The sequence below is a fragment of the Blautia faecicola genome, assembly GCF_004123145.1.
Lineage (GTDB): Bacteria > Bacillota > Clostridia > Lachnospirales > Lachnospiraceae > Oliverpabstia > Oliverpabstia faecicola.
This window is the reverse complement of sequence record NZ_SDKC01000001.1, coordinates 2,385,172-2,615,857: the sequence shown is the minus strand read 5'-3', so window position 1 is coordinate 2,615,857 and position 230,686 is coordinate 2,385,172. Positions and strand designations below refer to the sequence as shown.

Below are 230,686 nucleotides of genomic sequence, written 5' to 3'. Positions count from 1 at the left end.
CGACCTCCAGACGAATGGTCAGATCCCCGTTTTTTGCGTCCATCGTGCAGGCGGAGCGTTCGAGGATTTCCTGTCCCGGCTTTGAGATGGCGATCAGACCGCTTTTTCCGGAACCTTTGGCGCGGAAATTGTATTTTTCAATATGCGCTGCAAATCCACGGATCAGCTGATTCTGAAGAGCGATCCGCATCTCGCGTGTCGCATACAGAGATTCCGGAAAACCTGCCTGTGCGCCTTTGATATGAAGGCTGATTTTTGAAGGGGCAGCGAAGGGATCACCCTGCACATGGTCGATGGAGAGCACATATCCAGGAAAACGATAGCTGCCTTTCGTGTCTTTATACGCCGGATAACTTTTACGGTTGATACGGAAAAGAAGATCTTTCAGATCCTGAGAAGTATTTATCATATATGGTTCATCCTTTCTGGAAATGTTCAATTAATATTTCATATATTCCATAAAACAGTATAGCAACATTGTAAAATACAGACAAGCGGGAAGAGGGACTTTTGTTTGCAGGATTTTGCGGTTATAATGGTTATAACAGAGAACTAAAAGAACTCAAAAAACGAGTAAAAGGAGAAAAAAATGGAGATCGAAAGAAAATATCTGATCAAAAAACTGCCGGAAGATCTGGCGCAATATCCGCACATGGAGATGGAACAGGCGTATCTTTGCACGGAGCCGGTGGTTCGGGTGAGAAAAGAAGGGGCGGATTATGTGCTGACCTACAAGTCCAAAGGTCTGATGGTGCGGGAAGAATATAACCTGCAGCTGACGAAAGAGTCTTATGAACATCTGCTGGGAAAAGCGGACGGAACGGTGATTACAAAAACCCGTTACCGCATCCCGGAGAAAAACGGACTGACGATTGAACTGGATGTTTTCCACGGAAGATATGAGGGACTGCTGCTTGCAGAAGTGGAATTTGCAACCGAGGAGGAGGCAAACAGTTACTGTCCGCCGGATTGGTTCGGAGAGGATGTTACGATGTCCAGTGCGTACCATAACAGCACTCTGAGCCAGAAAAAATAAGGAATTGAACGAAAAGAGGCTGTTTTGTGATGATTTTGCTGGGAATCCCCCACTTTGTCACAAAACAGTCTCTTTTTTACACGAGCAACGAGTCAAAATCTGTGCTTCCACAAGAAAATGGCGGCTGCCGCGATTCATCAGGTATCACGAAAATCAAACAGATCTTTCACCGGAACTTCCAGAACCTCTGCAATATCAAAAAGCTTGTTCAGAGAAATCGATGTTTTTCCATTTGGTGCCTCAATATTGCTGATATGTGTACGGCTGAGGTTGGTTGCCTCTGCCAGTTCTGCCTGTGTAAGTCCACGAAGTTTGCGATAATAAGCAATGGTCAGACCGAGAAGTCGAAACTCATTCATGCGTTTGTAGTCCATATCCCTGCTCCTTTCTCCATAAAAACAGACGCATCGCCTGCGTTTCTCTTAGCGTACAGCAGAATATATCGAAAAGAAACAATATAAAAATTTGCAAATATAAAGTAAAATACTGCAAAATAAGGAAAAAATTTGAAATATGCAAGAAAAGGACAGGCAGGTACACAGTTTCAGACTATTTTTCTTCTGTATCAGGAGAAGATTTCATCCTGGGAGGACGGTAATGATAGACATCCTCATAAGATTCAAGTTCCTCTTCACTGACCGGCGCGGACGGAATCAGCCCGGTGCAGTCATGCGTGGATGCCGCATTGGACAGATAATCATAGGAATCGATCAGTTTCTGGTTTTCTTTCTCTTTCATAGGTAGTGCCCTCCGCAAAGGTAATTATAGGATTAAAATATGCGAAAAAATATTTTTTATACAGCAGGGAAGAATATAAAAAGAGAAGAACATTTCAGAGAACCATTCTCGAAATATTCTTCTCTTTTTTCATCTTATTTTGCAGAAGTGGCAGCTTTCTGTTTTACTTTAATCCCATGTTTCTGCCGGAACGCATCAATCGTGGCAAGTCCCGGACCGGATACCGGGCGGATCCATTTGCTGGAGTAAAGATGGCGCTGCATCAGAATATACCGGATCGGTTCGTCGATATAGCAGAATGCGAAGACGAGAAGGAACGGTGCATGGAAGTAAAAGTTCGAGAGATATACGAAAGGCAGAACCATCAGGTACATAAACGTAATTTCAAGGATCGATCCAAATGCCGCATCGCCTGCGGAACGGTAGGTATCGTTCTGCGCCCAGTTTCCCATACGGATGATCGCCGCCACACTGTAGATGATCAACATACCGGTACCGATCTGATAGGATTCACCGGAAAGCCCCAGGGTATGTAACAGTGGGTTGTGGATCAGCAACAGGGTAAGACAGGCAATTGCGATGATGCCGCTGCACAGATAGACCAGACGCTTTGCTCTCTGATAGGCGACTTCGTGATTGCCCGCCCCGACCTCTTTTCCGACGAGAACGGAGGCAGCATTGGAAAATCCGCTGAAAAAGGCGATGACCAGTCCCTCCAGGGTACGGAAGACGGCGACCGCGGCGATTGCCTGCTCACTCTGACGGCCGAGTACTACATTGACCAGCATATTTCCGACACCGATAAATACCTCGTTACAGATGATCGGGAAACATTTTTCCAGATACTGTTTTACATAGATCTTACTCCAGCGAAAATGTCTGGAAAATTCCAGAACATACGGGATTCTCTTATAAAGAATACAGGCAACCAGGATCAGGACGTTTACAATGCCCGCCATAACGGTTCCCACAGCTGCGCCTGCGGCTCCCATTTTCGGAAGACCGAACTTTCCGAAGATAAACAGGTAGTTGAAAAAGCAGTTAGCGACAACGGAAGCGATACCGCCGTAGAGCGGAATCTTCACCTGTTCAATCGAACGAAGCAGGGCGCTGGCAGCCATCGCGATGACCTGCAGCGGATAGGCAAATCCGACGATACGCAGATAAGAAATACCGATTTTCTGGATTTCCGGCTTGTCCGTATACACACCCATGACAAATTCCGGTGCGAAGATGGCGAGACAGGCGAAAAGAACACCAACCGTCATCATGAAAAGCAGCGTCATTCCGTAGGAACGGGTGATACCGTCATGATCTTTGGCACCCCAATACTGGGAGAAAAACAGCATACCACCGCCGACAAATCCCCAGTACCCGGCGAACATCAGGCTGGAAAACTGCGCGCACAACCCCACCGCACCCACAGCTTTCTCCCCGATGGAAGCCAGCATGATCGTATCCACCATACTGCCCGTCGTGGTAAGCAGATTCTGGAGCGCCACCGGCACCGCAATGATTGCAATGTGCTTCAGAAAGTAGCCCCAGTCAAATTTGTTGTGATTCATTTGTAAAAACCTCCAATAACATATAATATAGCATTATGCTCCCAGTGTAACAGTTTTTGAAATGGAAGTCATTAAAAGAAGTCAGAAAAATAGCACAAAAAAATCCAACCGTTTTCATGATTTTGTACAGAAAAACAGCTGTCAGGGAATGCCCTGTCCTGTTAGAGCGTGTCTGAAAAATCATTTCCGCAATCTGCAAGCCCCACTTTGCGGTATATTTTACCCTCATTCGGTTGCCGTAGCCCGCTACGCCGCCCTCATTCGGATAAACTCTCCCACAAACTGGAACTCGCAGCTCACGAAAAGCCTTTTTCAGACACGCTCTAGCCCGGATGAACCTGAAGAGTTACGGTTCACTGGTAATATTCCGCGAGGTGTGTTGCTGATACGGAATGAACCGTAATCCTGAATATGATGAATCCTGCAACTACAAAATGGAAATTGTCAACAATTCCATTATCTGGTATACTGAGCATATTAAATGAAAATTTGGAGGAAAGATTAATGAGTATAAAAGAAGAAATTCATGCATTGACAGACGAGATGCTTGAGAACCTCGGAAGACTGGTTGCCATTGATTCTCAGCTTGGCACACCGGCAGAGGGAATGCCGTTTGGGGAAGGTCCTGCAAAAGCACTGGAAGTGGGACTGAAAATTGCAGAGGAACTGGGATTTAAGACGGTGAATCTGGATAACTACTGCGGATATGCAGAGATGGGTGAGGGCGACGAGATCGTTGGTATCGCAGGTCATCTGGATATCGTGCCGGCAGGCGGTGACTGGACACACGATCCATTTACCCTGACGCGCGACGGCGACTATGTGTACGGCCGCGGAACAACCGATGACAAAGGACCGGTTCTGGAAGCACTGTATGCGATGAAACTACTGCGGGATTCCGGTGTGAAATTAAACAAACGTGTCCGCCTGATCATGGGATGCAACGAGGAAACCGGATCCAAATGTATGGAACACTATAATGAAGTCGCTGAGGAACTCTCCTGTGGTTTTACACCGGATGCAAGCTATCCGTGTATCCACGGGGAAAAAGGCGGCGTGCACATGATGGCGTATTCCAAAAACACAAAGATCATCTCCATGAACGGAGGATTTGTGGTAAATGCGGTCTGCGACTCCTGCAACACGGTGATCCCGGCAGAAGACGGTCTGAAGGAAAGACTGGAAGCAGCACTTTCCGAGACAAAACTGCAGGAATATAAAGTAACCGAAGAAAATGGAACCCTGACCATCTATGCCAAAGGTGTTCCGGCACATGCAAGCACACCGACGCTGGGTGTCAATGCAGCAGGTGTTACCTTCGAATGCCTGGAAAAAGCAGGATTTGAAGATGATTTTGTTACTTTCTATAATACCCATCTGGGAACTTCCTGTGACGGTGCAGGCATCGGACTGAAGTTTGCTGATGCTTACGGAGATCTGACTTTCTGTAACGGTATCGTAAAAACCGAGGACGGCGTGATCTCCTGTACGATCGATATCCGTGTTCCGGTCACTCTGAAAGAAGAGGAACTTCGCAGCATGTGTGAAGGAAAACTGGAAGACGAAAACGGTCGTATCGAGATCCAGAGCGTAGGGGAATCCCTGTTCTTCCCGGCAGATTCACCACTGGTTACCGCGTTGTACAAGGCGTATGTAGATGTAACTGGAGATACCGAGAACAAACCGATGGTAATCGGCGGCGGAACCTATGCAAAATCTCTGAAAAATATCATCGCCTTCGGTCCGGAGATGCCAGGCATCGATTATCGGATCCACAGCGCGGATGAGTATATTCTGGTGTCCGGCATGGAAGAATCTGTGTTAATCTATATGGAAGCAATCAAAAATCTGCTGGCAATCTGATAAAAGTCAGCGAAAAACTACTGTCAACATATCATGTAAAGGTTGGCAGTAGTTTTTCTTTTATACAGTAAAAAGGAGAAAAGATATGGACGAGAGATTGAAAAAACAACTGGAATTCGTTCTGGAGATTGATAAAGAAAAGAATATTTTCCGCCAGACGCACCTGTCCGGTCAGGGCAGAAACGAAAACGATGCGGAACATGCGTGGCATATGGCGATCATGGCGTATCTGCTGCGGGAATACTCCAACGAGCCGGTCGATATCGGAAGGGTGATGCTGATGTGCCTGATCCACGATATCGTGGAGATTGATGCAGGAGATACCTATGCCTATGATACAGAGGGATTGAAAACACAGAAAGCCAGAGAAGATGCGGCAAAAGAGCGAATTTTCTCCCTGCTCCCGGAAGACCAGAAGCAGGAATTGCTTCAGATCTTCGACGAATTCGAAGCATTTCAGACGCCGGAGGCAAAATTTGCCCGTGCCATGGACAATCTGCAGCCACTGTTATTAAACAACAGCAACGACGGCGGTGACTGGAAAGAACATGAGGTGACAGCCGAAAACGTATACGGCAGACAGCGAAAGACGAAACTCGGTTCCGAAAAACTCTTTGAAGTGACCGACCGGATCCTGAAAGAGAATATTGCAAAGGGAAATTTACCGGAATAACCGGACAGCTGTCCAGAAAAACATTACAAAAAGCATTACAAATCCATAGAAATCTGTCTTTCTTCTGATGGCGAAAGAACAGGCAGTGTAAGATAGTCTTTAGAAACATAAAATATCAGTTGTTGTACGGATGATGGGAAGACAAAAAGACGAGGGAAAGAGGATGAGAACAGATTTCAAAGGAGTGATAAAAGAAAGTGTACTGTTGTTTCTGGCGGCGCTGATGCTTGCGGTTCCGGCTATGCATGTTCAGGCAACGCAGACGGATGGCGTAAACGATTCACTGAGAAAAGTGAAGGTCGGTTATCTGATCTTTGATAAATCACCTCTTTGTGGATCTGTCATATGGTAATACTATGAAACAGACCAAGGAGGTTAGGATGAAACAGGGAAAATTCATGGTGGGGCTGATGGCTTTCGGGGTGATCAGTCTGTTTGCGGGGTGTGGAGAAAAAGAGGATGAGATGACAAAAGTTACCCTGAACGAGGTGGCACATTCAATCTTTTATGCCCCGCAGTATGTCGCACTGGAAAACGGGTATTTTACGCAGGAGGGCATCGACCTGGAACTGGTGACCGGGTATGGGGCGGATAAGACGATGGCAGCGGTCATTTCCGGGGATGCACAGATCGGATTTATGGGAGCGGAAGCATCCGTGTATGCTTATCTCGAAGGCGCCAATGACCCGGTGGTAAACTTCGCACAGGGAACGCAGCGCGCGGGAAATTTTCTGGTAGCAAGAGAAGAGATGGCAGATTTTCAGTGGAGTGACCTGAAAGAGAAAGAGGTACTGGGCGGTCGAAAAGGCGGCATGCCGGAGATGGTTTTTGAGTATATCCTGAAACAGAACGGTCTGGATCCGATGAAGGATCTTTCGATTGACCAGAGCATTGATTTTGGCTCTACTGCGGCGGCTTTCTCCGGCGGAAAAGGGGAGTTCACGGTGGAATTCGAACCGGCAGCCACGACGCTTGAAAAGAACGGGGATGGTTATGTGGTTGCTTCTCTCGGTGTCGATTCCGGCTATGTCCCTTACACTTCCTACAGCGCAAAAACCAGCTACATCGAAAAACACCCGGAGATCATCCAGGCATTTACCGACGGTCTGCAAAAAGGCGTGGACTATGTAAATTCCCACACCGCGGAGGAGATTGCGAAAGTGATCCAGCCGCAGTTTAAGGAAAATGATCTGGATACGATCACGACGATCGTGGAACGTTATCAGAGTCAGGATACCTGGAAAGAAAATCTGGTGTTTGAGAAAGAATCCTTTGAACTGTTACAGGACATTCTCGAGAGCGCCGGAGAACTGGAAGAGCGTGCAGATTATGATGATCTGGTGACTACAGTATATGCGAAAGAAGCGATGAAAAAATAATGGTGAAAAAACGTATGTATTAGATATGAAGTTGACATAATATCAAAAATAAAAATGTGAAAAAGATCATATCCTCACAGAAAAAATACGAGGGATATGATCTTTTTTCATCAGTCTTTCATCTCATACTGCATCATTTCATAATGAAGGACACATCCTTCATAGATTTCCGCCGGAAGCAGTGCACGTGCCACCAGTTTTGGTTCAGCCTCCGGAGCGTCCAGCCGTTCCAGGTGTGCGTAGTCACCGTCGATCGAAAGAACTTTATAATCACAGATCAGCATCGGACCATCACCTCGTTTCTCATAATATTTTTCTCAGTATAACAAATTTTTCTCGAAAATGCATCCGTCCGGTGCTATAATTGGCGATAACAGAGGGAAAAAAATTACCGGGCACGGAGAGAACAGTAACGGGAAATGAGTATAAAAACAGGGGTGAGAGAATTGAAAAAAAGAAAATATAAATATCTGGCAGGGGCACTGTTGTGTCTTGCAGCAGTGAACATACAGGCGCCGGACACCGTCTGGGCAGGCAGCTGGCAGCAGGAAGGGAGCAGCTGGTGGTATCAGGAAGATGACGGGATCTGGCCGGCGTGGCAGTGGAAAGAAATCGATAACAAATGGTATTATTTCGATGAAAACGGCTACCGGGTTACCGGCTGGCGGAAAATCGACGATAACTGGTATGATTTTGGCGAGGGCGGTGTATTGCAGACCGGACGCTGGGTCGATGAGTATTATGTGGGAACCGATGGCAGGATGCTTGCGGACACCTGGGCTGGCAGATACTGGGTAGACAGCGAGGGCAAGAAGGACACTTCGATAAAAAAAGAAAAGGAACTGCCGTTAGAGAGTCTGACATTAAATAAAGAATCCATTACCCTGCTGCAGGGCGAGACGGCAAATCTTCTGACACAGTGGCAGCCGCAGGACACCACGCGATGGAAATACATGCAGTGGACGAGTTCCGATCCCGGTGTGGCTGAGGTTTCCAGAGGAAAAATAACGGCTGTGGGAGAAGGAACCGCAACCATCACAGCCAGCATGGGAACGAAAGAAGCGACCTGCACGGTGACAGTAACGGACAGTGCGGTATGCAAGACAGCCCTGACACTGCAGGATGCTCAGTACATCTGGGGCGGCAACGGTCCGCAGGATGGCGGCGTGGACTGTTCGGGACTTCTGATGTATGCCTATACACAGAATGGCTATGATTTCGGTGCCGATCTGAACGCCAACAACTTTGCCCGGTACGGGCAGGAGATCAGCCGCGAAGAACTGCAGCCGGGAGATGCGATCTGTACCTGTTATAACGGGGAAAGATATCAGCATATTTTATTATATATTGGAAATGATATGGTGGTTGCCTCCGAGTGCGGCGGACCGACCGTATGCTCTCTGGGATTGAACTGCGAGCAGCATGTAAAGGCCACAAAATGTAACTGCCGTACCTGGAAACGCCCGTTAAATGAAAACGATCTTGTGAACGCAAAATTCGTCCGGATGGACCGTTATAAGACCTGAGAGTACGAAAGGTCAGAGGATTGGAAAAAGAAGAACGGATGAGAAATGCCGGGGATTTTCAAAAATATATTTGATATAAGCAAAAATAAAATATATAAGATACAGCAGGAGGAGAAAAAATGAAAATTGGATTTATCGGATGTGGAAATATGGCTTCCGCGATGATCGGCGGAATCATTAAAAATCAGGTGACAGCACCGGCGGATATCCTTGCTTCCACAAAAACAGCTGCCAGTCGGGAAAAGAAAAAAGAAGAACTCGGGATTGCCCTGACCGCAGACAACCGGGAAGTGGCAGCCTTTGCCGATGTGCTGATCCTGGCGGTAAAACCATTTTATTATGAAGAGGTGATCAAAGAGATCCGGGATGTCGTATCCGAAGATACCATCGTTGTCTCTATCGCACCGGGAAAGAAGCTGGCATGGATGGAAGGACTGTTTGAGAAACCTTTAAAGATCGTCCGTACCATGCCGAATACACCGGCACTGGTGGGTGAGGGTATGAGCTGTGTTTGCGGCAATGAAAAATGCAGCAGCGAAGATGTGGACACGGTCTGCCGGATCTTTGCGGGATTTGGAAAGACAGAGATCGTGGAGGAAGACATGATCGATGTGGTGGTTGGCGTAAGCGGAAGTTCACCGGCGTATGTATTTATGTTTATTGAAGCGATGGCAGATGCAGCCGTGGCAGACGGAATGCCGAGAGCACAGGCGTACCGTTTTGCAGCGCAGGCGGTACTTGGAAGTGCGAAGATGGTTCTTGAGACCGGCAAACATCCGGGAGAACTCAAAGACATGGTCTGCTCTCAGAAAGGAACGACGATCGAAGCCGTCCGGGTGCTGGAGGAGAAAGGACTGCGAAGCGCGGTATTTGAAGCGATGAAAGCATGTGTGAAAAAAGGAAGAGAAGTATAAGAAACGGAGAAGAACGATGAGTAAAGTATATGTATTTCTTGCAGATGGATTTGAAGAGATTGAGGGACTGACCGTAGTGGATCTGTTACGGCGTGCCGGAGAAGAAGTGGAAACCGTATCGATCATGGGAAGAAAACAGATCGAAGGCTCCCATAAGATTAAAGTGGAAGCCGATGCACTTTTTGAAAAAACGGATTTTACCGAGGGCAAAATGCTGGTTCTGCCGGGTGGAATGCCGGGAACCAAACATCTGGGCGCATACAAACCGCTGACCGATATGCTGTGTGACTGGGATGCAAGAGGAAAACAGCTGGCAGCGATCTGTGCTGCACCGAGCGTCTTCGGGGATCTGGGTATCTTAAAGGGAAAAGAAGCCGTATGCTATCCGGGATTTGAAGAGCGTCTGACCGGAGCAACCATCGGGGAAGGAACCGTGGCAGTTACCGATCATGTGATCACAAGCCGCGGCATGGGAACCGCGATCGACTTTGCAGCAGCGCTGATCGCACGGCTGCAGGACGAGAAAAAAGCAGAAGAAATCAAGACTTCTATTATCTACAGACAGTAATGCCGTGGTGGAAGCATGAGCGTTTCTGAGAGAAATTGTGCAAAGAGTGGCGAAAATCAGGAAAAAGCCCTCAAAACCGCAAAAAAAGCTGGCGTTTTTAAAGGGCTTATGATATACTACTCAAATGTATGAGTATGGAAAAATCTATGCAAATGTGCAGGAAACAAAAAAGGGAGCCTGCAGTTAGCAATAATACAGTTAGAAAATGATTTCCATAAGAAATTGAAGGAGGAACTATAGAACATGAGCGTAGCAGTAGAAAAACTGGAAAAGAACATGGCGAAACTGACAATCGAAGTTTCCGCTGAAGAACTGGAAAAAGCAATTCAGGGTGCATACCAGAAACAGAAAAACAGAATCAACATCCCGGGATTCCGTAAAGGAAAAGCTCCTCGTAAGATGATTGAAAAAATGTACGGCGCAGGCGTATTTTATGAAGATGCAGCCAATGCTCTGATTCCGGAAGCATACTCCAAAGCACTGGATGAGTGTGAAGAAACAATCGTATCTCAGCCGTCTATCGCTGTTACACAGCTGGAAAGCGGAAAACCGTTCATCTTCACAGCAGAAGTTGCTCTGAAACCGGAAGTAACTCTGGGTGAGTACAAAGGACTGGAAGTTCCGAAAGCAGATCTGGAAGTAACAGAAGAAGAGATCGCAGGCGAACTGAGAAAAGAACAGGAAGAAAACTCCAGAGTCCTGGATGTTGATGACAGAGCCGTTGCAGACGGAGATAAAGTAACACTGGATTTCGAAGGTTTCGTTGATGGCGAAGCATTTGACGGTGGTAAAGGAACAGATTATCCGCTGACCATCGGATCCGGATCTTTCATTCCAGGATTTGAAGAACAGCTGGTAGGTGCAAACATCGGTGAAGAAAAAGAAGTAAACGTTACTTTCCCGGAAGATTATCAGGCAGCTGAACTGGCTGGAAAACCTGCAGTATTCAAATGCACCGTTAAGAAAATCGAAGTAAAAGAACTGCCGGAACTGGACGATGAGTTCGCAAAAGATGTTTCCGAGTTCGATACACTGGAAGAGTACAAAGCAGACATCAAGAAAAACCTGGAAGAGAAAAAAGCTGATGCAGCAAAACGTGCAAAAGAAGACGCAGCTGTAGACGCAGCAGTAGCAAACGCTACCATGGAGATTCCGGACGCTATGCTGGATACCCAGGTAAATCAGATGATCGATGATTTCGCAAGAAGAATGCAGTCTCAGGGACTGACCATGGATCAGTATCTGCAGTTCACAGGAACCACTCTGGCTTCTCTGCAGGAACAGATGAAACCACAGGCTCTGAAGAGAATTCAGACAAGACTGGTTCTGGAGAAGATCGCAGAAGCTGAAGCAATCGAGATCGCTGATGAAAAGATCGACGAAGAGATCGCTAAGATGGCTGAAATGTACAAAATGGAAGCTGACAAACTGAAAGAGATGCTGGGTGACGCTGAGAAAGAACAGATGAAGAAAGATATGGCTGTTCAGGAAGCAGTTACTATTCTGGCAGAAGCTGCAAAAGAAGTAGAAAAAACAGAAGAGTAAGAAGTAAAAACCCGCGTCCATTCTAAGAATAGAAGGAAGGCCTGAATATGAGTTTAGTACCTTACGTTGTTGAACAGACAAGCCGTGGAGAGAGAAGTTATGACATCTACTCCCGTCTGCTGAAAGACCGTATTATTTTCCTCGGAGAAGAGGTAACGGATGTGAGCGCCAATTTGATCGCCGCACAGATGTTATTTCTGGAATCCGAAGATCCGGGAAAAGATATCCAGCTGTATATTAACAGCCCGGGTGGATCCGTAACTGCCGGTATGATGATTTACGATACGATGCAGTACATCAAGTGTGATGTATCTACTATCTGTATGGGACTTGCTGCCAGCATGGGAGCGTTCCTGCTGTCCGGTGGAACAAAAGGAAAACGTCTGGCCCTGCCAAACGCCGAGATTATGATCCATCAGCCCTCAGGTGGAGCCAGAGGACAGGCTACAGAGATTCAGATCGTAGCAGATCAGATTCTGAAGACAAGACACAGACTGAATACGATTCTGGCAGCTAACACAGGTCAGCCGCTGGAAAAGATCGCATTGGATACCGAACGTGATAACTATATGACCGCTGAAGAAGCAAAAGCATATGGTCTGATCGATGATGTGATCACAAAAAGATAAAAAAAGTAAAGATAAGAGGGGGCTGCCTGTACAGGTGGCGCCCTCTTATAAGTATCAGAAAGGAAATAGGAAACCTATGGCAATAAAAAACGGGGATTATAAAATTCGTTGCTCTTTTTGCGGAAAGACAGAAGACCAGGTACGCAAGCTGATCGCAGGTCCGGACGGATCTTATATCTGTGATGAGTGTGTGGAAATCTGCTCAGAGATCATTGAGGAAGAAGTTTCCAGAGACCGTATGTCCGGAAGTGATATCAATCTGATGACACCGATGGAGATGAAAGAGGTCCTGGATGAATATGTAGTCGGTCAGGATGAGGCAAAAAAGGTGCTGGCAGTCTCTGTATACAACCATTATAAGAGAATCCTCTCAGGCAGAAAAAATGATGTGGAACTGCAGAAAAGTAATATTCTGATGCTTGGACCTACCGGTTCCGGTAAAACTTTCCTGGCGCAGAACCTGGCGAGAATGTTGAATGTTCCATTTGCGATTGCAGATGCGACCACTCTGACAGAGGCCGGTTATGTCGGCGAAGATGTGGAAAATATTCTGCTGAAGATCATTCAGGCTGCCGATTATGATATCGAGCGTGCGCAGCAGGGAATCATCTACATCGATGAAATCGACAAGATCACAAGAAAATCCGAAAATACATCCATCACCAGAGACGTATCCGGTGAAGGTGTACAGCAGGCACTGTTAAAGATCGTGGAAGGAACGATTGCTTCCGTGCCGCCACAGGGTGGAAGAAAACATCCGCAGCAGGAATTTATCCAGATCGATACCACCAACATTTTGTTTATCTGCGGCGGTGCTTTCGAAGGTCTGGAAAAAATTATTGAGGGTCGTATGGATACCAAGACGATCGGATTTAACGGTTCTCTTGGCATGAAACACGAGAAAAATGTAGGGGAGATCCTGAAAGAAGTGATGCCTCAGGACTTTATCAAGTTCGGTCTGATCCCGGAATTTATCGGTCGTGTGCCGGTAGTCGTATCCCTGGATGCGCTGGATGAGGACGCACTGGTACGGATTCTGCAGGAGCCGAAAAACTCTCTGGTAAAACAGTACAAGGCACTGATGGATATGGACGGCGTGGATCTGGAATTTGAGCCGGATGCACTTCGCGAAGTGGCAAAGACAGCCATGGAGAGAAAGACCGGAGCCAGAGGTCTGCGTTCTGTCATTGAAAAGACTATGATGGATGTGATGTATGAAGCCCCGTCCAATGAAAATATGAAAAAATGCGTAATTACCAAAGATGCGGTAACAGGTAAGGGAAAACCGGTTGTGACCATCGAAGAAAATCCGGAGAAAAAGCCGGCGCGTTCCTCTAAAAGAAGAGGCGCAAAGCGACCAGGAAGACCGGAGACCGCCTGACGGGAGGTAACAGATGACAAATGAAACACAGGTAATGCCGGCGGTTGCCTTGCGTGGAATCACGATTTTACCGGATATGATCGTCCATTTTGACGTGAGCCGGAAAAAATCCATCCGGGCAATCGAGGAGGCAATGACCAAGGACCAGAGGATCTTTCTGATCACACAGAAGGATTCGAAAGTGGAAGATCCTTCCGAAGATGATCTGTACAAGATCGGTACGGTTGCCATGATCAAGCAGGTGGCAAAAGTGCCGAAGGATATGCTCCGCGTGCTGGTAGAGGGAATGGAACGGGCAGAACTGATCCAGTTAGAAGACGGTCTGTCTTATCTGGAAGCGGAAGTGGACATGATCGAGCAGGAGGAGGAAAATCTTCCGGATACGGTAAAAGAAGCGATGCTTCGCAGCATGAGAGAACTGTTCGGGGCATACTGCAAAGAAAACCAGAAAATGAATAAGGAACAGGTGCGTCAGACACTGGAGATCGAAGATATTGCGGAACTGGTAGATCATATCGCGATGAATATTCCACTGACCTTCCAGCAAAGACAGCAGATCCTAGAATCCGTATCGTTGAGTGACCGTTACGAGACACTGGGCGTGATCCTGTCCAGTGAGATCGAGGTGATGCGTCTTCGCACAGAGATCCAGGAAAAGGTAAAACAGCGGATCGATAAAAACCAGAGAGATTATATCCTCCGGGAACAGCTGAAACTGATCCGGGAAGAACTGGGAGAAGACGATACCGTATCCGACGGGGATCATTTTATGCAGGAAGCGGAAAAACTGCAGGCACCAAAAGAGATCAAAGAACGTCTGATGAAAGAAATCCGCCGCTTCAAGAGTCTTGGATACAACAATTCCGAGAGCAGTGTGTCAAGAGGTTATATTGAGACACTGTTAAAGCTGCCGTGGGAGAAAGCGTCCAGAGACAATAAGAACCTCGACAAAGCGAGCCAGATTCTGGAAGCGGATCACTACGGTCTGGAAAAAGTGAAAGAGCGAGTTCTGGAATTTCTTGCCGTGCGGACACTGACAAAGAAGGGCAGCAGCCCGATCCTCTGTCTGGTCGGACCGCCGGGAACCGGAAAAACATCGATCGCGCGCTCCGTAGCAAGAGCACTGAATAAAAAATATGTCCGTATCAGTCTTGGCGGTGTCCGGGATGAAGCGGAGATCCGTGGACACAGAAGAACATACGTGGGAGCTATGCCGGGACGGATCGCCAACGGGCTGATCCAGGCAGGCGTGAAAAATCCGCTGATGCTTCTGGACGAGATCGATAAAGTGAGCAGTGACTATAAGGGAGATACAGCATCTGCGCTGTTGGAGGTTCTTGATTCCGAACAGAACAGCAAATTTGCCGATCATTATGTAGATCTTCCACTGGATCTTTCCGAAGTATTATTTATCGCGACGGCAAATGATCCACAGTCGATTCCGCGTCCGCTGATGGACCGTATGGAAGTGATCGAAATTTCCAGTTATACGGAAAATGAAAAAGAACATATTGCCAGAGAACACCTGATTCCGAAACAGATCAAAGCCAACGGTCTGAAGGAAAATCAGCTGGTGATCGGGGATGATGTGTTAAAAGACATTATCGAGGGTTACACCAAAGAGGCAGGTGTGCGTAATCTGGAGAGAAAATTCGGTGAGATCTGCAGAAAGTCTGCAAGAAAGATCCTGCAGGACAAGGAAAAACAGGTGGTAGTCACAAAAGACAATCTGGAAGAATTCCTTGGCAGATCCCGTTATACTTACCAGAAAGTCAACGAGAAGGATGAAATCGGTATCGTTCGCGGACTGGCATGGACAAGCGTTGGCGGAGATACCTTACAGATCGAAGTCAACCTGATGCCGGGAAAAGGAGAATTTCTTCTGACCGGTCAGCTGGGAGATGTGATGAAAGAGTCTGCCCAGGCAGGTATCAGCTACATCCGCTCTGTGGCAGACCAGTATGCTATCAAACCGGAATTTTTCAAAGAGCATGATCTGCACATCCATATCCCGGAAGGGGCTGTTCCGAAGGATGGACCGTCTGCAGGTATCACGATGGCCACGGCGATGCTCTCCGCCATTACCGGAAGAGCAGTGAGAGCGAATCTTGCGATGACCGGCGAGATCACGCTGCGCGGACGGGTACTCCCGATCGGTGGTCTGAAAGAGAAAATGCTGGCAGCGAAAAATGCCGGTATCACAAAGATTTTAGTGCCGGATCAGAACCGTCCGGATGTGGAAGAGATCGATGCGGAGATCAAAGAAGGTCTTACCATTGTATTTGTAGAAAAGATGGAGCAGGTGCTGAAAGAAGCGCTGGTGTAGAAGGAGAAAGTTATGATTATAAAGAATGTATCTCTGGATATCGTGTGCGGTATCACCAGTAAGATGCCGGAAACCGGAAGACCGGAAGTGGCATTTGCAGGAAAATCAAACGTGGGAAAATCTTCCCTGATCAACGGACTGATGAACCGGAAATCCCTTGCACGTACCAGTGCGGCACCTGGAAAGACCCAGACGATCAACTTCTATAATGTCAATGAAGCGATTTATCTGGTCGATCTTCCGGGATACGGTTATGCGAAAGCCTCCGAGGAGATCAAGGCGAAATGGGGTAAGATGATCGAAGATTATCTCCACAAGTCCAAAGAGATCCGCTGTGTATTTCTGCTGGTGGATATCCGCCACGAACCGGGAAGCAACGATAAGATCATGTACAAATGGATTCTGGATCATGGCTATGAACCGGTCATTATCGCGACAAAACTGGATAAGATCAAGAGAAGCCAGGTACAGAAACAGCTGAAAGTGCTCCGTCAGGGACTGCAGGTGGTGCCGGGAACGAAGATCATTCCGTTTTCAGCCCAGACCAAACAGGGTCGGGAAGAAATCTGGGATCTGATCGATGAACTGACCGGAATGGCAGAACCGGAGGAAGCGCCAGAGGAATAAGGCAGGAGTACTGTGCGGAAATTTATAAATTCCAACAGGAAAAACTTGTAATATAAAAGAAAATCAGATACAATTAGGCTTGATATGCGGAAAAACACGCAATCAGGCCTATTTTTGTGCGCGGAGAGCCGCTGACGGATATTAGAAAAAAGAAGGATCCGGTCAGTATCTGTCGTAGAAAAAACAAAGAATAACAATTTCGTAAGAAAGAAATGGAGAGGCAATGGGAATCATAAAAGCAGCAAAACTGGCCTTCGACTACCTCCGGTACGGAGAAGAGGGAGAAGAACCGGAAGTAAACAGAGCCATTGACCACGTGGATCTGGATATTGAAGAGGGACAGTTTATCGCTATCTTAGGACATAACGGAAGCGGAAAGTCCACACTGGCAAAACACATCAACGGTTTGCTGGTACCTACGGAGGGAACTTTGTGGGTGGATCATATGGATACCGCTTCGGATGCAGATATCTGGAACATCCGTCAGAAAGCCGGCATGGTCTTTCAGAACCCGGACAACCAGATCATCGGCACAGTTGTAGAAGAAGATGTGGGATTTGGTCCGGAAAATCTGGGTGTTCCCACAGAAGATATCTGGAAACGGGTGGATGAGAGTCTGCAAGCGGTGGGAATGACCGCTTACCGTCATCACTCCCCAAACAAACTGTCCGGCGGACAAAAACAGCGTGTAGCCATCGCAGGTGTTATGGCGATGCATCCAAAATGCATCGTTCTGGATGAACCTACTGCAATGCTCGATCCGAACGGACGAAAAGAAGTACTGAAGGCAGTACGGGAACTGAACAAAAAAGAAGGGGTAACGGTTATCCTGATTACCCATTATATGGAAGAAGTTGTATTTGCTGACGATGTGTATGTCATGGATCGCGGACAGATCGTGATGCACGGCGTTCCGAGAGAAATTTTTTCCAGAGTGGATCAGCTGAAAAAATACCGTCTGGATGTTCCGCAAGTTACGTTACTGGCGTATGAACTGAAAGAGGCAGGTCTTGCAATCCCGGATGGTATCCTGACGATCCCGGAACTGGTGGAAGCACTGAGCAAACCGCAGATCCATGTACCGGAAGGCTGGAAGCTGCCGGAGGCAACCGCGCAGAAAGAAGAAAAAGAGCTGTCACAGGGCAAAGAATCCCTGAAACTGGAACATGTAGGATACACATATAATCCGGGCAGTGCCTATGAGATGCATGCGTTAAAAGATGTCAATCTGGAGATTCCGCAGGGACAGTTCGTGGGAATCATCGGACATACCGGAAGTGGAAAATCCACACTGATCCAGCATTTTAACGGATTGATCCGACCGACAGAGGGACATATTTATTTTGAAGGGCAGGATATCTGGGCAGACAAATTTCCTCTTCGTGGACTGAGAAGCCAGGTAGGACTGGTCTTCCAGTATCCGGAACATCAGCTGTTTGAGACGGATGTACTGACGGATGTCTGCTTCGGACCGAAGAATCAGAACCTTCCACCGGAAGAGTGTGAAAAACGGGCAAAAGAAGCTCTGGAGCATGTAGGACTCGATGAAAGTTACTATGCGAAGTCTCCGTTTGAACTGTCCGGAGGACAGAAACGAAGAGTAGCGATCGCAGGTGTCCTGGCGATGAATCCGAAGGTACTGATTCTCGATGAGCCGACCGCAGGACTGGATCCGATGGGAAGAGACGAGATCCTTGACCAGATTGCAAGCCTCCACGCGACGAGAGGAATCACGATCATTCTGGTATCTCACAGCATGGAAGATATCGCAAAATACGTGGAGCGGATCATCGTTATGAATCATGGCGTTAAAACCTTTGATGATACACCGAAGAAAGTGTTTGCGCATTATAAAGAACTGGAAGCCATCGGACTTGCAGCACCGCAGATCACCTATATCATGCATGCACTGGAAGAAGAAGGAATGGATGTGGATACCAGCGCTATCAACGTAGATGAGGCAACCGCATCGATCCTGCAGGCACTCAGGAAAAAGGAGGAAGATCACAAATGATGCGAGATATCACAATCGGACAGTATTATCCGGCAGATTCCATTCTGCACCGACTGGATCCCAGAGTGAAATTTGTGAGTACGCTGGTCTATATTATCTCACTGTTCGTATTTTCTTCCTGGGTAGGATATGGAGTGGCGGCACTGTTTCTGGTGGCGATGATCGTTCTGTCAAAAGTCCCGTTTGGATTTATGGTAAAGGGATTAAAGCCGATCATGGTGCTGTTACTGATCACGATGTTCTTTAACCTGGTATTTACGCCGGGAGAGGTATTATGGTCGTTCTGGATCCTGAAAATTACAAAAGAAGGTATCCGGCTTGCCATCAAGATGGGAATCCGTCTGGTATTTCTGATCATCGGTGCGTCGATCATGACACTGACCACCACACCAAACCAGCTAACCGACGGTCTGGAGCGGCTGCTTCGACCACTGAACAAGATCCATGTGCCGGTACATGAGATCGCCATGATGATGTCCATCGCACTTCGGTTTATTCCGATCCTGATGGAAGAGACAGACAAGATCATGAAAGCACAGATGGCGCGCGGCGCTGATTTTGAGAACGGCAATCTGATCCAGAAAGTAAAAAATATGGTTCCGCTGCTGGTTCCGTTATTTATCTCGGCCTTCCGCAGAGCCAATGACCTTGCGATGGCGATGGAAGCGAGATGTTACCACGGCGGCGACGGACGGACACAGATGAAACCGCTGGCATATGAGAAGAGAGATTATCTGGCGTATCTGGTCGTGGCAGGGTATCTGGCACTCAGTATTGTGTTCCGGGTAGTCGGAATCTAAATTAAGAAATAAAGATTCCGTTGACAGTATTCCACGAGATGCTGAACAGCTATGAAAAGAGTTAATTGGTGAAGTAAGCTGTTTTCCGGTTCCTGATGGACTGGAAAACAGCTCTTTTATTCGCAGCTGTGAAGGCAGGAAAGAGTACATGTATTAGTGAGGGAGTGGAAACTTAGACAGAAAGGACGAAACATGAAGCGAGTAAAATTGACGGTCGCCTACGATGGAACAAACTACTGCGGCTGGCAGGTACAGCCGAACGGTCTGGCGGTGCAGGAAGTCCTGAACCGGTGTCTCTCGGAACTTCTTAAAACGAAGATCGAAGTGATCGGAGCGAGCCGTACCGATGCCGGGGTGCATGCACTGGGCAATGTTGCGGTATTTGACACAGAGGCACGGATGCCGGCGGAGAAGTTTTCCTATGCGTTAAATACACGGCTGCCACAGGATATCCGCATCCAGAATTCCTGCCAGGTACCGGATGATTTTCATCCGCGGTTTCAGGAAACCGTAAAGACGTATGAATATAAGATCTACAACCGGAAGTTCCCGGATCCGACAAAACGGCTGTACACGTATTTTTATTATTATCCGCTGGATGTGGAAAAGATGCGGCAGGGAGCGGCGTATCTGATCGGAGAACATGATTTTAAAAGCTTTTCGACGTATAAACCGGAGGTGGAAAATACGGTTCGGACGATCTATGAACTGGGGATTCAACGGTCGGAAGATGATGTGATCACAATACGGATCAGAGGGAACGGGTTCTTATATAATATGGTGCGGATCATAGCAGGAACCCTGATCCGGGTGGGCGGAGGTTATTATCCGCCGAAACATGTCAAAGAAATTCTGGAAGCAAAAAACAGAGAGCTTGCCGGGGAGACCGCGCGGCCGGAAGGGCTGACACTGGTGGAAATCCGGTATCCGGAGTGGGAGGCGAAAAAAGATGGACATCACGTATCAGTGGATCCGCTCCCGTAGAAAGACGATCGCGATCCAGATCGACAGGGAAGGACAGGTGATCGTGCGGACACCGTATGGAATCACGAAGCGGCAGGTAGAAGAATTCCTGGATGAGAAAAAAGACTGGATCCTGCAGACGAGGCAGCGGGTGGAAAAACGGAAAACAGAACAGATCTCGATCAGCGAAGAGGTGCGCCGGGAAGGCATCGAGCGGGCAAAACGGATTTTTCCGGAGCGGACGGCGTATTTTGCAAAGCGGATGGGTGTGGATTATGGCAGGATCACGATCCGGGAACAGAAAACACGCTGGGGGAGCTGTAGCAGCAAGGGCAATCTGAACTTTAACTGGAAACTGGTACTGCTTGCACCGGAGCTGCTGGATTATGTGGTGGTACACGAACTGGCACACCGCAGGGAGATGAACCATTCGAAGAATTTCTGGAAAATCGTGGAGGCAGAACTTCCGGATTACCGGGAACGCCGCAGGAGACTGAAAGAGTGCCGGATCTGAGAGTGCTGAAATGCCGGAGGGTACGGTTGAGGTCAGGAGATCCTGAAAAGTGTCAGGAAACCGTCAGAATTCACCGGTAATGGCCCGCAAGGTGTTTTGGGTGAGTGGAAGTCAAAGAAAGCTGAAAAAACCTGGAAAAATCACGAAAAAATGATTGACACACACGGAACAGTATACTATAATAATCGAGTATGACGTAGTGCGAAAGTATCTTACCAAAGCCCCGGAAAGATATTTTTCATTATAGAGATAATTATAGTTTAAAGAATGAATTACAGGAGGGAAATCCATGAACAGTTTTATGGCTAATCCAGATAAGATTGAAAGAAAATGGTATGTAGTAGATGCTGAAGGCTGCACATTAGGACGTTTAGCTTCCGAAGTGGCAAGCGTATTAAGAGGAAAAAACAAACCAGTTTTCACTCCTCACGTAGATACAGGTGATTATGTAATCGTAATCAATGCTGAGAAAATCAAAGTGACCGGTAAAAAATTAGATCAGAAGATCTACTACAGCCACTCTGATTATGTTGGTGGTATGAAAGAAACCACTCTGAGAGAAATGATGAACAAGAAACCGGAAAAAGTCATCGAACTTGCTGTAAAAGGTATGCTTCCAAAAGGACCTCTGGGAAGACAGATGATCAAAAAACTTCATGTATACGCTGGTGCAGAGCACGGACATGAAGCTCAGAAACCGGAAGTTTTAACATTTTAATAGGAGGTAAGTAACATTGGCTACTACAAAATTCTACGGAACAGGAAGAAGAAAAAAATCTATCGCCAGAGTATACCTGGTACCAGGAACTGGTAAGATCACAATCAATAAAAGAGACATCGACGAGTATTTCGGACTGGAGACTCTGAAAGTTGTTGTTCGCCAGCCACTGGCAGCAACAGACAATACAGAAAAATTTGACGTTCTGGTAAACGTTCACGGTGGTGGATTTACCGGACAGGCTGGAGCTATCCGTCATGGTATCGCTCGTGCCCTGCTGCAGGCAGACGCTGAGTACAGACCGGTTCTGAAAAAAGCCGGATACCTGACTCGTGACCCGAGAATGAAAGAACGTAAGAAATACGGTCTGAAAGCAGCTCGTAGAGCTCCGCAGTTCAGCAAGAGATAATCGACTGCTCAGACTATATCAAAATGGTTTACAAAACCCCGGAAAATCAAGGTTTTCCGGGGTTTTCTTATGCCCAAATGGGCTGATATAGTTTGAACCTATTTGACGCTTACGCTTTTTCTATTATCAGAAGCAACAGAGCCTTTTTCACAGCTTCTGTTGTTATGGCTTTAGCCTGTTGAGCACATCGGAGTTTCTCCCAACGAAGAAATGGAGATGTGTGAAACAATAAACTACCCGCTATTCTCAACCAGACAAAAAATGCTATGCAAAAGAAATGAAAGTGTCTGAAAGGGTAGATTGTCCGCAAATTTTGCTTCGGACGGATTGAAAAACTCTGCTTATTGATATATAATTCGTATTATACATAACGCAAGTTATAAATACGGAGGTGCGAATATGCCAGCAAAAGCAAAAGTCACAAAAGAGATGATTATTGACGCGGCCTTTGCGATTGCCCGTGAAGCCGGCGTGGAAAACATCAATGCAAGGACCGTATCAGAAAGACTTCACTGCTCCACACAGCCCGTTATGTATCATTTTTCGACCATTGAAGAACTGAAACGGACGGTCTATGCGAAGGCAGATAGCTATCACTCAGAATATCTGATGAATCTAAAGAGTCCTCAGAAAGGCGTCATGCTTGGAATTGGGATGAACTATATCCGCTTTGCCATTGAGGAGCCGCATTTGTTTCGGTTCCTGTTTCAGTCGGATTATTTTAGTGGAGCAACCATGCTTGAGCTGATTGACGCAGACGAGCTGACACCAGTCCTTTCTGCGATGCAGAAAGCCTTGAATATGAGTATGGAGCAAACCAAAAAGATTTTCCTGACGATTTTTCTGTTTGTCCATGGGTACGCAAGTATCATTGCCAACAATTCAATGAAGTACGATGAAAATGTCATACAATCACATTTGGAACGGGCGTATCAGGGTGCAATATTAGCGGCACAGGAGGAATGTACATGAAACAGTCAGATAGGAAAGGCGAGCTGTTAGAATGGCTTCGCTGCCCTAGAGCGTGTCTGAAAAAGGCTTTTCGTGAGCTGTGAGTCCCAGTTTGTGGGAGATTTTATCCGAATGAGGGCGGCGTAGCGGGCTACGGCAACCGAATAAGGGTAAAATATACCGCAAAGTGGGGCTTGCAGATTGCGAAAATGATTTTTCAAACACGCTCTAGATGTGACGGCAAAACAAGAACACAGATACGCCCACATACGGTATTAGAGGACTTTCCTCTATTTTGTCCAAAGTGCAAATACACCTGTGTGATTCGTTTCAAAGACGGAAAAATTGAAGAAATCAAAATGCCAGACGCTTAGACGCAGTGCAGACCGATGAATAGGTTTGTACTGCGTCTTTTTTATCACATCAATTGAGAAAAGAGGAACTGCAAATTTTTTGGCATGAGCCGTTCGGAATGTACAGATAGAGCAAAACTGCTCTTACAGCGACTGGAACTGGCAGATGTGATGGATCGCAAGCTGGCCACTTATTCTACCGGCATGCGCCAGCGGCTCTCTTTGGCCAGAGCATTACTTCACCGTCCGCAGATTTTGTTTCTGGATGAGCCGACCTCCGGCCTTGACCCCGAAAGCGCACAGAATGTGAATGCTCTGATTCAGGAGCAGGCTGCCGAAGGAATCACAGTATTTCTTTGTACGCATCAGCTTCGGTATGCGCAGGAAATCTGTACGACATACGGACTTATGAACAAGGGACGCTTATTTGCCACAGGAGATATTACAGAACTGCGGTCTATGGCCTGCCAGAATACTAAGGTACGGATAAAAGCAAGCCGTATGCCAAAGGACATGAGATATCAGAAAATCGGAGATCACATCTATGAGATGGATGTGGCCTCAGAGCATGACATCCCGCTCATCGTAAAAAGAATTGTAGAGGCCGGTGGTGATTTGTACCATGTATCGGAACAACAGATGTCATTGGAAGAAATCTACTTTTCTCTGATCGACCGGGAACATGCGGAAACGGAGCGTGAAAATACATGAATATTGGACAATTCGCCTTAATTAAAAAGGATATGCGAAGCGTTACATCAAATAAGCAGGTTTTCGCGGTTCTTCTTATCGTACCGATTGTGCTTACCATTGCTTTGCCGTCCATTTTTGTGTTTGTAATATCATTTGCTCCCGATGCTGCCTCAGATTTTCAGAAACTACTGGATATGCTGCCTGCTCCCAATGGGGAGTACAGCCAGCAACAGCAAATTTTTAGCCTGATATTGAATCAAATCATGCCATCCTTCTTTCTGATCATCCCCGATCATGGCGTCGTCTGTCATGGCTGCAAGCTCCTTCGTGGGCGAAAAAGAAAAACACACCTTAGAAACATTGCTGTATTCTCCGCTCTCACTGGGGTGGTTATTCCAATCCAAAATACTGGCAGGCTTCTCGGTTGGAATGATGATTTCCTATAGTTCATTTGCTGCCATGCTGCTGGTAATGGAGAATGTATCTTATGATGGAAAAACGGTTCTCCATAATGTGTCTATGAATATCTGCAGAAACCGGATCGCAGCGATTCTTGGAACTTCCGGTTGCGGAAAAACCACATTTTTGAAGACTTTAAATGGTCTTTTGGAGTAGGAGCGCGGTGTGAATGTGTCCGGCAGAATTATGTTGGAGGAGGCGGATATCCACAGTCTATCCATGGAAGAGTTGAGAAAAAATGTGGGACTGGTGTTTCAGACACCGGCACCGTTTCCGTTTTCTATTTATAAAAACCTGACCTATGCGCCGGTTTACTATGGAATCCGGGATAAAAAAAAGCTGGAAAAGATTGTAGAAGAGACACTGAAGCTGACTGGTCTCTACGAAGAAGTGGCCGGAGAATTGCATAAGAGTGCATGAAAGCTTTCAGGCGGTCAGAAGCAGCGTCTGTGCATTGCCAGGGCGCTGACGGTGGAGCCGAAGGTACTGCTCTTAGATGAACCTTGTTCGGCTCTGGACGAAGGCTTCTGCCAAAATAGAAGAGCTGCTTAAGAACCTGAAGGAGCGTTATACCATTGTGATTGTTCCCCACAACCTGGCGCAGGCAAAGCGCATTGCGGACGATGTGGCCTTTTTCCAGAATGGACGGCTGGTAGAAACAAAGGATGCAGAAGCATTCTGGAAAAAGCCGGAGTGCGAAGAGACGAAAGAGTTTTTAAAGGGATGAGTTTTATCCGTTCTGTTCAGTTCTTCGTATGGATGGAAACCAGATGGCCGGTGTGAATACGGAAATACCGGTCATTTGCTTGTCTGTCGTGTTTTCCACAATATGGGGAAGGTTGGATCGAATCAGCGTCGAATCCCCTTCCATCAGGTGAATTCTCTCGGTTCCGATGATAACATCCAGTTCTCCGGACTGGACCATGATGATCTCCTCACTGGGGTGAATCACAGGGCGTTCGCCATCCTTAGCATGTGCTTCCAGCTCAAAACCGATAATCAGAGACTGGGGAACAAATTCTGCCGATGGCATCGGCGTCAGCAGATGGTAACGGATATTGGAATGGGGCTGTGATAAAGTGATGACCTGATTTTTTCTGATAGTCAGTGTGTTGTCAGCTTCGGCTTCTCCCATAAAAAGATAGGTGGGAACATCCAGAGCAGCGCTGATTTTGCGAAGCGTTGACAGGGATGGGTCCGTCAGATTGCGCTCTATCTGGGATATATAGCCAATGGAAAGTCCTGTCTGTTCAGCCAGGGCTTTTAGTGTAAAGTCTCTTGATTTTCTTATGTTGCGTATCTGCTCACCGAGCATATTGTAATCCCCCTGTTCGATGTACTTTATTCTATGATCTTCAGCGGAATCCGCTGTCTGTATTAGTATACCATTGTTTTTGTAAATAAACCAGAGTTTGATTTGTTTTATATATATAAAAATATTAAAGTTTACTATTCTCCTATTTGCCTTATTATCTGTTTCGACTTTGGCTTATTTTCACAGATTTATGGAATATTTTTTATGCAAAATCCTTAATTTTGTATTTTGAACGGGAAAAGGTTGACTATATATTTTAGTGAGAGTAAAATTATACTAATTTTAAAATAATTTTACAGTATGGAGGTCTAATATGAAAATTACTGATGTAAAAGTAGAAGTGATTCACATTCCGATGAAGAAGCCGTTCCGTATTGCATTTGCCGTACAGGATCATTCTGTGAATGTTCTGGTAAAAGTTATGACAGATGAGGGAATCTATGGAATCGGAGAGGCAGCTCCGTTTGAACCGGTTACCGGAGAGAACAGTGCAACCGTTCTGGAAGTTCTTAAATTGTTTAAACAGGGTCTGATCGGTATGGATCCGATGAATATTGAGGGAATTCATCTGATGATGGATCGTCTGATTTCCGGCAATACCTCAGCAAAGGCTGCAATCGATATTGCACTGTATGATCTGAAGGGCAAGGTTATGAACCAGCCGCTGTACAAGGTACTGGGCGGATACCGTGACCAGATCGTGACAGATATGACAATCGGTATTGATAAGCCGGAACTGATGGCACAGGAAGCAAAAGAGCGTGTTGAGCGTGATGGATTCCGTATTCTGAAGGTGAAAGCTGGAATTAACCCGGCGGATGATATTCGTGCACTTACTCTGATTCGTGAAGCAGTTGGACCGGATATCCGTCTGCGTGTGGATGCAAACCAGGGATATACTGTAAATGATGCGGTAAGAGTTCTGAAAGAATTCGAAAAAATCGGTGTTGATGCAGTAGAGCAGTGCCTGCCATGGTGGGATATGGACGGTTCCAAGATCCTTCGCCAGAAGGTTGATATGCAGATTATGCTGGATGAATCTATTCATTCTCCGATCGATGCAGCAAGAGCCTGCAAGATGGATGCAGCAGATATTCTGAACATTAAGCTGATGAAGTGCGGTGGTCTGTATCCGGCAGAGAAGATCAATGCAATCGCAGAAGCAAATCATGTAAATTGTATGGTTGGCTGTATGCTGGAGACGAAGGTTGCGATTGCAGCAGGTGTCAGCCTGGTTGCAGCTAAGAGCAATATCACAGAGGCAGATTGCGACAGCTTCATGTATGCAGTAGATCCGGAGATGGGAATGCCGGGTGGCTTCACCATCGAGGGTGGCGTATATACACTGTCTCAGAAACCGGGTCTTGGTCTGGATCTGGATTTCTAATTCGGATAATAAATGCTCCGCGGGGATGCGTTGACCGAAGTCATACGCCGGGCCTCGCGGAGGCTTGAGTTGAATATTACAATAACGAAGAGAATTTTGCTGGGCACATGTGAACAGTTATGCATCTTCATCACTAGAAAGGATTACTTATTATATATGGAAAGCACAACATTATTTTCATCAGAAGGCGCATTGCTTCTGGTTATGTTTCTTATGGTAGCTGCCGGCTTTTGGCTTCAGCGCTTTAAAGTGTTCAAGGTACTTGGGCCGGCTTTAACGGTTATTGTTACCGGTATTGTTCTTTCAAACCTGAAAATTGTACCGGTGTCAAGTCCAACCTATGATGCACTCAGCGGCTATTGTGTTCCGCTGTCTGTTTCTATCTGTCTGCTGAGTCTGGATCTGAGACAGATGAAAAAACTGTTAAACAGAAACTCGATTATTGCACTGGTATCTGCAGCGGCAAGTGTCTGCCTGATGGCATTCCTGTTTGGTGTTTTATTCGCATCCAAGATTGATGAGGGATGGAAGATTGCCGGAATGTTTGTCGGAACCTATACAGGAGGAAGTTCCAACCTGACAGCAATTGCAGTTGGACTTGATGCTTCAAGAGGAACCATTGCGGCTGCTAATGCAGCAGACTATGTAATCGGTATTCCGAGTCTGATTCTTATGTTTGCGGCACCGGCTATCTACAAAAATTCAAAACGGCTGAGAAAGCTGTGGCCGTATGAGATGACAGAGGCAGAGCTGCAGGGCGACGGAGATCATGAAGAACTGATGGCATCCAAGGAATGGTCCATTCAGGAGATCGCATGGCTGTTGGCAATTGGCTTCGGAACCGTATGGGCAGCTACGACCATTGCAGGTATGGTATTTGGACCGGGCTTCCGCAGTGCAGGACGTATTATTCTGATTACGACCTTCTCGATTATCATTGCACAGATTCCGGCAGTACGTAAGCTGCGCGGCAACTTTGACCTGGGACTTTTTGTGGCACTGTTATTCCTGACCACCATTGGATTCGCCGTTGATCTGAAACAGTTCTTCGGATCTACATTCTATATTACCTTATTCTGCTTCTGCGTTATCGTCAGCTGCATTGTACTGCATCTGCTTGTAACGAGACTGTTGAAGGTAAAATTTGAGTATGTTCTTCTTTCTGCTGTGGCATGTATTTCTGACGGCCCGACAGCTGCTCTGATTGCATCAAGTGCACAGTGGAAAACTATGATTACAACCGGTCTTCTGATGGGCGTTCTGGCCGGAGCGATGGGCAACTACCTTGGTATTGCAGTTGCTTATGCTATCCGCGGCATCATCGGAGTATAACAGGAACATAGTAACTGTGTACACATGTGTGCACAGCAGCGAATAGGGAGATGAATCGTTATGAAACTATATCATTTGTATGTATCGGGAATTCTTTATGCGGAACTTGATTTTGATACGCAGCCGATCTCCATTCAAAAACTGGATATTGCATCGGGTAAGCTGCTTCCGTGGGAGACTTTGTCGGAAGAGGACAATGCCTTTTATAAATCATTTACCAAAATTGACTTATTGAAGCTGTCACATCAGCTCCATAGCTATGAACAGAAACTTGTGGGAGACGGGGAAGTCATCGTAGATCTGCCGGAAGGCGCAGAGCGCTATACAAGCAGTAAGGATTCCTGGTATCTGCAGCGTGATGTCAAATTCCCGAATAATAAGCTGGTAGAGAATGGTGAGCTGCTTGCAGTGTGCTGTCCGGCAAGAGAAATGGTTACAGTACTGGTACGGAACGGCGAGGAGGACAGAACGGTTCTTAAAATGTGGAAGAATACCTGGCCGGATGAGAAAATATACGGAGTCAGTCATCTTGGAAGCTTTCCGGTTCCTATGCGGGATGGTATTCATCTGTCAACGGATGTTTATGTGCCGGCTGGGCTGGACGAGAAGGTGCCGGCGGTATTGATTCGTACACCATATGGAAAAGAAGATGGCTGTGAGGTTTACTATCGATACGTACAACGCGGTTATGCAGTCGTAGTTCAGGACGTGCGGGGCCGCAACCTCAGCGAAGGAGAATGGATTCCGAATCACTCTGAGGTGGAAGATGGCGATGATACTCTGAACTGGATTGCAGATCAGTCCTGGTCTTCAGGCAGTGTCGGCATGGTAGGAGGTTCCTACCTGGGATATGTACAGTGGGCAGCAGCAGCTAGCGGAAATCCTCACCTGAAAGCCTTGATCAGCGTCGTATGTGCAGGAAGTGCATTTGTGGATCTGCCGAGAAGAGGCGGCTGTTTTACCTCTGGAATGCTTGCCTGGGGATTTGCTGTTTCTCAGAAAAAATTCCATCCGGAACTGATGGAGCGGGATGACTGGGAAGAAGTATTGAACATTCGCCCGTTAGATCAGCTTGCAGAAAAAGCACTGGGATATCCTGTTCCGTTCCTGGATAAATGGCTGGAAAATTCAGATTATGATGAATTCTGGCACCGTTCCAACTGGAAGGAGCGCTCTGTGCATGCGCAGATCCCGGCTCTCATACAGTCCGGCTGGTTTGATGATAATGGAATGGGAACGACAGAGGCTCTGGAGCTTGTGCATGATTTCCCGGAAGGCATGAGAAAAGTAATTCTAGGTCCGTGGCAGCATAGCGGAAACAGCAAATACGATATGCATGGAGTGTCATTTGGTGACGAGGCTCTGCGCTTTGACTTAGATTTTATCTATTTCCAGTGGTTTGAGCATCATCTGAAGGGCGTAGACAACGGAATTGATAAAACAGCTCCAGTTGAGTATTATACCGTCGGACAGGAAACATGGAAGACAGCTTCCAACTGGCCAATTCCGAAGACCCAGGAAATAGAGATTTACCTGGACAGCTGTGGTCATGCCAACACATCCTCCGGTGATGGAGTTCTTTCCTTTAAACTGCCGGAGAAGGAGAGCCAGGACAGCTATGATTATGATCCTCAGAATCCGTCAACTCATATCATCGATATGTCGGAAAATGAAATCGAGGTTCCGGAGGACTATACAGAGGAGGAGAAACGTCAGGATATGCTGTGTTACTCCACGGATCCGCTGGAGAAGGACGTGGTAATCACAGGCGATATAACCGTGTCTCTTTACATCGCTTCCGATGCACCGGACACGGATTTCATGGTTCGATTAACGGATGTAGATGAAAATGGCCGTTCTATCAAACTGGCAGATGGTATCTTATCTGCGAAGTATCGCAATGGATTTGACCATGCAGACTTCTTAAATCCGGGCGAGGTAGTTCCGCTGACAATCCTCACGACGAAGATTTCCAACTGCTTTAAGAAGGGACATCGAATTCGCGTGACGATTACCTCCAGTGCGAAGAACTTTGTATTCCCGAACAGCAATACAAAAGACGGTTTCAACAGCCAGACAACGGTTGTTGCACATAATACAATCTTCCATGGCGGACAGTATCCGTCCAAGATTACGGTTCGTATGGAGCAGTAAGGCATTTTCGAATTTTGCAAACAGGGTGTCGGTATTTCAAATGTCGGCATCCTGTTTATTTGCAAAAATAGTGTTAAAAAAGGTTGCAGCAAACGGTCACCAGGAAAGATGGATAACAGTTTACAGAAAACAGAATAGAATCGTCTTTGATGCCTCGTTGGGAAACCAACGGGGTATTTTTTTGCCTCTATCAGGCTGAATAGAACGCTAAAAAGGTTAGAGCGAGCAGCAGGTGGTCCTACAAGGACAACCAAAGTGTGCCTACGGAAGAAAATCAGGTCATAAAATCTTATTGTGCAATGGCGGGACCTTCTTGCGAGTAACGAAGATTTAGAAACACAACGGTTTCAGTTCTTCTAAAAACAGCGTCGCCACACGGGAGAACTGCTGGTCTTTTCTCCATATCAGACGCATGGGAGAGACAATAGCAGGTGTGATTGGGCGGAAACAAAGGATGCTGTCTGCGCTGGTGCTTACCAGCTTGTCAAATCCGAGCGCAAGTCCGATACCTTCACGGACGAGAATAGATGCATTAAAAATCAGATCATAGGTGGCAACAATATTTAGGCGAGAATAATTTTTTTGAAGCCACTGCGGCATTTCGTTGGTTGCACCTTGTCTGGAGACAATAAGCGGAAGCCCCAGCAGATCTTCCAGTGCTATGGATTGTTTCGATACAAGGGGGTTGTCTTTTCGCATAAGCAAGCCCCAAGTATCTTTCACAGGAAGCTCCAGATACGAGTACTTGGACACATCAATATTTTGAACAACAAACGCAAAGTCAAGCAGACCTTTATCCAAGCGTTCGCATACGGTTTCAGCATTTCCACTGTATAAATGAAAATGAAGATTGGCATGTTTTTTCAGTAGTTGTCCGGCAGTTTTGGCAAGCAGAGAGATGCCGTCGGATTCTGCACAGCCAAGATACAGGTCTCCGCCGTTAAACTGGTTCATAGAAGCAAATTCAGCAGTTGTCTGGTCTGCCATCTCAAGAATATCTAAAGCTCGTTTATAGAGAATTTCGCCTTCCGGAGTCAGATGGATATTGTAATTTCCCCGGATGAACAGTTTCTGACCAAGTTCCTCTTCCAACTCTTTTATTTGTTTTGACAGTGTAGGCTGTGTAACATGAAGTTTTTCAGCCGCTTTTGTCATGCTTCCTTCTCTGGCTGATGTGGCAAAATAGCGTAATACTCGTAATTCCAATTTGAAAGTCTCCCTTCTTTGATATCCTGATTGTACATCAAACGGATATTCCTTTCAAGAATAACCAGATATAAATTATAGCAATTTGATATTTACCTTGATGAAAATTATAATTAACTCAGTCAGAGCTGGACTCCAGCTTAAGTTAATTTGCTCCGCGAGGATGCGCACAGATTCGACAAGGAAATATATCAGCATAGGCTTCCCCGAATCTAGAGCGTGTCTGAAAAATCATTTCCGCAATCTGCAAGCCCCACTTTGCGGGAGATTTTACCCTCATTCGGTTGCCGTAGCCCGCTACGCCGCCCTCATTCGGATAAAATCTCCCACAAACTGAGACTCGCAGCTCACGAAAAGCCTTTTTCAGACACGCTCTAGCGTGCAAGACTCGTGAGCGAGTCTTGATTCAGCGAGGTGAAAATGAAATGGAACTGAACGAATTTTTGAAATACATGGAGAGTGGAGCTGAGATTGAGGCAGGTTCAGAGGCACATTTATGTATGCACAAGTTATCGCAGGAGGCAATACGGCTGACCACAGAGTTAAATGGAAGCTACCATACAAACGAAGAAATTGTTGAAATTATGTGTGAAATCACGGGAAGAAGGGTGGATGAAACATTTTCCCTGTTTCCGCCGTTTTATACAGATTGCGGAAAGAATTTGAAGATGGGGAAAAAAGTGTTCTTCAATGCGGGTGTCAAGATTCAGGATCAGGGCGGCGTCACAATCGATGACGGAGCATTGATTGGACATAATGTGGTGATTGCTACGCTAGACCACAGTCTTAATCCAAAGCATCGGGGCAATCTGATTCCTGCACCAATCCATATAGGAAAAAATGTCTGGATAGGTGCCAATGCAACCATTTGTAAAGGTGTCACGATCGGAGATGGTGCAGTGATTGCTGCGGGTGCTGTCGTAACCAAGGATGTACCGGCATGTACCGTCTATGGGGGTGTGCCTGCAAGATTTATCAAAAATATTCAGGAGAATGTGTAAATGAAGATGAAAACAGAGGAACTGATGATCATTCCGGATGCTGTTCACACGGATTTATACGATAATGCGAATGTGATTCCTTTTGAGAAGATTGCAGCGTTTTTTGAAGAATATTTGAAATAAGGAGCAGCTTGAACTGGATTATATGCTGCATCAAATAGAAAAAGTAAATGGAGGTAATGAGTAAAATGGAAAAAGTATTAGTTGCTTATTTTAGTGCCAGCGGAACAACCGCTCAGAAGGCAAAAGAAATTGCAAAGGCAGTCGGAAGTGATCTTTATGAAATCAGACCGGAAGTACCTTACGCAAGCGATGATTTGGAATGGATGAATAAGAATTCCCGCAGTTCCGTGGAGATGAATGATAAGGCTTTTCGTCCGGCATTGGCAAATAAGGATGCGCATATTGAGGATTACGATGTGATCCTGTTAGGCTTCCCTAAAATGGAGTACAGTTTATAGTAGTGTATAGCGTGTACCAAGTTATAATTATGGGGTTGAAAATAACAGTATACACAGATAATGTGGAAAAATGTGTATGACGTTTATATAGAAAATAACATTGAAAAAGAAATTCAAGAATGGGTAAATTCATTAAATTTAAAATAGAATAATAATTACATGAGTGACAGAAGATAAGAATCTGAATTCCCTGTCACTTTTATATTATTTGATAAGAAAAAAGAACTGGTTTATATCCGATAAGAATATAGACTGGTTCTTATTTTTAATATGCTATTATATACACAGGGAGTCGGGGAATGTCGAACTATAGCAAGCCGGAAAAGAAAGCATTGATATCGGTATGAAAGAGTTTTGCAAGTGCAACTAATTCAGATGCCTTAATGTTCATGCGATTTGTTTCCAGTTTGGCATAGGTACTTTTGGTGATGGAGATACCCATAAGATTTAATTTTGCAACTACTTGGTCTTGAGTCATATTGTTTTTATATCGAATTGCTTGGATATTTTTACCAATATCCATATCTGGTCTAATCTTTTGCATAATGATGAACTCCCCTTATAAAATAAAAAGTTTCGTAATACAGAAACATATATATTGATTCTAAAGAATTTAAATTTTATAATGTTTCGTAATAAGGAATTATTTTTAACAGGAAGAGGTAAAAGTATAATGGATGTGGAGATGGAAAAGAGAAAATTTTTAAATCTATGTGGCAAAAGAGATCGAGCATTATTGTCAGGTGAAAAAAGAATGACATTGGGGGATATGGAACGATTGACATATCTGACAGAATTTTTTGAACTGGAGAACTATGGAATCGCCTTATGGAAAGAATTTGGTGATGATGTAAAAGAGCCATTTGAAGCGATGATGAAAATGTTAGATGAGCCGGAGTGCATAGAAGATCGATGGCTTGATGACGAAGCAAAAGGGGAAAAGTGGTTGTTAGAATTTCAGGAACTGGCATTAACGGAAGAATACAGGGAATGGATTCGAAATTATATCGATAAAAAATATGAAGAAAGAGGATTACCATATCCGACAGGAGCAGACTTCGATTAAGAGGTCTGCTTTTTTCTGGTCTTTTGGGAGGTGATAAGAGGTGGAAGTAAGTATTTATGAACTCTTGGCGGCAGCAAGAGAATCGGCTAAATCTGATTATATAAAAGGGGACAGCATTTTGTGTGAGAAGAGATTTCATCCAGATACCCATTACATGGTAGAAATAGAACTGCTGAAAAATGATAACAAGCTGGGAAAAAAGGGCAATTATATACGGAAGTTTTTGACAGAACCGGAGTATCTTCCCATTTTACAAAAGCAGGAAAAACATCTCATAAAAATAAAAAGACAGGCAATTGTTCAAAAAGGAAACTTGCGATATATCCCTCCCCCGGACAGGCTGGACCGCCGCCGGGAGAGGGATCTTTTATAACCGGCTGGGAAGGAACAGTAGTGTTCCTCTGGCGATAGTGGTATAAAAAAGCCAGATTTTCCGCAGGTTTTGGGACGCTGGAACATAGAAAAGTGTTCACGAATGGCACTTTTGCAACGATCCGTTGCAGCAGTGACAACATTTTTGACCTTACGTTAAACAGAAAAAATGAAAGGATGTGATTGCGATAATCATAGGAATTGATCATGGCTATTATGCCATTAAAACAAGACAAGTGTCTTTCCCAAGTGGAATTATTGGGTATGATTACGAGCCGTATACCATGCAGAATGTTCTGCAATATCAAGGAAAGTATTATGTCTGCGGTACGGGAAGACAGACGCTGGTAAAAAATAAAACGTCAAATGATAATTATTATCTGCTGACGTTGGCAGCCATTGCAGAAGAAATCAAGCATCGGAAAGCGGAACGAAAGACAGAGGTAATTCTGGCTGTTGGACTTCCGCTTTCAAGTTTTGGAAGAGAGAAACAGGGATTCAGGGAGTATCTGTTGCGGAAAGAGCAGCCAGTGCGATTTTTATATGAAAGTGAGTTATATGAGATAACAATAAAAGATGTGAAACTGTTCCCACAGGGATACTCTGCGCTTGCTCTGCATCCAGAGTATCTGAAGAATGAACCGTCTGTTCTGCTTGTTGATATTGGTGGCTGGACCGTTGACCTTATGAGGCTGGACAATGCTGTTCCGAATGCAGCAACGTGCAGAAGTCTGGAACTTGGAGTAATCCGATGTATTGATGAGACAGCAGAACAAGTGCGTAGAAATACCGGACTGTCTGTGACAGAAACTCAAATTGAGCGTGTGCTTCGGGGAGAATCTTGCAGTATGGCAGAAGAGGCCAGACGGATCATACAGGAAAACGGACGGAAATATATAGAAAGAATACTGTCTGCGGTGACAGAATCCGGGTTTGATCTCCGGGCAGTACCCACCGTATTTATGGGGGGAGGCTCTGCAATTTTAAAACGCCACGTGACCACACAGGACGCGATTTGCCGCCCCGTTTTTATAGAGGACGTCCATGCCAACGCAACAGGGTATGAACGGATTGTACAGCAGATGTGGGCGAGATGACACGCCCTGTGTATTCGTTCCGCCCGAATCTGAAAAAACCAGAACACCAAAGGGCATGGGAGAAATTTCAAAGTGTTCCAGAAGGGCAGAAAAGCCAGTATCTGGTTCAGGCAATTCTGGAAAAAGAGGATCGAAAATGGCTGGAAGAAGTCATTCAAAAGACGATAAAAGAAAGTGTTCGAGAATTAGGAATATGTGGCACTACGGAACAATCGACAACGAACCCATCATCGGAAGAAATACCAGATCAGATGATGGATTTTCTATCTCAAATGGAAAATTTGTAAAGGGGGTGAGGCCTATGATTGCACGATACATACATTGTTGGATCTGCTAGGGGTAAGGCATAAAATGCATCGTTATCTTTGGTGGGTATTGTGAATAGCTTTCCATGCGGCTTTGGAGTATGTTGTGTGTAGCGAAAGAGAAAGGAGAAAGGTTATGGCAGAAATGAAAAATATCTGCGGAAAGATCCCGATGGACTTACATGAGAAAGTAAGAGAAGAGATTGAACTCACAGAAAGCAGCACACAAAAATTTTTACAACAGGTCATTGAAGAACATTTCAACAGACTGGAAGGAAAAGGAGAAATAAGCATGGGAGCAGTAAGAACAGTAGCAGTACAGGTATCAGAGGAATTATTCCAGAGATTAAAAGTAGTCATCGGAAAGAAACACATGAAACAGAAAGACTTCTTAATTCAGATTATAGAAGAAGCACTGGAAAAGGCAGAGGCCGAATGGCAAAGCAAAGATCAGCCTGAAGAATCCGAACAGACAATTGGAGAATTGGGAACAGAAGAAACACAACCGGAAGAAAGCACTGAGCCGGAAAGGGACAGCGAACCAGAAGAGGAAAGCGAACCAGATGGAGAGAGCGAACCGAAAGAGGAAAACGAACCAGAAGGGGAGAGTGAACCGAAAGAGGAAAACGAACCAGAAGGGGACAGCGAACCGGAAGAGGAAACTGAACCAGAAAGAGAAACTGATCTGGAAGAAGAAACCAAAACAGAAGAACCAACAGAATGGTAACCAATTGATACAGAATAACGAAGGGCGGTATGAGAAATCATGCCGCCTGTTTTTATCAGCAAAAAGGAGGTTGATAGCCGCAACCATTCAATTTTTTGATCTCTTTAGCGGAATCGGGGGATTCCGTGAAGGCTTAAGACGGGCAGGAAACTTTGTCTGTGTCGGACATTGCGAGGTGGATACTTATGCGGATAAGAACTACCGATTGCTGTTTGACACAGAAGGGGAGTGGTATTGTAGTGATGCAAGAACAATTGAACCAGAACGAATGCCAGATTTTGATTTACTCTGTGCAGGATTTCCTTGCCAGGCATTCTCTATCGCCGGAAAGCGAGAAGGATTTGCTGACGCAAGAGGAACTCTCTTTTTTGAAATTGCCCGGATTCTTGAAGCTAAAAGACCATCGTATTTTATCCTTGAAAATGTTCCCGGTTTGTTATCGCATGACAAAGGCCGGACGTTTTGCACCATCCTCAGTACGCTTTCTGAACTGGGGTATCATGTCGAATGGAAAGTGCTTAACAGCAAGGATTTCGGAGTCCCCCAAGCAAGAAAGCGGGTGTATATTGTCGGATATCTTGATTTCCGATGTGCCGGAAAAGTATTACCTGAACCAGAAACAAATGGAGCAGCTCTTGTTCAAATCCGGGCAGGAAGTCAGGGAAAAAGAGTCTACAGTCCAAAAGGATTAAGCTGTACCCTGACATCACAAGCCGGAGGAATGGGTGGAAAGACAGGATTATATGATGTGGGTGTTCCAATTAAAGAAAATACAAAGCTCGGCTACAAACTTGCAAGAGAGGGTGACAGCATCGATTTAAGCTATGCGAATCTCAACAGCAGGAGAGGAAGAGTCGGACATCAGATAGCACACACCCTGACTACAGGTATCCAACAGGGAACACTTCATTTTGTAGATTTGTCTCCGCCACCACTGGTAACTGAAGAATGCAGAAGCCTTAATACCCGACAATGTGGAATCCATAAATACAAAGGAGAATGTTCCGGCGTATTAAGTGAAGAAGGGGCAAGAGCAGTCCTTACACCAGCCAAAGAAAATGTCCGTCAGAACGGCAGACGCATGAAAGAACCAGAAGAACCGATGTTTACAATTACTGCAACCGATCGTCATGGCATCTTGTATCACGGAAGAATAAGAAGATTAGTTCCAAGGGAATGTCTGCGACTGCAGGGGTATTATGATTGGCAAATAAATAAAATCATAGACAGCACTTCTGATGCACAGCTTTATAAACAGGCTGGAAACGGAGTAACTGTCAATGTTATCGAGGCAATTGGCAGATTGTTACAAAAGGCAGACTCCGAACTCAACACACAGGAAGTGTCTGAGAAAGGAATCCATTAGGCATGATCGGTATAAAAGACCAATACTTTGGCACAGAAATCGAGATGACAGGAATTACCAGACAACGTGCTGCAGAAGTTGTTGCTGAAATGTTTGGAACAGAAGCATATTATGACGGCACTACTTATGGAGTCTGGTCAGTGATAGATTTGGAAGGAAAAAAGTGGAAATTTATGTCTGATGGGAGCATTTATACACAACGAAAAGTATACGGTCGAATTGTAGACGCAGGTGGAGAATATTCAACAGAAATGGTATCTCCGAAATTATCCTATGATGAAATGGGTAAGTTACAGGAAGTAGTACGATGTCTGCGACAGCATGGCGGTTTTGTAAATGAGTCCTGTGGTCAGCATGTTCATGTAGATGCATCGAATCATACACCGCAGAGTCTGAAAAATGCACTGACAATTATGTATGCAAAGGAAGATATTCTGTTCAAAGCACTGAAAGTGCAGGAGAGAAGAGCAAATAGTTATTGTCAGAGGGTGCGACCGGAGGTATTGGAGAAAATCCGAAAAATACCAAATAAATCAATCACAATGGACCGAGTAAGAAATGTCTGGTATGGAGGCAGGGATGGAAGTCATACCCATTATGATCATACCCGTTATTATGCTCTGAATCTTCATGCTGTGTTTTCAAAAGGAACTTTGGAATGGCGCTGTTTTGAAAGCACACTTCATGCAGGAAAGGTAAGAGCAAATATTACTCTGGCATTAGCCATTTCCGCACAGGCGATCAATCAGAGATCGACACAGATGAAAAAGACACTGATATCAGAAAATCCAGCATTTACATTTCGTACATTTTTATTGAGACTTGGGTTAATTGGAGACGAATATAAAAATGTCCGAAAACATTTGCTGGCAAATCTGGATGGTGATCTTGCGTGGAGATATGATAAAAGCACGTATGAGTGTTTGAAGAAAAATCAAAGGACAGAAGGAGTCAGATAGAGGTGAGAAAAAATGGAAGATAGATATTACTTCGCTTATGGCAGCAACATGAATCTGGAGCAGATGAAGTACAGGTGTCCGGCTGCGGAAGTTGTGGAAAATGTCCGGCTTGAAGATTATCGGCTGGCATTTCGAGGAAAGGCTCCGGGTAACGGAGTAGCAACGGTACTGCCGGAAAAGGGAAGCTGTGTCGAAGGAGTTTTATGGAAAATCACAGAAGCGTGTGAGAAGAGTCTGGATTTCTATGAAGGATTCCCAAGTTTTTATGGGAAAGAATCGATTCAGGTAAAAAATCAGGATGGAGTGGAGAAAGAGGTGTTTGTATATATGATGAACGCTCCGCACAAAGATGTTCCGGCAAGACCATCGAAGTTTTATCTGGATGGAATTCTGGAAGGATATAAGGATAACCAGATTCCAACAGATTCTGTCATGAAAGCGGTGAAGCGTACCAGACAGGAAGTGAAAAAAGAAAAAAATCGATATACAAGATAAAACGTACCGCAGAGGAAACATCTTCTGCGGTATTTAATTAAAAAAATCTATTTATAATTAGGAAGGAAAAGCACATGAAGGTTAGAAAATTAAAGACCAGAATAGCTGCTTTTGGACTGGCTGTCCTGATGGGCATCAGTACCTTGAGCAGTGTAAATGCGTTTGCGGTCGAACAGACAGGCTCGGAACAGCAGACGGAAGTACAGGCGGTAACAAGCCAGAAAGATACATCGGTTACAGCAGATGATATCACAAAAGCGGTTTCGGATGAAACATTTGCGGTGGAAACCTGTATGGAAGGAATCCATTATGATGCAGAAAAAGAAGATGTTACGCTTGTAAGTATCAAAGATGAGAATGGTGGAGAGTATCATTCTGACAAAGCAGGAACATATATTGCCACTTATATGGTCGTTCCAAAAGATAAGAGTGACAGCTATACCATCACCCGGAAAGTGACTCTGACGGATACAGAAGGTCAGGCACATTCTGAAGAAAATGGTGGAGAGAAACAGAAGTCAGATACAGAATCTGAAGATGATTCGGATTCGCCTGTGCAGAACTACACAGATGTAGAAATTGAAACATCCGAAGAAGATGCATCTGCACAGGCAGTCAAAGAACTGAAAGAGGACATCGAAGAGGGAAATGTGATGGTATTGTCTGCGGCTGAAAGAGCTACAAGCAGCGGTTCCACAGTTACATTGACAAAGGGGAGAACTATTTATTATCCAAGTTATATTGGAAATTATCTTACTTGCCTGTTTACAGTCAATGGGAAAATTGCATACTGCCTTCAGTCCCAGAAAGCATCCCCACCGAGTGGAAGTTATGTAGCACAGGTACTGGACAGCAATAAAAATCTACAGAAAGTCCTTTATTATGGTTATGGCGGGGCAGGAGATCTGACAGGAAGTTATCTGTCTGGAAAAACGGAAGATGAAAAGTATGTGTATACACACATTGCAGCCAGCTACGCTTATGCAGGAGAAGCCGGATTTACAGGGTGTAATTATAATGACCTTGTAAATGCAGGGGTTATCGCATATATCAATTATCTGTTTGGACAGGAAGAACCGCCAAAAGGTGAACTGAGCCTTTCAAGCACAAAGCTGAATGCAGTACGGGATGGAAACATCCAGAAAACACCAAATATCACACTGTCTGGAGATCACAGAAACTATGTGACATTGAGTGTACCGGAAAATGTGACAGCACATAATCTTTCCAAAGGAACAAGTGTTACAAATGGAAAAATCCAGATTTATGGTGGAGATACATTCTATCTGTCTGCGGATTTATTACTGACAGGCAGTTATGCTTCCGGCAACTTATATGGTTCTGTCGGAAAGACATGGAGAACACTGGTGCTGACAACCGGAAATTCCAAGCAGGATATCGGTGTATTTGAAAGTGAAACAGCAGCTCCGGTAAGTTTTAGTGTACAGTGGCTGAATATGACACGCATTGAACTTATGAAGAAAGATGTCAATACACAGAATCTACTGTCAGGAGCAGTTTATGGTATTTATACTGATAAGAAGTGTGAAAACCTGCTGATGACAATGTCAGCAACCGGAAGAGATGGAAAAGCAGTCAGCGATTATTTTGATTCTGCACTGAAAACTGTGTATGTAAAAGAGATCACTGCTCCGACAGGATATAAACTGAATACAGAAGTATATAAAGTAGATGTTGCAGCCGGAAAGACATTGAATGTAACAGCAACAGATGAGAGAGTCACCGGAAAAGTAAAAATCGCAAAGATCGATAAAGAAACACTTGCATTTAAAGCGCAGGGGGACAGTGCTCTTCGTGGTGCGGTGTATGGTCTTTATGCCAAAGAGGACATCGTGCATCCGGATGGCACAACAGGAGTTCTGTATAAACAGGACAGCCTGATTGCACAGGGAGTCATCGGAGATGACGGAACACTGGAATTTTCAGAATTATACCTTGGAGAAATGTATCTAAAAGAAATCACTCCACCGGAAGGATATACACTGGATACTACCAAATATGAGGTATCAGTAACTTATGAAGGTCAGGATGTTGCCGAAGTGACAAGAGACCTTACGGTAAAAGAGCAGGTAAAGAAACAGGCATTCCAGTTAATCAAAATCAGTGAAGATGGAGAGCAGACAGAAACGGACCTGGTTGCAGGAGCAAGATTTAAGGTATATCTGATCAGCGACCTGACACAGGTGAAAAATGGGAAACTGAAACCGTCCAATGGAGAAAGCTATACAGCAAGTGATTTCAAGAATTATGACTTCAGCAAAGAGCAGGTTGCAGTTACTTATGAGAATGGAACCGCCGTACCAGTACCGGAACTGATCACTGATACCAAAGGATATGCAGTCAGCCCGGAACTGCCGTATGGAAGTTATGTTGTAGTGGAAAGCACTACCCCGGAGAATCTGAAAACCATTGATCCATTTGTTGTAAATGTGGAAAATGACAGCAGAGAACCAATGCAGTGGAGAGTATTTGATGACCGTCCGTTTGAATTTTTGTTGAAAATCGTAAAGAAGGATGCACAGACTGGAAATACGGTTTTAAAGGCCGGAGCCTCTTATAAGATTTACGATGTGACAAATAAGAAATATGTGGAACAGGTTGTTCAGTATCCGAAGAAAGAAAAGATCAGTGTATTCAAAACAAATGAGGAAGGATATCTGATCACACCGCAGGAACTGAAGTGCGCTACCTATCGAATCGAAGAAGTAAAAGCACCGGAAGGATTTGTAAGACAGGGAAGCGAAGAGTCCCTGTATGATGGAACAACGATTATTTCACCATTAGAGCAGACTACAAAAGGAACATATAAAGAAAATCCACAGAATGGTATTGTAATTACAGTATCCTCAAACACTGCACATCAGATTGATCCGGATACAGGAGCTGCGATTGTAGAAGTAGAACAGAAAAATGACGAACAGGTAGGAAGCCTGCTCCTGACGAAAAAGGGAGAACAGCTTACCGAAGTAACCGGAGATTCTGTTCTGGCAAAAGTAAAAGCACTGGTTTCTAAAGTAAGAAATACCGTATCTGGTAAAGAAGAAACAGGTATTTATAAAGGCTTTAAATATGAAGAAACCGGAGTAGAAGGTGCTGAATTCGAAGTATATGCCAAAGATACCATCTATTCACCGGACGGAGCAAAGGACGAAGAAGGAAATCCAGTTGTTCGTTATGAGAAAGATGATCTGGTAGCCAAACTGACTACAGATGAAAATGGAACAGCAGTTATCAACAATCTGCCACTGGGAACGTATTATCTGAAAGAAGTTGTAGCAGGAGAGAATTTTGTCCTAAATACAGAACAGAAAGAATTTACCCTGACAGCAGAGGATGATACACAGGCAGTTGTTTATGAAGGCGTTACCTATAAAAATGAAAGACAGAGAGTTTTCGTATCAGTAGAAAAGAAAGATTCTGTCACAGGCGAAAAGCTGGAAGGTGTTATTTTTGGACTGTATGCTGCAGAAGATATTCTTTCTAATCAGGGAGAGGTTCTCGTAGAGAAAGATACCTTGCTGGAAAAGAAAGCAACGGATGCAAAGGGAACACTTACTTTCGACAGTGATCTTCCACATGGAAAATACTATGTCAAAGAGGAAGTCAGAAAAGCTGGATATCTTCCAAATGAGGAAGTATGGAATGTAGATGCAACTTACGAAAATCAGAATCTTGCAAAGATTGAACTGAACAAAGAAGTTGAGAATCAGCCGACAGAAACACGCATTACAAAAACAGATGCAACTACCGGAAATGAGCTGGAAGGAGCCAAACTGCAGGTCATTGATAAAGACGGAAATGTTGTGGAAGAATGGGTAAGCAGTAAGGAAGAACATGTCATTTACGGACTGCCGGAAGGAAGTTATACCTTACATGAGGAACTGGCTCCTTATGAAGATGGCTATGTGTCTGCCAGCGATGTGATGTTTGAAGTCAAAGAAGATGGCAGTGTGACAAAGGTTGAGATGAAAGATGAATATTCCAAAGTGGAAATTTCAAAAACAGACCTTACAACCGGAAAAGAACTGGAAGGGGCAAAGCTTCAGATTATCCGCAAAGACGGAACTGTTCTGGAAGAGTGGATTACAGATGGAAAACCACATTCCGTTGAAAAACTCCCAGTCAATGAAGAACTTACTCTGCGTGAGATCACAGCACCGGATGGTTACGAGATTGCGGAAGATGTCACATTTACATTGAAAGATACAATGGAAGTCCAGAAAGTAGAAATGAAAGATGCCAGAACACCGGAGAAAACAACAGAAAAAACAAATGCACCAAAAACAGGTGATAACCAGAAAATATGGGCGTTTGTTCTGCTTGCACTGGCATCTGCTGGAACAGCTACAGGAGTGACTGTATACCGCAGAAAGAAGTCAAAAATGACAGACAACAAAAAAGAAACAGAAGAAAAATAAAATAAAAATTACAGGATAAACCAATCTGACAGGGCAGGAGATGTGCATAAAGCAGCTTCTGCCCTGTCTGTATATAAGGAGAAGAATGATGAGACGTTTTTATACAGCAGAATCAGTAACAGAAGGACACCCAGACAAAGTATGCGATCAGATAGCAGATGCAATCTTAGATGAATGTCTGCGTTACGATCCATCTTCGAGAGTGGCGTGTGAAGTCCTTGCTACAAGAGGAAATGTGTTTGTAGCAGGAGAAATCACCAGCGGATATGAACCACCAGTGTTTGATGTGATCCGAAAAGTTTTAGAAGAGTGTGGGTATTGTACAGATGGGATAGAAATGGATACGTTTGTACACCAGCAGAGTCCAGATATTGCGAAAGCAGTGAGTGTGTCGAAAGAATTTCGGGATAATATTGGTGCAAAGATAAGAGACAGAAGCAGGGGAGCTGGAGATCAGGGTGTTATGGTCGGATATGCGTGCGATGAGACTCCGCAGCTTATGCCAATGCCGACTGTTCTGGCACACCGGATCACACGTGAACTTTCGGCTTGCAGAAGAAGCGGATATATCAAAGATATCTTTTCTGATGGAAAAGCACAGGTAACCGTAGAATATGAAGATGGAAAACCAGTGAGACTGGAAAGTGTTGTTGTTTCCTGCCAGCATGGTGCAGAAAAGAGCCTGAAGAAGTTAGATGCCGAGATTAGAGAGAAAGTGCTTCGCTCAGCACTCAGATTACTGCCGCCGGATGAGGATACGAAGATTCTGATTAATCCGTCAGGAAAATTTGTGTGTGGAGGGTTTGATGCAGATACCGGACTGACGGGGAGAAAGCTGATGGTGGATACTTATGGCAGTATGATTCCGCATGGCGGCGGTGCATTTTCGGGAAAGGACTGTTCGAAAGTAGACCGTTCGGCGGCTTATATGGCAAGGTATATCGCCAAAAATATAGTAGCTGCTGAGTTTGCAAGCAAGTGTCAGGTGTCTCTGGCTTATGCAATCGGAGTAGCAGAACCGGTTATGATTGAGGTAGATACCTTTGGTACAGGAAAAGTGTGTGCAGATGATTGTCTGGCGGCAGCAATCCCACTGGTGTTTGGAGTGACACCCGTTCAGATCATGGAATCCCTTCGATTGAATCGTCCGATTTTCCGGCAGACGGCAGTTTTTGGTCATTTTGGAAGAAAGGAGTTTCCTTGGGAGCGGACAGATAAGGTACTGGCTCTTCAGGATACGATTCTGTAATGCCTTGGGTAACAGAAGAAGAGATTCAGGCAGCAAAAAATATGACTGCGTATGAGTATTTGCGAACACATCAGGCACAGAGACTGCAAAAGACAAGAACCAGAAATGAATGGCAGTTGACGGACCATGACAGTTTTAAAATCAATGAATTGTCGAGTAAATGGCATTGGAAATCCAGAGATATCGGGGGAGTGTCTGCACTGCGGTTCCTGATTGAAGTGGATGGAATGAAATTTACAGATGCTGTAAAACTGCTGTGCGAAGAGAGTCCGTCTTTTATTCCGACACAGTCTGCCGAAAAGGAAAAACCACTATTTAAACTGCCGGAGAGATATTGTAATTGCAGACGAATCAGGGCTTATTTAAACCACAGAGGAATCAGCGATGAAGTGATCACATATTGTATTTCACATGAAATCCTTTATGAAAGTGTCCCGTACCATAACGCAGTTTTTGTTGGGAAAGATGAATCCAGAAAAGCAAGATATGCATTCCTGCGAGGAATCTATGAAAAAAACGGGAAGGGATTCAAGATGGAGCAGACCGGGAGTGAAAAAAAGTACAGCTTTTGCATTCCACCTGAAAGAGAAACAAAGCGAGTTGCCGTATATGAAGCGTGTATTGATGCATTGGCACACATGACACTGGAAGAAGGAAAGAGGGATAAATATCGTCTTTCCCTTGGGGGAATCGCTGCTCCGAAAGAAAACGCACTGATACAGAGTGAACGTTTTAAAAAGCCGCCGGACGCACTGGAAGAGTTTCTGAAGAACCATCCGGAAATCAAAGAAATTGAAATATGCACCGATAATGACTTTGCCGGGAGATGGGCGAAAGAACAGATGAAAAAACATTACGAGGGAACGTATCAGATTATCTGCAATCTGCCGGAAAAAGAAGGGGAAGATTATGCAGACCTTGCGAAAGAAAAAAAGCAGGCAAATAAATGCAGGGACAGACCATTGGAAAGAAGGTGATAGAGAATGGAAGAAAAAGGAACGATGCACGTACATCTGTTGACGGAGCTGACTGGAAATCTTTATTCAGAAGAATCCGAATGGGAAGAAGATTGGTCGGAGAGTGATGAATATGGAATGCCGTTAGATGGAACAGAACTTGCCGATTATGAAGAAGTCATCCGAGAAGAACTGGAACGTTATGGGGAAGATGATCTCATGCAGTATTTTGATGGAAGTGAGTCCATTCAGGGAAAGATACAAAGTGCAGTTGTTACGATAGAAAACAAAGACGGAATCCTGTACGGCTGTACCAAACTGGAATTAAATGAATTTTTAAGTCAGGAAGAGCTACAGGAATTCACCGAATACATTACAGGACAGTACAGTGACGGTTGGGGTGAAGGATTTGAGCAGAGGGATATAAAGGTGGATGGTGGAACGCTGAATGTGCATTTTTGGCATCCAGATATGGAACAGCCGAAAATGTATGAAAAGAAAACAGAGCAGATTCCGACAAAGCCTGAGAAACAACGTCCCAAGTTACAGTTCCTTGGACATGATGGGAATATTTTTTCCATTATGGGCGATGCCTCAACTCTTTTGAAAAAGAATAAACAGACAGCAGAAGCAAAAGAAATGTGTAAAAGGGTATTGGAAAGTGGGGACTATTACAAAGCACTTTTGATTATCAGCGAATATGTGGAAACTGAGTTGAGTCCACCACCAAAAGAAAATAGGAAGGCAAAGAAGAAACAGCAGCCGGAACGGTGAAAGGAGAGAACGTGAGTAAGTATAAGATTACAGAGATTGAACATCCGAAATATCCATGGCTCCATCGAATACAGGCGGTGTCAGATGTGAATGAGAAAGTACCAAAAGGAACACTGGGCGGTTTTATAGAGAATGAAAACAATCTGTCACAGGAAGGGACTTGCTGGATTTATGATGATGCAATCTGTTGTGAAAACGGTGAGGTAAAGGAAGAGGCTGCACTTTATGATGGCAGTCTGGTCAGAGGTTATGCTGTTGTTACCGGAGATACTACTTTTTATGACAGAGCAGTTGCGAAGAGAGACTGTTATATCTGTGGCGGTGAGATAAAGGAAAATGCGGTAATCAGTGGAAAAGCATTTATTGATACGGTAGGAGTAAATGCACCTGTTATCGGTGGAGAAAGCCATGTGTATGGAGAAGTAAGAGGAAATATCTATATCAAAGGGGATATTTTCCCTTGGGATATATTTAATAACCACACAAAAGATATGTTCTTATATGAAAATGGAAAGTGGAGTGCTTTTTCTGTTCCTGAGAAACTGAAACCGCCACAGTCCTACCAGAAAAGACAAACAAAGAAGAAAAATCAGCCGGAACGCTGAGAAAAGAAAGGATGATGCCTATGACAAATGGCCTGAGTTTGGAAGAACTTATGAAAGAGGGAACATACCCAGAGGAATATGCTGAAGGGGAAAACTGGAAAATATTACATGGAGATACATTAAAACTGGTCAAAGCATTCCAGCCGGGAATCTTTGATGCAGTCATTACCGATCCACCGTATGCGTCCGGTGGAACAAAGCAGAATGAAAGAAATCGTACTACAAACCAGAAATACAGCAGTATGAGTGCTGCAAATGCACTTCCGGATTTTGATGGGGACAATAAAGATCAGAGATCATGGACACACTGGATGGCTGAGTGGCTTTACGATGTGCGGAAAGCCTGCAAGAAAGGAGCTCCGATCTGTCTGTTCATTGACTGGCGTCAGTATCCATCAATTACCGATGCATTGCAGTGGGCAGGATGGATTTGGCGAGGAACAGCGGTGTGGGATAAGGGAAACTCCCGTCCACAGAAAGGCCGTTTCCGCCAGCAGGCTGAATACATTGTGTGGGGCAGTAATGGACCGATGCCAATCAACCGTCCGGTATCTTGTCTGCCGGGAGTCTTCCGATATGGAAATCCGCAGAACCGGATTCATGTGACAGAGAAGCCGTTGCAGCTTATGAAAGATGTCATCCAGATTTGCGAACCGGGAGGTCTGATCCTGGACCCGTTTGCCGGAGCAGGAACGACTGTCCTTGCAGCGGTTATGACAGGCTATCGTGCAGTAGGAATTGAGGTAACAGATTCCTACTACAAACTGGGAAGTGACAGAGTGAGAATTGCATTAGAAGCAGAGCAGAAAGAGGATGAAAAGTAGCCGGGATGTCCAATTGGACATCTTGTTTTTTATAGAGAAAATACTTGGCATCCAACTGGATGCAGGAAGGAGATGGAGCGTATGGAACAGGCGCTGGCTTATGTGTGCTGTTCAGCAGAAGAAAGTCGGGTAAAAGTGCAGAAATATTGCAGAAAAATCTATGAACTTGGGTATGTACCAATCTGTCCGAGATTTGTATTCTCACCATTTTTGGAAGAATCCGATGCAGAAGATATGCAGGGATATGGAAGAATGTCCCATATCCTTTTGCGGAGATGCCGGATGGTAGTCGTATGTGGGAAAGAAGTGACAGGAACAATGAATACCGAAATCAGTATGGCAGACAGACTCCATATCATTTGTACGACACTTGATGGACTGGTACAGATAAAAGAATCAAAATAAATCGGAATCGAGTTAATCCGGTACTACAGAAACTGGTGGTACTCGTTTTGCAAGCATAGCGTTTGGATATCCAAATGCACTTTGGGGAGAACCCCAATCCCCCGGACACAGACGGAAATGGAAAGGAAGGATCAAGTCATGTTAAGAAACGGAGTAATGATTGTAATCGCATTGATGAGCGGAGGATTTATAGGAGTGGTAGTAACCTGTTGTATGGTTACGGCGAAAAAATCCGATGAGGAACTTGGCGGTATGATGAAAGAGGAAGAGAAAAAAGAAGGGACGGTGATGCAATGCGAAAACGAAACCATGTGATCCCTGTACGGCTTAACGCAAGGGAAGTCAGGGAACTGAATGAGCAGGTCGAAAGAAGCGGTCTGAGCAGGGAAGAGTTTATGCGTTCGTTGATTTTGGGAGCGCAGGTACATGCCAAACCCTGCGAGCATCACCCCGAATTGCTCCGAAAAATTGCAGGCTTATGCAACAATGCCAATCAGCTTGCCCATGTTGCCAATGCTTCTGGAATGGCAAGTGAGCAGAGCATTCAGGAAATGCTGCGTCTTACCAAAGAAACATGGCATCTGGTAAAGGAAGAGTGGTAATGCCGGATGGCTTATACAAGTGTTATCCCCGTCCACCGCCTGGACCGTTCTATCGAATATGTAAAAGATAAAGAAAAAACCACACAGAAAGCAGACTCTCTGGAGGCTGCCATTGATTATGCCATGAACCGGACAAAGACGGAACAGGCGGTCTTCGAAGATACCATCGGATGTACCAATGAAAATGCGTATGCAGATATGGTGGCAACAAAAAAGAGATTCCATAAGACGGGCGGTGTGGAAGGATACCATTTGGTACAGAGTTTTGCAGAAGGTGAGGTGACACCGGAACTGGCACATCTCATCGGACAGGAACTGGCAGACCGACTCTTAAAGGGACAGTATGAAGTTGTTATCACAACGCATCTGAATACCAGACATTATCATAACCACATTGTCTGGAACTCTGTGAGCATGGCAGACGGGCGTAAGTACCACAGCAATGCAAAGAGTTATTATACGGAGATCCGGAAGATCTCCGATGAGCTGTGCAGAAAATATGGTCTGTCTATCATTGAATCCGACCAGAAAAAATCAATCCCTTATGTACAGTGGAAAGCGGAACAGGAAGGGAAACCGACATGGAGAAGTGCGATCCGTCTGGATATCAGGGAGTCTGTACAGGAAAGCTACTCCTGGTCACAATTCTTAAAAGAAATGGAAAAGCGTGGATACACATGGAAACTGAACCGGAAATATGTCGCTTTAAAGGCTCCGGGGATGGAACGGTACATCCGGCTACGGTCTCTTGGAAAAAACTATTCCGAAGAGGAGATCCGTGGACAAATCTTACAGCCAAAAGTAAAACGCATCTATCAAAAGACGGTGCAGATTCCTCCAAAGAGGAAACTGACCGGGATACAGGCATTATATTATTCTTATCTATATCAGATGGGAGTACTGCCAAAAAGACCGAGAAGAAGTCCGTATGCCGTCAGAGAGGATATCCGGAAACTGGATCAGAGGATCGAACAGATTGAGTTTTTAATGAAACATGACATTACGACCAGAGAACAGCTTTCCACATACCGTGAGCCGTTGCAAAAGCAGATTTCAGAACTGATGAAGGAACGCAGAAAGCTCTATCGGAATGGCAGCGAAGACAGCAGAAAAGTACGGTTATCCGAAATCAATGAGGAATTAAAAAATCTCCGAAAAGAAGTCCGTATGACCGTCCGGATTGAAAAGCATTCATTGGAAATCGAAGAAAGACTTCGAAAGGCAGAGGAACAAAACCAGAATGAGAAACGTGTGGAACACAAAGAAAAAGAAAGTCAGGAGGTGAGATAAGTATGAATTACGGAGCAGAACCGGCAGATCAGGTGGTACGGTACAGTCTGGAAGGGATGGAGTATTCGCTGAAGATCACCGGGAATGTAGCAAAGCATGTGGCAGTTTTTATTGCTGCCGCCTTGAAGGACCAGAAAAAGACAAGAGGAAAAACGAGGCTTACCAGAATGCTGAAAGAACAGCGTCCGATGAAATTTTTTACAGTACCGGGTGACAGACTGAAAGAGTTTGCGAAAGAAGCCAAAGCGAGAGGTATCTTATATGTTGTCATCAAGGATAAGGTGAATCCGGACCAGACAGAAGTGATGGTATTTGCCGATGACGCAGCAAAGATGAACCGGGTATTAGACCGTATGAATCTGGACTTTGTAAAAGCAGAATCAGGCTCTATGGTTACAGAAACAGTAGAAAAAGAGACTGCACCGGAACAGGCAGAGAACCAGATGGAACAAGCATCTGGGGAGAATGTACGAACAGAAACTGTTGTCCTGCCGGAAGGTAAGATCGAGTTTGAACTGGACGATGCAGAGGATATGTTCCAGATTGGAGATGAAGTTTTCCCAGAAGGAAATTTTACACAGGCGCAGGAGGGGGAAGTAAAGAATCCATCCGAACCTTTCTCGCGCAACAGAAATACTTCTTCCGGTCGGGAAACTAGCTGGGAAGAAAAAAATGAAAAACCATCTGTGCGGAAAGAACTCGGAGATATCCGCAAGGAGCAGGAAGAGAAACGTAAACGGCCGGACAGACGGAAAAATGCCAGAGAGAGACGGAAGAAACGTAAGAACATGAAAACGAAAGGCAGGTAATGAAAATGGATTTAACAAATATGATTTCAAACGGAACAGAAGAAACACAGGTTCCGGAACAGAAGCTGACAAAGGAAGAATATGCAGCCAAGAAGCAGCAGGAAAGAGAAGAGGTATGGGCTGAGGTAGATTCACAGGCACAGGGAGTTTTTCAGGATGGAGAAAGACTGAAAGGCTTTCTGGATTTTATGGCAGAGTGTAATACACAGAGAACTCCGAATCTGCTTTTGATCTACGGACAGCATCCGGATTTTAAGGTGGTAAGGTCTTATGAACGCTGGAGAGAAGAACACCGTTCAGTAAAAGCAGGGGAGCATGGCATTACTTATATGATTTCCACTGAATACGAAAAAGACGGAGAAATGCGGAGAGGGTATACGATCGGAAAAGGATTTGACATCAGTCAGATGTCAGGAAAGCCATTAGAAGAACGCCCACAGCGAAGTCTGACAGAACTGGTAGGAGCTGTCTTAAAAGACCAGTCGGTGCGTGTACAGATTGAGGATAATCTGCCAGACAAAGTGCAGGCCCAGTACAATCCGAGATACCGTACCATTTATATCCGCAACGGAATGAGTGAAGTAACGACATTCCATGCACTGAACCGGGAACTGGCATGTGCAGCACTGGACCAGCATACCGGAACCTACAGCCGACAGAAAGTCAGCGCACAGGCATATTGTGCGGCCTATGTGATTGCGAAACGTTATGGTGTGGATGTTACCGGATTCAATCTGGAGCGTATTGCACAGATGCAGGAATATGGAAAGAAAGATCCGCAGGAACTTCGAAACTTCTTAAATGATATCCGTCAGGCTTCTTACACCATCCGAAACCATGTGGAGCGTAATTTCGGTGCGAAGGAACAGGAGTTTACGATCGATGAATTTGCTATTGCAGATCCGATCAAAACACCGGAATCCAAAACGGAAAAGCCGTCCGGGAAAGAGAAAAAAACAAAGACGCAGCCGGAACGATAAAGGTGTAAAATCTGGACGGTTGGAGTAGCTATTACGGAAGTCTTGTGATATGGTTGGTGTAACAAAAGAAGGAGGGCAGACAGATGGCAAACTATTATTTGAAGATGGATAACATTATGAAAAATATGTTCGTGGTGGCACTGAATGATGAGCTGCAGGCACAGAGTGAGCAGGATGAATGTTTGGAAGAAACGAAAGCTCTTCTGAAAAAAGTAAGGGAATACGACCTTGCCGAGAAACGTTTGCAGATCACGGCAGGGGAACAAAGGCAGATCCGTAAAGCACTCAACAGACTCAGAAGTAAATATCTTGCGGCCGGAAGATACAGTGACGGGATTGACAAAGTCATCCTTCAGGTGGCAAGACCGAATACCACCAGACACATGTTCTGGTAGAGAGAGGAGTGATGGAATGGTCATTTATTCAAGAGAAAAAGTGGCAAGACTTAGAGAACAGTATCCGGCAGGAACAAGAATCTGTCTGAATTCGATGGACGGAGAAGCGGGTATGCCGAAGGGACTGGAAGGAACTGTGCAGTATGTGGATGATGCAGGCCAGCTCGGTGTTAAGTGGGACAACGGCAGAAGTCTCTCACTGATACCGGGAGTGGATTCCTTTCATAAGAAAGAAGGACAGGGACATCCAGAAGAAAAGCCACGCAAGAAAAGAGAATCTGACTTGCAGAGATAAGTACAAAAAAGCAGGACTGGGTTCTGTATCTTGTCTTTCTGCCATTTGTCTGGTGGGCGGCAGCGATTACCGCTTGTGCCATTACACCGGATAAGAATTTTATTCAAATCTTAGAAACGCTGAGCGAAAAACTCGAACAGCCGTTTCTTATCACGTATACCCCGTATACGTTCCAATGTATTCTGATATTCACAGCAGCCTATTTCTTAGGCATTGGTATTTATGAATCCCAAAAAAGAAATTATAGAAGAGGCGTGGAACATGGTTCCGCAAAATGGGGCAATGTGTCCGAAATCTGCAGACGTTACTGCGAAAAACAGTACACCCAGAATCTGCTTTTAACACAGCATTTCCGCATGGGACTGGATGGCTATAAGCATAAACGAAATTTAAATGTGCTGGTAGTCGGAGGTTCCGGGGCAGGAAAGAGCCGGACCTATGCGATTCCGAACATCATGCAGTGCAACTGCTCGATGGTGATCACAGATCCGAAAGCGGAACTTCTGCGCAAAACAGGAGGTGTCCTGGAACGGAATGGATATGAAGTCCGGGTTTTTGATTTAATCAATCCGGAAACTTCCTGGTGCTATAATCCGTTTGCGTATGTCCGGGATGACAAGGATGTGCTGAAACTAATTAACAACCTGATCCGTAACACGACACCGAAAGGTGCACAAAGCTCGGACCCGTTCTGGGAAAAGTCCGAGACTGCACTTTTACAGGCACTTATGCTGTATTTACTGCATGAAGCTCCACCGGAAGAACAGAACTTCCCGATGATCATGGAAATGCTTGGAAGCGCACAGGTAAAAGAAGATGATGAGGATTACCAGTCTCCACTGGATATTTTGTTTGAGAGACTGGAAATGCGGGACCCAGAGAGTATTGCGGTCAAGCAGTATGCTATTTATAAGCAGGCGGCCGGCAAGACTGCGAAGTCGATTTTGATTTCTGTTGGTGTCCGTCTGGCAGCGTTCAATCTGAAACAGATCGCCAATCTGACCTGTACAGACGAACTGGATCTGTACAGCATCGGAGAGAAGAAGGTCGCATTGTTCTGCTGTATCCCGGATGCGGATACCAGTATGAATTATCTGGTCGGCATGATCTACAGTAATCTGTTTCAGACACTGTATTATGTGGCAGACCGGAAGTACGGAGGAAGGCTTCCGATTCCGGTGCACTGCATTATGGATGAATGGCCAAACGTAGCCTTGCCGGATGATTTTGACAAGATTCTGGCAACCATGCGTTCCAGAGGGATTTCCTGCAGTATCATCATCCAGAACATCGCACAGATGAAAGCGTTGTTCAAAGACTCCTATGAGAGTCTGATCGGCAACTGCGATGAATTTTTATATTTGGGTGGAAATGAAAAAGAAGGACATAAGTATGTCTCGGAATTATTGGGAAAAGAGACATTGGATACCAATACCTACGGACAGACAAAAGGGCGTAGCGGCAGCTATTCGGTGAATTATCAGCAGACTGGAAGGGAACTTTTAACACCGGATGAAATACGGCTTTTAGATAACCGCAAAGCGATTTTGTTTATTCGTGGGGAGCGTCCGATCATGGACGATAAATATGATTTAAAAAAGCATGTGAATTTCAGATACACAGAGGACGGTGGTGCATCGCCTTATGATTATGCGAAAACACCACTGGCTCACGACGATTTAAACATTGACATTAACAGATTAGACGATTATGAACTGCTCTCTACCGAGGACATCCTTGGTGAATAGCAGTTTTTCTTATGGATTGGAGTGATGTGTATTGAAGAAACTTCTCGCAGGAGAAAAAAATAGAACGAAAAAGAATGCAACGGAAAAAATGACACCCCCGATGCCGATGGGGAGAAAGCAGAAGAAATGGATGGGGCTTTATATGACACTGGTTCTTATTGCAACCGTAGGGGCAACCACGGTGTTTGCAGCCGGAGATCCGCTGTCGGTGATCAATAACCTGTCTACATTCATCTTCTCACTGATCCGTGCCATCGGCTTGATCCTGCTTGGATTTGGAGTGGTGCAGGTAGGACTGTCCTTAAAAAGCCATGATCCAAGCCAGAGGGCAAATGGATTTCTGACACTGGCCGGAGGCGTGATCATTACGTTCGCCAAAGAGATCCTGGACCTGATCATGGCGTAAGCCTCTGAAAAAAGATAGAAGGAAACCGCAGGAGTACCGGAAGGTGCTCCTGTATTCAAAACCATTTTCTAGGAGGTGAGAATTTTTGAGTGATAACTGGATTGTACAGAATCTGAACTCGGCACTATCCACATGGAGTGAAAAGATGGCAGAACTGTGGACGCTGCTTACCGAAAATCCGGCAACTTTTAAAGGCGGCGGCATCTGGCGCATTATGACCAATATCAATGATGCACTGACAGCCATCGCTTATGGACTGCTGGTGCTGTTTTTCGCAGCCGGGATCATCAAAACCTGTGGGAGTTTTACGGACCTTAAGAAACCGGAACATGTATTAAAAGCATTTATCCGGTTTGCACTGGCACAGGGGGCAATCACCTATGGGATGGAGCTGATGCAGGCACTGTTTTCCATTGTGCAGGGAATTGTGACCACGGTAATGAGTGGTTCAGGCATGGCAGGAAGCGTGACCGAACTGCCAACAGAGATTATAGATAAGATCGAAAGTGTGGGAATGCTGGAATCTATCCCATTATGGATCGTGACACTGCTTGGAAGTCTGCTGATCACAGTACTGTCGTTTGTCATGATCCTGACGGTGTATGGCAGGATGTTCAAGATCTATATGTATACCGCAATCGCCCCGATCCCGATCTCCTCTTTTGCAGGAGAACCTACACAATCCATCGGAAAGAACTTTCTCCGTTCTTATGTGGGTGTGTGTCTGGAAGGGGCGATCATTGCACTGGCGTGTATCATCTATTCTGCCTATGCCGCAAGCCCTCCGGCAGTGGGGAGTACAGAGCTGAGTGCAGTTACAATCGTGTGGAACTATGTAGGGGAACTGGTATTTAATTTACTGGTTCTGGTCGGAGCAATCAAGGCATCTGACCGAATCGTAAGAGAAATGATGGGACTTGGAGGTTAAGAAGATGGATACAAATAAGACGTTAGGATACGACTGGGAATATGGACATGAGGAAGTAGCGATTCGAGTAAGCTCTTACAGGAATAATGGGAATTTATATGTAGGACTCTGCCATAAGGAAGGGAGAGAATGGGAAGATTTTGGAGATGTAACCATTAATCTGCCCTATCAGTTCTTAGAGCCAAATGAGGCTTTTATAACAGGAGATTTTACCAAGGATATGCTTCATTTTATCAAGGAACATAAACTTGGAAAAGTGTTGAATGAAACAGGAAGATCAGGATATGCAACCTATCAGAAGGTAGCGTTTGATCTAGCAAGACTTGCGGAATTTGATCCGGAAGGCGTTGCAGAACATTGTAGATTTGCCGGGATAGAAGTACCGAAAGAAAAACCACAGAAAACGAAGAAACAAAACAGGGGAGAGGAACGATAATTTATGGAAGTAAAGATGAACAAAGAAATCAGGGACTATCAGGAATCCATGTTTATGGGACTGGACCTGAGACAATGTGTGTGTTCTGTTCTTGCGATTCTTACAGCAGTCGGAATTTACTTTGGAATGCGTGATATTACCGGACAGGAAATAACCGGATGGCTGTGTGTGCTTGGTGCTGCTCCATTTGCTGCCTGTGGCTTTTTCAAATATCATGGTATGACAGCCGAACAGTTTTTATGGGCAGTGATCAAATCCGAATTGCTGTATCCGAAGAAACTGGTGTTTCAGTCGGAAGATATCTACTACTTCTGCATGCAGGAGACCATCTCGCTGGGAGAAAAGAATCAAAAGGATGGAGCAGAAATCATAAAAGAGCGGGAGCAAAAAGCAGAAGCAAAACAGAGAAAGAAACGCAAGGGAAGGAGTGATGCCTTTGATTAAAACCTTAAGTCAGGCACTTCGGATGGATAAGGAACGCTTCAAAGTTCCGAAATCCGTCCAACAGGCAATTCCCATCCAGCGAATCTGGCCGGATGGAATTTTTCAACAGGGAACGAAATTCTCAAAAACATATCGTTTTACAGATATCAACTATTATATTGCGAGTAAGGACAATAAGACAGAAATGTTTCTGGATTATTCTGAACTCTTAAATTCACTGGATTCCGGCATTTCTGCCAAAATTACCATCAATAACCGGAGAATCAATAAAGAAGAATTCGAAAAGTCTATTCTGCTTCCAATGAAGGAAGATGGACTGGACCACTATCGGGAAGAATACAACGAAATGCTCCTGTCTAAGATTACAGGAACAAACAACAGCATCTATCAGGAACGGTATCTGACCGTCAGTGTACATAAAAGATCGATTGATGATGCAAGAACCTATTTTGCACGTATCGGAACAGACATCGTAACACATCTGGCAAAGTTATCGTCCACAGCAGAAGGACTGGACGCAGAGAGCCGGCTCCAGATTTTCAGGGATTTCTTCAAGGGAGATGTCCCACAGGCATTCCCATTTGATCTGAAACAATTTGCCAAGAAGGGAACAAGTTTCAAGGACTGGATGTGTCCGGATTCTATGGAATTTGAACGTGACCATTTTAAAATCGGTGACAGGTACGGAAGAGTCCTGTATATGCAGGATTATGCAAGTTATGTTAAAGATGACATGATTTCAGAACTGTGTGACTTCAGCCGGAATCTGATGTTGTCGATTGATATCCTGCCAGTCCCTACGGATGAAGCGGTAAGGGAAATCCAGAACCGACTGCTTGGTGTGGAAACTAACGTGACCAACTGGCAGAGAAGGCAGAACGCTAATAATAACTTCTCGGCAATCGTACCATACGATATGGAACTTCAGAGAAAAGAAACCAAGGAAATGCTCGATGATCTGACAACCAGAGACCAGCGTATGATGTTCGGGATTTTGACAATGGTACATCTGGCAGACAGCAAAAAGCAACTGGATTCCGATACGGAACTGATTCTGTCAATCGCAAGAAAGCATCTGTGTCAGATGGCAACATTAAAGTGGCAGCAAGTGGACGGACTCAATACAGTGCTTCCTTACGGACTGCGAAAGATCAATGCCCTGCGTACATTGACAACGGAATCAACGGCTGTTTTAATCCCGTTCCATACACAGGAAATCCTGCAGCCGGGAGGTATCTATTATGGGCAGAATGCAGTCAGCAAGAACCTTCTGGTAGCCGACCGGAAGAAACTGATGAATGGAAACAGTTTCCGGTTGGGCGTCAGTGGATCAGGAAAGAGCTTTTCGGCAAAAGAAGAGATTGTGCATCTGGCATTGAGTACCGATGACGATATCCTGATTCTTGATCCGGAGTCCGAATTTACAAAATTAGTAGAGGCTCTGGGCGGACAGGTTGTAAAAGTATCTGCGACATCAGACAATCATCTGAATGCAATGGATATGGACGCAGCCTACGGCAATGAAAAGAATCCACTGATTGAAAAATCGGAGTTTATCCTGTCTGTGTTCGAGCAGTTGGTTGGAGCAGGAAATCTGTCGGCAAAAGAAAAGTCGATTCTGGACCGCTGTGCTGCAGATGTGTACCGGGATTATATCCGAAGTGGTTATACCGGAGAAGTTCCGACATTGAAAGATATGTACCGACAGTTGATGTTACAGCCGGAAGAAGAGGCAAGGGGACTTGCACTGTCATCCGAACTTTTTATCAATGGAAGCCTGAACACCTTTGCACAGCCGACCAATGTGAATAAGAAGAACAGGATCATGGATTATGATATCCGGGAACTGGGGGAACAGCTTATGCCACTGGGAATGCTGGTTACCTTAGACAGTATTTTCAACAGGGTAATTCAGAACTGGAAAGAAGGAAAAACGACATGGATATTTGCCGATGAGTTCTATCTGTTATTCCGCTATGAATACAGTGCAAATTTCTTCTACCGACTGTACAAGAGAATCAGAAAATACAATGGATTCGTGACAGGTTTAACCCAAAATGTTGAGGAACTTCTGAAATCGGACACTGCAAGACTGATGTTGGCAAACAGTGAGTTTTTGATTCTTTTGAATCAGGCAAGTACAGACAGGGAAGAATTGGCAGCTCTTTTGAATATTTCCGAAAACCAACTGTCCTATATTACAAATGTATCGGTTGGCAGTGGCCTAATCCGTTGCTCTGGGAATATCGTACCATTTGAGAATACGTTCCCAAAGAATACAGACCTTTATAAACTAATGACAACAAAACCGGGAGAATCATAATGAAGAAAAAAGAAGAAGTAACGATAACTTTTTATGCTGCAGAGTGCGGTGAGTTCCATGATTTAGGAGAATATACAAAATGCAGAACGCTGGAAGAGGCATATAAAAAGTACCAGAAATATTGTAGAACATCTGCCAATATGTGTCCGGCTATTGAGTTTTCTATTCATGATCCAGAATCAATTTATTCAGACATGGAATATCCATTACCGTTGTCATCAAAAGACAGGGGAGACTTGGAACTTGTGCCATATTACAACGAACATCCACTGGTAAATGAGGCAATCAGACAGGTGGAGCAGTTGCAGAAACAGCAGGAAAAAAAGAAACATCGGGATGTTGCCCGATGAGATAAGAGATACGGAAAGAGGGTGACCGGATGAAAGATATCAAGGAACGGGTAAGGGATAAGAATCCGAAGATTCGAAATCCGGCTGCCCGACTTCCGAAAGAACTGGTTCGCTCAGCGGTTCTGGAAGCAAAAGAAAAGCCAAGGGAACTACATGAAAAAAGCAGTGGGCAGTCAGAATCCCCAACACAGTATGGAACTGAAAAAATAGAATCCGTACAGTACAGAGCGGCGAGTGTGGCAGGAAAAAGTATAGGGAAAACCACATATCAAGGTGGAAAAAAACTTGCTGGAGTGACCTACAGGAAGATAAAGGAAAGAAAAAGCAGACAGGAAGAAGCGAAAGCTGCCGAAGAAGCAATGGAGCAGGGGGCAGAAAGCGGAAAGAAATTAATCAAGTTGAAACCGGAGCAGGCAGCACTTGCCAAGGAGAATGGTAAACGGCAGGTGAAAGCAGCACCGAGAGTGGTAAAAGTATCCGGTCTGTCTCAAGAAAAAATAAAGACACAGGCATCCATGCAGAAACAGCAGATGGAAAAAAGTCTTCAGGCGATGCAGAAAGCAAGAGCAGCCCAGATGGCAAGAAAGTCAGCACAGGCATCGGCAGAAAGTGGAAAAGCAGTCCTTCAGGTAACTGGAAAGGGTTCAAAGTTATCCGTACAGGGAATTACAGCAGCGATTCAAAAAGGGGTAGTAGCTCTTGAAAAAATGGGAAAATGGATTGCTGCCGGAGGTAGTGCATTTCTTCTGGTATTTATTCTGATTGTGGGAATCATTGCAGGAGCAGCTTTCAGCAGTAATTCGGAAAGCTCCGAATCCCTAAGTGAAGAAGTGCTTGCGTATACTTCTGTGATACAGCAGTATGCATCCCAATACGGCATTCCGGAATATGTGTCTGCGATACAGGCCATCATGATGCAGGAATCTGGAGGCAGGGGAACAGACCCGATGCAGTGTTCGGAAAGTCCATATAATACAAGATTCCCACACACTCCTGGTTCTATTACTGATCCGGATTATTCGATAGAGGTTGGAGTACAGACCTTTGCAGACTGTATCAGACAGGCAGGATGCAGCAGTCCACAGGATCTGGACAAGCTGAAACTTGCATGGCAGGGATATAACTATGGAAATGGCTACATAGGATGGGCATTGCAAAGAGGCGGTTATACAGAAGCCAATGCATTGCAGTTTTCACAGGAACAGGCAGCTTCGCATGGATGGAGCAGTTACGGAGATCCCCAATACGTTCCCCATGTGATGCGGTATTATTCCGGTGGCAGCCTGTTTGCTGGTTTGTTTGGTAATCAGCAGATTGTGTCGGTTGCAATGGGGCAGCTTGGAAACAGTGGCGGTCAGAAGTTCTGGAGCTGGTACGGATTTGACAGTCGGGTAGAATGGTGTGCCTGTTTTGTAAGCTGGTGTGCGGATCAGAGCGGTCTGATTGCAAGTGGGAATGTTCCTAAATTCTCATTGTGCAGTGATGGAGTGTCCTGGTTTCAGGGAAAGAATAAGTGGCAGAGTGGCGGAACAACTCCGACAGCTGGAATGATCATCTTTTTTGACTGGGATCATGATGGAACATCGGATCATGTAGGAATAGTAGAAAAGTGTGAAGGTGGAAGAGTTTACACGATTGAGGGAAATTCCAGTGATCAGGTACGGCAGAGAAATTATGCAGTAGATTACAGTTCTATAATGGGATATGGGGTGATAAATTGATGGTTTCTTTCATAATTTGTTAAGGATTTTATAAGGGAGTTAATGAATTCTTTGGAAAATAGTCACAAAATAGGCACAGTTGATTGATAAATTGTTATTGTAACTTTTAGTGATAGACATATAAAGAGTTAGAAATCTTTATAATTGACTTGAATTAGGAGGTAGTGAATATGAGTGATCAGAATGTAAAAGCAGCACAAAAATATTTAAATGCGATGTTTGGTGGACATAAGGATTGGGTAAAACTGGATGAAGATGGAAAGACCGGAACAGCCGTGATGCAGGGAATCATTCGTGCATTTCAGATTCAGAATGGAATCTCAACGATTACAGGAACGGTTGGACCACTTACTATTAATACCATGAAGAAGTTAGCCATTATTACAAAAATGGATCCGAATGATACTCCGCAGGTTAATGTATGCTTGATTCAGTGTGCTCTGTTTTGCAAAGGATATGCTGCTGGAGGAATTACTGGAATTTATTATACATCAGGAGTAAATGCAGTTAAAAAGATGCAGGAAAATGCAGGACTGGAAGTTACGGGCAAAATTGATTGGAAAGTTTGGTCTGGATTGTTATCCCTAAACTGGTTTACAAAGGTTTCTGGTGGGGATTCCAATATTGTTCTTATTCAACAGCAATTAAATAGTGACTGGTCAGATGTTATTGGTGTTGGACCTTGTGATGGAATTGCCTCAAGACAGACAATTTTGTCTTTAGTTGGTGCATTGCAGGCGGCTGAAGGAGTTACAACTGAATTAATTACAGATTTGAATTCAGTTAATTTTGGCGATGCAACAACAAATGCGTTTCCGGGTACATTACAGAACGGACAGAACTCGACGAAATATGTTCCATTTAATAAGATTGCTCAATACGGACTATATTTTAACGGATATAATCCGGGAAGATTCGATGGCGTGTTTGATTCGACTACAGAGTCAAAGGTGTCAGAATTTCAGGAGTTTTATGGTCTGACAGGAATTGGACTTGTAACAAAAGGAAAAGTAAATGTTTCTACTATGAAATCATTGCTTACGAGTAAAGGCGATACAAACAGGGCAGCAAAAGCGTGTGACTGTGCAACAGTATTAAATAAACAACAGGCATTAGATATAAAAAATGCAGGGTATACTCATGTAGGACGTTATCTGACAGGTTCTGTTGGAAAAGAACATACACCGAAATATTTGACATCAACAGAAGTGAAAAACATTGAAAATGCAGGATTATCGGTATTCCCGATATATCAGGATGGAGGATATGAATTAAACTATTTTAAGGATCCGTCCCAGGGAAGTGTTGATGCACAGACAGCAATTTTAGCAGCCGAGAGAATCGGTATACCAAGTGGAACGACTATATACTTTGCAGTGGATTTTGATTGTTATTCATATCAGATTGATACATTTATTATACCTTATTTTGAACAGATTCACATGATCTTTTTCAGTTCGACAAATGATAAAAATTATAAAGTCGGCATTTATGCACCAAGATATGTATGTACTAAAGTTTATGAAGCAGGATTGGCAAGTAAATCATTTGTGGCAGATATGTCAACTGGATTTAGCTGTAATTTGGGATATTCGATGCCGAAGAACTGGGCATTTGATCAATTTTGTGAGTTGAACTCATTTTCTTCATCACCTTCGTTCCCACTGGATAAAGATGCATATTCAGGGAGAGATACTGGATTTAAAAAGTTCGATGCCGTATCGACAAAAACAGATGAGGAAATAGCGCAAGAAAATCTTCGGGCAAAGGTAAAAATAGCACGAAATCAATATGTCTATAATGTAATGGAGCCGCTTGGTTATCTGAATAAAATTATGGATGTGGGTGTGGAGTATGATAAGGAAATTTCACTGGGAACAATGATGAGTCCTCAAGGAGCAATTGATATTTCTACTAAAATATCCACATCGCTTGAAAGTTCAACTGGTAAAATTTATAATATAAAAGTGGATATAGGAAATGATGGAGAATTGACACAAACTTGCAAAAATCAAATTATGGAGATTTCATCAAATTTATCAGATACAGGTATAGAGGGAGCAGATAACTTTGGAAATACGATAGAAAAAATTGCTTTATCGGTTAAATCTGGTAATATTGCTTTTGAAATAAATAATGTTTTTGCCAATAGTGTAGAGTTTTCCATTGTATTTAGTACATCAGATTTGCTGCCAGAAGAGGAAAAAGAGTGGACAATATCGGTTGCTTTGATTTTTACAATGACATTAAATTCTAATAGTGGTCTTGAATTTAATGTTGTAGAATTCACAAAAGAGCATAGTAATATACTGGCAGGAGCCGTAATATTAGTTCTTGCGGGTGCATTAGTTGTAAATGCAATTCCGTCAATTATTGCTTTATTTTCAGCTGGAGCAGGTACTGTTTTTGGTTTGTTGATTCAAGCGCTGTAAATTGTAAAAGAATAAAAGAGACAATGGCCAGAGGTTCGATTTTATAAAGAGGACCTCTGGCAAAAGGGGGATTAAGAAGAATGCATATTAAATCAATTGTGTCAGATGAGGATAGGGAAGAATTAGAAAGAATGCTTTCGCTTGGGTTTATAATTCCTAATCAATTATTTAAAACAAGACAGAAAAGTAGAATGATTATCTATATTTTTACACCTGTAGAATTTTTACTGTCGATTAATTGTTATCTGTCGGAAAGTTATTTGATGTTTGGAATAGGGATTGGAACTTGTGTGGCTTGTGTGGCTTGGATTATTTGGTATCAAATGATTGGTAAAAATTTTGAAAAAAATGTTCATGAATTTGTCTGGGGTAGATCAGGATATGAAACGGTGGATATCGATGAAAACGCAATTAAAATAGATGAAGATCAAATTTATGAATTTAAAAATATTGATAGAATGTTCTTATATAAAAACTTCTTTTTTTTCATAACAAATGAAAAGAAAATATTTATATTTAAAACGACAGATATGGAGTCGGATGAACTTATAAAAATTATTAAAACAACAGGGATTTTATTTGAAAAAAAAGAAAAACCATTTAATATTTATAAGTATTGTAAAAAAGGAAAAAGTTTTTAAAAATAAGCAGAGGATGGTGGATTTATCATCCTTTTAGAGAAGAGCATGTATTTTAAAGGGAATCTGGTTTTGCAGGTTCCCTTTTTGCCATCAAAAACGTTGATGTTTTATCAAATGACGCTAAAAATAAAAAGAATAATGCAGGGGGTGACATTATTAGTTATCGCTGTAATATTTGGATAAAATATAAATAAAACATAAAAAATATAAATAAATTATAAAATGGCGACAGTTTTTTCTTGTTCAAGTGTTTATTATATAGAGGACAAAATAAGACAGCAAAGGAAGTGGTGCTGTTGCATCGGAAAAATGACACAAAATTAGTGATGTCCATTCGGGAAAAGAATTGAAGGGGATTCTTTTCCCCATTTGTCGTGTTACGAAAGACTGAGGGTAAGAAAATATGCTAGAACTTGCAATCTGTGATGATGACATCATCCTATGTAATTGGTTAGAACAGAAGCTGCTCCATTATGGGAAAGCGAATGACTGTCAGATATCTATAGAAATATACTATTCTGCGGAGCAGCTTCTTAACAGGCTGGAAGAAGAATCCTACGATATGTTATTCCTTGATATTTGTCTGGAACATGAGAATGGAATTGATATCGGAACGGAGATACGAAAGAAAAATTATGGAAAAGAACTGCGGATTACCTATATTTCAACATATCAGGAATATGCTATGAAATTATTCCGTATTCATCCATTTGATTTTCTTGTAAAGCCAATCCGAGAGGAAGAACTTTTCCGGGTGATAGGTGAATTACGGGAACTGTTAAAAGAACGGAAGAAAATATTTGAATATACGGATACAAAAGGAATCCACAAGATTTCTTATGACAAGATCCTGTATTTTTATAGTCTGGGAAAAAGAGTACATATCGTGACATCGGAAAAAGAATATGAATATCGAGGAAAATTAAAGGATGTAGCGGATGTAACAGAAGAATATTTCTTACTGATTCACAAGTCCTATCTCATCAATATGGAACACGTGGAGCATTACGAATATGACAACGTGGTTATGAAAGACAAGACACGTCTCAGTATCAGTAAAGCAAATCGCAAGAAGGTCAGGGAAAGACTATTACAAACGGAGAAGAAAAGATTATGAATATCCATTTGATCACTTATCTGACAAGTAAATTATTCTGGATTTATACTGTGTTCCGTTACAATACCATCCTGTATCCAAAAAATGAGGATACACAAAAGCTATTTGCATATTTTTGTGCATATCTGCTTTCATGCTGGGGAAGCATGCAGTGGGGAACGATGTACGGAGATCTGATCTTTGAGCTGATAGCTCTGTTAATTATAACAGTGGCATATCAGGCAGACTGGCAACATCATGTCTGGAATACACTTATGGTATATATTATGGGAATTTTATGTGATGGGATTCCAATCGTGTTCTTTCAACGGTATGCGGTAGCAAGAAATCCGGTGCATCATCACATGGGACCGGGAACTATTGTAATGGGAAATTTTATATTCTTTTTACTGGAAGTCATTATTGAAAGAAAAGTAGGTGTAAAGAGAAGTTATTATATAAAGAACCGTCATTGGCTTGCTATGCTTTCTGTCCCGGTGATCAGCATTATAGTCTGTATCAGGATATTGCTGCCAGACAGAAGAGGTGTGCGGTCTACGATTGTATTATTCTTACTGTTTATCAATGTGTTTATTTTCTATCTGCACGATGAGGTTCAGAAAAGTTATATTGAAACAGCAAAACAGGAAGAGATGAAAATTCAGATGAGCCAGTATGCAAAAGAACTGGAGATGATGATGAAATCACAGGACAGGCTGAATAAGATACATCATGATTACAAGCACCATCTTACAACAATAGGGGCAATGGCAAAAACGGGAGGAAATGAAGAGATTCTATCGTATCTGAAACAAATGGAGAATATAGCCGGAACAGCCTTATGTCATCATTTATATACAGAAAACCGTAATATGAATAATCTGCTGAATTATATTTTGGAAGATTCGAAATCAGTAATTGAAAATCCGGAGATTTCTGTAGAAATACCGAATCATATAGGGGAAGAATTATTTGATATAAGTATAATAGTGGGAAATCTTATGGATAATGCTATTCGTGGGACAGCAGCTTCAGATGAAAGGAGATTATCGTTTCAGATGTATTATGGAAAAGGAATCATGAATATCCAGATTGAGAATAGCATAAAAGATACACCAAAAGTGCGGAATGGAATTTATCTGACAACGAAAAGCAGGAAAGAAGGACATGGAATAGGATTACAAAATGTGAAACTCGTAGTAGAAAAATATCATGGTCAGATGGAGATCTGCCATACGGAGAAATCCTTTCAAGTGAAAATATTATTATATATGAAATTAGATGAAAAATAGTAAGGCGATGGTGTCTTACTATTTTTTTCGACCGATTTCGTCTATTTTTGCCACCTCAAGGGGCATTTTTACCATTTATGAAAATTTTGTGATTTTTTAGATTATAGTAGTGCCAAAGTCAGAAAAAAGGAGGGTAGCGGTTATTTTGTAAAGGAATTATAGAAAAAGATTACAAGAGGGAGAAAGAGACTATGAAGAGATTTCGAAAGTCGGCTATAGCCTTAGTACTTGCACTCCTGATGGCACTACAGGGAACAGAGCCTATTTTTGTACAGGCAAAAGAGGCCATTGAGGATGTACAGAAGAATGCAGATTTCTCCAGACCAGAGGCTTTGACGGAAGAGGAAGCAGGGATTACAGATTCCACATCTGGAGAACAAGATAAGAGTCAGCAGTCTGATGCGGACGTACAAAATGAAACGACGCCATCAGAAGATACAGAGACGCAGGAAGAACAGACAACTCCAGCGGAAGAAACAGAAGAAAATCCGCAGGAAAAAGAAGTGGAGTTGAAAGAACCACAGGATTACTATCCGATTCCAGAAGAACCGGAAGGTGAACTGATTGATTATGATGCCATTTCCAAGACTTATAAGACAGGGGACAAGCAGTATACAACCGTTTATGGAGGTTATGTCGGAACTTATAAGAATGAGGATGGAGATACCGAGCTGGTTGATAATACACTTGTAAAACCAGAAGAAGCAGATACTCCGGCATCCGAAGAAGCACAGGAAGCCAGCAGTGTAGTGGCAACTGAAGAAAAGGAAGAGAAAACAGAAGTTTATCAGAACAAGGCAAACGATTATGCTATCCTTCTTCCGGAACAGATGTCAGAAGAGAATGGTGTAACGATTGAAAATGGAAAGACCAGAATCGGGATCATTCCGGTAGATGGAGATTATACACATTCCGTTATTAAAGACAATGCGATCCTTTATAATGAAGTTTACGAGGGCGCAGATGTTCAGTATACAGTACTGGATTCCAGCATTAAGGAAGATATCGTACTTCAGCAGCCAACAGACAGGGAAGTCTATGAATACGAGCTGCAGATTCCGGGGTATCAGGCAGAAGTAAAAGACAATCAGGTCTATATCTATCCGGAAGGGAAGACAATCAAAGATGCGAAGTATCTTCTGGAGACGCCATCAATGGAAGATGCTGCCGGGGAAATCAGTTTCCTGATCACATTGGAACTTCGGGAAGAAGATGGAAAAACAATCCTGACCGTAAAACCAGATAGGGATTGGCTTTCGGCAGAAGAACGTCAGTATCCGGTCAGGATCGATCCGACACCAGTAGAGATTCAGAAGAGTTCCTTTAACATGATCGGTGTGGAAGAGGGAAGTCCTACCAGTCAGATTGGTGACAACAATTATCCGTATGTCGGATTTGATGATGGTATTAAGTCTGGGAACCTTGCAGGATTTGGTACTGCACACCAGAACTGCCGGACTTATATCAAAGTAAATTCAAATTTTAGTCAGATTCCGAAAGATTCCAAAATTGACAGTGCAACATTTGCAGTCAGTCAGAAAACTGCATACAGTGGTGGTGCATCCCAGTTTGGACTTTATCGTGTAGATCAGTCGTGGAACACCTCCATCACATGGAAAACAAAACCAGTAAATCTTACGTTTCAGGATGTACAGAATGCAAGTACCAGCAGGAACAGCTATATCAATTATGACGTCAAAGATCTGGTCAATGACTGGGTGCAGGGAACTCATGCGAATAACGGATTTGCACTGGTAGCCATTGCCGAGGCAAATAACCTTGGAGCTTCTATGCAGTGTGAGGTACTGAATAACAGGGCATCCGTTTATGGACCGAAACTCAGCATCCAGTGGTCACCGGCTGAAGATCCATATCTGCGAGATATGTCACTGGATGAAACAACGATCCTGCTTCGCCCGATGACAGAAAAGAATACAAATGGAAAGCTGAAGTTTGATGCCGTATTTGCAGACGGAATTGCAAAGAGCAAATCTACAGTAGAATATTATCTGCTTCCAGATGAGGAAAATGAAGAACATCACGAAACAGATGCAAAACCATTGTATTCCTATCCAGACAGTACTGAATACAATAAGCAGTTCCCGGAGGCGAATAAGTATTACAGCAAAGATTCCAACTGGCAGAGTGCACTGTATTCAGGGCTGACGAAGGACAAGCTTTATAAGATCAAAGCAAAAGCATCGAAAGAGATTGATGGAAAGCTGGAAACAGGAAAAGAAGTGACCAGTGACAGCTTTGTGATCTATGAAGTGAAGCAGTTTGATACATTCCCGAAGATTGCAAAATATTATGGTGTTCCGCTTAAGAACATTATGAAAGACAATCAGGTTATGGACGCACTGGTAGTCGCAAATAACACGATCTTTATCCGTAACCCACAGACAAATGTTCCATATAGTCCTGCACCGCTTACCGATCAGGATAAGATGCGGATTGACGGAGCATTGATGGGAAGAGGCCTGCACTGTGAATTTGGATTTGAACCAGTCAACTTAAATACTGGTAACTTCTACATGGATCAGTCCGATGCGACGATGAATGAACTGAATGGAGAATTCTCCATTACAAGAAGCTACAATTCCAAAGGAACAGACCAGCATTCCATGTTCGGACGTGGATGGAGCTTTAACTATGACCAGTCACTTTCTCAAATGGAGGACGGAAGTCTTCTGTATATGAGAGGGGACGGAAGTTATCTGATCTTTGATAAGAATTAAGATGGAAGCTACACTGCTCCGGATGGTTATGTATATGATTTAAAAGCAGTCAGCTATAAAGATACAGACCATGACTACATCGGATGGGAACTGACAGATGCGGATCAGAGCGTCTGGTCATTTGATAAATATGGAATTTTACGTTATGTAACGGATGTGAATGGATTTAAGACAGTATTAGATTATGACGATGATTATAATCTGAGTAAGATTACAACACCATCCGGAAAAACATTCGGGGTAAAACAGGATAAATTCGGGCATATCAAGGAACTGTCTCTTCCAGATGGTGGAAAAGTTTCTTACAAATATGATGAGCAGGGAAATCTGATATCTGTAACAGATCCGAATGGAACAACAAAAGAGTACAAATATGATGATGACAGCCGTATGACAAGCTGGAAAGATGAGAATGGCAATACGGTTGTAAAGAATACTTACGATAAAGAAGGAAGAGTTGTAGAGCAGACTGATGCAGAAAAAGGAACGGCAACTTTCAAGTACGGAAAGAGTTCTACTACAACAACGGATAACGAAGGAAATAAGACCGTTTATCATTATGATGATCAGTACCGCACAACATCCATTGAATATCCGGATGGAACAACCTGTGAAAAGACTTATAATGCAGAGAATCAGCTTGCTTCCGAAACGACAGCAGCCGGAACAAAAACTTACACTTATGATACATTTGGCAATGTAGCAACGGAGACAAGAGAGGATGGAAAGACAGCCTCTTATACTTATAATGAGCAGAATAAGCTGACCAGTGCAACTGGATATAACGGAGCAACGGTTACTTACAGTTATGACGGTAATGGAAATATGGTCACATCTACAAAACCGGATGGAACAGCCATTACCTATACTTACGATGACAAACATCGTATGGTATCCCAGACAGACGGCAGAGGTGTCACAACAACGTATTCGTATGACGGACCGAACATGACCGGATATGTGGATGGAAATGGAGCAGCATGGGGATTCACGTATGACGCGATGAATCGTGCAGTTACCATGACAGATCCACTTGGAAATGTAACCTCGAACAGTTACGATGCGAATGGCAATCTGACTTCCAAGACAGCAGCCGATGGCGGTGTGACCGCTTATACGCTGGATGGTGTGGGAAATATTACAGCAAGTACTGACGCACTGGGGAATACCACCACTTATACTTATGATAAGATGTACAACATGACCAGTGGTACAGATCCGAAAGGAAATCAGATCAGCTACGTTTATGATAAGAATTATCAGCAGGTCAAAGCAACCGATGCAAAAGGAAATACAATTACTTATAAGTATGACAGCATGGGACGTGTCATAGAAGAGAGTAATAAAGATTTTGGAACAAAGCTCTATGAATATGACAAAGCAGGAAATCTGAAAAAATATACCGATGGAAATGGAAATGCAACCGTATCCAAGTTTGATTCTCTTGGACAGGTGCTTCAGTCCAAAGATGCAGTTGGTAATATAACCAAATATGAATATGACGCATTAGGAAATGAAACCAAGATTACTTATGGAGATGGAAGCAGCCATTCCAAGGAATATGATAACTGCGGAAGACTCGCTAAAGAGACAGATGAATTAGGTGCAGTTACCACTTATACTTATGATGCGGCAGACAATCTGGTATCAAAATCAGATGACAGTGGAAGAACCTGGACTTATACCTACGATAATACAGGAAACCGCTTAAGTGAAACCAACCCAGAAGGTGGAACTACCACATATACTTATGATAAAGCAGGAAATCTGGTATCTTCTACCGATGAAGAGGGAAGAACAGATACTTATGCTTACGACAAGGCAGGAAATCTGACTACATCCAAAGATGCCCTTGGATATACCGTATCCATGAAGTATGACTTAAATGGAAATCTGGTATCCTCTACCGATGAAAATGGAAATACCAGTACCATGACTTACGATGGTAATGGAAACATGACATCGGTAAGCGATGCAAAGGGCAACATTACAGCAATGAAATATGATTCCACCGACAATCTGGAACAGACGGTGGATGCCCTGAAAGGAAAGACCACTTACGAATACGATTCACAGGGCAACAGCACAAAGATGACAGATGCCCTCGGCAATGCGTATAGTTATGTGTATGATAAAGAGGGAAATAACACATCCATAATACTGCCGACAGGGGACAAGGTGCTGATGGAGTACGATGCCATCGGACAGCTTGTAAAATGTACGGATGCACAGGGACTCGTAATTACCTATCAATATGACGGAGCAGGCAACCTGATCCATTCCTCCGACAATGGTGGAAACAGTATGGATTATACTTATGATGGTGCCGGAAATGTACTGACACAGACCGATGAACTTGGCAGGACAGCAACATACAAGTACGATCAGTACGGCAGACTCCTGAAACTTACTGAAGCAGACGGAAGTATCACATCTTATGAATATGATGTTATGGACCGCATTACAGCGGTAACGGATGCGGAAGGTCATAAAACAACCTTTACCTACGATAAAGTCGGCAACCAGTTATCCATGACAGAAGAAGAGGAAGCCACATATAAATACGCTTACGATAAGAAAGACCGGGTTATTTCTCAGACAAATCCACTGGGAGCATCCAGCACCTTTAAGTATGACGGAAATGATAATGTGACGGAATCTGTCGATGAAAACGGTACGGTTACCAAGTATGCTTACGATAAAAATGACAATCTCGTATCCCAGACAGACGGAAATGGAAATACGACAACCTACCAGTATGATGAACTGGACCGCAAGATCGGTGAGACTTCTCCGTTAAAAGAAACAAATGAATACCGTTATGATGCCATTGGAAATCTTACCAAATCAAAAGATCCGATGGGACTCATTACCGAATACAAATATGACAGCCTGAGTAACATGACGGAACAGATTTCTCCAAAGGGAGCAGTTACCAAATATGATTACGACAAGCATGGCAATGTCATTTCTGTAACGGATGCAAAGGGAAATGAGACACAGTACAGTGTTGACCTGAATGACAATGTCACAAAGATGACACAGGCGAATGGTGGAGAGTATACCTATAGTTATGATAAAGCCGGACGTCTGAAGAGTATGACCAGTCCACTGGGTTATACTAAAAATTTCTCTTATGATAAAGTGGACAACGTGGTAAAAGAAAGCGACAGCTTAAAGAGTACCACTACTTATACTTACGATAAGCTCCATAACATGAAGTCTTCTACCAATGCACTGGATGGAACAACCAGCTTTTCTTATGATAAGTATGGCAATCTGGTGAAGGAGACAGATCCGCTTGGACGGAGCAATACCTACAGTTATGACCTGGCAGGTCAGATGACTTCTGCAGCTGATCCGCTTGGTAAGATAACTGCTTACACTTACGACCCGGCAGGAAATATTACTGAGATCACCAAACCGGGTGGAAGAAAGACCAGCTATGGATATGATAAGAATTATAATGTTACATCTGTAACAGATCCGATGGGCTATGTTGCAAAGACAGTCTACGATAAAGACAACCGTGTAACAGAAGAGACCGATGCACTGGGGCAGAAGGAATCCTATACCTATGATAAGGACAGCAGGGTAACTTCTATTACAGACAAGCGTGGATTCACAACGGGATTTGATTACGATGCACATGGGAATATTCAGGTTGTTACAGATAAGACCGGATTAAAGAGCCATCTGGAATATGACAAGAATGACAACCTGACCAAAGTAACTGATGCCCTTGGCGGTGTAACAACTTATGGTTACGACAACATGGATAACCTGGTGACCTTCACCAATGCAGCAAATAAGACAACGAATTATACTTATGACTTAGAAGGCAACCTGACATCCATCAAAGATCCGGCAGGAAGAACGGAGAAATTCGACTATGATGAAAAAGGCAGACTGACCGGACATACACAGGCAAGCGGCAAGAAAACCACGTATGATTACGACAAACTGAATGACCTGTTGGAGAAATCTTATCAGGACGCAAAAGGCGAGACATCCGAAAAGGACGTGACCTACGCATATAACAGTGCCGGGGAACGGGTATCCATGAAGGATCAGACAGGCAAGAGCAGCTACGAATACGATGCACTTGGAAGAATCACCAAAGTGACAAGCGGTTCGAAAAAGGATGTCAGCTACGTTTATGATGACGCAGATAATCTGCAGGCAATCGTATACCCGGATGGGACAAAGATCAGCTATGAATACGACTTAAATGATAATCTGGTAAAACTGACAGACCGTAATAGAAAAGTAACCACTTACAAGCATGATGCACTGAACCGTGTGACAGAAGTTACTAGAAGTAATGGAACAAAGACGGAAGTATCTTACGATGCAGAAGATCATATCACAAAGATTGTGAATACCTGTGGTTCCTGCGGCAAAGTAATCAGTACTTATGAGTACAAGTACAATGATCAGGGATATGTAGTTGGAGAAACAGCTACGGAACTGGAAGCTGGAACAAGAAAGACGCCAAGCTGGGAAGACTGGTACAACTGGGGCGATACACAGAAAGAGACAGACAAAGCAGACTGTGAGCATCAGGAAAAAGAGATCCAGACGACACGTACCTATGAATACGATGACAACTGGGAACTGACACGCTGTACAGAAAAAGCAGAGGGCGGTAAAAAGACAGTCCATAATTATACTTATGACAAGATTGGAAACCGGACCTCTTACGAGAAGATCGAGGATGGTGTCAGCAAAGCAAAATATAACTATAAGTACAACGATTCCAACCAGCTCATCAAACGCACCAATGCAAAGATCTGGGGCGATCCGGGAACAACCTACAGCTATGATAAAGATGGCAATCTGATCCAGGAATGTGATAAGACAAACAGTGCAGATCCGGTTACTTATGAATACACAGCAGAGAATCGTTTGGCAGTAGTAAAACAGGGTGGAACAGTCCTGATGGCAGCCATGTACGATGGAGATAACAACCGGGTATTCGAACTTGATAACACCTATAAATGGGAAGACTGCTATGGCGATGAAGTCCTGATCCCGGCGAACCAGCGTACCGAAGATGGAAACAGCCCGAAAGAGCAGCTTGCCTCTCTGGTAAAAGGCGGTTCCAATGCCAAAGGATACACACTGACAGAGTATATCAACGATATCAATCGCGAGAATACAGAAGTCCTTGCAGAGTATGGAGCAGACGAGAAAGTACGTCAGGCTTATACTTATGGAGAAAGTGGAATCGGAGAACGGGTAAGCGTTGATAAATCGGAAGAAAGCAGTTATTATTTATATGACGGAAGAAACAGCGTGACCGGAATCCTGACCGAAACAGCTAATCTGACGAACAGTTATCAGTATGATTCATACGGTAACCTTACATCAGGAACAGCAGACGGTGTCAATTACTACGGTTACAATGGGGAGTCCACAAATGTAAAAACAGGACTTCAGTATCTGCGGGCAAGATACTATAACGCAGAGAACGGAACCTTTACAACTGAAGATAGTGACCTTGGAACGACAGAAAATCCATTGACCAGAAACCGCTACGATTATACGACCAATAATCCGCTGAATTACAGTGATCCGACAGGACATTCATTGTGGAGCAGGATTAAGAGTACAGCTAAAAAAGCAGCGAAAGCAGTCAAGAGTGTCGGCAAGAAAATCGTTAATACTGCGAAAAAGGTAGTCAAAACAGTAGTAAATACAGCTAAGAAAGCAGCAAAAACTATTGTTAACACAGTGAAGGGGGTAGCAAAAACTGCCAAAAATGCAGCTAAACATGCAAAACAGACATATCAATCTGTGAAAAATCGTGTAACCAGTAGCAGTACATATCAAAAGATCACATCCAGAGGAAGTCAGTTTATTCGTTCTGTAAGCAATGGGGTACAGAAAATTGGAAAAACTTATACATCTTTCAAATCCTATGTTTCAGAAAGAACGGCAGAAATCCGCTCAGAAGTGGTACGACATATGTGTACGACAACAAATCGTATTACAGATAAGCTTGGAAAAGTAGACTGGAATGCGGTGAAAAAAGTAGCCATTGGTATAACTGCGGTTACAGTTTCTGGTCTTGTAGTTGCTGCAACAGGCGGTTTGGCTGCAGGAGCAGTTCTGGCAGCATTGCCAGCAATGGGTGGCTTAGGAACGGCGATGGTTTCAGGAGCAGTTATTGGAGCTATTGGTGGAGCTTCATATAGTGCAGTGAATTCAGGTTTGTCTGGAAATAGTCTGAAACAAGTAGCAAAAGATACGTTAGTCGGTGGTATTGCAGGAGCAGTGACAGGTGGCGTTATGGGTGGCCTTAGTTATGGGGCTGGGAAACTTTTGAATGTAGTAAGGAGTGCAGGAAGTACCCATAATGATGGGATTGATAAATCGTTTAAAAAATTAGTTGCAGAAGTAACCGAAACAAAATTGCCAGAAGGCACTTGGGAAAACCACCATTAGAGCGAGGAGATATTATTGACAAAGCTATGGGAAATAACTTGGGACACAATTTCCCGACCATAGATAAAGTAGAAAATGGTGTTGTGACTAGTGTTAAAAGCCGAGACTTAGGTGCAAAGACTTATCAAAATGGTAATAAATTGGAAAAGGTAATTGTCAAGGACATTAATAAAGTTTCAGGATTTATAGGAGAAACATTTAATGGTAAATTTGTTAATGCGGAAGAAATAGTGGGTAGACAATTACAAGTAGTTGTTCCAAATGTAACATTAAGCGAAGCTCAGATAAATGCAGTTAATAATGCTACAAAACATGGTATTGATAAAGGTGTTAAACTCATTATTACAGTAGGAAAATAATAGCAAAGTAAATAGCTTAAGGGGAATATTTTATTCCCCTTAAGTAATAGAGAGGAGAAAACGGATATGATTTCTGTATATTATAATCAAAAATATGGTTTCTTAATTGTGCCTAATGCCATTGAAAGGTTTATGGGATGTTATATTTCTATCGAACCTACAATTGAAATTATGGCTGAAGAAACAATAGATAAGATAGGCTGTGCAATTAGAAAAGGAATAAAAATTGCAGAAAGTTCCCCAAAAGTAGACGAATCTCAATTAAACAATTTTTGGAAACAAACAAAATATAAAAGTTTTCCAACATTTTCCAAGAATTATCAAAGAATTGATTTGAAACAAAATGGAGATGAATTAGAAATTAGAAGATGGGAACGGAATAATAGAGGGGGATATTCGCGAAAAACGGAAGAAAAAGATTATATTAATTTTATAGAAATGTCGGATTATGAATTGGGCTTGTTTATAAAAAAAATGTTTGAACCATGTGAAATTAGAATTGATGAAACAGAAAGATTTGAAACATTAGAGGGGAAAATAATTAGTTATTCGATTCCAAATGAGCATTATAAAAATATTGGTGATGGTCATACAGATTCTTATATGACATATAGAAATGAAGATTATGATAAGTTGTATATTTCTTTTTTGATAGGTGATGGAACTGATTGTACAGATGAAGTAAGCATAAAAAATCATTACAAAAAAATATACAAGCAAATGTCGAATATTAAATTTGAAAGTAAATGTAATAAAAAATATGTACATTTTTTAACAGAAAATGGAGAAGTATTGCTGAGTTTTATTGATAATGGTTATGTGGAGTTTTTTATGTGCATTCCATATAATATTGAAAGAAAAGTTCAAAAGGAGTCAATAGAACAGTATTTAAAAATGTTATTTTCGATAAAAATTGAAGATAAATAAAGCGTGAAGGAGAGAATATGCAAAAGAAGAATTGTGTTTTGTGCATAAGTATAGGAATTATAGTATGTATATTGTTATCAGCTTGCTCCAGACAACCAGACTTTGATGCCAAATCCTACGTCCAAAGTTCTCTTGATGCACACTATCATGGAGAATATAAGGACTATGCGAATCTGTTAGAAATCTCGGAAAAAGATGCCAAGAAAGAAATCGAAGAGGATTTTAATGAGAGTATCCAACAGCAATTTGATGATTCCGATAACATTACGGATAAAGGAATTGCTGATTATGCGGAAAAACTGACAGAAGTAAAGAAACTGGCAAAATACAAAGTACAAGATGTGAAAGAAGAGGATGGAGTCTATACAGTAAGTGTACAAGTTGAACCATCCAATGTATTTCAGACATTGCAACAAAGCTCTACAGAGGTAAGCAATGAAAAAATAAAGCAGGGATTGGATGGAAATGATCCGGAAGTCTTTGCAGCTGTATTAACAGAAAGTGTCCAGAAGAGTCTTGAAAAGAACAGATATGGAAAAGCTGTTACTGTAAACGTATCCGTGGAAAAAGATAACTCAGGAAAATATGGTCTTTTGGATACAGAGATGAATAAGTTGGAAGCAGCGATGTTCCCAACAGAATAAGAATGAATGGAAAGCTATCAGAGGAAAAAAACTGGTAGCTTTCTTTTAAACTCCAAGACAAGAAAACTTGTTAAAAAAGCTATTGTAATAGTAGAAAAATTATAATAAATAATGGATGACAAGAGTCTTTTATTCATTATGAGAAAAAGAAGGAATCTCCTATGAACCAACAAGAAATATTCACGTAAGATGGAAAAAAGTGCTGTAATCGAAGAGGTTGCAGCATTTTTTTCTTCGACATTTTTCGAACATTATAACGTACCTATCCGGTCACCGCCATGCTCCGATTTGATTTCTATATCAAAAATCAGATCGGAGGAAAGATAAATGGCTTATAACAAGACAAGTGAAGAACGAAAGTGGAATTATTGGAAAGAACAGGAAGAAAAGAAATTGCGTGAACTGGGAATGGAAGAAGAGAAGATCCAAAAGCTGCGCCAGATGGACAGGGAAGACTTTCTGGAAGAGCGCAGATACCGGGAACATCTGGATGAAACGATGCAGGATATGGATTCCATAAAAGAAAAGGACAGCGAGCTGTTTGCAAGGGATGTAAAGGAGCTTCTGGATCACATAGGTGATAAGCGAATCTATGAACTATTGAAAGAAACGGAGCATCAGACACTGGAAATCCTCTTACTCAGTACATGGGGATATTCTGGAAGAGAAGTTGCTAAGATTATGGGAATGGCAGAACAGACGATTTATACCAAAAGAAACCGTTTGAGAAAAAAATTAAAAAATTTATCAAAAATTGAATAATTATGGCGTTTTTCGTCGGCTATTTAATAGGCAGGTAAATTTTGCCAGTGTACTTTGACAACCTCATACCAGCATTACAGGTACGTTCCCGTAAGTAGAAGCGTGGCAGGAAGACGCGAGGACAGATGAAAAGGGCATGGAAGAAATTAGACCAGAAAGTGAGAGGCAGAGTTCTTTTGTGGCGTTTTCGTTTCGAGCGAATCATCTTTAACTGAAACAGGATCGTGGCGGTCTTTTGCGAGGATCACTTACGAGGGGATAATGATACATAGGAACTGCCAGTGAGCAGAGGATGGACTTTGGGTTGTAATCAGCAAGACCTTTAGAAAATCCATGAGCGGTGCAATGCCAAGCATCCGCCTGTAATGTTCCCGTAAGGCAATGGGGGAGTCGAGGACAAATACAACGCCAAAAAACAAAAGTATAAGAAATCAAGGAAGAATGTGTCGTTGATATCAGATACATGCGGCTGTAGGGAGAAATCCTTTACAGCCGTATTGATGTGGTATCAGCACGCATATCAGGTAACAAATTATGTATTACACAAAAGAATATTTAAAAAGAGCGCATCGTGAAATTGATACGATCTTTCGGGTACTGTTCCCGGAGCATGGAATGGCAGTAAGGGAAGAACAGATTATGTTATGCCACGAAATGCTGGATAACCTGCTGGGAAGAAACATAGCACTGTGTGACGCGGGTGTCGGTATCGGCAAGACGTATGCTTATCTGGTAGCCTGTGTTCTGATGAGAAAATATTCCCTCCTTGCAGAAGGATGTTCCCCTTATGAGCAGCGTCCGGTCGTGATATCCACTTCCAGCATTGCACTCCAGAAAGCAATTCTTACAGAATATATTCCTTTTCTCTACCGGATTCTTCAGGAGAACGGGACGATTCAGGCCCCTATTAAAGCTGTGATACGAAAAGGGAAAGAGCATTTTGTCTGCGATGAGAGGTTGGAGCAACGAATCGTTGCAATCGAAGAAAAACACAAAAATGCGTTGCAGAAAGAAGCTCTGCTGTCGTTGAAAGAACATTATGATATGGACGAAGTGTCCAACTTAAGTGGGTTTGACAGAAGGATGGTGAGTGTACCGAAGTTCTGTTCGGGAGACTGCCCGAAAAGAGGCTCATGCAGGTATCAGCAGTATCTGGAGCGTTCCAGAGATCATGAAATGTTCATTCAGATCTGTAATCACAATTATCTGCTGGCTGATGGTTATCACAGGCTGCAGGATTACCGCCCGTTATTAAAAGACTACCGGGCATTGATTGTCGATGAAGCACATAAGCTGCCGGATGCGGCAAAGCAGATGTTCGGGAAGAGCCTCTGTTATGACGATATCCGAGAAATCTGCTTTTATCTTGGGAAAGAGTACCAAGGCCCGGAGATAAGAAAACTGTCCGGGACGATCCGTATGGTGCTGGACATCATAGGAGAAAACCACAGAACCAGATATGGGATAAAAGAAGAATTCCACATGACAGAAGAGTGTGCAATGTATTTATATGAGGGGATACAGACCATGAATAAGATCATAGAAAAATTAGAAAAGAAGATTCCAAAGTGGATCAGAAACAAGCTGGAAGAAACCAAAAGTGTGCTGGAATGCTTTTTCCATCAGGATAAGAAGTATGTGTTGCATCTGAAGCAGGACCATGACCACCGGATTATATTGTGTGCATCCAGCAGACGGATTCCACAGTATCTGGACCAGATGTTATGGAGCAGAGGAATGGGAGCGATTCTTACAAGCGGAACTTTAAAAACCGGACAGGGATTTTCCCACATTCGGAAAATGACAGGATTACAGAGAGTGCGGAGAGTCCGTGAATATGTGGCAGACTCCCCGTTTGAATATCAGAAGAACTGTCTTTTATATCTGCCCAAGAATTTGAAGACATGCAGAAGAGGAAGTCAGGAAGAGGCAGAGATGATAGCAGGCCATATCCATTCACTGATCTGTTCGACTTACGGGCATACGCTGGTGCTGTTCACATCTTATCATTTGATGGGAAACGTTTACCAGATGTTAAGGGATGAAATTCCGTTCCCGATGATAGAGGTGTGGAGACATTCACCGGAAGAGATCACAAGATTTAAACAGATGGACAATGCTGTCCTTTTTGCAGCCGGCTCCTGTTGGGAAGGAGTAGACTTCCCTGGAGATATGGTATCTTCGCTGATTATAGTAAAACTGCCCTTTGCTGTTCCTGATCCCATCAGCGAAGCACAGAAGAAGGAATATGCCAGCCTGAAAGATTATATTCAGGCAGTGATTGTTCCAGACATGCAGAAAAAACTAAGACAGGGATTCGGACGGGCGCTCCGCACCGAGACAGATACTTGTGTCGTGTCCATTTTAGACGAGCGTGCAGGAGAAGGTGGCAGGTATCATGAGGAAGTGATGTGTGCGCTTCCGAGTTGCAAGATGGCAAAAGATATCAAGGATGTCCAGCACTTTATCCGAAACCGGAAAGGCGTGGAATACTACCTGTAATCGTTCGTGGTTCTGCTACAGAAAAAGCAGATTTTGCACGAAAAGTTTGGTGGTATTTCAAGGGCGTTTTCGGTGGGATTGTTGGTATTGATGAATAGCTATTTCGGCATGAAGTGGGTATACTGTGTATAGCGTTAGAGGAAAGGAGGCAGCTTATGATATACAAGGTGGAAACGATAAAAGATGGAACAGAAAAATATTTTTTCATCAGAAATCTGGAAACAATGAGCATTGAAGAACTGCCAAGTAAATATCTAATGCATAAGATTAAATGTAAACGTTCACCAAATACAGTGAAACGCACAGCATTTTCAATCTGCTATTATATGAAATATATGGCAGAGAAAGAAATGGAACTCACAGAAGTCTATCAGTTAGATTATGAAAAACAGACAGAATACTTTGTGGAATTTTTATACTGGCTTAAAGCCGGAAACCATACAGAGCAAACGTCTGGAGAAAAGAAGTGTCCGAATGAAGGAACCTGCAACGCATACTTAAAAGATGTGTTCAGGTTCTATTTATTTATAGAGGCAGAATATGAACAGTACGGAAGTCTCAAAACCTTATCGTATAACCAGATTATAGCGGTTAATCAGGTGGGAGTAAAAAAGGTACTGCGGAATCATTCTTTTAAAGCCTATCTGAAGGAAGAGGAACATCGTGGGAGAACAGCAAAAGAAAATCAGATTATTACAATTTTACAGGCCTGTACGAACCGAAGAGATCAGCTTCTGCTGCTTATGTTAGCAGAAACCGGATACAGAATCGGGGAACTACTGGGAGTAAAATATGTCAAAGATATTGATTATAGGAATCACATGATAAGGGTATGCTTCCGGGAAGATAATGAAAATGAAGCAAGAGCCAAAAATGCGGAATACAGAAGTGCCAAGATAAGTAATGATACGTTTGAATTTCTCATGGATTATCTGGCAAAATATCGGAAAATTCTGCAACATCAGGATTACCTGTTTGTGAATATCATGGGTGAGAACATTGGAAAGCCATTAAGAGTGGACAGTGTATATGATATGTTGGACCGAATGGAAAAGAAAACGGGAGTTAAAATCACACCCCACATGTTACGTCACTATTTTGCAAATATGCGAAAGCAGGCAGGATGGGAACTGGAGATGATCAGTCAGGCATTGGGGCATAAACATTTGGATACGACTATAAAGTATCTGGACTGGCTGGATGATGAACTGATAGAAGCAAGTAATGAGTTTTATGCACAACACACTGCTATTTATGGGGCGGAACGTCTGCTGGAGTAGGGAGGTGTGAGAAATACCTATATATTTATTGCAACAGGCAGAACGCATAACAGAATCTGAAGTAGATATTGAGAAGAAAAAGCAGGAACTATATTCAGAAATTGATGCACTTGGAATAAAAAGTGATTCAAGAATTAACAAATTGAAAAAGTTCTTGGCGGATAGAAAAATCTGGCATCTGGAAGAAATGGATTATCCTTTGCGAAATTCGTATGAACAATATTTAAGAGGACAGATACGATCACAAATTGTATCTTTCTATTTGAAAATATATGATACGGTAAAACAACAACATATCTATCAACAGATGCAGACGCTAAATGGAAAGCGGATATATGAATGGAAATATCAAAATAAAATTTATTTTCTGAAGTATTATCCGGAAAAGAAAATAGCTGAGACTTTTGAAACTTCTTATAAAACAAACCTATTGGTGTGGGATTTTACACAAAATTGTTCAGAAGTTTTAAAGAAACAAATTTTTTATACGTTGAGTCGTATCATTGCAAATACTTCAATGTCTAAGGCTTATAGAAATGTCAGGTTAAAATCTTTAAAACTTCTTTATGATTCTTGTGTTCAGTTAAATATTACGGATGTTGGATTGCTGGAAATGGAACAAGTGGAAACTATTTTAAAGAATTTTCCCGAAACGAGTCAACGAAGTATTTTAGGTGAATGCAGAAGAGATGCGTTTATGCAGCAGGAACAGATCCAATGGGAAGCAAATGTATGGTATCTGGAACGATTACATCTTGGAAAACATCGAATAGACGAAAGTAAATCCTTAATTAGCATTTCTTTTATGGAAGTCAAGGAAATACAGAATCGAGAAATTTTACAGGCATACATGAAATATGAACTGGGAATTACTGGACAGGCAGTCAGCACGATTGTACGAAGATTTGTATGTATTAGAAATTTTATTGAACTGCTGGAACAAGAAAAGATACTGGCGATTCATGCAACTGTCGTAGAAGTAAAAAAGTATGCAGACGGCTTGCGAGAACGGGGAATACAGGCAAAGGGATTTAATGAAAGAATTTTCGGTATCGGTCATTTTTATAAATTCATGGAAGTTAAACAGTATATTACAAGAATGCCATTCCGAATTGAATATTTCCAACAAAAAGAAGTAGTAGTACATCATGATCGTAGCGTTGAGGAAACAGTATATATGGAAATTTTGAAAAAATTATATCTTTTTCCAGAGCGATTACGATGTATGTTCTTACATCTGTGGTGTCTAGGATTACGGGCAAGCGAAGTGTGTACATTGAAAGGAAATGCTTATTATCAGCAGGGCGAGGATTATTGGATTCAGGTGTATCAGGTCAAAATGAAGAATTATAAAAGGATTCCAATCCCACAGGCACTTTATCGGATTATGAAAGTATACTTGAAAAAACATGAAATTCAGCCTGAAGAATTCATTTTTAAAAATAGCAGAGGTGGTGCTTGCCTATATGGTACATTCCGAACTCAGATGATAGAAGCGTGCCGGGAAAATAAGATTGCAAATGGAGAATATTTATTTCAATCACACGATTATCGACATACAGTAGCAACTATGTTTTATGACAGTCATGTATCACTGCAAAGTATCCGGGATTATCTTGGACATACTTATGAAGAAATGACAAGACAGTATATTGATTATATGTCACAAAGGATTGCGAAGGCAAATGATGAGTTCTTTGAAATGCAAGGAAGTAGTTTAGCGTCATGGTTAAAGAAAGAGGAAAAAGATGGAAAATGATATTATATATTTCAGAGATTTCTCCAATTTACAAAAAACAGGGACACGTAAGGATAATGGAAAATTTGATTTAACGTTGCTTCCAACGCAAGAATTAAAGGAAGAATTTCGAGGCTATATTATGTATCGCTGTAAAAATGGAACGCTTAGAGCATTGATTCAGGATCGAACAGCTTATAATCATATTGCAAAGTTTTTGAACAGCAGAATAAATCGGAGAATCAAAAGCCTTGGAGATAGAAATCCAGAAAAATGGATATCACTTTTAAAAGGCTGGATGTTAGAACAGGGAATAACTATTGTAAAAGAAAAGAAGAGTGTGTATGGTACAGTAAGCTATGGCGAAGCAGAGACGATATTATATTTCAGAAACGTACTGAAATTTTTAGAGCCAGAAGATTTACGGGATGAGATAGAAAAAGATGTCTGGGAACTAAAAAATCTGGATATTAAAATCAGATCCAATCCAATTTATAATGTAAAAACACTGGATTTCAGAAAAATATATCAGCCAGATATCCGGGAAGAATGTAAGAAAGCTGTTTATATGAATCTACAGTATGAAGCAATAGGAACTGTACAGGGAGAACTGACAATAATGAGGATATTTTCAGAATATCTCCAAAAAGAGTATTCCAAAATAAAAAGCTGCAGCGAAATAGACAGAGAAGTGCTGGAAGAATTTTTGATATATCTGTCAACAAAAGATACTTCCCATAGTGCGAATAGTTCTTATGTAATTTCATTAAGACGACAGTAAGAGACAATCGGAAAAATTTACAGCTATGAAAGATTGGAGCATTTATTTATTAATACGGATATTCCACCGGAAGTAAATGCAGAATTTAGAGTGTATTCTGATGATGAAATGAAACGACTAAATGCGGAAATTACACAGATGGATGTACAGATTGCAAGATGTCTTCTGATACATCAGATGCTTGGAACTAGGATATCAGATACCCTTACACTGAGACCAGATTGTCTGACGAGAGAAAATGGCCAAGATATGATTGAAATATATCAAGTTAAAACTAAAAGATATAAAAAACCGATCAGTAAAGAACTTGCAAAACTGTTACAGAGTTCTATTGAATATACACAGGAAAAGTTCGGTGATACAGAATACATATTTGTTAATGAAAAAGAACCTGACCGCCCGATGCAGTATATGGCTATAAAAACAAAAGTCATGTCCATGATACAGGAAAAGCAGTTGAGAGATGATCATGGCGAATTATTCGGGTTTGGAACGCACATGTTCCGGCACTACTATGGCGTCAAACTTACAGAAATGCATCTGGATGACTGGACGATAGCGAGACTGTTGGGGCATAAAAGACTGAATAATGTACAGCATTACCGGAAAATGAGCAATCAAAGAATGGCAGACGAAACCAGAGAAGTAAGACAGAGGATGAGTGACATCATATATATGAGTCTGGCAAGATGGGGTGAAGAATATGAGCAAATACGACAAGATGATTGAGGAAAATCAGAGAAAAAGTAAAGAGAAAATTGAACTGGCAGTGCAGGCAATACAAGATATGCTGGCAAATAAAGAACGTATCAGCGTTCCAAAGCTGATGAAGAAAACTGGATTGTCGAGAGGATTCTTTTATAAAAATCCAACCGTCCGGGATACATTGAACCAAGCGGTAGAGCAACAGGCTGGAATGATAGATCCAAGAAGAGAAATCCTGAACATGGCGATGGAAAAGCAGATTGAACTGCTGAACCAGAAGGTAGCAGCTCTAACCAGAGAAAATAAGGAACTGAAGAGAAAGAACGAAAAGTTACAGAAGGCATTACGGAAACAGGATTTGAATTTTATTAAGAACTTATAACATTGAAAATAATGAGATGGAAGAGATGTGTGCAGACACATCTTTTCATCGTTGAGGATAAAATATATAGAATGAGAATGGGATTGTTTTATGGTATACTAAAAGTGAAATGCTAACTTTGATATGAGGTATAAAACAATATGACAGAAATACAAATTAAAAATTTAATTAAAGAATATGAAAAAGAATATATTGAGTTTATGGAAATTGAGAAATTACCACAGTATAAGATAGATTTTTTTGAAATTAATGTTGAGGAAAGCGATGCAGCAGGATTCGCTTCAGCCGCCCAAGCTTACTATAATACGAAAACAGATGAACATATATTAAGGATATGCAAAAGTTCGGAAATACCAAGGTATATTGTGTTTCATGAATTTACGCATATTTTAGATACGGAAATGTATGCAAAGCAAGATTCTTGGAAATATATGGCTTTGTCTGGTTATACAGAATATCATGCAGCACAAGTTGAATTGATGATAATGTTAGGAGCAGATAGTATACAAACTCAAGATTTTTCATTTACAGTTGATGTTGAAATAGGTAATAGTACAGTTAGGAATTACCTAAACTCAAGACATCAATTAGTAGTGAATATGATGAATAGAACAGATTTTCCAAGAGATATTGAAGCATTAAAAACAACGGTAGGTGTGCTATATAATTATTTTGGAGTGCGTTCTATATGTAAAATGTATGCGAAAGATTATACTGAAGAAGTGGATAACACAATTATTATTCAGAAACTTTCAAAAGTATTATTTGAAGAGATAAATAGCTTTATGGTTGGATGGTTTAATGAAGCACAAGTAGAGCTGAGCTTTGTGTCATATATGAAAATAATGTGGCCTATGCTTCAAAGCTATTTTGGAAAAGAATGAAAGATAGTAACAGTAAACACAGTTTTGTATACAGTTAAACCCAGTAAAATCAACGCATGAGGGGAACTGGCTACATTTTACTTCCCGATCTGGTGGTATGTTGCGCCAACCATCATCAACAGTTTTCTGGAAAGTTATGATTTTACCGGAAAGAAAATTGTACTGTTTGCTACATCTGGCGGTAGTGGGTTTGGAAAAACAGTGGATGGATTGAAAGCGTCTGTTTCGTCAGGGGCTGAAATCAAAGAGGGCTATCTTGTTAGGAGCAGCAGTGATGTTGATAAGATGAAGAAACTGCTTGAAAGTCTTTAATTCGGGAGGTGTCTTTATGAAGTATGAAAAACTTGGAAAGTCGGATTTAAATGTATCCCGCATCTGCATGGGATGTATGGGTTTTGGAAATGCGTCTATCGGACAGCACAGCTGGACATTAGATGAGGCGCAGACGAGAGAAATCATTAAACATGGACTTGACCTTGGTATCAATTTTTATGATACGGCAATCGCATATCAGAATGGTACAAGCGAGCAGTATGTCGGAAAAGCACTTCGTGATTTTGCAAAGCGTGATGATTATGTGATTGCAACGAAATTCACACCGAGAACGCAGGAAGAAATTGACGGCGGCATGAGCGGACAGAAACATATAGAAAATTACCTGAATCAGAGTCTTAGCAATCTCGGTATGGACTATGTGGATCTTTATATCTATCATATGTGGGATTATCATACCCCTATGGAGGAAATCATGGATGGACTTAATAGGGTTGTGAAGGCTGGCAAAGCCAGATATATCGGTATATCCAACTGCTTTGCATGGCAGCTTGCCAAGGCAAATTACTATGCAAGAGAAAACGCAATGACAGAGTTTATTTCGATTCAGGGGCATTATAATCTGATTGCAAGAGAAGAAGAACGGGAAATGGCACCGTTCTGCTATTCGGAAAATATTGCAATGACGCCATACAGTTCACTTGCAGGCGGCAGACTCTCAAAGCGTCCGGGTGAGACATCAAAGCGTCTGGAAGAAGACGCATATGCAAAATTTAAGTATGATGCCACAGCAGAAGCGGATGCACGAATCATTGCCAGAGTAGCAGAGCTTGCGGATAAGAGGAATGTTTCCATGACGGAAATTTCGTTGGCGTGGCTATTGACAAAGGTTACTTCTCCAGTGGTGGGAGCAACAAAATTTTCTCATGCAGACGGGGCGGCAAAAGCTGTAGATTTGGAATTGACAGCGGATGAAATTTCCTATCTGGAGGAGATGTATGTTCCACATGCGCTGGTTGGTGTCATGGCGCAGAATGGGAAACAAAAAGCAGGAAATGTAGTGTAGAAAAGGAGATTTTTGATTATGGGAAAAATAGTACAGACAGCAGGTAGGGATGCACTTTCCGGATTTGCACCAGAATTTGCACATTTTAATGACGATGTGCTCTTTGGCGAGAATTGGAATAATGAGGATATTGATTTAAAGACGAGGAGCATCATTACAGTGGTTGCACTGATGTCTTCGGGTGTGACGGATTCCTCACTCAAATATCATCTGGAAAATGCAAAAAATCACGGAGTGACAAGAAAAGAGATCGCTGCGGTAATCACCCATGTGGCATTTTATGCAGGATGGCCAAAGGGCTGGGCTGTGTTTCATATGGCAAAGGAAGTATGGACGGACGAATTATCTGCAAAGGGAACTTCGGCTGAGGATGCGAGGTCCGCCCATGCTGCGCAAATGATATTTCCAATTGGTGAGCCAAACGATGCTTTTGCTCAGTATTTTGTCGGACAAAGCTATCTTGCACCAGTTTCAATCGATCAGGTGGGAATCTATAATGTAACATTTGAGCCGGGCTGCCGTAACAATTGGCATATCCATCATGCGGACAATGGCGGCGGACAGATTTTAGTCTGTGTAGCCGGACGGGGATATTATCAGGAATGGGGCAAGGATGCAACTCTCATGAAGCCGGGTGACTGCATCAATATTCCTGCCGGTGTAAAGCACTGGCATGGAGCAGCACCGGATTCATGGTTTAGCCATCTTGCCATTGAGGTTCCCGGCGAGAATGGCAGCAATGAATGGCTGGAAGCTTTAGATGATGAGCAATATGGAAAACTGAAATAGGATAAAGGAATGTTCACTGTTGATGATAACCTTAAAGTAGTTGTTCATCCAGAAGTGGAGAGTGATTATCTAAAACAGTATAATAATAAATCTTTGTATATTCCTGAAAATGCTTTTTTCAGACCAGATATAAATAATTTGCGATATCATCAAACACACATATTTGGATTATACTCCACATATATATGAACGACATGTGTTTGATGTTAAAATGATGAATCTTTTTGAACATCGGACAAGCCGATAGGTTTCCGGTCATCAGAGATTCCGAAAAACAGAGTTCCGCCGATTCCATTGGAAAAGGAACTGACACTTTTTAACCAGCTTTTGGGTTTCCTTATATTATACCCATAAGGAGAGTTTATTTCAACGATAGGCACAAAGAGTTAGTCTTGATAGCAGGGACTTATCGGTATTAACTTGAATTTTGCATCTTAACACAAAAGAAGCTATAATACAGATAGAAAGTTAAATTGACGAATGGGGGTATGCTTCATGCCATTACAGATTATCAGAAACGATATTACAAAAATGAGCGTTGACGCAATCGTCAATGCTGCCAACACTTCTCTTTTGGGCGGCGGCGGTGTGGACGGCTGTATTCATCGTGCCGCCGGACCGGAGCTGCTTGCAGAGTGCAGTACGCTATATGGCTGCGAGACCGGAAGTGCAAAAATCACAAAGGGGTACCGTTTACCCTGCAAATATGTGATCCATGCAGTCGGCCCGCGCTGGCGGGATGGCAAGCATCGGGAGCAGGAACTTCTGGAATCCTGTTATCGGACATCTTTGAAACTGGCGAAAGAAAATAGCTGTCAGTCGGTGGCCTTTCCGCTGATTTCCTCCGGTGTTTACGGCTATCCAAAAGACCAGGCTCTGAAGGTCGCAGTCGATACCATCAGTACGTTCCTGCTGGAAAATGAGATAATGGTCTACATCGTTGTCTTTGACCGAAAAACATATCAGATTAGCGGAAAACTGTTTGCCGATATCGCGGCGTACATAGATGACCGGTATGTGGATGAACATACTGACAGCCGGTCAGAACAGAGACGGCGGCTCGAAGCATTGTCAGAGGAATCCTGTTTTGAAGCTGCATCTGTTCCGCTGCCGCCCGAAGCAATCTGTAAATCTTGCAGCAGTCAATCTCTGGAAGAGGCACTGGGGCAGATGGATGAGAGCTTTTCGGAAATGCTGCTGCGGAAGATTGACGAAAGCGGCATGACGGATACTCAGTGTTACAAGAAGGCAAACATTGACCGGAAACTCTTCTCGAAGATCCGTTCGGATAAATTCTATAAGCCATCCAAACCTACGGTGCTGGCATTTGCCCTGGCTTTGGAACTGCCGCTTGCCCAGATGCAGGAGATGCTCGGCAAGGCAGGGTTTACCCTTTCCCGTTCGAGCAAATTCGATATCATTGTAGAATATTTTGTCGAACGGGGAAACTACAATGTGTATGAAATCAACGAGGCACTGTTTGCTTTTGACCAGAGCCTGATCGGAGCATAAGGACAAAGAAATGTCGCTTTCCATGCGACCACTCCACGAAAGAAAATCGCTATACTATGGCTGTAAGATACGAAACCGAGCAGCCATATGCGCGTGTAATGAACCAAAGTTCGAGCTTGCTCGAAACCTTGGCGAATACCGCGACAGCGAGCCCGCAAGGGCGAGATTTTGGGAGGACAAGCATATGAGAAAGAATTTAACAGAGATCGTTTTTATCTTAGACCGCAGCGGTTCCATGAGCGGACTGGAAAGGGATACCATCGGCGGATTCAATTCCATGATTGAGCAGCAGAAAAAAGCAGAGGGCGAAGCACTGATCTCAACAGTGCTGTTTGACAATGTGAGCGAAGTCCTGCACGACCGTGTAAATGTAAGGGACATCCGACCGATGACTGACCGTGATTACACGGTTCGCGGATGCACGGCACTCTTAGATGCGATCGGCGGTGCGATCCATCACATTGGAAATGTTCATAAGTACGCAAGACCGGAGGATGTGCCGGAACACACCATGTTTGTAATCACTACGGACGGAATGGAAAATGCCAGCCGTCGGTACAGCAGCGAAAAAGTGAAGCAGATGATCGAGCGGCAGAAAGCAAAATACGGATGGGAGTTTTTGTTCCTTGGTGCCAATATTGATGCGGTAGAGACCGCAAGCCATTTCGGAATCGGTGCAGATCGTGCAGTCAACTATCAGTGCGACAGTGAAGGAACTGCGTTGAATTATGAGGTGGTCAGCGAAGCAATCAGCTCCGTCCGGTGCAGTGCCCCGCTGAGCGCAGACTGGAAAAAGCGTATAGACGAGGACTACAAAAAGCGTGGAGGCGGCAAGCACAAGTAAAGAAATACAGACTCTTTACGCTGTGCGGTCGAGAATGGTGTGTTTGCCTCGCTTCCGCAAGATTCGCTTTTGGACGAGTTGGAAATGGGGTGTTAGGCGCAATATAACTGCTGACAGCGTAGAATCTTGGTGGCTAACTTGGTGGATATCTTGATGGGTGTCATCCTCTAAGTTATCATGGGGTGTGTCATAGGACTTATCATTGGCTGTGCCCATGATAGAGTGATCATGAGTGATTTGCTGATCGAACTGTCTTGTATGCAGGATAGGCCTGAAGCACAGAAGATTGTGCAGGAAATCTTGAAAGAGGACGAGCAGAAGAAAGAGAAGCTACATGAGCAGGAAGTGTAGCAGGAAGAAGAAAATAGACAGAGCAGTTGATGATGGAATGTCCGGTGCAGTGTGGGTGTAATGCTCATGTTGCAGCGGGCTTTTTTTGTGAAAATAATTTTTAATAATGTTGATTTTCAACTGTTCTTAACTCAAATATTGCATCTTAACTCAAAAAGAGTTATAATACAGAAAAAGAGTTAAGACTGGAGGCGAACGCATGGAGTATCTCAATAAAGTCCTCGGAATTGAAGTTGTCTATATGAATGGTAAGTTTGAGCATTTGCCCAATTTTATAGTCACAAGGTATCGCTTGCAGAGGGTGTCTATGAATGGACAAGGGGTGATTTTCCTTTATCCGAAGACAGAATTAGAGCAGGTCGAAGTGCTGAAAAAGCAGATTGCTCGGATACAAAAAAATGAGAATTTGCCAGTTGTGCTGGTGCTAAATGAACTTAGCTTTCGTCAGAAAGAATATTTGATTCGTGAAAAAATTCCTTTCATCGTAGAAGGAAGGCAGATTTATTTGCCTTTCATGGCACTGTATTTGCAGGAACGATGCAATGCTGAAAAGAAGCCACGGGAAGAAATACTTCCATCGGCGCAGATGCTTCTACTGCATTTCATTTATGGAGGCGCACAGGAACTGTCTACAAGTCAGGCTGCGAAAGACTTGGAACTGACACCTACTTCTATATCAAGGGCATCGAGACAACTTGAAGAAATGGGATTGCTGCATATCAGGAAAGCAGGTGTGCAGCGGATTCTGTACTCTGAGGATTCTCCGAAAATGCTTTTCCAAAAAACAGGAGATACCCTGCTGAATCCAGTAAAACGAACGGTTTATATTCCGAAAGAATTGGTGGGAACAGACCTGCTGGAAAGCGGATATTCGGCATTGGCAGAGTATTCCATGCTGAATGCACCGAATGTCAGATGTTACGCAGCAGAAAGAATCTCTCAATGGAAAGATGTTATGACCAATAGCTTGCAGAATTCGCAGGTGCAAGTGGCCGTAGAGATGTGGAGATACAATCCACGAAAATTGTCTATGCGAAATGCTGTAGATGAACTTTCATTGGCTTTGGCATTGAGAGAAGATGCGGATGAACGAGTTGAAGAAGCAGTGGAAGAAATGCTGAATGAACTGTGGAGGAAGATAGATGGTTACAGGAATTGATAGCTTTAAGGAATGGTTCAAGGGCAGTGAAGAACAATATGCCATCATTGGAGGAACAGCGTGTGACATTCTGATGACGGAAGAAAGTTTGGATTTCCGAGCAACAAAGGACATTGATCTTGTTCTGATTATAGAAGCAGTTGACGCAAATTTCGGAAAGAAATTCTGGGAATATGTAAAACAGGCTGGATATGAACATTGTAATAAAAGTTCGGGTGTGCCGCAGTTTTATCGGTTTAGTCACCCAATTACAAATCAATATCCTGCGATGATTGAACTTTTCACGCGAAAACTGGATGCTATTTAGCTTCCGGAAGATGCAGTTTTAACGCCGCTGCCGGTTGACGAAGACATTTCGAGTCTGTCTGCTATTCTTTTAGACAATGATTACTACGAATTTTTAAAGCAGGGGAAAGTCGTTGTTGATGGAGTAACTGTCTTGGATGCGGCATATTTGATTCTGTTTAAGGCAAAAGCGTGGATGGATTTGACAGATCGTAAGGCCGCAGGAGAACACGTTGATAGCAAAAATATCAAGAAACATAAGAATGATGTTTTCCGTCTGACGGAGTTGATTGATCCCACCACCAAGGTAGTGGCTCCCCAAGGAGTTTATGCAGATATTCAAGAGTTTGTCCAGCGTATGAAAAATGAAAACGTGGATATTAAACAGTTGGGGCTGGTTGGCAGAACAAAGGAGAAGATTCTGGAAGAATTAAAAGCAATGTACGAAACACTTTAATATAGATATTTGAACAGACAAGGGCATGTCAGCAGGCAACAAGTATTACAATCGTTCCGTGACGCTGGATATAAATTAAGCGATTCTTCCTTAACAATAAACGCTACAGGAAGTTTGTAGGTGATAGCTGATAAATTGACGAATGGGGGTAGGTTTCATGCCATTGCAGATTATCAGAAACGATATTACAAAAATGAGCGTTGACGCAATCGTCAATGTCGCCAACACTTCTCTTTTGGGCGGCGGTGTGGATGGTTGCATTCATCGTGCTGCGGACTGGAGCCGCTTGCCCAGATGCAGGAGATGCTCGGTAAGGCGGGTTTTGCCCTTTCCCATTCGAGCAAATTCGATATCATTGTAGAATATTTTGTCGAATGGGGAAACTACAATGTGTATGAAATCAACGAGGCACTGTTTGCTTTTGACCAGAGTCTGATCGGAGCATAAGGACAAAGAAATGTCGCTTTCCATGCGACCACTCCACAAAAGAAAACCGCTATACTATGGCTGTAAGGTACAAAACCGAGCAGCCATAATCTTTTGGGAGGACAAGTATATGAGAAAGAATTTAACAGAGATCGTTTTTATCTTAGACCGCAGCGGTTCCATGAGCGGACTGGAACGGGACACCATCGGCGGATTCAATTCTATGATTGAGCAGCAGAAAAAAGCAGAGGGCGAAGCACTGATCTCAACGGTGCTGTTTGACAACGTGAGCGAAGTTCTGCACTGCCTCTGTTGAGGCCATTGGCGTACAAAGCGGGCAATCATCAGCAAAATAATGAAAAAGGAGGACAGCCGGAATCAGGCTCTCATAGATTGAGGGCAGATTGTTCCGGCTTTTGTGCGCTTATGAAACGCACCTAACCAATCATTCAAATGATTCCGGCTAATATTATTGCTTTGTTAGGTATTGCAGTGCTGATTACATATTCTCCACAGAATGGGCTTATTCTGTTGCTGATGGCTTTTTTGATTGGTCCGATGGGATTGCCGCTTGCGGCGATCTGGCTGTTGGGTAAGGTGCAGGATTTGAAATATACGATTCAGGACAGGGTGTATGGGTGATTTCTGAGAGAAGAAAATCCTTTCAAAAAAGATAAGAAGCAGGACATTGGACTCTCCTCCATTGTCCTGCTTCTTGGTTATTCGGTACGGACGGTAATATATTTTTGTTTGCGGCTGTTGGGTTTAGCTGGAATAGTCATTTTGAGCTGACCGCTTGCCAGTAGTGGATTCAAATATTTTCTTGTAAAATAAGTGAGATTTCGATAACCAATAAATGAGCAAATTTCTTGCTTACTTTTTTCTGTTATACAAAAATCCAAAACTGTGTGTGGGATGTCTGGTGATTTAGCTTGCTCACTAACTTGGTCACCATCTTGGTCACTGACTAAGTTTTTCTGACTAAGTTGGTAATTTACATTTTTCAAGATGACCCTGAAATCTGTCGCTGTTGAGGAAAATTCAGGCTTATATGCCGCTGTATATCCAGGTAATTTTTCGGTTTCGCTGATGATTTTGCGTAGGCCACTTCCACGGCGTTCCATGTATTTCATGCGGTGGAACAGGTCAGCAATTACAGGGTTTCGCCGCATGGAACGGATAATGTAAATATCGTATTCCTTATCGTCTAAAGCATCATCAAAGATAGAACCTTTGCCTAAGCCGTTCCATCTGGTACAGAACATACGGGAGTTATAAACCGTGTGTTGATCGGTCATGAGTTTTCCGGCGTTGGTTAAGAATCTTGCTTCAGCATCCTTTTGAACATTAGATAATCCAACAGGTTTCCGATCATCAGAAATTCCGAAAAACAAAGTTCCACCAATTCCATTGGAAAAAGCACTGACGCTTTTCAACCAGCTTTTGGGTTTTCGTGTTTCGAGAGCAACTTTGAAATCACATTCCGTTGCTTCGGCAATTTGCTGTTCTATCATAGGAACCCTCCTTTGAGATGCAGAATATATGTTCTTATTATACCCAACAGAGAAAGTTATTGCAACGTTATGTTTGAGTAGTATTATATTGCTTGCATGAGACTTTGGCGACTGCCGCGATAATCAATAATTACAAAGGTCAGCTACGATTGCACATCACCGAAGCATAAAACATTCCGTCCCGCATCTCAAACCGACAGATGCCGCTGTACTGAGCGGCGATGCTTTTAACGGATTGTGTGCCGAGACCGAGTCCCTTGTGCTTTGTTGAGACAAGCATGCCGTCGGGGGTATGTCTGAGTGCGCCTGAAAAAGTATTGTCCACTGTGATGCAAAAGGAACTGCCGATCAGACTGGCGCGGATCATGATTTTTCGGTCCTTGCCGGATTCGTTGCGGCAGGCTTCGAGGGCATTTTCAATCAGATTGCCGAATAAAACGGAAAGATCGGTGTCTGAAATAAAGATATCTTCCGGGATCTCTACCTGGGCAATAAAGTCTACATCATTATCCTTTGCCTGCTGAGAAAAGTAGAGCAATACAGCGTTAGCTGCAGTATTTTCACAGAAACGGATAAGAGAGTCGTTTGGCAGACTCTCGTTATATCTGGCAAGATATTCGCGGAGCGCATCAAGGTTCCCATCAGCAAGGTAGTTTTGCATGAGTGCGATATGATGGCGCACATCATGCTTTGCCCGGCGGGCATCGGTGATTTTTTCCTGCAGATTTTTATACTCCATAGCCTGCATCGTGAGCTGATGATTTTTCTCCTGCAATTCCAGCGACCTGTTTTGTTCCAGAACCAGACGGGTTACGATGTAGTAGATCAGGAATGCCCCCACATTGATGACAAGGAGAAACAGTGTATTTTTCGGCTGCAGGGCAATTTCCAGACTGGAATGTGATGTGTTGCCGTAGAGTACATAGTACCACATCAGGTAAAAGGTTACGGGAATCAGCCATATATACCGCCATTCGAGACCGGACGGTTCTTTTTCCACAGCCGGTGTGTAGACGGACCGCATGTATAAAAATACAGGAACAGAAAGAACTGCTTCCACAGCAAACAGCATCAGCGAGAATGACCAGCGGTAATCCTGCGTTGCCAGGGTTGGAAAGAACAGTCCTTCCAGACATTTGGCGGAGATAACAGCCAGATTGGCAAGGTTGGAGATCATCAGCAGGGTAAATAAAGTTTTGCCGAAATGCTTTTTCACAGCGAGAAAATAGAATGCAGCGTAGAGAATCGTGCTGACTGCGCTTGCGATTGCACTGTGGTTTCCTGATACAAAACTGACCCATGCGCCGAGCAGTACCTGAATGACTGTGAGAAAACCGATCAGAGTTCCGGTAATGACCTTTGAAAAACGCAGACAGTGTCGGAACGGATAGAGCGCCAGTACAAGGAACGGAAAAAAATTCAGCAGAGAGTATACAAGGACTTCCAGGATCCGGGAAACAGACGGCATCAGTTTTTCCCTCCTTTTCGCAGCTGTTCAAAAAGAAACGACGAATAGGCTTCCTTCACTTCTTTTGCTTTCCGGCGGCTGATCGGGATGAGGCAGCCGTCACTCATGGTAAAGGTGTCCGCGTTTTGGGCGGCAACCTCGTAAAAATTGACGATCAGCCCTTTTGAGGGGCTGAAAAAATACGGGTAGGCAGATAATAGTTTTTCGATTTCTGAGAAATTTGCCCGGACACTGCTATTCCTGCCGTGTTTACAGTGCAGGGTTGTACAGTGAGCGGCATAGTCTGCATAAATAATATCGCGTAAAACGATGGTTGTGCCGTCCGGCAGCTGCACGGTACGCATTTTCTCAAGCTGTGCAAGATCTATGCGGTCGAGCATGGCCTTTACCCGGTCTTTTCCGAATGGCTTAAGCAGATAGTAGCAGGCGTTTACCTCGTAACTTTCACTGGCGAATTCATTGCTGGTCGTACTGAAGACAAGGCGTACTTCCCGGTCAGACTTGCGTATTTCTCTTGCCACATCCATGCCGGTAAGCCTGTCCATAAAGATATCCAGAATAATCAGCTCAAAAGTGCCTGGCTGCCAGGTTTGCAGAAAAAATTCTCCACTTGGAAAGTATATGTATTCAGCAGATGAACCGAGTAATTCATATAAGCAGGTTTGCAGATGTTCATACATCTGGATGTCATCCTCGACAATTGCGATTTTCAAAATAAAAGCTCCTCTTTGTATGGCAGGGTGAATAAGTTTCAACTCATTTATTATATCATTCGAATATTAAAAATCAAAGCTTTCAGATCGCAAAGAGTTACCACTTATGTCGTTTTTTGACCGCTTGTGTCAGGGTGATTGTACAATGACTCCTTATCAATTACAATTGATTACAAATCAGAATAATATAGGAAAAGGAGTAACGGGATGAATACAAAAATGACACTGGGAAAGAGGATACTTTCTGTGTTTCTGACAGTCATCATGGTGTTTTCCATGGTGCCTCTGCCGGTAGTTGCGGCGGAAGCGGACGGAGCTGTCAATCTGAAAGTATCCGAACTTTCCAAAGAAGAAAACTACGAAACACTGTATAGTTATTATTATGATGCGGTCACGGGCAAACGGTCATTCAGCCAGAATGATTCCATAGAGTTTGACGGGCTGGACCGCACAGACACATCTGCCTCTGCAAAGGTGTATTTCGAGGGAAAGGGGATCGAAATTGCAGATAACAGCACTGATTACAAAGCCATACCGAGTGAGGGCGAGTGGCTGATCAGCAATGTGTCACAGGCATCGAATTCCGGAGAGATTCGTTTCGTGCACCGCTATGTTGAGCCTAAAGTATATGTGGTGGAAGATTCGAGTAATATTGCAGGGCTTACGGTGGGAGAAGCAGACAGCACCGGCATGGCTCCTGCTACGTTTTTCAAAGACGATGAACTGGCGAACTTTTACAGCGGACTGGACATCAAAGTGAGAAAGACGGTGGATAAGCTTGAAAACGGTTCGTTCCGAATCTCCATCACCGGTAAGGACGGCACGGATTATACCGATTATTTTGAATACTATGACAGTATCAGATGCAATGTTTTCTGGCAGCAGGGAAAGTGGATCAATGCTTATGACTCATGCCTTGGTCCTATTCCGGACGAGGAAGTGGCGATTTTTATCAAGCCGAATTATGACCTTTTACGCGTAAAAGCAAGCGTGGCAGGAGATAAGGGTGGAAGTATTTCACCTGCGGATGCGTATTATCTGGCACATTCTACACAGCCGAAGACTTATACCGTAACACCGGAGGCTGGATATGAGGTGGAAAAGATTGAGGCAGTCAGCGCTGACGGTGATCCTGTTGCGGTCGATTTTGATGCCTCAACCGGAAAATTTCAAATCTATCCTTCCTATTTAAGAGGAATGGATGCTGAGCGGAGCATAGCTGAAATCAAAGTGTATTTCAGTACAAAGCACGATGACACCCACTGTCTTTGTGGTGGAACGGCGTATGACGGACATGACACCCACGAGGAGATTGAGTGGAAGCAGTGGACGGCGACAGATGCGCTTCCGACTGCGGCAGGAAATTATTATCTGAAAAACGATGTGACCCTTTCTGCTGATGCCATCACGCTGCCTGACGGAGTGAACATCTGCCTGAACGGCAAAAGTATAAATGGTGCAGATTCCGGCACGGAGATCCATGCAGGCGGTAGGTTCGGCATTACCGACTGTGGTGCGGCGGGAAGTATCGGAAATCTGACACTGACCGGAGACAATGCAAAGGTTACCATGTACAACGGAAAGATCGCAGAAAATACTGTGTTGTCCGTTGCGGGTGGAACCGTATTCACGATGACCGGTAATGCACAGAATGATGGCGTGCTTCGGATCGACAGCAATGCTGATTTCACCATGAGCGGCAATGCCAACGGCGGTCATGTATCCGTAGGACAGTCCGGACAGGATGCGAGATTTCACCTGAGTGGCAGTTCCAGCATCGGCGAACTGGATGGTGGCGGCAATGCCATCGGTCTGACCATGGAGGACAATGCCGAAACAGGAAGTGTCGAAAACATTACATTTACAAAGCTTTCACTCAGCGGAAAAGCCAGCATAAACGGCGAGATTATGATGAAAAACAAAAATCGGCAGGACAACTCTGCAAAATTTGTGATGAAAGATGACAGCGTGATTAGTGGAAAGCTGCTTTGCGCTGACGATTCCGTTTCCTTTGAAATGCAGGATAATGCTAGAATAGATGGTGCCATGGATGTTGGGAAAAGCAAAGTTTTCGGTACTATTACCTGTACCGGGGAAATTGGTGGCGGTGTTTTTGATGAAAATGGTACAGTCATAAATAATGGCAGTATCATCGGCGGCATTTTCTATGGCACAGTGACCGGCACGGGAACGATCAGCGACAGCGCAACGGTCGATGTTGTGATCGACACAAACGGCGGAAGCACAGTCGATACACAGAAAGTTCTGCGCGGTCAGAAAGCGGAGATTCCGACAGGATGCAAAAAGGACGGTTATGCATTCCAGGGATGGTATAAGGGCGAGGAAGATTACGATTTTGATACCCCGGTACTGGAGGGCTTTACGCTCACTGCACAGTGGACGGCAAACAGCTATACCGTGAACTTCGACAGCGATGGCGGTTCTGCGGTTGAAAGTAAGACCGTTACCTGGGAAGACAAGGTACTGGACGGAATCGCCGAACCGACAAAGGACGGAGGCTATGCGTTCAACGGATGGAAATGCGGTGAAAGTTCTGTTACTGCGGACACGACCTATGCAGATCTTGCAGCCGATGATACCGTGGAAAGCATTACCCTGACGGCACAGTGGGTGGACAGTGAAAAACCGACCGGTGAGATCACCATCGGTGAAAAGAAGTGGAACAGCTTCTCAGATACGACTATTTTTAGTCTGTTCTTCAATGAAGCACAGAAAGTTACGATCACCGCAGATGACAACAGCGGAGAAACGGTAAAGATCGAATATCTGCCTGCAAATGCAGGAATGACCGAAGCAGAACTTGCAGCGGTGGCTTTTACCGAATATGATGGTACATTCGATATCGATACGGATAACAAGTATGTGATCTATGTAAGACTGACCGATGAGGCAGGCAATGTAACCTATCTGTCTACCGACGGTTTTGTCATTGACACGACGCCACCGGTGATCGAAGGCTATGAAAACGGTCAGCGGGTACAGGTCTGCGGAAGAAAAGCACTTAAATTTATTGATGAAAATTTCGAAAGCGCAAATGTAACCCACAGCGGATACATGTACAGCGTGTGGAGCAATACCTGTAATCTTGATTCGGCTTACAACGAACAGTGGCATACAGTTGAGGTGTGTGACAAAGCGGGCAACACCACGACGGTGTACTTCTATGTGCATAAGGAACATTCCTTTAATGAGGAAACCGGCATATGTGAAAACTGTGGATATCAGGCGACCGTATTGATCAAATATGTTGATAAAAATAACGAGGAAAAGTTTGTATCCGGTGACAGCTATGAGGAAGCGATGGACAAAGCGAGCCCTCTTGTCACTGCAGACCCAGACAAACAATATAACCTGAAACTTTATGGAGATGCGGAAAAATCAGACAGTTGGAGTGCGTGCGGCTCAGGAAAATGGACGTTTGATCTGAACGGACATGCGATCATCAACCCTCCGAACGCTGACTGGAATTCTGCAAAATATGAGATTTCATATGGCGCTGATATAACGATTGTCGGCGAAGGCACCATGAATGTATATTTTCTGTTGAGCAGTGGTGCACTGACGGTTGATGGCGCGTGCAAATTTCCGAGATTTGAACAGCATGGAGGCACGCTGACGGTCAACAATGGTTCCTTTGATTCCTTTACCATTACCGACTATAAATGGGCGCTGCCGGATCCAAGAGTAACCTACCTCTGCGGCGGAAGTTATGGCAGCATAAAGGTCGAAATCGAAGGGCTGACCTGTGCCGACCTGCTCGGTGAGGGTTACCGATTTGACGGTATCAGCTATGAGGAAGCAAAGCAGAACTCTATGACGAATGTCAGAGTTGTACCATGCGATCATGCGAATATCGACAGCGACCATATCTGTACCGGTTGTGGTATGAAGATTCTCTTCGTTGTGAAAGCAAATGGAACAGAGAAGCAGTTTGATAACTTTGCAAATGCTGTCAGCTATGCCGAAGAAAATAACGGCTGCGTTCTCCGGATGTATGACGATGTGACGGAAAAAAGTACCATCAGTGCCGGCAGCTTTTCCATCGATATGAATGGTCACACGATCAATGGACTCAATGTTGCAAAGAGCGCGAACCTGGATATTTCCAACGGTACGGTCACAGGACCGGTTATTGTTGCCAAAGCGGCAGAATTTAACGCATCTGCTCTCATTTTCAAAGGTATCGTAAACAGCAATGGCAATAACAGCAAGCTTCTCTATTGTACGTTTGAACAGGCACTCAACGCCAGAGGAAGTCATACGGTTATCAACTACTGCACATTGAACGGGGCATTGAATGTTTCCGGAGATGACGTTGTGGTAAACGGTGGTTCGATATCCGATAAAATTACTGTAAATAACGGGGGCGTGCTTGAACTTGTCGGAAACGGCGGTCAATACGGCGAGGCGCTTGTGAAGTCCGGCGGTACGATGAAAGTTCACACCGGCAGTACGTTCAACGATCAAATTATGGCAGAAGCAGACAGCACGCTGACTCTCTACGGGGGTAACTTCAGTAAGATCACCGTTGCAGGCAGGGCATTGATGGACTGCCTTGCGGATGGCAAAGCTTTTGAGGACAACGGTAACGGTCAGATCATTGATGGTCGTGTCGGTATCGCCGGAAATGTCAAAGTTGTCAGCCATACCCATTCCTGCGTATGGAATACGAATACGCACGAAAAACTCTGTGGATGCGGTTATGTCGAGGCAACCGACATCGAAGAACCGGTATTTTCCGGTATTGAGCCGAATGGGGTTTATTATGGTCCGACGGAGTTTACCGTCACCGATGCAAGTGAATTTACCGTGACACTGGATGGCGAAGAGATTACACTTGAAAACGGAACCTACACCATAGCACCGGACAATGCGAAACATACAGTCACAGCGACCGACATTGCAGGCAATACGATAAGTTTTGATTTTAGTGTCTATAAGAATTATAATGTCACACTGCCAAAAGGCGAAGGATACATCGTTACCGGTGAGACAACTGTGGGACACAACAACTATTATACGTTTATTGTGCAGATTGCCAGGGGGTACTCCAGGACTGAGAACTTCAGAGTACTTGCAAATGGGGTGGAACTTGAAAGCACAAACGATATATATGTGATTCGGGATAAGGACGTTACAGGAGATATCACCATTACCGTAGAAGGGGTTGCAGATATTACTCCGCCTGAGACGGCAATCAGTATTCGTACACATACATTCAAATCCTTTCTGAACAATATTACCTTTGGATTGTTCTTCAAAGAGACGCAGACGGTGTATGTGGCGGTTAATGATCGGGGAAGTGGTATCGATAAGGTTGCATATCTTCTGTCAGAAACAGCATTTACGGATAAAAACGTAATTACAGGCAACTGGAACGAGTTGACGCTTGACGAGAACGGTGAAGGGACATCTTTTGATATTGAGCCGAACCGGAAAGCGTATGTCTATGTCCGTGCAACAGATAAGAGCGGAAATGTAACCATTGTCAATTCCAGCGGAGTAGTGGTTTACACCGACGCGAAGGCAGTCACGGAAACGGCAGAATTTACAAGACTTGACAAGAAGGATGTTACATTTGATGTGAAACTGAATGGCAACACGGTGGCGGCACTCTACAATGGGGATACACCGATCGACAGCGCCGATTATACGGTATCAGAGGATGGAAGGATAACGCTGAAAAAAAGTTACGTTTCCACACTTGCCGCAGGCGAATACACGATTCGTGTCCAGTATCATCCGATGGGGGAAAGCTACGAAGATGGTGACGAGCCTGCCATGACATCGGTGAAGCTTACGGTGAAAAAGAGAACGCCGGAGCTGAATCTGGAACCGAATACACAGAAGACTTACGATGGGGAGCCGATCGATCCTTATCTGATCGACTGGACGCTGTATGGTGATGGCGCGAGAACCTGGGAATACAAGCCGGTCTATGCAGATGACGAGGCGTATACCACGGATGCACCGAAGAATGTCGGTGTGTATAACGTTCGGCTGACAACGGCAGAGACGGATAACTACGAGAAAGGTACAGCAACCGTACAGTTTGTAATCGTACCAAGAGAGGCTGGAATTGAAGCGGTAACGGTTTCCGACAAGATCTATGACGGCACAGCGGATGCGGAAATTACATCGAACGGAAGTATAACCAACCTTGTGAATGGTGACGATGTGACCGTTGTGGCGGGCAAGGCGAATTTCAGCGATAAAAACGTAGGCACAGATAAAACCGTGGCATTTTCCGGATTCGCTCTTGATGGTGATGATGCAGCAAACTACAGACTTGCAGGACAGCCGGCAAGCGTGACAGCTGACATCAGCGTCAAAGAGATCACGATAAATGGTACAGCTGTTAAAAACTCCAGAGTTTATGACGGTACGACCGACGCAGAGATCACGGATGCAGGAACACCGTCTGAAAATTATGACGGCGAAAATCTTACGATTGCTGCAGGAAATGCATCTTATGAGAATAAGAATGTCGGAACAGGAAAGAAAGTAACCTTTAGTAGATTTGCTCTTGCCGGTGATGCAGCGGCGAACTACAGGCTGATTGCACAGCCGACAGATGTTACGGCTGATATCACGGTGAAGAAAATTACGATTGACGATGCGACCGTTGAAACTTCGAAGGTTTACGACGGTACGACTGACGCGAAACTCACGGGTGTGGGAACACCATCTGTCAACTACGATGGCGAAAATCTCACGGTCGCAGCCGGTAAGGTAGCTTATGACAATAAAAATGTCGGTACAGGAAAGAATGTGACATTTACCGGTTTCGCACTTACAGGTTCTGCGGCATCGAACTATCAGCTGACGGCTCAGCCTGCAGGTGTTACGGCAGATATCACAGCGAAGGAACTTAAGATTGTCGGTACGACTGTGGAGAAAAGCAAGATCTACGACGGTAATACCGACGCGAAAGTAACGGCAGCAGGTGCATTTGACGGACTTGTTGACGGCGACGATGTTGCGATTGTGACCGGCAGGGCGGCATATGATGATAAGAATGTCGGCAACGGCAAGAAAGTTGTATTTTATGATTTTGCTCTTTCGGGAGACGATGCAGCAAATTATGTGCTGGCAGCTCAGCCGGCAGGTACTACAGCTGGTATCACACCGAAAGAACTGACGGTTGAGAATCTCAAAGTCAGAGATAAACAGTACGATGGCAAAAACACTGCAGAGATCGATGGAACACCGGTTTTAGCCGGGGTGGTCGACGGTGATGTGGTGAAACTTGTAAATGGCGTTCCTACCTTTGAACGTGTGACGATCGGTAAAAATATTCCGGTCAGCTTTACGGCGTTTACCCTTTCCGGTGATAACGTGATAGTTGGAAACTACACACTCACACAGCCGGGCGGCATTACAGCGAATATCGTTGCATATGCGGCTACGGGGGAAGAATATGAGGTAAATTCCAATGACTGGATCCATACCAGTTTTGTCGTAAGCGCAAAGGAAGGCTACAAACTCAGCCTGACCGATACGGCAGACGGCGAGTGGCTGGATACGCTGACCGCAACGGACGAAACCGGAAACGGCAGACTGACCTTCTATGTGAAGAATGTGGCTACCGGTGTCATCTCTGAGGCAGTTACCGAAAACTACAGGATCGACAAGACCGCGCCGACCGGCGAGGTAAGATTAAATGAGCGCACAGCGTTCCAGGAGTTCCTCAACAAGATCACCTTTGGTCTGTTCTTTAAGGATGATGTCCGTGTGAAACTGACGGCAGACGATGAGGCTTCCGGCGTTAAGTCGGTACACTACTTCAAGTCCGATAAGATACTCACAGACGAAGAGGTTCGTGCGATTACCGATTGGACAGAAAACAGCGGGTTTGATATTGCGGCAAAAGACAGAGATCAGTTTGTGATCTATGTCCGCATCGAAGACAATGCCGGAAATGTCACCTATATCGGATCGGACGGCGCAACTTTCGACACTACGGCACCTCAGATTGTCGGTGTGGATAACGGTAAGACCTACTATGTGACGAAAAAAGTTGCTATCGATGACGAAAATTTCGAGTCGGTAACGCTGAACGGTGAGCCTGTGGAAAATGGATTCCTCCTTACAGGTGACAAAGAGGAAACCTATGTGATCCGCACGGTAGATAAAGCAGGAAATGTAACAGAGTATACGGTCTATATGAAACCGATCTCGTCGATTACCGATGCCATTTCCATGACAGTCGATGATGTCAAATCGAGTGACACTGATACAATCTCGTCAGTCGAGCGACAAATCAACGACATTTCTGCGGCGTTTGTTGACAGCGAATCTACCGAAGAGGAATGGAAGAAACTGACGGAGGCAGCCGCAAAGTGCAGGGATCTGAGCAAACGGATTGCCGATATTGCGGATGAGATCAACCGTCTGACGGATGCTGTAAACGGTTACGATATTGACAAGGTGACGAGCGACGATAAGGATGAGATGGAGAAGTTGATCGCCGACATCGATACTCTGCTCAATGGAGATAACCTGACAGATACGGAGAGAACGGCTCTTGAGACTCTGAAAAACACGGCACAGGCACTGCTCGATCGCATTACTGCGGCTAAGGATGCTGCTGAAAGTGATGAGATTCAGGCAGTCGACGGCATTACCAAAGACAATGTGAAACGCGAGGACAAAGAAGCCCTTGAAAAAGCAAAAAAAGCTTTGGAAGATGCTCTGCGTGACTTTGACGGCAACTACACCGAGAAGGAAAAGAAAGATCTTGAAACAAAACTTGACACCGTAAAAGAGGCGCTTTCCGCGATCGACAATGTAGAAAAAGTTTTAGATGAGATCAATAGACTACCTTCGGTGGACAACGTAGGAACTGGGGATAAGAGCGAGGTGGAACGTGTGAAAACACTCATCGACGGTCTAACCGAGAACGAGAAAACGATGGTCGGCAAAGAGGCTATGGGAAAGGTGGATGCTCTGGAAGCGAAGATCAAGAAGCTTGCGGAAGAAGCAAATTCGAAAACCAACGCAACAACCAGCACTACAACCAACACGACCAAGCCGAAGACCGGAGACACAAACAATTTTGCTTTGTGGATAGCCCTGCTGTTTATTGGCGGTGGTACTGCGATCGGTACAACGGTTGTAAGCAGAAAGAAAAAACATAACAGATAATGATCTCGAAAGAGACGATAAAAATCCTGGAAACCTTTAGGTTTCCGGGATTTTTCTTTACTTACGCGAGCAACGAGTAAAATTCGCGAAGCGTATTTTATCTCGTTTTACGGGAAATTGCTTTCCTGCAAAGCACATTCTTTATACACAAAGCCAAACGGTAGAATAAAATAATCTTGATATTTTCAAAAATAAGAATATAATAAAAATATAGAATAATTGAAGGAGTGATAATAAAATATGGAGATCGCTGAAATTGTGATGAATCCGGTTCGGCAGAGGATCATTCAATATTTTCTGATTCACGAAACCGGTACAGTCAAAGAGGTTCGGAAGGCGTTGCCAGATATCCCAAGTGCAAGCCTGTATCGCCATATGAAGATCCTGACGGACAATTCCATGATTACCGTGGTGGGGGAAAATCGGATTCGCGGAACGGTGGAAAGCATTTATCAGCTGAATAAAAGTTTCATGGAGATGGATGATGCGGAAGGTGCGACGGTGCAGATGGCGCTTTTGAATATTTGTGCATCGTTTGCAAAATATTTTTCCGGAGAGCATGTGGACCCACGAAAGGATATGCTGATGATGAGTACCTGTACGCTGACTCTGACAGATGAAAAATTTATGGATTTTCTTACGGAGATCAATCAGATTGCGATGAAGTACATGAACACCGAAGTATGTGAAGGGAGCAAAACAAGGCAGATCACAGTAATCTCAGCCCCGATAGATGGGAAGGTGATGTAGTAAGTGGAGAAACAGGGACAATGGCTGCTGTGTCCGAGCTGTCACAGCAAGACCCGCGTATGGATCCGCGAAGATACTGTTCTGAAAAATTTTCTTCTCTTTTGCCCGAAGTGTAAACGGGAGGAACTGATCAATCTACAACAATTTCATATCACACGTTCGAAAAAGCCAGACGCTAAGACGCAGAGCTGAAACTGATGGAAGGAGTCAGATTCACTCTGCGTTATTTTATTGAAAATATAAATTTTAAGAAGCGGAACGATAAATGAAAATTCAGGAGAGGAGAATCACAATGAAATCACTCCATACGATTCAGAAACTTTCTAAACTAGGAGAAATCCTCAGCAAAACAGCTTTTATTTTTGCTGTGATCGGCTGTTGTGGATGCATCGCAGGAATGCTCAGTATGGGTTTTGGAAACGGAGAACTGCTCAGAATCGGTGCTATTACTCTGCATGGGCTGATCTATGAGAAATATGGATATAATGGTCGGAGCATTGCTGCAACGCTGTCTGGAAGTTTGCTTGTATGTGCCGGAGAAGCTGCGCTGGCGAAGTTCGCAGAAAGCTATTTCAGAAACGAACAGAAAGCGGAAACCCCATTCACATCTGCCGGGGCAAAAGAGCTGTTGCGACTTGGGATTCTGACGATTGCTGTTCCAACCGGCTGCGCGATGGCAGGAAGTATTGCAGAGGGGATTCTTGCAGGTTTTATGCAGGTGGAAAACACGGTAGAGAATATCGGGTGAAACGTAACAGACAGCGGAGCATCGATGCAGCTTCTTTTAACAGGTTTACCGCTGCTTTTGTGTATTATGTGCTCGGGTAGCAGTTTATCCTCTGCATTTGATACAGATATTGATGCTTCTTCTTTTTTCAGGCTCTTATGTGCTGCTCATGGCACTGGCTGGTCTGTTTCTTGGAGTTAAAATGCCGACATTGACATGGACCAACGAGATCATGCCCATGAAACAGGGAGGACCGGTAGTACTCACAGTATTTGGCGGTTTCGGATATATGGTATTGCTGTTCGTTGGATTTATGCTCCTGCCCGGATGGATGTTGGGCTTTTGCGGGTATGTGGGCTGCTTTGTGGGTGCAAATCTGTTTCTGACCGTGTGGATCTGGAAGTGGCTGCATAAAAAGGAGTTGCCCGTTTTTCAACTCTGTAATGGAGAAATAACAGTTTATGGGAGAACAATGAAAAAACATAAAAAATGATATATATAGAAAAATTGGAGATGGAAAGGAAAGCGAATATGATCAAAGAAAATAATATTCTGGAAAAAACACTGGAAATTGCTGAAAAAGGATATGGAACGTATCGCTGGAGTTATGACATGCGTTCTTACTTACCGGTGGCAGGAGCGATGAAAATGGTGCAAAAGAAAGAATATGAGAGCATCGCATGTGGTGGATTCTCAGCCGGATGCGATATGCTTTTACGCGCAATAGCATTTACATCTGTGCGCTGTGATCTGATGATCCTGCAAGGCCCGTGGATCCCGGTTCTGGAGGAGCATGCGGAAACTGTGGTTTCTGCAATCAGGGAAAAGAATATTGCGCTTCGGATTTTCTGCGGTTCGGAGGATGATGACTGTCTTCCGATGGCGAAACAACTCTATGAGGCTGCAAAATGGGGAAAATGTAATGTGAAATTTACGGTGCAGGAAAACAACCGGCACCAGTTCCCGGAAAAGATGTATACAATCCTGCATTGACTAAAAGTGTAAACCATTTATAATGTAGATAAGAAAGATTTTTCTTTTACATAAAATAAAGGAGAACACAAAAGATGACGATTGAAGAACGTGCAGCCCAGGCTGCACAATATAAAGCGACAGGAGCGTGCAACTGCACGCAGGCGGTGATCAAGGTATTTGAAGATAAGATTTCCACAGACGAAAAAGAACTGATGGAACTGACAGCAGGATTTGCGGCGGGGATGGGAAGTCTGGAGAGTACCTGTGGGGCATTGATCGGTGCAGTTATGACGGCGGGTGTCCTGACAGAAGGAAAAGGCACACCAAGATTTTCCAGAGAAATCCTGCAGAAATTTTCTGAAAAAAGCGGAGCTACCATCTGCAAGGAACTCAAAGGTGCTGGAACCGGAAAAGTCCTCTGCGAGTGCCCGGAATGTGTGCGAAACGCGGTACTGGCACTGGGAGAGACGCTGGGGGATCTGTAAGATATACAGGTCAGATTACTGAAATATATTTTATTCAGAACTAACAAAAGTTCGAATTTGAAAGCTCTTGCTAACCACCAAAAGGTATGATAAGATACTCAAAACGCAATTTGCACTGCATATCAATCTACAGTACAAACTGAGCAGGCGATGGAGATCCATGGGGCCGGGCCCGGTGAGGGCAGCAGATGAGAAAGCGACATCTGTGGGACAGTAGTTTACTTATATTGTCCCATGGGTGTTTTTTAGTGTAAAAAAGAAAACATTCAAAAAGCACGGGAGAATAACAGAAAAATGTTGCAGGCATAAGTTGAAAAATGGAGGTAAAACTTATGAAACAAAAAGATGATTCTGCAAAACGTGCAACGCTTGGAAAGCTGTCCGGTCTGGTGGGGATTGTGTGTAATGTCTGTCTGGCGGGAAGCAAGCTGGCGGTCGGAAAACTTGCGGGTTCCATGTCGATTACAGCAGACGGCTTAAACAACCTGTCCGATGCGGCAAGTTCCATCGTGACGCTGACCGGATTCAAACTGGCAGAGAAACCGGCAGATAAAGAACACCCTTACGGACATGCAAGGTTCGAGTATCTGGCAAGCCTTACGGTGGCAGTGATGATCTTGTTTATCGGATTCGAGCTGGCAAAAAGTTCGGTGGAGAAGGTGCTTCATCCGGTGGCAGTTGAATTTTCTCTGCTTTCGATGATTGTCCTGATCGCATCGATCCTGGTGAAAGCGGGAATGATGATCTTTAACACCCGGATGGGAAAAAAGATCGATTCCACGACTCTGCTGGCCACCGCGGCGGACAGCAGAAATGATGTACTGACAACAACAGCCGTTCTGATCGCTGCACTAGTGGAACATGCAACTGGATGGAAAGTGGACGGAATCATGGGAATTCTGGTCGCTGTCTTTATCCTCTGGAGCGGCATCGGGCTTGCAAGAGATACGATTTCACCGCTTCTCGGCGAAGGCGTGAAATCCGATTTTCGAAAAGAACTGACACAGGAGATCATGACTTATCCGATGGTACTTGGCTGTCATGACCTGATGGTGCACGATTACGGTCCGGGAAAATGCTATGCAAGTGTTCATGTGGAATTTGACAAAGACGACAATCTGCTGGCATGTCATGAGGTGGTGGATCAGATCGAACGGAAATGTCTGGAAGAATACGGAACGAATCTGGTGATCCATCTGGATCCAGTGATCACAGACGACGTGGAGATCAACCGGATGCAGAAACTGGTGAGACAGTGGCTGGCAGACAAAGACAGCCGTCTTGCAATGCATGATTTCCGGATGCATTCGTGTGACGATAAGACCAAAGTGGTTTTTGACCTGGTGATTCCGGATGAATTGCAGGGAAAAGAGGAAGAGATTAAAGAGGCACTGGAGAACTTTCTAAACCAGGGAGCGGGAGAGGAATACCAGGCTGATATCACCTTTGACCCGGAGACAGACTGGTAAAATGAATAACGGACTGCGAAAAGCAGAAAAGAGATCTTCTGGAGGAATGTGCCGGGGGATCTCTTTTGAATTAGCAGAAAAAATCATTGCATTTTTCCGCGGAATGATTATAATACCATAGGTAACAAAAATTGTAAGAGGAGAAAAGAAAAAAGAAAGGAAACAGGAAATGGAAAAAAACGGGGGAAACAGTACGATCCGGGATATGACATCCGGGAGTCCGATCAAGCTGATCATACAGTTTATGATTCCCATGTTTCTCGGAAACATCTTTCAGCAGTTTTATAACATCGCAGATTCCATCGTGGCAGGACAGTTCCTCGGAGTGCGGGCGCTGGCGGCGATCGGAAGTACCGGTTCGCTGATGTTTTTTGTCACCGGATGGCTGAATGGACTGAGCAGTGGATTTGCGATTCTCGTGGCACAGTGGTTCGGTGCGAAAAAATACGACCGGATGCGTCACTATGTGGCAATGTCCATCTATCTGATGGTGGCTTTTGCGGTGTCGATGACGATAGGCTTTGAGATCGCCAACCGCCCGATCCTGCATCTGATGAATTATTCGGAAGAGATCATGCCGGATGTAACTTCCTATATGGGAATCATATACGCCGGACTGATCGTAACGGCAGCCTATAACGCGCTGGCAGCATTTCTGCGTGCGCTTGGAGATTCCAAATCACCGCTCTATTTTCTGATCATTTCGGCGGTGATCAATGTACTGCTGGATATTGTATTTATCATCTACGTGGGAATGGGCGTGGAAGGATGTGCTTATGCAACCGTAATTGCACAGGCAATCTCAGCTGTTTTATGTCTGATTTATATTGTGAAGAAGTTCCCGATTCTGCATCTGAAAAAAGAAAACTTTACGGTCTCTTTTCAGGAGATGGGAAAACTTCTGGCACTCGGTATTCCGATGGCACTGCAGTTTTCCATTACTGCGATCGGTGTCATTGTGGTGCAGGGGGCAATCAATGTATACGGGGAAAATTATATGGCAGGTTTTTCGGCAGCAGGAAAACTGCAGAATATTTTCAGTACCGTATTTGTCGCTTTTGGTGCGACCATTGCTACCTATGTTGGACAGAACCGTGGAGCGGGGAAAATGGACAGAGTCAAACAGGGTGTGCGCTGTACGCAGCTGATGATCCTTGTATACAGCGTCTTTGCCATGCTGATCCTGTATTTCCTCGGAAGATATATGGCACTTTTATTTATTGATGCATCGGAGATACAGGTACTGGGTGTGGCGGAAACCTACTTCCACACAGTATTCTGGTGCTATCCGTTCCTTGGAAGCATCTTCCTGTATCGGAATGCCCTGCAGGGACTGGGCTATGGTCTGGTGCCGATGGTCGGCGGAATCTTTGAACTGGTGGCAAGAACCGGAATTATTATGCTGCTAGCAGGACACACCAGTTTTGCCGGTGTATGTCTGGCAGACCCGGCGGCATGGATCTCTGCGCTGATCCCGTTAATTCCGTATTATATTTACACGATGCGAAAATGGGAAAAACAGAGAAAAGCGCAGATGACAGCAAACTAAATTATTTTCGTGCCTGCTTCGGAGATTTGTGATATTTGTTTCGATACGCCTGATAGAAGGTTGTATAGTTGCGAAATCCGCTCTGATAGCAGGCATCGGTGACAGAAACGCCCTGTTCGATGGCATGGTTTGCCAGATAGAGACGTTTTTCTGTTACATATTTTCCAATCGTATACCCGGTTTCGTCACGAAACAGGTGCATCAGATAGGAACGGTTCAGAAAGGCAGCGTCCGCGATTCGATCGATGGACAGATCTTCGGTCAGGTGAGCATTGATATAGTCAAGAATCTGTAAAATCTGCGGGTTTGCGGTGGGAAGAACCAGGGAAATCTTCTGATTTTCCTGCTGTAACAGGTAGCGGTTTAACAGCAGCAGATATTCTGCGAATTTTAACTTCTGATAAAAAGGGGTGCCAAAATCATCCGAAGAAAAGGTTCCGATCAGCTCCTGCAGGACCGGATACAGCGAGCCGGAAAAATAATCGGGAATGCGGATCAGATTTTCATGCGCTTCGAGTGCATGCGAAAAACATCCGGAGAGATCACATTCCCCGGAAAGGGATGAAAAATAATCCGGCGAGATATACGCGATCAGCCTGGTATAGGTGGTACTGGGATGAACCACCGGACAGTGGATCTCGCCGGCAGGAATCAGCACCTGATCGCCCGGTTTCAGATCGTACTCCCGGCCTTCCACCCGGTAACTTACCGTTCCGTTCAGAAAGATCAGCAGTTTGTGGAAATCATGATAATGGTAGGTATATTCCCGCCCGGGCAGGTCTTCAAGATAAAACAGCCGGAACGGACTGTTGAGATAACCGCTTTTCTGATAAATATCTGGCATGGCAGCCTCCTTTGTGGTATGCTATATAAGCTTGTTATTGTCAGTATACAGCACTATTTTGAATATATACAGCAGAAAAAGAAAATTTATTTGAAAAATTTCTGCTATAATAAAAGTATCAAGAGGCGAAAAACGAAAAGGAGTAAAGGATATGGCCAGACAGATTATTTTTCATAAATATCAGGGAACAGAGAACGGATTCCTGATCTATGACATCAGAAAAAATGGTGGAGAGATGAATGATGGACTGCTGCATATGATCCAGAGCCGCAACTTTGGTATGGATCTGGATGGTATTCTGGTCGGACCGTATCTGATCGATGGCAGCCTGAAGATGAAACTGCTCGACCGCCAGGGAAATGAAGTAAGCATGAAAAAAGAGAGTGCAGATGTGCCGGTCTCTTATATGAAAGAAGCCGGTTATCTCCCGGGAGAATGTCCGCAGATGGAACAGAGACCGGAGAAGATTTATTGCTGGTGTTAAAAAATAGAATATCGAGAGTTTCCAATATGGACGAATGGACGAAAGCCCCTTTCTGTGTTATGATTATAAAATGCGACAAACTATTCAGTAGGTAGTATTCCGCGAAGGTACTGAACAGTTACAAATCATTATAACGACAGAAAGGGGCATTTTCGATGGCAGCTACATCAGAAAATAAACCGGAAAAACAGATTACGATGGGGATCCTGGCGCATGTGGATGCGGGAAAGACGACACTGTCCGAGGGGATTTTATATACCTGCAAGGCGATCCGGAAGCTGGGACGTGTGGATCACCAGGATGCATTTTTAGATACGAATACGTTAGAGAGAAACCGGGGAATCACGATCTTTTCGAAACAGGCAGAGTGTACGCTCGGCGAGTTCGGAATGACGTTTCTGGATACTCCGGGACATGTGGACTTTTCGGCGGAGATGGAGAGAACGTTACAGGTACTCGACTATGCGATCCTAGTCATCAGCGGAGCAGACGGTGTGCAGGGACATACCGAGACACTGTGGCGGCTGCTTTCCCGTTATCAGATTCCGGTTTTCTTATTTATCAACAAAATGGATCAGCCGGGAACCGATCGGGAAGCACTGCTTGCAGAAGTAAAGGAAAAATTAGATGCAAACTGTGTGGAGTTTTCCACAGATCAAACAGATGAGGAATGGAAAGAACAGGTGGCAGTCTGCGATGAGCAGGTGATGGAAGCGTATCTCGAGGGAGAGGAAATCAGCAGAGAGCAGATCAGGCAGATGATTCGGGAGAGAAAACTCTTTCCTTGCTATTTTGGTTCGGCACTGAAAATGACCGGTGTGGAGGAATTTCTGGACGATCTGAAACTCCGGATCCGGGAGACTTCTTATCCGGAAACGTTTGGAGCAAAAATTTATAAAATCACCAGAGACAATCAGGGAGAACGGCTTACCCATATGAAGATCACCGGTGGAACTCTGAAGGTAAAATCGGTACTCTCAAACGGCAGACCGGGAGAGACCGGAGAGAGCATCTGGCAGGAAAAAGTCAACCAGATCCGCATCTATTCCGGAGAAAAATATACGATGGTTTCGGAAGTGAAAGCGGGCACGGTCTGTGCAGTGACCGGGCTTACCGCGACCTATCCGGGACAGGGACTGGGAAGCGAACAGGCATCCGATATGCCGGTGCTCGAGCCGGTACTTTCCTATCGGATCGGTCTTCCGACGGAGGTCAATGTGCATCAGGCATTGTTACAGCTTCGACAGCTCGAGGAAGAAGAGCCGCTGTTACATATCGTATGGAATGAGACGCTTGGAGAAATCTATGCCCAGGTCATGGGAGAGGTACAGATCGAGATCTTAAAAAGTCTGATCAAAGAGCGCTTCGGCATGGCGGTGACCTTTGATGAGGGAAATATCGTCTACAAAGAGACGATTCTTGAACCGGTAGAAGGGGTAGGACATTTTGAACCGCTGCGTCATTATGCGGAAGTCCATCTCCTTTTGGAGCCGGGAGAGACAGGAAGCGGTCTTATTTTTGCTGCGGATTGCAGTGAGGATGTGCTGGACCGCAACTGGCAGCGGCTGATTCTGACGCATCTGGAAGAGCGGGAGCATAAAGGCGTCCTGATCGGTGCGCAGATCACCGATATGAAGATCACACTGCTGACCGGGCGGGCACATATCAAACATACCGAGGGCGGGGATTTCCGTCAGGCGACGTATCGTGCCGTAAGACAGGGACTTCGCAAGGCGAAAAGTCAGTTACTGGAACCGTATTATGAGTTCCGGTTGGAAGTGCCTTCGGAGCAGGTAGGACGAAGCATGACCGATATCCAGAAGATGCTCGGAGAATTCGATCCGCCGAAGACAGAAGGCGAGATGACGGTGCTGACCGGATCCGCGCCGGTTGTCACGATGCGGGATTATCAGAAAGAAGTAATCTCTTACACCAGTGGCAGAGGAAGGCTTTCGTGTACTTTAAAAGGATATTATCCGTGCCACAATCAGGAAGAAATTGTGGAAGCGGTCGGATACGATCCGGAAGCCGATCTTGAGAATCCGACCGGATCGGTCTTTTGTGCACACGGTGCCGGGTTTGTGGTCAACTGGGATCAGGTGGAAGACTATATGCATGTGGAGAGTGGCTGGAATGCACCTGCCGGTCAGGAGACGAAGCCGGAGAAGCCGGTGACCGCGAAAAACTGGAAAGAAGAGAATGAAAAATACTGGGCAACCGAGAAAGAACTGGAAGAGATCTTTGAGCGCACCTACGGTCCGATGCGGAAACTGGGAGAGGAAGCGCCGGCTGGACGGAGCGTAAAGGGATGGAAAAAGAGTCGCCGGGATCCTCTGGAGGGATACGGCAAATCGACCAGCGATTATAAGCAGAAAAAGACGCCGGACGGGGAGAAAGAATATCTGCTGGTGGACGGCTATAACATCATCTTTGCCTGGGAGGATCTGAAAGAACTGGCAGCATCCAACATCGACGGCGCCCGGGAAAAACTGATGGATATTTTATGCAATTATCAGGGATTTAAAAAGTGCACGCTGATTCTGGTATTTGATGCTTACAAAGTGAAAGGTAATCCGGGCAGCGTGGAAACATATCACAATATCCATGTGGTTTATACGAAAGAGGCGGAAACCGCCGATCAGTACATTGAAAAAACGGTGCATGAGATTGGAAGAAAATACCGTGTGACAGTTGCCACCTCCGACCAGCTCGAACAGGTCATCATCCTTGGCCAGGGGGGACGGAGAATGTCGGCTCGGGAACTGCTGGAAGATGTGATCGAAGTCCGACAACAGATACGGGAGACGGCAAGAGAAAAACGTTCCTCTGAGAAAAATTATCTGTTTGATCATCTGGACGAGGAGACCGCCGCGCGTATGGAACGGATCCGTCTGGGGGAGGAAGAAGTATGAAATACTACATGGCTCCTCTCGAAGAAGTGACGGGATATGTATTTCGCAATGCATATCACAGGTATTTTTATCCATTTGATAAATATTTTGCCCCGTTTGTTGCGGCAAAAGAACAAAAGGGACGGCTCTTTAATTACAAAGAGCGGAACGATATTCTGCCGGAAAATAACCGGGGGCTGGTGCTGATCCCGCAGATCCTGACCAACAACAGCGAAGCTTTTATACGCACCGCGAAAGGTATGCGGGAATTCGGATACGAAGAGATCAATCTGAATCTCGGCTGCCCGTCAAAAACAGTGGTAAACGGTGGCAGAGGTTCCGGGTTTTTACAGGACAGAGAAGGACTGCGTAAATTCCTAGACGAGATTTTTGAACAACTGGACATGAAAATTTCCATCAAGACCAGACTGGGACGTTACGATCCTGAAGAGATTGGACCGCTGATGGAGATTTTTAACGGTTATCCGCTGGAAGAGCTGATTATTCATCCGCGGGTGAGGGAAGATTTTTATGGTGGAACACCACGGCTGGATGCATTTTCCGGGGCGTACGAGGTGCGGAAAGCACCGCTTTGTTATAACGGCGATATTTTTACGGTGGAGGATCTGGAAAGGATAGAAAGAGAATTTCCACAGATTACAGCGGTGATGATCGGAAGAGGTGTTCTTCGACATCCGGGACTGACCGGGCAGCTGCATGGAAAGCATTTACCGGAAAAATCGGTATGGGAAGCATTTGCCGGACAGCTGAGGGATGAATATGTAAGAATCTCGATCAATGAAGAGAAGGCACTGTTTAAATTAAAGGAAATCTGGAGCTATCTGCGCTGGTCTTTTCCGGAAAGTACTATCTGGGACCGACAGATGAAAGTGGCAGGAGATCTGGAAACATTTCTTTATGGAATGAGAAAGCTTCTGGATACTTACGATCCGGAAAAAATACCGGAAAAGAGAGGAATTCCGGGGTTGCATAATAGATAAGAGAAAGATAAAATAATACTGATTGAAAAAAATGAGCAGTGAAAAGAGTGGGGAAAAACATGGAAACAGAACCGGAACAAAAGAAACATCTATTTACTAACAAACAACTGTGGGCATTGCTGGTGCCGGTGGTTGTGGAACAGATTCTGAATTCTCTGATGGGAACGGCAGATACGATGATGGTCAGCAACGTGGGATCGGCGGCTATCTCGGCGGTATCGCTGGTGGATTCGATCAATGTGCTGGTGATCCAGGTGTTTGCTGCGCTGGCAGCAGGAGGAACCATCATCTGTTCCCAGTATATGGGACAAAAAAATGTAAAAAATGCCACCGATGCGGCAAAACAGCTGATTTTTATTATCACGGCGATTGCTGTAGTACTGACTGTAGTCTGTGTGGTATTTCAGATTCCACTGTTGCATCTGATCTTCGGAAAAGTGGAAGCGGAAGTAATGACTAATTCCGAGGTATACTTCCTGTATACAGCCCTTTCGTTTCCGTTTATTGCAGTTTTTAATGCGGGATCTTCCGTATTTCGGGCACAGGAAAATACGAGACTGCCTATGACCATCTCAGTGATCTCTAATATTATGAATATTGTGGGAAATGCGATTCTGATTTTCGGTTTCCATATGGGAGTGGCCGGTGCGGCACTGTCCACACTGATTTCAAGAATTTTCTGTGCGATCGTTGTCATGTATTTTCTGCGTAGTCCAAAAGAAGAAATATGTGTGCGAAATTACATAAAAATCCGCCCGGACAGGCATAAGATTAAGATGATACTGGCGCTTGGTATCCCGACGGGTATCGAAAACGGGATGTTTCAGTTTGGTAAGCTGGCGATCCAGTCTACGGTATCGACTCTTGGTACTGCGGCAATCGCAGCACAGGCGATGACAAATATTCTGGAAAATCTGAATGGTATTGCAGCCATCGGTATCGGCATCGGTCTGATGAATGTAGTAGGAGAGTGTATCGGTGCCGGAAGAAAGGATGAGGCGATATACTATACAAAAAAGATGTGCCTGGTATCTGAGGTAGTTATCATCATCAGTTGCCTGCTGGTGTTTGTACTGACAAAACCAATCATCCATCTTGGAGGTATGAGCGCAGAGAGTGGTAGGATGTGTTTCTTTATGGTGACCTGGATCACCATCATCAAACCAATCGTATGGGTACCGGCTTTTATTCCGGCATATTCCATGCGGGCGGCAGGCGATGTGAAATTCTCCATGATATTATCATGTACGACCATGTGGCTTTGCAGGGTAACATTATGTGTGGTTCTTTGTCGTGTTTTTGGTTTCGGACCGATTGCGGTCTGGATCGGTATGTTCTCTGACTGGACACTCCGTGGTATCTTTTATACCCTGCGGTTTCATGGAAGAAAATGGCTGGATCATAAGGTGATCGAGTAATTATTCAGCATCGCCAAAGGCATTTATATACATTTCGGCTCGTAATGGTGAGAGTACTGAAAAGTTATGTAATTGGTTAAAAATATCAGTTGAGAAAGAGGAGACGGATTGTGGGAGAACGATTAACGAAACATGATGTGGAGAAAATAGAAAAAGAGATTGAATACCGGAAACTGGTAGTTCGAAAGGATGCTATCGAAGCAGTAAAAGAGGCAAGAGCCCAGGGCGATCTCAGCGAAAATTTTGAATACTATGCGGCAAAAAAAGAAAAAAATCAGAATGAGAGCCGGATCCGGTATCTGGAGAGAATGTTAAAGACAGCAGTTGTGATTTCAGAAGAGTCCAAAGAAGATGAAGTGGGACTAAATAATACGGTGACACTGTATATGGAAGATGACGATGAGGAGGAAATCTATCGTCTGGTAACTTCGATCCGCGGCAATTCTCTGAGCGGGCTGATCAGTACCGAATCACCGATCGGGAAAGCGATTCTTGGACATAAAGTGGGTGACCGGGTAGAGATTAAAGTCAGTGATGATTTTTCTTATTATGTAGTGATCCGGAAGATTGATAAGACAGAAAGCGAAGAGGACGATAAGATTCGGAGCTTTTAAAAGGAGGAGAAAAGATGCACTTAGAGGAGCGAATCAAAAACGGGATGACTTTTTATGAACATGGACATACAGATCCGATCGATATCGAACAGGAAAAGGAACTGGAAGCGCAGAGACGTCACTGCAAAGAAGTGATGTTTGACTATAACAACACCCGTCCGAGCGAGGATGTGAAGAAAAAAGAAATTCTGAAAGGGATTCTCGGGCATTGTACGAACCGTGTGTTTATTGAAAGTCCGGTACATATGTCTTACGGTAATCATGTTCATCTGGGGGATCAGTTTTATGCCAATTTCAATCTGGTCATCATAGATGATATGGATGTGTATATTGGCAATCAGGTCATGATCGGTCCCAATGTAACCATCTGTACCACCGGTCATCCGGTCTATCCGCTGTATCGAGAGATGGGTGCACATTATTCGCTGCCTATCCACATTGGCAATAAGGTCTGGATCGGAGCAAATTCTGTTGTGCTCCCGGGGGTAACGATCGGAGAGAATTCGGTGATCGGTGCGGGAAGTATCGTTACGAGAGATATTCCTGCCAATGTGGTTGCCGTGGGCAACCCATGCCGTGTGATACGCGAGATTACAGAAAGAGACCGGGAATATTATTTCCGGGATATGAAAGTAGATTTTCCATATACCTTACGAGAAGAAGGATGAGAGAAATGATCACGATTAAGGAAATTGCAGATCAGCTGGGGGTCAGTGCCACAACTGTTTCCAATGTGTTAAATGGACGCGCAAGAAAAATGTCACAGGAGACCAGACAACGTGTCGAAGAGGCATTGCTCCGTAATCATTATGTGAAAGAAAAGAAAAACAACAGAGGGGAACCGCAGCATCATCTGGTAGCGGTCTATATTTGTCTTGGAAAGAAAAAACATGTGCTGACGGATCCCTTTTGTGGGAGCCTGTTGGAGGGAATTGACCGGGAACTGCGCAAATACGATCGCGCCATGGTTTGCGGAACGGTAGACGATAATGAGAGTTTTGCAAAAGTACTGCAGAATTCCAATCTGGAAGGTGCGATCCTGCTTGGCTGTGAAGCAGAGTTTTGTACCGCTCTGGTACATCAGATCCCCATTCCCATTGTTTTTGTGGATTCCTATGGAGAAGGATTTGACAATATCGGATTAGAAGACTATGAGGGTGGGTATGAGATGACCTCTTATCTGATCGGTCAGGGACATCGAAAGATTGCCTTTTTTGGGGATCAGCAACCTCCAATGGGAAGTAATCTGTATAGATTTCGCGGACTGCAGAAAGCGATGGAAGAACATAAGCTGGAGGTTGACAAAGATGATTATTTTTATCTTCCCCAACATGATAATTACCGACACGAAGTGCTGCGGCAGTTTGCACAAAACGTGAAGGAAAGCGGGTACACGGCGGCGTTTTTTACCTCGGATTTTCTGGCAAATGAAGCTATCAGTATCTTTTATTCGCAAGGAATCTCTGTGCCGGAAGACCTGTCGGTAAGCGGTTTCGATGATAATATTTATGCAAGACTTTCCAGGCCGATGCTTACGACCGTGCGGCAGAAGCCGGAAGAAAAGGGAAAAGAAGCAGTTGGGCTTCTGATGCGGCGCATCTATGGAGAAGAGGTGCCGGTGGGCAGGATGAGACTGCCCACGGAATTAATTGTACGGGAAAGTGTTCGCAATTTGGCTGACAGATAGCAGTTGCGGACAGGGTGAGAAAAATGAAAAAGAGTGAATTTTTACAGGGAATTCGTCACGGAATTCCCATTTGTTTGGGATACTTTTCAGTATCGGCGGCATTTGGAATTACAGCGGTTCGTTCCGGCCTGCCGCTATGGACAGCTGTGTTAATATCCCTGACGAATGTAACCAGTGCAGGTCAGTTTGCAGGGGTGAATCTGATGGTAGCCGGAAGTTCTATGATTGAGATTGCCATGACCACGCTGATCATTAATATCCGTTATTTTCTGATGTCTCTGTCTGTTTCTCAGAAAGTGGAAAGTAAGATGTCCATGAAGAAGAGACTGGGGATCGCTTATGGAATCACAGATGAGATTTTTGCGGTTTCCATGCAGCAGCCCAGGGAATTAACAGCCTCCTATATGGCCGGACTGATTCTGACGCCGGTTGTTGGCTGGACGCTTGGGACTTTTGTGGGTGGTGCTGCCACCCAGCTGATGCCGCAGAAATTATCCAGTGCCATGGGAATTGCTTTGTATGGTATGTTTATTGCCATTATCATTCCTCCGGCCAGAGAACAAAAAAGTGTGCTGTTCACGGTGATCTTGGCAATCGCAGCAAGTGTTGCTTTTTCCAGTCTTCCTGTGCTGAAACATCTGTCTGGTGGCTGGGCGATCATTTTGATCACGATTCTGGTCAGTGGGATTGCGGCATGGTTATTTCCGAGAAATGAGGAGGAGAATGCAGGGTGAGTACAAAGTATATTATTGCCAGTATGTTTGTGATGGCATTGACAACTTATGTGATCCGTATGCTTCCAATGGCAATTTTTCGAAAAAAGATTAATGACAAACGAGTACAGTCGTTTCTGTATTACGTGCCCTATGCGGTGCTTTCGGCGATGACCTTTCCGGCGATTTTTTCCAGTACGGGATCTGAGGTGAGTGCAGTTGTCGGCTGTGTGGTGGCGATTGTGCTGGCGTATATGAAACGGGGATTGCTTACTGTGGCTGTCGGAGCTGCGGGGGCGGTTTTTCTTGTACAGATGATTGGATTTTAAAAACTTCCGGGATGGATTTCAGTGAAAATAACGGAGAAATCTATCCCGGAAGTTTTATGTTTAAAAGATGAAAGAATGGTTTTAAGAGGGTTCCGGAAGCCGGATGCCAGGTTACAACCGGATCGTGAAGGAACAGCAGGCGAACCAGGTAGGTGAGCACAAAGAGGGCAGCTACAGATCCGAGAAGAAGATAGTGACGGCTCCAGTTAATCCAGGGATCGAGATAATATCCCAGCAGGAAAAACGGCAGCAGGAAAAACAACGGATGGTAGGAAAATGCGGCGGCAAAGTCCAGGCGCAGAGCGGCGAGAAGCGCGCGGGTCATTCCACAGCCGGGGCAGGAGATGCCGAAAAAGAAGCGGAACGGACAGCCGGTAAACCAGGTCAGCAGATGGTAGGAAAGGATGACCGCGCATAACGTTTTTGTTTTGGATAAAAATATTTTTTTCCGGTTGGGATCTTTGAAAATGATTTCCAGATGCATAGATAAAATATCCTTTACTGTTCAGATTTTGCGACTGAAATCAGCCTGTCTGTAATTATAGATGTAAAATAAGAAACGGACAAGAAAAAATTAAGAGAAGATTCATTTTCTGAGGGGGTTGTGCCATTGTGAGAGATTTTCATTGATGGTATAATAAGTGCATCAAATAACAGAACATGACAGAGGAGACGAACGTATATGAGAATAAAAAGAAGAAATGGTCTGGTCAGTGCACTGCTAGGGCTCGTGACCTGCGGTCTGTATCATATCTTTTTCTGGTATCAGTATGGGGAAGATACCAACTGGGTTTGCAGAGATGACCGGAAAATGACGCAGAATTATATCGTGGCATGGATCCTTTCCTGGATCACCTGTGGCATCTACGGACTGTACTGGACGTATCAGCTGGCATCCCGGCTGGATCAGGCAGGTGACCGCTACAACGTGCATATCGAATCACCGGTGATCTTTACGATTGTGATGCATATTCCGTTTTTATCGTACTTTTATGCCTGTGATGTGATGAACAATTTCGCAGACGCCTATGAAAAGACCGCACCACAGCAGACCGAAAGCCAGCGGGATTATTACTACTATACCGGGAATACCACAGCCCAGACACCGCCGCCGGTATGGCCGACTTCCGGTTCCAATCCGAATGGCACATCGGTGAATCCAAACGGTTTTGATTTCAAATCCACAATGGAAGATGTGGGAAATAATCTGAAAGATAAGGCAAAAGAGCTTTTTGGAGAGAATCATCCGTCAAACAGCAGTCAGAATCAGCAGCCGGTCAGAACGGCAGGTACCTGCCCGAACTGTGGAGCAGAACTTGAACCCGGAGCAGAGTACTGTAAAAAATGCGGATATCCGGTGGAAAAATAAAGAGAATATACAATGCAACAAAAATCCAGGCAACGGTGAAAGCCAGCTGCCTGGATTTTTATGTATAAGCTTTATTTATTCTTTTCCGTCAAAGCAGTAAGTACAAACTTTGCATGGTTCGAGTCCGATGGAAGCCACCATATCGTCGAGACGATGATAGCGAAGAGAAGTAAAGTTCAGCTGTTTGCCGATTTCATCAAGCATTTCGTGATAGTTGTGAGAATCCGGATTGGCGTAATCTTCCAGAATCGCTTCCGTCACCGTACCTTCCCGTTTCTGGATCACACGGCGAGTGATCAGATCCATCTCGGATTTGGAACGGGAGAAGTTCAGGTATTTACATCCGTATAATAACGGCGGACATGCCGGACGGATATGTACTTCTTTCGCACCGCTCTCGTACAGGAACTGGGTTGTCTGACCAAGCTGTGTACCACGCACGATAGAGTCGTCGATCAGCACCATGCTCTTGTCTTTGATCAGTTCACGAACCGGGATCAGTTTCATGTGAGCAATCTGCTCTCTCTGACGCTGATGTGCCGGCATAAAAGAACGCGGCCAGGTCGGGGTATATTTGATAAATGGGCGGGCAAACGGAATACCGGAACGGTTGGCATAACCGATGGCATGTGCAGTACCGGAATCCGGAACACCTGCAACGATATCGGCAGATACATTGTCACGTTTTGCAAGCATATCACCGCAGTTGTAACGCATCTGTTCCACGTTGATTCCTTCGTAGGAAGAGGTCGGATAACCATAGTAGACCCATAAGAAGGAGCAGATCTTCATTTCATTTTTTGCCGGAGAAACAGTTTCCACACCATCCGGTGTAAAGAAGACAATCTCAGATGGTCCCAGTTCTTTGTAGTCATGGTAACCGAGATTAAAATAAGCAAAGTTCTCAAAAGAAGCGCAGATCGCATCCTCTTTCTTTCCGAGGATCAGTGGAGTACGGCCTAATCGGTCTCTGGCCGCATAGATACCTTCAGGAGTCATAACCAGCATGGTCATAGATCCTTCAATAACATCCTGCGCGTAGCGAATGCCTTCGATCAGAGAAGATTTCTGATTGATGAGAGATGCCACCATCTCTGTAGCGTTAATATCTCCGCCGCTCATTTCGAGAAAATGTGTGCAGCCGTTGGCGAAAGAACGTTTTACCAGTTCGTCCATATTATTGATCTTACCAACAGTTGTGATCGCAAAACTTCCCAGATGAGACTGAACTAAAAGCGGTTGCGGTTCTGTATCAGAGATACAGCCGATACCGAGAGTACCCTCTAATTCCTGCACGTCCCGTTCAAATTTTGTACGGAAGGGAGCGTTCTGGATATTGTGGATCGCCCGGTTGAATCCGCTTTCTTTGCCGTAGACTGCCATGCCACCCCGGCGTGTACCAAGATGAGAATGATAGTCCGTTCCAAAAAATAAATCAGACACACAATTGCTTTTTGATGCAACTCCAAAAATTCCACCCATATTTGTTCTCCTTTGTTCTATGAATGTTTGGTTGGCTGTGGGTTGAAACCAGAATGTTTCGAACCCGTCGTTTAAATCACGTACCCCATTATATAATGGCAATTCTGGTTTCGCAAGACAAAATTTTTCACAATTTCCTGTTACGTTTTTTGAAAAATACGAAAAATGCAGGAAAAACAGGGGCGTTTGACTTGTATTTTTCCCTGAGAAAATTATAATAAAAACAGAAAAGGAGAAATGTGTATGAGAAATATGGAATTTAAGATGGAGCGCCAGGGACTTCTGACGGTAGGTCAGGAAGTGGATGTGACAGAGAGTGTGCTGCCGACCTCGTATTACTATACGATCCAGCCGATGATCGCTATGAGTAAAAACTATCCGGGTTATGAGAGATTACAGTCACGAAAAGGGATTGTAAAAGATATCAAAGAGACCGACCGCGGATATTACACGGTAGTGGAATTTGATGAAGAGGATATTGGGAGCTGACTGCGTACAAAAAAAGAACGTTCCGAATGTCGAACCGGAACGTTCTTTTTTGTTTTAGTTGTTCGGACGGAAGGTCAGGGAATCGTCGGTCATGGAATCCACGATTGCCAGAGACTCGAGGCGGACACCCATATCACGGATCTTCTTTCCGCCTTCCTGGAAGCCTTTTTCGATGACGATGCCGGCACCCTCCAGGGTAGCTCTGGATTTGTTGACGATATCGATCAGTCCCATCAGTGCGCATCCGTTTGCCAGGAAGTCATCGATCAGAAGTACATGATCTTCCGGTCCGAGGAACTTTTTGGAAAGGATAACGTCGTATACTTTCTTGTGTGTAAAAGATTCTACTTTGGAGGTAAACATCTCTCCGTCCAGATTCAGGCTCTGTGCTTTCTTTGCGAAAACAACCGGAACATGGAAATACTGGGCAACCAGACAGGCAATACCGATACCGGAAGCCTCGATGGTAAGAATCTTTGTGATCGGTGCGTCAGCGAACCGGCGTTTGAACTCTTTTCCCAGTTCGTTGATAAATTCGATGTCCATCTGGTGATTTAAGAAACTGTCAACCTTTAAAACATTTCCCGGTTTGACAATTCCGTCCTTTAAGATACGTTCTTCTAAAAGCTGCATGTGCTTTTTCCTCCTGCTGTTTATCACTCATTTATTTTTCTTTCGTAAATGCTCAGTACCTTCACAGTTACGAGTCAAAATGCATTTAAAATCACCTTAAATGTATTTTAATTTCTTGTATGCTATGATACAACCTTACGGTTGGAAAGGCAACAGTTTTCTCACTTTTTCTTCTTCCTTTTTCTTCCGGATGTGTTGTTCTTTTTGCAAAAGATTGTTATAATAAAAACGATGTGGGAGGGACGATAGATGAAACAATATGAAGTCATCAGAGAAATTATAAACCAGTGTCCGCTGAATCATTCCAGAGATCAGTTTTTTGAGGAAATCCAGTGTGAAGATCCGGAAAGCTATATCCGGGAACGATGCAGGGGACAGGAAGGAACTTACGAAAAAAGCGTTCAGAAAGATGGCAGTATAGTCTTTGATGTCTATCTTTCCGGGATGCATCAGCGATATACATTTTCCGAGATCTGATCGGGAAATGTATGGATGGGAGGAAACAGATGGGAGAGCATGTACATGTACTGGAAGATGGAACGGTTGTCAAGCACAGTCATACCCATTCCCATGAAAACACAAAAGCGGTGATCAACCGGCTGTCGCGGGCCATCGGTCATCTGGAATCCATTCGCCGGATGGTGGAGGAAGGCAGAGACTGTTCGGAAGTACTGATCCAGCTTTCCGCAGTAAAGTCGGCAATCAATAACACCGGAAAAGTGATTTTACAGGATCACATACAGCATTGTATTGTGGACGCAGTTCAGGACGGGGATATGGAGGCCCTCGAGGAACTGAACAAAGCAATCGATCGCTTTATGAAATAAAAAGAAAAGAGGAAAAACAACAATGGCAAAAGAATGTAGCAGTACATCCTGCAGCAAAGAAAGCTGTGAAGGATGTCCAAGCAAACAGCCAAAGAGCATGCTGGAAGAGATGAACAGTCAGTCAAATGTAAAACATGTGATTGGTATCGTCAGCGGCAAAGGCGGTGTTGGTAAATCTTTCGTTACCGCATCTCTGGCTAATAGAATGGCACAGAAGGGTTACAAAGTAGGTATTCTGGATGCGGATATCACAGGACCGTCCATTCCGAAAATGTACGGTGTCAAAGGTCCGGCACAGGCAGTGGACGCCGGTATCTATCCGATCGAGGCAAAGAACGGCATCAAAGTCATGTCCGTAAACCTGCTGCTTCCGAGAGAAGACGAACCGGTCATCTGGAGAGGACCGATCCTGGCAAATATGGTAAAACAGTTCTGGACCGATGTGATCTGGGGAGATCTGGACTATCTGTTCGTAGATATGCCGCCGGGAACCGGTGATGTACCGCTGACAGTCTTCCAGTCGCTGCCGGTGGAAGGTATCGTAATCGTATCTTCTCCGCAGGATCTGGTAAAAATGATCGTTCGTAAAGCTTACAAGATGGCACAGATGATGAAAATCAATGTGCTGGGTGTTGTGGAAAACTACAGCTACCTGGTATGTCCGGACTGTGGAAAACACATTTCCGTATTCGGTGAGAGCCATATCGATGAGATCGTGGCAGAACTCGGAACTGAAGTACTCGGCAAGATGCCGATCAATCCGTTGTATGCGGAAGCTGCCGATAAGGGAGCCTTCCATGCGGTGGAAAATGAATATCTGGATAAAGCGGTGGAAAAAATCGTTGGATAATCCTTCAGAGGAACAGTGTGAAAATGCTGTTCCTTAATTTTTATGTTGTTTTTGACGAAATTTGAAAAAGAGAAGCTGATTTTCAAGAGAATATTGCTCAATCTGAATTGTAAACGATTTCAAACCTGAGAAAATGCTGTGCAAATAGCAAAAAAACAGGTGAAAAATGTAAAAGAAAGCACAAAAAGTAGTGCGCCACCGGCATAAAATAGGGAAGATTAAAAAGTTGACAAATTTCGCAGCAGATGCGATAATCAAATCTCGAAATATGTGGTACTACCAGTTGGAGAAGGGAGTATCGACATTCTATACCGGTACACAGATTTTGTTACCGCGAGTTTCAGAAAGGATTGATATAATGCCAGATATGAAAACAAGCAAAATCAAATTAAATGAGGCGAGTGAAGTGGAAGAATTTGTGAAGGCGGCTGGAAAATGTGACTTTGATATTGACATCTTCTACAATCGTGTGATTATTGATGCAAAATCCATCCTCGGAATCATGAGCATGGATCTGACACAGGAACTGACCGTTCAGTGTTACGGAGAAGACAAAGAATTCGAGAAGGCAATTCAGAAATTTGCGATTGCGTAAGTGCATCATCTGAAAAAATTTGATATGCGGGAAAAGAAAATCTTTCGTGGAGAACCGGGATGGTTCCTGCGGAAGATTTTTTCGTATATGCGGGGACTGAGTCGGTGTAGGCAAAAAACGGATTGTGCGGTATAATAAACAAATGTGAAAAAAAAAAGGCGGTGAGCGGATGGAAAAAGAAGAAGTAAAGATTTCAGTCAGAGATATTGTAGAGTTTATTCTGCGTTCCGGAGATATCGACAACCGGAGAGGCGGGTGGGCTGACAAAGAGTCACTGGCGAAGGGAACCAGGATCCATAAAAAGATCCAGAGACAGATGGGAGCAGCTTACCAGGCGGAAGTGCCGCTCAGTTACCGCTTTTGCTATGAAGATCTTGACATCCTGGTGGAAGGGCGTGCGGACGGAATCGAGGAAAAAGAAGATCATGTGATGGTCGATGAGATCAAAGGTGTGCATCGGGATCTACGGTATGTGGAAGAACCGGTGCTGGTTCATCTCGCGCAGGCAAAATGCTATGCGGCAATCTATACGGAACAGAATCAGCAGGAACAGATGGAAGTGCAGATAACTTACTGCAATATGGAGACAGAGGAGATCCGCCGGTTTTCTTATCTGTTTGATGCACAGGAACTGAAAATTTGGTTTCAGAAACTTGCCGATACCTACTATGTCTGGGCGCACCGGTATCAGGAGTGGAAAAAAGAACGGAATGCATCCATGACGGGGCTGGAATTCCCTTTCCCGTACCGGGAGGGGCAGCGAGATCTGGTGCATGGTGTTTACCGGACGATCCTGCGGGAAAAACAGCTGTTTATCCAGGCACCGACCGGTGTGGGAAAAACGATGTCGTGTCTGTATCCTGCCGTGCGTTCCGTGGGAGAAGGAATCTCGGAAAAAATCTTTTATCTGACGGCAAAAACAATTACCCGGACGGTTGCATGGGAGGCATTTGAGATTTTGAAAAAGCATGGACTTCGGTGGAAATCCCTGCTTCTCACAGCAAAAGAAAAGTTGTGCGTGTGTGAAAACATGGAGTGCAATCCGGCAGCATGTGCGAGAGCCAAGGGACATTTTGAACGGGTAAATGATGCGGTATTTGAACTTCTGGAGAAAGAAGAGATCTATGACCGGGAGATGCTGCTTTCCTACGCGGAAAAATATCAGGTCTGCCCGTATGAGATGAGTCTGGATCTTGCCAACTGGGTAGATGGGGTAATCTGTGACTATAATTATGTGTTTGATCCACAGGTATATCTGCGGAGATTTTTTGCGGAAGGGATCAAAGGGGATTATGTATTTCTGATCGATGAGGCGCATAACCTGGTGGAACGTGGACGGGAGATGTACAGTGCGGTTTTGTACAAGGAGGATATCCTGAAGATCAAAAAACTGGTGAAACCGTACCGGAAAAAGCTTGAGAAAGCGCTGGAGCGGTGCAACCGGCAGATGCTAGAGTGGAAGCGAGAGTGTGAGACGTACCGGATCCTTCCGGCTGTTGGGAATTTTTCACTGGCACTGCTTTCGGTGATGGGGGAGATGGAAAATTACCTGGAAGAGCTGGAGGATGGAAATCTTCGAAAGGAACTTCTGGATTTTTATTTTGAGATGCGCAGTTTTCTGTATACTTGTGATCTGATCGACGAGAATTATGTGATTTATACACAGCATGACGAGGACGGAAGGTTTCGGGTGAAACTGTTCTGTGTGAATCCGGCGCAGAATCTGCAAAATTGTATGGATAAGGGGCGAAGCACGATTTTCTTTTCGGCGACGTTGCTTCCGGTACTGTATTATCGACAGCTTTTGAGCGGGCGCAGTGATGATTATGCGATCTATGCGCAGACACCGTTTGCGAAGGAGCAGAAGTGTCTGATCCTTGGACGGGATGTGAGCAGCCGGTACACGCGGAGAGGACCGGAGGAGTACGGGAAGATTGCGGAGTATATTCATGCAGTGGCGGTTTCGCATACGGGGAATTATATGATTTTCTTTCCGTCGTACCGGATGATGGAGGATATTTTTGAACGGTATCAGGAATTGTATGGGACGGATGAGGCGGAGGTTTTGTTGCAGAGTTCGTCGATGCAGGAGGATGAGAGGGAGGCGTTTCTGGAGCGGTTTGAGAGTGACAGTGCGGGGACGCTGCTTGGCTTTTGTGTGATGGGAGGGATCTTTGCGGAGGGGATCGATCTCATTGGGGAGAGGCTTGTGGGGGCTGTGATCGTGGGGACGGGGCTTCCGCAGGTGAGTTATGAGAGGGAGATTTTGAAGCAGTTTTATGACGGAAAGCAGGAGAACGGGTTTGATTATGCGTATCGGTTTCCGGGGATGAATAAGGTGTTGCAGTCCGCTGGGAGGGTGATTCGGACGCGGGAGGACCGGGGGGTGATTTTGCTGCTGGATGAGAGGTTTTGCTCACCGGATTATAAGGGGTTGTTTCCGCGGGAGTGGGAGGAGTATGTGGTTTGTGACCGAAAGGGGGTTGGGAAAATTTTAAAAGAATTTTGGGAAAGATAATTGATACAAAGGGAGCATCGGTTGGAAAACGGATGCTCCCTTTTTGAGTTAGAGAATGTTCAGGAATTCCTTCGCTGCTTTAGTCAGCGGCAGCTGCGGGTTGTGGGCGATAACGAGGGTTCGGCCCGGGAGTTCCTCCTGGATGTCCAGGGGGAAGAGTTCGCCATCGTCGGGTATGCAGTAGTCCGGGACGAAGGCGATGCCGAGACCGATGCGGGCAAGATCGATCAGGAGGTCGTTACTGCCCAGTTCGATTTCCGGGACGAGGTCCAGCTGGTGTTGCTGGAAGAGGTGGTGCAGGAATTCGCTGGTGGTGCTTTTGCGGTCGAGCATCATGATCGGGTATTCCAGGAGATCTTTCAGGTGGAGTTTTTTGCCCATCAGTTCTTTGTAGTGTCTGGAGCTTGCGATGAAGCAGTCTTTGAACGAATGGATCGTCCGGATATGGTCGCCGTGGCTTAGCCGGGAGTTCGGGTAGTTGGTGACGATCAGGTCGACCTGTCCCATTTCGAGGAGATCCACACATTTGGTAGAGGTCTGGTTGGTCACTTTGATGTGGACATTCGGGTAGGTTTTATGAAATTTGTTTAAAAACGGAACCAGATAGTAGCGGCAGATGGTGTCACTGGCGCCGATGCGAAGCTGACCGCCGCCTAAGTTGCTGGCTTCCATGAGCTGCGCTTCCCCGCGCTTGATCAGGTTCATTGCCGGTTCGATGTGGCGAAGCAGCGTCTCGCCTTCCGGGGTCAGCTGTACCCGTTTGGTGCTTCGGATAAACAGTGTGATCCCCAGTTTCTTTTCGAGCACTTTGATCGACTGGCTGACGGCCGACTGGGAGATAAACAGCTGTTTCGAAGCATCGGAAAAACTCAGGGAGATCGCCACATAGTAAAATACTTTGTACAATTCATAGTTGATATCCATCATGTTTGATAAGCCCTCCTTATAACTGCTTTCAGTATAACAAAATCCGCGGATGGCATCCAGTATTTTATAAAAAATCAATAAATATAAGAAAAGCTTATTAAAAAGATTAAATCTATTAATTTTACTAATAAGATTTTCTGTGGTATTTTTATAGTGACGGTACACTGGATCTCTGAGAGATGCGATCCAGCAGTGCCTTTAATAGTGTAAAAGACCGAAGAGAAGTCAGTTGCAGATGCGACAGAGAAAGGACAGGTGTACGATGAGCAGTGTAAAACGTGTTTATGTGGAAAAGAAACCTGATTTTGCGGTACAGGCAAAAGAATTAAAACATGAGATCAGCAGCTACCTTGGAATTAAGACTGTGACAGCAGTTCATGTATATATTCGTTACGATGTAGAAAATATTTCAGATGAGGTGTTCGAGAAAGCATGTACATGCGTATTCTCCGAGCCGCCGGTAGACGTGCTGTATAAAGAGCAGATCCCGATGGTAGAAGGAGCAAGAGTATTTTCCGTAGAATACCTGCCGGGTCAGTTTGATCAGAGAGCGGATTCTGCCGTACAGTGTGTACAGTTCCTGAAAGAGGACGAGCAGCCGATCATCAAATCTGCAACCACTTATGTAATCGAGGGAACTGTTTCCGACGAAGAATTTGAAGCGATCAAGAATCACTGCATCAACCCGGTAGATTCCCGTGAGACCGGAATGGTAAAACCGGAAACACTGGTAACAAAGTTTGAAGAACCGGCAGATGTAAAAATCTTCGACGGATTTATCGATATGGAAGAGGCAGCACTGAAAGAGCTGTATACTTCCCTGAATCTGGCTATGACATTCAAAGATTTCAAACATATCCAGAATTATTTTAAAAATGAAGAGAAGAGAAATCCTTCCATGACAGAGATCCGTGTGCTGGATACTTACTGGTCTGACCATTGCCGTCACACCACCTTCTCTACAGAGCTTAAGAAAGTAACCTTCAAAGACGGTGACTATAAAGAGCCGATTGTAAAAACGTATGAACAGTATCTGGCAGACAGAGAAGTCCTGTACAAAGGAAGAGATGACAAATTCATCTGTCTGATGGATCTGGCACTTCTTGCCATGAAGAAACTGAAATCCGAAGGAAAACTGCAGGATCAGGAAGAATCCGATGAGATTAATGCCTGCTCCATCGTAGTTCCGGTCGATGTGGATGGAAAAGAAGAAGAATGGCTCATCAACTTTAAGAATGAAACACATAACCATCCGACCGAGATCGAACCGTTCGGTGGCGCAGCTACGTGCCTTGGTGGTGCGATCCGTGACCCGCTGTCAGGACGTACCTATGTATACCAGGCAATGCGTGTGACCGGTGCCGCAGATCCTACCGTTTCTGTTAAAGAGACACTGAAAGGAAAACTGCCGCAGAAGAAACTGGTACGTGGTGCTGCACACGGTTACAGCTCCTATGGTAACCAGATCGGTCTGGCTACCGGTTATGTAAAAGAAATCTATCATCCGAATTATGTGGCAAAACGTATGGAGATCGGTGCGGTTATGGGCGCTGCTCCAAGACGTGCAGTCAAGAGAGAGAATTCCGATCCGGGCGATATCATCATCCTGCTTGGCGGACGTACCGGCCGTGACGGTATCGGTGGTGCTACCGGATCTTCCAAAGTACATACCGAAGCTTCCATCGAAGTGTGCGGAGCCGAAGTACAGAAAGGAAATGCGCCGACCGAACGTAAGATCCAGCGTATGTTCCGCAGAGAAGAAGTAAGTAAACTGATCAAGAAATGTAACGACTTCGGTGCCGGCGGTGTATCCGTAGCTATCGGTGAACTGGCACCTGGTCTGCAGATCAATCTGGATAAAGTACCGAAAAAATACGCCGGTCTGGACGGAACCGAGATCGCAATCTCCGAGTCCCAGGAGCGTATGGCAGTTGTTGTAGATCCGAAAGATGTTGACGAATTCATGAAATACGCTAACGAAGAAAACCTGGAGGCTGTTGTGGTAGCCGTTGTTACCGAAGAACCGCGTCTGGTACTGAACTGGAGAGGAAAAGAAGTTGTTAATATTTCCCGTGCTTTCCTGGATACCAACGGTGCGCATCAGGAGACAGAAGTTCTGGTAGACATTCCGAATAAAGAGGGAAATGTTCTGGAGCGTGAAGAAAAAGCGCCTGCAGATACAAAAGCAGCATGGCTGTCTATGCTGGCAGATCTGAATACCTGTTCCCAGAAAGGTCTGGTGGAGATGTTTGACGGATCCATCGGAGCAGGAAGCGTATTTATGCCATATGGTGGTAAATATCAGCTGACAGAAACTCAGGCTATGGTCGCTAAGGTTCCGGTAATGAACGGAAAAACAGATACTGTGACTATGATGAGCTACGGATTTGATCCATATGTATCCAGCTGGAGCCCATATCACGGTGCAGTTTATGCAGTTGTAGAATCTATTGCACGCATCGTAGCGAACGGCGGAGATTACTCCAAGATCCGTTTCACCTTCCAGGAATACTTCCGCCGAATGACAGAGGATCCGGAACGTTGGAGTCAGCCATTTGCAGCGTTGCTCGGTGCATATGCGGCACAGATGGGATTTGGCCTTCCATCTATCGGTGGAAAGGACAGTATGTCCGGAACCTTCAACGATATTGATGTTCCGCCGACACTGGTTTCCTTTGCGGTAGATGTGGCTAAGAAACAGGATATTATCACACCGGAACTGAAAAAGGCAGGAAGCAGACTGGTATGGATCCGTCTGCCGAAAGACAGCTATGATCTGCCGGATTATGCAGCAACTATGGATCAGTACGGAAAACTGCATCAGGATATCCTGGATGGCAAAGTGCTTTCCGCTTATGCACTGGATCGTCATGGTATCGCAGCAGCAGTCAGCAAGATGGCATTCGGTAATCAGCTGGGTGTGAAGATTGAACACAATCTGGACGAGAGAGATCTGTTTGCACCGGGATTTGGTGATATCATCTGCGAAGTACCGGCTGATAAAGTCGGAGAACTGTCTGTAACGTATACCGTGATCGGTGAAGTAACAGACGATGCAAAATTCACATACAAAGACGGCATGGAAATTTCCATGAAAGAAGCACTGGATGCATGGACCGGAACTCTGGAGAAAGTCTTCAAAACAAAAGGAACCGACAACATGGAGAAAGTGGAAAGCCCGCTGTACAAAGCAGACAGCATCCATGTATGCAAACATAAAGTAGCACGCCCGACCGTATTTATTCCGGTATTCCCGGGTACAAACTGTGAGTACGACAGTGCGAAGGCATTTGAACGTGCCGGTGCGAACGTGATCACAAGAGTATTCAAGAACCTGACGGCAGAAGATATCCGTGATTCTGTAGCAATCTTCGAGGAAGCGATCAATCAGGCACAGATCATCATGTTCCCAGGCGGATTCTCTGCTGGTGACGAACCGGATGGTTCCGCAAAATTCTTTGCAACTGCTTTCCAGAATGCGAAGATCAAAGAAGCCGTAACAAAACTGTTGAATGAGAGAGATGGTCTGGCACTTGGTATCTGTAACGGATTCCAGGCTTTGATCAAACTGGGACTGGTTCCTTATGGCGAGATCGTAGGACAGACTGCAGATTCACCGACACTGACTTACAATACCATCGGCAGACATATTTCCAAGATGGTTTACACCAAAGTAGTAACCAACAAATCCCCATGGCTGGCACAGGCAGAACTTGGCAAAGTATATGTCAACCCGGCATCTCATGGAGAGGGCCGTTTCGTGGCAAGCAAAGAGTGGATCGATAAACTCTTCGCAAACGGTCAGGTAGCAACCCAGTACTGTGATCTGAATGGAAACGTATCCATGGATGAAGAATGGAACGTCAACGGTTCCTACGCAGCTATTGAAGGAATCACAAGCCCGGATGGTCGTGTACTTGGAAAGATGGCTCACAGCGAACGCCGCGGCGATGCCGTAGCCATGAACATCTACGGAGAACAGGATATCAAGATCTTCGAATCCGGTGTTGCATATTTTAAATAGGAAGAAACCCTGACAAAAACATTCCTTAAAAGTAAATAAAAGCAAAAAGACTGCCCGGTAAAAGTACCAGCTGGGCAGTCTTTTTGCTGTCTGTATGATATAATGAGCGTTAGCGAGCGGGAATAAGCGCAGCTTATTCATCGGGAGCGGCGAATGGCGATCGTGATAGCTGCGAAGCAGCGGAAAGCACGGAATGTGCGGATCACGATATAATAAAATGAGACAAACGGGAGGTGTTATAGTGTGAAGAATGTATATTTAGTTGGCGGAACGATGGGAGTCGGAAAAACTACAGTTTGTCAGCAATTGAAGAGAAAGTTACCAAACAGTGTATTTTTAGACGGTGACTGGTGCTGGGATGCTGATCCGTTCTGGGTCACGGAAGAGACTAAGAAAATGGTTTTAGAAAATATCTGTTTTTTATTGAATCAGTTTATACAATGCTCCGTTTATGACAATATAATCCTTTGCTGGGTAATGCATCAGCAGGAGATTATAGATTATATTGTAGAACAACTAAATAAAACGGATTGTAAAATCAGGACAATATCTTTAACAGCAAAGGAAAGTGAATTACGGGAACGACTGAAAAAAGATATCGAAGAGGGAAAAAGGACGGAGGATATACTGGATCGAAGCATAGAACGACTTGCCTGTTATAACAGGCTGTCAACAGTGAAAATTGATACAGATAAAAGAAGTATAGAGGATATCGCAGAAGAAATTGCAAAATTGTGAGGAAAAAGGAATGGAACAGGAAACAAAGATCAGAAAACATATTTATTTTTACGGACGCGTCCAGGGCGTAGGATTTCGTTATTATGCGGTACAGAAAGCAGAAGAGCTAGGACTGAACGGATGGGTACGGAACCTGTATGATAGTAGCGTGGAGATGGAAGTAGAAGGAGAAGAAGCCGATATCGATCAGCTGATCTTATTTTTACAGAACCGAACGTGTATCTGGATTGAAGATATGAAAGTAAAATCGATGCCGGTGGAAGGCGGTTATGGATTTTATGTAAAGGAAGATGAATAAAAAGAGGACAGATAAGAAAAAGGGAAAATAGATGAATGAAGAAATCTGTGGACACATTCGTATTTTATGGTAAAATAGAAATAACGATTCAGTATACAGAATAGGGAGGTAGAAACAATGGGAGTACATTCAATTGACGCAGAAGACGATCAGTTTGCATACCGCTATGACACACAGCTTCTGATCGACCGAAGAGACGAAGATCTGGACGAGGATGCCATATCCGAATATATCACAGAACATTATGAAGGCAACAGCCTGATCGTGGCAGGAGATGAAGATCTGGTAAAGATCCATTTCCACACCAACGAACCATGGAAAGTGCTGGCTTACTGCAACACCATCGGTGAGATCTACGATATCGTCATCGAAGATATGATCCGCCAGGCAAACGGATTACAGGGATAAAATTACATAAAGGGAGACTGCTTTACATGAAGCGGCAGTCTCTTTTTTTGATTTACGCGAGCAACGAGCCAAAGTTTATGCTTGCATGAGATCTTGGCGACTGCCGCGATAATCAAAATAAAAACTACCGCCGTCAGAGGACAATTTTATAACTCCGGTGGATAATTCTATAGCGAAAACTGTTGTCCGCTGGGTTATGATAGAGAAAAAGGGCGAAGGAGACACAGAATATGGGAAAACAGTTAAGTGTAATCGAGAGCAGCCAGATCGAGTGGGTGCCGGTCGATTCTTTGCAGAAAATTTTTATGAAAAAGGAGCCGTTGAGTTGTCCGCGTGTATATGAACTGAGCGGAATGGAAGGAGAAACGGTTTCTTTCCAGATGGCTTACCGCTATCGCAAACCGTATTATTCCTCTCAGATGATGGTGCAGGCAACCAAGAATCCAAGCGTACGGGTACGCGTGCAGGCGCCGGAAGGCATCCGGGTGAAGATCCGAAAAGTGGGTTACGTTCCGTCCGCTTATCCGGCATATGGAGAATACGATTCGGATTATCTGACCACTGAGCCGGGGTTGTACCCGGATCCGCTGGAAGCGATGGGAGAGACGATCCAGCTGATCCCGTTTTACTGGAGAAGCCTCTGGATCGATCTGGAAATTCCGAAGGGATCTGCGGTGAAAAATGGAACGGTCGTATTACAGCTGGAGACGTTGCAGGGAGAGATCGTCAAAGAGGCAGCCGTGGAGATCCATGTGGTTCCGTGTGAACTGCCCGCACTGGATCTGATCCACACGGAATGGTTTTACAGTGACTGTCTGGCAGATTATTACAAGGTTCCGGTGTTCAGTGAAGACTACTGGAAAATCGTCGGAAACTTTATGCGCGCAGCTACAAAACGTGGGGTAAATATGATCCTCACCCCGCTGTTTACCCTGCCACTGGATACGCTGATCGGAAATGAGCGGACAACGGTACAACTGGTGGATGTATGGAAACATGGGGAATCCTTTACCTTTGGATTCGAAAAACTGGAACGCTGGATCGCACTTGCGAAAGAGAGCGGATTTACCTGGCTCGAGATGGGACATCTGTTCAGCCAGTGGGGAGCAAAATACGCACCGAAAGTGGTAGCGGTGGAAAATGAAAAAGAGACCCGTCTGTTCGGCTGGGGGACAAAAGCAGACAGTGCGGAATACCGGACATTTTTAAAAGCATTTCTTCCGGAACTTACGAAAGAACTGGAAAGACTGGGCATTGAAAAACAGACGTATTTTCATATTTCGGATGAACCGAATGCCGGAAATATTGAGACGTATAAGATTGCCAGAGAGATGGTGCGGGAGGAACTGAAGGATTATCCGATCCTGGATGCACTGAGTACGCTGCCCTTTTATAAGAAAGGAATCGTATCGTATCCGGTGCCGACGAACGAGCATATCCATGAATTCCTGGATGCGGGATTTGAACATCCGTGGGTGTATTACTGCAGCGGGGAATATCTGGAAGTGAGCAACCGTTTCTTTGCACAGCCGTCCTACCGTAACCGGATCCTTGGGGTGCAGATGTATCTGTATGAGATCGAAGGATTCCTGCACTGGGGATACAACTACTACAACAGCCAGTATTCCATCCGCCACATCGATCCATACCGGGTGACCGATGCGGACGATGCTTTCCCGTCTGGAGATTCCTTCCTGGTTTATCCGGGAGAGGACGGAGATGCCGTAGAGTCTCTGAGATTCCTGGTACTTGAAGAAGGACTGAACGATTACCGGGCATTGAAGCAGCTGGAAACATACAAAGGAAAAGAGTATGTGCATACATTAATTGAAAAAATGGCGGGTATGAAGATCACATTCTCTGATTATCCGAGAAATGCAGCCTTTTTACTGGAGCTGCGGGAACGGATAAATAAAGAAATCGAGGAATGTCTGTAAGAGACTGACGATGCGACAGATTTTGTAAATGACAGAGGATAAAGCCGGAGAGCGTTAGAGCGTGTCTGAAAAATCATTTTCGCAATCTGCAAGCCCCACTTTGCGGTATATTTTACCCTTATTCGGTTGCCGTAGCCCGCTACGCCGCCCTCATTCGGATAAAATCTCCCACAAACTGGGACTCGCAGCTCACGAAAAGCCTTTTTCAGACACGCTCTAGAGAAAGAAAAAAACGGGAAACAAATGGTACAATCAGAAGAGTTCCATTTGTTTCCCGCTTTTTTTAATTTTCTTTCTTCAAATACGGCACATGCAGATAACAGTAAACCAGCTGTGCGGTCATGAAACACCAGATCAGCGGTTCGCAGATGATGACGCCCCAGTACCCCATCGCCGGGATAATAAACAGGGCAAAAATAATTTTTCCGGCACATTCCATAAAACTGGAAATCAGCGGTTTGGTCTTCTCACCGAGTGCCTGCAGAGAGTTTCTCATATTGAACAGGATACCGAGCACTGCATAGAACGGGGCGGTAAACCGCAGGTACAGGGCTGCGTTATCCAGAATCACATCCTGCGTGGATCCAAACAGGGTAACCAGATTGCAGGCGAAGAAAAACAGAATGATCATCGCTGTGACACCCCAGCAGACATCCATGATGCAGGCGGTGCGTATCCCTTTGCGGATCCGGTCTTTGTTTCCGGCACCACGGTTCTGAGAGACAAAGGTGGACATGGAAGCTCCGATCGTGCTGACCGGCATCAGGCAGAAGGAATTCAACTTTCTTGCCGTTGCCTGGCAGGCGATATACACTTCGCCAAGGCTGTTGATCGCACTCTGTAAAATGACGGTTCCGGAGGAAACCACTGCGTTCATAAAGCCCATGGAAAGTCCCTGGGTAGCAAGTTCGCGGTAAAGTTTTTTGCCGACCGCAAAATGCTGTCGTTCCGGAACCAGGATTGGTGTTTTCCGGATGATATAGATCAGACAGAGGATAACGGAAAATCCCTGTGCGATGACTGTCGCAACGGCAGCACCGCGGATGCCCATCTGGAACCGTGTGATAAATAAAAGATCCAGCATGATGTTGGTCAGGGAAGAAATAATCAGGAAGATCAGCGGCATAAAGCTGTTTCCGATTCCACGTAAAAGTCCTGACAGCAGATTGTAGGCGAACATAACACCGATAAAAGTAGTCAGAGTGGATACATAGGAATGTGATTCCACCAGAATATTTTCCGGTGTTTTTAAGGCGCGCATCAGCGGATACAGCCCAACGGAAGAAAACGTCATAAGGATCACGGTCAGGATCAGTCCGATGGTGATGGCTCCGGCTACGGATTTTTTCAGCAGAGTCTTATCGCCCTGTCCGAAATAACGGGAGACAACGATGCTCAGTCCGTTTCCGACACCGAAACAGAATCCAAGCAGCAGCTCATAGATCGAAGACGAAGCACCGATCGCGGCAAGAGAACTGTCCCCAAGGAAGTTACCGACGATCATAATATCGATCGTATTGTATAACTGCTGAAAAATGTTGGAAAATAAAATAGGAAGAGCGAAAATCACGAGGGATTTTAAAATGGGGTCTTTGGTCATATTGACCTGCAAATTGGGCATAGACGAAACTCCTTTCTGAAAAAAAGATGAGCTTTGAAAAACAGGCCGGTCATATAAGTGCATGCTCATAAAACATAAAGAAAATTATATAGTGGGAGTGAAGCGATTCCCACGGAATCAAAATCGATTTACCGGATCAATTCGATATATATGTAAAAAAAAGAAACGTCACTAACGTTTCTTTAAAGTAGCGAGAGGGGGATTCGAACCCTCGACACCACGGGTATGAACCGTGTGCTCTAGCCAACTGAGCTATCTCGCCATATGAAATTGCCTTCCGAAGAAGAAGTGGAACCTACAGGGCTCGAACCTGTGACCCTCTGCTTGTAAGGCAGATGCTCTCCCAGCTGAGCTAAGATTCCAGGGTCAACACTGATATCCAGTTGTTGAAGTAGCGAGAGGGGGATTCGAACCCTCGACACCACGGGTATGAACCGTGTGCTCTAGCCAACTGAGCTATCTCGCCATTTTTCGTGGTTGCCAACCGCAACCTGCTCTACGATTATATAAAACTGATAGGAAAAAGTCAAGCGTTTTTTTGAAAAAAATTAAAAAAATTTTAAAAGAGGGAAAAGTACAGAAAAATACAACAATTACAGGAAATATGCGAAGGAGCAAAAAGTCCTGTGTCTGCATAGAATAACCGGAGAGAAACGTTCAGGAGAAAGAAGAAAAATGGGACGGGATCTGACCAAATGTCATCCACGGTTACAGAAACTGGCAAAAGAACTGATGGCAGCCTGTGAAAAACAGGGATGCCCGATCGGGATCGGAGAGTGTTTTCGGACGGTACAGGAACAAAACCGGCTGTATGCCCAGGGGAGAACCAAGCCGGGACCGGTCGTAACCAATGCGCCGGGAAGCACCTATCGCTCCATGCACCAGTGGGGAGTGGCGTTCGATGTATACCGGAAGGACGGAAAAGGAGCCTATAACGAATCAGGAAACTATTTTCAGAGAGTGGGAGCTATCGGAAAATCACTGGGACTGGAGTGGGGCGGAGACTGGAAATCCATTGTGGATAAACCACATTTTCAACTGCCGGACTGGGGAAGTACCTCCGAACGTCTGCGGAAACAGTATGAAAATATCTACGCCTTTCAGGCAACCTGGACGGGATCGGGTACATCCACCGGAAAACAGGCATCTTCCGGAGAGGAGACTCCGCATACAGAGGTGAAAACACTGACGGCAGACAGCACGCAGAAAGAATGGATCCTGGCGTTGCAAAGAGAACTGATCCGACAGGACTATCAGCCGGGTACCGCAGACGGAATTGCAGGTAAGCGGACAGTGGAGGGCTGCCCCACGGTTCGAAAAGGTGCAAAAGGAGAACTCACACGATGGATTCAGAAGCGGCTGTCCCTCTATCTGAATGTGTGGAGCGGAGGCGGTCAGGCAGACGGGATTTTCGGAGAAAAGACCGAACAGAATATCCGGCATTTTCAGAAGACCAAAGGGCTGTCAGCAGATGGCATTGTAGGGAAAAAGACCTGGAGTGCCCTGTTGCAAAGCAGGGGAAAATAAGGTATCATGACAGACAGAGAATATGATTCTGATGGTCAGGATATATAATAAGAAGAAAGTGTGTTGAATAAGAAAAAATGTATTCTCGGAGACATCGGGTATCTGAGGCTGTGAGAATATAGAAAAAAGAAAGAGAGGAACAGATATGGTACGGGTAGGAATGGGATATGATGTACATAAACTGACGGAAGGACGGGATCTGATCCTTGGCGGTGTGAAGATACCGTGGGAGCTGGGACTTCTGGGACATTCGGATGCGGATGTGGTTGTCCATGCGATCATGGATGCACTTCTCGGTGCAGCTGCCCTGCGGGATATCGGAAGACATTTTCCGGACACGGATCCGCAGTATAAAGGAATCTCAAGTATCCTGTTATTGCAGAAAGTGGGAGCTTTATTAAAAGAAAAGGGATATCAGATTGTAAATATTGATGCCACGATCATCGCACAGAAGCCAAAACTTCTTCCACACATCGATCAGATGATCAAAAATGTGGCAGATGCACTGGAACTTTCCGAAGATCAGGTGAATATCAAGGCAACCACAGAAGAAGGACTTGGATTTACAGGAACAATGCAGGGGATTTCCTCCCAGGCGATTTGTTGTATACAATCTGTACGGGATTGACAAAAAACGATAATTCAATTAGAATAAAGAAGACAAAGAGGTCACAGAAAAAGGCACTGTGGCCTTTCTTTTTTCATAAAAGAAGAGGCTGTTAGGTTATTGTGCTGTTTTTTATGAGATTGCAGGACGATTTTATGTGAAAACTGGACGATTCTATATAGCTTCTGTCGGACAAAGACGATATACTTTTGTCAAAAGAAAGGAAAGATTCCACAAATGATTGTGGAAAAGAACGAAGGAGGAAAAAAGTATGAACAAGAAAAAAGTAGTAGCGTGTTTACTGGCAGCAACTATGGCAGCAGGTATGCTGGCAGGCTGTGGTGGAAGTTCAGGAAGCAGTGATTCATCTTCCTCTTCCTCAGGCGGAAAAGACAAACTGACCTTCTGGTTCCCGACATTCGCATCTGCTGACGGAGAAGTAACAGATGAAGAATTCTGGAACGAGAAAATGGATGCTTTCGAAGAAGAGAATAACTGTGAAGTAAACGTAGAGATTATCCCGTGGGATAACTACGAAGAGAAATACTTGACCGGTGTAAACTCCAACGATGGTCCGGATGTCGGATATCTGTACATGGAAATGTTCTATGACTACATCGACATGGGAGCGCTGGCAGACATCGATGAATATTTCACCGATGATGAGAAAGCAAATTATATCTATTATGATCTGGGTAATATCCAGGGTGGACAGTATGCATTGCCTGTAGTAGTTGGTAACCCACGAGTTCTGGCTGCAAACATGGATATCCTGAAAGACGCAGGTATCGATTCTGTTCCGACTAACTGGGATGAACTGAAAGCTGCATGCGAAGCGGTAAAAGAAAGCAATCCGGATGTTGCTCCGCTGGCTGCAACATGGGGAAGCACACACTACGGTGCACTGAACGAAGTTTACTGGCCATATTTCTGGGGTGCAGGCGCATCCATCGTTGATGATGACGGAAACCTGACCATCGATACCGATGCAGGTTTGGAAGCTACACAGTTCCTGAAAGACATGAAAGACGAAGGTCTTCTGCCGGATACCACAACTTCTGTAGACGATGCTCTGGAACCATTCAAAAACGGCGAAGCTGCTATGACAGTTGTAGCATCCAGTAACCTGGCAAGAGTAGATGGAATCAACTGGGATTTCTCCATTCTGTCCGGTCCGGAAGATACAAAAACATTCGTAGCATCTGACAGCCTGGTACTGTTTAACAAATGCAAAAACAAAGATCTTGCCGCAAAACTTATGAAATACGTGACCAGCAAAGATGTAATGGCAGATTTCCATGAGAGAGTATCCGAACAGCCACCAATCACAGCAGACGATACTTACAGCGGAGATGAAAGATTTGAAGACCTGTTCACAAACCAGACAGACAAATTCCAGTCCCTGCCTGTATTCAAAGGTGCAAGTTCCATGTACGATACACTGTACAAAAACCTGCAGTCCATGATGCTTGGTGAACTGACTCCAGAAGAAGTTCTGAAAAATACAACAGAATACTATGATTCCAACCTGAAATAATCGTTGAAATTGTAGTTGGAGAAGGTTGGTAATAGAGGGGGATGGTGCATAGGGGTATGTACCGTCCCTTTTATAAATGTTCAATGGGGTAAAAAGATAAAAAGGAGAACGACATGTCAAGAAAAACAAAAGAGGCAGTACAGGGAATTATTTATATTCTCCCGAGTTTTGTATTGATTCTGATTTTTTGTATCATTCCGATTTTCATGTCCGGCTATTTCAGCTTCACAGAGTACAACATTATGAATTCGCCGAAATTTGTAGGACTTGATAACTACATTAAGATGTTTAAAGACAGCTATGTAACCGATGCAGCGAAGAACACGCTGTTATATGTACTTATGACTGTTCCGGTTCAGACGATCCTGGCACTGGCATTTGCAGCATTTCTGGCAGCAAAGATACAGAATAAAAAAGGTGAATTTTTACGAAGCGTTATGTTCATTCCGGTTATCGCATCTGCAGTTACCGCAGGTACGGTATGGAGAATCATCCTGAACACAGATGGCGGATTTCTGAATAACATTCTGAATTTCTTCCATATTTCTTCTGTGAACTGGCTGGGAAGCACACAGACATCCCTGTTAAGTATCTGTATCGTAGCGGTATGGAAAAACGTAGGATATTTCCTGGTTATTTACTATGCAGGTATCATGGGAATCCAGAAAGACCTGTATGAGGCAGCAAGAGTGGATGGAGCAACTCCACTGCAGCAGTTTACAAAGATTACCCTTCCGGTATTAAAACCGATCACTTATCTGGTAGTTACTCTGGGTATTATCTGGTCCTTCCAGGTATTCGACCTGGCTTACCTGATGACAGGCGGCGGCCCTGGTCATTCCAGTGTCACTCTGGTTATGGGTATCTACAATGCAGCATTCAAACAGTACAAGATGGGTTATGCGTGTGCAATGGCTATGTTCCTGTTAGTGATGATCATCATTATCAATGTAGTGGAAGACCTGTTCTTTAAAGAGAAAAAGGAGGCGAAATAGACATGAAGAAAAAACAGAAATGGACCGTCTTTTCCGTCCTTGGATTACTGATTTTGTTAGTCTTTGCGGCTATCTGTATCGCACCTTTTATCTACATGGCAATCATGTCATTTACGCAGTCCACCACACTGATGCTGCACTGGAGCGATATTAATTTCAGCGATTTTACAAACTTTAACTATGTACTGAAAAAGACAGGATTTATCTGTGCACTGACCAACAGTGTGATCGTTGTATTCTGTTCCTGTCTGTTCAACTGTATCATTGCATCCATGGCAGCCTATGGATTTGCAAAGAAAAAATTCCCGGGAAGCAATGCGATCTTCCGGATCTATCTGCTGACACTGATGATTCCGGGACAGGTAACGATGATTCCTGTATTTATCATGATGAACAAAGCAGGACTGACCAATACCTACTTTGCTCTGATCGTTGTCATCCTGAACGCATTCGGTGTTTTCCTGATCCGTCAGTTTATGGACACCGTGCCGGATGAACTGCTCGAAGCTGCGAAAGTAGACGGATGCCCGGAATACCGGATCTTTATCCAGATCGTTATTCCGCTGATCAAACCGGTACTGATTTCACTGGTCGTATTTACCTTTGTAACTTCCTGGAATGATTTCCTGTGGCCGCTGGTATCCACATCAAACTCTGATATGTATACCCTGACGGTAGCACTGTCACTGTTAAAGACACAGTATCAGACAAACTATGGTCTGATCATGGCAGGTGCAACAGTATCCTTTATCTTCCCGTTCATTATGTATGTATTCTTACAGAAACAGTTCGTGGAAGGTATCGCACTGAGTGGTATTAAAGGTTAATAAATATAAGAACAAAAATGTAAGGGGGCAGCTATGGAACTTTTAAAAATTAAAAAAATCACTTCTCTGGAAAAAGTGTTCCCGGATCAGGAGCCGAGTGGAGAAGGCATGGAAGACGTAATCACTGCACTGAAAAAAGAGACGGTATCTTTCCAGATGGCGTACTATTGGAGTGGTCAGAGAAAAGGAAGAGCACAGGTGCAGGTGACATCCGATGACAAAGAACAGGTACGTGTGAGAAGTGTTCGCCTGGTTCCGTGTGAATATCCGGCACATATGGTGGCAGATGATGATTATCTGACCACCAAACCGGGTCTGTATCCGGATTTGCTGAGCGATATCCAGCCGTGGGGCGTGGAACTGATCAGCGGACAGTGGAAGAGCCTGTGGATCGATGTGGATACCACTGGATTGACTGCCGGAGATCACACGGTAAAAGTGGATATGGTAGTGGAAGGTGAAGTTCTGGGAAGTACGATCGAGATGATCCATGTAGTGGATGCAGAACTTCCGCAGATGGCAGTACCGCATACCGAGTGGTTCCATTCTGACTGTCTGGCAAATTATTACGGCGTGGAAGTGTTCAGTGAAGAGCACTGGAAGATCGTGGAAAACTTTGTGCGCACAGCCGTAAAGAGAAAATGTAACATGCTGCTGACACCGGTATTTACCCCACCTCTGGATACTGCCATCGGTGGAGAAAGACGGACGGTACAGCTGGTGGATGTACATGTGACAGAAGACGGATACACTTTCGGGTTCGATAAGTTCGAGCGCTGGGTAGACATGTGCAAACGCTGTGGTATCAAATATTATGAAATTTCTCATCTGTTCAGCCAGTGGGGAGCAACGATGGCTCCGAAAGTAATGGGGGAAAAGGAAGGAAAAATGGTACAGCTGTTCGGATGGGATACCGAGGCGGCAGGAAAAGAATACAGTGAATTCCTGCATCAGTTCCTGGCAGCACTGAAACCGGAACTGGTGAAACTGGGAATCTCTGAGGTGACATATTTCCATATCTCCGATGAGCCTTCTCAGGAGCAGTTTGATTCTTATAAAGCAGCGAAAGAGGTTGTGGAAAAAGATCTGGAAGGTTATCAGATGATGGATGCGCTGTCTGATTACGAATTCTATGAAAAAGGTCTGGTATCTCAGCCGGTATGTGCAGTCAACCACATTCAGCCATTCCTGGAAAAACGTCCGGAGAAGCTGTGGGGCTATTACTGCACCGGTCAGTATGTGGATGTAACCAACCGTTTCATCGTACAGCCGGGTTATCGTACCAGAATCCTGGGAACTCAGATGTATAAATATCAGCTGGATGGTTTCCTGCACTGGGGATATAACTTCTACAATGCAGAACATTCTATTTTCCCAATTGATCCGTATCGCTGCACCGATGCAGCCGGTGCATTCCCGTCCGGAGACCCGTTCCTGGTATATCCGGGAGCTGATGGAGAGCCGGAGGAATCTCTGCGTATCATGTTGATGGATGAGGCAATGAGCGATCTCTGCGCGATGAATTATCTGGAGGAACTTGCGGGAAGAGATGTGGTTATGAGCTGCATCGAACCGGAAGGTGGAGAGAAAGTGGAGTTTGCGTCTTATCCGAGAAGTGTTTCTTATCTGGTGGAGATGAGGAAGAGAGTGAATCGGGAGATTGAGAAGAGAGTAAAATAGTTGGAACAAGACGGACGCGGCAGGTAGCCACCTGCCGCTGTTTTGTTGCAACGGGGGAAAGAGTGGTGTGAAAAAGGGAAGGCATTCGGTTTGGTGTGAATGTCTTCCCTTTTGTTTGCTTTTTATTAATATATGTTATTTGTTACCTACACGAATTATGGGTGGCAGAAGCCACGTCGTGTAGGTTGGGGGGGAGTCGTTATTCTGTGCCCGAAAAGTTTTTCACGGATGAGGCGTATTCCGATGGGGTCATGCGGGTGAACTTCTTGAATTGGAGGGAGAAGTACTGGTAAGAGGAATAGCCTAGCATGTCGGAAATCTGTGTGTAGTTAAATCTTTTCTGGCGGATCATTTTTTGGGCGGTTTCGATTTTCAGGCGGCAGAAGTAGTCGATGACACCGCAGCCGGTTTTTTCGTGAAACATTTTCTGGAGTTGGGAGCGCCCTACCGAGTTTTCTTTACAGATCTGAATTACCGTCAGGTGTTCGGAAAGGTTCCGCTGCAGGTATTGTACGATTTCCTGAAAGAGTACATCGGTATCTTTATGGATCATCGGGTGATCGCTGAAGGGCTGGCTGGCAACCGGACTGATGGCAGTCGGGTTGCTGTAGCGGCGCTGCAGGTTGATCAGGAGCATTTCCAGAGATAGAAAAATAATCTGTTCACTGCCAAAATCATGAACGGAGTTGCGTTCGAGCAGACAGATATTTGGGTTATTTAACGGTGTATAGAAGGTTTTTCTGGTCTCTGCGATGATCTGTCCCAGATAGAACCGTTCGTTCTGATTCAGAGAGACTCTGCGGTTCTCGAAAAACTTCATGCAGGGATTCGTGCATTCAAAAGAAACCACAACCAGATTCGGGGAAGTTTCCCCGTCTCCGCGCAGTGCGTGAAATTCGTTCGGTTTATGAAAAATCATTTCGTTAGAAGCAAGAAGAACTTCCTGATCACCGGCAGTCACAAAAAGATTGCCGCTGTCCACAAATACAAATTCCCAGAAATCATGGGATTCCCCGTCGAAAACATAGTCTTTCATATATTCAAAATAGTGAATCGAATAAATCTTACGGATATGAAGTTCTTCTTTCAGAGTAATACTTTCGTAATTTTGCATTCGTTTGTCACCTCAGAAGTTATAAATGCTGAAAACATTACTTTTATTATATCATAAATAAAACAAAAGACAAAAGAAATTAGAATCAAAATAGAAGCAAAAACAGGGAGGTAAGAGTTGACAAAACTGCATTTTTTTCATAAACTATAAAGCAGAAAGAATGAAAAAAGCGACGAACGGAAAGAGTATCTGAAAGAAGAACCACAGAGAGGGACGGCCACTGGCTGAAAGCGGTCCCGGGGAATCATCAGAGAAGTGCATCTGGGAGCTGATACGGCGAAAAGAAGTAGCCGGATCCGCAGGCAGGCGTTAAGGGCAGAAAGTGGAAGATGGACATAACAGGTGCATCTTCAAAAAGAGTGGAACCACGGATGACTTCGTCTCTTACTGAGACGGTCATCCTTTTTTTTCGCGAGCAACGAGTCAAAGTCCATGCTTGCATGAGACCTTGGCGACTGCTGCGATAATCAAAAGTGATCCACTGGATCAATTTTGAGTGTTATATGACAGTCATGCATCCGGCAGACGGAGGATGAACTGTATGGACATTGGAGGGCAGCTATGAGTTTTATCAGTCATATCAAAGAAGAGTTCCAGGTAATCCAGGAACGTGACCCGGCGATCAAGACACCGCTGGAAGTACTTTTATATCCGAGTTTCCGGGTGATGATCAAGTACAGACGGGCACACAAATTATATTTGAAAGGTCATTATTTTCTGGCACGGTGGATTTCCCAGCGGGCAGCCAGAAAGACCGGGATCGAGATCCATCCGGGTGCTACGATCGGAAAGGGACTGTTCATCGATCACGGAAGCGGTGTGATTATTGGAGAGACTACGATCATCGGCGATAACGTGACCTTGTATCAGGGCGTTACCCTGGGCGGAAACGGAAAAGAAACCGGCAAACGTCACCCGACACTGGAGGATAACGTTATGGTGAGTGCGGGAGCCAAAATCATCGGTTCGTTTACAATCGGTGCCAACTCCAAGATCGGAGCAGGATCTGTTGTGATCGAGGAAGTACCGCCAAACTGTACGGTCGTCGGTATTCCGGGACGTGTGGTCCGCCAGAAAAATATGAAAGTACCGAGAACCAATATGGATCACTGCCATCTGCCGGATCCGGTACTGGATGATCTGAAAACCCTACAGAAAGAATATACCGAAGTGACCAACCGCGTGCTGGAACTGGAAAAAGAACTTCGTTTTATCAAAAGCAAAAAAGGAGAAGAAAAAGATGAAACTGTATAATACACTGACAAAGAAAAAAGAAGAATTTGTACCGTTACAGGAAGGTAAAGTAACGATGTATGTCTGCGGACCTACCGTATATAACTTTATCCATATCGGTAATGCCCGCCCGATGATCGTCTTTGACACCGCGCGCCGTTACATGGAATACAAAGGCTATGAAGTGAATTATGTATCCAACTTTACGGATGTAGACGATAAGATCATCAAAAAATCCATCGAAGAGGGCGTAAGCGCAGAGGAAGTTTCTGAGCGTTATATCAAAGAATGTAAAAAAGATATGGCGGACATGAACGTAAAACCGGCTACCACCCATCCGCAGGCAACCCAGGAGATCGACGGCATGATCGCGATGATCGAGACATTGATCGAAAAAGGCTATGCGTATGCAGTAGACGGAACCGTATACTTCCGTACCAGAAAATTCGAAGAATACGGAAAATTATCTCATAAGAATCTGGATGATCTGCGTTCCGGTAACCGTTCCCTTTTGGTATCCGGAGAAGATCAGAAAGAAGATCCGCTGGATTTCGTACTCTGGAAACCGAAAAAAGAAGGAGAACCTTTCTGGGTATCTCCATGGGGCGAGGGACGTCCGGGATGGCATATCGAGTGTTCCGTCATGGCAAAAAAATATCTGGGTGAAGAGATTGATATTCATGCCGGCGGCGAAGACCTGATTTTCCCGCACCATGAAAATGAGATTGCACAGAGCGAGTGCTGCAACGGCAAGATTTTTGCACGTTACTGGCTGCACAACGGTTTCCTGAACATCGACAACCGTAAAATGTCCAAATCTCTCGGCAACTTCTTTACCGTAAGAGAGATCGGAGAACAGTATGATCTGCAGGTACTGCGTTTCTTCATGCTGAGTGCGCATTACAGAAGCCCGATCAACTTTAGCAGAGAAATCATGGAATCCTCCAAGAGCGCACTGGAACGTATCGTGACCGCAGTTTCCAACCTGACACATCTGGAACAGGAAGCAGCAGCCGATACCCTGACAGAAGCAGAAGAAAAACTGCTGGCTGAGATCCCGTCATACCGCAAAAAATTCGAGGATGCCATGGACGATGATCTGAATACCGCCGATGCCATTTCCGCGATCTTTGAACTGGTAAAATTCGCCAATACAAACGCAAACGATGCGTCTTCCAAAGCATTTGCCGCAGCACTGAAAAAAGAAATTGTTGCGTTAAGTGATGTACTGGGTCTGATTGTGGAAAGAAAGGAAGAAAACCTGGATGCTGAGATCGAAAAAATGATCGAGGAACGTCAGGCAGCAAGAAAAGCCAGAGACTTCAAACGCGCCGATGAGATCCGTGACGAACTGCTGGCACAGGGAATCATCCTGGAAGATACCAGAGAGGGTGTAAAATGGAAACGAGCATAACATATCTGAAAGAACAGTTTCAGTTAAACGATCCGGATATCCGATCTTACTCTCCGCTGACTCTTGCATATATCGGAGACGGAATCTATGAGTTATATATCCGCACCATCCTGATCAAACAGGGAAACTGCCAGGTGAACAAGCTGCACAAACAGGCAAGCCGTCTGGTAAAAGCCCAGGCACAGTCTGAAATGGTACAGGTACTGGAGCCGCATTTTACCGAGGAAGAGGAAGCGGTCTATAAGAGAGGTCGAAATGCAAAATCCTACACCACAGCGAAAAATGCCACAACAGGGGACTATCGCCGGGCGACGGGATTTGAGGCGGTTATGGGGTATCTGTATCTGACCGAACAGTACTGCAGAATGATCGATCTGATCAAAATGGGATTGGAGGCATTAGAAGATGGAAAATAAAATCGAAGGAAGAAACGCGGTCTTAGAGGCACTGCGCGCCGGAAAACCGATCGATAAATTATATGTTCTGGACGGCTGTCCGGACGGTCCGGTAAGAACCATTATCCGGGAAGCAAAAAAAGGTGATACGATCATCAATTATGTGAAAAAAGAACGACTGGATCAGTTGTCAGAGACCGGTCATCATCAGGGCGTCATCGCGATGGCAGCTTCTTATGAATATGCAACCGTGGAAGATATTCTGGAAGAGGCAAAGGAAAAAGGTGAGGCGCCGTTTATCTTTGTACTGGACAATATCGAAGATCCGCACAACCTAGGAGCCATGATCCGAACAGCAAACCTGGCGGGTGCACACGGCGTGATCATTCCGAAACGGAGAGCCGTGGGACTGACATCGACCGTAGCACGGACTTCCGCGGGTGCGATCAATTACACACCGGTTGCGAAAGTGACCAATTTAAAACAGACCATGGAACAGCTGAAGAAAGAAGGTATGTGGTTTGTATGTGCCGATATGGACGGCACACCGTACTACCAGATGGATCTGAAAGGACCGATGGGTCTGGTGATCGGAAACGAAGGAGAAGGAGTCAGCAGACTGATCAAAGAGACCTGTGATTTCGTGGCTTCGATTCCGATGAAAGGAGATATTGATTCCCTGAATGCTTCTGTGGCAGCAGGGGTTCTGGCTTTCGAGATCGCCCGTCAGCGGGGGTAACAGAGGGGAAAACAGGATGAAAGATTACACAGAGTATACAGATGAGGAACTGGTAGATCTGCTGCGGCAGGGAGAGACAGAGGTTATGGATTACCTTCTGGAAAAGTACAAGTTCATCGTGCGACAGAAAGCCCGCGTGCTGTATCTGGCAGGCGGGGAGGCTGACGATCTGATCCAGGAAGGCATGATCGGACTTTTTAAGGCTATCCGGGATTACCGCGGGGATAAAGAGGCTTCTTTTTATACGTTTGCTCAGTTATGTGTGGACAGACAGATGTATAATGCCATTCAGTCGTCGACAAGGCAGAAACATCAGCCATTGAACTCGTATGTGTCCATGAACGGGGAAGAGTGGGAGAGCCAGATGGGCAGTAAAACCCAGCAGAGCCCGGAGTCGATCATCATCGCACAGGAGAATGCGGTGCTGATGGAAGAAAATATCCGCAAACAGCTCAGTAAGTTTGAAAATGAGGTGTTGACGCTGTATCTCGAAGGAAATAATTACCAGCAGATCGGGGAAGCGATGGGCAAGCCATCAAAGTCCATAGACAATGCTCTGCAACGGATCAAAACCAAGGTCCGGGAGTGCCTTGGAAGGGAAAAATAAAGAATTTTTTAAAAAAACTGAAAAAGATGAAAATTATGCTTGACTTTTCTCGAAGCTTTTGCTAAACTATCTAACTGTAGCGGACAGGTAATTAAAACCGTTACAGATGCTGATGTGGCTCAGAGGTAGAGCACTTCCTTGGTAAGGAAGGGGTCACGGGTTCAATTCCCGTCATCAGCTTACAAAGCTCCTTGAAGTTGTTTCAGGGAGCTTTTTTGTTACGCTGTATATCAATCATTGGTTCGGTGGACCAATTTTGAGTGCATGAAGATCCTGTACGGGATCCGAAGGGGAAAGAAAGGAGAAGATATCTTATGGTAAGAAAAACAAAAGTAGCAGTCGTAGAACATCCGCGTGGAGGAGAGGGCAGTGTGGAATTTCACCACATCGTATCCGCAGAAGAACTGAACGGACACGGTTCCATGTACGCCATGGCAGTCCTTCGACCGCACAGCAGTGTGGGCTGGCATCAGCATGTGGGAAATACCGAACCTTACTTTATCTTAAAAGGAAAAGGTGTTTTTGTGGACAATGACGGCACAAGAACAGAGGTAGGACCTGGAGATGTCTGTGTGATCGAAGTGGGACAGAGTCATTCTCTGGAAAATCCAAACGATGAAGAACTGGTATTTATGGCGTTAGTTTACAATGCATAAACAGACATACCGGCACGAGGAGATCAAATACCCGTCCAACGAAGATGCATTTTTTAATGTTTTATGGCATAACCGGGACTATACTGCGCCGCACTGGCATAACGGACTGGAGATCCTGTATCTTCTGGAGGGAAGCGAAGACTGCTATCTGGGAGAAGACGACGGGATCCGGATGAAAAAAGGCGATTTTCTGGTGATCAATTCCCGGGTGGTACACAGTGTCCAGTGTCCGCGGCAGTGTAAGGAGATGCTGCTACAGATCCCTTACCCGATGATGAAGCGTTTTATTCCGCAGATTGACGGACTGGAATTTGTCTGTGAACGGATCAGTGGGAAAAAGCACCAGATGGATACGTCACAGGTGGAACAGTCACTGAGTATCCTGGCAGGTCTTCGCCCGTTTCAGTCGCCGGAAGAGACCCTGGAGTTTTACAGCCAGATTTATCATTTATTGGCTTTGCTGGTGAAAGACTTCAGCGTATCCGTCACTTCTGACAAGATGGAAGTATCGGAAAAATATATGGAGCGGCTGGGAATGATCACTTCGTATGTAAAAGAACACTATGCGGGAGACATCTCCCTGCAGGAGATTGCACGGCTGGTTTCGCTGAATCCGGATTATTTTACCCGGTTTTTTAAAAAATATATGGGGATGACATTTCTGGATTATGTGAATTCGGTGCGGATGGAACATATCGTGAGAGACCTGCAAAAAACAGATCTGAGCGTACAGAAATTGCTGGAAATCCATGGATTTACCAATTATAAGTTATTTATGAAAATGTACAGGGAACGATTTGAGAGCACACCGGGGAAAATGCGAAAATACCGGAAAGAACAGAAACATATGGAATAACAGACGAAAGAGATCGGATGGCAGCGTGCCGGAAGATCTCTTTTTTTGAATCGTTGGACTTTACGCTGGGGGCGCGTTCGATTATAATGGGAAGAAAGATCAGGGGGAAACTATCCGGGGGATATGAAAAGGGGAGAATGGAAGAAAGCATGAGTAAAATGACAGAACAAAAACAGGACCGGCTGATCATCGTGATTCCGGCATACAACGAGGAAGAAAATATAGAAAACGTGGTATCGCAGTGGCATCCGATCGTGGAAAAGACAGGCGCGGACAGTCGACTGTTTATCATCAATGACGGAAGTACCGATCATACACAGGAAAAACTGGAGAGTCTGCAGGAAAAGTATCCACAGCTTCGCACGGTCAAAAAACAAAATCAGGGGCATGGTGCGACGATCCTGTACGGGTACCGCTGTGCGATTGCAGAAGGAGCAGATTACATTTTCCAGACCGATTCCGACGGGCAGACTGTACCGGAGGAATTCTGGAAGTTATGGGCAGACAGAGAAAAGTGCGGGCTTCTGATCGGAAGCCGAAAAAAGAGACAGGACGGCTGGCAGCGGATCTTAGTCACCCGGGTACTCCGGCTGGTGATCCTTGCAACGTTCCACTGCTGGGTGGAAGATGCAAATACACCGTTCCGGCTGATGCGGGCATCGGAGCTGGAGGAAGTTTTACAGGAGATTCCGCCACAGTATTTTTTGTCCAATGTGTTGATGACGGTACGGTATACAAAAGAAAAACGCCATGTGGCATATTATCCGATCACATTCCGTCCACGGCAGGGCGGGATCAATTCCATCAATATGAAAAAAATCGTGGGAATCGGAAAAACCACACTCCGGGATTTCTGGAAGTGGGGAGGTGAACGGCAGTGAGTGAGAAAAGAAAAGGGATTCTGAAACTTGTCATACTGGCAGTGCTTCTTGCAGGAGCACAGATTCTTTTAAAAGAAGACGGAAAAGTTTTTGCTATATGGTGGCTGGCGGTATTACTGCTGGGCTGGTGCAGTTTTCCACTGTGCCAGTATCTGTTTTCCGGATTCCGTGATAAAGGTTATCTGGTGGCAAAAATCTTCGGTATCGCCGGTGCTGGATTTCTGATGTGGCTGGGAGCTGCTACCGGGATCGTGCCGTTTACAGCGGGAAGCTGTCTTGGCAGTGTTGCGGTATTTGCTGTGATCTGCTGGGGCGTATGGATTACTTTCAATAAGAAAAAGAATAAAGACAGAAAATTCTGGCAATTTACAGGGGAATGGTATCAGACGGCACTGGACGATGAACTGGTCTTTACGCTGCTGTTTCTTCTCTGGACGTATGTAGCAGGATTTCGCCCGGCGGCATATGGCACTGAGAAATTCATGGATTATGGATTTATGATGGCGATGATGCGCAGCACCACACTTCCGGCGAAGGATCTGTGGTATGCGGGATCGAAGATCAATTACTATTACGGCGGACAGTATTTTGCCGTATTCCTGACAAAGCTGACGCATACGCAGGTGGCACAGACCTACAATCTGATGCGGACACTGGTGGCTGGATTCTGCTTTGCTGTTCCGTTTGGTCTGGTGCGCCAGATGGTACTGGATAGCTGGAAAAAAGAGAAACCGGCACTGCTTGGCGGCGTTCTTGCCGGGGCAGGTGTGTCTCTGGCTGGAAATATGCATTATGTGGTGATCGGAAAGCTGCTTCCGTGGATCCGGGAGATTTTTCATCTGCCAAAAGGAGATTATACCTACTGGTTTCCGAACTCCACCCGCTATATCGGCTATTATCCGGCGGAAAACGATAAGACGATTCATGAATTCCCGTCGTACTCATTTGTGCTGGGAGATCTGCATGCCCATGTGGTTAATCTGATGTTCGTGGTGGCGCTGATCAGTCTGGTTTATGCGATGATGAAACATCACAGCAGCAAGGGCGCGCTGCAGGCAGAGGCAGCAGGAGAGAAAAACTTCTGTAAAAAACAGGTGGCAGCAGCCCTGACAGATCCGTATGTACTGGTATTTGCCTTCCTGATCGGTATGTTCCACTGGACAAATTACTGGGATTTTGTCATTTATTATGTGATGGGCGGCATGGGAGTCATCTGGTGCAATTATCAGAAGTATAAAGAACTGGAAAAGCCGCATCGCATGCGGATGACGGCGGGGATCAGCCTGCTTCATGCCGTGTGGGTATTTTTGCTTGCGACGATCGCTGCACTGCCGTTTACGTTACAGTTCCAGAGCATGGTCAGTGAAGTGGCACTTGCACAGAATCATTCCCGCCCGTACCAGTGGTGGCTGATCTGGGGACTTCCGGTGATCGGAGCGGTCCTGTTTTTCTGGTGTGTGAAACGGGAGGGTGCAAAAAAAGCAGATCTGTTTGGCGTGTTACTCGGCATCTCGGCGCTTGGTCTGATCGTGATCCCGGAGATCGTCTATGTGAGAGATATTTATGAGAAAGAATACGCAAGATCCAACACGATGTTCAAACTGACCTATCAGGCGTTTACGATGTTTGGCATCCTGCTGGGCTATGCGCTGATCCGGCTTTGGATGGAGAAAAAGCATGTGATCCGGAAGGTGCTGACGAGTGCGGTATTTGCCTGCTTTGTGGGATGCTGCTTCTATACGGCAACTGCGGTGCACGCATGGTTCGGACAGGTATGGGATCCGTCACAGTATCAGGGTCTGGATGCGACCGCGTACCTTGAGACAACCTTTCCGGAGGATGCAGCGGCGATCCGCTGGCTCAACGACAACGTTACGGGGGATCCGGTGGTACTTGAGGCAAACGGAGACAGTTACAGTGACTATGAACGCGTTTCTGCGATGACGGGACTTCCTACGGTGCTCGGCTGGTATGTCCATGAATGGTTGTGGAGAGGTGACACCGGAGCACTGAATGAACGCGCGCAGGAAGTGGAGACAATCTATACCTCGACGAACCAGGAAGAAGTGAAAGCCTTGCTGGAAAAATATCAGGTGGAGTACATCTTTGTCGGTGCGAGAGAGCGGGAAAAATACGAATCATTAAACGAATCCATGCTGCAGTCCCTTGGAAATGTTGTATTTTCTGACGAACAAAGCCAGACGTATATGCTTCAGGTTGCATTTTCAGGGCAGTAGGCTATAATAAAAAGGATCTAAAATACGCGGTACACCCGGCAGGGAGGACCAGCGGATGATAAGAAAGGACGGACAACCTATGTTGAAGGGAAAAACAGTGGTTCTGGCGGTAAGCGGAAGTATTGCGGCATATAAGATCGCCTCGCTGGCGAGTGCCCTCGGCAAACTTCACGCCGATGTGCAGGTGCTGATGACACAGAATGCCACGAACTTTATCAATCCTATTACCTTTGAGACACTGACAGGAAACAAGTGCCTGGTGGATACATTTGACCGGAATTTTCAGTATTCGGTAGAACATGTGGCACTGGCAAAACGGGCGGATGTGGTTTTGGTAGCACCGGCATCAGCCAACGTGATTGGAAAGATCGCCAACGGAATCGCAGACGACATGCTGACAACGACCGTGATGGCATGCAAATGCAAAAAAATCATCTCCCCGGCGATGAACACACAGATGTTTGAAAATCCGATCGTGCAGGATAATTTGAAAAAACTGGAGCATTATGGATACGAAGTGATCCAGCCGGCAGTCGGACTTCTGGCATGCAAGGATGTGGGCGCAGGAAAGATGCCGGAGCCGGAGACGCTGCTCGAATACATTTTACGGGAAGTGGCTTACGAAAAAGATCTGAAAGGCAAAAAAATCCTTGTGACCGCGGGACCGACGCAGGAGCCGATCGATCCGGTGAGGTATCTGACGAATCATTCCAGCGGAAAGATGGGTTATGCGATCGCAAAAGTATGCAGTATGCGTGGTGCAGATGTGACTCTGGTCAGTGGAAAAACGGCGATAAAGCCGCCGCTTTTTGTGAATGTAGTACCGGTCACCACGGCACGGGATATGTATGAGGCAGTGACCAGCCGGTTTGACCAGCAGGATATCGTGATCAAGGCGGCAGCAGTCGCCGATTACCGGCCGAAAACGATCAGTGACCAGAAAGTAAAGAAAGCGGACGGAGAACTTTCTATTGAGATGGAGCGGACCGATGATATTTTGAAATATCTGGGTGAGCATAAGAGAGAAGACCAGTTTTTGTGCGGATTTTCGATGGAGACAGAGCATATGCTGGAAAATTCGAGAAAGAAACTGGAGAAAAAGAACCTGGATATGATCGTGGCGAACAATGTAAAAGTAGAGGGCGCAGGATTTGCCGGAGATACGAATATTGTGACGCTGATCACAAAAGATGACGAGACACAGCTTCCGTTGCTGAGCAAAGAGGAGACGGCAGTAGAGATTATGAATAAGATCCTGGAGATTACGGCGGAAAAAGGGAGGACATTATGATATTAGCCATTGATATCGGAAACACCAACATCGTAGTGGGATGTATCGATGAAGAGAAGACGTATTTTATCGAGCGGGTTTCCACAGACAGAAGCAAGACAGAACTGGAATATGCAATTGTGATCAAAAACGTGCTGGATATTTTCAAGATATCCCCGAAGGAACTCGAGGGTGGTATTGTGTGTTCTGTGGTACCGCAGATCACGCATATCGTAAAATTGGCAGCGGAAAAAATTCTGGAAAAAGATGTGATGGTGCTCGGACCGGGGATCAAGACCGGTATGAATATCCTGATGGACAACCCAGCACAGGTGGGAAGTGACCTGATCGCGGATGCCGTGGGAGCCATCGGAGAATATGAACCGCCGATGATCATTTTCGATATGGGAACTGCTACAACGGTATGTGTCGTTGACGGAAAGAAAAATTATATCGGCGGCATGATCCTTCCGGGTGTGCGGACCTCTCTGGATGCACTGACCGCGAGAGCCGCACAGTTATCCGGCATCGATCTGGAAGCTCCGAAGCGCGTGATCGGGAAAAATACGATTGAGTGTATGAAGAGCGGTATCGTCTACAGCAATGCGGCACTGATCGACGGCGTGATCCTCCGGATGGAAGAGGAACTTGGTGAGAAAGCGACCGTGATCGCAACCGGCGGTCTGGCAAAGAGCATTGTTCCATACTGTAAAGAAGAGGTCATTCTGAATGATGATCTGCTGTTAAAAGGACTCCTCCGGGTGTACTTGAAAAACCGATGATCGCAGACCTTGCGCAGGTACGCGAAGCGGTGTAGAATAGAAGCAGAGTGTTCTTCGGCACAGAGAAAATGACCGGGGACGGAAAAGGAGAAAGGCATCATGAGTAAAGCACAGGAGCTTATCAAAAATGAGGGACTGGTGGGAATGATCATCACCGATCCATATAACATGAGACATATCAGCGGATTCCGTGGAGGAGAAGGTGCACTGTACATATCTGCTACCCAGCAGGTACTGATCACCGATTCCCGTTATACCGAACAGGCAGAAAAAGAGAGTGATTTTACGATCGTTCAGGAACACCGCGGACATACCAGAGAACAGATCTTTGCAGAGTGCCTGGCGAAAGAAGAGGGAACACTGGCAATCGGATACGAAGACCAGTCTCTGCTTTGCTGTCAGTTCGACAAGATGGCAAAAGCCATGCCGGTCAAAGACTGGGTACCGATGGGCGGAAAAGTAGACGCGCTGCGCAGAATCAAGACAGCAGAAGAGATCGAATATCTGGCACAGGCAGAACATATCGGCGATGTTGCATTTTCCAAGATTCTGGATTTCCTGAGACCGGGAGTCAGTGAACTGGAAGTGGCAGCAGAGTTGGAATACCAGATGAAAAAAGCAGGAGCAGAAGATCTTGGATTTAACACGATCATCGCTTCCGGACTGAATTCTTCCATGCCGCATGCGATTCCGGGCAAAAAGAAACTGGAAGCCGGAGATTTTGTAACAATGGATTTCGGCTGCAAATACGAAGGCTACTGCTCCGACATGACAAGAACCGTAGTTCTTGGTAAGGCAAACGACAAACAGAAAGAAATCTACAACGTAGTTCTGGAAGCACAGCTGGCAGGTCTTGCTGCTGTAAAAGCCGGAAAAACAGGGAAAGAAGTAGACAAAGTTGCCAGAGATATCATCACAAAAGCAGGTTACGGTGAATATTTCGGACACAGCCTCGGACACAGCGTAGGTCTGTTCATCCACGAAAAACCAGGTCTGGCACCGTCCGATGAAACTGTTCTTCAGGCAGGCATGATCGAAACCGTAGAACCGGGCATCTATGTACCGGGATTCGGCGGCGTCCGCATTGAAGATATGGTCCTGGTTACCGAAGAAGGCTGCCGAAATCTGGCAAGTTCTCCGAAGGAACTGATTGAGCTGTAAAAACAGAATAACAGTCAATTATTGACAGGTAATGTATAAAAAGAGAAGGAATATAAGCGAAAATTTTGCTTATATCCCTTCTCTTTTTATACGTTACACAGCTGTACGGAAAATAGCAGTTCTGTGTTTATCAAGAATTGTATACACAATCATACCCAGGATTCCGCAGGAAATCACTTCTCCGATACCGACCGTACCCATCAGGAACGGAATCGGGAGTGGAACCTGATAGCCGTAGTGCAGAACAAAAGGAACGATCAGGATATTGGAAATGATCGGTGGCAGTGGAGCCAGGAATTTGTTCCGGTTGCGGAGCAGGTAGGTAAAGCAGGCACCCAGTAAGGTGGCGAGACTTCCGAAGATAATATCCGGCAGGATGCCTCCGCCAAGGATATTACTGATCAGGCATCCCACAAACAGACCGGGGATAGCCGCTGGCGTAAATACCGGAAGGATGGTCAGTGCCTCCGAGACACGAACCTGTACCTCTCCATAGGAAAACGGTGCGAGAGCCACGGTCAGAACCACATAGATTGCCGCGATCATCGCAGATTGTGCGAGGAACAATGTGTTAGTTTGCTTTTTCATATTCAGTTTCTCCTTTAGTTTTGTTTTACGAGTGGAAGGTCACGAACACTCGATTCATTTTCGCGCAGCTTTTGAGTCAGACAGATATGTGTACATGGATATCTGACGAATGCCGCGGAGGCATATATCGAAGATATATGTCCTACGCCGGGAATCGGCGGTCAGCCCTGTAAGACCTTATTTTTGTGGGCTTTGCAACAGGTCAGAATATAGCATATCAGACAATAAAAATCAAGAGAATTTAAAAAGAAAAGCACAAATACAACTTGTAAAGTTGTGCATACAAGTTGTAAGATAAGGGTACAGGAAACAGAACTTCAGACAGGCAGGAGGTGTGTATTACGGAGAAAGGAAAAAAATATGTGTCCCTGATGGAAGAACTGAAAAATAAGATCCTTTCCGGCGAAATCCGACCCGGTGAGAAGCTGCCGTCGGAGAATGAACTGGCACAGGAATATGGGATCAGCCGTCATACGGTCCGGAAAGCACTGGCGATTCTGGCAAATGACGGGTATATCACGACGGAACATGGCAAAGGAACCTTCTGCTCTGACCGGATGGCACACCGGAAAAATTCAAAAAATATCGCAGTGATCACAACCTATATTTCCGATTATATTTTTCCACGTCTGATCCAGGGCATGGACCGGGTGCTGACGGAGCAGGGGTACAGTATCATACTGAAAAATACTGGAAACAGCCGGCAGAAAGAAGCCCAGTGTCTCGAAGATATCTTGAACAAAGATGTGGACGGACTGATCATCGAGCCGAGCAAAAGTCAGATTTTGTGCAGAAATATGCCCCTGTACGAACAACTTGACCGAATGGGTATTCCGTATGTCTTTATTCAGGGAAGTTACCCGCAGATGAAAAACAAACCGACGATCCTTCTCGATGATGCGAAAGGTGCGTATCTGCTGACAAAATATCTGATCGATACGGGACATCGACAGATTGCCGGTGTTTTCAAGGCAGATGACAGCCAGGGTGCAGAACGCCATAAAGGATATGTAAAAGCCTTACAGGAAGCAGGAATGCCGTATCAGCCGGAACTGGTGGTGTGGTTTCACACCGAGGATCGGAAAGTAAAACCGGCGGTGATGGTACAGATGATGCTGGAGGCAGAACTTCCGATTGACGCAGTAGTCTGCTATAATGACCAGATCGCGGTGGAAGTGATCCGGATGCTGGAGCGGATTGGGAAAAAAGTGCCGGAAGATCTGTCTGTGACCGGATACGACGATTCGATGATCGCAAGAACCGGTCCGGTGGAACTGACCACGGTTTCCCATCCACAGGAAAAACTCGGGGAGATGGCAGCAGAATTATTGCTGGAACTGCTTCACGGCATTCCACCGGAAGAGTCAAAAGTCCGCCGCCTGATCGAACCGGAGTTAGTGATCCGGAAGTCGTGTATGGCTCGAAAATGACAGAAAAATAAGAAAATCAGCAGACGGAGAAGAATCTTCTGTCTGGTGGATATGGAAAAACAAGAAGACAGGAACAACATAAAAGAATAAGGAGAAATTTCTTACATGAAAACAACAAAAAATTACAAGTTCTGGTTTGCAACCGGTTCACAGGATCTGTACGGAGATGAGTGTTTGCAGAAAGTAGCAGAACATTCCCAAATTATCGTAAACGAACTGAATAAATCCGGGATCCTGCCATACGAAGTGGTATGGAAACCAACCCTGATCACAAACGAAGTCATCCGTAAAACCTTTAATGAGGCAAATGCAGACGAAGAATGTGCCGGCGTGATCACCTGGATGCATACCTTCTCCCCGGCAAAATCCTGGATCCTGGGATTGCAGGAATACCGGAAACCACTGTTGCATCTGCATACGCAGTTCAATGAAGAAATTCCATACGATACGATTGATATGGACTTTATGAATGAAAATCAGTCTGCTCATGGCGACCGTGAATATGGACATATCGTATCTCGTATGGAAATTGTCCGTAAAGTTGTTGTCGGACACTGGGCAGCGAAAGAAGTGCAGGAAAAAATCGCTTCCTGGATGCGCACTGCAGTCGGTGTCATGGAAAGCAGCCATATCCGTGTGATGCGTATTGCGGATAATATGAGAAATGTAGCGGTTACCGAGGGCGATAAAGTAGAAGCACAGATCAGATTCGGCTGGGAAATAGACGCTTATCCGGTTAATGAAATCGCAGAAGCTGTACAGGCAGTTGGAAAAGGTGATGTGGATGCGCTGGTAGAAGAATATTACAGTAAATACCAGATTCTGTTAGAGGGACGCGATCCGGAAGAATTCAAAAAACATGTAGCCGTACAGGCACAGATCGAGATCGGTTTTGAGAGATTCCTGGAAGAGAAGAATTATCAGGCGATTGTTACTCATTTCGGTGATCTTGGCGCACTGCAGCAGCTGCCGGGTCTGGCCATCCAGCGACTGATGGAAAAAGGTTATGGATTCGGTGGTGAAGGTGACTGGAAGACCGCAGCCATGGTACGTCTGATGAAGATCATGACTACAGGCAAAAAAGACGCAAAGGGAACTTCCTTTATGGAAGACTATACATACAATCTGGTTCCGGGAAAAGAAGGTATTCTGGAAGCACATATGTTGGAAGTATGCCCAACCATTGCAGACGGTCCGATTTCCATCAAGGTGAATCCGTTGTCTATGGGTGACAGAGAAGATCCTGCAAGACTGGTATTTACCTCGAAAACCGGTCCGGCTATTGCAACATCTCTGATTGATCTTGGCGATCGTTTCCGTCTGATCATCAACGATGTAGATTGCAAGAAGACAGAAAAAGAGATGCCGAAACTGCCGGTAGCAACCGCATTCTGGACTCCACAGCCAGATCTTGCCACAGGTGCAGAAGCATGGATTCTTGCAGGAGGAGCACACCATACCGCATTCTCCTACGATATCACCGCAGAGCAGATGGGCGACTGGGCAGAAGCGATGGGTATCGAAGCAGTTTACATTGATAAAGATACGCAGATCAGAAATTTCAAGAACGAACTGAAATGGAATTCTATGTATTATAAACTGAACAAATAATCGTTCCAATAACAGGATGGAGAAAAAAATGACAGATAAAAATCAGATTATAAAAGAGATCCGGGCTGGGGAAACCAGCCTGGGAATCGAATTCGGTTCCACCAGAATCAAAGCGGTTCTGGTAGGCAAAGAGCATGCACCGATCGCTTCCGGAAGCTATGAGTGGGAAAACCAGCTGGTAGACGGCATCTGGACCTACAGCCTGGAAGATATCTGGAAAGGATTGCAGACCAGTTATCAGGAACTGGCAAAAGATGTAAAAGAACAGTACGGAGAGACACTGACCAGGATCGGTTCCATGGGATTCAGTGCGATGATGCACGGTTATATGCCGTTTGGCAAAGAGGGAAATCTTCTGGTTCCGTTCCGGACCTGGAGAAATAATATCACAGAAAAAGCCACGGAGGTAATGACCCCGTTATTCGGACAGCAGATTCCGCAGCGCTGGAGCATCGCGCATCTGTATCAGGCAATTTTAAACGGTGAAGAGCATGTGAAAGATATTACATTTTTCACCACACTGGCAGGCTACATTCACTGGAGACTGACCGGAAAGAAAGTGCTCGGTGTGGGCGATGCCTCCGGTATGTTCCCGATTGATTCCGAGACGGTAGACTACAACCGGAAAATGGTAGAACAGTTCGACGAACTGATAAAAGAAAAAGGATATCCGTGGAAACTGCGGGAGATCCTGCCACAGGTGCTGGCGGCAGGAGAGGATGCCGGAACATTGACTGAAGAGGGAGCAAAACTTCTGGATGTAAGCGGCAATCTGCAGCCGGGCAGTCCGGTATGCCCGCCGGAAGGAGATGCCGGAACCGGTATGGCGGCGACAAACAGTGTGGCAGTACGCACCGGTAACGTATCCGCAGGTACTTCTGTATTTGCCATGATCGTTCTGGAAAAACCACTGTCAAAGGTATACGGAGAAATTGATATGGTGACAACACCGGACGGTATGCCGGTAGCTATGGTACATTCTCAGAACTGTACCTCGGATCTGAACGCATGGGTGAACCTGTTCCGGGAAAATCTGGAAAGTTTCGGCGTGAAAGTAGATACTAATACATTGTACGGTACTTTATATAACAAAGCCTTAGAGGGAGATGCGGACTGCGGCGGACTGCTTCCATACTGCTATTTTTCCGGAGAACATATTACACACTTTGAAGAGGGACGTCCGTTATTTGTCCGCACACCGGACAGCAAATTTACCCTGGCGAACTTTATGCGAAGCCACCTGTTTACAAGTGTGGGTGCACTGAAACTGGGTATGGATATCCTGTTAAAAGAAGAAGGTGTGGTTGTGGATAAGATTCTTGGCCACGGTGGTTTCTTCAAGACAAAAGGTGTGGGACAGAAAGTGATGGCGGCAGCGGTCAATGCGCCGGTATCCGTGATGGAAACAGCAGGAGAAGGCGGCGCCTGGGGAATCGCTCTTCTGGCTGCGTACCGTAAAAATAAGGCAGAAAGCGAGAGCCTTGCTTCTTATCTGGAAGAACAGGTATTTGCAAAAGAAGAAAGTGTACAGATTGCACCGGATCCGAAGGATGTGGAAGGATTTGAAGTGTTTATGGACAGATATAAAGAGGGACTGGAGATTGAGCGTGCAGCAGTAGTACATCTGCACTAGGCAGGAGGAAACTATGTTAGAAGAATTGAAAAAAGCGGTATACGAAGCTAATATGCTGCTTCCAAAACACAATCTGGTAACCTTTACCTGGGGAAATGTCAGCCAGATTGACCGGGAAACCGGATATTTTGCCATCAAACCAAGCGGTGTTGACTATGAAAAACTGACACCGGATGATATGGTGATCATGGACCTTGAGGGTAATAAGATTGAGGGAAGATACAATCCATCCTCCGATACGCCGACGCATCTGGAACTGTACCGTGCATTTCCAAAGATTGGCGGTGTGGTACATACACATTCCCCATGGGCAACCAGCTGGGCACAGGCAGGAAGAGGAATCCCGTGTTACGGAACCACTCATGCGGATTACATGTACGGAGAAATCCCGTGTGTACGCTGCCTGACAAAAGAAGAGATTGATATGGCATATGAGAAAAATACAGGGCTTCTGATCGTGGATTATTTTAAAGATAAAGATTATGAAGCGGTACCGGCAGTCCTGTGTAAAAATCACGGACCGTTCACCTGGGGAAAAGACGGACACGAAGCGGTTCATAACGCTGTGGTACTCGAAGAGGTTGCCAAGATGGCTGCCCGCTGTGAGATGATCAATCCGCAGGTAAAACCGGCACCACAGGAGTTACAGGACAAGCACTATTACCGGAAACACGGAGTAAATGCGTATTACGGACAGAAATAAGATAATATAAGAGAAGCGGCAGGAAAGTCTGATCCTGCCGCTTCTTGTGTCTTTGTTACAGAAATAACAGATATCGACACTGATTGACAAAAAATAGGGTAAATGGTATCATTTACGCGGATAACTAAATTAAAAAAAAGGAGGCTGTCAAGCGTGTCAGCAGACGATAAAGAGCAGGAAGAAACGACGCAGAAAAAGAAGCCGAAGATGTCGAAAAAAAAGAAAGCGGCGATCGTTGTCGGGATTCTTCTGGTGCTGATTGCAATCATTGCGGGCGTGGTATATTACGTTGGTCACCGGTACTACACAAAAACCAACTATATGTCGGACGAAGAAGTTCAGGAGATGATTGAAAAACAGAAAGAAGAACAGCAGCAGGAAGAAGCGGCAGAAGAAGAAACAGAGGAAGTGCAGGAAGAAATCGATCCGGAACTGCTGGAAGCACAGCAGAACATGGCACAGTATGCATCCACAGAGCCGATCACAACAGATGGTAATGTATACAATATTATGCTGGTCGGTCTGGATACCACAGATAAGGGATGGATCGGAAACTCGGATTCGATGATCCTGATTTCCATTAACTACCGGCTGGAGCAGATTTCCATGATTTCCCTGATGCGTGATACCCATGTAATGATTCCGGGAATCGGCTACCGTAAGTTAAATGCAACCTATCCGAATGGTGGTGGACCGTTACTGACGCAGACGGTGGAGGAAAACTATAAGATCGATGTTGACCGTTATGTGACGGTAGACTTTGGTTCCATGATCGATATTATTGATGAGATCGGCAGCATCGAACTGACATTTACGCCGAAAGAAGCGGAAAATGCCAATAAGAGCATCAAACAGCAGTGCAGGATTCTGGGATTAAAGTCCAAGAAATACCTGATTCCGGGAGAGGGAACTTACCAGTGCAACGGTATGCAGGCGGTAGCCTATGCGCGTATCCGAAAGGTAGGAAATTCCGATTACCAGCGTACCGAGCGTCAGAGAGAGGTTCTGTTAAAACTTCTCGACAAGGTAAAAGAGATGAGTTTTGAGGACATGGATCGTCTGGCGACCCGTCTGCTTCCACTGCTGACGCATAACGTACCGGAAAGCGAATTCTGGGGATTGCTGGCAAAGGCACCGACACTGATCAATTATAAAATTGTTTCAGACCGGATCCCTTATGATGGCATGTACCACAGCTATAACGGAGACCTTGTTCCGGACTGGGAGTCAACCGTACGGAAACTGAAAGAGACGATCTACGGTGCGGATGTGCTGGATGATGAGGGCAATGTAGTGACGCCGACACCGACGCAGGAAGCGGAAACCGCAGACGCTGCAAACGGTCAGGAAAATGATACACAGAATACGGAAGCTGCAACGGATGATGGAGATCAGATTACGATGGAGGCGGAGATCGGAACGGGAGATCCTTCCTCACAGATCGTGCGTGGAAACGATGCAGATGGACAGGTGGGAGACAGCCTGCAAAACAACAGCCAGAAAAAAGTGGCTGTGGTGGCAGACAATACAGGAAATACCTCTGGTGTGCTGAACGGAAAACGATTGCTCAATCCGTACATCGATCCGGTCTTTGTACTGAGAGTTCCACAGGCGCCGGAAGCACAAAATGACAATCTGGTAGACGGAGATTACCAGTGGCAGAAACCGAAAGTAAGCAAAGGTATTGAAAATTAGAAAAAGAGCAGAAAATTTTATGGATTTCATAAAGTTTTCTGCTCTCTTTTTACGCGGGTAACGAGTCAAAGTAAGCGTATTTTATCTCGTTATGGTTGAAAATCAGACAATAATCTGTCATACTGAGGGAAGCAAAGAAATGTATTTTTCTAAAATTGAACAGACAACAATTTTAGAAGTACAGGAAAGAAGGGGTAATTATGAAGGTATTTGCACATCGAGGATTCAGCGGAAAATATCCAGAAAATACGATGCTGGCGTTTAAAAAGGCAGCAGAAGTGGGCTGCTATGGGATTGAGCTGGACGTCCAGCTGACGAAAGATGACGAGATTGTGATCATGCACGACGAAACCATTGACCGGACAACCAGCGGAACAGGATATATACGTGATTATATGTATCGGGAGCTGTGTCTGGTGGACTGCTATGGAAAATTCGAAGGGGAATATGAGTTTCAGCGGATCCCAACCCTGCGGGAATATCTGACCTGGGTAAAAGACACAGGACTTGTTACAAATATTGAGCTGAAAAACAGTGTATACTATTATGAACACCTGGAAGAAAAGGTGATCGATATGGTGCGGGAATTCGGAATGGAAGACCGCGTGATCTTTTCTTCTTTTAATCTGGTATCCATCAACAAATGCAAGAAGTTGCTGCCGGAGGTTCCAATGGGATATCTGATGGAAGCACGGATGGACAATATGGGATTTTTCACAGAAGAAAATGGTGTGGAATATTATCACCCGGATAAAAACTTTCTGACAGAAGAGATGGTGCAGGACTGTCATGCGCATGGGATTGGTGTCAATGTGTGGACTGTCAACAAAAAAGAACTCATGAAACAGTTAAACAACTGGAACGTCGACGGTATTTTCACAAATTTCCCGGACCGGGCAAAAGAACTGGGACTTGAAAAATAAAAAAATCGTAACTGTCCGTATCTTTCACAACGTCTGTTGAATAGTTAAAAAAATCTAATGTCCTGTTCTGAAAAAGGCATAAAAGTTTCATATTTTTTTAAGAATTCAATTATTGCGGTGAAAAGCATTCGTCTGTATAATAGTCATAACTGATACTCTCTCCAGAAAATAACAAGACAGACATAAAAAAAGCAGAGTAATAAAAGAAAAATCAGATAATATGAAAAAGAAGTAACGTAATTATCGAAAAGTCTGACAGTTACGAATAAGAGGACAGGAGGAAAGAATATGGCAGGATTTAAATTGAAAGTAACACCGGAGATGGAAAGCTTAACACAGGTATGCGTGGAAAACAGTAAGATGGATCCGTCTTTGTATGGAAAATACGATGTAAAACGTGGGCTGCGTGATGTCAACGGAAAAGGTGTGTTGGCAGGTCTGACACAGATTTCATCCATTTGTTCCACAGATGTGGTGGATGGGAAAACAGTTCCCTGTGAAGGTAGATTATATTATCGTGGGTATGATATCCATGAACTGACGCAGGGATTTTTAAGAGAACAGCGTTTTGGATTTGAAGAAGTTACGTATCTGCTGTTATTCGGAAAACTGCCCGACGAAAAAGAACTGGCAGACTTTAAGGTTCTGCTGGCGGGTCAGCGATCTCTGCCGAAGAACTTTGTCCGCGATGTTATCATGAAAGCACCGACCAAGGATATGATGAATACGTTATCCAGAAGTGTGCTGACGTTATACGCCTATGACCATAATGCAGATGATACTTCTCTGCCGAATGTCCTCCGCCAGTGTCTGAATCTTATCAGTGTTTTTCCGATGCTGTCGGTCTACAGTTATCAGGCATACAATCATTATATTAAAGGAAAAAGTCTGTATATTCATAATCCGGATCCGAAACTTTCTGTTGCGGAAAATATTTTGCTGATGCTTCGTCCGGATATGCAGTATACGCAGTTGGAGGCAACGATTCTGGATCTTGCGCTGGTGCTGCATATGGAGCATGGTGGTGGTAATAACTCAACATTTACCACTCATGTGGTGACTTCTTCAGGAACAGACACGTATTCGGCAATAGCAGCCGCCCTGGGTTCCCTGAAAGGACCGAAGCACGGTGGTGCCAATATCAAAGTCGTCCAGATGTTCAAAGACATGAAAAAACAGGTGAAAGACTGGACGGATGAGGAAGAAGTAGGAGCTTACCTTCGCGCGCTGCTTCATAAAGAAGCTTTTGATAAAAAAGGCCTGATCTATGGAATGGGGCATGCTGTATATTCCATTTCCGATCCGAGAGCAGAAATCTTCAAAGGGTTCGTACAAAAACTGGCCCATGAAAAGGGAAAAGATAAAGACTTTGCACTTTACAGTATGGTGGAACAGCTGGCACCGAAGATCATTGGAGAAGAGCGTCACATTTATAAAGGTGTAAGTGCCAATGTGGACTTCTACAGCGGATTTGTGTACAGCATGCTGGATCTTCCGACCGAGCTGTTTACACCAATGTTTGCCATTGCACGTATCGTCGGATGGAGTGCACACCGGATGGAAGAGCTGATCAATATGGATAAGATTATTCGTCCGGCTTATAAAACAGTAAAAGAAGAAGAAATTTACCGTCCTCTGGAAGAACGGTAAACAAAGAAGAAAGGAAGCGTTACAAACATGAAACGAGCAGGTCTGGTACTGGAAGGTGGAGCAAACAGGGGGGTTTTTACCAGCGGAGCACTGGACTATCTGATGGAACAGGATTTTTATATTCCGTATGTGGTGGGAACTTCCGCAGGTGCGTGCAATGCGGTGGATTATGTGTCAAGGCAGCCACTGCGTACAAAGAACTGTACCATTATTACGGATAAGAAGAAGCGTTATGTAACAATAAAAAATACACTGAAGACGGGAACATTGCTGGATATGGATCTGATTTTTGAAAAATATCCGAATGAAATCTTTCCGTTTGATTTTGATACTTTCCTGAATTCGGACATGCAGTGCGAGATGGTGGTGACCAACTGCATTACAGGAAAAGCGGAATATCTGAGCGAACACTCCAGTGCAAAACGGATGATGGATATCTGCAGAGCGTCGTGCAGTATGCCGCTGGCGACGAAAACAGTATTTGTGGACGGCATTCCGTATGTGGATGGTGGAGTGGCCGATTCCATCCCCATCATCCATTCCCTGAAGACAGGACATCAGAGAAATGTAATCATTCTGACCAGAAATAAAGGCTATCGGAAACATTCCAGCGGAAAACAGGACCGTCTGTTTGAACTCGCTTACGGAAAGAAATATCCAAAACTGGTCGAAGTACTCGAACAGCGTGCAAAAGTCTATAACAAGACGTTGTATTATATTGACAAATGGGAAAAAGAAGGAAAAGTATTTGTTCTCAGACCGAAGATTGAGCCGGTAGCCCGTCTGGAGAGGGATACACAGAAGCTGGAGAACTTTTATCAGCATGGTTATGATCTGATGGAAGAGAAATTTGAGGAAATGAAATGGTTTTTAAACCGTTGATGAGAGGGAGAACAAAAGATGCTGTTTGAAACATTTTATCCGGATGCGTGGATGGATTCCACCTACCAGATTGATTTTGATGAACTGTATAAGAAAGGATACCGGGGGCTGATCTTTGATATCGACAACACTCTGGTACCTCACGGAGAACCGGCAGATGAGCGGGCGAAAGCACTGTTCGCTCATCTGAAAGAACTTGGTTTTTCCTGCTGTCTGTTATCGAACAATCAGCTGGAGCGTGTGCAGATGTTTAATAAAGATGTACAGGTGTATTTTATAGAGGATGCACATAAGCCTTCCCGTAAGAATTATCGGAAAGCGATGGAACTGATGCATACAGATCTGTCCAATACGATGTTTATCGGGGATCAGCTGTTTACCGATGTGTACGGAGCAAAACGCACGGGAATGGCGAACATCCTGGTAAAACCGATCCATCCGAAAGAAGAGATTCAGATTGTCTTGAAACGGTATCTGGAGAAAATTGTTTTGCATTTTTATCAGAAAAACAGGAAATCTGGGCGTATTTGAAAAAATTAGTTGAAAAATCCCTGTAGTTATTATAGAATATGAGTAGCCAAGCTCAAATATATTAAGACGGCAGATACCCGGAAATCACCGGGTATTGTGAGTTATAAGGAGGAATATCATATGATTTCAGCAGGAGATTTCAGAAACGGTGTAACATTGGAAATCGATGGAAACGTTGTTCAGATTCTCGAATTTCAGCATGTAAAACCTGGTAAAGGTGCAGCTTTCGTAAGAACAAAATTAAAAAATGTCATCAACGGTGGTGTGGTAGAAAAAACTTTCAGACCTACTGAAAAATTCCCACAGGCTCGTATTGACAGAGTAGATATGCAGTATCTGTATGCAGATGGTGACCTGTTCAACTTCATGAACATGGAGACTTATGATCAGATGGCTGTTGATAAAGATACTGTTGGCGATTCTCTGAAATTTGTAAAAGAGAACGAAACTGTTAAAGTATGTTCTTATAACGGAAGTGTATTCGCTATCGAGCCGCCTCTGTTCGTAGAACTGGAGATCACTGAAACAGAACCTGGATTCAAAGGTGATACCGCTCAGGGTGCTACAAAACCTGCAACTGTTGAAACAGGCGCACAGGTAAACGTACCGCTGTTTGTAAATCAGGGAGATAAAATCAAAATCGACACCAGAACAGGCGAATATCTGTCCCGTGTATAAGATTTAAAGAAAAAATGCATATCAAAACCTCAGGAATTCGTATTTCCTGGGGTTTTTCTTTTACAAGAAACCGCTTGCATTTTCAACAAAACCCATGTATGATATAAAAGTAAATTACATTTCTATTTCTGTGACATTTCGTCACATTTTCCCCACAGAACATCTGAAATTCATACAAATCAAAGGAGAACAATTTGAATTATCAGGAATTTCGATGTGAATTTTTAGAACGAATGAAAGAAGTGATGGAAGAGGGGGTGAATATTACCACTGAACAGATCAAAAAGAATAACGGGATCGTTATGGAAGGGTTGGTGCTGCGAAAAGAAAATGCCAGAGTTGCATCGGTCTTTTATCTGGAAGATTATTTTAAATACTGGGAGAGAGGCGTCCCGATGGAGCAGCTGGTGCGGAAAGTACTGTGGCAGTTTGAACACTGCAAGCCGAAGTTTGATGTGGCGGCGGAGTTCTTTAAAAACTATGAGGAAGCGAAAGAAAATATCTGTTTTAAGCTGATCAATTATGAAAGAAACCGGGAACTGTTAAAGAAAGTTCCGCATAAACGGATTCTGGATCTGGCGATGGTGTTCTACTATCGGATTCGAAAGGAAGGGGAAACAGAGGCAACGATCCTGGTGGAAAATGTTCATCTGGATCTGTGGGATATCACACAGGAAGAACTCGAAGAAAATGCAAAGCGCTGCACGTATCTGAAACTGCCGGTGGAATTTATCAATATGAGAGGATTTCTTGGGCTGGCACAGGGAAAAGAAAAGCCGATGTATATTCTGACCAATAAAGAACGGTCGCTTGGAGCAGGAACCTTTTTATATCCGGGCGTATTAAAACAGGCGGAGGAACTGCTGGGAGCACGGTTTTATGTGCTGCCAAGCAGTGTCCATGAATGTATACTGATCCCGGAGGAGGATGGGATGACGCAGGAGGCACTGACAGGACTTGTGACGGAGATCAATGAGAACCAGGTGGATCCGAGAGAGGTGCTTTCCGATCAGGCGTATTATTACCGTGCGGAGGACGGAAGGGTTCATCTGTAAACCAGTTTTAACGAACAAGACTCTTTACAAATGAGAACAGATGTGGTATTATCTATAGATGTGAGTAAGGTAAAAGTCTCACGGATACGCATCTGTAGCTCAGGGGATAGAGCAATGGTTTCCGGTACCATGTGTCGGGGGTTCGAATCCCTCCAGATGCGTTTCTTTTTACATTTTTCCAGAAGAAAAATCAGGATCGTACCCGGTCATAAGGAGGCATACGATATGGATGATTTCAGAGAGTGGCTGTCAGATAATCTGCGGTATTTCATGTTGGGATTCGGTATTCTGGCAGTGGTATTGATTTTATTTTTCGGTGTGCGTTTTATTTCCTCGAAGTTTGGAAACCAGAAAACGACCGAACCGAAACAGGAGACACAGCAGGAAGCGGAAACGCCGACACCGACACAGGAAGCAGAGGAGACACCGACAGTAACCGCTGAACCGGAGACAACACCGGCAGCAGAAGAACTGGAACTTAACGCTTATCCGCAGGTCAATGCACTGATTGAAAAGTATTATACAGCACTGACCAACAAAGATGTGCAGAGCCTGAAGGGACTGGTGGATGAACTGGATCCGTCCGATGAGAGCGCGATCACGAATTCCCAGTATATTGAAAGCTACAGTAACGTACAGGTTTATACAAAAAAAGGAATGACGGATACCAGTTATGTGGTATTTGCATCTTACGACCACAAATATGTAGGTTATGATACCCTTCTTCCGGGAATCAGTTATCTGTATGTGGATACAAAAGAAGACGGAAGTCTGTACATTGTGGCAGATTTGAGTGAAGAACAGCTGGCGTATATCAGTGAAAAGATTGATGAGTCTGATGTACAGGAACTGCTGAACAGTACACAGGCATCCTACGATGAAAAACTGGCTTCGGACGAAGCACTGTCCGGCTATCTGTCAGAACTTGGTGTGGAAGGATCTTCCGCGATGGAAGCGGCAGAAGGAGCACAGATTACTGTAAAATCCAACTGCAATGTCAGAAAAGAGCCATCTCAGGATGCAGAGTCCATCGGAAAACTGGTGGGCGGACAGACCATGACCAAGACCGGTCAGGACGGAGACTGGATCAAAATTGAATTTGAAGGACAAACTGGCTATGTAAGGGGCGATATGTTCCAGTAGACAGGAAAAGAGAAGGGGACTGTTGCTTTGACTGGTTTCAGAAGAGATTCTGAAAACGTTAAAGTAACAGCCCTTTGTTTTACGCGGGCAACGAGTCAAAGTCCGTGCTTGCACGGGACCTTGACGACTGCCGCGATAGCGAGTAAAATTCGCGAAGCGTATTTTATCTCGTTTACGCGGGCAACGAGTCATATGGAGAAAAAGATGGAAAGTATTCGGTTAAATAAATATCTGAGTGATGCCGGTGTATGCTCGAGGAGAGAGGCAGACCGCTGGATCGAACAGGGCTACGTGACGGTGAACGGAGAAGCAGCCAGCATGGGAATGAAGATCGCACCGGACAGTGAGGTGCGGGTGCATGGAAAACCGGTAAAAAAAGAAGAAGAGAAAGTACTTCTGGCGATGAACAAACCGGCAGGGATTGTCTGCACCGCAGAAAAAAAAGAAAAAAACAATATTGTGGATTATATGAAATATCCGAAACGAATCTATCCGGTAGGGCGTCTGGACAAAGATTCCACCGGATTACTGCTTCTGACCAATGACGGCGAACTCGTCAATAAGATCATGCGGGCGGGAAACTATCACGAAAAAGAGTATCTGGTATCGGTCAATAAACCGGTCACAGAAGCATTCTGCCAGCAGATGAGCCGTGGCGTGGCGATTCTGGACACGGTGACGCGCCCCTGTAAAGTGGAAAAAACAGGAGAGAAAAGCTTCCGGATCGTTCTGACACAGGGACTGAACCGCCAGATCCGCCGGATGTGTGAGGCACTCGGATACCGGGTACTGACTTTGCAGAGAGTCCGGATCATGAATATACAGCTTGGAAACCTGAAAGAGGGAACCTGGCGCAGCGTAGAAGGCGAAGAGAGAAGAAAGCTGGACGCGCTGCTATCCGGTTCCACCTCTCTGTCCGTGAAAGAGAGAAAAGAAAAACAGAGAAAAACAAGAGGTGGCGTATGAAAGCAGAAGAAAAGCAAAAAGCAATTCAGCGAATGAAAGAACTCTCCGGCATCCTAAAAGAAGCATCCCGTGCCTATTATGCGGAAGACCGGGAGATCATAAGCAATCTGGAATATGATGCGTTATACGATGAACTGGTAAAACTGGAAGAGGAAACACAGATGGTTCTTGCCGGAAGTGCCACGACGACTGTAGGATACGAGGCTGTGGATGAACTTCCGAAAGAAGCACACGAAAGTCCGATGCTTTCTCTGGATAAAACGAAAGACAGGGAAGTACTGCGTGGATTTATCGGGGAGCATAAAACACTGCTTTCCTGGAAAATGGACGGACTGACGGTTGTTTTCACTTACAATCAGGGCAGTCTGCAAAAAGCGGTAACCCGTGGAAACGGTGTGGTCGGTGAAGTCATTACTAACAATGCCCGTGTGTTTGATAACGTTCCGTTAAAGATCCCATACCAGGGGGAACTGACGCTTCGCGGAGAAGCGATCATCACATACTCCGAGTTTGAAAAAATCAACAGCGAGATCGAGGATGTGGATGCAAGATATAAGAATCCGAGAAATCTGTGCAGCGGATCGGTCCGTCAGTTAAACAATGAGATCACAGCAAAGCGTCATGTGTGTTTTTATGCATTTTCCCTGGTGAAGGCAGAGGGCGTGAATTTTGCCAATTCCAGACAGCAGCAGATGGAATGGCTGAAAGATCAGGGATTTGAGGTCGTGGAATACCGGGTGGTGACGAGCGATACACTGGATGAGGCGATGGAGTATTTTGCCACACAGATCGAACATAACGATTTCCCGTCGGATGGACTGGTGGCACTGTATGATGATATTGCTTACGGTGATTCCCTTGGAAGAACTGCAAAATTCCCGCGGAATGCATTTGCGTTCAAATGGGCGGATGAGATGGCAGAGACAACACTTGAGGAGATCGAGTGGAGTCCGTCAAGAACCGGTCTGATCAATCCGGTGGCGATCTTTACGCCGGTGGAACTGGAAGGTTCTACGGTGAGCCGGGCGAGTGTGCACAATATCAGTATCATGCGGAAACTGGAGCTTGGTATCGGTGACCGGATCAAAGTATACAAAGCGAATATGATCATTCCGCAGATCGGTGAGAACCTGACAAAGAGCGGCGTGAAAGATATCCCCGAAATCTGTCCGGCATGCGGTGGGAAAACGGTGATCGAGAAGGTCAACGATGTGGAATCTCTGTATTGCCGCAACCCGGAATGTCCGGCGAAGGCAATCAAAGGATTTACCTTGTTTGTCAGCCGTGATGCGATGAATATCGACGGATTATCCGAGGCAACACTGGAAAAATTCATCGCCAGAGGATTTATCCGGGATTTCGGTGATATTTTCGAGATCGACAGATACAAAGACGAGATCATCCAGATGGAAGGATTTGGCGAAAAATCCTATGAAAATCTGATCGAGAGCCTGAACCGGGCGAAAAAGACAGAACTTCCGAGAGTTCTGTATGCACTGGGAATCCCGAGTATCGGAGTTGCCAATGCAAAGATGATCTGTAAAGAACTGGGCTATGATATGGAAAAGATCCGTCATGTATCGGAAGAAGAACTGGCGGCGATCGACGGGATCGGTCCGGTGATCGCGAAAAGTTTTGTGGATTACTTTAAAAAAGAAGGAAGACAGGAGAAACTGGATCACCTGCTGTCCCATCTGGAACTCGGGGAAGCACCGAAGCAGAAGGAGGAACAGATCTTTCACGGTATGAACTTTGTGATTACCGGAAGTGTAGAGCATTTTTCCAATCGAAAAGAAGTGAAAGAGGAGATTGAAAAGAGAGGTGGAAAAGTGACCGGCAGTGTGACTTCGAAGACAAACTATCTGATCAATAATGACACCCAGTCTTCTTCTTCTAAAAATAAGAAAGCGAAAGAACTGGGCATTCCGATCATTTCAGAAGAGACATTTATCCAGATGATGGAAAAAGGCGTGTGACTTCGCCACATTGACTTTCCGCGTGAGATTGAGTAGAATGGACAGTAACGGCGCAGAAAAAAAGAGACAAAAGATAACGTGATGAAATAGAAAGAATTAGGTGCAGGAATGGGAAAAATTCAGGAGATTCGGGAATCGGAAACTGGAAAGAAAATCGTAAAAAAAGGAAAAAGCGGTATCGGCCGGATTCTGTTTGGCCGTACCGGAGTTATCCTGCTGTTACTGCTTTTGCAGCTGGGGATCCTGTTTATGGTATTCAGCAGACTGCAGCAGCATGTAATCTATGTTTACTGGCTGTTTGCCTTACTCTCGGCGCTGACTGCGATCCTTATCATCAACCGTCCCGGCAATCCGGCGTTTAAACTGGCGTGGATGGTGCCAATCACGATTTTTCCGGTGTTTGGTATGCTGCTGTATCTGTTTGTGGAGTTTCAGGCAGGGGAAAGGTTACTGAATCGACGGCTGCAGGATGTGGAACAGCAGATGCGAAAATATGTCCTGCAGGATCCGGATGTGTTTGAAGAACTGGAACAGACCGATAAGCGTACCTCCAATTTATCCAGATATGTGATGGAAAAGGGTGGATTTCCTACCTATAAGAATTACCACACGGCGTATTATCCATGGGGAAAAGATAAGTTTGAAGCGTTGATCGAGGAGCTGAACAAAGCGGAAAAGTTTATTTTCATGGAATACTTCATCGTTGCGGAAGGAAAGATGTGGAACACGGTACTGGAGATCCTGAAAAAGAAGGTACAGGAGGGCGTGGAAGTCCGGTTTATGTATGACGGTACCTGCAGTATTTCTCTGCTGCCGTATAATTATCCGAAAAAACTGGAAGAATACGGAATCAAATGTAAGATCTTTAACCCGATCAAACCGGCGTTATCCACCGTCCAGAACAACCGCGATCACAGAAAGATCGTAGTCATCGACGGAAAGACCGCATTTACCGGCGGTGTCAATCTGGCGGACGAGTATATCGGAGAACTGGAGCGGTTCGGAACCTGGAAAGATACCGCAATCATGATCCAGGGAGAGGCGGTAAGAAACTTCACGCTGATGTTCCTGGAAATCTGGAATGTGGATGAACCGCAGGAAAATTATGAGCGATATCTGGATGCCTCCCACTGCTACGGCATGATGGAGGGAGACGGTTATGTGATCCCGTACGGCGACAGTCCGCTTGACCATGAAAATGTAGGCGAACTTGTCTATCTGGACATTCTGAACAGTGCGAAAGATTATGTGCATATTATGACACCGTATCTGATCCTGGATCATGAGATGATCACGGCACTCACCTATGCGGCAAAACGCGGGGTGGATGTGAAGATCATCATGCCGGGAATCCCGGATAAAGCCTATGCATTTGCACTGGCAAAGACCTATTACCCGGAACTTCTGCGTGCGGGAGTGAAGATTTATCAGTACAAACCGGGATTTGTCCATGCAAAATCCTTTACTTCGGATGACTGTAAAGGTGTGGTGGGAACCATCAATCTGGATTACCGGAGCCTGTATCTTCATTTTGAATGTGCAGTGTATCTGTATCAGGTGCCGCAGATCACAGAGGTGGAGGCGGATTTCCAGGAGACGCTGAAAGACTGCAGAGAGATCACCATGGAAGACTGGAGAAACGAAAAATTCATTACGAAACTGACGGGAAGAGTTCTTCGACTGATTGCCCCGTTGATGTAAATACAAAGACAGGAGATGTATAACAATGCCGATTAAGATACAAAGTGATTTACCGGTAAAAGAGATTCTGGAACAGGAAAATATATTTGTGATGGACGATACCCGTGCGATGCACCAGGATATCCGTCCGATCCAGATCGTGATTCTGAATCTGATGCCGTTAAAAGAGGAGACCGAACTGCAGCTGCTTCGTTCTTTGTCCAACACACCACTGCAGATCGATGTGACTTTTATGGCGGTGGCAAGCCATGAAGCAAAAAATACTTCCAGAAGCCACCTGAATAAATTTTATGTAAGTTTTGATCAGGTGAAAGATCAGAAGTTTGACGGCATGATCATTACCGGAGCACCGGTGGAACAGATGGAATTTGAAGAAGTGGACTACTGGGATGAACTGACCGAGATCATGGAGTGGAGCAAAACCCATGTGACTTCCACGATTCATCTCTGCTGGGGCGCGCAGGCAGGACTGTATTACCATTATGGTCTGAAAAAACGCCAGCTGCCGAAGAAAATGTTTGGTCTGTTCTGGCATGAAGTGCAGAACCGGAAGATTCCGCTGGTCCGTGGATTTGACGATCTGTTCCTGGCACCACATTCCCGCCATACCGAGGTTTTCACAGAGGATATCCATAACTGCAAGGATCTGACCGTACTGGCAGAGTCCAAAGAGGCTGGCGTGTTCCTGTGTATGGCAATGGGCGGTCGTCAGATCTTTGTGATGGGACATCCGGAGTATGACCGCGTGACGCTGGACGGAGAGTACAAGAGAGACAAGAGCAAGGGACTGGAAATTGAGATCCCTGCCAATTATTACCCGGAAAATGACCCGGATCTTCGCCCGAGACTTTTATGGAGAGCACACGCAAACAACCTGTATACGAATTGGTTGAACTATTATGTATATCAGTGCACACCATATGATCTCGAGGGAACGCCGTTCTAAAAAGAAAAACCTGTCGAACAGTGTCAGAAAAGCAGGAACGAATCTTTCGGTTTTCAGGGAAAGTCCATTGATAAAAAAATGTCTGTCATCTATAATAAAAGCATGAAACACAGGGAACAGTTGTAAAGCAGAACAGACTGTGTGGATATTACAGAAAAAAAGCAAATTATGTACAGAAGTCATGAACTTGTACAGGAAAGGATGCGGATGTGAGATACGAAAGTGAAGAAAAGAAAAATCTGATTTTCGAGCTGATGAATGGAAGTCTGGTTGTGGATGAAGTGAATGATCCGGCAAAAGACCAGGTACAGGATGAATTTTCCAAAGGGTCTTACTGCAGTGAACTTTACGAAGAAGTGTATCGGGCAAAAGTGTCATTATGCGATCGTCTTGGTGTGCAGGAGGACAATGACATTGAGACGATCATGTCCAATCTGACCTTGATTGGAAGACATCTTTCGATGAAGATGTTTGATTACGGAATGGATGAAGCGCAAAAAGAGGCGAAAACACACATTTGATGAAATTTCCTCTTGCAAATCTGGAAATTTCCTGTAAAATAGTATAGGATTATATGGAAAGCCGGTGGTCTGCAAAGATCTCCGGCTTCGTATATGAGCAACCAGAAACTTTCATAGAGGAAAGGAAACAAACATGATTGCAGCAAATAATGTAACATTGCGAATTGGAAAAAAAGCTTTATTTGAAGATGTAAATATTAAATTCACAGAAGGAAACTGCTACGGACTGATCGGTGCCAACGGTGCCGGAAAATCTACATTTCTGAAGATCCTGTCCGGACAGTTAGAGACTACCAACGGTGACATCACGATCACACCGGGACAGAGGCTTTCTTTCTTACAGCAGGATCATTTCAAATACGATGCGTATCAGGTACTCGATACCGTTATCATGGGAAATGCCCGTCTGTATGAGATCATGAAAGAAAAAGAAAGGATCTATGCAAAAGAAGATTTTACCGAGGAAGACGGTATCCGTGCCAGCGAACTGGAAGCGGAATTTGCAGAGATGGATGGCTGGAATGCAGAGTCCGATGCAGAGCAGCTGTTAAATGGTCTGGGAATCCCGACCGAACTGCATTATGCACAGATGGCAGACCTGAACGGTTCTGAAAAGGTGAAAGTCCTGCTTGCACAGGCACTGTTCGGTAATCCGGACATCCTGCTTCTCGACGAGCCGACCAACCACCTGGATCTGGATGCGATCGCATGGCTCGAAGAGTTCCTGATCAATTTTGAAAATACCGTAATCGTGGTATCCCACGACCGTTATTTCCTGAATAAAGTATGTACCCATACCGCAGATATCGACTATGGTAAGATCCAGCTGTATGCCGGTAACTACGACTTCTGGTTTGAGTCCAGTCAGCTGCTGGTAAAACAGATGAAGGAAGCAAACAAGAAGAAAGAAGAAAAGATCAAAGAACTGCAGGAGTTTATCTCCCGGTTCAGTGCGAACGCTTCCAAGTCCAAACAGGCAACTTCACGTAAGAAAGCCCTGGAAAAGATTCAGCTGGATGAGATCCGTCCATCCAGCAGAAAATACCCGTACATCGACTTCCGTCCGAACCGTGAGATCGGTAACGAAGTCCTGATGGTGGAAAATCTTTCCAAGACGATCGACGGTGTGAAGATTCTGGATAATATCTCTTTCACACTGGGAAGAGAAGACAAAGTTGCTTTCGTCGGTGGTAATGAGCAGGCAAAAACCGTTCTGTTCAAGATTCTGATGGGTGAAATGGAACCGGATTCCGGTAATTACAAATGGGGTGTGACAACTTCCCAGGCGTACTTCCCGAAGGACAACACCAAAGATTTTGACAATGATCTGACCATCGCAGACTGGCTGACCCAGTATTCCGAGATCAAGGATGCCACCTATGTCCGTGGTTTCCTGGGAAGAATGTTGTTTGCCGGTGAGGACGGTGTGAAGAAGGTGAAAGTACTTTCCGGAGGTGAAAAAGTACGGTGCCTGTTATCCAAGATGATGATTTCCGGAGCGAACATCCTGATTCTGGATGAGCCGACGAACCACCTGGATATGGAATCCATCACCGCACTGAACAACGGTCTGATCAAATTCCCGGGTGTTCTGTTATTCGCATCCCACGACCATCAGTTTGTACAGACAACAGCAAACCGTATCATGGAGATCATGCCGAATGGTTCTATGATCGATAAGATCACAACCTACGATGAATATCTGGCAAGTGATGAGATGGCAAGAAAACGTCAGGTATATCTGATGCAGGAAGAAGATAACTAAATAAAGAAGTAAGAGCGTTTTATTTATTGGAAAACAGCTTTATGAGACAAGGAGCACTGCCCGTGTAAGCGGACAGGCTCCTTGTCTGCATTTTCGGGAAAATGAAGAACCGTTCATATGTTCAAACATAAAACGTAAAGAAAAGAGGAGTAAATTATGACACAGTGGTTAAATACGTTAGCAAATTTGATTCAGCAGTATATCTGGCTGGCGCCGGTTCTGGCACTGGTGGGAGGTCTGGTGACTTCTTTCACACCGTGTTCGTTATCGAGTGTGCCGATGGTGATCGCTTATATCGGCGGGTCTGCGAAGAATGACACGAAAAAGGCGTTTCGTCTGTCTCTGACGATGGCGGGCGGTCTTGCATTGACATTTCTGGTTTTTGGTTCCCTGGCGTCTGTGCTGGGACATTATCTGCATGAGTTCGGTGCCTGGTGGTACGGGATTCTTGGTGTGGTTATGGTGCTGATGGCGTTACAGATCTGGGGTGTGATAAAGATTTTACCGAACCATCCACATGATCACGGAACCGGAGAGAGTCATGAGGAACACGGTTGCGAATGTCATGATCATCACCATCATCACGAGAAGGAGCATCATCATCCGGTGGACTGCCAGGAGGGAGATGGTCATTGTCACTGTGGTCCGAAGGTGACGAAGAAAGGGTATCTTGGTGCACTGCTGGCTGGCATGGTGAGTGGAGCGGTGGCTTCGCATTGTTCTACGCCAGTGATGATCGCGCTGCTGGCAATGGCGGCTCAGGCTGGGAAGACGGCATGGGGGATTTTCCTGATGGTGATGTTTGCGATTGGACACAGTGTTTTGCTGGTTACGGCAGGGACGAGTTACAGTGTGGTGGAACGGTGGATGTATGATCCAAAGTATGAGAGGATTAGTAAGGTTTTGCGGATTGTGATGGGAGTTTTGATTTTGTTGATTGGGGTGGCTATGATTTATCTGGCTTTGGTGCATGAAGGGTAAATTCGTCGTTTGACGGACGAAAATCCACGCATTATGCAACGGGTCGGGCAAGCGTGGGCTTTCTGGTAGTCGGCAGCGCTTAGAAAAGCTGGTAAAAGGACTGTACAGTATTGGGTTTGTACAGTCCTTTTTGTGTAGGCTTTATTATAGAAGATTATAAAAAAGCGGATTTTTTAGAATTCCCTGCAGCAGTCTTCCAGCAGATGGAAGAATTGTTCTGCATGGTAGCCGTCGTTTACGGCGTGGTGGAATTCGGTGGTGATTGGGATTTTTACCCTGCCGTCGACTTCGTGGTATTTTCCGATCATGATGAAGGGAACGTAGCTGACGGTAGGAGTATTGTAGTGGGTGAAGGAATCTGGTTTGGAGTAGCTCAGGGCTGTGTAGCTGGTGTTTGGCATGATGGATATATGCACATTATTCAGACCGTCTTCTTTTGGGTAGTACAAGGTATCGCCGGCTTCTGCGAGGGCTTTGTCTTCCAGGAATTGTTTGTGGAAGGCGGCAAAGTCTTCGTTGTAATCGGTCCACTGGTGGGTGAAGAGGTGGTTGGAGTTTGTGCGAAGCAGGGTGTAGTGTGGATTGACCTGACCGAAGTAGCCGACATGACCGTTGATTTTGGCGTAGCGGTAGTCCTGGTGTTCATTTACGGTTTTTGCGATGCAATAGCACATGGAAGGATAGAATTTCCAGTGGCTTTCATGGATTTTTTCGAGAAATTCGGTGATATCCAGTTCTACGGTCATGCAGTACATGTATCCGTGAAAGGCGTCGTAGATTTCTTTGCGGTCCCAGTTTTCGTAGTCGATTGGAATAAACATAGAAGTAATACCTCCTAGAGTATATTAATAAAATGATTTGAAAAAAGGAACAGCATGGGAACTGTTCCTTTTTTATATATGATGTACTCTCGGAGTCTTTCTGCACTTGCCTTTGCGACTGACAAAAAATCATCTCACAAAATCAAGCACAGAAAGATTCCGAGAGTACATTACGTTAAGATTACAGGCAGGAAGCTGCCTCTTCATCCAGGACAACGGTTACATCCGGGTGAAGCTGAAGGATGGAAGCCGGTACCTGAGGACGAACCGGTCCGAACAGGGCTTCTTTTACGATGGCTGCTTTGTCTTTACCGCTGGCGATCAGCAGGATTCGTTTTGCACGCATGATTGTACCGATGCCCATGGTGTAAGCCTGGGTCGGAACGTCTTCCGGTTTGTCAAAGAAACGGGCATTTGCCTGGATGGTGCTCTCGGTCAGATCTACGCAGTGCGTGAATTTCGGGAAGTCTTCGGCTGGCTCGTTGAAGCCGATGTGTCCGTTATGACCAAGACCAAGAAGCTGCAGATCGGTTCCGCCACAGCTTTTTACGATGGCTTCGAAGTCGTCGCATGCTTTCTGTGCATCCGGTTCGGTGCCATCCGGGATATGAGTGTGTGCCGGATCGATATTTACGTGAGAAAACAGGTTATCATTCATAAAATAATAATAACTCTGGTCGTTGTCATGTGTCAGTCCACGGTATTCATCCAGATTGACGGTAGTAACCTCAGAAAAATCAAGGTCCCCTTTTTTATACCAGTCTACCAGTGTTTTATAAGTACCTACCGGTGAAGAACCGGTGGCCAGACCCAGAACACAGTCCGGTTTGGTGATGATCTGTGCGGAAATAATGTTCGCAGCTTTTCGGCTCATGTCGTTATAATCTTTTGTTACAATGATTCTCATAAAAACCCTCCTTAGAGATCTTTCATATTAAAGACAGCTGTTTCGAAAAGTAACAGCTGCGTCTAAAAATACGTTATCCCATTTACAGCAAAAAAGCAAGGGAAAAGAAAAAACAGAAAGTAGTTACGGTTCACAGTATCCGGACGCTGGTGAAATCAATGCAGTACATTTGCGGAATCATCCTCTGCCAGTGCCTTGATAGAGATTGCGTATTCCGACGGAGACATTCCGGTAAAGGTCTTGAACTGCCGGGAAAAGTAATGGATGGAGGTATAACCGAGGGCATCCGAGATCTCCGTAAAGTTTGCCTGTTCCTGCCGGATCATCTGTTTTGCTTCCTCGATTTTCAGATACGAAAAGTAGTGGATCACCCCGCAGTGCTGTTCTTTCTGAAAGAGCTTTTGCAGCTGAGATTTTCCCACAAGATTCGCCTGGCAGATCTGATCGAGGGTCAGCTGGCTGTGCAGATGATCTTTCATATACAGAAGGATCCGCTGGTAGAGGATGGTATCGTTTTCTTTCCGGGTGGATTTTTCGGAAGGATCCGGTTGTTCTTTCTGTTTGAGGCGGCGAAGCATCGACAGGAGAAGCAGTTCCAGATAAAGCTGGATCATCTGTTCCGAGGCAAAGGGTGCACTGACGCACCGTTCCATTTTCTGGGTAAAGGGGTTATCGAGCGGCGTTGCGATGCAGTGGCGGGCCTCGCGGATGATCTGAGCGAGAAACGTTTTTTCCGTCTCGCTGATGGTGGTGATGAGGTTGCGGAACTGTTCCATGCAGGGGGAATCGCAGGAAAAGGAAATCACGACAAGATTGGGAGCAATCTTTCCGTTTGCTTCTACATTATGAAATTCGTTCGGTTCATGAAAGATGATCTGCCCCTGCTGCAGGGTCAGTTTTTCCTCTCCGGCGGTCACCGTCACCTCGCCCTTGTCCACGCAAAGAAATTCCCAGAAATCATGGGACTCCCCGTGAAAATGATAGGTGTTGGTATATTCAAAATAATGGATGGTGATAATCTGTGTAATGTGCAGTTCTTCGGTCAGAGGGAACGGCTGGTAAGCCATGGATCAAGCACTCCTTTCACTGGAAAAATGTCAAATATGCATTTTATGATAACAGTATAAAAGAAAAAAACAAGAAAAGCAAGTTTTGTGCAAATAAAAGCGAATTTTGTGCAAATCAAAAAAGAAAAAAACATGGTAATCTAAAGACAACAAAAAATAACTGAAGGAACAGACAGTTAAATAGCAAAATAAAAGAAAAGGGGTAGATAATTATGAAAAAACCGGTATTGGTAATTATGGCAGCAGGTATGGGAAGCCGTTACGGCGGATTAAAACAGATCGACCCGGTCGATCCGGAAGGTCACATCATTATGGACTTCTCCCTGTATGATGCAAAAAAAGCAGGATTTGAAGAGGTTATCTTCATTATTAAAAAAGAAAACGAAAAAGACTTTAAAGAGACCATCGGAGACAGAATCAGCAAGATCATGAAAGTTTCCTATGTATTCCAGGATCTGAACAATCTTCCGGAAGGTTATAGTGTACCGGAAGGCAGAGTAAAACCATGGGGAACCGGCCACGCAGTATTAAGCTGCCTGGGAACACTGGATGCACCGTTTGCCGTTATCAACGCAGACGATTATTATGGAAGCCATGCATTCCAGATGATTTATGATTTCCTGACCACACATGAGGATGATGAAAAATATCATTATCTGATGGTTGGATACGTTCTGGAAAATACACTGACCGAGAACGGACATGTAGCCCGTGGCGTGTGCGAGACCGATGCAGACGGTTACCTGATGGGTATCCAGGAACGTACCCATATCGAGAAGAGACCGGACGGTACAACCGCATATACCGAAGATGACGGCGCAACCTGGACCGTGATTCCGGAAGGCAGCACCGTTTCCATGAACATGTGGGGATTCAGTGCAAGCCTGTTAAAAGAACTGAAAGACCGTTTCCCGGCATTCCTGGATGAAGCAATGAAAACCAACCCGTTAAAAGGCGAATACTTCCTTCCGTCCGTTGTAAGCGAACTGCTTGCAGAAGACAAAGCCGATGTAAAAGTCCTGAAATCTCTGGACAAATGGTACGGTGTAACATATAAAGAAGATAAACCGGTCGTTGTAAATGCCATCTGTAAACTGAAAGCAGAAGGAAAATATCCGGAAAAACTGTGGGAGGAATAAGATCGTGGAGCAGATAACAAAAGAAGAACTTCTGGATGTGATCGGAAAGTTCGAACTGGGAGATAATACCGAAGTAGTCAGTGTGGAACCTTACGGAAGCGGACATATCAACGATACCTTCCGTCTGGAAGTAAAAGAAGACGGACAGGAAAAACTGTATATCCTGCAGAGAATGAACAAAGATATTTTCAAAAATCAGAAGGAACTGATGGAAAATATCCTGCAGGTTACCAGCTTCCTGACAGACAAGATCAAAGCACAGGGCGGCGATCCGAACCGTGAGACACTGCAGGTCATTCCTACAAAAGAAGGAAAATCCTATCTGATAGAGGCGAACGGTGACGGATGGAGAGTTTACCCGTTTATCACAGATTCCCTGAGTTTTGATAAAGCCGATACACCGGAAGCAATGAAAAAGAGTGGTTACGCTTTCGGTAATTTCCAGTATCTGTTATCCGATTTCCCGGCAGAAAAACTGCATGAGACGATTCCGGATTTCCATAACACGGTTGACCGTTATGCAAAATTCGAACAGGCAGTACAGGAAGATGTGATGGGAAGAGCCAAAAAAGTGGAAGCAGAGATCAATTTCATTAGAGAAAGAGAAAAAGACTGCCACTACTTCGGAGATCTGCTGGCAGCAGGAGAAATCCCGCTGCGGGTTACCCATAACGATACCAAATTAAATAACGTACTGTTTGACAAAGCAAGCGGCAATGCCATCTGCGTCATCGACCTTGATACCGTAATGCCTGGATTTGCAGCATATGATTTCGGTGATGCGATTCGTTTTGGGGCAAGCACAGCAGCAGAGGATGAAAAAGATCTGAATAAAGTATCCTGTGATATGACTCTTTTCGAAGCATATTTCGACGGCTTCATGGAAGGATGCCGTGGCAGCCTGACGCCAAAAGAAGTGGAAGCGCTTCCGATGGGTGCGAAAATCATGACGTTTGAGTGCGGCATGCGTTTCCTGACGGATTATCTGCAGGGAGATACCTATTTTAAAATCCATTATCCGGAACAGAATCTGGACCGTACCAGAACCCAGTTAAAACTGGTAAAAGATATGGAAGAAAAATGGGAAACCATGGCACAGATCGTAAGAAAATAAACGATTTTATACATTTTGCCGAATAAAAAGGGAACGAAAAATCATGAAATGTTTTTTTATAAGAACATTTCATGATTTTTTTGTAAAAAATGGACAGGCTCAACAAAGAGTGCTATAATGGGAATAAGGTTGAAATTATGTAAAAGCAACTTTATTTTTAATTCAAATAAGGAGGAATTTGAAATGGCAAGAAAAATGAAAACCATGGATGGTAATCATGCTGCAGCTCATGCATCCTACGCATTTTCCGATGTAGCAGCCATTTACCCGATTACCCCTTCATCTGTTATGGCGGAAGCTACTGATGAGTGGGCAACACAGGGAAGAAAAAACATGTTTGGACAGGAAGTTCAGGTTACAGAGATGCAGTCTGAGGCTGGTGCAGCCGGTGCAGTTCACGGTTCTCTGGCAGCAGGTGCTCTGACAACAACCTATACTGCTTCTCAGGGTCTTCTGCTGATGATCCCGAATCTGTACAAAATCGCCGGTGAGCAGTTACCAGGTGTATTCAACGTATCTGCACGTGCTCTGGCAAGCCACGCATTATCAATCTTTGGTGATCATTCCGACGTTTACGCCTGTCGTCAGACCGGTGTTGCAATGTTGTGTGAATCTTCCGTACAGGAAGTTATGGACCTGACTCCGGTTGCTCATCTGGCAGCAATCAAAGGAAAAGTTCCATTCATCAACTTCTTCGATGGATTCCGTACATCTCACGAGATCCAGAAAATCGAAACATGGGATTATGAAGATCTGAAAGATATGGCAGATATGGACGCAATCGATGCATTCCGTAAACATGCACTGAATCCAAATCATCCATGTCAGAGAGGTTCCGCTCAGAACCCGGATATCTTCTTCCAGGCAAGAGAAGCATGTAACCCGTACTACGATGCTCTGCCGGCTATCGTACAGGAATACATGGACAAAGTAAACGAAAAGATCGGAACAGATTACAAACTGTTCAACTACTATGGTTCCGCTGACGCAGAACACGTTATTATCGCTATGGGATCTGTAAATGATACCATCGAAGAGACCATCGATTATCTGCAGGCAGCAGGACAGAAAGTCGGTGTTGTAAAAGTTCGTCTGTACAGACCATTCTGTGCACAGGCTCTGGTTGATGCTATCCCGGATACTGTAAAACAGATCTCCGTTCTGGACAGAACAAAAGAGCCAGGATCTCTGGGCGAGCCTCTGTACCTGGATGTTGTTGCAGCACTGAAAGGAACAAAATTCAATGATACACCAATCTTTACCGGACGTTACGGATTAGGTTCCAAAGATACTACTCCGGCACAGATCGTAGCTGTATATGAGAATAAAACAAAACAGAAATTCACAATCGGTATCGTAGATGATGTTACAAACCTGTCTCTGGAAACAGGTGCTCCGCTGGTTACTACACCGGAAGGAACCATCAACTGTAAGTTCTGGGGTCTGGGAGCAGACGGTACTGTAGGTGCAAACAAGAACTCCATCAAGATCATTGGTGACAATACCGATATGTACGCTCAGGCTTACTTCGATTATGACTCCAAAAAATCAGGTGGTGTAACAATGTCTCACCTGCGTTTTGGTAAAAAACCGATCAAGTCTACATACCTGATCCATAAAGCAAACTTCGTTGCCTGTCACAACCCGTCCTATGTAAGAAAATACAACATGGTACAGGAACTGGTAGACGGTGGTACATTCTTGCTGAACTGCCCATGGGATATGGAAGGTCTGGAAAAACATCTGCCGGGACAGGTAAAAGCATTTATCGCTAACCACAACATCAAATTCTACATCATTGATGGTGTTAAGATCGGTATCGAAACAGGTATGGGACCAACCCGTATCAACACAATTCTGCAGTCTGCATTCTTCAAACTGGCTGACATCATTCCGGAAGCTCAGGCTATCGAACTGATGAAAGCAGCAGCAAAGGCTACTTACGGACGTAAGGGCGATGACGTAGTTGCTAAGAACTGGGCAGCTATCGACGAAGGTGCAAAACAGGTTGTAGAAGTAGAAGTTCCGGAAAGCTGGAAAGATGCAGCTGACGAAGGACTGACCATGACTCATGCAACAAGCGGAAGACAGGATGCTGTTGATTTCGTAAACAACATTCAGGCAAAAGTATCCGCTCAGGAAGGAAACAGCCTGCCGGTATCTGCATTCACAGAATATGTAGACGGTAGCACTCCATCTGGAACATCTGCATATGAGAAACGTGGTATCGCAGTAAACGTACCTGTATGGACTCCGGAAAACTGTATCCAGTGTAACCGCTGTGCATACGTCTGCCCGCATGCAGCAATCCGTCCGGTTGCCATGACAGAAGCTGAGGCTGCTGAAGCACCAGTTGCTCTGGACATGACCGGTATGAAAGAATACAAATTTGCTATCGCAGTATCCGCTCTGGACTGTACCGGATGTGGTTCCTGTGCAAACGTTTGCCCAGGCAAGAAAGGTGCAAAAGCACTGGCTATGGAAAACATGGAAGCAAATGTGGAATCTCAGAAATTCTTCGATTATGCAGTAACTCTGCCGGAGAAAGAAGATGTAATCGCAAAATTCAAAGAAAATACAGTAAAAGGATCTCAGTTCAAACAGCCTCTGCTGGAGTTCTCAGGAGCATGTGCTGGTTGTGGAGAGACACCTTACGCAAAACTGATCACACAGCTGTTTGGTGACAGAATGTACATCGCTAACGCAACAGGATGTTCTTCTATCTGGGGTAACTCCTCACCATCCACACCATATACTGTAAATGCAAAAGGACAGGGTCCTGCATGGTCCAACTCTCTGTTCGAAGATAACGCAGAGTTCGGTTATGGTATGCTGTTAGCTCAGAAAGCAATCCGTGACGGTCTGAAAACAAAAGTAGAAGCAGTTATGGAAAGCGAAAAAGCTTCTGATGAAGTAAAAGCAGCTTGTAAAGAATGGATCGATACCTTCAGCGTAGGCGCTACCAACGGTGCTGCAACAGACAAACTGGTTGCTGCTCTGGAAGGATGCGAATGCGATACCTGCAAAGACATCGTTAAGAACAAAGACTTCCTGGCTAAGAAATCCCAGTGGATCTTCGGTGGTGACGGATGGGCTTACGATATCGGTTTCGGTGGTGTAGACCACGTACTGGCAAGCGGTAAAGACATCAACATCATGGTATTCGATACAGAAGTTTACTCCAACACAGGTGGACAGTCTTCCAAATCTACACCTACAGGTGCAATCGCTCAGTTCGCAGCTGGTGGTAAAGAGACCAAGAAGAAAGATATGGCATCTATCGCTATGTCCTATGGCTATGTATATGTAGCACAGATTTCCATGGGTGCAGACTTCAACCAGACTGTAAAAGCAATCGCAGAAGCAGAAGCATATCCGGGACCATCCCTGATCATCGCTTACGCTCCATGTATCAACCATGGTATCAAGAAAGGTATGAGCAAAGCTCAGACTGAGGAAGAACTGGCAGTTAAATGTGGATACTGGCATAACTTCCGCTTCAACCCGGCTGCAGAGAACAAGTTCACACTGGATTCCAAAGCACCGGCTTCTGAAGATTACCAGGCATTCCTGGACGGCGAAGTTCGTTACAACTCTCTGAAACGTTCTAACCCGGAAAAAGCAGCTAGACTGTTTGCTAAGAACGAAAACGAAGCAAAAGAAAGATATGCATATCTGAACAAACTGATCACTCTGTACGGAAAAGAAGAGTAATTCTTGAATTAAGATTCTTCCGTGAGGATAAATCAAAACAACGAAAGGGCTGTCGCGCAAGCGGCAGTCCTTTTTTGCTGCATGTAAAACGCGTTTCCCTCGTTGTTCTTGGGACGGTTTTATGCTATACTTATCTGTAAGCGACGTGAATAGAGACAGTCGAAGGAAGACGAAAGGATAGATAAAGAAATGACAGTAGATCAGGTATTTATTATTAAGAAATTACAGAATCTGGATGAGATGCTGGTAGCGTATTCCGCAGTGACACGGATGCCGTTTGCCACCTGCGATGAAGAGAGCTTTAACGATCAGGTATGGATTTTTACCGATCAGGATAAAATGAAAGCATTTGCAGAAAAATATAAAGAAGAAAAGAAACTGATTCTTCCGGTGAAGGTGCAGAAAAAGGATGCATCAATGTTTTATATGAATCTGTTTTCCATGGGAATCAACGAAGTGGTATTCTGCGATGGAGACCAGGAAAATAAGATCGAACTGACACAGATCGTCCGGATGCCGGATGTGGATGCTCTTCCGGAGAACCGCAAACCGATCCTGAACCCACAGTTACTGCTGTCCGCAGTATACTTTTTACAGGAGTTAAGAAAGCCGGGGGTGGAACCGGACAGAGTGGCACTGAAAGATCTGGAAGAAGAAATGTCAGCCAACCTGACAAGATCTACCTATCTGATGCCGGTAGATGTGGCAAAAGATGAAAACGGAAAAGAAAATGTACGTCTGATGTTTGTCCAGAATAAAAAAGGTGAACGTTTTCAGCCAATCTTTTCCGATACCGGCGAACTGGTAAAACATTACCGCGGAAAAGAAGTACAGAACCGTCTGATCCAGGTACCGTTTGGTCAGCTGCCGCGTTATATGCTCCAGGATGTGGAAGGCTATGTGCTGAATCCGGAAGGAATCAACCTGATTTTGAAAAAGAAGCAGATCGAATTACTGAACAATTATTATAACGGAAAGAAAGAGACACAGAAACCGGAAGAAAAATAAGGTTTTGTGAGATGGGAGGCAGGAATGCAGATTACAGATTGCAGTGCTTATGAAGTTTTACAGAAAGAAAGAATCGAAGACGTCCATGCCGACGGATATCTGCTGCGCCATAAAAAGAGCGGCGCAAGAGTGATGCTGCTGGCAAATGACGACGAAAATAAAGTATTTAATATTATTTTCCGGACACCGCCTGCAGACAGCACCGGTGTCGCACATATCCTGGAACACAGTGTGCTGTGCGGATCCCGTCAGTTCCCGTTGAAAGATCCTTTTGTGGAACTGGTCAAGGGTTCCCTGAATACCTTTTTAAATGCGATGACTTACCCGGATAAGACGATGTATCCGGTGGCAAGCTGCAACGATCAGGATTTTAAAAACCTGATGCACGTCTATATGGACGCGGTATTTTATCCGAATATTTATGAAAAAGAAGAGATTTTCCGTCAGGAAGGCTGGCATTATCAGCTGGATCAGGTGGAAGATCCGTTAAAATACAACGGTGTTGTATACAACGAGATGAAGGGAGCATTTTCATCCTCCGAAGAAGTGCTGGAACGTGAGATTTTCAACGTGCTGTTTCCGGATACCCCGTATGGTGTAGAGTCCGGTGGAGATCCGAAATGCATCCCGGATCTGACTTATGAAAACTTTCTGGCATTCCATGGCAAATACTATCATCCGTCCAACAGCTATATTTTCCTGTATGGAAATATGGATATGGCAGAGCGTCTGGAGTGGATGGACAGAGAATATCTGAGCAAATTCGATCAGATTACCGTAGATTCTCGGATCGCAAAACAGAAACCATTTGAGAAACCGGTAGAACATAAGATATTTTATCCGATAGGAGAGAACGATTCTGAAGAAGAAAATACGTATCTGACATACAGTATGGTGGTTGGAGACGGACTGAATGTGAAACGATGCACCGCTTTTGAGGTCCTTGATTATGTCCTGCTTTCCGCACCGGGTGCACCGCTTCGTCAGGCACTCTTAGATGCCGGAATCGGCAAAGATGTGGACGGTGGCTACAACGATGGGATTTATCAGCCGTTCTTTACAGTAGAAGTGAAGAGCGCCGAGGAAAAAGACAAAGAAAAATTCCTGCAGGTGATCCGCGAGACACTGGAAAAGCTGGTAAAAGACGGCATCGATCAGAAAGCGATCGCAGCAGGTATCAACTATCTGGAATTCCGTTTCCGGGAATCTGATTACGGTTCCTATCCGCGTGGACTGATGTACAGCATCGATGTGTGCGAAAGCTGGCTGTATGATGACAACAAACCGTTCGTTCATCTGGAAAAACTGCAGGCATTTGATGAGTTAAAGAAAGAAGCCGGTGAAGGATTTTTTGAACAACTGATTCAGGAGACTATGCTGGATAACCCGCACAGTGCAGTGGTACTCGGCATCCCGAAAAAAGGACTGACCACACAGGAAGAGAAGCAGACAGAAGAAAAATTAGCTGCTTACAAAGCATCGTTATCCAAGGAACAGCTGGAAGAACTGGTGGAAAAGACCAGAAAACTGAAAGAATTTCAGGACAGCGAGGACAGTGCCGAGGCAAAAGAAAAGATCCCGATGCTGAAACGCGGGGATATCGGAAAAGAAGCACTGAAAATCTACAATATACCGCATCATGTAACCGGAAATACCGTACTGCATCACAATCTGGATACAAACGGCATTACCTATCTGACACTGTTATTTGATACGAAACAGGTGCCGGACGAACTGATTTCCTATATGGGAATTTTAAAATCCGTTCTTGGATATGTGGATACCGCTCACTTTACTTATGGAGAACTTTTCCATGAGATCAACGCACAGAGTGGCGGCATCAACTGTGGATTACAGGTATTCCAGGGCAAGGAACAGAAGGATGACTGCCTGCGGATGTTCGGTGTGAAGACAAAATATCTGGTGGAAAAAGAAGAATTTGTATTCTCGATGATCCGTGAGATCCTGTTTACTTCAAAACTGGACGATGACAAGCGTCTGTATGAGATCCTTTCTCAGCAGAAAGCACGCCTGCAGTCTTCCCTGGCAGCGGCAGGGCATTCCACGGCAGTGATGCGTGCAGCGTCCTACTACTCACCGATATCCAATTTCCAGGATCGAATCGCGGGAATCGGATATTTCCGTCTGATCGAAGATCTGGAAAAACATTTTGAAGAGAAAAAAGAGACATTAAAAGAGAATCTGAAGAAACTGATGCTTCTGATCTTCCGCCCGGAAAATCTTTTTGTCAGTGTGACCACCGACGAAAAAGGTTATCTGGGTGTGGAGGGAAGAGTTTCTACTCTGCGTCATCTCCTGTACCAGACACCGGTACAGACCGGAAAGATCCATTATGATCTGGAACAGAAAAACGAAGGCTTCTCTACCGCCGGTCAGGTACAGTATGTGGCGGTCAGCGGTAACTACAAAGAAGCCGGCTATGCATATACCGGAGCACTGCGGATTCTGAAAGTGATCTTAAGCTATGATTATCTGTGGATGAATATCCGTGTCAAAGGCGGTGCTTACGGTTGCATGAGCAGTTTTAAGAGGTCCGGAGACAGCTTCCTGGTATCTTACCGTGATCCGCATCTGAAAAATACACTGGAAGTATTTGAAAAAACACCGGAGTATCTGCGTGCATTTACTGCGGACGAGAGAGAAATGACCAAATACATCATCGGTACGATCAGTGATCTGGATGTGCCGCTGAATCCATATGCAAAAGGAGAACTGTCCCTTGGCGCATGGTTTGCAGGCGTTACGGAAGAAGAACTGCAGGAGGAGAGAAATCAGATTTTGACTGCTCAGCCGGAAGATATCCAGGCACTCGGTGATCTGGTAGAATCAGTGCTCAAACAGAAGAATATCTGTGTTGTGGGAAGTGAATCCGCACTGGAAAAGAACCGTGAGATCTTAAAACAGATCGAACCTCTTGTAAAATAAAGGAGAATCTATGAAGGAAAATTTTAAATCCGGATTTGTGGCGATCATCGGAAGACCGAATGTGGGAAAATCCACGCTGATGAACCATCTGATTGGACAGAAGATCGCTATTACATCCAAAAAACCACAGACGACCAGAAATAAGATCCAGACCGTGTATACCTGTGAAGATGGACAGATCATCTTCTTGGATACACCGGGTATCCACAAAGCGAAAAATAAACTGGGCGAATATATGGTAAATGTGGCAGAGCAGACACTGAAAGATGTGGATGTGATCCTGTGGCTGGTAGAACCGACCACGTATATCGGTGCCGGTGAAAAACACATTGCCGAGCAGTTACAAAAGACCAGTCTGCCGGTTATTCTGGTAATCAACAAAGTGGATACGGTAAAAAAAGAAGAGATTTTACAGGTAATCGACAATTACCGGAAACTGTATGATTTTGCAGAGATCATCCCGGCATCTGCTCTGCGCGGACAGAACACGAAAGACATCGTGGACAGCCTGTTTCAATACATGCCGTACGGTCCGATGTTTTATGATGAAGATACCGTGACCGATCAGCCGCAGCGACAGATCGTAGCGGAGATCATTCGTGAAAAAGCGCTGCATGCGTTAGACGAGGAGATTCCGCACGGTATCGCCGTGACCATTGAAAAGATGCGGGAGAGAAAAGGGCAGCGTATCGTGGATATCGAGGCAACGATCGTTTGCGAGAGAGATTCTCATAAAGGTATCATTATCGGAAAACAGGGATCGATGTTAAAGAAGATCGGAAGCAATGCCCGATTTGAGATCGAAAAGATGCTGGAAGAAAAAGTCAATCTGAAGATCTGGGTAAAAGTCAAAAAAGACTGGAGAGACAGTGATACCCTGATGAAAAACTTCGGATATAACAAGAAAGAGATCTGATCTGTATGAGTGAACCCATTACCGTCACCGGCATGGTGTTAGCCGCCACGCCGGTCGGGGATTATGACAAACGTATGGTGATCCTGACCCGGGAGCGGGGGAAGATCACCGCGTTTGCAAGAGGTGCCAGAAAAAGTACCAGTCCGTATCTTGCCATAGCAAATCCGTTTGTGTTCGGAAGTTTTCAGCTTTTTGAAGGGCGAACGGCTTACACACTGTCCCAGGCAAATATCCGGGAGTATTTTACGGAACTTGCGGCAAAGCAGCCGGGCGTGTACTATGGTTTCTATTTTCTGGAGATTGCTGACTATTACGGAAGAGAGGGCAACCGGGAGACGGATATGCTGAATCTCCTGTACATCACGATGAAAGCGCTGATCCGGGGGCAGATTTCCAACCGGCTCATCCGCGCGATCTTCGAGATGCGGGCGATGATGATCAACGGAGAATATCCGCGCCTTTTCGAGTGCGGGATCTGCGGGAAGACGGAAAATCTCACCGTACTTTCGCTGGAAGCGTCCGGCTGTATCTGTGAGGGCTGTCGCAAACAGGTAAAAGACGGAATACCGGTTTCCACATCAGCCTTGTATACACTGCAATATATGGTGGCGACACCGCTGGAGAAAATCTATTCTTTTACCCTGAAACCGGAGGTGGAACGGGAAGTGACCCGCTGGGTAAAACGCTACATAGACCGTTATACCGACAAACGGTTTAAAAGTCTGGAGATCTTGGAAATGATGGATTCCTGAAAAAACCTTGAAAATTAACCACTCAGACGGTATAATAGGTCTGACTATCCGGGAGCGGAAGAGTCAGAGGAGTAATCCGGAGGAAAGAATCATGAAAAAACAGAAGCTTGGACTGGCACTGGCAGCAGTACTGTTACTGTCCGGTTGTGGCGGAATAGAAAAGATGACAGAGACTACCGTGACGGTGGATGACAAGGGAACGGTAGAAGAACTGTTACTGGAGGATTTTTCCGACGAAACTTACAATGAAGAAGAGCTGACCGCTCAGATCAACGAACTGGTGGAAGCCTATAACAAAGAAGCCGGAAGTGAGGCGGTATCGGTAAAAAGCATGCAGGTAAAAGATAAGCAGGCGAAAGTACAGCTGGAATATCAGTCTGTGGCAGATTACCGGGGATTTAATCAGGTGGATTTTTTTGCCGGATCGGTAAAAGAGGCACAGAAAGAAGGATATGCTTTTGCTTCAGACTTTACGGATGCCAAAGGAAAAGATGCATCCACTGCGAAAATACCGGACGGATGCGAAAACCAGCAGGTGATCATTATCCGGGAACCCATGCAGGTGCTGGTGCCGGGAACGATTCTGTATGTCAGCAAAAATATGGAAGTGATCAATGAAAGTCAGGCAAGACTTTCAGCCGATGAGGGTACCGACAGTGAAAGTCAGGTGACCACGCAGGCGTATGGCTATGTGATATACGCGAGCGATAAATAATACGTTAATACCAGACATATATTTATGTCTCAGGGAATATAAAGGAGATTAATTATGGAAAAAACAATGGAAAAAATCGTTGCACTTGCCAAATCCAGAGGATTCGTATATCCGGGTTCCGAAATCTACGGCGGCCTGGCAAATACCTGGGATTATGGTAATCTTGGTGTGGAACTGAAAAACAATGTAAAAAGAGCATGGTGGAAAAAGTTCATCCAGGAAAATCCTTACAACGTAGGTGTGGACTGTGCAATCTTGATGAATCCGCAGACATGGGTAGCTTCCGGTCATTTGGGTGGATTCTCTGATCCGTTGATGGACTGTAAAGAATGTCACGAACGTTTCCGTGCAGATAAGATCATTGAAGATTTCTGTGCAGAAAAAGGAATCGCTCTGGAAGAGAGCGTAGACGCATGGAGCCAGGAAAAGATGACTGCTTTCATCGAAGAGCATCAGGTACCATGTCCGACCTGTGGAAAACATAACTTTACCGATATCCGTCAGTTCAACCTGATGTTCAAGACATTCCAGGGTGTTACTGAGGATGCAAAAAATACCGTATATCTGAGACCGGAAACCGCACAGGGTATCTTTGTAAACTTCAAAAATGTACAGAGAACTTCCAGAAAGAAACTGCCTTTCGGTATCGGACAGATCGGTAAATCTTTCCGTAACGAGATCACACCTGGTAACTTTACATTCCGTACCAGAGAGTTCGAACAGATGGAACTGGAGTTCTTCTGCAAACCGGACACTGACCTGGAATGGTTCAACTACTGGAAATCTTTCTGCCTGAACTGGCTGCATGAACTGGGACTGAAGGACGAAGAAGTTCGTTACCGTGACCATGAAAAAGAAGAACTGAGCTTCTACAGCAAAGCAACAACAGACGTGGAATTCCTGTTCCCGTTCGGATGGGGCGAACTGTGGGGTATCGCAGACCGTACGGATTATGACCTGACACAGCATCAGAACGTATCCGGACAGGATCTGACTTATTTTGATGATGAAGAAGGAAGAAAATATATTCCGTATGTTATCGAGCCGTCTCTGGGTGCAGACCGTATGGTACTGGCATTCCTGTGCAGTGCATACGACGAAGAAGTTCTGGACGCTGAGAAAAATGATGTACGTACCGTACTGCATTTCCATCCGGCACTGGCACCGGTAAAAGTTGGTGTTCTGCCGCTGTCCAAGAAGCTGAATGAGGGCGCTGAAAAAGTATATGCAATGCTGGCAAAAGAATGGAACTGTGAGTTTGATGACAGAGGAAATATCGGTAAGAGATACCGTCGTCAGGATGAGATCGGTACTCCGTTCTGTGTAACGTATGACTTCGATTCTGAAACAGATGGAGCGGTAACAGTCAGAGATCGTGACACTATGGAGCAGGAAAGAGTGAAGATCGAAGATCTGAGAGCTTATCTTGCCAAGAAGATGGAGTTTTAAAGTCAAAGAAGATTGATTTTGGAAAAAGAAAGAAAAAAATAGAGTTGTGATAAAAAAGAGGGAGTAAGACAATACAGTGGAAAGTTTGTCTTACTCCCTCTTTTTCATAGTCAGGCTTGGTAAATATTGATTTTTGAAAACAGACAGGGTCAGTAATCAATTTTGAATACAGGGTCTGCAGGATAGCCGCCGCCGAGTTTCTGGATGGCCCGCTGGATGCTGTCCTTGGAATTGCCCCAGTCTTTGTCGCGGTTCAGGTAGTCCTGTTTGTCACAAAACCAGGTAACTTCTTCTTCAAGACGCTCCATATTTTCTTCCATCAGAGAAAAGAGAACCGGATAAAATTCCTGTTTTTCTTTGTCTGAAAGCTTTTTTTCGCCGACTTCCACAAGGTCGCGGAAGTGATGCATGCAGAATCCTTTGCTGCTTTTGAAAAGTTCTTTGAATTCTTTGCTGTTTTTATACATATAAAAGAAAGTATCCAGATAACGCTGATAAGTTGCATTAAAATGGTCACAGACATAGCAGCTGTGTTCTTTTTCATAGAGCCATTGTCCCAATGGCGTTTCCGGGGCATCCGGGTTCAGGTCTGTCTTTTTCAGACGTCCCATCAGGGTAGATTTGCCGGAAGTAAAAGATTTTATCTGTCTGGTCATCTCTTCATTCAGTTTTTTCAGATGTGTGCTGAGCATCAGTCCACAGCCGAGACGATTGCCAAAATCATACATCATTTTATAATGGTGACGACAGAAGCCGATCCGGTCAGTCTCCATGCGGATATCATCCTCCATATAAGAAGACTGTTTGCCAAGTATGAATTCCAGAGCGTGCTGCTCGGCATCCCGTTCTAATCTGCAGAAAGGACATTCATCTTCTGCATGAAAAGCATCGTTTAGTGGAATGGTATAGATTGTTTCTTTCATGTGATTCCCTCGCTGTCTATATGAAATTATTGTTTCTCCGGATGGAACATCGAAAACTGTATTCCCTATTTCTGTGAAAGAAGATACTGCATTTCGGCGCGTCCATACGAAGCATAAAGTAACGGTTCCTGGGTGAATGCTCTTGAAACATTGCTTGGACGTCCCTGGATTTCGCCGGAAAGTACCTGAGCCACCAGGTCGATCAGATCAGCCAGAACACCGAGACCCAGTGGATTATAAACCGGATGCGCAACAGATTCGAAGGCTTGCATATGATGACCTCCGAAGAACTTCATCCGTCCACCGTTGTCAACCAGCCAATGCATGAGATGAATCAGACTGTCGTAATATGTTTTAAGATCCGTTGATCCCGGAACCTGCATCCAGACTCCGCATCCGCTTCCGATCGCATCGCCTGTGAACAGGTAATTCTCCCTGGCTTCCAGAATAACTACACTTCCCGGTGTGTGTCCGGGAACCTGACAGATACGAAGCTCTGTTCCGCCAAGAAAAATTACTGAGCCTGTGTGAATATCGTGAATCTCATCCCAGGGTTTCAGTCTTCCGACAGTCAGGGTGCGCAGTGTCGTTGCATCTATTTTCTTTTCGTCGTGACACATATAAACTTCTTCAAACTCATCCATATGATATATGTGATCCAAATGCGCATGAGTCGCCACAAGAAGAAGTGGTTTGTCCGTGAGTTCACGGAGCAGTGGCAGGATTTTTTTATCGGTGGTAATCCCGGTATCGATGACTGCCGCTTTCTCATCACCTTCTATCATGTAGAAAGAAGAATTTCCTGCATCCAGAATACAAAAGATATGTTTGCCGATTTTCGTTACTTCAAAACCTTCCATGGTTGTTTCCTCCTTGATTTGCCGTGGTTCACAGAATATCTGATAATGTTTTATAGATAAATAGTAACTATTCAGTAGCCATTATCCCGCGAGGTGTTTTGGCATAAATATGCCAAAATCCCGAGACATACAAGCAAAAATGCCATCACCGAAGGTGATTTTCAATGCATTTTTGCTCGTAACTGTGAAGTTACTGAACAGTTACGATAAATAATGTATAAACATCTTGTATAAGAATAACCTGTATTATACAAAAGGTCAATAAGAAAACATGAGAGAATCATAATAATAGTGAATATACATAAAGAAATATTGAAAAAATAATAATAATTTAGTATAATGACGATTATAGTATTATCGTACAAAATATTTATAGGAGGAGATGCCAATGGCCAGCAAAAAAAGAAATGTAATCGTAGGACAGTCCGGAGGTCCGACATCTGTAATCAATTCCAGCTTGGCAGGTGTGTATAAAAATGCAATTGAGAGAGGATTTGACAAAGTATATGGTATGCTGCATGGTGTTCAGGGACTTTTAGATGAACAATATGTGGATATGTCCACACAGATCCATTCGGATCTGGATATTGAACTGTTAAAGAGAACCCCGTCCGCTTTTTTGGGATCCTGTCGTTATAAACTCCCGGAAATTCATGAAAACATGGAGATATATGACAGGATTTTTGAGATTCTGGACAAGCTGGAGATTGATTCCTTTATATATATCGGAGGAAACGACTCCATGGATACCATCCGTAAACTTTCCGACTATGCCATCGTAAAAGGACATAAACAAAAGTTTCTCGGTGTGCCGAAAACAATTGATAACGACCTGGCTCTGACGGATCATACACCTGGGTTTGGAAGTGCGGCAAAATACATTGCGGCTTCCACAAAAGAAGTAATCCGTGATGCACTTGGACTGACATACAAAAAAGAAATGATCACCGTTATGGAAATCATGGGAAGAAATGCGGGATGGCTTACCGGAGCTGCAGCGCTTGCTAAAACAGAGGAATGTGAAGGACCGGATCTGATCTATCTTCCGGAGATCGCTTTTGATGTAGACGATTTCCTGGCAAAAGTAAAAGAACTGCTGCAGAAGAAGAGCTCTATTGTAATTGCAGTTTCAGAAGGAATCAAACTGGCAGACGGACGGTATGTATGCGAACTGTCCGGTGGCGGAGATTATGTAGACGCATTCGGACACAAACAGTTACAGGGTACAGCAGCTTATCTTGCCGGATTCCTGGGCGCAGAGATCGGATGCAAGACTCGTAGCGTAGAATTCTCAACACTGCAAAGAAGTGCTTCTCATATGGCATCCAGAGTAGATATCGAAGAAGCATTTATGGTAGGTGGTGCCGCAGTGAAAGCAGCAGACGAAGGCTATAACGGAAACATGGTGGTTATCGACCGGGTATCCGATGATCCGTACATGTCATCCGCGGGAATCTACGATGTACACCGGATCGCCAATGAAGAAAAACTGGTTCCGAGAGAATGGGTAAATAAAGAAGGCAATTATGTAACAAAAGACTTTATTGACTATGTAAAACCGCTGATCCAGGGCGATTATCAGCCAATTATGGTAAATGGTCTGCCACGCCATCTGGTTCTGGACATGAAAAAGAAATAATGTGCCGAAATTCATGTAAAAATAAGAAGGATTTTTAACGTATTTTTCCTTTTTTTCTTCGGTTTGACTTGACTATAATGTGCTTTTTGATTACAATTATTATATACGAGTGCGAACTGCATGAGTAAAATGTTTTCCGCTTTTCCTGGTGGGAAATGTTTGGAAATTTAATATACTTTTAGGAGGAATGTTTAAATGGCAACAAAGTGGGTTTATATGTTCACTGAAGGTAATGCTACCATGAGAAACCTTCTGGGTGGAAAAGGTGCTAACCTTGCTGAAATGACAAACTTAGGACTGCCGGTACCACAGGGCTTCACAATTACAACAGAAGCTTGTACTCAGTACTATGAGGACGGAAGAAAAATTAACGATGAAATCATGGCTCAGATCATGGAATCCATCACAAAAATGGAAGAGATCACCGGAAAGAAATTCGGTGACAAAGAAAATCCTCTTCTGGTTTCCGTTCGTTCTGGTGCAAGAGCATCCATGCCTGGTATGATGGATACTATCCTGAACCTGGGTCTGAATGAAGAAGTAGTAGAAGTTCTGGCTGCTCATTCCGGAAATCCTCGTTGGGCATGGGATTGCTACAGAAGATTTATCCAGATGTACTCTGACGTAGTTATGGAAGTAGGTAAAAAATACTTCGAAGAACTGATCGACAAAATGAAAGCTGACAGAGGCGTGAAACAGGACGTTGAACTGACAGCAGAAGATCTGAAAGAGCTGGCTAACCAGTTCAAAGCTGAATACAAAGAAAAAATCGGAGCTGAATTCCCGACAGATCCGAAGGAACAGCTGATGGGCGCTATCAAAGCTGTATTCCGTTCTTGGGATAACCCACGTGCTAACGTATATCGTCGTGATAACGATATTCCGTATTCCTGGGGAACAGCAGTTAACGTACAGATGATGGCATTCGGTAACATGGGTGATGACTGTGGTACCGGTGTAGCATTCACACGTGACCCTGCAACAGGTAATAACGGTCTGTTCGGTGAATTCCTGACAAATGCACAGGGTGAAGACGTAGTTGCCGGTGTTCGTACACCTATGCACATTTCCGAAATGGAACAGAAGTTCCCGGAAGCATTCAAACAGTTCAAAGAAGTTTGCAAAACTCTGGAAACTCACTACAGAGATATGCAGGATATGGAGTTTACTGTAGAACATGGTAAACTGTACATGCTGCAGACACGTAACGGTAAGAGAACAGCTCAGGCTGCTCTGAAGATCGCTTGTGATCTGGTAGATGAAGGAATGAGAACAGAAGAAGAAGCAGTAGCTATGATCGATCCTCGTAACCTGGATACTCTGCTTCATCCGCAGTTCGATGCAGCTGCTCTGAAAGCTGCTACTCCAATGGCTAAAGCTCTGGGAGCTTCACCGGGAGCTGCTTGCGGTAAAATCGTATTCACAGCTGATGACGCTGTAGAATGGGCTGCAAGAGGAGAAAAAGTAGTTCTGGTTCGTCTGGAGACATCTCCGGAAGATATCACCGGTATGAAATCTGCTCAGGGTATCCTGACAGTTCGTGGTGGTATGACATCCCACGCAGCAGTAGTTGCCCGTGGTATGGGAACTTGCTGTGTATCCGGTTGTGGCGATATCACAATGGACGAAGAAAACAAGAGATTTACACTGGCTGGAAAAGAATACCATGAAGGAGATGCAATCTCTCTGGATGGTTCTACAGGTAACATCTATGACGGTATCATCCCGACTGTAGACGCTACAATCGCAGGTGAATTCGGAAGAATCATGGGATGGGCTGACAAATACAGAACTATGAAAGTCCGTACAAATGCAGATACTCCGGCAGATGCTAAAAAAGCTCGTGAGCTGGGTGCAGAAGGTATTGGTCTTTGCCGTACAGAGCATATGTTCTTCGAAGGCAACAGAATCGATGCATTCCGTGAAATGATCTGTGCTGAAACAGTAGAAGAAAGAGAAGCAGCTCTGGCTAAGATCCTTCCGGAACAGCAGGGAGACTTCGAAAAACTGTATGAAGCTCTGGAAGGTAACCCGGTTACTATTCGTTTCCTGGATCCGCCGCTTCATGAGTTCGTTCCTACTGAAGAAGAAGATATCAAGAAACTGGCTGATGCTCAGGGTAAAACTGTTGAGCAGATCAAAGCTATCATCGATTCTCTGCATGAGTTCAACCCGATGATGGGTCATCGTGGATGCCGTCTGGCTGTAACTTATCCGGAAATCGCTAAGATGCAGACAAGCGCAGTTATCCGTGCAGCTATCAACGTTAAGAAAGCTCATCCGGACTGGAATGTAAAACCGGAAATCATGATTCCGCTGGTAGGCGATATCAAAGAGCTGAAATATGTTAAGAAATTCGTTGTTGAGACAGCAGATGCAGAAATCGCAGCAGCTGGCAGCGACCTGACATATGAAGTTGGTACCATGATCGAGATCCCGAGAGCAGCTCTGACTGCAGACGAGATCGCTAAAGAAGCTGACTTCTTCTGCTTCGGTACAAACGACCTGACACAGATGACATACGGCTTCTCCCGTGATGACGCCGGTAAATTCCTGGATGCTTACTATGATGCTAAGATCTTCGAAAACGATCCATTTGCAAAACTGGATCAGGTAGGTGTTGGCAAACTGATGGATATGGCTCTGAAATTAGGAAAACCGGTTAATCCAAGCCTGCATGTAGGTATCTGTGGAGAACACGGTGGAGATCCAAGTTCTGTAGAATTCTGCAACAAACTGGGTCTGGACTATGTTTCCTGCTCACCGTTCCGTGTGCCGATCGCAAGACTGGCAGCAGCTCAGGCAGCAATCAACCAGAAATAATTTCAAATTATATAAAGTCATGTGAAAACATGAATTGTGTCCAAACGTAAAGATTGACCCCGAAGGTCTGAAGTGATTCAGGCCACGGGGTCTTTTTTGCGTGATGATAAAAAATAATAAAAGCGAAATAATAAGTTGTGAAAATAATAAGAAGAAAACTGTAAATATATAATAAAAATTATGCAAAATGGCAATGAGATAAAAGGAAGAAAAGGAAAATGATATACAAAATAGATGAAAATACAGAGAAAAAATCTTGTAAAATAGAAAAATGTATGATACTATGATGCTAAAGTGGGAAGAAGGTCGATTCATGAAAATAAAGGCGATTTACAGGGGTGGAAAGAGTCTTTATTTTTATAAAATATAAAGTTATTTGGGGCAATCGTTACCGGGTGAGGCGGTAATTTGCAAAAATATATTTTATGGGGGTGGAGCTTATGGATAGTTCCGTTTTTTGGTACGCAGTGTTAGCTGTCGTAGTAGTTGCTCTCGTTTTTGTCCTTTTCAACTTCAACAAAGTGAAGAAACTGAAAGAAGGAACCGACGAGATGATAGAGATGGCCGGTATCATTCGAAGTGGTGCGGGTACATTTCTGAAAGCAGAGTTTAAGGTAATCGCAATTATTGGTGTTATCATTGCTCTGGTATTCAGTTTATTTGTGGAAGCCACAAGTGGAATCACATTTCTGCTTGGCGGGCTGATGAGCAGTCTGGTTTGTATCATTGGTATGAAGAGTGCGACCTATGCCAATGTACGTACTGCAAACAAGGCAAGAGAGTCACTTTCCATCGGAGAGACTGTAAAAGTAGCATTGAGTGGTGGAAGTGTCAGCGGTATTGCGGTACAGGCATTTGGTATGCTGGGACTGTTACTGGTGTTGATCATCTGGGGTGTAGATCCACACGCGACAGGTCACGGACTGGTGGCAAATCTGGAGTGCAATCCTTCCATCATGAGAATCACTACATACTCTCTGGGATGTTCAATCGTAGCCATGTTCAACAGGGTTGCAGGTGGTAACTACACGAAGGCGGCAGACATTTCATCGGATATTCTTGCCAAGATTCGCCATGATATGCCGGAGGATGACAGTCGTGTGCCAAATGTTATTGCAGACTTTATCGGAGATAATGTCAACGATATCGCAGGTAACTGTTCTGACCTTCTGGAAAGCTTCGTGGCAACCATTGCAGCTTCCATCATGATTGCAGTTACGTTATTTATCAATGGAATCGTGAATGTATCGGATGAAACATTTGTCCGTATGATCATTTTCCCGGTGATTCTTGCCGGTGCCGGCCTGATTGGATGTCTGATCGGTCTGAGCTACGCATTTGTGCGGAAGATGGGAGATGATCCGTCAAGAGAACTGAATCTTGCCACCTGGATTTCAGCAGGAATTACGGTTGTTCTGGGGCTGGCTGCTTCGTATATGATGTTTGGAAATGTTCCGTTATATGAAGATATGGTCTGTGGATGGATATCTCCATGGATTTCAAGTATCCTCGGTATCGTCAGCGGAATTGCAATCGGAAGTATTACAGAATATTATACCAGTGACAAATACAAACCGACGAAAAAGCTCGCAGAGATGGCAATCGAGGGTGAGGCTTTCGTTATCACAAAAGGTGATGCGATCGGATCCCGTTCTACCTTGCTGCCGATTCTAATCATCGGTATCGCACTGTTTATCTCCGGTAAGATCAGCGGAACGTATGGAATCGCGATTTCCGCACTGGGTATGCTTTCGTTCGTGGGAGCAACGGTTTCCATCGATGCCTTCGGACCGATCGCAGACAATGCCGGTGGACTGGCAGAGTCCTGTCATCTGGAACATAAAGTACGTATCATCACGGACAAGCTGGATTCAGTAGGAAATACGACAGCGGCGATCGGAAAAGGATTTGCTATCGGTTCTGCGGCATTTGCAGCAGTTTCCCTGATCGTGGCTTATGTAGGAAACTATACAGCAAAAGGAGAAGAGCCGGTATTGAATATCGCATCCTTCATCGTGGTTGCGGGCGGTCTGATCGGTGGCGCACTGATCGAGTATTTCTCCGCAATGCTTACCGATAACACCATCGAGTCAGCCAAACTGATGGCAGACGAGGGTGATAAGATGCTTTCTACTCCTGGTGTTCTGGAAGGAAAGGTAAAACCGGATTATAACAAACTGATCGGTATGGCTGCAAACCAGGCATTGAAGAAAATGGTTGTTCCATCCGTACTGGCACTTTGCATCCCGGTCATCGGCGGATTTATCTTTGGTGTACAGTTTGTAGGCGGTATCCTGATCGGTGCTACGATCGTGGCGATTCCGCGAGCACTGTTTATGGGTAACTCCGGTGGAGCTTTCGACAATGCGAAAAAATACATCGAGAGCGAAGCGCTGGAAGGACATGGAAAAGGCTCAGCCGCTCACAAAGCAGCAGTTACCGGTGATACCGTTGGTGATACAAGAAAAGACGTTGTCGGCGTGGCACTGGATATCTTTATCAAGAGTATGTCCACAGTTGCCAATACCTTGGCATCGTTGTTCTCTACGATTACATTGATTCATTAATAAGCGTAAAAGAAAAAAGAAAATCTTCTGTTGGCGGATAGGTCGACAGGAGATTTTCTTTTTTGGTTGCATGGCATTGGAAAGGATCTGTCAGTGGCAAGTTTTGTTGGTTCGGTGGAAAGAATGATAAACGTTACTGTTCACTGGTAACATTCCGCGAGGTGTTTTTTGTGAACAAAGTTCACAGAAAACCCGAGAGTTGCGGCGCGAAATCATGCAAAGCATGATTTCTGTGCATCGCGAAGCGTGTTACTGTAAACGGAGTGAACAGTAACTGATAAACAACAAAAACGTACAAATGTTCGAAAAAGATATTTACATCGAACATACATTCGTGTATAATAAAAGAAACGATGGAGGTGAAAGAAATGGAGTTAAGACATGGTCTGTCGATACAGGAAAAACTGCGGATTCTGGCGGATGCGGCGAAATATGATGTGGCGTGTACATCGAGTGGTGTGGACAGAAAGGGAAAGAAGGGTTCTCTGGGGAATTCCAAAGCCTGTGGAATCTGTCACAGTTTTTCGGCAGATGGCAGATGTATCTCGTTATTGAAAGTACTGATGACGAATCATTGTGTCTACGATTGCAAATACTGTGCAAACAGGGTATCGAATGATACGGAACGCACCGCATTTACACCGAGAGAATTGTGTGAATTGACAGTGGAATTCTATAAAAGAAATTATATCGAGGGACTGTTTCTTAGCTCCGGGGTGCAAAAGAATCCGGCGTATACGATGGAAAAGATGTGTGAGGCGCTGGAACTGCTTCGTACGGAATATCATTTTAACGGATATATTCATGTAAAAGCAGTTCCGGGTGCACCGGATGATCTGATCATGCGTGCTGGTTATCTGGCGGATCGTATGAGTATCAACCTGGAACTGCCGACGGCGGAGGGAATGAAAAAACTGGCACCGAACAAATCTCACCAGACAATATTAAGACCGATGGCAAAGGTGACAGATACGATTGCCGCGAACAGACTGGCGCATGGGAAGAGTGCATATCTGGAGCGGAGTACCTCCAACCGGTATCTGACCGGGAGTATTTTTTCGGACGAGCAGAGGAAACTTACGGGAAATCAGGCAGATCGGATCGGAGAATCTTCTGTTTATCACATCACGACAAAAGAACATGAAAAACTGAAAAACCGTCCGTTTGCATCTGCAGGGCAAAGTACACAGATGATCATCGGTGCGACACCGGAGACAGATTATCACCTGCTTCGCACCACTCAGAGTCTGTACCAGAAGTATGATCTGAAACGAGTCTTTTTTTCGGCTTATGTTCCAGTGAATGAAGATCGGGATCTCCTGGCACTGGATGCAAAACCGCCCCTTTTAAGGGAACACCGTCTCTATCAGGCAGACTGGCTGCTGCGGTTTTATGGATTCCATGCGGAGGAACTGTTGTCGGAACAGAGACCGAATTTTAACGAGCAGATCGATCCCAAGTGTGAGTGGGCACTCCGGCATCTGGAACTTTTTCCGGTGGAGATCAATACGGCATCTTATGAACAGATCCTGCGGATCCCCGGTGTGGGCCCAAAGTCGGCGGGCAGGATCGTGCGCGCAAGGAGATACGGAAGTCTGGATTTTGATCATCTGAAAAAGATGGGTGTTGTTTTAAAAAGAGCGCATTATTTTATCACCTGCAACGGAAAAATGATGTACCGGATTCCGATAGAAGAGGAGTTTATCACCAAACAGCTGACCAGTGTGGAATACAAAGAAAACTGGCAGCTGATGCATCAGCAGGATTATCATCAGATGTCACTGTTCGGGGATTTTGGTGTACAGGCTTAGAATTGCAGAAAGAAGATAGAAGATGCCAGAAAGGGAACAGAAATGTATTGTTTTACCTGTAAAGAAGATTTTGAGAGTATGATGACCTGTATCTATCGGGTGTGGGAGGCGAAAAAGGGAAGACAGAATGTCAGGCTGGAGATCGAACCGGTGGAACAGATGGAACTGCTGACTGAATATATCCATGTGGAGATGGATCCGGAGCTGGCACAGAAGGTGATTCGATCTATCCGGACAAAAATATCTGCGCATGCATATTATCAGATCTATCTGGCAGCCATGAGCATTGATCCCGGGCGACTGGATGCGATTTATCGGTTCCTGCGGCTTGGGTTTGCCGTCGGAGGGCAAGTGACCGAGTATCTGAGAGAAGAACCTGTGATGCGGATTTTTGAACTGAGTCGGCAGGTGGCAAATGAAAGACACTATTTTTATGAATTCCTGCGATTTGCGAGAATCGAACCGGATATTTATGTCGCGCATATGAAACCGAAAGGAAATGTGGCGGCGCTGGTAGCAGAACATTTTGCGGACCGGATGCCATCGGAAGACTGGATGATCATCGATGATGGGCGGTGTCTGGGCGTGATCCATCCGAAAGATGAGCCGTTTTACGTTACGGAATTCCGGGAAGAGGAGATGGAGCGGCTTTGCCAGACGGAAAAACAGGAAGATCTTTACACGCAGATGTGGAAAGAATTTTTTCACACGATTGCAGTGGAAAAGAGGGAGAATCCGGTATGCCAGAGAAATCTGTTTCCGTTACGTTACAGAAAACATGTGACGGAGTTTTTATAAAAAAGAAAAGAACGAATATGGCAAAATCGCAGGGGTGTTGTTTGAAAAATAGACAGAAAACTGTTATGATAAGAAGAAAAGAAGATATCTGTATACTGTAGGCAACGGAAGGTAAAAGTATCAGGTAAAAAAACAGAAAACAGGATACAGAATGGAGACAGACGAATGAAGATATTGATATTATCCTGTAATACCGGCGAGGGACACAATTCCGCCGGTCGGGCGGTGAAAGAATATCTGGAATTACAGGGACATCAGGTGGTTATGGAAGATATGATGCTTCTGAAAGGAGCGCGGACATCGAAAGCAGTGGGCGGAGCCTATGTGGGGATCGTGAAACATTGTCCGTTGTTATTCGGTCTGGGTTACCGGCTGGGTGGATGGGTTTCTTCGGATAAGAGGAAGTCACCAGTATATTATACCTGCAGTCTTCTGGAGGGAACGTTACAACGGTATCTGGAGCAGAACAGGTTTGATGCCATTGTAACTCCACATCTGTATCCGGCGGAGACTCTGACAGCGATGAAGAAAAAAGGCTGGCTGAAGATCCCGGTGGTGGCGATCGGAACGGATTATACCTGTATTCCTTTCTGGGAGGAGACAGACTGCGATTATTATGTGATTCCGCATGAAGATCTGATTGATGAGTTTGCAAAGCGGGGGGTTCCGAGAGAAAAACTTCTTCCGTGGGGGATTCCGGTACGGCAGAACTTTATGAAAGAATGGGATAAGAGGGAAGCAAGAAAAATCTGTCATATTCCACAGGAGAGTAAAAGTTATCTGGTGATGGGCGGCAGTATGGGATTTGGAAAGATCCAGATCTTTGTGCTGGAACTTGCCCGCAGGATGGAAGCAGATGAGAACATGGTGGTCATCTGTGGAAATAATAAAAAGCTGGAAACACTTTTAAAACGGGAACTGGTTCATCGAAAGAATGTGAGAGTCCTCGGGTATACGGATCAGGTGGCGGCTTACATGGCAGCCTGTGATGTGATTTTCACGAAACCCGGGGGACTCAGCAGCACGGAAGCAGCTGTGATGGGGATTCCGATGGTACATACGAATCCGATTCCGGGATGTGAGACGAAAAATGTGGAATTCTTCCAGAAACATGGCATGTCTATCGGAAAACGTTCGTTTGTCGGACAGGTGCGCGCGGGAGAAAAACTTCTGGAGCGAGAAAAACTGCGCGTGGAGATGCAGGAAGCACAGAAAAAGAACAGTAGACCGGAGGCGGCAGAGCGTATCTGTAAACTTTTGGAAGAGCTGATCGGTAAAGCGAATGAAATGATAGACTAGAAATTATTTGGTAGATAGTATTCCAGATGCATTTTGGCTCGTAATTGTGAAGAAACGGAAACGTTACATAGTTATATAGAACAGCAGCAATGAAGAGGACGAAAAAGAGGTACTTCCATCGAAGAACGATTTGAAAGCGAAAGTACAGAAAGAAACAGGGGGAAAACGAGAGATGATCACATGGCAGGAGTGGTGTTATATCATAGGCGGGTATCTGTCCGGCAGTATCCTGTACAGCTATCTGTTGCCAAAGGCACTGAAAGGAATTGATATTACAGCGGAAAGTCCGGATGGAAACCCGGGAACGGCGAATGCTTTTACCTGTGCGGGCATACCGATCGGGATTCTGGTGCTGTGCATGGAACTGCTGAAAGGTTATCTTCCGGTGCATCTGGCGTTGCGGGAGGTGAATCCGGCACGATGGAGCTTTGCGCTGATTCTGGCAGCTCCGGTTTTCGGACATGCCTGCCCGTTTTTACAGCCACAGAAAGGTGGAAAAGCCATTGCGGTATCGTTCGGGGTACTGCTGGGGCTGGTACCGTTCTGGCTTCCGGTACTGTCTCTGGCAGCCCTGTATCTGATCTTTTCCCTGGTGATCGTGATCGAGCCGCATTTTTACCGTTCGGTTTGTACCTTTGTACTGTTTTCCGTCAGTGTTTTCTGTCGGGTGGCGATGACAGGTATCAGTGTCGGCTGCTGTCTGATCTCGGCTGTGGTGATCCGGAATCATTACGCCAGATATCGGGGAGAGCAGATGAGTGTGCGACTGGTACTTCATCGGTAAGAAAACGACAGGGAATATCGACAGTGATGATTGTTTGCTGAGCATATTGGAATGTGAAGCGTGTGAATGGGAACAGCATTGCTGGATGTCGAAATTATGAAAACAGGGTTGACAGAAGAAAAAATAAATGCTATTTTTGAAGTAACTTATATGACTGACGGAAGTGGAGTTTACCACGGGGAGTATAAGGGTTTGAAGCCGACCGTCTGGGCAGTGTAGCTCGGATTGTAGGCTTTTTTCGTTTTCAGCATAATTTCTGCGTAGTATGGAGAGGGCGAGAAAAGCCAGGTATAGTGATTCTGACAACCAGGATTCGCTATACCGATCCGGACCACAGCAAATCAAATCATAAGACAAAAGGAGAATTGTTCATGAAGATGATATCATTGGAACAGGAACTGAAAGGAAATTTATACCCAGGAAGAGGAATTGTAATTGGCAGATCTGCAGACGGAACCAAAGCAGTTGCAGCCTATTTCATCATGGGAAGAAGTGAGAACAGCAGAAACCGTGTCTTTGTAGAAGAAGGACAGGGAATCCGCACCCAGGCCTTTGATCCTTCCAAACTGGTGGATCCGAGTCTTATTATCTATGCACCGGTACGCGTGCTGGGCAATAAAACCATCGTAACCAACGGAGACCAGACAGATACCATTTATGAAGGAATGGACAGACAGCTGACATTTGAGCAGTCTCTGACATCCAGAGAATTTGAACCGGATGCGCCGAATTATACCCCTCGGATCTCCGGTGTAATGCACATCGAAAACGGAGTATTTGATTATGCAATGTCCATCTTAAAAAGCAACAACGGCAATCCGGATTCCTGCAACCGTTACACATTCTCTTATGGAACCGCACTTGCAGGAGAAGGACATTTTATTCATACGTATATGGGCGATGGCAATCCGCTGCCAAGTTTTGAGGGCGAACCGAAACTCGTGGCAATCCCGGATGAGATCGATGGATTTACCAGCCTGTTATGGGAAAGCCTGAATGAAGAAAATAAAGTATCTCTGTTTGTACGCTATATCAATATTGCAGATGGTACTTATGAGACAAGAATCGTAAATAAAAACAAATAGGAGAGGGAGAAGCAAAATGAAAGAATTACAGTTAAAGTATGGATGTAACCCAAATCAGAAACCTTCCAGAATCTACATGAACGACGGATCAGAGCTTCCAATCAAAGTGCTTTCCGGAAAACCTGGATATATCAACTTCCTGGATGCTTTTAACGGATGGCAGCTGGTATCCAACCTGAAACAGGCAACCGGACTTCCGGCAGCAACTTCTTTCAAACACGTATCTCCGGCAGGTGCAGCAGTAGGTCTTCCGTTAAGCGAGACACTGGCAAAAATCTACTGGGTAGACGATATGGACTGGAAAAACTTCTCTCCGATCGCCTGTGCTTATGCGAGAGCAAGAGGCGCGGACCGTATGTCTTCTTTCGGAGATTTTATTTCTCTGTCAGATGTGTGTGACAAAGATACCGCGATGCTGATCAAGAGAGAGGTATCCGATGGCGTGATCGCACCGGGATATACACCGGAAGCACTCGAGATTCTGGCACAGAAGAAAAAAGGAAATTATAACGTGATCCAGATCGATCCGGATTATGTACCGGCTCCGCTGGAACATAAAGAAGTGTTCGGTGTTACCTTCGAACAGGGCAGACAGGAACTGGCAATCGATGATGAGCTGATCTCCAATCTGGTGACCAAAAACAAAGAACTGACAGAAGAAGCCAAGAGAGATATGAAGATTTCTCTGATCATCCTCAAATATACTCAGTCCAACTCCGTATGTTTCGTAAAAGGCGGACAGGCAATCGGTGTAGGTGCAGGACAGCAGTCCCGTGTACACTGTACCCGTCTGGCAGGACAGAAAGCAGACAACTGGTGGCTGCGTCAGAGTCCGCAGGTACTGAACCTTCCATTCAAGGAGGGTATCACCCGTGCAGAACGAGATAATGCGATTGATGTATATATGGGTGAGGAATACATGGATGTCATTGGTGACGGTAACTGGGAGAGATCCTTTACCGAGAAACCGGCAGTATTTACAAGAGAAGAAAAACGTGCATGGCTGGATCAGCTGACAGATGTTACACTGGGATCCGATGCATTCTTCCCGTTTGCAGATAACATTGAGCGCGCGCACAAGAGCGGTGTTACCTACATTGCACAGCCGGGCGGATCTGTCCGCGATGATCTGGTGATCGAATGCTGTGATAAATACAACATGGTAATGGCATTTACCGGTATCCGTCTGTTCCATCACTAAAAACAGATAGAGTAAAAAAGAACCGATGATTTCTGCTATGCTTGAGAGCGTTTCAAGTTTTGTGTAAACAGAAAAACTGATATAAGATATGTCATTAGTTATCGAGGACAGAACCTGTTTTTCAGGGTTCTGTCCTTGTTTGTATTATAATGCAGTTTTAAGGCATGTCAAGCAGGACTGGCTGTGCCAGCCCTGCCTAGCATGCATTCTGCTTATAACCTTTCCAATCTTTCTTCGAAGAAAATTTCCAGCTGAGAATGGATCTGTCCCCAATCCTGACGGTGTCCCGTCCATTTCTTGGTGATATCTATCATGGCCAGATACAGCATTTTCAAGAGACTGTCATCGGATGGAAATACCGTCTTGGATTTGGTGACTTTCCGGAGCTGGCGGTTAAATCCTTCAATCGTGTTCGTGGTATAGATCAGACGTCTGACAGCTTCCGGATACTTAAAATACGTTGAAAGATTTGCCCAGTTATCTTTCCATGACTTTGCAATCTTAGGGTATTTCCCGCTCCATTTTTCGTCAAAGCTGTCCAGTTCTGCCAATGCAACTTCTTCTGTAGGAGCTGCATATACACGCTTCAGATCTGCCATAAGTGGTTTGATCTCTTTGTAAGAAACAAATTTCGTGGTGTTCCTGATCTGATGGATGATGCACTGCTGGATCTCGGTCTGGGGAAATACTGCTTCAATTGCCTGTGGAAAACCGGTCAGTCCATCCACACACGCAATCAATATATCTTCTACGCCCCGGTTTTTCAGACCATTCAGGATGGAGAGCCAGAACTTGGCACTTTCATTTTGACCCACATACATCCCGAGGACATCCTTACGTCCTTCCATATCGATCCCAATCGCAATGTAAACAGCACGTTTTACAATCCGCCCCTCATTACGGGCATGGAAATGGATCGCATCCATAAATACAACAGCATACACACTTTCTAATGGCCTTTCCTGCCATTCTTTTACTATTGGCAGGATCTTATCAGTAATCCGGCTGACAGTACTGTCGGAGATCTCAAGATCGTATAATTCACGCATGTGGCTTTCTATATCGGCAGTAGTCATTCCTTTTGCGTACATGGAAATGATCTTTTCTTCCATGTCCTGCGTAATCGAATTCTGATACTTCTTTACAACCTGTGGTTCGAAGTCACCTTTTCGATCCCTTGGAATATCAATCTCCATATCTCCGTAACTGGTATGTAACGTTTTCTGGGAATATCCATTCCTGGAATTATCGGTTTCTTTATTTCGATAATCATACTTGGAATATCCCAGTTCTTCATCCAGTTCCTGATCAAGGGCACCTTCCAAAATGATAGACATCATATCCCGCATAATGGAATTAACATCTGTTCCATCTTTTACTTTTACATTGTTTTCTTTCAGGTAGTTTCCCATGAGTTCTCTAAGTGCTGCTTTTTGTGGTGAATCCTTTTTTCTTGCCATAAAATAAACCTCCAAACTGAGTAATTCTATCTTACATCAGTTTGGAGGTTTACACAAACTTTGGGATACTCCCCTATGCTTTTCAGATAAAAGGCATCGTCAGAAACCATCGGTTCTTTTTGGTTTATTGTTTATTTCTTCATTCATAAAATCTCAAATACTGCTATTTCTCAATCTTTTCTTTTAAATTAGCTCTGAAGGCATCGTCTGCCTGGTTCGTGTCGATCAGTAACTGAATATAATTCAGAATTCCGTCTTTCGTTGTCTGACTGTCTACGACACACTGAATCAGTTTCTGCTGTTCATCATAAGCATGCTGGGTAACAATCGGTGCATACGCTCTTCCGGTACGGGTCATGGATTTTCCGATGGAATCTACTTTCAGATATCCTTTTTTGGTAAGCGTGATGATACCGGGTGCTACGGTGTTTCTTTTGAGCGTGGTATCCTTTTTCAGAATCTCTGAGATCAGACAGGGATGACCGATCTGCCATACAGCCTGCATAATCTGCTCTTCTTTGCGGGTTAGTGTCTGCATAAAAGCTCCTTTCACATAAATTTAATAAGTAACAATAATGATACTGCTTTTATTATAAGCTATCTATTAAAAAAATCAATAAATATGTATCTGAATCGAACAAAATGAAACTATTTTCAGTAAATTAAGCTGGAAATTACCGGGAAAACTACGGAGGACGCAAAAAAAGTACGCTGTTATCAACATTCTATACAAAAATCAAAAATTTATACGTGAAAAAGAAAGAATGTTAAAAATGTTTCTTGGACATAATACACAAAAAACATATAGAATTATTGTATAAAATATTGGTGTTTTTGTAAACATGTTGCAAAACCTGACAAAACTAACTAGAATTCAAAACGGTTTATAAGATCAATAAGGAAAGGAATTATGGAAAATGAAAAGACGTGGAAAAGCAGCGCTCTGTCTTGGAATGGCTGGTGTGATGGCAGCTGGAACCATGCTTTCCGGATGTGGAAAAGAGGAAGCAAACGGAAAAGTAAAGATTGAAGTTGTTCAGTACAAACCGGAAGCCGTAGATGTATTTGAAGAGCTGGAAAAGAAATTCAATGAGACACACGACAATATTGAACTGGTGATCGATTCCCCGAACGACGCCATGACCATTCTGAAAACCAGATTTATTCGTGAGGATTATCCGGATATTATCGGAATCGGTGGTGATGTAAACTACTCCAATTTCCTTGATTCTGATATGTTGATGGATATTTCTGATTTTGACGGGCTTGCAGATGTCAAAGAGGCATATCTGCAGAACGATAAGGAACTGGAATATGTACCGATGGACGGAACGTATGCACTGCCGTACATGGCAAACGCAGCCGGTGTTCTTTATAATAGAGATATGTTTGAGGAACATGGATGGACGATCCCGACGACCTGGGATGAATTTACCGCTCTGTGTGAGAAGATCGAAGCAGAAGGCATTCAGCCACTGTACTTCGGATTCAAGGATTCCTGGACCTGCCTGGCTCCGTGGAATGCGATCGCTGTAGATCTGGCTCCGTCTGATGTGTGTTCGGAGGTAAACAAAGGCAATACCACATTTACCGATAATTACAGAGAAGTGGCAGAGAAAGAAAAAGCACTTCTGACATATGCACAGGACAACCCGGCAGCGTACGGATACAACGATGCATGTACCGCATTTGCCAAAGGAGAATCTGCAATGTTTGTGATCGGAAGTTACGCTGTTCCGCAGATCAAATCGGTAAATCCGGATATGAATATCGATTCGTTCGTATTCCCTGCAAGCAACAATGCAGAGGAAAATGTTCTGAACTCCGGTAATGATTTACAGTTTTCTGTTATGAAAAACTGCAAACACAAAGAAGAAGCATATGAGGTACTGCGTTTCTTCATGGAAGATGAAAATGTACAGGCATACATCGATGATCAGAGTGCCGTACCGTGTAAAAAAGGTGATTTTGATCTGCCGTCTATGCTGGATGGTATGAAAGATTACATCAACGAGGGAAAACTGGTAGACTACCAGGATCACCACTATCCGAGTGAAATGTCTGTAGATGCGATGATCCAGACGTACCTGCTGGATGACAGCGACAATGCTACCGACAAATTCCTGAAAAAATTTGATACTGAGTGGGTTCGTTACAACCGTGATCTGATCCAGAAAGTACAGGATTACGAAAAAGAAAACGGAAGTAATAATTAGGAAAGGGGATAAGAACGATGAATAAGAAAGGAAAAACCAACGACAGAGAGCGCACGTTTCTCCTGATTACCATTCCGGTACTGGTACTGTTTTTCTGCTTTAATACATTGCCGCTGATCAAAGGTTTTATCTACAGTTTTACAAACTTCAAGGGATATGGAAGCTATGATTTTGTCGGACTTCGAAACTACAAAGATCTGTTTACGGATGCCCGTGTGGGAAGATCGTATCTGTTTACGTTTAAATATGCAATTGTTTGTACCGTGATCGTAAATATCATCAGTCTTCTTCTGGCACTGGGACTGAATGCGAAGATCAAGGGCAAAACCGTGATGAGAGGAATCTATTTCATCCCGAATATTCTGGGGGGACTGGTTATCGGTTATATTTTCAGTTTCTTCTTTACTTATATTCTTCCGGCAGCCGGACAGGCAGCAGGAATCGAATGGTTAAGCTCCAGTATTTTGGCAAAAGAGAACACTGCATGGTTCGGTATCGTCATTGTAGGAGCATGGCAGGCGATCGCGATGAATACGATTATCTATATTTCCGGTCTGCAGACCGTACCGGAAGATGTCTATGAAGCCGGCGCGATCGACGGGGCAACCGGTTGGAGAAGATTCAAAGATCTGACCTTCCCGCTGATCATTCCGTTCTTTACCATTAATATGGTGCTGTGTATGAAGAACTTCCTGATGGTATTTGACCAGATCATGGCATTGACCAAGGGTGGTCCGTCCCAGAGTACAGAGTCCATCTCTTACCTGATCTACCAGAACGGTATGAGTGGCGGACAGTTTGGTTTCCAGAGTGCGAACGCGGTTCTGTTCTTTGTCGTTATCGTGGCAATCTCTGCATTCCAGATGACAGTAATGGGTAAGAAGGAGGAACAGTTATAATGAGTAAGAAAACAAATAATCAGACAGCAAAAGTTAACTGGCCGATTACTATTTTACTGATCATCGGCTGCCTCACTGTGTTTTTCCCTCTGTATATGGCAGTGATCATTGCGTTCAAACAGCCGTCTGAGATGACAAACGATATCGCGGGAGCACTTGCATTTCCGAAAACCTGGAGTTTTGCAAACTTTGCGGAAGCGATGAAAGTAACCGATTTCTGGCATTCTCTGGGAAACAGTTTACTGCTTACGATCGTGACCGTGATCCTCGCTATCCTGATCCATTCTCTGGCAGGATATGCGATCGGAAGAAGCATGGCAAATAAAAAGTTTTATAATTTTGCATATCTGTATATTGTAAGCGGTATGTTTGTTCCGTTTGCGATCCTGATGATGCCGCTGGTAAAACAGACGGCACAGCTTGGAATCGCCAACCGTGTTGGTGTGATCGTACTGTATGTGGTATTCTTTATGCCGATGAATATTCTGTTATATTCCGGTTATCTGAAGAATATCCCGCTGGCGCTTGAAGAGGCAGCCCGTGTGGACGGAGCTACCACCTGGAGCACTTACTGGAACATTATTTTCCCGATCATGAAACCGATGCATGCGACCGTTGCGGTACTGACTGCGATGAGTACCTGGAACGATGTCATGACTCCGCTGGTTATCATGTCCGGAACAGGAAAAAATACGTTACCACTGGCGCAGTTAAACTTCCAGACTCAGTTCGGAACTAATTATAACCTGGCATTCGCCTCTTATCTGCTGGCGTTGCTGCCGATCCTGATCTTCTATCTGATCTGCCAGAAACAGATTATCAACGGTGTAGTAAACGGCGCAGTAAAATAATAGTTACTGTTCACTGGTAATATCCCGCGAGGTGTTTTTTGTGAGCGAAGGTCACAGAAAACCCGAGACATATCGCGCGAATTTATGCGATTAGCATAAATTCTGTGCATCGCGCAGCGTGTTGCTGGGCACGGAGTGAACAGTAACAAATAATATAAAATATCTATAAAATCAAGGGCATCGGCTTTTACGCCGGTGTCCTTTTTGATATAATGAATTATAAAACAACATTTCCGTGCAGATAGGCATATAGTAAAAAGAAGAAAAGAAATACAGGCGGAAAAGTATGGCATATAAGATTGTAGTGGACAGCGGACACGGAGGGGAGGATCCGGGTGCGGTCTATCAGGGCAGACAAGAAAAGGATGACAATCTGAGACTGGCGTTGGAAGTGGGAAGGCTTCTGGAGGCAGGCAGACAGGATGTGGTGTATACGAGAACCACAGATGTCTATCAGACACCGTTTGAAAAAGCACAGATTGCCAACCGGGAAGAAGCCGATTATTTTATCTCGATCCACAGAAATTCCAGTCCGAGATCGAATCAGTACCAGGGCGTGGAGACGCTGATCTACGATAAATCAGGGATCAAACTGGAGATGGCGGAGGCCATTGACGGGGCGCTGGAAGATGTGGGATTTCGGAATCTTGGCGTGAAAGAGCGGCCGGGGCTTGTGGTACTGCGAAGAACAAATATGCCGGCGCTTCTGATTGAAGTGGGCTTTATCAACAGCGAAGCGGATAACCAGTTGTTCGATGAAAAATTTTCAGAAATCGCAGAAGCCATTGCGGAAGCGATTCTTGGCACGCTGGATCAGGAGACGGTGGAAGATCCGTTGTTGTACCGGGTACAGGTGGGGATATTTAAGAACAAAGAAAATGCAGACCGGATGAATTATGAACTGCTGGATAAGGGATATCCGTCTTATATCTTACAGCAGGACGGATATTATAAAGTGCAGGTCGGGGCTTTCGAACAGCTCGGCAATGCCGTTTTGATGGAACAGAGGCTCCGGCGGGACGGATATCAGACGTTGATCACGACCCGGTAGGAGCCAGGACGAAGAAGGGAGCAGATCCATGGGAATACAAAAGAAAGACAGAGAATATGAGCGTTTTTTAGATCAGATCAGTGATTTTATTTTTGTGGAAGATGAACCGGAGAAGGCAGATATCCTCTTTGTGCCGGGAAACGGATTTCCGCAGATGTCCATAGAGGCGGCGCGGCTGTGGAAAGAAGGGATGGCACCCTGGATTCTGCCTTCCGGGAAATACAGTATCGGAAAAGGAGCATTTGCAGGGGTACAGGCGATGCAGGAAAACTATCCGGGACCGTATCAGACCGAGTGGGAATTTATGAGAGATGTGCTAAGAAAAGAAGGCGTACCGGAAGAAGTGATCCTGCGGGAAGATGCGGCTACATTTACCTATCAGAATGCGATCAACTCCAGAAAAGTGACAGATGCAGCGGGCATTCGGGTGAAAAAGGCAATTATCTGCTGCAAAGCCCAGCATGCCAGAAGATGCAAGCTGTATTATCAGTACTTATATCCACAGACAACCTTTCTCATTTGCCCTTCGGATGTGGGAGTCAACCGGGAAAATTGGTTTGACACGCAAAAAGGCAGGAGGGAAGTACTGGGAGAAGTGGAAAAATGTGGGGAACAGCTGCAACGGATCTTTTGCAGGGAAGCGGATTCGTGGAGTATCTGAGGAATTCGGATAAACAGATAATACGAACAGGATAGTATCATTTCATACGAAAGACAGGAGGGTGTTATGGCAGCATATGTGGAACTGGATCAGGTGACAAAAACCTATCAGATGGGAGAAGTGACGATTAAGGCCGCAGACGGCATCTCTTTTCAGGTGGAAAAGGGAGAATTTGTGGTTGTGGTCGGACCGAGTGGAGCAGGAAAGACAACGGTATTAAATATTCTCGGCGGCATGGACAGCGCGACGACAGGAAAAGTATCCGTGGATGGAACCCGGGTGGATCAGCTAAAGGGAAAAAAGATAATCCAGTACCGGAGAGAGGACATTGGTTTTGTGTTTCAGTTTTATAACCTGATGCAAAACCTGACCGCACTGGAAAATGTGGAGCTGGCGCTTCAGATCTGTAAAGATCCGCTGGATGCAAAGACGGTTCTCGAGGAAGTGGGGCTGGGGGAACGCATGTACAATTTCCCGGCACAGCTTTCCGGCGGGGAGCAGCAGAGGGTGGCAATTGCCAGAGCACTGGCAAAAAATCCCAAGTTGCTGCTCTGTGATGAGCCGACCGGTGCACTGGACTATGTGACCGGAAAAGCGATATTGAAGCTGCTGCAGGATACCTGTCGGAAAAAGGGAATGACGATGATCGTCATCACGCACAACTCTGCATTGACGCCGATGGCAGACCGGATCGTGCGGATCCGGAACGGAAAGGTGGCAGAGATGGTGCAAAACGAGAATCCCACACCGGTGGAAGAGATAGAATGGTAGGTGGAAAGGGATGAAAGCATTTCGGAAGGATTTTTTCAGAGAGATTTTAAAGAACAAAGGACGGTTTTTATCCGTATTTTTCATCTCCCTGCTGGGTGCGGCGTTTTTTTCCGGTATCCGCTCAGCGGAAGGAGATATGAAGACTTCGGCGGATGCCTATTACGATCAGACAAATTACATGGATCTGCGGGTACTGGGAACGCTGGGGCTTACGGACGCGGATGTGGAAGACATCGAAAAGGTGAAAGGCGTGGCACAGGTAACCGGTGGGCATACGTTAGAAGTATTACATAAAGAGGGAGAAAAAGAACAGGCAGTGAAGCTGATTGCGCTGGAGGACGGCGTGAATGAAACGCAGATTCTCGAGGGGCGGCTGCCACAGAAAACGGACGAGATTCTGGTAGATCAGAAGTTTCTGGATGGAACCGGAAAAAAGATCGGTGATCAGGTGACATTTGAGAGCGGTACGGACACGGCACTTTCCGATGATCTCAGTCAGGAAACATTTACGATCGTAGGATCGGCAACGCTGCCCTATTATATGGATCTGACCCGTGGAACGGGAAGTATCGGAAACGGCAGCATCGACAGTTTTGGGCTGTTGCTTCCGGAGACATTTACCAGTGAGATTTATACAGAAATCTATGTGCAGGTGGATGGAGCAAAAGAACTGGAAAGTTACAGTACCTCTTATGAAAAGACCGTAAAACAGGTACAAAACCGGGTAGAAGAACTGGAAGAGGAAGCTTGCCAGCGAAGATATGATACGGTTTACCAGGAGGGAGAAGAGAAACTTTCCGATGCCAGAAAACAGGTAGCGGACGGTGAAAAGGAACTGGCGGACGGAAAAAAGACGCTGGAAGACGGCACTTCTCAGATCAAAGAGGCGAAAGATACCATCACTGAGAAGGAAAAAGAACTGAAGGAAAAAGAAGCCATTTTGGTCCAGAAAGAGACGGAACTGCAAAATGGTGAGAGCCAGCTTGCCGCAAAAGAGAAAGAACTGACTGCCGGTGAACAACAGTTACAGCAGAAAACGCAGGAACTTACAGCCGGAAAACAGGAACTTGCCGCAAAACAGAAAGAACTGACGGATGGAAAGACAAAGTTACAGACGCAGGAAGCAGAGTTAAATGCAGCAAAAAGTCAGCTCGAAGAGCAGGCGGCGAAACTGGAAGAACAGAAAACGCAGCTGGAAGAAAAGGAAAAAGAACTGGATGCAAATGAGGCAGCAGTGACCGCGGGCATCGCACAGGTACAGGAAGGACAGGCACAGCTTGCCGCCGGTATGCAAAGCGTGCAGGAAGAAATCACCCGGCTGGAGGCGCAAAAAGAACAGCTCTCGCAGATGGAAGAACCGGATGCGGAACAGCTGGAGCAGATAGAGGCTGCCTTGCAGGAGTTGAGGACACAGCTTGCCGGACTGGAAGCACAAAAGGAAGCGCTTGCCCAGAAAGAGGCGGAACTCAACGGAAATCTGACGCAGATCCGGCAGGGAAAAGGAGAACTCGAGCAGGCAAGGGCGCAGCTTTCAGCCGGGGAAACGGAAATCAGTACGCATCGTCAGGAACTTGCGGCGGGCGAGGAGAAAATCGCACAGGCGAAGGAACAGCTTGCCGCAGGGGAAAGTCAGATCCGTCAGGCACAAAAACAGCTGACGGATGGCGAGGCGCAGATCGGGCAGGCGAAAACACAGATTGCGGATGGAAAACAGCGGATCGCCGGGGCAAAAGCGACGCTTGCAGATGGAAAGGCACAGCTTTCTGACGGAAAACAGCAGATTGCGGATGGAAAAAGTGCACTCCAGGAGGCAAAAGATGAGATTGCCACAAAAGAAATGGAACTGGAGGATGGCTGGAAGGAATACAAAAAAGAAAGCCGGAAGGCAGAGAAGAAACTGGCAGACGCAAAAGAAGAAATTGCAGACGGGGAAAAAGAACTGGCGGATCTGAGCGTTCCGGACTGGTATGTATGGGGACGCGATCAGGTGACTTCCACAGAAAATTACGGACAAGATGCGGCGCGGATCACAAATATCGGAAAATTCTTTCCGGTGATTTTCTTTCTGGTAGCAGCGCTGGTCAGCCTCACGACGATGACCCGAATGATCGAGGAGCAGAGGCAGCAGATCGGTACGTTGAAGGCACTGGGTTATGGAGACGGTGTGATCGCCGCAAAATATCTTGCCTACGGACTGATGTTTACAATCTCCGGTGGATTTGTCGGAGTGCTGATCGGAGAAAAGATCCTGCCGTGGGTGATCATGAATGCATACGGTATGCTGTATACAGGAATGAAAGAATATCTGACCCCGTTAAACTGGGAGCAGGGAGGACTTGCGATCCTTGCGAGTGCACTGTGTACCGGTGTGGCAACCGTAGCGGCATGTTATAAGGAACTGGCAGCTCGCCCGGCACAGCTGATGCGCCCGGAGGCTCCGAAAAACGGAAAACGGATCCTTCTGGAACGAATCCCGTTTTTATGGAAACATCTGAACTTTACGACAAAATCAACGATCCGGAATCTGATCCGTTATAAAAAGCGGTTCTTTATGACGGTGATCGGCATCGGCGGCTGTATGGGACTGATCGTAGTAGGATTCGGCTTGCAGGATTCGATCACAGCGATCGCGAAGAATCAGTTTGTCAACCTGTTTACCTATCAGGCAAGCGCCGTTTTTAACGGGAATGCCACGGAAGAGAAAAAGGCACAGGTACAAAGCGAGATGGAAGAATATTCGGGAATACAGCAGATTCTGGAGATGTACTGCCAGAGTGTGGAACTGCAGTCACCGAAGCGCAGTGTGGATGCGGTGATGGAAGTACCGAAGGATCTGACGCATTTCGGAGATTTCTTTGATCTGCGTGACCGGGTCAGTGGAAAACATTATGATTTTCCGACGCAGGGAGCTGCCATCAGTGAGAAGACGGCGGATCTTCTGGGACTTAAGGTTGGCGATACGGTGCAGATGAAAAAAGGTGATCAGATCGTGAAAGTGGAGATCACGGAGATTGTCGAAAATTATGTGCGGCATTTTATTTATATGACGACAGACACATATCAGACCTTGTTCGGAAAACCGGCAGAATATAACCAGCTGCTGCTTCGCTACGAAGATACCTCAGACAGTTACGAGGACGGACTGGGTCAGACGATCATGGAACATCCGGAGATCGCAGCCATCTCCTTTACGTCGGATCTGATCAGTGAGATCGGCAACATGCTGCGCTCTCTGAATATCGTTATCGTGGTTCTGATCGTATCGGCAGGTCTGCTGGCATTTGTGGTACTGTATAATCTGAACAATATCAATATAACAGAACGCCAAAGAGAGCTGGCAACGCTGAAAGTGCTTGGATTCTACGACGGGGAAGTGGCTTCGTATGTGTATCGTGAGAATATGGTACTTACCGTATTCGGTATCCTCGCAGGTGTGGGAATCGGTGCTTTCCTACATGGAAATGTGATCCAGACCGTGGAAGTGGATATGATGATGTTCGGAAGAAATATCTTTTTTAGAAGTTTCCTGTACAGCGGACTGATCACACTGGCATTTGCACTGTTTGTCAACGGAATGATGTATTACCGACTGAAAAAGATTGATATGATCGAATCGTTAAAGAGTGTGGAATAAAGATATAACAAAAAAGAAGAAGGGGTTAATCCTCTTCTTCTTTTTTATCGTAAAAATCTTCCGGTATATAGATGTGTACAAGTTCGATCCGGTTTTTGTCTACCTGATCAACAACCAGTTTCAGGTGGTTATCTGTGATACAGGATTCTCCGGGAACCGGCAGGTGATCGAGCTGTTCGATCACAAAACCTCCGATGGAATCATAATCCTCTGTTTCCAGATGCAAATCCAGAGCTTCATTCAGATCATCCAGTTTGGCGGAACCTTTTGCAAGATATTCCCGTTTCGGAACGATTTCTTTAAAATCTTCCTCTTCGTCGGCATCGTATTCATCACGGATCTCTCCGACGATTTCTTCGAGTAGATCTTCCAATGTGATCATACCGGCGGTGGCACCGTATTCGTCGAGGACGATCGCAAGGTTTACCGCGTATTCTTTCATTTCCATTAAAAGATCTGCGGTTCCCTTATATTCATAGGTGAAATAAGGTTTTCTGAGGAAATCCCGTACAGAAAAAGCTTTGTTCGGATCCCGCAGGATCAGGTCTTTCATGTTCAGAGTACCGATGATGGTGTCTGTAGAATTTTCATAGACCGGATAACGGGTGTAACCGTCCTCCCGGAATGCCTGAATCACTTCTTCATAGGTGGCATCGACATTGATCAGAGACATATCGATACGCGGAACCATCACATCCTTGGCCTGAGAATCACCAAAATCGAAAACATTGTAGATCATCTGCCGTTCTTCAC

Annotated in this window: 212 protein-coding genes, 5 tRNA genes, 6 pseudogenes, 2 riboswitches and 1 other annotated feature (2 of these 226 running past the window's edge); of the genes and pseudogenes, 188 read left to right on the top strand and 35 right to left on the bottom strand. The window is 44.8% G+C overall.

Going from position 1 to position 230,686, the window contains the following annotated elements:
• Nucleotides 1-406, bottom strand: partial view of an ABC-ATPase domain-containing protein gene (locus ETP43_RS11785; RefSeq protein ID WP_129259595.1) — the 5' end (the start) only. The gene continues 1,298 nt to the left of window position 1, outside the view; the window shows 406 of its 1,704 coding nt (coding positions 1-406); its start codon is at nucleotides 404-406; its stop codon lies beyond the left edge, outside the window.
• Nucleotides 407-589: 183 nt separating this feature from the next.
• Between ETP43_RS11785 and ETP43_RS11780 the strand changes: the two genes are divergently transcribed.
• A complete protein-coding gene (locus tag ETP43_RS11780; protein ID WP_022399513.1) occupies nucleotides 590-1,036 on the top strand; it encodes a CYTH domain-containing protein in 447 nt (148 codons plus the stop codon).
• A 137-nt stretch (nucleotides 1,037-1,173) separates the two neighbouring features.
• On the opposite strand, the gene ETP43_RS11775 is transcribed toward ETP43_RS11780, so the two are convergent.
• The 4 genes and pseudogenes from ETP43_RS11775 to ETP43_RS18535 form a co-directional block, all read right to left on the bottom strand.
• On the bottom strand, nucleotides 1,174-1,410 hold the full coding sequence (locus ETP43_RS11775) for a helix-turn-helix domain-containing protein (protein ID WP_022399514.1): 237 nt from the start codon (nucleotides 1,408-1,410) through the stop codon (nucleotides 1,174-1,176).
• Nucleotides 1,411-1,585: 175 nt separating this feature from the next.
• A complete protein-coding gene (locus tag ETP43_RS11770) occupies nucleotides 1,586-1,774 on the bottom strand; it encodes a hypothetical protein (protein WP_022399515.1) in 189 nt (62 codons plus the stop codon).
• A 134-nt stretch (nucleotides 1,775-1,908) separates the two neighbouring features.
• Entirely contained in the window at nucleotides 1,909-3,339 is a 1,431-nt protein-coding gene (locus ETP43_RS11765) for an MATE family efflux transporter (RefSeq protein WP_129258247.1), read from the bottom strand.
• Nucleotides 3,320-3,643: pseudogene (locus ETP43_RS18535) on the bottom strand (DUF6783 domain-containing protein); the annotation flags it as partial. The pseudogene ETP43_RS18535 and the gene ETP43_RS11765, both read right to left, overlap by 20 nt.
• On the opposite strand from ETP43_RS18535, the gene ETP43_RS18530 reads away from it, so the two are divergent.
• The 5 genes from ETP43_RS18530 to ETP43_RS11740 all read left to right on the top strand — a co-directional run bounded on the left by ETP43_RS18530 (nucleotide 3,554) and on the right by ETP43_RS11740 (nucleotide 7,254).
• On the top strand, nucleotides 3,554-3,742 hold the full coding sequence (locus ETP43_RS18530) for a DUF6783 domain-containing protein (RefSeq protein ID WP_408608701.1): 189 nt from the start codon (nucleotides 3,554-3,556) through the stop codon (nucleotides 3,740-3,742). The pseudogene ETP43_RS18535 and the gene ETP43_RS18530 overlap by 90 nt on opposite strands.
• Before the next feature lie 101 nt (nucleotides 3,743-3,843).
• Nucleotides 3,844-5,202: a M20 family metallopeptidase gene (locus tag ETP43_RS11755; RefSeq protein ID WP_181951944.1), complete on the top strand. Its 1,359-nt coding sequence runs from the start codon at nucleotides 3,844-3,846 to the stop codon at nucleotides 5,200-5,202.
• Between the two features lie 85 nt (nucleotides 5,203-5,287).
• The gene (locus tag ETP43_RS11750; protein WP_129258243.1) at nucleotides 5,288-5,875 is read left to right on the top strand and encodes an HD domain-containing protein; all 588 of its coding nucleotides are present in this window, start codon (nucleotides 5,288-5,290) and stop codon (nucleotides 5,873-5,875) included.
• Between the two features lie 184 nt (nucleotides 5,876-6,059).
• Complete coding sequence (locus ETP43_RS11745; protein ID WP_164979696.1) at nucleotides 6,060-6,227, top strand: hypothetical protein; 168 nt, start codon at nucleotides 6,060-6,062, stop codon at nucleotides 6,225-6,227.
• Nucleotides 6,228-6,255: 28 nt separating this feature from the next.
• A complete protein-coding gene (locus ETP43_RS11740; protein WP_129258239.1) occupies nucleotides 6,256-7,254 on the top strand; it encodes an ABC transporter substrate-binding protein in 999 nt (332 codons plus the stop codon).
• 110 nt (nucleotides 7,255-7,364) lie between these two features.
• Here the strand turns inward: ETP43_RS11740 and ETP43_RS11735 are convergent, their stop codons facing one another.
• Nucleotides 7,365-7,538 (bottom strand): chorismate--pyruvate lyase, encoded by a 174-nt coding sequence (locus tag ETP43_RS11735; protein WP_129258237.1) that lies wholly within the window; start codon nucleotides 7,536-7,538, stop codon nucleotides 7,365-7,367.
• Between the two features lie 135 nt (nucleotides 7,539-7,673).
• Here ETP43_RS11735 and ETP43_RS11730 point away from each other — a divergent pair, with 135 nt between their 5' ends.
• The 15 genes from ETP43_RS11730 (at nucleotide 7,674) to ETP43_RS11660 (ending at nucleotide 23,160) form a co-directional block, all read left to right on the top strand.
• Nucleotides 7,674-8,780 carry an NlpC/P60 family protein gene (locus tag ETP43_RS11730; RefSeq protein ID WP_129258235.1) on the top strand — a complete coding sequence of 369 codons (1,107 nt, stop codon included), beginning with the start codon at nucleotides 7,674-7,676 and terminating at the stop codon, nucleotides 8,778-8,780.
• 119 nt (nucleotides 8,781-8,899) lie between these two features.
• On the top strand, nucleotides 8,900-9,694 hold the full coding sequence (gene proC / locus ETP43_RS11725; protein WP_129258233.1) for a pyrroline-5-carboxylate reductase: 795 nt from the start codon (nucleotides 8,900-8,902) through the stop codon (nucleotides 9,692-9,694).
• A 16-nt stretch (nucleotides 9,695-9,710) separates the two neighbouring features.
• The gene (locus tag ETP43_RS11720; protein ID WP_129258231.1) at nucleotides 9,711-10,262 is read left to right on the top strand and encodes a DJ-1 family glyoxalase III; all 552 of its coding nucleotides are present in this window, start codon (nucleotides 9,711-9,713) and stop codon (nucleotides 10,260-10,262) included.
• A 243-nt stretch (nucleotides 10,263-10,505) separates the two neighbouring features.
• Complete coding sequence (gene tig, locus ETP43_RS11715) at nucleotides 10,506-11,807, top strand: trigger factor (RefSeq protein WP_129258229.1); 1,302 nt, start codon at nucleotides 10,506-10,508, stop codon at nucleotides 11,805-11,807.
• A 47-nt stretch (nucleotides 11,808-11,854) separates the two neighbouring features.
• Nucleotides 11,855-12,436 (top strand): ATP-dependent Clp endopeptidase proteolytic subunit ClpP, encoded by a 582-nt coding sequence (clpP, locus tag ETP43_RS11710; protein ID WP_022172260.1) that lies wholly within the window; start codon nucleotides 11,855-11,857, stop codon nucleotides 12,434-12,436.
• 76 nt (nucleotides 12,437-12,512) lie between these two features.
• Nucleotides 12,513-13,817: an ATP-dependent Clp protease ATP-binding subunit ClpX gene (clpX, locus tag ETP43_RS11705; RefSeq protein WP_022399525.1), complete on the top strand. Its 1,305-nt coding sequence runs from the start codon at nucleotides 12,513-12,515 to the stop codon at nucleotides 13,815-13,817.
• Between the two features lie 13 nt (nucleotides 13,818-13,830).
• Nucleotides 13,831-16,143 (top strand): endopeptidase La, encoded by a 2,313-nt coding sequence (gene lon / locus ETP43_RS11700; RefSeq protein ID WP_129258227.1) that lies wholly within the window; start codon nucleotides 13,831-13,833, stop codon nucleotides 16,141-16,143.
• 12 nt (nucleotides 16,144-16,155) lie between these two features.
• Complete coding sequence (gene yihA, locus ETP43_RS11695; RefSeq protein ID WP_022399527.1) at nucleotides 16,156-16,770, top strand: ribosome biogenesis GTP-binding protein YihA/YsxC; 615 nt, start codon at nucleotides 16,156-16,158, stop codon at nucleotides 16,768-16,770.
• A gap of 223 nt (nucleotides 16,771-16,993) precedes the next feature.
• Nucleotides 16,994-18,784: an energy-coupling factor transporter ATPase gene (locus ETP43_RS11690; RefSeq protein WP_129258225.1), complete on the top strand. Its 1,791-nt coding sequence runs from the start codon at nucleotides 16,994-16,996 to the stop codon at nucleotides 18,782-18,784.
• The gene (locus ETP43_RS11685; RefSeq protein WP_129258223.1) at nucleotides 18,781-19,584 is read left to right on the top strand and encodes an energy-coupling factor transporter transmembrane component T family protein; all 804 of its coding nucleotides are present in this window, start codon (nucleotides 18,781-18,783) and stop codon (nucleotides 19,582-19,584) included. Before ETP43_RS11690 ends, ETP43_RS11685 begins: the two co-directional genes overlap by 4 nt.
• Nucleotides 19,585-19,776: 192 nt before the next feature.
• Nucleotides 19,777-20,568 (top strand): tRNA pseudouridine(38-40) synthase TruA, encoded by a 792-nt coding sequence (truA, locus tag ETP43_RS11680; protein ID WP_129258221.1) that lies wholly within the window; start codon nucleotides 19,777-19,779, stop codon nucleotides 20,566-20,568.
• Complete coding sequence (locus ETP43_RS11675; protein WP_129258219.1) at nucleotides 20,534-21,061, top strand: M48 family metallopeptidase; 528 nt, start codon at nucleotides 20,534-20,536, stop codon at nucleotides 21,059-21,061. Before truA ends, ETP43_RS11675 begins: the two co-directional genes overlap by 35 nt.
• A gap of 289 nt (nucleotides 21,062-21,350) precedes the next feature.
• Complete coding sequence (rplM, locus tag ETP43_RS11670; protein ID WP_022172252.1) at nucleotides 21,351-21,779, top strand: 50S ribosomal protein L13; 429 nt, start codon at nucleotides 21,351-21,353, stop codon at nucleotides 21,777-21,779.
• Between the two features lie 16 nt (nucleotides 21,780-21,795).
• Complete coding sequence (gene rpsI, locus ETP43_RS11665; protein WP_022172251.1) at nucleotides 21,796-22,188, top strand: 30S ribosomal protein S9; 393 nt, start codon at nucleotides 21,796-21,798, stop codon at nucleotides 22,186-22,188.
• A gap of 399 nt (nucleotides 22,189-22,587) precedes the next feature.
• On the top strand, nucleotides 22,588-23,160 hold the full coding sequence (locus tag ETP43_RS11660) for a TetR/AcrR family transcriptional regulator (protein ID WP_129258218.1): 573 nt from the start codon (nucleotides 22,588-22,590) through the stop codon (nucleotides 23,158-23,160).
• 26 nt (nucleotides 23,161-23,186) lie between these two features.
• Here ETP43_RS11660 and ETP43_RS18525 read toward each other — a convergent pair whose 3' ends face one another.
• Nucleotides 23,187-23,360 carry a DUF6783 domain-containing protein gene (locus tag ETP43_RS18525; RefSeq protein WP_334295526.1) on the bottom strand — a complete coding sequence of 58 codons (174 nt, stop codon included), beginning with the start codon at nucleotides 23,358-23,360 and terminating at the stop codon, nucleotides 23,187-23,189.
• Here ETP43_RS18525 and ETP43_RS11655 point away from each other — a divergent pair.
• The 6 genes from ETP43_RS11655 to ETP43_RS18075 all read left to right on the top strand — a co-directional run bounded on the left by ETP43_RS11655 (nucleotide 23,304) and on the right by ETP43_RS18075 (nucleotide 25,371).
• On the top strand, nucleotides 23,304-23,513 hold the full coding sequence (locus ETP43_RS11655) for a cysteine-rich KTR domain-containing protein (protein WP_334295525.1): 210 nt from the start codon (nucleotides 23,304-23,306) through the stop codon (nucleotides 23,511-23,513). The genes ETP43_RS18525 and ETP43_RS11655 overlap by 57 nt on opposite strands.
• Nucleotides 23,514-23,597: 84 nt before the next feature.
• A complete protein-coding gene (locus ETP43_RS11650; protein ID WP_129258216.1) occupies nucleotides 23,598-24,203 on the top strand; it encodes an ATP-binding cassette domain-containing protein in 606 nt (201 codons plus the stop codon).
• Nucleotides 24,200-24,631, top strand: a complete 432-nt coding sequence (locus ETP43_RS17715; protein WP_181951971.1) for a hypothetical protein — start codon at nucleotides 24,200-24,202, stop codon at nucleotides 24,629-24,631. Before ETP43_RS11650 ends, ETP43_RS17715 begins: the two co-directional genes overlap by 4 nt.
• 13 nt (nucleotides 24,632-24,644) lie before the next feature.
• Nucleotides 24,645-24,800 (top strand): ATP-binding cassette domain-containing protein, encoded by a 156-nt coding sequence (locus ETP43_RS18085; RefSeq protein ID WP_330546524.1) that lies wholly within the window; start codon nucleotides 24,645-24,647, stop codon nucleotides 24,798-24,800.
• Between the two features lie 63 nt (nucleotides 24,801-24,863).
• Nucleotides 24,864-25,064: an ATP-binding cassette domain-containing protein gene (locus tag ETP43_RS18080; RefSeq protein WP_330546523.1), complete on the top strand. Its 201-nt coding sequence runs from the start codon at nucleotides 24,864-24,866 to the stop codon at nucleotides 25,062-25,064.
• Between the two features lie 76 nt (nucleotides 25,065-25,140).
• On the top strand, nucleotides 25,141-25,371 hold the full coding sequence (locus tag ETP43_RS18075) for an ATP-binding cassette domain-containing protein (RefSeq protein WP_330546522.1): 231 nt from the start codon (nucleotides 25,141-25,143) through the stop codon (nucleotides 25,369-25,371).
• A gap of 3 nt (nucleotides 25,372-25,374) precedes the next feature.
• On the opposite strand, the gene ETP43_RS11640 is transcribed toward ETP43_RS18075, so the two are convergent.
• Entirely contained in the window at nucleotides 25,375-25,959 is a 585-nt protein-coding gene (locus ETP43_RS11640) for a helix-turn-helix domain-containing protein (RefSeq protein WP_129258214.1), read from the bottom strand.
• A 313-nt stretch (nucleotides 25,960-26,272) separates the two neighbouring features.
• Between ETP43_RS11640 and ETP43_RS11635 the strand changes: the two genes are divergently transcribed.
• The 3 genes from ETP43_RS11635 to ETP43_RS11625 all read left to right on the top strand — a co-directional run bounded on the left by ETP43_RS11635 (nucleotide 26,273) and on the right by ETP43_RS11625 (nucleotide 30,832).
• On the top strand, nucleotides 26,273-27,346 hold the full coding sequence (locus ETP43_RS11635; protein WP_129258211.1) for a mandelate racemase/muconate lactonizing enzyme family protein: 1,074 nt from the start codon (nucleotides 26,273-26,275) through the stop codon (nucleotides 27,344-27,346).
• A gap of 156 nt (nucleotides 27,347-27,502) precedes the next feature.
• A complete protein-coding gene (locus ETP43_RS11630; RefSeq protein ID WP_129258209.1) occupies nucleotides 27,503-28,678 on the top strand; it encodes a DUF819 family protein in 1,176 nt (391 codons plus the stop codon).
• A gap of 60 nt (nucleotides 28,679-28,738) precedes the next feature.
• Nucleotides 28,739-30,832 carry a CocE/NonD family hydrolase gene (locus tag ETP43_RS11625; RefSeq protein ID WP_129258207.1) on the top strand — a complete coding sequence of 698 codons (2,094 nt, stop codon included), beginning with the start codon at nucleotides 28,739-28,741 and terminating at the stop codon, nucleotides 30,830-30,832.
• Between the two features lie 330 nt (nucleotides 30,833-31,162).
• Here the strand turns inward: ETP43_RS11625 and ETP43_RS11620 are convergent, their stop codons facing one another.
• Nucleotides 31,163-32,038 (bottom strand): LysR family transcriptional regulator, encoded by an 876-nt coding sequence (locus ETP43_RS11620; RefSeq protein ID WP_129258204.1) that lies wholly within the window; start codon nucleotides 32,036-32,038, stop codon nucleotides 31,163-31,165.
• A 100-nt stretch (nucleotides 32,039-32,138) separates the two neighbouring features.
• On the opposite strand from ETP43_RS11620, the pseudogene ETP43_RS18785 reads away from it, so the two are divergent.
• Nucleotides 32,139-32,321, top strand: a pseudogene (locus ETP43_RS18785) (DUF6783 domain-containing protein); the annotation flags it as partial.
• Here the strand turns inward: ETP43_RS18785 and ETP43_RS18780 are convergent.
• Nucleotides 32,307-32,423: pseudogene (locus tag ETP43_RS18780) on the bottom strand (DUF6783 domain-containing protein); the annotation flags it as partial. The pseudogenes ETP43_RS18785 and ETP43_RS18780 overlap by 15 nt on opposite strands.
• Before the next feature lie 40 nt (nucleotides 32,424-32,463).
• On the opposite strand from ETP43_RS18780, the gene ETP43_RS11610 reads away from it, so the two are divergent.
• From ETP43_RS11610 to ETP43_RS11600, 3 genes are all read left to right on the top strand, one after another.
• Nucleotides 32,464-33,039, top strand: a complete 576-nt coding sequence (locus ETP43_RS11610) for a DapH/DapD/GlmU-related protein (RefSeq protein ID WP_129258202.1) — start codon at nucleotides 32,464-32,466, stop codon at nucleotides 33,037-33,039.
• Nucleotides 33,040-33,162, top strand: a complete 123-nt coding sequence (locus ETP43_RS11605; protein ID WP_330546521.1) for a hypothetical protein — start codon at nucleotides 33,040-33,042, stop codon at nucleotides 33,160-33,162.
• Between the two features lie 65 nt (nucleotides 33,163-33,227).
• Nucleotides 33,228-33,500 carry a flavodoxin gene (locus ETP43_RS11600; protein WP_129258200.1) on the top strand — a complete coding sequence of 91 codons (273 nt, stop codon included), beginning with the start codon at nucleotides 33,228-33,230 and terminating at the stop codon, nucleotides 33,498-33,500.
• A 307-nt stretch (nucleotides 33,501-33,807) separates the two neighbouring features.
• Here the strand turns inward: ETP43_RS11600 and ETP43_RS11595 are convergent, their stop codons facing one another.
• Nucleotides 33,808-34,044, bottom strand: coding sequence for a helix-turn-helix domain-containing protein (locus tag ETP43_RS11595; protein ID WP_005341369.1), 237 nt, complete (start codon nucleotides 34,042-34,044; stop codon nucleotides 33,808-33,810).
• A 225-nt stretch (nucleotides 34,045-34,269) separates the two neighbouring features.
• On the opposite strand from ETP43_RS11595, the gene ETP43_RS11590 reads away from it, so the two are divergent.
• The 50 genes and pseudogenes from ETP43_RS11590 (at nucleotide 34,270) to ETP43_RS11355 (ending at nucleotide 89,607) form a co-directional block, all read left to right on the top strand.
• On the top strand, nucleotides 34,270-34,566 hold the full coding sequence (locus tag ETP43_RS11590) for a hypothetical protein (RefSeq protein ID WP_227084812.1): 297 nt from the start codon (nucleotides 34,270-34,272) through the stop codon (nucleotides 34,564-34,566).
• Between the two features lie 40 nt (nucleotides 34,567-34,606).
• The gene (locus ETP43_RS11585; RefSeq protein ID WP_005341391.1) at nucleotides 34,607-34,939 is read left to right on the top strand and encodes a DUF5720 family protein; all 333 of its coding nucleotides are present in this window, start codon (nucleotides 34,607-34,609) and stop codon (nucleotides 34,937-34,939) included.
• 187 nt (nucleotides 34,940-35,126) lie between these two features.
• The gene (locus ETP43_RS11580) at nucleotides 35,127-36,035 is read left to right on the top strand and encodes a ParM/StbA family protein (protein ID WP_158526417.1); all 909 of its coding nucleotides are present in this window, start codon (nucleotides 35,127-35,129) and stop codon (nucleotides 36,033-36,035) included.
• The gene (locus ETP43_RS11575; protein WP_110102373.1) at nucleotides 36,032-36,322 is read left to right on the top strand and encodes a plasmid segregation centromere-binding protein ParR; all 291 of its coding nucleotides are present in this window, start codon (nucleotides 36,032-36,034) and stop codon (nucleotides 36,320-36,322) included. Before ETP43_RS11580 ends, ETP43_RS11575 begins: the two co-directional genes overlap by 4 nt.
• Before the next feature lie 154 nt (nucleotides 36,323-36,476).
• Nucleotides 36,477-37,067: a hypothetical protein gene (locus ETP43_RS11570; protein ID WP_015513324.1), complete on the top strand. Its 591-nt coding sequence runs from the start codon at nucleotides 36,477-36,479 to the stop codon at nucleotides 37,065-37,067.
• A gap of 70 nt (nucleotides 37,068-37,137) precedes the next feature.
• On the top strand, nucleotides 37,138-38,433 hold the full coding sequence (gene dcm, locus ETP43_RS11565) for a DNA (cytosine-5-)-methyltransferase (protein ID WP_129259592.1): 1,296 nt from the start codon (nucleotides 37,138-37,140) through the stop codon (nucleotides 38,431-38,433).
• A 2-nt stretch (nucleotides 38,434-38,435) separates the two neighbouring features.
• Complete coding sequence (locus tag ETP43_RS11560) at nucleotides 38,436-39,392, top strand: amidoligase family protein (RefSeq protein ID WP_006426990.1); 957 nt, start codon at nucleotides 38,436-38,438, stop codon at nucleotides 39,390-39,392.
• Between the two features lie 12 nt (nucleotides 39,393-39,404).
• On the top strand, nucleotides 39,405-39,887 hold the full coding sequence (locus ETP43_RS11555) for a gamma-glutamylcyclotransferase family protein (RefSeq protein WP_015513326.1): 483 nt from the start codon (nucleotides 39,405-39,407) through the stop codon (nucleotides 39,885-39,887).
• Nucleotides 39,888-39,961: 74 nt separating this feature from the next.
• A complete protein-coding gene (locus ETP43_RS11550; protein WP_129258198.1) occupies nucleotides 39,962-44,326 on the top strand; it encodes a SpaA isopeptide-forming pilin-related protein in 4,365 nt (1,454 codons plus the stop codon).
• 88 nt (nucleotides 44,327-44,414) lie between these two features.
• Entirely contained in the window at nucleotides 44,415-45,575 is a 1,161-nt protein-coding gene (metK, locus tag ETP43_RS11545) for a methionine adenosyltransferase (protein WP_164979694.1), read from the top strand.
• Nucleotides 45,575-46,552, top strand: a complete 978-nt coding sequence (locus ETP43_RS11540; protein ID WP_110102380.1) for a DUF3991 and TOPRIM domain-containing protein — start codon at nucleotides 45,575-45,577, stop codon at nucleotides 46,550-46,552. The genes metK and ETP43_RS11540 overlap by 1 nt, the downstream gene beginning before the upstream one ends.
• A gap of 6 nt (nucleotides 46,553-46,558) precedes the next feature.
• Complete coding sequence (locus ETP43_RS11535) at nucleotides 46,559-47,305, top strand: hypothetical protein (protein WP_110102382.1); 747 nt, start codon at nucleotides 46,559-46,561, stop codon at nucleotides 47,303-47,305.
• A gap of 11 nt (nucleotides 47,306-47,316) precedes the next feature.
• The gene (locus ETP43_RS11530; RefSeq protein WP_110102472.1) at nucleotides 47,317-47,910 is read left to right on the top strand and encodes a hypothetical protein; all 594 of its coding nucleotides are present in this window, start codon (nucleotides 47,317-47,319) and stop codon (nucleotides 47,908-47,910) included.
• A 20-nt stretch (nucleotides 47,911-47,930) separates the two neighbouring features.
• Entirely contained in the window at nucleotides 47,931-48,734 is an 804-nt protein-coding gene (locus tag ETP43_RS11525) for a DNA-methyltransferase (RefSeq protein ID WP_330409188.1), read from the top strand.
• An 81-nt stretch (nucleotides 48,735-48,815) separates the two neighbouring features.
• Nucleotides 48,816-49,139 (top strand): DUF7768 domain-containing protein, encoded by a 324-nt coding sequence (locus ETP43_RS11520; RefSeq protein WP_015513330.1) that lies wholly within the window; start codon nucleotides 48,816-48,818, stop codon nucleotides 49,137-49,139.
• Nucleotides 49,140-49,277: 138 nt separating this feature from the next.
• Nucleotides 49,278-49,454, top strand: coding sequence for a DUF3789 domain-containing protein (locus ETP43_RS11515; protein ID WP_117550168.1), 177 nt, complete (start codon nucleotides 49,278-49,280; stop codon nucleotides 49,452-49,454).
• Entirely contained in the window at nucleotides 49,433-49,741 is a 309-nt protein-coding gene (locus tag ETP43_RS11510; RefSeq protein ID WP_015513332.1) for a plasmid mobilization protein, read from the top strand. Before ETP43_RS11515 ends, ETP43_RS11510 begins: the two co-directional genes overlap by 22 nt.
• Nucleotides 49,742-49,747: 6 nt before the next feature.
• Nucleotides 49,748-51,031, top strand: a complete 1,284-nt coding sequence (locus tag ETP43_RS11505; RefSeq protein WP_129258195.1) for a relaxase/mobilization nuclease domain-containing protein — start codon at nucleotides 49,748-49,750, stop codon at nucleotides 51,029-51,031.
• A 2-nt stretch (nucleotides 51,032-51,033) separates the two neighbouring features.
• Nucleotides 51,034-51,840: a PcfB family protein gene (locus ETP43_RS11500; protein ID WP_129258192.1), complete on the top strand. Its 807-nt coding sequence runs from the start codon at nucleotides 51,034-51,036 to the stop codon at nucleotides 51,838-51,840.
• 5 nt (nucleotides 51,841-51,845) lie between these two features.
• A complete protein-coding gene (locus tag ETP43_RS11495; protein ID WP_181951965.1) occupies nucleotides 51,846-52,820 on the top strand; it encodes an ArdC family protein in 975 nt (324 codons plus the stop codon).
• An 83-nt stretch (nucleotides 52,821-52,903) separates the two neighbouring features.
• Complete coding sequence (locus tag ETP43_RS11490; RefSeq protein ID WP_129258188.1) at nucleotides 52,904-53,215, top strand: hypothetical protein; 312 nt, start codon at nucleotides 52,904-52,906, stop codon at nucleotides 53,213-53,215.
• A 16-nt stretch (nucleotides 53,216-53,231) separates the two neighbouring features.
• Nucleotides 53,232-53,510, top strand: coding sequence for a DUF4314 domain-containing protein (locus ETP43_RS11485; RefSeq protein WP_119216803.1), 279 nt, complete (start codon nucleotides 53,232-53,234; stop codon nucleotides 53,508-53,510).
• 23 nt (nucleotides 53,511-53,533) lie between these two features.
• Entirely contained in the window at nucleotides 53,534-55,258 is a 1,725-nt protein-coding gene (locus ETP43_RS11480; protein WP_243114342.1) for a VirD4-like conjugal transfer protein, CD1115 family, read from the top strand.
• Between the two features lie 88 nt (nucleotides 55,259-55,346).
• Entirely contained in the window at nucleotides 55,347-55,664 is a 318-nt protein-coding gene (locus ETP43_RS11475; protein ID WP_118377815.1) for a glutamyl-tRNA amidotransferase, read from the top strand.
• 85 nt (nucleotides 55,665-55,749) lie between these two features.
• Nucleotides 55,750-56,592, top strand: coding sequence for a hypothetical protein (locus tag ETP43_RS11470; protein WP_181951943.1), 843 nt, complete (start codon nucleotides 55,750-55,752; stop codon nucleotides 56,590-56,592).
• Nucleotides 56,593-56,596: 4 nt separating this feature from the next.
• Complete coding sequence (locus ETP43_RS11465) at nucleotides 56,597-57,028, top strand: DUF4313 domain-containing protein (protein ID WP_129258184.1); 432 nt, start codon at nucleotides 56,597-56,599, stop codon at nucleotides 57,026-57,028.
• 3 nt (nucleotides 57,029-57,031) lie between these two features.
• Complete coding sequence (locus tag ETP43_RS11460; protein ID WP_129258182.1) at nucleotides 57,032-57,472, top strand: PrgI family protein; 441 nt, start codon at nucleotides 57,032-57,034, stop codon at nucleotides 57,470-57,472.
• The gene (locus ETP43_RS11455) at nucleotides 57,465-59,795 is read left to right on the top strand and encodes a VirB4-like conjugal transfer ATPase, CD1110 family (protein ID WP_229027113.1); all 2,331 of its coding nucleotides are present in this window, start codon (nucleotides 57,465-57,467) and stop codon (nucleotides 59,793-59,795) included. Before ETP43_RS11460 ends, ETP43_RS11455 begins: the two co-directional genes overlap by 8 nt.
• A complete protein-coding gene (locus ETP43_RS11450; RefSeq protein WP_006426970.1) occupies nucleotides 59,795-60,145 on the top strand; it encodes a hypothetical protein in 351 nt (116 codons plus the stop codon). The genes ETP43_RS11455 and ETP43_RS11450 overlap by 1 nt, the downstream gene beginning before the upstream one ends.
• 29 nt (nucleotides 60,146-60,174) lie before the next feature.
• Nucleotides 60,175-61,866, top strand: coding sequence for a lysozyme family protein (locus ETP43_RS11445; RefSeq protein ID WP_006426969.1), 1,692 nt, complete (start codon nucleotides 60,175-60,177; stop codon nucleotides 61,864-61,866).
• A 170-nt stretch (nucleotides 61,867-62,036) separates the two neighbouring features.
• A complete protein-coding gene (locus ETP43_RS11440) occupies nucleotides 62,037-64,298 on the top strand; it encodes a glycoside hydrolase domain-containing protein (protein WP_007884642.1) in 2,262 nt (753 codons plus the stop codon).
• 80 nt (nucleotides 64,299-64,378) lie between these two features.
• Nucleotides 64,379-64,939: a hypothetical protein gene (locus ETP43_RS11435; protein ID WP_006426967.1), complete on the top strand. Its 561-nt coding sequence runs from the start codon at nucleotides 64,379-64,381 to the stop codon at nucleotides 64,937-64,939.
• 403 nt (nucleotides 64,940-65,342) lie between these two features.
• Entirely contained in the window at nucleotides 65,343-66,056 is a 714-nt protein-coding gene (locus ETP43_RS11430) for a LytR/AlgR family response regulator transcription factor (protein WP_015513340.1), read from the top strand.
• Nucleotides 66,053-67,327 (top strand): sensor histidine kinase, encoded by a 1,275-nt coding sequence (locus ETP43_RS11425; RefSeq protein ID WP_055215245.1) that lies wholly within the window; start codon nucleotides 66,053-66,055, stop codon nucleotides 67,325-67,327. The genes ETP43_RS11430 and ETP43_RS11425 overlap by 4 nt, the downstream gene beginning before the upstream one ends.
• 191 nt (nucleotides 67,328-67,518) lie before the next feature.
• Nucleotides 67,519-70,065: a DNRLRE domain-containing protein gene (locus ETP43_RS17710; RefSeq protein WP_243114267.1), complete on the top strand. Its 2,547-nt coding sequence runs from the start codon at nucleotides 67,519-67,521 to the stop codon at nucleotides 70,063-70,065.
• Between the two features lie 156 nt (nucleotides 70,066-70,221).
• Nucleotides 70,222-76,515 carry an RHS repeat-associated core domain-containing protein gene (locus ETP43_RS11420; RefSeq protein ID WP_243114266.1) on the top strand — a complete coding sequence of 2,098 codons (6,294 nt, stop codon included), beginning with the start codon at nucleotides 70,222-70,224 and terminating at the stop codon, nucleotides 76,513-76,515.
• On the top strand, nucleotides 76,497-76,874 hold the full coding sequence (locus ETP43_RS11415; protein ID WP_129258180.1) for an endonuclease toxin domain-containing protein: 378 nt from the start codon (nucleotides 76,497-76,499) through the stop codon (nucleotides 76,872-76,874). The genes ETP43_RS11420 and ETP43_RS11415 overlap by 19 nt, the downstream gene beginning before the upstream one ends.
• Nucleotides 76,875-76,940: 66 nt before the next feature.
• On the top strand, nucleotides 76,941-77,801 hold the full coding sequence (locus ETP43_RS17315) for a contact-dependent growth inhibition system immunity protein (RefSeq protein WP_007884653.1): 861 nt from the start codon (nucleotides 76,941-76,943) through the stop codon (nucleotides 77,799-77,801).
• A 17-nt stretch (nucleotides 77,802-77,818) separates the two neighbouring features.
• Nucleotides 77,819-78,445 carry a hypothetical protein gene (locus ETP43_RS11405; RefSeq protein ID WP_007884654.1) on the top strand — a complete coding sequence of 209 codons (627 nt, stop codon included), beginning with the start codon at nucleotides 77,819-77,821 and terminating at the stop codon, nucleotides 78,443-78,445.
• A gap of 327 nt (nucleotides 78,446-78,772) precedes the next feature.
• A complete protein-coding gene (locus ETP43_RS11400) occupies nucleotides 78,773-79,207 on the top strand; it encodes a helix-turn-helix transcriptional regulator (protein WP_007886453.1) in 435 nt (144 codons plus the stop codon).
• A 534-nt stretch (nucleotides 79,208-79,741) separates the two neighbouring features.
• The gene (locus ETP43_RS11395) at nucleotides 79,742-81,709 is read left to right on the top strand and encodes an ATP-dependent DNA helicase (protein WP_129258178.1); all 1,968 of its coding nucleotides are present in this window, start codon (nucleotides 79,742-79,744) and stop codon (nucleotides 81,707-81,709) included.
• Nucleotides 81,710-81,864: 155 nt separating this feature from the next.
• Nucleotides 81,865-82,989, top strand: coding sequence for a tyrosine-type recombinase/integrase (locus ETP43_RS11390; protein WP_055215247.1), 1,125 nt, complete (start codon nucleotides 81,865-81,867; stop codon nucleotides 82,987-82,989).
• Between the two features lie 28 nt (nucleotides 82,990-83,017).
• Nucleotides 83,018-84,748: a tyrosine-type recombinase/integrase gene (locus ETP43_RS11385; RefSeq protein WP_129258176.1), complete on the top strand. Its 1,731-nt coding sequence runs from the start codon at nucleotides 83,018-83,020 to the stop codon at nucleotides 84,746-84,748.
• A complete protein-coding gene (locus ETP43_RS17705; RefSeq protein WP_243114265.1) occupies nucleotides 84,738-85,508 on the top strand; it encodes a hypothetical protein in 771 nt (256 codons plus the stop codon). The genes ETP43_RS11385 and ETP43_RS17705 overlap by 11 nt, the downstream gene beginning before the upstream one ends.
• Before the next feature lie 108 nt (nucleotides 85,509-85,616).
• Nucleotides 85,617-86,237: a tyrosine-type recombinase/integrase gene (locus tag ETP43_RS17700; RefSeq protein ID WP_243114264.1), complete on the top strand. Its 621-nt coding sequence runs from the start codon at nucleotides 85,617-85,619 to the stop codon at nucleotides 86,235-86,237.
• Nucleotides 86,212-86,595: a DUF6262 family protein gene (locus ETP43_RS11375; RefSeq protein ID WP_181951942.1), complete on the top strand. Its 384-nt coding sequence runs from the start codon at nucleotides 86,212-86,214 to the stop codon at nucleotides 86,593-86,595. The genes ETP43_RS17700 and ETP43_RS11375 overlap by 26 nt, the downstream gene beginning before the upstream one ends.
• A gap of 140 nt (nucleotides 86,596-86,735) precedes the next feature.
• Complete coding sequence (locus ETP43_RS11370) at nucleotides 86,736-87,479, top strand: hypothetical protein (protein WP_006426953.1); 744 nt, start codon at nucleotides 86,736-86,738, stop codon at nucleotides 87,477-87,479.
• 81 nt (nucleotides 87,480-87,560) lie between these two features.
• Nucleotides 87,561-87,791 (top strand): annotated as a pseudogene (locus ETP43_RS11365) (flavodoxin); the annotation flags it as partial.
• 16 nt (nucleotides 87,792-87,807) lie between these two features.
• On the top strand, nucleotides 87,808-88,818 hold the full coding sequence (locus ETP43_RS11360; protein WP_129258174.1) for an aldo/keto reductase: 1,011 nt from the start codon (nucleotides 87,808-87,810) through the stop codon (nucleotides 88,816-88,818).
• An 18-nt stretch (nucleotides 88,819-88,836) separates the two neighbouring features.
• Nucleotides 88,837-89,607 (top strand): carboxymuconolactone decarboxylase family protein, encoded by a 771-nt coding sequence (locus ETP43_RS11355; protein WP_117524119.1) that lies wholly within the window; start codon nucleotides 88,837-88,839, stop codon nucleotides 89,605-89,607.
• A gap of 215 nt (nucleotides 89,608-89,822) precedes the next feature.
• On the opposite strand, the pseudogene ETP43_RS11350 reads toward ETP43_RS11355, so the two are convergent.
• A pseudogene (locus ETP43_RS11350) lies at nucleotides 89,823-89,987 on the bottom strand (AlbA family DNA-binding domain-containing protein); the annotation flags it as partial.
• A 115-nt stretch (nucleotides 89,988-90,102) separates the two neighbouring features.
• Here ETP43_RS11350 and ETP43_RS11345 point away from each other — a divergent pair.
• The 9 genes and pseudogenes from ETP43_RS11345 to ETP43_RS11315 form a co-directional block, all read left to right on the top strand.
• Nucleotides 90,103-91,119: an O-acetyl-ADP-ribose deacetylase gene (locus tag ETP43_RS11345; RefSeq protein WP_129258172.1), complete on the top strand. Its 1,017-nt coding sequence runs from the start codon at nucleotides 90,103-90,105 to the stop codon at nucleotides 91,117-91,119.
• 184 nt (nucleotides 91,120-91,303) lie between these two features.
• Nucleotides 91,304-91,963, top strand: coding sequence for a vWA domain-containing protein (locus ETP43_RS11340; protein WP_129258169.1), 660 nt, complete (start codon nucleotides 91,304-91,306; stop codon nucleotides 91,961-91,963).
• Nucleotides 91,964-92,140: 177 nt separating this feature from the next.
• Nucleotides 92,141-92,314: a hypothetical protein gene (locus tag ETP43_RS17110; protein WP_164979525.1), complete on the top strand. Its 174-nt coding sequence runs from the start codon at nucleotides 92,141-92,143 to the stop codon at nucleotides 92,312-92,314.
• A gap of 199 nt (nucleotides 92,315-92,513) precedes the next feature.
• The gene (locus ETP43_RS11335) at nucleotides 92,514-93,473 is read left to right on the top strand and encodes a MarR family transcriptional regulator (protein WP_129258168.1); all 960 of its coding nucleotides are present in this window, start codon (nucleotides 92,514-92,516) and stop codon (nucleotides 93,471-93,473) included.
• Nucleotides 93,457-93,780 (top strand): hypothetical protein, encoded by a 324-nt coding sequence (locus tag ETP43_RS17695; RefSeq protein WP_243114263.1) that lies wholly within the window; start codon nucleotides 93,457-93,459, stop codon nucleotides 93,778-93,780. The genes ETP43_RS11335 and ETP43_RS17695 overlap by 17 nt, the downstream gene beginning before the upstream one ends.
• Before the next feature lie 132 nt (nucleotides 93,781-93,912).
• Nucleotides 93,913-94,215, top strand: coding sequence for a hypothetical protein (locus tag ETP43_RS17690; protein WP_243114262.1), 303 nt, complete (start codon nucleotides 93,913-93,915; stop codon nucleotides 94,213-94,215).
• Between the two features lie 255 nt (nucleotides 94,216-94,470).
• Nucleotides 94,471-94,662 carry a hypothetical protein gene (locus tag ETP43_RS11325; protein ID WP_330546519.1) on the top strand — a complete coding sequence of 64 codons (192 nt, stop codon included), beginning with the start codon at nucleotides 94,471-94,473 and terminating at the stop codon, nucleotides 94,660-94,662.
• A 109-nt stretch (nucleotides 94,663-94,771) separates the two neighbouring features.
• Entirely contained in the window at nucleotides 94,772-94,957 is a 186-nt protein-coding gene (locus tag ETP43_RS18895; protein WP_129258166.1) for a vWA domain-containing protein, read from the top strand.
• 146 nt (nucleotides 94,958-95,103) lie between these two features.
• A pseudogene (locus ETP43_RS11315) lies at nucleotides 95,104-95,283 on the top strand (CD1845 family protein); the annotation flags it as partial.
• Between the two features lie 77 nt (nucleotides 95,284-95,360).
• Here ETP43_RS11315 and ETP43_RS11310 read toward each other — a convergent pair.
• The 3 genes from ETP43_RS11310 to ETP43_RS11300 form a co-directional block, all read right to left on the bottom strand.
• A complete protein-coding gene (locus ETP43_RS11310) occupies nucleotides 95,361-96,155 on the bottom strand; it encodes an ATP-binding protein (protein ID WP_129258164.1) in 795 nt (264 codons plus the stop codon).
• A gap of 139 nt (nucleotides 96,156-96,294) precedes the next feature.
• On the bottom strand, nucleotides 96,295-97,623 hold the full coding sequence (locus tag ETP43_RS11305; RefSeq protein ID WP_129258162.1) for a sensor histidine kinase: 1,329 nt from the start codon (nucleotides 97,621-97,623) through the stop codon (nucleotides 96,295-96,297).
• Complete coding sequence (locus ETP43_RS11300) at nucleotides 97,623-98,336, bottom strand: LytR/AlgR family response regulator transcription factor (RefSeq protein ID WP_129258160.1); 714 nt, start codon at nucleotides 98,334-98,336, stop codon at nucleotides 97,623-97,625. Before ETP43_RS11300 ends, ETP43_RS11305 begins: the two co-directional genes overlap by 1 nt.
• Before the next feature lie 207 nt (nucleotides 98,337-98,543).
• Here ETP43_RS11300 and ETP43_RS11295 point away from each other — a divergent pair, with 207 nt between their 5' ends.
• The 9 genes from ETP43_RS11295 to ETP43_RS11255 all read left to right on the top strand — a co-directional run bounded on the left by ETP43_RS11295 (nucleotide 98,544) and on the right by ETP43_RS11255 (nucleotide 113,459).
• Entirely contained in the window at nucleotides 98,544-107,504 is an 8,961-nt protein-coding gene (locus ETP43_RS11295) for a YDG domain-containing protein (protein ID WP_129258158.1), read from the top strand.
• 240 nt (nucleotides 107,505-107,744) lie between these two features.
• On the top strand, nucleotides 107,745-108,254 hold the full coding sequence (locus ETP43_RS11290) for a helix-turn-helix domain-containing protein (RefSeq protein WP_129258156.1): 510 nt from the start codon (nucleotides 107,745-107,747) through the stop codon (nucleotides 108,252-108,254).
• Nucleotides 108,255-108,257: 3 nt separating this feature from the next.
• On the top strand, nucleotides 108,258-108,446 hold the full coding sequence (locus ETP43_RS11285; protein ID WP_129258154.1) for a cysteine-rich KTR domain-containing protein: 189 nt from the start codon (nucleotides 108,258-108,260) through the stop codon (nucleotides 108,444-108,446).
• Nucleotides 108,447-108,546: 100 nt separating this feature from the next.
• Nucleotides 108,547-109,002, top strand: a complete 456-nt coding sequence (locus ETP43_RS11280; protein WP_129258152.1) for a hypothetical protein — start codon at nucleotides 108,547-108,549, stop codon at nucleotides 109,000-109,002.
• Between the two features lie 97 nt (nucleotides 109,003-109,099).
• Nucleotides 109,100-109,474, top strand: coding sequence for a hypothetical protein (locus tag ETP43_RS11275; RefSeq protein ID WP_207668924.1), 375 nt, complete (start codon nucleotides 109,100-109,102; stop codon nucleotides 109,472-109,474).
• Between the two features lie 20 nt (nucleotides 109,475-109,494).
• Nucleotides 109,495-109,974 (top strand): hypothetical protein, encoded by a 480-nt coding sequence (locus ETP43_RS11270; RefSeq protein ID WP_164979693.1) that lies wholly within the window; start codon nucleotides 109,495-109,497, stop codon nucleotides 109,972-109,974.
• A 74-nt stretch (nucleotides 109,975-110,048) separates the two neighbouring features.
• The gene (locus ETP43_RS11265; protein WP_129258146.1) at nucleotides 110,049-110,441 is read left to right on the top strand and encodes a C-GCAxxG-C-C family protein; all 393 of its coding nucleotides are present in this window, start codon (nucleotides 110,049-110,051) and stop codon (nucleotides 110,439-110,441) included.
• 129 nt (nucleotides 110,442-110,570) lie between these two features.
• Nucleotides 110,571-110,657, top strand: a riboswitch (NiCo riboswitch).
• 116 nt (nucleotides 110,658-110,773) lie between these two features.
• Entirely contained in the window at nucleotides 110,774-111,910 is a 1,137-nt protein-coding gene (locus ETP43_RS11260; protein WP_243114260.1) for a cation diffusion facilitator family transporter, read from the top strand.
• A 169-nt stretch (nucleotides 111,911-112,079) separates the two neighbouring features.
• Nucleotides 112,080-113,459, top strand: a complete 1,380-nt coding sequence (locus ETP43_RS11255; protein ID WP_129258142.1) for an MATE family efflux transporter — start codon at nucleotides 112,080-112,082, stop codon at nucleotides 113,457-113,459.
• Nucleotide 113,460: 1 nt separating this feature from the next.
• Here the strand turns inward: ETP43_RS11255 and ETP43_RS11250 are convergent, their stop codons facing one another.
• Nucleotides 113,461-114,303 (bottom strand): AraC family transcriptional regulator, encoded by an 843-nt coding sequence (locus ETP43_RS11250; protein ID WP_022398579.1) that lies wholly within the window; start codon nucleotides 114,301-114,303, stop codon nucleotides 113,461-113,463.
• 151 nt (nucleotides 114,304-114,454) lie between these two features.
• Here ETP43_RS11250 and ETP43_RS11245 point away from each other — a divergent pair, with 151 nt between their 5' ends.
• From ETP43_RS11245 to ETP43_RS11205, 9 genes are all read left to right on the top strand, one after another.
• Nucleotides 114,455-114,787, top strand: coding sequence for a hypothetical protein (locus ETP43_RS11245; protein WP_129258140.1), 333 nt, complete (start codon nucleotides 114,455-114,457; stop codon nucleotides 114,785-114,787).
• A 155-nt stretch (nucleotides 114,788-114,942) separates the two neighbouring features.
• A complete protein-coding gene (locus ETP43_RS11240; RefSeq protein WP_129258138.1) occupies nucleotides 114,943-117,699 on the top strand; it encodes a translation factor GTPase family protein in 2,757 nt (918 codons plus the stop codon).
• Entirely contained in the window at nucleotides 117,696-118,679 is a 984-nt protein-coding gene (locus ETP43_RS11235) for a tRNA dihydrouridine synthase (RefSeq protein WP_129258136.1), read from the top strand. The genes ETP43_RS11240 and ETP43_RS11235 overlap by 4 nt, the downstream gene beginning before the upstream one ends.
• 59 nt (nucleotides 118,680-118,738) lie before the next feature.
• Nucleotides 118,739-120,097 carry an MATE family efflux transporter gene (locus ETP43_RS11230; protein WP_129258134.1) on the top strand — a complete coding sequence of 453 codons (1,359 nt, stop codon included), beginning with the start codon at nucleotides 118,739-118,741 and terminating at the stop codon, nucleotides 120,095-120,097.
• A gap of 110 nt (nucleotides 120,098-120,207) precedes the next feature.
• Nucleotides 120,208-120,711, top strand: coding sequence for a transcription elongation factor GreA (greA, locus tag ETP43_RS11225; protein WP_129258132.1), 504 nt, complete (start codon nucleotides 120,208-120,210; stop codon nucleotides 120,709-120,711).
• A gap of 14 nt (nucleotides 120,712-120,725) precedes the next feature.
• Nucleotides 120,726-121,379 carry a sugar O-acetyltransferase gene (locus tag ETP43_RS11220; RefSeq protein WP_129258130.1) on the top strand — a complete coding sequence of 218 codons (654 nt, stop codon included), beginning with the start codon at nucleotides 120,726-120,728 and terminating at the stop codon, nucleotides 121,377-121,379.
• On the top strand, nucleotides 121,376-122,398 hold the full coding sequence (locus ETP43_RS11215; RefSeq protein ID WP_243114259.1) for a LacI family DNA-binding transcriptional regulator: 1,023 nt from the start codon (nucleotides 121,376-121,378) through the stop codon (nucleotides 122,396-122,398). Before ETP43_RS11220 ends, ETP43_RS11215 begins: the two co-directional genes overlap by 4 nt.
• A 23-nt stretch (nucleotides 122,399-122,421) precedes the next feature.
• Nucleotides 122,422-123,132, top strand: a complete 711-nt coding sequence (locus ETP43_RS11210) for an AzlC family ABC transporter permease (RefSeq protein ID WP_129258126.1) — start codon at nucleotides 122,422-122,424, stop codon at nucleotides 123,130-123,132.
• Complete coding sequence (locus ETP43_RS11205; protein ID WP_022399160.1) at nucleotides 123,129-123,440, top strand: AzlD domain-containing protein; 312 nt, start codon at nucleotides 123,129-123,131, stop codon at nucleotides 123,438-123,440. Before ETP43_RS11210 ends, ETP43_RS11205 begins: the two co-directional genes overlap by 4 nt.
• Before the next feature lie 40 nt (nucleotides 123,441-123,480).
• Here the strand turns inward: ETP43_RS11205 and ETP43_RS11200 are convergent, their stop codons facing one another.
• Nucleotides 123,481-123,924, bottom strand: a complete 444-nt coding sequence (locus ETP43_RS11200; RefSeq protein WP_106491944.1) for a DUF2752 domain-containing protein — start codon at nucleotides 123,922-123,924, stop codon at nucleotides 123,481-123,483.
• Between the two features lie 198 nt (nucleotides 123,925-124,122).
• On the opposite strand from ETP43_RS11200, the gene ETP43_RS11195 reads away from it, so the two are divergent.
• Entirely contained in the window at nucleotides 124,123-124,809 is a 687-nt protein-coding gene (locus ETP43_RS11195) for a DUF4234 domain-containing protein (protein WP_129259590.1), read from the top strand.
• Nucleotides 124,810-124,884: 75 nt separating this feature from the next.
• Here the strand turns inward: ETP43_RS11195 and ETP43_RS11190 are convergent, their stop codons facing one another.
• Nucleotides 124,885-126,291 (bottom strand): amidophosphoribosyltransferase, encoded by a 1,407-nt coding sequence (locus ETP43_RS11190; protein ID WP_129258124.1) that lies wholly within the window; start codon nucleotides 126,289-126,291, stop codon nucleotides 124,885-124,887.
• 243 nt (nucleotides 126,292-126,534) lie between these two features.
• Here ETP43_RS11190 and ETP43_RS11185 point away from each other — a divergent pair, with 243 nt between their 5' ends.
• Nucleotides 126,535-126,780, top strand: a complete 246-nt coding sequence (locus tag ETP43_RS11185; RefSeq protein WP_022399156.1) for a hypothetical protein — start codon at nucleotides 126,535-126,537, stop codon at nucleotides 126,778-126,780.
• Between the two features lie 54 nt (nucleotides 126,781-126,834).
• Here the strand turns inward: ETP43_RS11185 and ETP43_RS11180 are convergent, their stop codons facing one another.
• Nucleotides 126,835-127,413: a xanthine phosphoribosyltransferase gene (locus tag ETP43_RS11180; protein ID WP_022399155.1), complete on the bottom strand. Its 579-nt coding sequence runs from the start codon at nucleotides 127,411-127,413 to the stop codon at nucleotides 126,835-126,837.
• Between the two features lie 249 nt (nucleotides 127,414-127,662).
• On the opposite strand from ETP43_RS11180, the gene ETP43_RS11175 reads away from it, so the two are divergent.
• The 5 genes from ETP43_RS11175 to ETP43_RS11155 all read left to right on the top strand — a co-directional run bounded on the left by ETP43_RS11175 (nucleotide 127,663) and on the right by ETP43_RS11155 (nucleotide 132,203).
• On the top strand, nucleotides 127,663-127,890 hold the full coding sequence (locus ETP43_RS11175; protein ID WP_129258122.1) for a hypothetical protein: 228 nt from the start codon (nucleotides 127,663-127,665) through the stop codon (nucleotides 127,888-127,890).
• A 29-nt stretch (nucleotides 127,891-127,919) separates the two neighbouring features.
• Nucleotides 127,920-128,240, top strand: coding sequence for a metal-sensing transcriptional repressor (locus ETP43_RS11170; RefSeq protein ID WP_022399153.1), 321 nt, complete (start codon nucleotides 127,920-127,922; stop codon nucleotides 128,238-128,240).
• A 22-nt stretch (nucleotides 128,241-128,262) separates the two neighbouring features.
• The gene (locus ETP43_RS11165) at nucleotides 128,263-129,090 is read left to right on the top strand and encodes an Mrp/NBP35 family ATP-binding protein (protein ID WP_129258120.1); all 828 of its coding nucleotides are present in this window, start codon (nucleotides 128,263-128,265) and stop codon (nucleotides 129,088-129,090) included.
• A gap of 367 nt (nucleotides 129,091-129,457) precedes the next feature.
• Nucleotides 129,458-129,685, top strand: a complete 228-nt coding sequence (locus ETP43_RS11160; RefSeq protein WP_129258118.1) for an HPr family phosphocarrier protein — start codon at nucleotides 129,458-129,460, stop codon at nucleotides 129,683-129,685.
• Between the two features lie 169 nt (nucleotides 129,686-129,854).
• The gene (locus ETP43_RS11155; RefSeq protein ID WP_129258116.1) at nucleotides 129,855-132,203 is read left to right on the top strand and encodes a helicase C-terminal domain-containing protein; all 2,349 of its coding nucleotides are present in this window, start codon (nucleotides 129,855-129,857) and stop codon (nucleotides 132,201-132,203) included.
• Nucleotides 132,204-132,251: 48 nt separating this feature from the next.
• Here ETP43_RS11155 and ETP43_RS11150 read toward each other — a convergent pair whose 3' ends face one another.
• Nucleotides 132,252-133,127, bottom strand: a complete 876-nt coding sequence (locus tag ETP43_RS11150) for a LysR family transcriptional regulator (protein WP_129259588.1) — start codon at nucleotides 133,125-133,127, stop codon at nucleotides 132,252-132,254.
• Nucleotides 133,128-133,392: 265 nt separating this feature from the next.
• Here ETP43_RS11150 and ETP43_RS11145 point away from each other — a divergent pair, with 265 nt between their 5' ends.
• The 5 genes from ETP43_RS11145 (at nucleotide 133,393) to ETP43_RS11125 (ending at nucleotide 140,535) form a co-directional block, all read left to right on the top strand.
• Nucleotides 133,393-137,154 carry a phosphoribosylformylglycinamidine synthase gene (locus ETP43_RS11145; RefSeq protein WP_129258114.1) on the top strand — a complete coding sequence of 1,254 codons (3,762 nt, stop codon included), beginning with the start codon at nucleotides 133,393-133,395 and terminating at the stop codon, nucleotides 137,152-137,154.
• Between the two features lie 243 nt (nucleotides 137,155-137,397).
• On the top strand, nucleotides 137,398-137,892 hold the full coding sequence (locus ETP43_RS11140; protein WP_181951940.1) for an AAA family ATPase: 495 nt from the start codon (nucleotides 137,398-137,400) through the stop codon (nucleotides 137,890-137,892).
• 10 nt (nucleotides 137,893-137,902) lie between these two features.
• Nucleotides 137,903-138,190: an acylphosphatase gene (locus tag ETP43_RS11135; RefSeq protein WP_129258112.1), complete on the top strand. Its 288-nt coding sequence runs from the start codon at nucleotides 137,903-137,905 to the stop codon at nucleotides 138,188-138,190.
• 117 nt (nucleotides 138,191-138,307) lie between these two features.
• Nucleotides 138,308-138,598, top strand: coding sequence for a hypothetical protein (locus ETP43_RS11130; protein ID WP_022171853.1), 291 nt, complete (start codon nucleotides 138,308-138,310; stop codon nucleotides 138,596-138,598).
• 230 nt (nucleotides 138,599-138,828) lie between these two features.
• Entirely contained in the window at nucleotides 138,829-140,535 is a 1,707-nt protein-coding gene (locus ETP43_RS11125) for a DUF4091 domain-containing protein (protein WP_129258110.1), read from the top strand.
• Here the strand turns inward: ETP43_RS11125 and ETP43_RS18510 are convergent.
• Complete coding sequence (locus tag ETP43_RS18510; protein ID WP_334295524.1) at nucleotides 140,463-140,723, bottom strand: DUF6783 domain-containing protein; 261 nt, start codon at nucleotides 140,721-140,723, stop codon at nucleotides 140,463-140,465. The two genes, ETP43_RS11125 and ETP43_RS18510, sit on opposite strands and share 73 nt — an antisense overlap.
• Here ETP43_RS18510 and ETP43_RS18505 point away from each other — a divergent pair.
• Nucleotides 140,643-140,822 carry a DUF6783 domain-containing protein gene (locus tag ETP43_RS18505; protein WP_334295523.1) on the top strand — a complete coding sequence of 60 codons (180 nt, stop codon included), beginning with the start codon at nucleotides 140,643-140,645 and terminating at the stop codon, nucleotides 140,820-140,822. The genes ETP43_RS18510 and ETP43_RS18505 overlap by 81 nt on opposite strands.
• Here the strand turns inward: ETP43_RS18505 and ETP43_RS11115 are convergent.
• From ETP43_RS11115 to ETP43_RS11100, 4 genes are all read right to left on the bottom strand, one after another.
• Nucleotides 140,819-142,156 (bottom strand): MATE family efflux transporter, encoded by a 1,338-nt coding sequence (locus ETP43_RS11115; protein ID WP_022399144.1) that lies wholly within the window; start codon nucleotides 142,154-142,156, stop codon nucleotides 140,819-140,821. The genes ETP43_RS18505 and ETP43_RS11115 overlap by 4 nt on opposite strands.
• Before the next feature lie 188 nt (nucleotides 142,157-142,344).
• Nucleotides 142,345-142,418, bottom strand: a tRNA-Met gene (locus ETP43_RS11110).
• 27 nt (nucleotides 142,419-142,445) lie between these two features.
• A tRNA-Val gene (locus ETP43_RS11105) sits at nucleotides 142,446-142,518 on the bottom strand.
• Between the two features lie 30 nt (nucleotides 142,519-142,548).
• Nucleotides 142,549-142,622, bottom strand: a tRNA-Met gene (locus ETP43_RS11100).
• 209 nt (nucleotides 142,623-142,831) lie between these two features.
• Between ETP43_RS11100 and ETP43_RS11095 the strand changes: the two genes are divergently transcribed.
• From ETP43_RS11095 to ETP43_RS11070, 6 genes are all read left to right on the top strand, one after another.
• On the top strand, nucleotides 142,832-143,683 hold the full coding sequence (locus ETP43_RS11095; protein ID WP_129258106.1) for a peptidoglycan-binding protein: 852 nt from the start codon (nucleotides 142,832-142,834) through the stop codon (nucleotides 143,681-143,683).
• Between the two features lie 145 nt (nucleotides 143,684-143,828).
• Entirely contained in the window at nucleotides 143,829-144,311 is a 483-nt protein-coding gene (gene ispF, locus ETP43_RS11090) for a 2-C-methyl-D-erythritol 2,4-cyclodiphosphate synthase (RefSeq protein WP_022399750.1), read from the top strand.
• 250 nt (nucleotides 144,312-144,561) lie between these two features.
• Nucleotides 144,562-145,827, top strand: coding sequence for an ABC transporter substrate-binding protein (locus ETP43_RS11085; protein WP_022399751.1), 1,266 nt, complete (start codon nucleotides 144,562-144,564; stop codon nucleotides 145,825-145,827).
• Nucleotides 145,828-145,940: 113 nt separating this feature from the next.
• Nucleotides 145,941-146,822 (top strand): carbohydrate ABC transporter permease, encoded by an 882-nt coding sequence (locus ETP43_RS11080; RefSeq protein ID WP_022399752.1) that lies wholly within the window; start codon nucleotides 145,941-145,943, stop codon nucleotides 146,820-146,822.
• A 2-nt stretch (nucleotides 146,823-146,824) separates the two neighbouring features.
• Nucleotides 146,825-147,649: a carbohydrate ABC transporter permease gene (locus tag ETP43_RS11075; RefSeq protein WP_022399753.1), complete on the top strand. Its 825-nt coding sequence runs from the start codon at nucleotides 146,825-146,827 to the stop codon at nucleotides 147,647-147,649.
• A 33-nt stretch (nucleotides 147,650-147,682) separates the two neighbouring features.
• Entirely contained in the window at nucleotides 147,683-149,329 is a 1,647-nt protein-coding gene (locus ETP43_RS11070) for a DUF4091 domain-containing protein (RefSeq protein ID WP_129258103.1), read from the top strand.
• Nucleotides 149,330-149,528: 199 nt separating this feature from the next.
• Here ETP43_RS11070 and ETP43_RS11065 read toward each other — a convergent pair whose 3' ends face one another.
• Entirely contained in the window at nucleotides 149,529-150,443 is a 915-nt protein-coding gene (locus ETP43_RS11065; RefSeq protein WP_129258101.1) for an AraC family transcriptional regulator, read from the bottom strand.
• Nucleotides 150,444-150,606: 163 nt separating this feature from the next.
• Nucleotides 150,607-150,831, top strand: a binding site (T-box leader).
• 173 nt (nucleotides 150,832-151,004) lie between these two features.
• On the opposite strand from ETP43_RS11065, the gene epsC reads away from it, so the two are divergent.
• The 13 genes from epsC (at nucleotide 151,005) to ETP43_RS11000 (ending at nucleotide 162,674) form a co-directional block, all read left to right on the top strand.
• Entirely contained in the window at nucleotides 151,005-151,697 is a 693-nt protein-coding gene (gene epsC / locus ETP43_RS11060) for a serine O-acetyltransferase EpsC (protein WP_022399756.1), read from the top strand.
• The gene (gene cysS / locus ETP43_RS11055) at nucleotides 151,684-153,090 is read left to right on the top strand and encodes a cysteine--tRNA ligase (RefSeq protein WP_129258099.1); all 1,407 of its coding nucleotides are present in this window, start codon (nucleotides 151,684-151,686) and stop codon (nucleotides 153,088-153,090) included. Before epsC ends, cysS begins: the two co-directional genes overlap by 14 nt.
• The gene (locus tag ETP43_RS11050; protein ID WP_022399758.1) at nucleotides 153,075-153,506 is read left to right on the top strand and encodes a Mini-ribonuclease 3; all 432 of its coding nucleotides are present in this window, start codon (nucleotides 153,075-153,077) and stop codon (nucleotides 153,504-153,506) included. The genes cysS and ETP43_RS11050 overlap by 16 nt, the downstream gene beginning before the upstream one ends.
• A complete protein-coding gene (gene rlmB, locus ETP43_RS11045) occupies nucleotides 153,496-154,224 on the top strand; it encodes a 23S rRNA (guanosine(2251)-2'-O)-methyltransferase RlmB (RefSeq protein WP_129258097.1) in 729 nt (242 codons plus the stop codon). Before ETP43_RS11050 ends, rlmB begins: the two co-directional genes overlap by 11 nt.
• A gap of 16 nt (nucleotides 154,225-154,240) precedes the next feature.
• On the top strand, nucleotides 154,241-154,831 hold the full coding sequence (gene sigH, locus ETP43_RS11040; RefSeq protein ID WP_022399760.1) for an RNA polymerase sporulation sigma factor SigH: 591 nt from the start codon (nucleotides 154,241-154,243) through the stop codon (nucleotides 154,829-154,831).
• Between the two features lie 108 nt (nucleotides 154,832-154,939).
• Nucleotides 154,940-155,011, top strand: a tRNA-Thr gene (locus tag ETP43_RS11035).
• A 134-nt stretch (nucleotides 155,012-155,145) separates the two neighbouring features.
• Nucleotides 155,146-155,487 carry a cupin domain-containing protein gene (locus ETP43_RS11030; protein ID WP_022399761.1) on the top strand — a complete coding sequence of 114 codons (342 nt, stop codon included), beginning with the start codon at nucleotides 155,146-155,148 and terminating at the stop codon, nucleotides 155,485-155,487.
• Nucleotides 155,480-156,343 (top strand): AraC family transcriptional regulator, encoded by an 864-nt coding sequence (locus ETP43_RS11025; protein WP_129258095.1) that lies wholly within the window; start codon nucleotides 155,480-155,482, stop codon nucleotides 156,341-156,343. Before ETP43_RS11030 ends, ETP43_RS11025 begins: the two co-directional genes overlap by 8 nt.
• Nucleotides 156,344-156,492: 149 nt before the next feature.
• Complete coding sequence (locus ETP43_RS11020; RefSeq protein WP_243114258.1) at nucleotides 156,493-157,224, top strand: glycosyltransferase family 2 protein; 732 nt, start codon at nucleotides 156,493-156,495, stop codon at nucleotides 157,222-157,224.
• Complete coding sequence (locus ETP43_RS11015; protein ID WP_129258093.1) at nucleotides 157,221-159,461, top strand: DUF2298 domain-containing protein; 2,241 nt, start codon at nucleotides 157,221-157,223, stop codon at nucleotides 159,459-159,461. Before ETP43_RS11020 ends, ETP43_RS11015 begins: the two co-directional genes overlap by 4 nt.
• Before the next feature lie 79 nt (nucleotides 159,462-159,540).
• Nucleotides 159,541-160,752: a bifunctional phosphopantothenoylcysteine decarboxylase/phosphopantothenate--cysteine ligase CoaBC gene (gene coaBC / locus ETP43_RS11010; protein WP_129259585.1), complete on the top strand. Its 1,212-nt coding sequence runs from the start codon at nucleotides 159,541-159,543 to the stop codon at nucleotides 160,750-160,752.
• A complete protein-coding gene (locus tag ETP43_RS11005; protein WP_022399766.1) occupies nucleotides 160,749-161,513 on the top strand; it encodes a type III pantothenate kinase in 765 nt (254 codons plus the stop codon). Before coaBC ends, ETP43_RS11005 begins: the two co-directional genes overlap by 4 nt.
• Before the next feature lie 99 nt (nucleotides 161,514-161,612).
• Entirely contained in the window at nucleotides 161,613-162,674 is a 1,062-nt protein-coding gene (locus tag ETP43_RS11000; protein WP_129258091.1) for a M24 family metallopeptidase, read from the top strand.
• A gap of 93 nt (nucleotides 162,675-162,767) precedes the next feature.
• Here the strand turns inward: ETP43_RS11000 and ETP43_RS10995 are convergent, their stop codons facing one another.
• Nucleotides 162,768-163,262, bottom strand: coding sequence for a QueT transporter family protein (locus ETP43_RS10995; RefSeq protein WP_022399768.1), 495 nt, complete (start codon nucleotides 163,260-163,262; stop codon nucleotides 162,768-162,770).
• Nucleotides 163,263-163,633: 371 nt separating this feature from the next.
• Here ETP43_RS10995 and ETP43_RS10990 point away from each other — a divergent pair, with 371 nt between their 5' ends.
• The 20 genes from ETP43_RS10990 to ETP43_RS10895 all read left to right on the top strand — a co-directional run bounded on the left by ETP43_RS10990 (nucleotide 163,634) and on the right by ETP43_RS10895 (nucleotide 186,052).
• Nucleotides 163,634-164,692, top strand: coding sequence for a GntR family transcriptional regulator (locus tag ETP43_RS10990; protein ID WP_129259584.1), 1,059 nt, complete (start codon nucleotides 163,634-163,636; stop codon nucleotides 164,690-164,692).
• Between the two features lie 105 nt (nucleotides 164,693-164,797).
• Nucleotides 164,798-166,303, top strand: coding sequence for an L-arabinose isomerase (gene araA / locus ETP43_RS10985; protein ID WP_129258087.1), 1,506 nt, complete (start codon nucleotides 164,798-164,800; stop codon nucleotides 166,301-166,303).
• Nucleotides 166,304-166,331: 28 nt separating this feature from the next.
• Nucleotides 166,332-167,936 (top strand): xylulokinase, encoded by a 1,605-nt coding sequence (locus tag ETP43_RS10980; protein ID WP_129258085.1) that lies wholly within the window; start codon nucleotides 166,332-166,334, stop codon nucleotides 167,934-167,936.
• 13 nt (nucleotides 167,937-167,949) lie between these two features.
• The gene (locus tag ETP43_RS10975; RefSeq protein ID WP_129258082.1) at nucleotides 167,950-168,639 is read left to right on the top strand and encodes an L-ribulose-5-phosphate 4-epimerase; all 690 of its coding nucleotides are present in this window, start codon (nucleotides 167,950-167,952) and stop codon (nucleotides 168,637-168,639) included.
• A 153-nt stretch (nucleotides 168,640-168,792) separates the two neighbouring features.
• Nucleotides 168,793-170,334, top strand: coding sequence for an LCP family protein (locus ETP43_RS10970; protein WP_164979691.1), 1,542 nt, complete (start codon nucleotides 168,793-168,795; stop codon nucleotides 170,332-170,334).
• Between the two features lie 200 nt (nucleotides 170,335-170,534).
• Nucleotides 170,535-171,257, top strand: a complete 723-nt coding sequence (locus ETP43_RS10965; protein ID WP_181951939.1) for a glycerophosphodiester phosphodiesterase — start codon at nucleotides 170,535-170,537, stop codon at nucleotides 171,255-171,257.
• Nucleotides 171,258-171,545: 288 nt separating this feature from the next.
• On the top strand, nucleotides 171,546-172,907 hold the full coding sequence (locus ETP43_RS10960; RefSeq protein WP_129258076.1) for a citrate/2-methylcitrate synthase: 1,362 nt from the start codon (nucleotides 171,546-171,548) through the stop codon (nucleotides 172,905-172,907).
• A 27-nt stretch (nucleotides 172,908-172,934) separates the two neighbouring features.
• The gene (locus tag ETP43_RS10955) at nucleotides 172,935-173,789 is read left to right on the top strand and encodes a patatin-like phospholipase family protein (RefSeq protein ID WP_106493403.1); all 855 of its coding nucleotides are present in this window, start codon (nucleotides 172,935-172,937) and stop codon (nucleotides 173,787-173,789) included.
• A gap of 21 nt (nucleotides 173,790-173,810) precedes the next feature.
• Complete coding sequence (locus tag ETP43_RS10950; RefSeq protein ID WP_129259583.1) at nucleotides 173,811-174,320, top strand: YqeG family HAD IIIA-type phosphatase; 510 nt, start codon at nucleotides 173,811-173,813, stop codon at nucleotides 174,318-174,320.
• A gap of 120 nt (nucleotides 174,321-174,440) precedes the next feature.
• Nucleotides 174,441-174,998 (top strand): elongation factor P, encoded by a 558-nt coding sequence (efp, locus tag ETP43_RS10945; RefSeq protein WP_022172588.1) that lies wholly within the window; start codon nucleotides 174,441-174,443, stop codon nucleotides 174,996-174,998.
• A 194-nt stretch (nucleotides 174,999-175,192) separates the two neighbouring features.
• Nucleotides 175,193-176,053: a DUF5688 family protein gene (locus tag ETP43_RS10940; RefSeq protein WP_129258074.1), complete on the top strand. Its 861-nt coding sequence runs from the start codon at nucleotides 175,193-175,195 to the stop codon at nucleotides 176,051-176,053.
• An 88-nt stretch (nucleotides 176,054-176,141) separates the two neighbouring features.
• Nucleotides 176,142-176,214: transfer RNA gene (locus ETP43_RS10935), tRNA-Arg, on the top strand.
• Nucleotides 176,215-176,278: 64 nt separating this feature from the next.
• Nucleotides 176,279-177,196 carry an SH3 domain-containing protein gene (locus tag ETP43_RS10930; protein ID WP_164979689.1) on the top strand — a complete coding sequence of 306 codons (918 nt, stop codon included), beginning with the start codon at nucleotides 176,279-176,281 and terminating at the stop codon, nucleotides 177,194-177,196.
• Between the two features lie 204 nt (nucleotides 177,197-177,400).
• Entirely contained in the window at nucleotides 177,401-178,162 is a 762-nt protein-coding gene (gene rluF, locus ETP43_RS10925; RefSeq protein WP_330546515.1) for a 23S rRNA pseudouridine(2604) synthase RluF, read from the top strand.
• Nucleotides 178,159-180,138: an NAD-dependent DNA ligase LigA gene (gene ligA, locus ETP43_RS10920; protein ID WP_243114257.1), complete on the top strand. Its 1,980-nt coding sequence runs from the start codon at nucleotides 178,159-178,161 to the stop codon at nucleotides 180,136-180,138. Before rluF ends, ligA begins: the two co-directional genes overlap by 4 nt.
• Before the next feature lie 108 nt (nucleotides 180,139-180,246).
• Nucleotides 180,247-181,839 (top strand): cardiolipin synthase, encoded by a 1,593-nt coding sequence (gene cls, locus ETP43_RS10915; protein ID WP_022399783.1) that lies wholly within the window; start codon nucleotides 180,247-180,249, stop codon nucleotides 181,837-181,839.
• 25 nt (nucleotides 181,840-181,864) lie between these two features.
• Nucleotides 181,865-182,785 carry a homoserine O-acetyltransferase MetA gene (metA, locus tag ETP43_RS10910; RefSeq protein WP_129258070.1) on the top strand — a complete coding sequence of 307 codons (921 nt, stop codon included), beginning with the start codon at nucleotides 181,865-181,867 and terminating at the stop codon, nucleotides 182,783-182,785.
• Nucleotides 182,786-182,994: 209 nt separating this feature from the next.
• Nucleotides 182,995-183,306 carry a hypothetical protein gene (locus tag ETP43_RS10905; protein ID WP_022399784.1) on the top strand — a complete coding sequence of 104 codons (312 nt, stop codon included), beginning with the start codon at nucleotides 182,995-182,997 and terminating at the stop codon, nucleotides 183,304-183,306.
• Between the two features lie 133 nt (nucleotides 183,307-183,439).
• A complete protein-coding gene (locus ETP43_RS10900) occupies nucleotides 183,440-185,071 on the top strand; it encodes an ABC-F family ATP-binding cassette domain-containing protein (RefSeq protein ID WP_129258068.1) in 1,632 nt (543 codons plus the stop codon).
• Nucleotides 185,072-185,227: 156 nt separating this feature from the next.
• Complete coding sequence (locus ETP43_RS10895; protein WP_129258066.1) at nucleotides 185,228-186,052, top strand: cytochrome c biogenesis CcdA family protein; 825 nt, start codon at nucleotides 185,228-185,230, stop codon at nucleotides 186,050-186,052.
• Between the two features lie 173 nt (nucleotides 186,053-186,225).
• On the opposite strand, the gene ETP43_RS10890 is transcribed toward ETP43_RS10895, so the two are convergent.
• The 3 genes from ETP43_RS10890 to ETP43_RS10880 form a co-directional block, all read right to left on the bottom strand.
• Nucleotides 186,226-186,873: a CatA-like O-acetyltransferase gene (locus tag ETP43_RS10890; RefSeq protein WP_129258064.1), complete on the bottom strand. Its 648-nt coding sequence runs from the start codon at nucleotides 186,871-186,873 to the stop codon at nucleotides 186,226-186,228.
• 181 nt (nucleotides 186,874-187,054) lie between these two features.
• A complete protein-coding gene (gene nagB / locus ETP43_RS10885) occupies nucleotides 187,055-187,780 on the bottom strand; it encodes a glucosamine-6-phosphate deaminase (protein ID WP_022399788.1) in 726 nt (241 codons plus the stop codon).
• Nucleotides 187,781-187,935: 155 nt separating this feature from the next.
• Nucleotides 187,936-188,847 (bottom strand): AraC family transcriptional regulator, encoded by a 912-nt coding sequence (locus ETP43_RS10880; protein WP_129258062.1) that lies wholly within the window; start codon nucleotides 188,845-188,847, stop codon nucleotides 187,936-187,938.
• 212 nt (nucleotides 188,848-189,059) lie between these two features.
• Between ETP43_RS10880 and ETP43_RS10875 the strand changes: the two genes are divergently transcribed.
• The 9 genes from ETP43_RS10875 to ETP43_RS10835 all read left to right on the top strand — a co-directional run bounded on the left by ETP43_RS10875 (nucleotide 189,060) and on the right by ETP43_RS10835 (nucleotide 202,600).
• Entirely contained in the window at nucleotides 189,060-189,986 is a 927-nt protein-coding gene (locus tag ETP43_RS10875) for a nucleotidyltransferase family protein (protein WP_022399790.1), read from the top strand.
• A 4-nt stretch (nucleotides 189,987-189,990) separates the two neighbouring features.
• A complete protein-coding gene (locus ETP43_RS10870; protein ID WP_129258060.1) occupies nucleotides 189,991-191,100 on the top strand; it encodes a phosphotransferase enzyme family protein in 1,110 nt (369 codons plus the stop codon).
• Between the two features lie 183 nt (nucleotides 191,101-191,283).
• Nucleotides 191,284-194,814: a pyruvate:ferredoxin (flavodoxin) oxidoreductase gene (gene nifJ, locus ETP43_RS10865; protein WP_129258058.1), complete on the top strand. Its 3,531-nt coding sequence runs from the start codon at nucleotides 191,284-191,286 to the stop codon at nucleotides 194,812-194,814.
• Nucleotides 194,815-195,003: 189 nt separating this feature from the next.
• Complete coding sequence (locus ETP43_RS10860) at nucleotides 195,004-195,822, top strand: SseB family protein (RefSeq protein ID WP_022399793.1); 819 nt, start codon at nucleotides 195,004-195,006, stop codon at nucleotides 195,820-195,822.
• A gap of 24 nt (nucleotides 195,823-195,846) precedes the next feature.
• Entirely contained in the window at nucleotides 195,847-198,768 is a 2,922-nt protein-coding gene (locus ETP43_RS10855; RefSeq protein ID WP_129258056.1) for an insulinase family protein, read from the top strand.
• A 10-nt stretch (nucleotides 198,769-198,778) separates the two neighbouring features.
• Nucleotides 198,779-199,684 carry a GTPase Era gene (era, locus tag ETP43_RS10850; protein ID WP_129258054.1) on the top strand — a complete coding sequence of 302 codons (906 nt, stop codon included), beginning with the start codon at nucleotides 198,779-198,781 and terminating at the stop codon, nucleotides 199,682-199,684.
• A gap of 5 nt (nucleotides 199,685-199,689) precedes the next feature.
• Entirely contained in the window at nucleotides 199,690-200,436 is a 747-nt protein-coding gene (gene recO / locus ETP43_RS10845) for a DNA repair protein RecO (RefSeq protein WP_129258053.1), read from the top strand.
• Between the two features lie 91 nt (nucleotides 200,437-200,527).
• Complete coding sequence (locus tag ETP43_RS10840) at nucleotides 200,528-201,151, top strand: hypothetical protein (protein ID WP_129258052.1); 624 nt, start codon at nucleotides 200,528-200,530, stop codon at nucleotides 201,149-201,151.
• A gap of 54 nt (nucleotides 201,152-201,205) precedes the next feature.
• Nucleotides 201,206-202,600 (top strand): glycine--tRNA ligase, encoded by a 1,395-nt coding sequence (locus tag ETP43_RS10835; protein WP_022399798.1) that lies wholly within the window; start codon nucleotides 201,206-201,208, stop codon nucleotides 202,598-202,600.
• 149 nt (nucleotides 202,601-202,749) lie between these two features.
• Here ETP43_RS10835 and ETP43_RS10830 read toward each other — a convergent pair whose 3' ends face one another.
• The gene (locus ETP43_RS10830; protein ID WP_129258051.1) at nucleotides 202,750-203,523 is read right to left on the bottom strand and encodes a DUF6062 family protein; all 774 of its coding nucleotides are present in this window, start codon (nucleotides 203,521-203,523) and stop codon (nucleotides 202,750-202,752) included.
• A gap of 65 nt (nucleotides 203,524-203,588) precedes the next feature.
• Nucleotides 203,589-204,383, bottom strand: coding sequence for an MBL fold metallo-hydrolase (locus tag ETP43_RS10825; protein WP_129258050.1), 795 nt, complete (start codon nucleotides 204,381-204,383; stop codon nucleotides 203,589-203,591).
• 388 nt (nucleotides 204,384-204,771) lie between these two features.
• Here ETP43_RS10825 and ETP43_RS10820 point away from each other — a divergent pair, with 388 nt between their 5' ends.
• The 9 genes from ETP43_RS10820 to ETP43_RS10780 all read left to right on the top strand — a co-directional run bounded on the left by ETP43_RS10820 (nucleotide 204,772) and on the right by ETP43_RS10780 (nucleotide 218,390).
• Complete coding sequence (locus ETP43_RS10820; RefSeq protein ID WP_129258049.1) at nucleotides 204,772-206,022, top strand: 6-phosphofructokinase; 1,251 nt, start codon at nucleotides 204,772-204,774, stop codon at nucleotides 206,020-206,022.
• A gap of 195 nt (nucleotides 206,023-206,217) precedes the next feature.
• Complete coding sequence (gene ppdK, locus ETP43_RS10815) at nucleotides 206,218-208,845, top strand: pyruvate, phosphate dikinase (protein WP_022172563.1); 2,628 nt, start codon at nucleotides 206,218-206,220, stop codon at nucleotides 208,843-208,845.
• Between the two features lie 440 nt (nucleotides 208,846-209,285).
• On the top strand, nucleotides 209,286-211,412 hold the full coding sequence (locus ETP43_RS10810; RefSeq protein WP_164979688.1) for a sodium-translocating pyrophosphatase: 2,127 nt from the start codon (nucleotides 209,286-209,288) through the stop codon (nucleotides 211,410-211,412).
• Between the two features lie 368 nt (nucleotides 211,413-211,780).
• Nucleotides 211,781-213,223 (top strand): putative DNA modification/repair radical SAM protein, encoded by a 1,443-nt coding sequence (locus ETP43_RS10805; RefSeq protein WP_129258047.1) that lies wholly within the window; start codon nucleotides 211,781-211,783, stop codon nucleotides 213,221-213,223.
• A 42-nt stretch (nucleotides 213,224-213,265) separates the two neighbouring features.
• The gene (locus ETP43_RS10800; RefSeq protein ID WP_129258046.1) at nucleotides 213,266-214,021 is read left to right on the top strand and encodes a TIGR03915 family putative DNA repair protein; all 756 of its coding nucleotides are present in this window, start codon (nucleotides 213,266-213,268) and stop codon (nucleotides 214,019-214,021) included.
• Between the two features lie 165 nt (nucleotides 214,022-214,186).
• A complete protein-coding gene (locus ETP43_RS10795; protein ID WP_022399805.1) occupies nucleotides 214,187-215,320 on the top strand; it encodes an MGDG synthase family glycosyltransferase in 1,134 nt (377 codons plus the stop codon).
• A gap of 130 nt (nucleotides 215,321-215,450) precedes the next feature.
• Nucleotides 215,451-216,104 carry a glycerol-3-phosphate acyltransferase gene (locus ETP43_RS10790; RefSeq protein ID WP_243114256.1) on the top strand — a complete coding sequence of 218 codons (654 nt, stop codon included), beginning with the start codon at nucleotides 215,451-215,453 and terminating at the stop codon, nucleotides 216,102-216,104.
• A gap of 140 nt (nucleotides 216,105-216,244) precedes the next feature.
• Nucleotides 216,245-216,323: riboswitch (ZMP/ZTP riboswitch) on the top strand.
• 152 nt (nucleotides 216,324-216,475) lie between these two features.
• A complete protein-coding gene (locus ETP43_RS10785; protein ID WP_022399807.1) occupies nucleotides 216,476-217,189 on the top strand; it encodes an IMP cyclohydrolase in 714 nt (237 codons plus the stop codon).
• Nucleotides 217,190-217,205: 16 nt separating this feature from the next.
• Nucleotides 217,206-218,390 (top strand): phosphoribosylaminoimidazolecarboxamide formyltransferase, encoded by a 1,185-nt coding sequence (locus tag ETP43_RS10780; RefSeq protein WP_022399808.1) that lies wholly within the window; start codon nucleotides 217,206-217,208, stop codon nucleotides 218,388-218,390.
• A gap of 212 nt (nucleotides 218,391-218,602) precedes the next feature.
• On the opposite strand, the gene ETP43_RS10775 is transcribed toward ETP43_RS10780, so the two are convergent.
• Both ETP43_RS10775 and ETP43_RS10770 read right to left on the bottom strand, forming a co-directional pair.
• Nucleotides 218,603-219,850: an IS256 family transposase gene (locus ETP43_RS10775; protein WP_055282856.1), complete on the bottom strand. Its 1,248-nt coding sequence runs from the start codon at nucleotides 219,848-219,850 to the stop codon at nucleotides 218,603-218,605.
• A 163-nt stretch (nucleotides 219,851-220,013) separates the two neighbouring features.
• Nucleotides 220,014-220,388: a BlaI/MecI/CopY family transcriptional regulator gene (locus tag ETP43_RS10770; protein WP_022399809.1), complete on the bottom strand. Its 375-nt coding sequence runs from the start codon at nucleotides 220,386-220,388 to the stop codon at nucleotides 220,014-220,016.
• 379 nt (nucleotides 220,389-220,767) lie between these two features.
• Between ETP43_RS10770 and ETP43_RS10765 the strand changes: the two genes are divergently transcribed.
• From ETP43_RS10765 to ETP43_RS10735, 7 genes are all read left to right on the top strand, one after another.
• Nucleotides 220,768-222,066: an ABC transporter substrate-binding protein gene (locus tag ETP43_RS10765; protein ID WP_129258045.1), complete on the top strand. Its 1,299-nt coding sequence runs from the start codon at nucleotides 220,768-220,770 to the stop codon at nucleotides 222,064-222,066.
• Nucleotides 222,067-222,083: 17 nt separating this feature from the next.
• Nucleotides 222,084-222,965, top strand: a complete 882-nt coding sequence (locus ETP43_RS10760) for a carbohydrate ABC transporter permease (protein WP_129258044.1) — start codon at nucleotides 222,084-222,086, stop codon at nucleotides 222,963-222,965.
• The gene (locus ETP43_RS10755) at nucleotides 222,965-223,816 is read left to right on the top strand and encodes a carbohydrate ABC transporter permease (RefSeq protein ID WP_129258043.1); all 852 of its coding nucleotides are present in this window, start codon (nucleotides 222,965-222,967) and stop codon (nucleotides 223,814-223,816) included. Before ETP43_RS10760 ends, ETP43_RS10755 begins: the two co-directional genes overlap by 1 nt.
• 286 nt (nucleotides 223,817-224,102) lie before the next feature.
• Nucleotides 224,103-224,867 (top strand): N-acetylmuramoyl-L-alanine amidase, encoded by a 765-nt coding sequence (locus ETP43_RS10750; protein ID WP_129258042.1) that lies wholly within the window; start codon nucleotides 224,103-224,105, stop codon nucleotides 224,865-224,867.
• A 28-nt stretch (nucleotides 224,868-224,895) separates the two neighbouring features.
• Nucleotides 224,896-225,528, top strand: coding sequence for a YdcF family protein (locus tag ETP43_RS10745; protein ID WP_129258041.1), 633 nt, complete (start codon nucleotides 224,896-224,898; stop codon nucleotides 225,526-225,528).
• Between the two features lie 66 nt (nucleotides 225,529-225,594).
• Nucleotides 225,595-226,299 (top strand): ABC transporter ATP-binding protein, encoded by a 705-nt coding sequence (locus ETP43_RS10740; RefSeq protein WP_129258040.1) that lies wholly within the window; start codon nucleotides 225,595-225,597, stop codon nucleotides 226,297-226,299.
• 10 nt (nucleotides 226,300-226,309) lie between these two features.
• A complete protein-coding gene (locus tag ETP43_RS10735) occupies nucleotides 226,310-229,933 on the top strand; it encodes an FtsX-like permease family protein (protein WP_129258039.1) in 3,624 nt (1,207 codons plus the stop codon).
• 25 nt (nucleotides 229,934-229,958) lie between these two features.
• Here ETP43_RS10735 and ETP43_RS10730 read toward each other — a convergent pair whose 3' ends face one another.
• Nucleotides 229,959-230,686, bottom strand: partial view of an HlyC/CorC family transporter gene (locus ETP43_RS10730; protein ID WP_129258038.1) — the 3' portion only. The gene runs 559 nt beyond the window's last position; 728 of the gene's 1,287 nt are visible here — the last part of the coding sequence; its start codon lies off the right edge, out of view — the gene reads right to left on this strand; its stop codon occupies nucleotides 229,959-229,961.

Excerpts from the sequence above, each read along its gene's own strand:
- ETP43_RS10800 (WP_129258046.1), top strand. The coding sequence starts at position 213,266 with ATGTATTGTTTTACCTGTAAAGAAGATTTTGAGAGTATGATGACCTGT.
- ETP43_RS17715 (WP_181951971.1), top strand. The coding sequence starts at position 24,200 with ATGAATATTGGACAATTCGCCTTAATTAAAAAGGATATGCGAAGCGTT.
- ETP43_RS11625 (WP_129258207.1), top strand. The coding sequence starts at position 28,739 with ATGAAACTATATCATTTGTATGTATCGGGAATTCTTTATGCGGAACTT.
- ETP43_RS11220 (WP_129258130.1), top strand. The coding sequence starts at position 120,726 with ATGCACTTAGAGGAGCGAATCAAAAACGGGATGACTTTTTATGAACAT.
- ETP43_RS17695 (WP_243114263.1), top strand. The coding sequence starts at position 93,457 with ATGGTTACAGGAATTGATAGCTTTAAGGAATGGTTCAAGGGCAGTGAA.
- ETP43_RS11355 (WP_117524119.1), top strand. The coding sequence starts at position 88,837 with ATGGGAAAAATAGTACAGACAGCAGGTAGGGATGCACTTTCCGGATTT.
- ETP43_RS11435 (WP_006426967.1), top strand. The coding sequence starts at position 64,379 with ATGCATATTAAATCAATTGTGTCAGATGAGGATAGGGAAGAATTAGAA.
- cls (WP_022399783.1), top strand. The coding sequence starts at position 180,247 with ATGGGAAAAATTCAGGAGATTCGGGAATCGGAAACTGGAAAGAAAATC.
- ETP43_RS10995 (WP_022399768.1), bottom strand. The coding sequence starts at position 163,262 with ATGAAAAAGCAAACTAACACATTGTTCCTCGCACAATCTGCGATGATC.
- ETP43_RS11155 (WP_129258116.1), top strand. The coding sequence starts at position 129,855 with ATGGAAAAAGAAGAAGTAAAGATTTCAGTCAGAGATATTGTAGAGTTT.
- ETP43_RS11125 (WP_129258110.1), top strand. The coding sequence starts at position 138,829 with ATGGGAAAACAGTTAAGTGTAATCGAGAGCAGCCAGATCGAGTGGGTG.
- rlmB (WP_129258097.1), top strand. The coding sequence starts at position 153,496 with ATGGAAAATAAAATCGAAGGAAGAAACGCGGTCTTAGAGGCACTGCGC.
- ETP43_RS11750 (WP_129258243.1), top strand. The coding sequence starts at position 5,288 with ATGGACGAGAGATTGAAAAAACAACTGGAATTCGTTCTGGAGATTGAT.
- ETP43_RS10825 (WP_129258050.1), bottom strand. The coding sequence starts at position 204,383 with ATGGAAGGTTTTGAAGTAACGAAAATCGGCAAACATATCTTTTGTATT.
- ETP43_RS11115 (WP_022399144.1), bottom strand. The coding sequence starts at position 142,156 with ATGCCCAATTTGCAGGTCAATATGACCAAAGACCCCATTTTAAAATCC.
- ETP43_RS10980 (WP_129258085.1), top strand. The coding sequence starts at position 166,332 with ATGACAGATAAAAATCAGATTATAAAAGAGATCCGGGCTGGGGAAACC.
- cysS (WP_129258099.1), top strand. The coding sequence starts at position 151,684 with ATGAAACTGTATAATACACTGACAAAGAAAAAAGAAGAATTTGTACCG.
- ETP43_RS11780 (WP_022399513.1), top strand. The coding sequence starts at position 590 with ATGGAGATCGAAAGAAAATATCTGATCAAAAAACTGCCGGAAGATCTG.
- ETP43_RS10860 (WP_022399793.1), top strand. The coding sequence starts at position 195,004 with ATGACAGTAGATCAGGTATTTATTATTAAGAAATTACAGAATCTGGAT.
- clpP (WP_022172260.1), top strand. The coding sequence starts at position 11,855 with ATGAGTTTAGTACCTTACGTTGTTGAACAGACAAGCCGTGGAGAGAGA.
- ETP43_RS11245 (WP_129258140.1), top strand. The coding sequence starts at position 114,455 with ATGGCCAGACAGATTATTTTTCATAAATATCAGGGAACAGAGAACGGA.
- ETP43_RS11630 (WP_129258209.1), top strand. The coding sequence starts at position 27,503 with ATGGAAAGCACAACATTATTTTCATCAGAAGGCGCATTGCTTCTGGTT.
- ETP43_RS10795 (WP_022399805.1), top strand. The coding sequence starts at position 214,187 with ATGAAGATATTGATATTATCCTGTAATACCGGCGAGGGACACAATTCC.
- ETP43_RS11160 (WP_129258118.1), top strand. The coding sequence starts at position 129,458 with ATGAAAACAAGCAAAATCAAATTAAATGAGGCGAGTGAAGTGGAAGAA.
- ETP43_RS11255 (WP_129258142.1), top strand. The coding sequence starts at position 112,080 with ATGGAAAAAAACGGGGGAAACAGTACGATCCGGGATATGACATCCGGG.
- ETP43_RS11485 (WP_119216803.1), top strand. The coding sequence starts at position 53,232 with ATGGTCATTTATTCAAGAGAAAAAGTGGCAAGACTTAGAGAACAGTAT.
- ETP43_RS11230 (WP_129258134.1), top strand. The coding sequence starts at position 118,739 with ATGGAAACAGAACCGGAACAAAAGAAACATCTATTTACTAACAAACAA.
- ETP43_RS11210 (WP_129258126.1), top strand. The coding sequence starts at position 122,422 with ATGAAAAAGAGTGAATTTTTACAGGGAATTCGTCACGGAATTCCCATT.
- ETP43_RS11200 (WP_106491944.1), bottom strand. The coding sequence starts at position 123,924 with ATGCATCTGGAAATCATTTTCAAAGATCCCAACCGGAAAAAAATATTT.
- ETP43_RS11310 (WP_129258164.1), bottom strand. The coding sequence starts at position 96,155 with ATGATAGAACAGCAAATTGCCGAAGCAACGGAATGTGATTTCAAAGTT.
- ETP43_RS11765 (WP_129258247.1), bottom strand. The coding sequence starts at position 3,339 with ATGAATCACAACAAATTTGACTGGGGCTACTTTCTGAAGCACATTGCA.
- rluF (WP_330546515.1), top strand. The coding sequence starts at position 177,401 with ATGGAAAGTATTCGGTTAAATAAATATCTGAGTGATGCCGGTGTATGC.
- ETP43_RS11690 (WP_129258225.1), top strand. The coding sequence starts at position 16,994 with ATGGGAATCATAAAAGCAGCAAAACTGGCCTTCGACTACCTCCGGTAC.
- rplM (WP_022172252.1), top strand. The coding sequence starts at position 21,351 with ATGAACAGTTTTATGGCTAATCCAGATAAGATTGAAAGAAAATGGTAT.
- ETP43_RS10835 (WP_022399798.1), top strand. The coding sequence starts at position 201,206 with ATGGAAAAAACAATGGAAAAAATCGTTGCACTTGCCAAATCCAGAGGA.
- ETP43_RS11500 (WP_129258192.1), top strand. The coding sequence starts at position 51,034 with ATGAATTACGGAGCAGAACCGGCAGATCAGGTGGTACGGTACAGTCTG.
- ETP43_RS17705 (WP_243114265.1), top strand. The coding sequence starts at position 84,738 with ATGGAAAATGATATTATATATTTCAGAGATTTCTCCAATTTACAAAAA.
- ETP43_RS18895 (WP_129258166.1), top strand. The coding sequence starts at position 94,772 with ATGAGAAAGAATTTAACAGAGATCGTTTTTATCTTAGACCGCAGCGGT.
- ETP43_RS11240 (WP_129258138.1), top strand. The coding sequence starts at position 114,943 with ATGGCAGCTACATCAGAAAATAAACCGGAAAAACAGATTACGATGGGG.
- ETP43_RS10775 (WP_055282856.1), bottom strand. The coding sequence starts at position 219,850 with ATGGCAAGAAAAAAGGATTCACCACAAAAAGCAGCACTTAGAGAACTC.
- ETP43_RS10820 (WP_129258049.1), top strand. The coding sequence starts at position 204,772 with ATGGCCAGCAAAAAAAGAAATGTAATCGTAGGACAGTCCGGAGGTCCG.
- ETP43_RS11560 (WP_006426990.1), top strand. The coding sequence starts at position 38,436 with ATGATCGGTATAAAAGACCAATACTTTGGCACAGAAATCGAGATGACA.
- ETP43_RS11450 (WP_006426970.1), top strand. The coding sequence starts at position 59,795 with ATGAAGAAAAAAGAAGAAGTAACGATAACTTTTTATGCTGCAGAGTGC.
- ETP43_RS10830 (WP_129258051.1), bottom strand. The coding sequence starts at position 203,523 with ATGAAAGAAACAATCTATACCATTCCACTAAACGATGCTTTTCATGCA.
- ETP43_RS11465 (WP_129258184.1), top strand. The coding sequence starts at position 56,597 with ATGGATACAAATAAGACGTTAGGATACGACTGGGAATATGGACATGAG.
- ETP43_RS18075 (WP_330546522.1), top strand. The coding sequence starts at position 25,141 with ATGAACCTTGTTCGGCTCTGGACGAAGGCTTCTGCCAAAATAGAAGAG.
- ETP43_RS11095 (WP_129258106.1), top strand. The coding sequence starts at position 142,832 with ATGGGACGGGATCTGACCAAATGTCATCCACGGTTACAGAAACTGGCA.
- coaBC (WP_129259585.1), top strand. The coding sequence starts at position 159,541 with ATGTTGAAGGGAAAAACAGTGGTTCTGGCGGTAAGCGGAAGTATTGCG.
- ETP43_RS11270 (WP_164979693.1), top strand. The coding sequence starts at position 109,495 with ATGGAAAGGAAAGCGAATATGATCAAAGAAAATAATATTCTGGAAAAA.
- ETP43_RS11335 (WP_129258168.1), top strand. The coding sequence starts at position 92,514 with ATGGAGTATCTCAATAAAGTCCTCGGAATTGAAGTTGTCTATATGAAT.
- ETP43_RS18085 (WP_330546524.1), top strand. The coding sequence starts at position 24,645 with ATGCTGCTGGTAATGGAGAATGTATCTTATGATGGAAAAACGGTTCTC.
- ETP43_RS11070 (WP_129258103.1), top strand. The coding sequence starts at position 147,683 with ATGGAACTTTTAAAAATTAAAAAAATCACTTCTCTGGAAAAAGTGTTC.
- epsC (WP_022399756.1), top strand. The coding sequence starts at position 151,005 with ATGAGTTTTATCAGTCATATCAAAGAAGAGTTCCAGGTAATCCAGGAA.
- ETP43_RS10875 (WP_022399790.1), top strand. The coding sequence starts at position 189,060 with ATGAAAAAACCGGTATTGGTAATTATGGCAGCAGGTATGGGAAGCCGT.
- ETP43_RS11085 (WP_022399751.1), top strand. The coding sequence starts at position 144,562 with ATGAACAAGAAAAAAGTAGTAGCGTGTTTACTGGCAGCAACTATGGCA.
- ppdK (WP_022172563.1), top strand. The coding sequence starts at position 206,218 with ATGGCAACAAAGTGGGTTTATATGTTCACTGAAGGTAATGCTACCATG.
- ETP43_RS11550 (WP_129258198.1), top strand. The coding sequence starts at position 39,962 with ATGAAGGTTAGAAAATTAAAGACCAGAATAGCTGCTTTTGGACTGGCT.
- ETP43_RS10930 (WP_164979689.1), top strand. The coding sequence starts at position 176,279 with ATGGATGATTTCAGAGAGTGGCTGTCAGATAATCTGCGGTATTTCATG.
- ETP43_RS11020 (WP_243114258.1), top strand. The coding sequence starts at position 156,493 with ATGAGTAAAATGACAGAACAAAAACAGGACCGGCTGATCATCGTGATT.
- ETP43_RS11345 (WP_129258172.1), top strand. The coding sequence starts at position 90,103 with ATGCCATTACAGATTATCAGAAACGATATTACAAAAATGAGCGTTGAC.
- ETP43_RS10960 (WP_129258076.1), top strand. The coding sequence starts at position 171,546 with ATGGCAGGATTTAAATTGAAAGTAACACCGGAGATGGAAAGCTTAACA.
- ETP43_RS11050 (WP_022399758.1), top strand. The coding sequence starts at position 153,075 with ATGGAAACGAGCATAACATATCTGAAAGAACAGTTTCAGTTAAACGAT.
- ETP43_RS10895 (WP_129258066.1), top strand. The coding sequence starts at position 185,228 with ATGACACAGTGGTTAAATACGTTAGCAAATTTGATTCAGCAGTATATC.
- ETP43_RS10955 (WP_106493403.1), top strand. The coding sequence starts at position 172,935 with ATGAAACGAGCAGGTCTGGTACTGGAAGGTGGAGCAAACAGGGGGGTT.
- ETP43_RS11190 (WP_129258124.1), bottom strand. The coding sequence starts at position 126,291 with ATGGGTGGAATTTTTGGAGTTGCATCAAAAAGCAATTGTGTGTCTGAT.
- ETP43_RS11735 (WP_129258237.1), bottom strand. The coding sequence starts at position 7,538 with ATGCTGATCTGTGATTATAAAGTTCTTTCGATCGACGGTGACTACGCA.
- ETP43_RS11405 (WP_007884654.1), top strand. The coding sequence starts at position 77,819 with ATGCAAAAGAAGAATTGTGTTTTGTGCATAAGTATAGGAATTATAGTA.
- recO (WP_129258053.1), top strand. The coding sequence starts at position 199,690 with ATGAGTGAACCCATTACCGTCACCGGCATGGTGTTAGCCGCCACGCCG.
- ETP43_RS11525 (WP_330409188.1), top strand. The coding sequence starts at position 47,931 with ATGACAAATGGCCTGAGTTTGGAAGAACTTATGAAAGAGGGAACATAC.
- truA (WP_129258221.1), top strand. The coding sequence starts at position 19,777 with ATGAAGCGAGTAAAATTGACGGTCGCCTACGATGGAACAAACTACTGC.
- ETP43_RS11185 (WP_022399156.1), top strand. The coding sequence starts at position 126,535 with ATGAGAAATATGGAATTTAAGATGGAGCGCCAGGGACTTCTGACGGTA.
- ETP43_RS11635 (WP_129258211.1), top strand. The coding sequence starts at position 26,273 with ATGAAAATTACTGATGTAAAAGTAGAAGTGATTCACATTCCGATGAAG.
- ETP43_RS11030 (WP_022399761.1), top strand. The coding sequence starts at position 155,146 with ATGGTAAGAAAAACAAAAGTAGCAGTCGTAGAACATCCGCGTGGAGGA.
- ETP43_RS10780 (WP_022399808.1), top strand. The coding sequence starts at position 217,206 with ATGAAAGAATTACAGTTAAAGTATGGATGTAACCCAAATCAGAAACCT.
- ETP43_RS11430 (WP_015513340.1), top strand. The coding sequence starts at position 65,343 with ATGCTAGAACTTGCAATCTGTGATGATGACATCATCCTATGTAATTGG.
- ETP43_RS11180 (WP_022399155.1), bottom strand. The coding sequence starts at position 127,413 with ATGCAGCTTTTAGAAGAACGTATCTTAAAGGACGGAATTGTCAAACCG.
- ETP43_RS11260 (WP_243114260.1), top strand. The coding sequence starts at position 110,774 with ATGAAACAAAAAGATGATTCTGCAAAACGTGCAACGCTTGGAAAGCTG.
- ETP43_RS11370 (WP_006426953.1), top strand. The coding sequence starts at position 86,736 with ATGACAGAAATACAAATTAAAAATTTAATTAAAGAATATGAAAAAGAA.
- ETP43_RS11495 (WP_181951965.1), top strand. The coding sequence starts at position 51,846 with ATGGATTTAACAAATATGATTTCAAACGGAACAGAAGAAACACAGGTT.
- ETP43_RS10760 (WP_129258044.1), top strand. The coding sequence starts at position 222,084 with ATGAATAAGAAAGGAAAAACCAACGACAGAGAGCGCACGTTTCTCCTG.
- ETP43_RS11675 (WP_129258219.1), top strand. The coding sequence starts at position 20,534 with ATGGACATCACGTATCAGTGGATCCGCTCCCGTAGAAAGACGATCGCG.
- ETP43_RS11150 (WP_129259588.1), bottom strand. The coding sequence starts at position 133,127 with ATGGATATCAACTATGAATTGTACAAAGTATTTTACTATGTGGCGATC.
- ETP43_RS11610 (WP_129258202.1), top strand. The coding sequence starts at position 32,464 with ATGGAACTGAACGAATTTTTGAAATACATGGAGAGTGGAGCTGAGATT.
- ETP43_RS10990 (WP_129259584.1), top strand. The coding sequence starts at position 163,634 with ATGGAAGAACTGAAAAATAAGATCCTTTCCGGCGAAATCCGACCCGGT.
- ETP43_RS11605 (WP_330546521.1), top strand. The coding sequence starts at position 33,040 with ATGAAGATGAAAACAGAGGAACTGATGATCATTCCGGATGCTGTTCAC.
- proC (WP_129258233.1), top strand. The coding sequence starts at position 8,900 with ATGAAAATTGGATTTATCGGATGTGGAAATATGGCTTCCGCGATGATC.
- clpX (WP_022399525.1), top strand. The coding sequence starts at position 12,513 with ATGGCAATAAAAAACGGGGATTATAAAATTCGTTGCTCTTTTTGCGGA.
- ETP43_RS11295 (WP_129258158.1), top strand. The coding sequence starts at position 98,544 with ATGAATACAAAAATGACACTGGGAAAGAGGATACTTTCTGTGTTTCTG.
- ETP43_RS11535 (WP_110102382.1), top strand. The coding sequence starts at position 46,559 with ATGGAAGAAAAAGGAACGATGCACGTACATCTGTTGACGGAGCTGACT.
- ETP43_RS11445 (WP_006426969.1), top strand. The coding sequence starts at position 60,175 with ATGAAAGATATCAAGGAACGGGTAAGGGATAAGAATCCGAAGATTCGA.
- nifJ (WP_129258058.1), top strand. The coding sequence starts at position 191,284 with ATGGCAAGAAAAATGAAAACCATGGATGGTAATCATGCTGCAGCTCAT.
- sigH (WP_022399760.1), top strand. The coding sequence starts at position 154,241 with ATGAAAGATTACACAGAGTATACAGATGAGGAACTGGTAGATCTGCTG.
- ETP43_RS11555 (WP_015513326.1), top strand. The coding sequence starts at position 39,405 with ATGGAAGATAGATATTACTTCGCTTATGGCAGCAACATGAATCTGGAG.
- ETP43_RS11460 (WP_129258182.1), top strand. The coding sequence starts at position 57,032 with ATGGAAGTAAAGATGAACAAAGAAATCAGGGACTATCAGGAATCCATG.
- metK (WP_164979694.1), top strand. The coding sequence starts at position 44,415 with ATGAGACGTTTTTATACAGCAGAATCAGTAACAGAAGGACACCCAGAC.
- ETP43_RS11575 (WP_110102373.1), top strand. The coding sequence starts at position 36,032 with ATGACACGCCCTGTGTATTCGTTCCGCCCGAATCTGAAAAAACCAGAA.
- ETP43_RS11740 (WP_129258239.1), top strand. The coding sequence starts at position 6,256 with ATGAAACAGGGAAAATTCATGGTGGGGCTGATGGCTTTCGGGGTGATC.
- ETP43_RS10965 (WP_181951939.1), top strand. The coding sequence starts at position 170,535 with ATGAAGGTATTTGCACATCGAGGATTCAGCGGAAAATATCCAGAAAAT.
- ETP43_RS11290 (WP_129258156.1), top strand. The coding sequence starts at position 107,745 with ATGGAGATCGCTGAAATTGTGATGAATCCGGTTCGGCAGAGGATCATT.
- ETP43_RS11640 (WP_129258214.1), bottom strand. The coding sequence starts at position 25,959 with ATGCTCGGTGAGCAGATACGCAACATAAGAAAATCAAGAGACTTTACA.
- tig (WP_129258229.1), top strand. The coding sequence starts at position 10,506 with ATGAGCGTAGCAGTAGAAAAACTGGAAAAGAACATGGCGAAACTGACA.
- ETP43_RS11195 (WP_129259590.1), top strand. The coding sequence starts at position 124,123 with ATGAGAATAAAAAGAAGAAATGGTCTGGTCAGTGCACTGCTAGGGCTC.
- ligA (WP_243114257.1), top strand. The coding sequence starts at position 178,159 with ATGAAAGCAGAAGAAAAGCAAAAAGCAATTCAGCGAATGAAAGAACTC.
- ETP43_RS11080 (WP_022399752.1), top strand. The coding sequence starts at position 145,941 with ATGTCAAGAAAAACAAAAGAGGCAGTACAGGGAATTATTTATATTCTC.
- lon (WP_129258227.1), top strand. The coding sequence starts at position 13,831 with ATGACAAATGAAACACAGGTAATGCCGGCGGTTGCCTTGCGTGGAATC.
- ispF (WP_022399750.1), top strand. The coding sequence starts at position 143,829 with ATGGTACGGGTAGGAATGGGATATGATGTACATAAACTGACGGAAGGA.
- ETP43_RS11360 (WP_129258174.1), top strand. The coding sequence starts at position 87,808 with ATGAAGTATGAAAAACTTGGAAAGTCGGATTTAAATGTATCCCGCATC.
- efp (WP_022172588.1), top strand. The coding sequence starts at position 174,441 with ATGATTTCAGCAGGAGATTTCAGAAACGGTGTAACATTGGAAATCGAT.
- ETP43_RS11165 (WP_129258120.1), top strand. The coding sequence starts at position 128,263 with ATGGCAAAAGAATGTAGCAGTACATCCTGCAGCAAAGAAAGCTGTGAA.
- ETP43_RS11650 (WP_129258216.1), top strand. The coding sequence starts at position 23,598 with ATGAGCCGTTCGGAATGTACAGATAGAGCAAAACTGCTCTTACAGCGA.
- ETP43_RS11730 (WP_129258235.1), top strand. The coding sequence starts at position 7,674 with ATGAGTATAAAAACAGGGGTGAGAGAATTGAAAAAAAGAAAATATAAA.
- ETP43_RS10855 (WP_129258056.1), top strand. The coding sequence starts at position 195,847 with ATGCAGATTACAGATTGCAGTGCTTATGAAGTTTTACAGAAAGAAAGA.
- nagB (WP_022399788.1), bottom strand. The coding sequence starts at position 187,780 with ATGAGAATCATTGTAACAAAAGATTATAACGACATGAGCCGAAAAGCT.
- ETP43_RS11505 (WP_129258195.1), top strand. The coding sequence starts at position 49,748 with ATGGCTTATACAAGTGTTATCCCCGTCCACCGCCTGGACCGTTCTATC.
- ETP43_RS11510 (WP_015513332.1), top strand. The coding sequence starts at position 49,433 with ATGCGAAAACGAAACCATGTGATCCCTGTACGGCTTAACGCAAGGGAA.
- ETP43_RS10750 (WP_129258042.1), top strand. The coding sequence starts at position 224,103 with ATGGCATATAAGATTGTAGTGGACAGCGGACACGGAGGGGAGGATCCG.
- ETP43_RS17110 (WP_164979525.1), top strand. The coding sequence starts at position 92,141 with ATGGGGTGTGTCATAGGACTTATCATTGGCTGTGCCCATGATAGAGTG.
- ETP43_RS11590 (WP_227084812.1), top strand. The coding sequence starts at position 34,270 with ATGGAACGATTGACATATCTGACAGAATTTTTTGAACTGGAGAACTAT.
- era (WP_129258054.1), top strand. The coding sequence starts at position 198,779 with ATGAAGGAAAATTTTAAATCCGGATTTGTGGCGATCATCGGAAGACCG.
- ETP43_RS11375 (WP_181951942.1), top strand. The coding sequence starts at position 86,212 with ATGAGCAAATACGACAAGATGATTGAGGAAAATCAGAGAAAAAGTAAA.
- ETP43_RS10840 (WP_129258052.1), top strand. The coding sequence starts at position 200,528 with ATGAAAAAACAGAAGCTTGGACTGGCACTGGCAGCAGTACTGTTACTG.
- ETP43_RS10975 (WP_129258082.1), top strand. The coding sequence starts at position 167,950 with ATGTTAGAAGAATTGAAAAAAGCGGTATACGAAGCTAATATGCTGCTT.
- ETP43_RS11475 (WP_118377815.1), top strand. The coding sequence starts at position 55,347 with ATGACACCCCCGATGCCGATGGGGAGAAAGCAGAAGAAATGGATGGGG.
- ETP43_RS11720 (WP_129258231.1), top strand. The coding sequence starts at position 9,711 with ATGAGTAAAGTATATGTATTTCTTGCAGATGGATTTGAAGAGATTGAG.
- ETP43_RS10770 (WP_022399809.1), bottom strand. The coding sequence starts at position 220,388 with ATGCAGACACTAACCCGCAAAGAAGAGCAGATTATGCAGGCTGTATGG.
- yihA (WP_022399527.1), top strand. The coding sequence starts at position 16,156 with ATGATTATAAAGAATGTATCTCTGGATATCGTGTGCGGTATCACCAGT.
- ETP43_RS10890 (WP_129258064.1), bottom strand. The coding sequence starts at position 186,873 with ATGTTTATTCCAATCGACTACGAAAACTGGGACCGCAAAGAAATCTAC.
- ETP43_RS11005 (WP_022399766.1), top strand. The coding sequence starts at position 160,749 with ATGATATTAGCCATTGATATCGGAAACACCAACATCGTAGTGGGATGT.
- ETP43_RS11395 (WP_129258178.1), top strand. The coding sequence starts at position 79,742 with ATGTATTACACAAAAGAATATTTAAAAAGAGCGCATCGTGAAATTGAT.
- ETP43_RS11250 (WP_022398579.1), bottom strand. The coding sequence starts at position 114,303 with ATGCCAGATATTTATCAGAAAAGCGGTTATCTCAACAGTCCGTTCCGG.
- ETP43_RS11000 (WP_129258091.1), top strand. The coding sequence starts at position 161,613 with ATGAGTAAAGCACAGGAGCTTATCAAAAATGAGGGACTGGTGGGAATG.
- araA (WP_129258087.1), top strand. The coding sequence starts at position 164,798 with ATGAAAACAACAAAAAATTACAAGTTCTGGTTTGCAACCGGTTCACAG.
- ETP43_RS11600 (WP_129258200.1), top strand. The coding sequence starts at position 33,228 with ATGGAAAAAGTATTAGTTGCTTATTTTAGTGCCAGCGGAACAACCGCT.
- ETP43_RS11685 (WP_129258223.1), top strand. The coding sequence starts at position 18,781 with ATGATGCGAGATATCACAATCGGACAGTATTATCCGGCAGATTCCATT.
- ETP43_RS10880 (WP_129258062.1), bottom strand. The coding sequence starts at position 188,847 with ATGGCTTACCAGCCGTTCCCTCTGACCGAAGAACTGCACATTACACAG.
- ETP43_RS11305 (WP_129258162.1), bottom strand. The coding sequence starts at position 97,623 with ATGCCGTCTGTTTCCCGGATCCTGGAAGTCCTTGTATACTCTCTGCTG.
- metA (WP_129258070.1), top strand. The coding sequence starts at position 181,865 with ATGCCGATTAAGATACAAAGTGATTTACCGGTAAAAGAGATTCTGGAA.
- ETP43_RS11775 (WP_022399514.1), bottom strand. The coding sequence starts at position 1,410 with ATGGACTACAAACGCATGAATGAGTTTCGACTTCTCGGTCTGACCATT.
- ETP43_RS11340 (WP_129258169.1), top strand. The coding sequence starts at position 91,304 with ATGAGAAAGAATTTAACAGAGATCGTTTTTATCTTAGACCGCAGCGGT.
- ETP43_RS11755 (WP_181951944.1), top strand. The coding sequence starts at position 3,844 with ATGAGTATAAAAGAAGAAATTCATGCATTGACAGACGAGATGCTTGAG.
- ETP43_RS10900 (WP_129258068.1), top strand. The coding sequence starts at position 183,440 with ATGATTGCAGCAAATAATGTAACATTGCGAATTGGAAAAAAAGCTTTA.
- ETP43_RS10735 (WP_129258039.1), top strand. The coding sequence starts at position 226,310 with ATGAAAGCATTTCGGAAGGATTTTTTCAGAGAGATTTTAAAGAACAAA.
- ETP43_RS11135 (WP_129258112.1), top strand. The coding sequence starts at position 137,903 with ATGGAACAGGAAACAAAGATCAGAAAACATATTTATTTTTACGGACGC.
- ETP43_RS10740 (WP_129258040.1), top strand. The coding sequence starts at position 225,595 with ATGGCAGCATATGTGGAACTGGATCAGGTGACAAAAACCTATCAGATG.
- ETP43_RS11235 (WP_129258136.1), top strand. The coding sequence starts at position 117,696 with ATGAAATACTACATGGCTCCTCTCGAAGAAGTGACGGGATATGTATTT.
- ETP43_RS11025 (WP_129258095.1), top strand. The coding sequence starts at position 155,480 with ATGCATAAACAGACATACCGGCACGAGGAGATCAAATACCCGTCCAAC.
- ETP43_RS10805 (WP_129258047.1), top strand. The coding sequence starts at position 211,781 with ATGGAGTTAAGACATGGTCTGTCGATACAGGAAAAACTGCGGATTCTG.
- ETP43_RS11175 (WP_129258122.1), top strand. The coding sequence starts at position 127,663 with ATGAAACAATATGAAGTCATCAGAGAAATTATAAACCAGTGTCCGCTG.
- ETP43_RS17700 (WP_243114264.1), top strand. The coding sequence starts at position 85,617 with ATGAAACGACTAAATGCGGAAATTACACAGATGGATGTACAGATTGCA.
- ETP43_RS10785 (WP_022399807.1), top strand. The coding sequence starts at position 216,476 with ATGAAGATGATATCATTGGAACAGGAACTGAAAGGAAATTTATACCCA.
- ETP43_RS11065 (WP_129258101.1), bottom strand. The coding sequence starts at position 150,443 with ATGCAAAATTACGAAAGTATTACTCTGAAAGAAGAACTTCATATCCGT.
- ETP43_RS17710 (WP_243114267.1), top strand. The coding sequence starts at position 67,519 with ATGAAGAGATTTCGAAAGTCGGCTATAGCCTTAGTACTTGCACTCCTG.
- ETP43_RS11425 (WP_055215245.1), top strand. The coding sequence starts at position 66,053 with ATGAATATCCATTTGATCACTTATCTGACAAGTAAATTATTCTGGATT.
- ETP43_RS11280 (WP_129258152.1), top strand. The coding sequence starts at position 108,547 with ATGAAATCACTCCATACGATTCAGAAACTTTCTAAACTAGGAGAAATC.
- ETP43_RS10745 (WP_129258041.1), top strand. The coding sequence starts at position 224,896 with ATGGGAATACAAAAGAAAGACAGAGAATATGAGCGTTTTTTAGATCAG.
- ETP43_RS11520 (WP_015513330.1), top strand. The coding sequence starts at position 48,816 with ATGGAACAGGCGCTGGCTTATGTGTGCTGTTCAGCAGAAGAAAGTCGG.
- ETP43_RS10810 (WP_164979688.1), top strand. The coding sequence starts at position 209,286 with ATGGATAGTTCCGTTTTTTGGTACGCAGTGTTAGCTGTCGTAGTAGTT.
- ETP43_RS11540 (WP_110102380.1), top strand. The coding sequence starts at position 45,575 with ATGCCTTGGGTAACAGAAGAAGAGATTCAGGCAGCAAAAAATATGACT.
- ETP43_RS11215 (WP_243114259.1), top strand. The coding sequence starts at position 121,376 with ATGAGAGAAATGATCACGATTAAGGAAATTGCAGATCAGCTGGGGGTC.
- ETP43_RS11490 (WP_129258188.1), top strand. The coding sequence starts at position 52,904 with ATGGCAAACTATTATTTGAAGATGGATAACATTATGAAAAATATGTTC.
- ETP43_RS11170 (WP_022399153.1), top strand. The coding sequence starts at position 127,920 with ATGGGAGAGCATGTACATGTACTGGAAGATGGAACGGTTGTCAAGCAC.
- ETP43_RS18080 (WP_330546523.1), top strand. The coding sequence starts at position 24,864 with ATGGAAGAGTTGAGAAAAAATGTGGGACTGGTGTTTCAGACACCGGCA.
- ETP43_RS11770 (WP_022399515.1), bottom strand. The coding sequence starts at position 1,774 with ATGAAAGAGAAAGAAAACCAGAAACTGATCGATTCCTATGATTATCTG.
- ETP43_RS10765 (WP_129258045.1), top strand. The coding sequence starts at position 220,768 with ATGAAAAGACGTGGAAAAGCAGCGCTCTGTCTTGGAATGGCTGGTGTG.
- ETP43_RS11595 (WP_005341369.1), bottom strand. The coding sequence starts at position 34,044 with ATGCAAAAGATTAGACCAGATATGGATATTGGTAAAAATATCCAAGCA.
- ETP43_RS11130 (WP_022171853.1), top strand. The coding sequence starts at position 138,308 with ATGGGAGTACATTCAATTGACGCAGAAGACGATCAGTTTGCATACCGC.
- ETP43_RS11390 (WP_055215247.1), top strand. The coding sequence starts at position 81,865 with ATGATATACAAGGTGGAAACGATAAAAGATGGAACAGAAAAATATTTT.
- ETP43_RS11660 (WP_129258218.1), top strand. The coding sequence starts at position 22,588 with ATGCCAGCAAAAGCAAAAGTCACAAAAGAGATGATTATTGACGCGGCC.
- ETP43_RS11075 (WP_022399753.1), top strand. The coding sequence starts at position 146,825 with ATGAAGAAAAAACAGAAATGGACCGTCTTTTCCGTCCTTGGATTACTG.
- ETP43_RS11400 (WP_007886453.1), top strand. The coding sequence starts at position 78,773 with ATGGCTTATAACAAGACAAGTGAAGAACGAAAGTGGAATTATTGGAAA.
- ETP43_RS11570 (WP_015513324.1), top strand. The coding sequence starts at position 36,477 with ATGGCAGAAATGAAAAATATCTGCGGAAAGATCCCGATGGACTTACAT.
- ETP43_RS11515 (WP_117550168.1), top strand. The coding sequence starts at position 49,278 with ATGTTAAGAAACGGAGTAATGATTGTAATCGCATTGATGAGCGGAGGA.
- ETP43_RS11265 (WP_129258146.1), top strand. The coding sequence starts at position 110,049 with ATGACGATTGAAGAACGTGCAGCCCAGGCTGCACAATATAAAGCGACA.
- ETP43_RS11145 (WP_129258114.1), top strand. The coding sequence starts at position 133,393 with ATGAGCAGTGTAAAACGTGTTTATGTGGAAAAGAAACCTGATTTTGCG.
- ETP43_RS11440 (WP_007884642.1), top strand. The coding sequence starts at position 62,037 with ATGAGTGATCAGAATGTAAAAGCAGCACAAAAATATTTAAATGCGATG.
- ETP43_RS10755 (WP_129258043.1), top strand. The coding sequence starts at position 222,965 with ATGAGTAAGAAAACAAATAATCAGACAGCAAAAGTTAACTGGCCGATT.
- ETP43_RS17315 (WP_007884653.1), top strand. The coding sequence starts at position 76,941 with ATGATTTCTGTATATTATAATCAAAAATATGGTTTCTTAATTGTGCCT.